Genomic DNA, 215,830 nt, shown 5'->3' with positions numbered 1-215,830 from the left:
CACCACACCCCGGCCCCCACCCCCCAACCGGTCCAACCAAAGGTCCAGACAATCCAGCATGTAAGGCCAAACCACCCCCACAATCACCAACAGGTCACACCCGGCGGCCATCCGCCGGGCAGAGCTTGGCATGCAGCACGCCCGCGCTTCGGAATGAGGGAGCACATTCGTGCACGGGGATCTGGAGACCGCCTGCACACCGAGGGCCTGGCCGAGTTCGTGACCCTGCCGCAGGCTGGCCGGGCAAAGGCCTGGCACCTCACCGCCCAGGGCGCGGCGGTGGCAGCGACCTTCCCCGAGGCCCGCCGTCGGGCCGCCGTGCCGGAGACCGAACAGCTCACCGTCCGGCACGGGCGCGAGCACCTGCTCGACGTCGGCCGGATCCACACCGCCTTCGCCACCGACGCCCGCACCCGCGGCGAGGCCTGCGGCCCGCTCGACCTCCTCCCCACCCCGGAGCTGCCGGTCGAGGGCAGCAGTGTGTACCGGCCCGCCGCAGAGCTCGCGTGATGGTCTGCATGTAGCTGACCTGGGAATTCGTCACACCTGCCGCCCCCGGCTTGCGGCAGGTGTCAGTAGTTGTGAGCACCCAGAGCTTTACTGCAGATCTCGCTCGCCTCAGTCAGGAAGTCGTTCATGAGGTCCCAGTGCTCCTCCTTGCGGGTGGGGCCGACAGCGCTGCGAGCGAGAAACTCTCTCGTGAGCAGCCCGTTCAGGGCCTGGAGCGCACCGAGCGCTTCCCGCAGGATGGCCATGCGCTCCACTGCGGCAGTCTCCGAGACGCCCTGCGACCGGTCCGCCGCGACCTGGCGCAGTGCCTCGAAGTCGGGCAGGCGGATCAGGTGGTGCAGCCCGTGGGTCCAATCTCCGTTGCGTGCCGGGCCCTGACGGGTCGTCTGGTCGGCAGCCACCGTGAGCGCCACGGGGGCTCCTTGATCACCCGCGCCCCGTACCGCCAGTGCCGTCTCCGCCTCCATACACCCCTGCTGCGTCAGCTCGCACAGCACCCGCGCCGGACGGCCCGGGTGCGAGCCCTGCTCCTGGCGCAGCACGACCCACTGCCGCTCGCTGAGTCTGGTCAGGATCTGTGAGACCGTGCTCTTGCCCAAGGCCGCCCGCTCGCTGATCCTCGCCGCCCACAACGGCTCGTGCGCCGAGGCCGCCAACAGCAGGCGCAAAACCTCCACCGTCGGGCGGGTCATCCGAACAGGTCCTGTCATACGGCCAACACCACCACTTCCCTGACCATAGGTCAAGAATGAACCATGGCCCTCATTAGCCAGAATCCGGTGACAGCGAGATGGTCAACAATCGCTGACACTCCCAGACAGACGATCAGTGGTGGCTGAGTGGCTGTTGTCTTTCCGGGCTTGAGGGCTGCGTTTCCGCTGGTCGGGCATAGGGTCGGTGGTCTCGGGGAGTGGTGACGTGTCGTGTCGTCGCCCTGGTGGAGGTCGGGATGCCGTCGGTCGTTGGGCTGCTGGAACAGCGCGAGCTCTCCGCTCGCCGTCGTATGGACGATCTGCGGGAGGAGGCCGACCGTATCCAGGCCGAGCTGGTCGTGGCCGAGCGGGAGTGGAACGAGTGGGTCATCGCCCGCTCACGCGTCGGCGAGGTGCTGTCCCCGGGCGACGCCGTCGGCCCGGATGTCGCAGGGAATCCGTCGGATCACGGTGAACAGCCGGCGCTGCCTGCGTCTTCGGAGGCGGTGAAGCGGAAGTCGGTGGTGCCGATGTGGCGCGCGGGTCTGGCCTGGTCGGCGTTGTCGGCGGACTACCAGCGCATCCTGCAGATCCTCGCGGACCGGAGCCGTCTGGGCCAAGGCCCGCTGACGTGCCAGGAGATGGCCGGCTGCTTCGGCCTGGACCCGGTGCCCGCGAAGATCGAGGCGTTGCGGTCGAAGGCGAAGCGGCTGACAGCGCGGGGGTGGCTGGCCGAGCCGGCACCGGGCCGGTTCACGCTCGCGAAGGCCGTGGCCGGGCAAGGCGGCGGGTCATGAGCGTCGTCATCGACCAGTAGACCATCGCCTCCGCGCTGCTGACGGATCGTTCGAAGTCCCGTGTGAGGCGGCGGCTTTGCATCAGGTGGGCGAAGAACCGCTCCACGATCCACCGCTTGGGCAGCACGACGAAGCCGCGCATGTCGTCACTGCGCTTGACGATGGCGAGGACCAGGGCGAGGGCGGCCAGGCAGTACTCGACGAGGCTGCCCGTGTAGCCGCCGTCGGCCCAGACCAGCGCCAGCCGGTGGTGCGCGGCGGCCACCTGGGCGAGCAGAACCCGCGCGGCGGCGCGGTCGCCGACATCTGCGGCGGTGACTGTCACCCCCAGCAGCAGGCCGAGGGTGTCGACCACGGCGTGCCTCTTGCGGCCGTTGATCAGCTTGCCGCCGTCGAAGCCGCGGCTGTCGGCGCCGACGACGGCGTCCGCCTTCACCGACTGGGAGTCGATCACACCGGCGCTCGGCTCCGGCTCCCGCCCGGCCCGCTCGCGGACCTTGCGGCGGAGCCGGTCGTGGAACTCCTTGACCAGACCGTGGTCGCGCCAGCGGCGGAAGAACGCGTAGACCCGGTCCCACGGCGGGAAGTCGGCCGGCATGGCCCGCCACTTCGTTCCGTTGTCGACGAGGTAGCGGACCGCGTCCAACATCGCGCGGTGGCAGTACGCCTCCGGCTGCCCGCCCCGCCCGCGCAGCCAGCCCGGCACCGGCAGCAGCGGCCGCACCACCGCCCACTCCGCATCGGACATGTCCGTCGGGTAGTGGCGCGCACGGACCCCGTGATCGGCGGCGTTCCCGAACCGGTGTGCCAGGCAGTCACACGCGAGAGTGACCGAAGTGGACCCCGCTCCCGCGATGCCGTAGAACTGCGACAACAGGGCCTCCTGGACCGCTCTTTGGCGTAGACACCCTTCGAGCTACCAAGAGGCCCTGCTTTCATGCGCGCCGGCCGCCGCACTCACCCGATCGAGACTCCCGTTCGACCAGCACACCTCAAGATCGGAACGACAACAGCCACTGAGCTTGGCGTTTAACCTCGCTGCGCTTGGTGATCCTTGATCGATTCGGCGCGTTTCACGGTCTTGCCGACGTCGTGGTGCTTGGCGCGGTTCTTGTTCTTCGAGCCTGCGGGCCGTCCCGGCCCTGGCCGGGACGGTTTCGGTGCGGCCGCCGGACGGGCCGGAGGCTGTCGCACGGCTTCCCCCGTCCGCGAGTCAAGAGCGATTCGATGTTCGGTTCAAGTCGTCGTGGGGACGTTGGAGTCTGGATCGGTGGGGCGGAACTTCCTGCTGTGCGACCGCGAACGTGATCTTGAGATGCCGAAGAGTGCCCGGGAGTGGCTGCCGCCAGGGCACTTGTGTTGGAGAGTGCTTGAGGTGGTCGAAGGGCTCGACCTCTCGGCCTTCGAGGGCGGCTATCGTGCCGACGGGCAGGGCGGCGTCGCCTACCCGCCAGCCGCCTTGGTGGCGCTGATCTTCTACTGCTACAGCAAGGGCATACGCTCCTCGCGCGGCATCGAACGGGCCTGCTGGGACGATCTGGGCTGCCGGATCATCACCGCGAACCGCGCCGTGGACCATTCCACCGTCGCACGGTTCGTCCAGCGTCACCGCGACGCGCTGACCCGGCTGTTCGTGCAGGTGCTGGCCCTGTGTGGCAGTCGTGGGCTGGTCGATCTGTCGGCGGTCGCGGTGGATGGCTCGCCGATGGACGCGAACGCGTCCCGTGACTCCAACAAGCAGTTGCCGCGTCTCGAGACCGTCATCGCCCGGTGCGAGGACGAGATCAGCGCGCTCATGGACGACGCGCGCGACCATGCCCGGCGCGTCGAGACCCGCGACGCTACGGACGCCGACGACGAGCCCCAGCGTGACGACTGGCCGAGGATGTCACGCCTGTGTGACCTGCTCGCCAGGGCTCGCACGGCCCGGGACCGGCTCCACCAACGCGCCCTGCCGTCCGCCAACGAGATAAGGATCAAGGTTCAGGCAGCCGAACGCATCGTGGCCCGCGCGGAGGAGCGGTTGACCGCGGAGACTGCGGCCCATCAGGAGAAACTGAGGAAGTACCAAGCACGGACCGAGGCCGACCGGGAGGCAGGGCGCCGGGCCGCCAACGGTCGACCGCCCGTGCCCATGGAGAACAAGACGGTCCTGGTCCGGCAGCGGGCCCGACTGGCGAAGGCCCTCGCTCACCTGGAGCGGGCAAGCAGCCCCGAGCCGATGCCCTCCCCGACCGCCGTCGCCAGCCTGAGCGATCCGGACTCACGGCTACAACTGGGCAAGCACGGCGGCTACCTGCAGGGATACAACCTGCAGATCGTCTGCGCGCGCCGCCAGATCCTGCTGGCCATCGACCTCCACGACAACCCCTCGGACCGCACCGCACTGATCCCGATGGTCAGGAAGACCCAGGAGAACCAGCGCGCGGCAGGTCTGGCGGGCGACATCCTGCTCTGGCTCGCGGACAGCGGATACGCCAGCGCCGCCTCCTTCGAGGAGCTCGCCGACCTGCCGCTGCTGGTCTCGGTCACCAGCGAGGCTGACCAGGCAGGCTTCCCCGCGAAGCGCCAGACCGCCCCCGCCGGCCAACAACCCATGGCCGACCGCCTGGCGACCCCGGCCGGCCGGGCCCGGTACCGCCAGCGCAGCGCTCTCGTCGAGCCTGGCTTCGCCCAGCTCTTCCAGCGGTTCGGCCGACACCTCAACTACCGCGGACGCCGAGCTGTCGACACCGAGATCAAGCTCCTCGGCACCGTCCACAACCTCAGCAAACTCCTTGTCGGCACCACGAAATCGCGCTCTTGACTCGCGGACGGGGGAAGCCGTGCGACAGCCTCGGCGTCTTCGCGCGGATGTTGCGGAACCCGCGTCGGACCCGGGCGGGGGTGAGCCTGCTCGGCGGGGCCGGTTTCTCCCAGGGACGGCGCAGGTCCTCGGCGAGGGGGCGGGCGAGGCGTAGTTGGGTGTGGGCGACGATGACGAGCCAGGTCCACAGGTCGGCGGTGTCCGGGTTGCGGAAGCGCGGGGTGGTCCAACCGAGGGTCTGCTTCATGAGCCGGAAGGTGTGCTCAAGATCGAATCTGCGCAGGAACGTGCGCCAGATCCGGTCCAGGTGCTCGGCGTCGATGCCGGTGGCGGAGGACCACAGCCACAGCGGTTTCGCGTCCCTCTCGCCCGGCAGGTGCTCGACCTTGAGGCGGACCAACGTGCCGTGGATCAAAGGGATTTCACCTTCGTGGTCGAGCCACGGGCCGCGCTTTTGCAGGCGCTGGTGCATCCGGTCCCACGCTCTCGCCTCGGCGTTCCCGTAGCGGGTGGTGGCGGTGGTGGTGGCGGCGTCCGGGGTGTGCCAGCTGTCGGGCTTGGCGAAGGTGAAGACGCCGCCGTGCCGACGCGGGCGTCCGCCCTTCGGGGTGGAGCGGGGCTCGCCCGGGTCACGGAGCATGACCCGGTCCGAGCGTAGTCGGCCGACCAGTTCAACCGGCAGATCGGACAGGACGTAGGCCAGGCGGGTCACGTCGTAGCCGGCGTCCATCACGATGAGGATGTCCGGATCGCCGCGGTGCCAGTGGCATGCCGTGATGATGCGTTCGACGACCTCGCGCAGCCGGGCGGCGGTGACGGCGGTCGCGTCGTCGGCCGGTCCCAGCCGGACCGCGTCCAGCAGTCCGACCCATGACGTGCGCCCGGACTCCAGGGCGGCGACGAAGGAATACGGCCAGCCGGGGACGAACTGGTCGGCGCTTCGACCGCGGCCGTAGACGTGGCAGAACAGGCGCTCGTCGCTGGTCGGGGCGTCGGGCCGGAGCCAGTTGCTCACGTCGACGACCAGCGCGATTCTCCCGTCCGCGAGCCGTGGCAGCGGCAGGCCTGTCAGGGTGCGGCGCAGCCGTGTCGGCTCCAGCCATCCCCGGTCCAGTGCCTGGTACAGGGCGCCGTGCCCGCGCCGGTGCTCGGCCGCGAGCGAGAGTTCCACCAGCGTTTTCACCGGTCCGTCCGTGCACAGCACCGCGTCCGTCAGCTCGAAGAGCGCGTCCGGGCGAGCGTACAGGCAGTCGTAGAACTCAACCCGAAAGCGGGACAAGATGCCCAATGCGTCGCTCGTGGGCGGGTCAAGGGGGAGACTCATATGCAGCGGCCGTTCTCTTGGGCTTCGTGACTCGACATCTCGAAGCGTGGAGAACGGCCGCCTCCGCTGTCCCGGGAAGAACCGCAGATCAGCAGGTCGGGTGACCTGCGAGGTTAAACAAAAAGGTCAGAACCGGTTGCGGCGTTCGACGGGCCGGGTGGGCCTCGTCTGGTCGGCGGCCAGGGCGTGGGCGGTGGCGCGGGTGCGCTCGAGCCAGTCCGCGACCTGCTGGACTGTGGCCGGGCCGAGGTGGCGGGTGAGCTCGCGCACCGCTTGGTGGTCGCCCTCGGTCAGGGTGTGGAGCCCGGCGCGGGCGAGGGCGGTGTACAGCGGGCCGGCAGCCGCTCCGGCGAACTGGCGGTGCGCGGCGTCGGTGCGCTGCCGGGCGTCGTGGGCGGCCTCGGCGGCGCACTGCGCGACGTCCTGGCGGTGGCGGGCCGCGGTCTGGGCCCGTTGCAGGCCGAGGTCCCGGTCAGGGTCGTAGGTCTCGCCTGCGGCGGTGGCGGCCTCGCCACGGATGCGCTGCCACTCCTGGTAGGCGAGCGCGGCGCGGGCGAGGGCGCTCTCGTCACCGGCGTCGGCGTACCGGTCGGCGGTGCGCAGGTCGGTGTGGGCGTCGGCGACGGCCCGGTCGCGCAGTGGCCTGGTCCTGGGCGAAGCACAGCCGCGGCCGGGTGGGCAGGTCGTCCAGGTCGAGGCCGAGCTCCTCGAGGAGCTCGCGGCGCAGCACGGCGTGCGGGTCTTCGCCGGGCTCGACCAGGCCGCCGGGCAGCGAGTGCTGGACGCCGTCGGGCCGGTCGCGCCGGATCAGGGCGAGGCGGTCGTCGTGGAGCAGGGCCGCACACCCTGGTCCGGACCGGGTCGGGGCCTGCACCGTGGTGGTCACCGCCTGGACCAGGCCCGGCAGGCCGGTTCGTGCCAGGTCGTTCGGACAACCAGGCCACCCTGGGCGAGGTGCTCGCTCGACCAGGTCCGACAGCACCCGCCGCTGGCGCTGAGCACGCTGCTGGTGGCGCAGCTCGCGGCCTGCGTCCGCTTGTAGGAACTGCCCGCGCGAGCAGCGCCGGGCGCTCCTGGAATCGGCTCTGGACGACCTTCTTACGGTTCCTGGTCTTCCTGATCGGCACCACGGCCACCGCCATGGGCGCGGTGGTGGTGAACCTACAGCTGGCCGAGGAGCAACCGGCCCTCGCCGAGCTGCTCACCGCCGGCCAGGGCTGCCCGGGTCGAGGACCGGGTCCAGCAACGGCCCCGCCGTACTCGTCTGCGGCGACCGGCGACTGCCGTGCGCCTACAGGGAGCTGGGCGGACATCCTGCTGGCGCGATGTCCAGCTGGGATGCAAGGGTGTGGAGTCCCGACCAACCCGCGCTCCCGGTAGCCGCCCTCAGCACGAGAGTTGACGATCAGTGGCCCAGCACACCGCCTCCACCGAAGCACCATCGGACCCGTTCGACCAATGGCCCGACCTGAAGCCCTGGATCGGCACACGGCCGAGCCATCCGATCCGGGCCGCCTATGACGGCTCTGTCGGTCAACAGCAGGTCCTGCAACAACTCGAAGATCTCATCCGCGGCCTTCAGTCGGCCGGGCATTCCCTCACCTCCAAGCGGAAGGCAATGAATCGCGCCTCCACCTGGCAGGAGTGCATGGACGTACGGACAGAACTTCTCATCGCCGGCAAGCTCCAGGGCCGAGTCCCCTTCCGCTTCCTGCCCGAGGGCAGTACGCCCCAGCCGGACATCGAACTCATCGGAGAGCCCCTGCACATCGAGATCACCAATCGGTGGACCAGCCAGAGCAGGGACCTGCGGGACGCGATCGAGACCGAGCTCGTAGGAACAGGCTTCGCCGTCGAGATCTGCTTCTCCGAGCAGCCGGCCCGCATCAAGGAGACCGAGATCGTCCGGCTCCGCGATCAGGTCGCACAGTCGGTGGCGGTGGGCAAGCCGTTCACCTTGACCGGCAAGGTGGGTCACCCGACGCTGGCGCAGCCCGAGATCGAGGTGGACATCAGCGGTTCGCCCGCGGGCCCCGATCAGAGCGCCGACTCGGTCACCATGACGGTCTCCAGCGCGGAGCTGACTGACCACCTCGCGGACGTCGAGACCTTCATCGCGAACAAGCTCACAGAAGGCGCGAAGAACAACCAGGCGAAGGCCGCGGGCCCCACCCTGCTCATCGTGGAGGCGGCGCGCACCGGCCAGGCATGGATACGCCCGGACCATGTCTGGCAGGCGCGGTTGCAGCAACTGCTCGGCGGCACCACCACAAATTTCGTCGCACTCGCCCTTGCCATCGCAGGCACGACCAGCAACGACTTCCGGCTGATCATCGCGATCAGCCCCACCTGCCCGCCAGCCTCCCGCTCGGCAATCGAGAAGGTCACCGCAGCGCTCACCTGAGCGGTGGCAACCCCTCGCCCACCGACCGGCACACATCGAACGGCAGAAGAGCGACCCAGGGTGGGTCGGACATCAAGGTGTCCGACCCACCCTCACCAATGCTTTGACCTGCGACGTTATCTAGCCGTGACCGGGCCACCAAGGTATCCACTGCATACCTTGGTGGCCCATCAAGGTATGGGCCACCGCCCCGGGAGGACCATCAAGGTGGGCGTCCGAGCCCCAGAGTGACCATCAAGGAATCGCCCCGCCGCCGCGACTCCACTGAAGGCGGGCAGGCAGCGCCCGGCGGCCATCAAGAGTCCCGGAGGCGAGCACCACCCGGGCCGGACGCAGTGGTCGGGTTTGCGGGTGGGATGCCCACGTCGTAGCGGTCGAAGAGGTCCGCGAAGGAGCCCTGCAGGAGCGGGCGGGGCCTTCCTGGTCGGCGGGATGAGGGCGGGGGCGGCTTGGTGGGCCGCCCCCGTGGTGGGCTACCGGTCGGTGACGCAGTGGTGGTCGGCCTCGACGTAGTCGCCGTTGGCGAACTGGGTCTCCAGCGCCCAGCCGCAGGTGCACTCGGCGCGGCCCTCCCAGTCGATCGCGCCGTCGTCGTCCTGGTCGCAGTCGTGGTCGGCGTCCACGCTGGTGCCGTCCTCGAACTGGGCATCGCCCCCGTCTCCGCATGCACGGCACGTCCACTCGGCGGTCCAGGTGACCGTGCGCTCGGCCGGGCCCTGCTCCGGTTGCTCGGCGAGGGCGTCGGGCAGGGCGTCCAGGAGCGCGGTCTGCTGGACCGTCAGCTTCTCCTCGGCGCGGGCCTTGTCCTGCTTGCGCAGCCAGGCGCCGGGCCGGAAGGTCGGGTCGGCTTCGCCGCCGGTGCGGTTCGCCGGGCCGTCGAGGGTGCCGCCGGTGGCGAGGTAGGCGAGCAGACGGCGGTAGGAGCGGGTCCAGTCCGGTTCGATGCGCCACATCGCGTCCAGCGCGGTGAGCTTGGCGTCCTGGACGGCGGTGAGCTTGGTGTTCTTGCGCTGGCGGCCCATCCAGGCGCCGACGGCGTGGCCGTCGAGCTTCTCGGCGGCCGGGATCGCCAGGTGGCTGTGGGTGGCGGCCCAGGCGCGGGCGTGGGCGTAGCCGCGGTCCCAGGAGCGGGCGTGCTTGTCCCAGATCATGCCGAGCTGGTCGAGTTCGTGGATGCGGACCGGGGCGAGCAGGCCGGCGCCGCTCAGGTAGCGCTGGCGGTCGAGCCAGGAGATCAGTGCGCCGTCGCGGGTCTTGTCCGTGGGGTCGAGGTGGTGGTGGCTGGTGTGGAACGCGGCGGCCAGTTGATACATCCGCTGCCACTCGGTGGCGCGCGGGTTGAAGGTGCGCAGCTTCACCGTCTGGAGGATCTGGGCGGCGTGCTTTCGGGCGTTGATCCGCAGCCACTCCACCGGCGACTGCGGGTCCGGCTGCTCGCCGTCGGCGGCCTCGCCCGACTCCTCCCCCGTCTCCGGCTCGGTGACGTCGCCCTTCTCTCCCACTCGCTTGGTGCGCAGTTCGGTGATCCGGCCGACGACCCGGGCGTCGTGGGCGGCCAGCGCCCGCAGGACGCGCCAGATGGTGCGGAACGAGCTGGCCTCGATCTCCTCGTCGGCCTCGGCCTTGACCGCCTCCCCGGCCTCGGTCACCTTGGCCGGGTCGGCGGCCTGGGTGTCGTCGCCGACCAGCGGGGTGGGGAGGTAGACGGGGATGATGACCCAGGAGACCTTGCCCTGCCGGTAGGCCTGGCGCAGGGCCCGGCCGACGGCCTGGACGACGTCGATGACCGAGTTCTTGGGGTCGGCGAAGACGATGGCGTCGACGGCCTCGACGTCGATGCCCTCGTTCAGAAGCCGGCTGTTGCAGATGATGCAGCACTCCTCGCCCTCCTCCCCGGGCCGCTCGCCGGTGGAGGCCGAGAAGGTCGCGAACGCCGCCCGACGGTCCTTGAGCTTGTCGGAGCCGGCCACCGCGAGGGCGGTCACCCGCTCCGGCCGGTCCCGGTCGGGGAGCAGCTCGGCGGTGGCGTTCATGGTCGTGGCGAACTCCCGGGCCGCGGTCACCCGGGAGTGGAAGGTGATGACCCGGCGCAGCTCCAGGTCCGCCACCGCGCGCAGCACGGCGATCTGCAGGGCCAGCCTGAGGAGTTCCTCGTTGGAGCGCTGGGAGCGGAGGTCGGCGACGGCGGGGAGGTTGAGGAGTTCACGCAGGTCCTCGTCGGTGACGACGGGGACCAGGACGCGGTAGTCGGCGAGGTAGCCGTGCTCGATTCCCTGTCCGAGCGTCCAGGTGTAGACGGTCTCGCCGTAGATGCGGGTGTCCGTCATGGAGCAGAGCGCGGGCAGTTGCTCGGCGCCCTGGCCGTCGGCGTCGGTGGTGAGGTCGGCAAGGCCGGCCTTCGCGCGGGTGTCGTCGGCGATCTTCGGGGTGGCAGTGAAGTACAGGCGGCGCAGCGCCGGAACCTTCTCGTCGGAGTGGATCGCCGCCCACGCCTTCCCTTCGGAGCCTGCCGTCCGGTGGGCCTCGTCGATGACCACGACGTCCCAGACCGGGAGACCGAAGTCCTTGTGCGCCTTGACGATCCGCTCCAGGCTCGCGTAGGTCGCGTAGACGGTGACCGGCTCGCCTGCCTTCAGCTTGGTCACCAGGTCGGCGATCCGCGGGGCCTGAGTGGTGACCTGGGCGTGGACTCGGCCGCCGGCCTCCGCGCTCTCCAGCGCCTCCGCCCGCGAACACGCCGCCACCGCAAGTCCCCGGCGGCCGCCCTTCAGCGACCAGGCTTCAGCGGTCTGCTCCAGCAGCTCGATCGTCGGCACCAGCACCAGCACCCGTCCCCTCGCCGCCAGGCGGCGAGCGCAGCCGGCGGCGATGAGCGTCTTGCCGGAGCCGGTGGCGGCGACGATCGTGGCGCGGCCACCGTTCTTGACGGCCTTCACCGCGGCCGCGACGGCATCCTTCTGGAACCAGTGCAGCGGCAACGGGTTCACGGCGGTGGTGCCGGACGGCTGCTGCGCCGGGACGGGAGGTACGGCCTGGGCGCGCAGAGCGGCCGGCACGTCCTGCTCGGCGGTGGCGGTGGTGGTCTGCACGGCGGTGGTTCTCCTTCGTCTGCCGGGTGGTGCGGGGAGGTGGTCGGGTGCCGCCGGTGGTCAGCTGATCAGGACTTCGGAGGTCTGGTGGCCGTCGGGGGTCCAGGTGCGGATCTCCAGGTAGACGATCTCCGCCTCGGGGATGGCGCGGCCCGTCTCGATCAGCCAGGTCTGCACGGCGTGGACGACGTCGCCGTGGGAGTCGGCCACCCGACGGGACCATTCGGTGGCGGGGAATCCGCCGGTGGCGGACGAGCCGTAGGTGCGCTCCTCGGTGCCGTCCGCGCGGGGGACCACACCGCGTCGGATGCCCGGCGAGTCCTGCTTCGACCCGGCCGCCAAGGTGAAGAACGTCCCACGCATGCGCACCGTCAGGGCGACCCGGCCGTCGGCGGCCGCGGCCGCGTGAATGACACCCGCCAGGTGCGCGGCGCCCGACTTGATGGCCTGCTTCCCGGCGCGTCCGGCCATGCTGCCGCCCGGAACACCGATCACGTCCTTGCCCCGCACCCGCGCCTTCTGCCCCGTCTTGGTGCGGCGGCGGGAGGTGTTCGCCTCCGCGATGCCGGCCAGTGCCTCCTCGTCCCGCTCGCCGCCGCGCACGGCCCGCACCATCTGGCGCAGGGCCCCGACGAACGCGGCGCCCTTGCCCTTGGTGAAGAACTGGGAGACGAGGGAGGCGTCGCGGCCGAGCATCTTGGCGACCTGGCGCTTGGTGTAGCCCTGGTCGATCAGCTGCTGGGTCAGCCTCGCGGCTTCGTTCGGGTTCTGCGGGTCGGCGGGGCTCACTGGTCACCTCCGGCGGCGAGTTCGGCGCGGCCCTGGCCGCGCAGCTTGAGGTACTGCTCCTGGCTGGTGGGGTGCGGGATGGGCCCGGTGAGGTGTCCCTTGAGGAGGTAGTCACCGGGCTCGCCCCGGTAGGGCCAGGGCTGGCGTTCGGTCAGGGCGATGCCGTCGGTGCCGAAGTACACGACCGTGCCCGGCCGGGCGTGCAGCGCGCCGGCGACGCCGACGATCTCCTTGCCGTCGCGGTACTTCATGTCCAGCAGCGCGGCCCGGGCCCCTGACCAGACGTAGGCGGCCCACTCGGGGTGCGCGTTGGGGTCGCGGGAGAACCCGGCCTGCCGCTGCCAGGTCACCACCTCGCCGTCCTGGCCGAGGATCTCCACCCCCGCCGGCAGCGCCTCCCCCACCGGGGTGGTGCCGGACACCAGACGCGGACGCTGGGCGAAGCCGCCCAGGCCGAACAGCAGCACGCTGCGCACGGCGCGGGAGGCGAGGTAGGCCGCCTGCCGCTGCCGCTCGTCACCGTGGATGCGGGAGAGGTTGGTCAGGTCCGCCCAGGCGGCCTTCAACTTCTTGCCCCAGTCGTCCAGCGGCTTGCCGTCCTCGAAGACCAGACCGCCGAGGATCTCCACCTTCCACGGCATCAGGTGGTTGGACAGCGCCAGGTGCACCTCCGCGCCGCCCGCCCAGGTGGTGAACGTCGCGCCCGGGTCGGAGGGGTAGACCCAGGCGCGCTCACCGGTCACCGGGGCGGGCAGCAGCCCGACGTGGTTCCACCCGGCCGGGACGGTCACGCGCACCTTCCAGTGCGAGCAGGACATCAGCGCCTTCGCCTGCTCCGCCTCCGTCATCGCCGCGAACGTTCGGGCGGTGATGCGGGCCGGGGTGCCGACCGGGGACTTCCACAGGTGCTTCGCGTAGGCGAACGTGCGGTCGTACTCCACCAGCGCCGGCAACTGCTCCGGCACCCGCGGGGGCAGGATCAGCTCGGTGCGGCCCTGCCCACCAGTGGCGTGCAGCAGAGCGCGCAGCTCCTCCGACAGCACCGGATAGCCGCCCGCCCACTTGCCCTTGGCAGGGATCGTGCGCGACCACAGGTCCCGGCCCGTCTGCGACGGGGAGCCCATCAACACGACGTCGTCCCAGTGCCGGCGCAGTGCCTGCCACAGCAGCGTGAACGCCTGGCGGCACGTCGCGGCGTCGGCGCCGTCCGCATCGAACCACTCGCCGATCGAGCGGATCTCGGTGGTGGCGCTGTCCGGGGCGGTGGCGGGGGCGTAGCGGCCGACGGGCTGGCGCTGGTGCACGAAGTGCCCGGCCAGCTTGTCCCGACCCGCCCCGACAGCGGTCGTCCACCGCTCGGAGGGGGTGTTGAGCCAGGCGGCGACCGCGTCCTTGAGAGTGGAGTACCGCTCGGCGCCGTCGTGCCAGGGGGCGCCGGCGGTGATGTAGATGCGCTCGGTGCCCGGCGCGGTGGCCAGGACGGCGTCCAGGATCTCCCCCGGCGTCTTCGCGCCGAGGGCCAGGCGCACGACCTGGTCGCGGACCGCCAGCTCACCGGTCGCGGCGTCCAGGAACACCGTCGCGCGGGCCTGCTGCACGAAGTTCGGGCGCTTGGACACCAGACCGCTGGTGACGGCCTCGAACCGGGCACCGTCCGGGCCCTCCGGGAGTGTCGGCAGATCACGCGGCCCGGCCTCCACCATCGGCCACTGCGGGACAGCGACCGAAGCGACCGAGATAGCCGACTCGACCGGCGCAGCGACAGCAGGAGCAGCGGCAACGGCGGCGGGGGCGGGCTGCTCGGCGGCGACGGCCTGGTCCTCGACCTCGCGCGGCGCCTCGGGCACCTCGGCCGGCTGCTCGACGACGGGGGCCGGGGCGGGGGCCGGGGCGGGGCGGGTCAGCGCCGGGGCGAGGGCGCCGACCGGCTGCGGCGCGGGCTCGGCCACCGGAACCGGTGCCTGCACGGGCGCGGCGGCCGCAGCCTGGTCCTCGGCCTTGGCCGCGCGGACGGCGGCCGGGGTCGGGTCCAGCAGCGGCGCGATCCGCACGACGTCGCCGACTGACAGCCCGGAGGCCTTCGCGATGGCCGGCGCCTGGGCGCCCTCGTACCCCGCGAGCCCGGCGACCCGGCGCGCACGCTGGGCGGTGAGCTTGTCCAGCTCCTTCTGCGCGGCCGCGACCGTCTTCTCGGCGGCCGTGATCTCGGTGCGCAGCTCGCGCAGACCGGCGAGTTCGGCGGTGTACGTCCTGCGGTCCATCAGCGGGTCACTCCCCCCTCGTCGGCGGTATCGGTGGTCGGGTTGGTGGTGGCGTAGGCGATCGGGCCGCCGGAGACGGACGCCAGGCGGGTGCCGAGCAGCAGGCCCGCCAGACGCGCGTCCTCGGTGTCGGCCGGGTCTGCGGCGTTGGCGGGGGCGGTGAGGTCGGTCAGGTAGCCGGCCAGTCGCGCCTTCGGGAAGCGGTAGCGCCCCGCGGTGCCGACGGTGCCGTCGGCCTCCCACTCGGTGAGGCCAGTCAGCACCGCGACGACGAACCCGGCGACCGTCACCGGCAGCACTCCGCCGGCCGCGACCCGGGCCGGGTCGCACCGCCACCAGCCGGACAGCGCGGCCAGCAGCTGCGCCGCGTCCATGTCGGTGCCGAAGCCGATCCATTCCCGGTCCGGCTCCTCCACCCGCTGCGGGGCGTCCGAGCGCAGCACCGCCACCTCGGCCGTACCGAGCACGGTCAGGTCGGCAGCGGGCCGGGCCTGCAGCTGCTGGAGAGCGGCCAGCGGGAACACCTGCCGGCCCGTCTCGCGGACGCCGGGGACCACGCCGGTGGCCATCAGCTTCTTCACCGTCGGGATCGAGCACCCCAAGGCCGTCCCGGCTTGACCCGTCGTCACGAACACACCCACAACCTTCACGCCTATTCATCTAACTTGAAACGCTAGGGCGACTCTACGCCTCCCCATCGACACCATCCACGTCTTTTTAGTAAGTCATACAAGCATGCCCGGAAGGTGACCCGCCCCGGTCTGTCAGTGCCCGGTGAGACCGTGGTCGGTCACCAACACCGCAGGGAGGTGAAGAAGATGAGTTCTCGACAACAGCAGGCCATGGTGATTTTCGGTGCGGCCCTGGTCGGCGCCTACATGCTCGGCAACGTCGCCAAGAGCCAGGCCCGCGCGCTCGGCCTTGACGCGGTGCAGCTCGCTGTGCTGACCGCGGGCGTCGCGCAGTCCTGCGCAACGCCTGACGCGCACCCGCACGGTCCGGCCCGGTCACCACCAGGTGGCCAGGCCAAGCCTTTTCCCTGGGCCCCACTCGGCGCCCGCTTCCGGATGGAACGCGCACGGGCCGCAGTCGCAGCAGCACCGGGCCACCCGCTGCTCCACCGCCTCGCGGGCGCACTGCTTGCAGATGGCACCGACCCCGTTCGCGACACCTGAGACGACGCGGCCGATGTCGTAGACTGCGCGGCGGGTGGCAGATCTGCGGAGCGGACAGATCGACGACGGCCTAGACGATGAACCGCAGAGCAGATTCGCCAAACCAACGCTCCGGCCTCACCGGCAGCGTCGTCAAATCCGCAGACTGGGTACTCATCCCTTCAGGTGGTCCGGTTCCCTGACGGCAATCGGAAGGGCGTGATCCGCGCGACGATGCCGACATATCCAGTGGCGGTCGGCTGCCGGTGCCGCAGAAAGCAACTCCGCGACCTGGTAACCGTACTGGCACCATCCCACCGGTATCGACTCTGAGGAACAATCACAGTGGCAAAGTCAACGCGCCTCGACTCCGAGCCCCGCGGGGAGCGTGCCTGTACCGACCCGGCCACGGCTTCCGTCACCGGTCCCGCCCCAGAACCCGGGGTCCCCGCAGCCGGTGCGTCCGGACCTGACGACTACCTCTACGACCTGGCGTGCTGCTTGGAGGTCTGCCTGCCACACTCGAATCAACCCGACGAGAGCTGGGGTGCATGGATGCCATACCTGGATGCGGTGCTACCCAGCCGTTACATGCGCCACGGTCCCGTCTGGGAAGTAGAGGTATGGCTGGGCGATCCTGCAGAGCTGGCCAATGATGTGCTGGAGTCCGAGCTCCCGCAGGTGGTCCCGGAGCTTTACCGTACCTGCGTGCTCAGCCGGGGGGCCTTTCGGATCAGGGCCCGGGTGGAGGGCCCGGACGGTGAGGATCTCGCGGTCGTGGAGGCGTCCCCGGAGCGCCTGGCGCCGCTGCTGCTGGACCTGGCGTGCGAATCCCTCGCGACTGTCCGGTGGGCTGCGCGACAACTCGCCGGCGACGTGCAGCGGGCGGGAGGCGAAACTGGACAGATCGTCATGGCGTTGCGGCCCTTTCTCGATGAGTCCCAGGCCGAGGCGCTGTTGTCGGCTCATGCCCGGGCCGACCGGGTCACAGCCGAACTCGCCGGGATCAATCCGGCCTGGGGCGAGATCTCCGTCACGGCGCATGAGGACGGGCTGACCCGTGTCGGTCTCGCCCGCACCTACAGCGAGGCATGCCTTCTGGCTTCAGCGGTGTCCGGCGATCCCGACGAGCGCGAAATCCACGCAGTCGACCACGAGGAGATCCGCCGGTCCGAGCAGGAGAGCACACGCTTGATTCTGGAGCGGCTCAACAAGTCGTACAGCGTTGTCACAGCCGATGGATGCCCGGCCGAGCCAGGCGATCTGATCCTGGACGCTCCCGGCGGTCGGTACAGCATTGTCCACGAGCTCGAATCCGGCGACGGGACCCCTGGTCCTGCTGCGCCTGCAGACGAGGAGGGCTGAAGCACAAGGCCATGTTTCGCCTGCCGGTCACCATCCCTGCGTAGATAGAGCCCCTACTCTCGGTCACTGGCCAGATCGGCCGGCCAGAGAGAAGGACGGCTGTCTGTTTGCCACCCGCAGCGCTGGGCCCCGGGGGAAAGCTCACTCGAGAGCTCGCGGTCGAGCCTGCGCACGGACGTACTCAGATCCACCTAAGTTAACCGGCCTCAGGCGCGCCCCTTACGTGCGGCCATCGGCCTCATAGGCCCGTGAGGCGACGCCATGCCCTGTCGAGCAGGGCGCTGCCGGAGCAGGCGAGCGGGTCGGTCAGTACCGTGTCGATGATGTGCGCGGTGAGCTGGGCGTAGGTGCGGAAGTTCCCTCGAGTTCCCCGGTCGTCGGTTCGCGCGAGCTCGCGCGGCGGTATCCGAGCCCACAGCGGATGGAACGTCGGGAGGACGTCGAGGGCCTGGGTCAGCGTCAACGAGGGGATGCGGCAGCGGGCCAGAACGCGGGAGGCCAGTTCCGGGACGCGCCGTACGGCCTCGGTGCCGACGGTTCCAGCCAGGACCAGGGCCGTTGGGGCATCGGGGTCCTGGACCAGGCGGCACAGGTACTCCAAGCACGGTGCTGACAGGCGCTGCGCATCGTCGAGGACCAGCAGGTGCGGTGTCCGCAGGGCGGCCGTGAGTTTGCGGTCGGTGTCGCTTCGCTGGTTGGCGTAGCGCACGGTGAGGGCGAGCGCGTCGGCGACGGCGTAGCGCAGGTGAGCGACCGTTGCTCCCACGGGTACCGGGATTCGGCGTACCACGGGCCCGGCAGGCAGGCGGGAGAGGGCGTACTGGAGGGCGACAGTCTTGCCCGATCCCGGCTCGCCGTCGAGGCACATCACGCCGCCGGCAGCTGCGACGTGCCGGATGTCCGAGGCAGTGCGGTCAAGTGCCTCGGTCACCACCACGTCCGCTTCGGGTACGAGCAGGTCCACGCCGGTCTCGGCATCGCGGCCGGGGTTTCCTCGTTCGTCGTTGGGGCTGCGGCGGGCCCGGTACAGGGGCGCGTTCAGGTCCGCCGTGGGGCGTGGTCCCCGCTGCCGACGGGTGCGGAGCTCGTACCCTTCCCTGACCAGGGCTTCCATGCGGGCCCAGGCCGGATCGTCCCATGCAGGTGCCTTCAGGAACCACCCCGCGCGAGTGGCGGGCGTCGGGGCGTCTGGGACGTCACGGGCTTGCCACAGCCAGCGCCCCACGGTCTTGTCCGGCACCCGTGCCAGCGCCGCCGCGGTGTTGCGGTGCGGCGGGAACAGGCGCCCGACCTCGTCGATCGCCAGCAGGCGTCGCACCAGCACGGTGTGCGCCAGCATTCCCTCGCGGATGGCCTGCAAGGACTTCCTCCTTCTGGTCTGCGCGCCCGGAACGGCAGGACCAATCCTCGGCCGCGGGCCGGAGGCCGACCTGCGCTGTGCGCCGCTCCGGGGGAATCCCTCCGGTCCTTCCGGTCGGTCCGTATGGGCCGGAACGCGGCGATGCGATCCGCGGCGCAGCCACGACAGAGGATCCAGCAACTCACCTGCAGAACAGTAGAGTTCAACCAATCCACCGACACCGGACCCGCACTGCGGCTACTATCCACTCCGCTGCTCTGGAAGACGCACCACGGTGACATCAACAACGCCGCATCCCCATGACGCCGCCAACTCCCAGCCATAGGTCACGAATCCCCTGCTCGGTCACAGCAAACAGCCGGAAGCCGTGGCACCAAACCACGGATTCACATGGACCGGCGCGATGCCCACTACAGCAATGCCTTCGCTCCTTTCAGGTGCTGGCCCCGCTCCGAGTCGACGTCCAGCGGGATTCGGCGTCGGCGTACGTCCTCCCCTGGGCACCCCCGGTGGGTCAGAAACGGATGCCGATCCCGCACGCGGCGGCCACGGCGCTCGGACGGTCCGCGCGGAGTGTGGTGAACAACCGCGCGTCCGCTGCGGCGCCTTCCAGGCGACGATGTTGCGCCGCGGCGAGCAGATGAGGCCGCAGCCGAGCGGGGACGCGGAAGGCCTCCGTCGTGGCGGAGCGGCCGATGCGTCCCGGGCCGCACGTGACCGTCATCGGCAGGGCCAGTTCGTCTCCGCCGGGGGTGAGGTCCTTCAGTTGCGCGCCGCGCAGACGGTGCGCTGAAGCGCCGGTGATCCAGGCCGCGACCAGTGCCCCGGCCTGGACCGGATGCGCGGCATGGCGGCGGATCCGGTCCAGCACCACTGCCGGAGGCAGCCCGGCGACGGGTACGTCCCTTCCCGGGATCAGGACCCGGTCCTGGGTGCGGGGCGGTAGCGTCTGGCCACCCAACGTGCGGGCGGCGGGTTCGTGGAATGCGTCGCGGGCGGCGTTGAGAGTGTCGACGACGCGGTGGTCGAGGCTGCTCAACAGGCTTTCCAGGCCGCTCCCGAGGGCGGGTGCGTGCCAGACCAGGGTCAGGGCGGCACCGGTGGCGGCGTGCAGGTCCAGGAGGTAGTACAGGTCGATGCGCAGGTGAGAGCGCAGCACGATCACGTGCTGGACAGCCTCCGTCCACATCCACGCCCGTACCGCGTGCTCCGCCTGTGCCTCCTGGGCCAGTCCCTGCGCCCGCAGGCCGACCACCGAGCGGCCAAGAGCGGTGAGGTGGTCGTGGAGAAGGACCGCGGTGCGGGCCGTGCCCACGGTTGGGTGCACGGTGATGCGGCCGGCCCGGGGGCGATGGGCGGCCAGTGCGGCGGCGGTGAACCGGGCGTCGTCACCACGGTCGAGGACCACCGTCACCGGCGGCAGGGCATTCCGCTCCGCTTCCTGCAGAACCGTGGCAGGGTTCAGCAGCAGGTCGACGGCCAGGAAGCGCGCCGTCATGGCGAGGGGTCCGGCAGGCGACTCGGAGCGGGCACAGGCGCCGTCGTCCACGGCCGCGGGCTCTCCCGGGCCGCTGGCACCGGGTGCTGGAGGAGGGTGGTGGTTCACAGCCGGCTGAAGGCCCAGCCGAGGACCTCGCGGTCCACTCGCTCGCGGCCGGTGCGTTCCAGGCCGAGGCGCACGTGGGCGGTCAGCTGGGCCCAGGCGCGGAAGTTGCCGTGGGCGGCGTGCTGGTCGGCGAAGGCGATCTCCTCGGGGTCGGCGTCGGCCCACAGCGGGTGGAACAGCGGGATGACCGCACCGACCTCCTCGGTCGTGAGGCGGGTGAAGTGCTGCCAGATGAAGACGCGCGAGGAGAGCATCGGTTCGCGGCGCAGCACCTGGTGGCAGCCTTCGCCGCCGACGAAGACGATGGCGAGCTGGGTGTAGGGGTCGTCCCAGAGGTAGCGGAAGTACTCGAAGGCCTCACCGCTGAGCCACTGGGCCTCGTCGACGACGAGGGTGCGGGGTTGGAGGGCGAGGGCTTCGCGCAGCAGGGCGTCGAACTCGCTGGGGCCGCGGGGCGGGGTGCCGGGCAGGTCGAGGACGGCGAAGAGCTCGTGGCGCACGGCGCGGGGGGTAGGGCGCACGCGGAAGGTGATGCGGCGGACGTCCTCGGCGGGGTCGAGGTCGCGCAGGCAGGTGTTGACGGCCAGCGTCTTGCCGAAGCCGGCGCCGCCGTGGACGCACATCATCGCGCGGGCGTTGATCGTGTCGGCGAGGTTGTCGCGGGCGGCGAGCAGGGCGCGGGTGGTGACGACCTGGGCGCCGGGCAGGCGCAGGTACTGGTCGCTGTCCTGGGGCGGGAGGAGTCCGGTCACGGGGTCGGCTTTCGGGTCGCTTCGGTGGCGGGGCGGGTGGTGGTGAGCAGGCCGGGCGGGGTGTTCCAGTGCCCGGGCGGGGCGGTGGGCGCGATGAGGTCGGGCCGGGCGAGGGCGGCCAGGTCGGTGTGGGTGGAGGCGGCCAGTTCGCGGCCGGCCTCGGCGGCGGTGAGGGCGCCCAGCGTTCGCGGGGCCTCGGGCCGGGTGGCGGCGGCGTAGCGCTCGTGGCGCTGGGCTTGGGCCTGTTCGAGGTCGCGTCTGAGGCGGCGGGTGCGGGCGGTGCGGGCGCGGCGGACGGCGGCGATCTGCTCGGGGGTGGCTTCGTCGGCGAGGTGGGCGGTGGCCAGGTGGCGGCCTGTGGTGGGGTCGAAGAGTTCGATCTCGTGCAGGTGGTGGGGCATGTGGCGCACCCGCACCCGGGTGCCGGTGCGGCCGGTCATCCACGGGGCGACGTAGTAGCGGTTCTTGAACTTCACGCCGCGGGTGGTCACCGGCCGGGGCTCGGCGCGGTCGTCCTCGAGGGTGAACGTCCACAGGTCCCCGGGCGGGATGTCCCTCACGGGTGCGGGGTCGTCCTGCCACGCCTGGAGCGGAGTCCTGCCCTTGAGCGGGGCCGGGCGGTGTTCGGTGTTCCACCAGACCACCCAGGCGATCAGGCCGGTGGTGAACTCCTCGAAGGACAGCAGGCCGTGGCGGTCCGCGGGGCGGGGGCGGCGGCCCGGGCGGGGCTGGTGCACGTAGCCGGGCAGCGCGGCCAGGTGCATCCGCTCCACGGAGCGGTTCAGTCCCTCCACGGTGCCCTTCAGGTGCGGGGTGTAGGCGGGCAGGTCCTCGACTGTGACCTCCAGCAGCTCGAAGGCGGCGGTGACCGTGCGGGACAGGAAGTCGCGGCCCCGGTCCATGCGGACGGTTGCGGGCAGGCCGCCGACGGGGCCGTAGGGGTCGGTGCGCAGCACGGCTGAGCGCAGCGCGGCCAGGACGGATTCGCGGGAGGGCTGGCCGGGTGTCACGGCGAGGCCGGCAATCGCGTTGGTCGCGCAGTCGACGTACCAGGTGATCCACGGCTGGCGGGCCTGGCCGTCGACGTCCACCAGCACGGGGGCCTGTTTGTGGTCGGTCTCCCACACGGCGTTGCGGTGCCCGCGCGGGCGGGTGAGGAACACGTCGTGCTTGCGGGCGGCCCGCTCCCCCGCCGCCAGTCCCGCCCGCTCCCCCGCGCTCAGGTCCCGCCGGATCGCGCGGTGCAGGGTGGGCAGCGACGGCGGGCGGCCGGGCGGGTCCTGTTGGGTGGCCAGGGCGGCCAGCTCGCGGTGGACCGCGGCGACGTTGCCCTTCCACAGGGCCAGCAGATGGCGGACCTCGGGTGTGACGGTGAAGCGAGCACTGGTCTCGGCGCGGGAACCGGGGTCACGGGCCGCGGCCGGGTCGCGTTCGGCCGCGGCGAGCCAGCGCCACACCGTCCGCTCGGTCACCGCCAGGTGCTGGGCGGTGAGCCGGACCTGTCGGGCCGTCAGAGCGCGCTCCTGCCGCAGGGCCAGCAGGCGGCGCACCGCTGGTCCGCGCAGCGCGGCCAGGGTCGCCGCAGGGAGAACGGCAGCGGCCGCCGCGCCGGTGCCGGCAGCGCCGCCGGCGGCTTCGGAGCCGCTGCGGGCGGCCCCGCCGGATCCGGGCTCGGGACCTGAATGGTCGCTCACGCTCTCCTGCCTTCCTCGAAGCCGGGGTGAGGGGCCGCCCGGCCTTGTCTCATGTGGTGCGGCGGCTGTGCTGCCGGCCTCCCGGGGGTGCGGGTCCGGCGGGGCCGTCACAACGGGCCGGTGAGGCGGGCACTGACCCGCTCCAGCAGGCGGCGGTCGACTACGGGGCGGGCCTGGCCGTAGACCTCCGCCGTCAGATGCGAGGTCACCTTCGCCCAGGTCCGGAAGTTGCCGTGCCCGACGTGCTCCTCCACCCACGCAACGTCTCCGGGAGCCACCTGGCCCCAGAGCGGGTGGAACGCCTCCATCACCGGCGCCACCTCGGCCGGGGACAGGCGCGGTACCAGCTCCCAGGTCAGCACCCTCGACGCCAGCGCGGGCACCCTGCGCAGCGCCCGTTCGGCCCCCGCACCGGCGAAGAGCAGCGCCACGTCCGTGTCCGGGTGGTCCCACAGCTGCCGCAGGAACTCCAGCGCGGCTGCGGGCAGGCGCTGCGCCTCGTCCAGGACCAGGACCCTGGGCCTGCGCAGCGCCTCGAGCAGCGTCAGGTCCGCCGCGCCGGTCGAGTGTGGCAGCCGCTTCAACTCCAGCGCCTCGGCCAGCACCCGGCGCAGCTCCGGCACCGACGGGTTCACCCCGACATGGACCCGCCGTACCCTGACCGGCTCCGGCAGCTGGGACAGCGCGTACTGCAGCGCCACCGTCTTACCGTGACCGGCGTCCCCGTACAGGCACGCCACCGCACCCACCGCAGCGACGTGCGCGACGCGCTGCACCACCGACGCGACCACGGGTGTGACGACGACCTGCGCGCCGGGCACCAGGACCGGCACCGCAGCCAGGCGGGTCTGCTCACGCAGGAACACCTGCCCGCCGAGCCCCGCGCCACTGACCGTCGCCAGGCCCAACTCGGCGAGCGGGTCAGGGCGCAGCGGCTCGGCAAGACCCGGCTCCCGCTCGATGACCAGCACCCGGCCCGCCAGACGGTCACGGCGCACCACCCGGTGCAACGTCCCCAACGGCGGCACACCCTCCTCACCGCAGGCCAGCATCCGGCGGTGCAGCTCAGCGACGTTCCCACCCGCCGCGGCCAGCAGCGCCTACGTCCGGTCCGACATTGTGTAGCCCCGGCGGGTGGGTTTGCCGTCCACCTCGCCGGTCGCGTTCGCCTCCGCCAGCCAACGCCACACCGTCCGCACCGACACACCCACCGTGTCAGCCACCGCCCGCACATGTCGCGATGTCAGCTCACCTGCCGCCTGGCGCTCCACCAGGCGCCGTACCACCAACCCCCGGGGCAACCCCCGCCCCACACCCCCACCAATGTCACCCATGAACCAGATCCAAGCGACACCGCCCCGCAAAGGGCATCAGATCTCTCGAACCCAAGACAGCGACAGCCACCGTGAGATACAACCCCCACGACAGCCAGAGCACCACCCCCGACAACCCACCCGACCAACCCGAACCCGCCCCTCAGACCACCACCACCATCAACCTCTCACCAGTACTGACACCAACCCAAGAAATCGCAGGAGCAAGCTACCTTGCGAGTACGCCCCTGCGGAGTGATCAGATCACGGTGAGTTACGAACAACTTCGGTGATCCGGTACGGCGGACAGAGGGACGGTGCTGTCCTGGGGGCATGGGCGACCCGGTGACGCCGAAGGCGTTGATCCGATCCGATGCGTGCGGCTTGCTGGAGCTGGCCTGCGCGTACGACGACTCGCCGTTCCGGGACCGGCTGCGGCTCGGGGACGGTTGGACGCGGCGGTGGCGCGGGACGTGGCTGGTGGGCGGGGGGAAGGTGGCCTGGCCGGTACGGGACATGGCCGGGGTGCCGGTGCTGTCGTCGCGGCCGGTGCGGGGCTTCACCTGGCGGGCCCGGCAGGGGCACCGTCCGGGGCTGCAGTTCATGGTGTCCACCGGCCGGCACCACGGGTTCGAGTCGTTGGAGGAACAGCGGCTGCTGCTCGTGCTGGACTTCCTGCGGGTGGCCGAGGTGCTGCCGCAGCCCTTCACGTTGGACTTCGAGTACGACGGCGGCCGGGCCCGGCACACACCGGACTTCCTGGCGGTGCTGCCGAGGGGCGATCGGTGGCTGTTCGACGTCCGCCCGCATGGCCTGGTCAAGGACGCGGACGCGGTGAAGTTCGCGGCCGCCCGGGAGGCCGCCGAGGCCTGCGGCTGGGCCTACACGGTGGTGACCGGCTGGCGGCCGCTCGTCTGGAGCGTGCTGGACCACCTGTCCTCGCAGCGCCGCCCGTTGACGGACCGGCTCGGACTCGAGCCGCAGCTGCACGCGGCGGTCCGGGGCGGGCCGCGGCCGTTCGGCGAGGTGGTCGAGTCGACCAGCCTGCCGGTGGTCGCCCGCGCCCACGCCGCCCACCTGCTCTGGCACCGCCGGCTCGGGGTCGATCTGGGCTCGCCGCTGGGCGACGGCTCGCTGCTCTGGCCTGGTGGCGGGCCCGCGGAGGTGCGGTGATGGCGGGCGGGCGAAGCCGCCTGGAGCTGGCTGCCGGCAGCCGGCTCCTGCTCAACGGGGTGCCGTGGACCGTCGAGTCGGCCGAGCCGCAGTTCGGGCGCCTGGTCCTGGTCGACGGCGAAGGACGGGCCGAGCACCGCTCGATCCGCTGGCTGGTCCACCACCCGGACCTGCGGCCGGCCGGGAAGGTGGGTGACGTCAGCGGCCAGGCGCGGTCCGCCCAGCCACTGTCGCTGGCCGACCTGACCGAGGACCAGCTCGCCCAGGCCCGGATCCGGGCCGAGCACGTGCTGGAGGCGGCGACCGGGTTCCGCAACGGCCACCGCGCCCGGGCCCGACCGGGCGAGCCGCGGCCGGCCTACGACCCGGACGCCACCACGCTCACCGAGCGCCGGGCGGCGAAGGTCGCCGAACTGGCGGCACTGTCACCGGACGAGGCCGCGCGGCTGGGGCTGCAGGGCCTGGGCCTGCGCACCCTGCAGGGGCTGACGACGCTGAGGGGCGAGGGGAGTCTGCTGCTGGCCTGCGCGGACGGCCGGTGGACGCGCCGCCAGGGCGGGCACCCGACGGTCACCGAGGAGGTCCGGGAGGCGATCTTCGCGGTGAGGGAGGAGTGCAAGGACCGGGCCCGGATCAGCGTGCGGGCCAAGCACCGGCTGCTGCACCAGTACATGACGGAGAGGTTCGAGGACTTCCCCGCCGAGAAGATCCCGTCCCGCTTCACCCTGGCCCGGGTCTGGGCGGAGTGGTTCGGACCCGGGGGCGGCCGGGCCCGCTACCTGCGCTCGGCCGAGGCCGCGGCCCAGGCCGGCGTCGGCACGCGGGTGGTGGTCCACCGCCCCGGTCAGGTCCTGGCGCTGGACTCCACGCCGCTGCCGGTCATGCTGCGCGAGACGGTCTTCGGGGAGGCCGTGGGGGCGACGCTGACCCTGGGCCTGGACCTGTATTCGCACTCGCTGCCGGCGTTCCGCCTCACCCTGGGGTCGGACACCTCGGTCGACGTCGCGATGCTGCTGCGGGACGTGATGCTGCCCCTGCCGATGCGCGAGGGCTGGGGAGCGGAGATGGAGTGGCCCTACCCCGGCGTCCCGGCCGAGCTGATCGCCGAGTTCGCCGGCCACAAGGTCGCGGCCCTGCCCTTCTTCTCCCCCGAGACCGTGACCACCGATCACGGCAGCCCCTACAAGAACCACGCCCTTGTGGAAGCCGAGCGGGAGCTGGGCTGCACCATCCTGCCCGCCCGCACGCTTCGGGCCAGCGACAAATTCGCCGTCGAGCGCGCCTTCGGCGGCATCAAGACGCTGCTGTTCGAGCACCTACTGGGGTTCACCGGCACCGACGTCGCCGACCGCGGCGCCGACCCGGAGCGCGACGCGGTGCTGACGCTGGCCCAGATGGAGAACCTGATCGCCGGCTGGATCGTGAACCGCTTTACCGACCACGGGAGCTCATGTTCCGGCTCTGACCTGCGGTGATTCATAGACTACATGTCCGCGACGGTCAGGTGAGGCCGTTTCCGTAGCTCATCTGGGTGGTCTCGTGTGTCGGCTGCATGCTCACGGTGTCGCAGGGTTTCCGGTATTCGCGGGGCAGTCGTGCTGGTGGGGCTGGGGTCCTGCGATGTTGAGGACGGGGTCTTCTCCTTCGGGGATTTCGAAGACGAAGACGATGCCGGAGGCCGTGGCCTGGACCGAGCACTGGTTGTCGAAGGTCAGCGGTGTGTAGGGCTGCCAGGCGCAACCGGTGCGGTCGAGAGATTCGATCACGTCGGCGTACTTGATCTTGCCGGGGAATGTCTCTCTGCCGACCAGGCCGATGGGGAGATCGATGACATCACGCCAGGTCTGGAGACAGATCAGGATGATCTTCTGGCAGCGGCAGACACTCAGCTCAAGGTCGCCGTAGGCGAACAGACGCGGCCACGATCGACGCTTCCCGATGACCACTTCAAAGGGCTCACCGAGGGCCGCAGTGACCTCGTCCCAGGCGGCGCCGTTCGAGACCGGACCCAGCCGTCCCGACTGGGCGAGTTCCGTTAGGACGTCGAGTAGCTCCATGGGGCAGGAGCCTGTCATCTGCGGCGATGGGCTGTCCAACGGCTTTGGGCGAGGTGGGGCGAGGAAAGCATGGAGGCGTGTCGTTGATCAGTCGGGCTGAGCCATCCCGCGGTGGCGATGGGCGTTGTCGAACAGAGCCCAGCCGTCGAGTTCGAAGTAGAACTAAATGCCTTCTTCATCCCAGTAACAGCGGAGCCACTTCGTCACCCGGCCACGATAAGTCGCGCCTGCGACAAGGGCTGGCCTGGCTCCGCGCGTGCCAGCTTCCGAGGCTGGTCAAGGGTCTGAGGGCGCGTCGATTGCTCCGGCTGAGCGGAGCGCGCGGCCGAGGTCTCCGACGAGAATCCGCGGGTGGCGGCGCCACCACCACATGTCGTCGGGATCGAAACGGCTGATCCAGTGGAACTGGGACAGTGCCTGGCCGTCGTCGAAGGCGGTCGCGGCCCGGAAGCGGTTGTCGAGTTCCTGGATCCGCTGGTTCCAGGCCACGAGCACGTGCCCGGGCAGGAGAACCCACGCCTCGTGGAGCCAGTTCCGGCTGTAGAGGTTGTTGGTGTACTCGTCGATGAAATCCTCGTAGCCGTTCTCAACGGTCCCGACGAGCGAGGCCCACTGGTCGACCATCTCTGTGACGGTGAACGCCTTGCGCCAGCCGCGCCCGTGCAGCACCTCGCCTGCCGCTGGGTCGTCCTGGGGCTCCATGCTGGGGATGTTCGCATGACCCCGGCTGGTGCGGATACTGGCTTTCCCCGGCTTCGAGACCGAGGGGGCTGTTCATGTATCACGTCCGATTTGACGCGTCCAGACCGGGAACGGCGGCGGCACGGCTTCCGCCCGGTCCTGGCCGTCGGACTCGAATGACGTGAGTTCGGTCCACGGCACCGAGCCGGGGTCACTGTCGTCGAGGAAGCTGGTGATGATCGGTTCGAGCGTCTCGGTCAGCACGTAGTTGCCAGCGAACGGGAGCGATTCCGGGGGTTGGGAGGAAGTCGAACAGCGCAGTTGTCCGGCTTGGTCGTCGTGCCAGACGTAGAAGGTGGCGGACCCGTGCAGACCGAGGGCCCGGATGCGGTCACGCAACGCCCTCGCTGTGCTCTCGAAGGCGGCAGCCACCTCCTCCACGGACAGCGTCGCCCGCTCCTCGGCGTCGGTGCCGAGATGCCAGGTGTTGGCCTGCGACTCGGTCGCCTGGTTGCCCGGGTCCAGGACCAAGGGTTCGTCCGCGACCTCTGCGATGAACGTCAACAGCATCGGCCCAGTCTGCACTACCCGCGGTGGCCGCCCCGCCACGGGCGCGGCGGCCACCGGTCACGTCGGATCAGCCCGCCGGAGCCGCGATCTGGGCTTCAAGGTCGGCGACGCGGCGGTCCTGGAAGCGGAGGTTGCTGCGGGCGGCCTTGAGGCGTTCGTCGAGGGTGCGGTTGTCGGTGGTGAGCTGGCGGACGCGCTGCTTGAGGGTGGTGTTCTCGGTGGTGATCCGCTGGAGGGTCTCTTCCGTCCACTCGGCTTGCAAGTCGCGGACCTGGCCGAGGAGTTCACCGATTCGGGTGCGCTGGGACTGGATCTCGGCGTGGGCGGCCTTGAGGGCCTCCTCGGCGTTCAGCGCGCGTTCACGCCAGGTCGCCTCGCGCTGGTCCTCCTGCTCGGCGAGGCTTCGGTGGCGGTGATCGCCGGCCTCGGCCAGCGCTGCGGCGACAGCGGCTCTGGCCTCGCGGTTGTCGTAGAGGAAGGTGCGGGAGACGTCCGCGCGGCGGGCGACAGCGGCGACGCTGATCTGGGCCTTCTCCCGGCGGAGGCGGGTGATGGCCTCGTGGACGCGTCCGAGCGCGGTCTGTGTCTTGCGGCGCCGGGCGGCGAGAGCCGCGGCGGTGCGGGCCGGAGGGACGGTGTTGGTGTTTATGCGACCTGACCTGCCATGTCGTCCGCGCCCTCCGAGCCGGCGTCGGCGAGGTCGGCCGCGCGGAACGCGGTGGACCAGATCCGCTGGAAGTAGTCCTGGGGTTTGCGCAGGTCCAGGGCGAGGGCGTCGTCGAGGAGGCCTGTCAACGGTCTTGAAGTTCTCCCCGTAGGCGGCCAGGAGTTCTCCCCACTGGTGGCCTGCGGGTTCTCCCCAACGGCGGCCAGATACCTCCCCGCCCTGGGTGGTGTGATGCTCAGCTGAAGGGCTTGACGCCCTGACCGGAGGTGGCCTGGGTGAGGCGGAAGCTGTCACCCTGGGTGACCACGATGTGAGCGTGGTGCATGAGCCGGTCGACGGTGGCCGTGGCCAGGGTCTTCGGCATGATCTCGTCGAATCCCGAGGGGTGCAGGTTGCTGCTGACCGCGAGCGCGCGGCGTTCGTAGGCGGCATCGACCAGCCGGTAGAAGCCCTCGGCCGCGTCGGGGCTGACCGGCAGCAGGCCAATGTCATCGACGATGATCAAGTCGGATCGGATGACCCGGGCCAGGGCTCGGGCGATGGAGTCGTCCGCGCGGTGGCGGCGGACCAGGGCGCCGAGGTCCTCGATGGTGAACCAGGCAACGGTCATTCCGGCCTCGACCGCGGCCTGCCCGAGCGCCTCGGTGAAGTGCGACTTTCCCGTGCCGGACGGTCCGCAGACGCAAAGGCTCTCCCGGCGCCTGACCCATTCCAGGGTCTTGAGGGCGTCCTGGGTGGCGCGGGGTATGGAGGATGCCGTCTCGTCCCAGTCGCCGAACGTCTTCCCGGCGGGGAACCCGGCCCGCTTGCGGCGTGTGTGCAGGTTGGCGCGGTCGCGGCCGGCGGCCTCCTCGGCCAGCAGGACACGCACGACCTCGGCCGGGTCCCAACGCTGGGCCTTCGCGGTGGGGATCAAGTCGCCCAGCGCGCGACGGATGTGAGGCAGCTTCAAGCGCCGGGTCAGCGCGATCGCCTCGTTCAGGGGATCGCCGGCCGAGCCAGGGACGCTGCGGAGCGGGGTCGTCATCGAAAGTCGTCCTGTTCGTCGTCGTCGGTCGCGTCGCTGCTGGTGGTGGTGCCGAAGCGGGCCCAGGCGGAGGTGCCCGGCTGCAGGCTGTGGGCCTCGCTCGCGCGGGTGGGTTCGGGGATGCCGTGTCTGGCCTGGTAGTCGAGGATCGACAGCAGGTCTTTCTCAGCGAAGCGGCCGGTGACCGCGGCGGTGCCCAGGGCCCGGTCGACTTGGGCGGCGGGGAAGAGCTTGGACAGCGAGACGGCTTCGGCCATCTTGGCCTTGACCCTGCGGGTTCCGGCGGTTGCCGCCTCGACCAGCCAGGCGGCGGCTCCTGGTCCGAGCATCAAGAACGCGGCCTCCTCGGCGCTGGTGGCGCGCGGAGTGCGGTCGCCCTCCTTGTTCTCGCGCTCGGGGTAGTGGGCCTCGTCGATGACCGGGCTGCCCGGGGTGCCGCGCTGGTGGCGGGCCACTTCGGACGCGGTTCCGTCGGCCTGGACGGCGGTGACGATGAGCTCGTCGCCGTGGAACCGGGCCCAGACCCGGGTGTCGATCAGCGGGTGCGGGACCGAGTAGCGCACCGCCTCCACCGAGATCGTCGCGTCCCAGTTGACCCGGCGGGTGGTGCCGAACGCGACGGTGAAGGGCTGCTTGGGCAGCGGGTGCAGCCGTTGCTGTTCCTCGGCGAGCATCTCGACCGGGCGGCGGCGGGTCTCTCGGTGGACGCGGTTGTTGACCTCTTCGCAGAAGCTGCGGCAAGCCGCCTCCAACACGGCGAAACTTCGGTATTCCTCAAGGAGGTTGACGTCCTTGGGAACCAGGTCCGCCTTGGCGATCCGCACGGTCGCCTCGCTGCCGCCCTTCGTCTCCGGGTCGGCTGGCAGGCAGGTGCGGATGGTCATGCCGTAGTGCCGGGCGACCTCGACGATCTCCGGGTTGCGGACCGCGATCCCGGCGATGTGGTCGGTACTGACCGTCTTCTCGTTGTCGGTCAGCGCGTAGGCGGGCACTCCGCCGATCCTGCGCAAGGTGGCATCGAGGCAGGCGGTGATCGTGGGCAGGGTCTTGTCCCAGACCGGGATCACGACCCGGAAGCGGGACCAGGCCAGCCACGCGCACCACAGCGAGGTCCGCCGCCCGCCGATGGTCGGACCCTCGCCCCAGTCCCACTGCAGCCAGAGCGCCGGCTCGGTTATCCAGGGTCGGTAGATTCGCCGCTGCCCGGCCCTGAACTGGGCCTTTGCCTCGGCGACGGTGCGGCGGGTGGTACGTTCGCCGCCAGTGAAGCCCATCGCGGAGATCCGCTTGTGGACCACGTCGGCGCGGATCCTGCCGCCGGAGCGGACCACGAGCTCCTCGATCTTGGGCAGGAAGGCGTCGATCGCCCGGTCGCGGTGTCGGCGCTGGTCGGGCTGCAGGCCGGCCGCGCGCATCTTCACATACCGGGCGACCGTGTGGTGGTCGCATCCGGCCAGCTCAGCGGCCGAGCGGTAACTGCCCGTGAGGTCGTAGGCCTCCAGGATTTCCATGATCTCCCCGCTGTTCTTCACCCGGTCGAGCGTCGCCGACCGGGGAGGGGTGGGGCGAGCGGGGAGATATCTGGCCGTCCACGGGGAAACCCCTGGCCATCAGTGGGGCCCTATATGGCCGCCTATGGGGAGCTTGTCACGACCGCTGTCAAGGGAGACAGCGATGAGGAAGCTGGTCTTCCCGGACCCGTTGGAGTCCTCCTTGGGGCCGAGGCCGGAGACCGCGATGAATGTCTCGGGGACGATTGGGACGGGGTGCGAGGTGAGCCTGGCGATGTCGAAGGTCTGCACGGCGACGAGTTGGCGGTCGCCGACGAGGCCCCGTGGCAGGTCCGAGGCGGGCGGGGTGGTCATGGCGTCTCCCGTGTCTCACGGTCGGGGGCGGTAGCTGGCGATGCCGGGCGGGGGGCTCGCCGGCGCCGGATCGACTCGGCGAGGGGGCCGGCGGGGTCGGCCAGCAGGATGAGCTCTTCGAACAGCTCGCTGCCCGCCGGTTTCGTCAGGCGCAGGAACTGGTGGCCCAGGACGTAGCCGGCCTTCGTGTGGCGGACTAGGTCCGCGTCGGCAAGTCGCTGCAGAGCGCTGGTGACGACTCCGTCGGGCACCCGGCTGTCTTTCAGCTCCTGCACGGGCACGGGCGTGCCGCGGGTCCAGGGTTGGTCGGGCAAGGTGGTGCCCGCGGCCTGGGGAATGGCGACGCTGTGGAGCAGGACCAGGGTGAGGACGGCGCGGTCGTCGCGCGGCAGGATGCCGATGCCTTCGTGCACCAGACGCTGCCTGATGTCGTCGTCGTAGCCGGATAGGTAGCCGCCGCCCACGGCGAGCAGGGTACGTCCGGACGCGGCCAGGACCTGTTCCACGACGACCCTCAGCGCAGTCTCCGCGAGGGCGCGGTAGTGGGCGGGGCGCACCGGCAGCCGGGCGGTCTCCACGGCACAGACCGCAGCGCGTACGTCCGCCCGCCGGTTGTGCGGCAGGGCGTCCAGCGACGGTACGTCCACCGGGTCACTCCTTCCCCGGGCCCGGGCCGGGCAGGACGTCGTAGCCGCTGCGGAGTTCGGCGATGTCGCGCTCGGACCACAGCGCGGCCATGGGGCCGAGGCGGATCGTGCCGTCGCCCTCGTCCGGGGCGAGGTAGCCGCAGGCGCGCAGGAAACGTACGGCGGCAAGGAAATGCGAGGCGCGGCCCAGTGCTGCGATGCCTTCCCTGGCGGCGAGGGTATCGTGGAGCGGGACCAGAGTGGTGATGATGTCGTCCTGCCTGGCGGCCTGCCCCGGATACAGGGGCTGACTGCGGTCGGGCCAGCAGTGGCGGATACAGGCAGCGAGAGTGACCAGACGGAAAGCCGATGCAGGACGGCGCACATCGCTGTCGTCCAGGCAGCCGTTGGCCGGTTCGACGTCGGAAGCGAAGGCGAGCATCAGTTCACGGGCTTCGTCTGCGGTGACGACGTCGGCCAGGCGGCGTTCCACATCGTCGACGGCGCAGCGCAGTTGGGCGAGCTCTGCGTGGTCGGCGGGGACCGGGAAAGTACGCAGGGCCCGGGCACGCGCCAACAGGTAGGGGTGGTCATTCATGAGGGATCTGCCGGTGTGCTCTGAGAAGCGATTCCCAAACCGGGGAACCCGGCTGCCGGTCGAGCTTCCGCGCGGATCAGCCTCGTTCAGGTGATCACTCCGCGGCCGGCGCATAGAAGAAGGGCCTCCTGCACAGTTCGGTGATGTCGAGTCAACGAACCAACAGGAGGCCCTGGTGTCCCACTGTGGCGTGCTCGCGCCGTCCGCGTCCAGTTCCGGCATGTCGTGCGATTGCCTCGCACACCGACTCGGGAATGCCGCCGACCAGCCCGGCCGGACCCGCCGCTACGGCTCCGACCTCACCGACGCGGAGTGGGCGATCGTGCGGCCGCTGCTGCCGGTTCCGGCCTGGATGAACGGACGCGGCGGGCGCCCGGAGGGCTTCTGCCACCGGCAGATGATCGACGCGGTGCGCTACCTGGTCGCCGAGGGCGTTCGCTGGGCCGGCCTGCCCGCCGACTTCCCCAAGTGGCGGGCCGTCTACCGGTTCTTTCGCCGCTGGCGCGACAACGACTTCATCAAGGAGCTCTACAGTCGACTGCGCAAGCACCTGCGCGAACTGGCCGGGAAGAAGGAGGAGCCCACGGCCGCGATCATCGACTCACAATCGGTGAAGGCCGACGCCACCGTCGGCGCGGCCACCCGCGGCTACGACGCCGGAAAGAAGATCAACGGCCGCAAACGGCACATCGCCGTGGACACCCTGGGCCTGCTGCTGGTGGTGATGGTCACCGCCGCTTCGGTCAAGGACAACGACGCCGGCCGCGACCTGCTGGAACAACTGCGCGCCGAACACCACCGCATCGCCCTGGTCTGGGCCGACGGCGGCTACACCGGCTGGCTGGTCGCCTTCGCCGCGACCGTCCTGGCCCTCGCGCTGACCGTCGTCAAGCGCAGCGACGACGCCACCGGGTTCGTCGTGCTGCCGCGCCGCTGGGTCGTGGAACGATCTTTCTCCCACCTGATCCGGGCCCGGCGCCTCGCCCGGGACTACGAGACCCGCATCGACAGCGCCGAGGCGATGGCCTGGTGGGCCGCGAGCATCCCGGCCACCCGCCGCCTGGCCCGCTCCGGCCGGCCCGCACCCCGCCGCGTCAAGCGGTCCGCGGCCTGAACAACCCCGGCCGCCCCTCGCTCAACCAGCCCCGCTCCACCAGCCGCTTCGCCCGGAACCGAGCCGCCTGCTCCTTCGCGTCACCCGCGAGCCAGCCCAGATCCTCGCGCATCCGCCGAGCCCGCACCCCCTCCCCACCACTGGCCGCATCGCGCTCGACCAGGGCAACGATCCGCGCGCAGTCCGACGGAAGCACATCAACCCCCAACCCCTCGGACCAGACGGGGACTTCGAGCCGCGGCCCGGCAGCACCCGCAACCGGCTCCACCACCGGACCGCCAGCAGGCGCCCCGGTCACCGCGGCCTCATCGGCCAACTCGGCCAAGGCAGCGACGGTCTCCTCCCGGGCGATGACCGCGCGCCGCGCGGCCTCATCCGCCTCGACCACAGCAGCCTGAAGCCGCTCCAACTCGGCCCGCAACTCCCCCGCACGGGCCAGCGCCACCCGCTCGCGCAGCTCCAGCACCCCCAGCACCGACGGCATCCGCCACCTCCAAGCACGCCCCGCACCGACACAGACGGACCGAGCATGCCTACCGAGCGGCGGCCACATACCTCACCTGGGAAAACGTGACCCTACCTTCGGTTTGGGAATCGCTTCTCACGCCACGCGTTGTGGAAGAACCCCGAGGACCTCACGCCCCGCCAGCAGGTCAAACTCGCCTGGATCGCGACCAACGACCCCCGCTTGCACCGTGCCTATCTGCTGAAGGAGGGCCTGCGCACGATCTACCGGATCGCCGCCGACGAGGGCGTCGAGGCCGCTGTGAAGGCCCTGGACCGATGGCTGTCCTGGGCTGTCCGGTCCCGCCTTCCGGCCTTCACCGACCTCGCCCGCAAGATCAAGCGCCACTACGAGGCCATCCTCCACGCGATCGTCGAGAAGCTGTCCAACGGCCTGATCGAGTCCACCAACACCAAGACCCGCCTGATCATCCGCAGAGGCTTCGGCTTCCGATCCGCCGAGGCCGTCATCGCCCTCGTCATGCTCTGCCTCGGCGGCAACCGCCCCACCCTGCCCCGACGCCAACTCGCATGACCAGACCCACAGGTCCAACACAAGAGCCCGTTTTCACCGGTCCGTCCGTGCACAGCACCGCGTCCGTCAGCTCGAAGAGCGCGTCCGGGCGAGCGTACAGGCAGTCGTAGAACTCAACCCGAAAGCGGGACAAGATGCCCAATGCGTCGCTCGTGGGCGGGTCAAGGGGGAGACTCATATGCAGCGGCCGTTCTCTTGGGCTTCGTGACTCGACATCTCGAAGCGTGGAGAACGGCCGCCTCCGCTGTCCCGGGAAGAACCGCAGATCAGCAGGTCGGGTGACCTGCGAGGTTAAACAAAAAGGTCAGCGTCTGCCCGGTCGACGCCCCTTCGGCCTCGGCAGCGTGCTCCCAGCCCTGCAGCGTTCCTTGATTGGCCCCGATCGCCTTCGCGACCGCCGCGAACGTCTGCCGGCTCTCCGCGGTCCGGCACAGCCCTACGGGGTCAAGACGGGTCTCGTCCGAGTCCTTCGACTGATACCCCGTCCGGACTTCTCTTCCGTGGGTCGACCAGATCCAGGTGTCAAGTGTCCGCGTCGCGGGGCAAGCCTGCTCCAGGTACGATCCCCGCGGGCGCGTGCAGCGGCGACCGCCGCGTCACAGACCCGGGGTCGTCCCTGTGGGTGTTGCCCTGCGCGGTTGGGCCGTCGCCGTTTCGCTGTCCTCTGCTGTGCCGCCGTGCTGTGGGTCGCCTGCCCTCCGAGGTGGCGACCCACAGCCGTGGTCGTCCTGTTACGGGGTGGTGACCCGGTTCCAGGTCGAGGTGGGAGGGCCGGCGGTCTTGGCGCCGTCGGCGGCGAGGTCGATGTCGGCGTAGAAGACACCGAGGGCGTAGCCGTCGCCCTGGGTGTTGACGGTGTAGGTGAGGTCGGTGTCGCCGTTGCGCAGGAAGCGGGAGATGTTCCAGCGGTTGGTGTCGTAGCCGAAGTTGTTAGGGGACGCGGGGTTGCGCGGGAAGGTTCCCGCGGAGCCGGGTGCGCCGACGGTGGAGTTGAAGGCGTCGTCCGCCGGGTGGTCGGTATCGCTGAACCGGGTGAGCGGCCCGTTGGTGGACTTGAGGTCCAGGGTGTCGCCGTTCCACTTGTGGTCGCCGTCGTAGACGACCCAGCCGAGGTGCCCGGTGACCGGGCCGCTGGCGGGCGTGTGGAGGCCTCTCAGGTTGCCGGACAGGGCGGGGCTGTTGGGCAGCTGCGGTTGGAAACCGTCCCAGACGTGGACGTGGCGCAGCGGCGCGCAGGGGTCCTCGTAGGCGATGACGATACTCCAGCCGCCCCAGCTGTGGGGTTTGACGACGGAGTTCATGTTGGCCCCGGTGTAGGTGCCGGTGCCGTGCTGCTTGACGAGGTCGGTGATGTCGGCGGAGGCCTGGTAGCTGCTCTCCTCATCGGTGGTGATGTAGCCGATGGAGGGCTGCTGGTTGGCGATGTTGGTGTAGGTATTGTCGCCGGGGAGCTTGAGGTAGATCTCGTCGATCTCGCTCTCGGGCAGGACGGTGTCGCCGATGCCGCGGGTTCCGCCCCAGTAGAGGCGCGCGTACTTCACGGTCGAGCCTGCCGGTAGCCGCAGGTCGGCGGAGCTGGCGGAATAAATGGCGTCGCCGAGCGGGCCGACGGCGCCGGGGTCGATGTTGACGTACTTCATCTCGTAGTTGTTGTTGATCGGCCGACTCCCGGCGCCGGTGCGGGCCTGCTCGCAAGGGGCCTCGGCGGGGTCGACGGGCGGCTTGGTCTCGTCACAGGTCATCAGGGCGTTGCCGATGTGGGTGACGGATCCGGGGAAGTCGCCCTGGTAGCGGGTGGTGAAGGGCAGGCGGTTCTCGGTGATGGTCGTCGCTTCGCGCTTGCCTTGGGAGGGTTCGGTGCCGCGGGAGTGGGCGGAGGGCGCGGCCAGGACGCAGGTGGCCGAGGCTACGGCGATCGCCACGGCCAGCATGTGACGGGATGGACGGGTGGGGCGGAGCAATTGGGCCTCCAGGGCAGGGTCGTTCGTCGGGATGGGCCTTACGCAACCACTGTCCGGTGCGTTCATCTGCCGATTCGGCTGGATGAGGGCGTGTTCGAAGCACCCTGGCCCGACCGCAGCAGGCGCCTGTACTCCACTTCCAGCTCCAGCCGACGCTTCCGACCTCACAGGCCCATCAACACACCGATCATGATCAAGGAGTGCTGCGAATCGCACTGGTCAGCAACCATTGACGAACGGACAGGCGAGAACCCGAATGCCACAGAAGATGATCACCGAGGGTGAGCTGGCAGGCTCAGGTCGGCTTGGGCAGTGTGCCGGCGCGGTGCAGGGCTGCGATCATGCGGTCGAAGTAGGCGCTGTCCAGCGGGGCTGGTTCGGGCCGGCCGTCGGTGAGTGCTGACCAGGTTGCCTCGGAGCGCATCCATGGCGCCTGGTGCTCGGCATCGTGAGCGATCAGGAATCGTGCGAACTCGCTCATTCGAGCCAGTGGCAGGGGCCGGCCGGTGGAGCTGTGTTCCTGCACCTGGCGCCACCAGATGTCGGGCGGCACGGTGGTGAGGCGGTGTCCTGCCCGGGTCATCGCGTCTACCGCATCGAGTACCCGGACGGGTTCGGGCCGGACGAGATGGAACGTGCGGCCGGGTGCGTCGTTGCGCAGGGACAGGCTCACGATGGAACGTGAGACCACGTCGGCGGCCTCGACGGGTCCGTGGCCCGCCTCAGTGGGACGGGTTCCCAGCACGGCGCATGCCGTCAGCATCGGCAGGAGCATGTCGGACGGGGAGGTATTGCCGGAGCGTGAGTCCGCGAGGACCATTCCCGGGCGGTAGACGGTCAGTTTGATCGTGCCGCGCTCGGCGGCGGCCCGCAGGACTTCTTCGGCAGCGGCTTTGGTCTGCGGATAGCCGATACTGCCTGCCGTCTGTCTGGTGGGGTTCGTGTTTTCGTCCGGTGCGTCGATGCCGGCGGCGCGGGCGTTGATGAACGCGCCGAGGGTCGAGATGTAGTGGAACGGCATCGGGATGCCGGTGAGTGCGTGGCGGCGTTCGGCGAGCGCAATCAGGGCCCGGGTGCCACCGACATTGGCCGCCTGCAGTTCCTCGTACGGTTTGGCGAGGTGGACCTTGGCAGCGCAGTGGAAGATCCCTTCGACGGTCCGAGCGAGTTCGTCCAGCCGGTCGGACGCCAGGCCGAGGCCCGGCTGGAGGATGTCGGCCTGGACGGCGACGAGGCGCTCGTCAGGGACGGGCCTCAGGTCGGGGTGGTCGAGCCGGGCTCTCAGGCGGTCGGCCGCCGTGGTTTCGCCCTTGGCTCTGACCAGGCAATGGATGACGGCGTCGGTCTGGACCGCGAGATCGGCGCAGACCCGGCCTCCAAGTGATCCGGTGGCGCCGGTCAGGAGCACGGCGCGCGGGGAGCTAGCGGTGGTCGTCATGGGAAGTCCTTCCTCGCCGTGCTGAGGTCAGTGCTGGCTGCGCGCGGCGCCCAGGGGCCGAGCCCAGTCCGCTACGTGCTTCGATCTTGCGGGCCGCACGCGAGTCCCGCGAACTCGGAGGTGGCCGGACGGGCTCTCGGGGGTGAGGAGGTGGAGGTCCCGATGTGAGTCAATGCTTGCCCAGTCCACGCCGGCTCGGCTTTGCGGCGTGCGCCCAGTGCCGCAGGGTCTCGTGATTGGCCCCGATCTCCTTCGCGACGGCCGCGAACGTGCGCCGGCCCTCACTCGTCCGAGTGCTTTGACGGACGTCCCATCTGGACGTCCCTTCCTGGATCGACGAGATCCAAGCGTCAGGGTGCCCACGTAAAGGGGTAAATCTCAGTCATCCGTCGGGCCCGGGTTCGATCTCGTCCGGCCCGTGGGCCCGGCAGCGTTTTTGGGCCGCGACCGCGACGACGTACCAGACCGTGGGGGCGGGGTCGCCGGGATCCTGGTGGGCCTCGGCGTGGATCACCGTGCCGTGGTGGAGTTCCCCGAGGATGCGCACCGTGGCGGTGAGCCGGTGCCCGTAGTGCAGGGCCTGCGACCGTAAGGCCTGGGGCAGGGCCGGCTCCTGGCGGAGCCGGTCGGCGTGGTCGGCGGCGTCGTAGCGGTCGGCGCCGCTTCGGCGCAGCTCGACCAGGGCGGCGGCGAGTTGCCGGTAGGCGTTCGGGTGGGGTGCGTTCGGATGTGCCCGCCACTGGCTGTACAGGCACTCACCGAGTTCGTGCGGGCTGAGGCCGCAGAGGTCGGAATCGCTGCGGCCCGAGCCAATATCCGACGGTTCGTCAGGGGCGCAGTTCATAGACGACGGCGCGTGGCGTGTGTGCGGCGCGCCGCCAGCGGATGAAGCCGGCTTCTTCGGCGATCGCGCGCAGAGCGGCTTCGCCGGGGTGGTTCCCGAGTGCCAGGGGACCCTTCTGGGCGACGGCGGCCGGCAGGCAGATGGCGGTGGACAGCGCCATGAAGAGTCGGCCCTCGGGGTGGGTGTTGCGGTTGGGGTCGGCGTCGGCGTTGGGTTCGACCAGCATGACGGTGCCGTCGTCCTTCACCAGCCGTCTGGCGGCTCGCGCGGCGGCGAGAGGATCGCCCATGTCGTGGAGGCAGTTGAAGAATGTCACCAGGTCGTAGGTGTTTTGGTCGGAAGAATCGGCGGGAGCGAGTTCGGCGGCTGCGGCTGCGGTGAACCGCACGTGGTCGTCGAGTTCGCGTTCCTCGGCGATGATGCGTGCGCGGTCGATGGAGGGCTGGTGGCAGTCGAAGCCGCTGAACGCCGAGCGGGGGAAGGCCTGGGCCATCAGCATGGTGGAGTAGCCGACGCCGCAGCCGATGTCAGCGACCCGCCCGCCAGCGCCGAGGCGTTCGACCACGCCGTTCAGGGCGGGCAGCCAGACGGGCACAATGTTGGCCCGGTAGGCGGGGCGGAAGAACCGGGCGACGGCCTTGAACATCTCCGGCGGGTAGTCGCCCCAGTCGATCCCGCTGCCGGTGCGGAAGCAGTCGGCGAGCCGGTCCTCGACCGCGTACAGCGAGCGGAGAGAACCGAAGATGCCCACCCCGGCCGTCGGCGCGTCCGCGTCGGCGAGCACCGCCGCGTGCGGTTCGGGAAGCCGGTAGCCGGCTCCGTCGGCGGCCCCCTCGTCGCGGGTGAGGTAGCCTGCCCCGACCTGAGTGTGCAGCCACTCGCGGAGGTAGACCTCCTGGGTTCCGGTCCGTTCGGCCAGTTCGGCGCAGGTCAGCGGCCCGGCCCCGGCCATCGCCCGGTACAGGCCCAGGCGGTCGCCGATCGACACCGACAGGCCGTTGGCGGCGGTCGCCGCGTCGGCCAGGACCTGGGAGAGGAACGCCCGCTCGTCGGCACCCGGGGCCGGTGCCGCCGTGACCGCCTCGTCCGGCTCTTCTCGGCCCCGCTCGGCCGCCGGGCGGGGCTCGCCCTGCGGCGCCGGTACGGCGTGGACGGTCGGCTCGGCGAGTTCGGCCAGCGCTTGGGTGAAGGCGTCGACCTCCTGCTCGGTGGTGTAGAGGTGGAGGGAGGCCCGGGTGGTGGCGGGCAGTCCGTAGCGCAGACAGGCCGGGCGGGCGCACAGGTGGCCGACCCGGATCGCGATGCCGCGCCGGTCCAGGAACTCCCCGATGTCGTCGGGGAAGTGGCCGCGCAGCGCGAAGGAGATCGCCGGGCCGCGATCGGCGGTGTCGGCGGGACCGACGATCCGGACCCCCTCAATGGCGTTCAGCGCCTCCAGCGCACGCCGGGTGAGCCTGTGCTCGTGCTCGGCGGTCCTCTCCCGGCCCAGGGCCTCGAGATAACCGCAGGCGGCGGCGAGACCCACGGCCTGCGCGATCATCGGAGTGCCGGCCTCGAACCGGGCGGGCGGCTCGGCGAAGGTCGAATAGGCCATGGTGACCTGCTCGTTCATCTCCCCACCGGACTGGAACGGCGGAAGGGCGGCGAGCACGTCCGAGCGGCCCCACAGCACACCGATGCCGGTGGGCCCGCACATCTTGTGCCCGGAGAAGGCCAGGAAGTCGACGCCGAGGGCCGCGACGTCCAGCGGAGCGTGGGCGATCGACTGGCAGGCGTCCAGGAAGGTGAGCGCGCCGACCTCCCGGGCCCGCCGGACCAGCGGCGCGACGGGGTTGACGGTACCGAAGAGGTTCGACTGGTGGGTGAAGGCCAGAACCCGACATCGCTCGTCGACCAGCTCATCGAGGCGCTCGAGGTCCAGGCGCCCGTCGGCAGTGACGTCCAGCCAGCGCAGTTCCGCCCCGGTACGCCGGCACAGGTCCTGCCAGGGCAGCAGGTTCGAGTGGTGCTCCATCTCGGTCACCACGACGCGATCCCCGGGGCCGAGGGCCAGCGACCGGTACTGGCGCTGGCTGCTCCCGGCGTTCGCGAGGGCCCCGGCGACCACGTTGATCGCCTCCGAGGCGTTCTTGGTCAACACCACCTCGTCGGTGTCGGCCCCGATGAAGGCCGCGATCCTGGCCCGGGAGGTGTCGAGCAGCGCGGTCGCCTCGCGGGCCAACTCGTGGTTGCTCCGGTGCACATTGGCGTTGTGCAGCAGGTAGAAGTCGCGCTCGGCATCCAGGACCTGCAGCGGCTTGTGGGCGGTGGCGGCGTTGTCCAGGTAGACCAGCGGGCGACCATGCACCCGGCGGCCGAGGATCGGGAAGTCGCGGCGCACGGCCGCCACGTCGAAGAGACCGCCGTCGGCGGCGGTCAAGGCGGTGGTGAGCGCGCGGTGGGCCGCGCAGGAGCAGTCGGTGGTTTCGGCAGGGGGCGTCACGGGGCACCTCTGGGCGACGGGGTGCGAACTCACGCGCGTTCGCTGCGCACAGAGTTCGCCCGCCGCCCGATGCTGCCAAGGGCGTGCGACCGGGCGTACTGCAGCAGATGACGGCGTGCGACTGAAGCACGTGCGCCCTGGCCGCCTCAGCTTCGTACCCCAGGCTCTTTCGCGTGCGACACTTGGCCGGTACCTCGCACAGTGTGCACCGGCGCACCTGAGCGAATGGTCGGCGGCGTCTCGGCACGGACCGATTCTCCTCGGCCGGCACCGTACGGGGAGCACGGGGAGGGGCCACCCGGGCACTGCGGTGAGCAGAAGGAGGCCCGGCCCGTATGAGGTCCTGGATGGCGTCGAGGACTCGGTAGAAGGTCGGGTCGGCGTCTCGGCCTTTTTTGGGTCGAGGCGCCGGAAGGTGAGGAAGGCGTGGGCGGCGGTGACGAGGGTGACGTGCTGGTGCCAGCCGCGCCGGGTGCGGCCCTCGAAGTGGTCCACGCCCAGTCCGTGCTTCAGCTCGCGGTAGTCGTGCTCGATGCGCCGGCGGACCCTGGCCAGGCGTACGAGGCGGCGGATCGCGGTGCCGAACGGCAGGCTTGTGAGCCAGTACTCGGTGGGCGCGCTCGGGCCCACGGGCCAGTCGACGGTCGAACGGAACATCCCGCGGAAGGCCACGAGGTATTTCGCCTCGGAGACGAACTGGTGATGAGCGGTCCGATTGCGACCACAGGAAGGCTGGGACCGCGAACGTAGACGACGAGGCGTTGTTCGCCGTGATCGTCTTGGCGCCGACGACCAGGTGCGCGGCCTCGATCCGGTATACAGCCCGACAATTCTTAACGCCCTGAGCGTGCAGGGAGTCTGTACCAGCGGACATGGTGCGGTGATGCTGAGAGCACAGGACGCCTGGGCCGCTGCCTTGGTCGTTGCAGTGTCAGAACGCCTGCGGGAACCGGTCCTTTCCCTCGAGGAGAGATGCCCCATGCACCGAGACGTCTCTCGCCGCACCCGTGCGGCCACCCTCTGCACCGCAGTGTTGACCGCTGCTGGCGCGTGGATCGCGGCCTCCCCTCCCGCCGCGGCAACCACCGCCCTCGTGACGTGCCCACTCGGTACGGAGAGCATCACCTACACCCCCGGACTGAAGCTGCCCGCCCTTCCGCCGGCGCCTCCCAACCCCTCCGTTTCCCTGAGCTCCACCGGCACGCTCGCCGCCTGCGTCTCCCTTGACCTGCACCACACCTCCGGAACGATCACCTTCAGCGGAGGCGGGCCGCTCACCTGCTTGGGAGGCAACTCCTCCGGCAGCGGCCGGGTCACGTGGGCCAATCCCGGCACCACACCTTCCGACTTCGCCTTCACCGGCGGCGTGTCGGTACGACCGGACGGGGTGACCGTGCTGGTGCTGACGGGAAGCGTGACCGCCGGGGACTTCACCGGAGCTGCCGTGGTCAACACCATCGTGCTGGCCAGCACCGACCTGACCGCCTGCCTGACTCCCGCCGGCCTCACGACCAGCTCCGGACCCATCACCCTCACCCTCGCTTCCCCCTGATCGCGTCGAGCCCGCCTGCGGGCGCAGGTGCATAGGGGCCCTGGGCCCGCAGGCCGCTTCTGGAGCGAATCAGCCTGGGGAGCGGTAACCCGCACAACTGCCTCGACGGAAGCCATTACGGCACTCATCAGAAGAACGCATCCCGCGGAGGTGGCACATGGCGCTCATGAAGGCGCTTGCGTTCACTGCGACCAACAGGGTCGAGATGATCGAGAAGCCCATCCCGGTACCCGGCCCGAATGACGCGGTGATCCGCACGACGACGTCGAGCATCTGCACTAGTGACGTCCACACCGTCAGCGGCGCACTGCCTGTGCCGACCGGCCGGGTCCTGGGCCACGAGAGTGTCGGGATCGTGCACCGCGTCGGCAGCGAGGTCCGCCGCTTCCGCGAGGGTGAGCGGGTGGCGGTCGGCGCCATCACGCCCTGCGGGCGTTGCAACTACTGCCAGAGCGGACACGCCACACAGTGCGGCGGCATGCTCGGCGGCTACCAGTGGACCCGCGAGCGCGACGGCAACCTCTCCCAGTACTTCGGCGTCCCCGATGCCGACTACAACCTCGCGTACATTCCCCCGGCCCTCTCCGACGAGCAGGCCCTGTACGCCACGGACGTCCTGAGCACCGGCGTCGCCGCAGCCGAACACGCCGCCATCCCCGTCGGCGGAACTGTCGCCGTCTTCTCCCAGGGTCCAGTCGGCCTCTGCGCCACCGTCGGCGCCCGCCTGCTGGGTGCCGGCTTCGTCGTCACCACTGCGACCCGGCCGGAACGGGCGCGCCTGTCAAGCCAGTTCGGAGCGGATGTGGTGATTGACCCGCGCCGCGAGGACGCCATCGAGAGCATCCGCTCACTGGTGGGCGCGGACGGCGTCGACTGCGCCATCGAGGCGCTCGGCACCCACGAGACCTTCGAGCAGTGCGTGCGGATCACCAAGGCCGGCGGGACCGTCGTCAACGTCGGCTATCACGGCTGGCGCAGTCAGGCCCCCCTGCCCGTCCCGGTTGTCTCCTTCGGTCTCGGCATGGGCGACAAGACCATCCGGGGCGTCCTCGCCCCTGGTGGGCGCGAACGGCTCACCCGGTTGTTCCGGCTCATGGAGACCGGCCGCGTCGACCCCACCGCGTTGACCACGCACCGGATCCCGTTCGAGGACGCCGTCCGGGCATTCGAGTTGATGCGTACGAAGGGCGAATCCATCATCAAACCCCTGATCACCTACTGAGATCCGAGGACCCGGTGACCACCAAGGACCTTCGGCCAACGGCCGGCATTCTGGGCTGCGGCCATCAACTCCCGAGCCGTGTAAGACGCAACGACGACCCGGTCTTCGACAACCTCGACCGCTCCCGCAACCCCCAAGGCATATACCAGGCCGACATGTTCCGTGGCCTGGACCGCCGCTACCTCCTCGGTCCCGAGGAGGAGGTCGAGGACCTGATGGCAGCCTCCTGCCGACAGGCCCTCGATACTGCCGGGGTCGAGGCTGCCGGCGTCGACCGCCTCTACGGCTACGCCTCCGTGCCGCGCTTCCAGGCACCCAACACCCTCTACCGCCTGCACCACCGGCTCGGGCTGCGCGAGGACGCCATCGTCGTCCCGGTCAACAGCGAGTTCACCAACTTCATCCTCGGACTGATCCAGGCTGCCGACACGGTCAACGCCGGCCACGCCCGGCACTGCCTGGTCAGCTGCGGCAGCAACTGGACCCGACACATCGACTACACCCGCGGCCACGCCACCGGCATCGGTGACGCCGCTGGCAGTGCCTTGGTCGGCCCCAGCGAGCGCTTCGTCATCCTCGACCACGCCGGGTCCACACTCAGCGGCCTATACCACGCGCTGACCATGGGCTTGAGGACGGTGCAGTTCAACGGACGCATCCACCTCCCGATGCTGGAGGCCACCGGCCTGCCCGCTGCCACCTTGGAGATCAACCAGAGCGGCATCGAAGCCCTGTCCAGCGCCATCAAGGACGGCGTACCAGAACTCGTCAGCACACTCCTCGCCCGCCACGGCATCACCGCCGACCGCATCGCCCTCACCACCCATCAGGGCGTGCGGCTCTTCCTCGACCACTGGGCGGACCGCATCCAGCCCATGGAATACCTCGAAACCCTCGCGGACTTCGGGAACATGATCGCGGCCACCTACCCGGTCAACCTCTCGCACTTCTTCGAGCGCATCACCGCCGAATACCTGGTCATGGTCGGCATCGGCGCCGGCATGCACATCACCGCAGTCCTCCTGCGGGTCTGATCCAAAGGCCATTCCGACGATGACCACAAACTGCCCGCCCGGCCAAGTCGGCAATCCGGCCCGCTACGCCCACCTGCGCGTTGCCACTCTCTGCGCCCTCACCGCCCTGCCCGAACTCCTCGCTCACTACGCCGCCCAGAGCATGCTTCGAATCACCGTTCGGTGCACCTGCCCTTGCGGCCCGAACTGCCCCATGAGCGAGCCGCTTCAGAACGCGGTGCTCCAACTCGTTTACAGCATGCGCTTCGTCGTGTACTGCCGAGCCGACCCGGCGGGCCTTCCCGCACACCTCCTCGCCGTCCTGCGGGACGCGGAACTCGGCACGCGCGACGTGGACGGCCTGACCGTCGAACTCGTCCTCGAGCCGACCGAGCCCGCTCGGTGCCGGCGAAAGCACGCTCACCTGTAACTGATCGTTTCAGAATGATCTTTGGAGTCGGCGGAGGCAGATGATGCTGGCGGCGAGTTCGAGGAGTCCTTGGTGGAGGTCGGCTCGGCGTTCGTAGCGGGTGCGGAGTCGCTTGAACTGGTGGAGCCAGGCGGTTGGGTCGGCCGCGCGGCGAGGTGCCTGCCCGTGACAGGTCCTTTTCCGCGCGGCCTCCCGTCGAACCGGACATGACGTTGGGTAGGCCGCCAGCGAGGTGCCTGTGACCAGGCCCTTTTCCGACGGCCCCCCACCGAACCGGACGTGCGACGTTACTGACCTCGGCTCGTCAGGGTGATGTCGGGATGTCGAGGCTCAGGCCGGTGCCGACTATGAAGCCGTCGAGGGTGTCGGGTCGGTACTGCAGGCGTTTGAGCCGGTTGCGTACGAGGGCTTCGAGTCGGTCGAGGGCCATGACGGCGAGGTTGGCGAGGCTGCGTTTGACGTGTGCCCAGACCCATTCGACGGGGTTGAGGTCGGGTGAGTAGGCGGGGAGGAGGAAGACCGTCAGCCAGGTGCGCTGGGCGATCAACTCGTTCATGGCGCGGGAGACGTGGGTGTTCAGGCGGTCCCAGACCAGCACGATCGGTGCCTTGACCAGCTGGTGGACACCGTCGATCAGGGCGATGAAGTCGCGCTCGCCCATGCTGCGGCGCTGGCCCTTGCCCGCGGGGTGCGTGATCAGGCGGTGGCACAGCCGGGTGCGGGCGCCGGGGCGCACGGCGATCAGCCCGGCCACGGACAGGCGTCCCGATCGGCGGCCGCTGACCGTCACGACCGGGGTGCGGCCTCGCCGGCCCCAGGTGCGTCCTCTGGGCGGACGGCGGGTGAAGCCTGCCTCGTCCTCGAAGCAGATGTAGCCCCCGCAGGCCGCCCGCGCTCTTTTACCTCCGCCCAGGTCGCCTCCTTCCACACGGTGACGGCCTGCTCGTCCCGCTCGGCCACCCGCCGCGCGGGGACCTGCGGGCTGAAGCCGAGCCGACGCATCAGCCTCGTGGCGCCCGAGACGCTGTAGGAGACGTGGAACTTCCGGCCGATCAGCGTGGCCACCCTTGCCGCGGTCCACACCTGGTCCCCCACCCAGCCGTGCACGGCCGGACCCTCCTCCAGATACGCGGCCAGTTTCTCCAGGCAGCGCGGCGACAGACGGCACCGCGACCCGCTCGGGCCACGAGAGGCCAGTGAGGTTCCCCCGACGTGCGGAAGGTTGCCGGAGATGGCCTGATGGGCCATGAGAAGGGAGCCTCTGCCATGGCTGCACCGATGAAGTACCCGCCCGAGTTGCGGCAGCGAGCTGTTGCCGCATACCGCGCCGCCGACCCGAAGCCCGTGATCCGGCAGATGGCTCGCGACCTGGGCGTGCACCACGAGGCCCTGCGCAACTGGATCCGCCAGGACGAGGCGGACCGGGGCGAGCGCGACGACCGGCTGACCACCGTCGAGAAGGAGGAACTGGCCACTCTGCGCAAGGAGAACGCCGAGCTCCGCCGGTCCTGCGAGATCCTCAAGGCCGCCTCGGCTTTTTTCGCCCAGGAGCTCGACCCGACCCGGCGACGGTACTGAAGCTCATCGACGAGCACCAGGACCGCTTCGGGGCCGAGCCCGTCCTCCGGGAACTGCACATCCCCGCCTCCACCTACTACCGCTGGCGCCGCGACGTGGCGGAGCCGTGCGAGCGCAGACGCCACGACGCCGAGCTGACCGATCACATCCGCCGCATCCACGCCGACTCCGACGAGACCTACGGCTCCCCGCGCGTCCACGCCGTCCTGCGGCGCGAGGGCACCCGGGTCGGCCGCAAGCGGGTCGAACGCCTGATGCGCCAGGCCGGCATCCAGGGTGTCAGCCCGCGCCGGCCCCGTTCCTTCACCCGCCGCGACCCGGCCGCCGAGTCCGCCCCGGACCTGGTCCAGCGCGACTTCACCGCCGACGCGCCGAACCGGTTGTGGGTGGCCGACATCTCGCTGATCCCGACCGGTGAGGGACCATGGTGGCTGGCCTCGATCCGCGACGCCTTCTCCCGCCGGATCGTGGGCTGGCACACCTCGGAGCGCGCGGATGCCGACCTGGTCCTCACCGCCCTGGAGTATGCGCTGCACGGCCGGCCCGTCGAGCCCGGGAGGCTGATCCATCACAGCGACCACGGGTGTCAGTACACGTCCATCAAGCTCACAACTCGCCTGCTGAAGGCGGGAATCGAGCCGAGCATGGGAAGCGTGGGCGATTCGTTCGACAACGCCCTCGCGGAGAACTTCTGGAGCGTCCTGAAGACCGAGTGCGTCCGCCGCACGACCTTCGCGACCCGCACCGACGCCGACCTCGCCCTGTTCGCCTACATCGACGGCTGGTACAACACCCGCCGCATCCAGAAGCGCCTGGGCTGGCTCAGCCCGGACGAGTACGAGACGAAGTACTACGCCGACCAGGCGACGGCCGAACCAGTGGCCGTCGAACCACCCACATCCGTCCTGACCAGGTAATCAGCACCTCTCGCGCAACGGGGGAAGCTCACAGTGCTTGGGCCCCGCCCTCCTGCCACAACTGGTGCCACTGGTAGGCCGACTTCGGGCTCACTCGCAGCCGCCGTGCGACCTCCGGCGGCTTGACTCTCCGCTCGAACAGCTCGGCGGCCTGCATCCGCACCGACTCCCGGCGCTCACGCCCTGTGGCGGTCAGCCCGCCCCCATCCGCATATCTCACTTACCACCGGATACAGCCACCACACCGCACCAATCAGGGACTTCGAGAGGGTTCACCCTGACGAGCCGAGGTCAGTGGATCAACGGCCGCAAGCGCCACATCGTGGTGGACACCCTGGGCCTGCTGCTGACGGTGATGGTCACCGCGGCGTCCGTCACCGACCGAGACGCGGGCCGGACGCTGCTGGCACGTCTTCGCGAACGCCACTGGCGCATCACGCTGGTGTGGGCCGACGGCGGCTACACCGGGCGCCTGGTCGACCTCGCCCGCGACATCCTCGCCATCGCACTGGGTGTGGTCAAACGCAGCGACGACACCACGGGCTTCGTCGTGCTGCCGAAAAGGTGGCTGGTGGAGCGCACGTTCGCCTGGCTGATGCGCTCACGCCGCCTCGCCCGCGACTACGAGACCCGCACCGACACCGCGGAGGCGATGATCCGGTGGTCGATGAGCATGGTCATGAGCCGCCGGCTCGCCCGGCGGCCACGCTGAACATGGCCGGCCGTTCCTCGGCCGGCCAGCCCCGCGCGGCCAGCCGCTTCGCCTTCGACCGCACGCCCTCGACCTTCGCCGGGACCGGCTCCAGCCCGACCGCGACCGCGAGCTGCCGGCAGTCCATCGCCTCCCCACCGGGCCCGTTCCCGCAGGCCAGGACGTGCATGATTCGCTGATAGTCCGGCGCCAGCACCGCCGGAGCGAGTCCTTCCCGCCAATGCGGCACCACCGAGCCCGGCGCCGCCGGATCCCGCACCGTCCGCCCGCCAGCCACCACGACCGGCGGGACCTCCTCGCCTCCCCGGGATTCCGCCAGGACCTCGGCCACCGCCTCACGGGCGATCACGAACCGCTCCCACACGGCCTCCGCCTCCCGCAACTCGACCTGAAGGGCCTCCACCCGCTGCCGAGCAGCGCGCTCACGCTCCTCCAGCAACCCCACCACCGACGGCATCCGGGCACCTCCACCGCTGAGACAACACGACACCTCGTCCCTGCCGCCGAAACACCGACACTATGCCTGACCAGCGGAAATATGCCCGCCACCCTCGGAAAGACAACGGCTTCTTAGACCAGGCCCTCCACGCGACGGCTCTCCTCGGATCGGCGGTGCTGCTCACCCGCCTGTGAGAACTCCATCCGCCGACGGGACGGGAAGGAGAGCCCCGCTGCCTATCAGCGGTCAATCACCGCGGTCGCGAGGCCCTGCTGCCGGGTCGCCGTCGACGCGCTCTTCGCGATGGGACCGGGTACGCGCGGCGGCGCCGCCAAGGCCCTGCACCGTCCGACTGCGGCGGCCTTCGCCATCAACACCTGGCCCAGGCCCACCCCGACCAGGTGAGCTGCTGCGGACCTCGGTGAGGCGCCCCTCCAGTTCAGCCGCCACCTCCATCCAGGGTTGCGGGACCAGCAGCGACCTCTCGGCCGATGGATCCGTTGGCGGCTGTCGTACGCCCAGGCTCTCTCCGGAGCGTGGAAGTCGCCGCGCTCGCCGAGCACCTCATTTTGGTAGTCGCTATCGCGCGCCTCTGGACTGCGGCCTTGGCATGCACGTGATTCCATGGAGGTAGTAGAAACTAAGGAGAATCTCATGGTTACGGAGAGTTCCGAAACGCCGGCAGTGGATAGTGAAATTCAGTACCACTACGTTGCATACCGGGGTGCCGATGGTCATCTTTGGGCCATCACCTTCGACTCTAATAGCGAGTGGTCAGATACTCCACAGAAGATGGAAGTGGGGATCACTGGGAGTCCCGCCTTTACGCGCTACAAGGGTGTGAACTACTGCTTTCATCAAGGCTATTCGGACGATGGCAAGCTCTGGTATGGCGCATTTGAATACTCTGAAGGCAAATTCAAATGGCTCTTCGATGCGCCCGTGCCCGAAAAAACTGGATCGAGCGCACAGGTTAAAATGTCCAGAAGTCCGTCCGTTGTCACATGCAACGGCCTGCTCTACTGTCTCTATCAGGGCCCAGACTGTGATGGCACCTTGCGGTACACGCGCACCGATGGTCAACAGTGGTTCAGTTCTAAGGCCAGCCTCGGAGACGGCGCTCCGGTCGCCGAGAGCCCTGCGGCGGCGGTTTACACCGACCGAGGAAGCGACAACATCCTCGTCGCCTACCAGGGTGCAGATAGAAGCAATGGAACGCTACAGCCAGACGGTTCACTGAATTATATGGTAATGACGGCAAAGGATCAGTGGTCCGACTCGGGCCCGGTGCCAAACGTTGGGATATCGGACGGTCCAACCCTGATTCCTTATCCTAGCGGCGGAAAGATCTACTGCCTGCATCAGGGGGAGATGTTCGGCGAAGGGTGGCTCTGGTACGCAGTGTTCGATGGTCAAGTCTGGAGTCCGGACAAGTCGGTAGAGGGTGTCGGATTGTCGAGCCGGCCTGGAGCGGCGGTAATTTTTGAAGCAGGTAGAGAGCTGCTTTGCTGTGTGCATCGGGGGCAGAATTATTCCGATGATCTGTGGTATTCGACATTTGATGGAAGTAAATGGTCTTCTGATATTCAGAAACCCAAACTTGGTGTATCTGAGGGGCCGGCCGTGATGTAATCTTCCAGCACATGAGTAGGCGCCCCATGTGCCTTGCGCGGCAGGCCCGATTTCGAGCTAAGGACTGTCCCGCAATCGATCTTTGACCGGTTCGAGGCGGATCGGTTGACCGGCGGGGGTCGGGCCAGTTACGCGGCCTGGAGGAGGTTCTGCAAGCGTGCGACGCCGAGCATCGTGTGGTGGACGCCGTCGCCCTTGAGGCGGCAGTCGCGCAGGATCTTCCAGGCCTTCATGCGGGCGAAGACGTGCTCGACGCGGGCGCGGACCTGCTTGTGCTGACGGTTGTGCTCGGCCTGCCAGTCGGCGAGCTCGCCTCCGCGTGGCCGACGGTGCGGGATGACCAGTCCGGTGCCCGGGTAGCCGCCGTCGGCGATCGTGGTGGTCTTGCCGACGGCGGCTTTGGCGCCGGACTCGGCCCATGCCTTGCAGTCGTTGCGGTTCCCTGGAAGGGGTCTGCCGACCGCAACGACCAGGCGGGTGTGGGCATCGATCACGACCTGGTGGTTGGTGGAGTACCGGTAGTTCTTCGATTGTTCGGCAATGGTGTGGTCACGGGTGGGGACCAGAGTGCCGTCCACGATCAGTACGGTGTCCTTGCGGAACCGGCGCCGGGGCTTGAGGGCGAGCAGCGGGCCGATGTGGTCGATGATCCGGTCGGCCGCCGACTTGGACACGCCGAACAGGGGCGCGAGCTGCCGCATGGTCAGGTTGGTCCGCCAGTAGGCCGTGACCAGAAGCACCCGGTCCTCCAGAGACAGGCTCCACGGCCGGCCCGGTCGTACCGTGTCAGCGCCCTCGCGGCGCAGGGCCGTCACCAGCTTGCGGAAGTCCTGCGGGCTCAGCCCGGTGAAGGGTGCTATCCAGGACGGGTCCGATGCCGTGATCACAACAGCCATGGCCGTGATCATCCCATCTCGGTGCGGGGCCGACCGCGGGTCCCTTCACCCCCACCAGGGGCATTGCATGGTTGCGGTCTGTCCGGATTGATCACGTGAGGCCGAGGATTCGCAGGGGTCGGGTGTGGTCGCGGCCGGTGTGGCGGAGGGCAGCGGCGATGTTGGTGTGGCCGTTCTGGCGGAAGATGCCGATGGCGAGGTTGCGCAGGCCGGCCATGGTGCGGGGCAGGTGGCCGGTGCGGACTTTGGAGTCGTCCTCGCGGAAGGTCCGGTCTCGGACGTGGTGCAGGAGGTTCTCGATGCCCCAGTGGCCCCTGATCCAGGTGGCGAGCTGGACGGCGGTGGCGTCGTAGGTGTCCAGGCTAGTGATCAGGTAGACCCGTTCGATGGTGAGCTTCCCGGTCGAGCGGTCGCGGCGCCATCGGACGATCTGGATCGCCTGGCGGGCGCCGGGATAGTCGAGGTGGTGGAAGGCGGCGGTCTTGAGTCGGCGGATCTCGTCGCGGTGGTGGGCACGGTCGCGGGTGCGGTGGTCCAGCGGGATGTCCGCCCAGGGCAGCGTTTTGACCTGGGCATACAGCCCGGGGTGGTTCTTTTTCACGATGGCCAGGTAGTGGGCGCCGCGCTCGCGGAGGTACGTGCCGTGGGCGTGCTGGGTGTGCAGGGCATCGCCGGTGATCACGGTGTCGCTCAGGTCGATGCTGTCCAGCAGCGGGGCGAAGGCGGGGATCTCGTTGCTTCTGGAGGCGACCTGCCGCTGGGCCAGGACCACGCCGTGGTGGTCCATTGCGGCCAGCAGCTGGATCGCGGTGCTCGTGACGGTGCGCGAGCCGCGGACCGTCCTGCCGTCGACCGCGATCGCCCGCGGCACCGGCTTCGCCGATCGCTCGGACTCGCTCGGGTGTACTCCTCTGGCCTGTAGGAATGCTCCGATGGCAGCGTCCAGAGCGTCGCCGTCCAGCCGCTGGAGCAGGCGCCGGACGGTCGCCGGGTGAGGGACGGGATGGACACCGGTGAGCGGCTCGGCCGGGAAGTCGAGGACCTCCAGGGCCGACTGCGGGGCGTCCGTTATCCACTCCCCGATCGCGATGAGGGAACGGGCACCGGCCAGCACGGCCGAAGCTGCCGCGCACAACAGGGGGAGCATCGGATACCGCCGCCCCCGCCGACTGCGTGGGTCGGGCACCCAGATCAGGAAGCGCCGCAGGTCAGCGGCATCCTGTCGGGTGACAGCGCGATTCTGGAGGGTCAGGTGTCCCAGCCCGGCGGGCATGGGCGATGATGTTCGGGCAGGCACGGTCTCGCTCGGTTCTCATGGGTCTCGACAACCACATGATCACCGGCACCGTGCCTGCACTGCGTTCCGGGGAACAACCATCCCCAGAACGAGACATGACATCACATCACAAAACCGGCGAACCGGACCGATCTCGAACATGCAATGCCCCTGCATGCCACCGGAGGGCGGCATCATGTGAGCTTGCGGGCTGACGGGCGACGTGTCCGTAGAGGACTGTGCGTACCTCACACGGGTCGACCGGCACCGCCGTCGCCTCGCGCGGCTCCTGGCTCATCGGCTCGTGAGCTGAGGGCCCCGCGATGCTCGGTTGGAGCCGCGCTGTGTGCGAGCAGGTGCTGGTTGCCCCAACCCTGACCCTCGAGGTCGCCCCTGCCTGTCTCCGCTACCTGGACCTGGAAGCCGCCATCGAGGTCCTCCGGGTAGAACGGCCCGGGACGAGCCTCCACGCGACGCTACTTGCGCGGTATTACGCGGCATCAGTTGATGGATCATCAGAATCCGACCGATGGACGGATGCTCACCCCGCCGAAAGGCGAGTAGCTCGCGGGTGGGAGCGAGTGCGCGATGCTGGTGCGGGGTGGGTCTGTCCAGCCTTTGCGGGTAGACGGCGGGCCTGGCCGTCGGGTCAGGGCATGGGTGTCGGATCGCTGCCGGGGTGGAGGTCGTTGAGGAGTTCGGCGCGGTCGGTCAGCAGGCTGCTGAGGATGGAGCGGGCGACCTTGAGCAGGTCGGCGACCTCGGGGCTGGTCAGACGGTAGACGACGTTGGCACCGTCGCGGCGGGAGGCGACGACTCCGGCGCGGCGCAGGATGGCGAGCTGCTGGGAGAGATGGGCGGCCTCGATGCCGACTTCGGGGAGCATGTCGGCGACGGCGCGTTCGCGTTCGCTCAGCAGTTCCAGGACGCGGATGCGCACGGGGTGGCCGAGGGTTTTGAAGAACTCGGCCTTGTGCTGGTAGAGCGGCACCGTGACGACGGAGGGCTGTCGCGGGGTGTCGGCGTTCAGGGAGATCACCGTCCCCTTATCTGGCGCTGGCTGGGTTGGACTTCATCGGCAGTGACTCTAGCAATGGGGCGAAAGGGGCTGCTCAGGGCGTGGTGGGCGCGGTGCGGGCCGTGGCGCTGTCGGGGTGGATCCCAGGGCGTGGGCGGTGGCGATCAGGGGCGCCACGCGGTCTCCGAGGCCGCACACTGCCGGCGGGCCGTGGTGTGCGCCGAGGCGGGCGGCGGCGTCGACGATCGCCGCCTCGCCCTCGGTGTTCCAGCCTCGCAGGGCGGACAGGTCGAGGATGACCGGCCCGGTGCGGTGGGCCCGGGTCCAGTCCACGGCTCCGGTGAAGCGGTGCAGCGCGTCCTGGCCCAGGCAGCCGGACAGTCGCAGCAGGTCGGCTCCGTGGTCGAGGTCCCATTGAATGCTCACCGCTGCCTCCTGGTCGCACGCCAGGGGCGGCGGTGAGCGTTCACGAGGTCCCGACGACCCATCGGGTGCGGGGGATGTGTCCGCGGTGCGGGCTCCGTCCGCCTGCGGCCGGGCGCCACAAGTCGCACGCGACCACGAATGCGGCGAGCGGCGCCCGGGCGCAGCGGTGCGGTGGGATATGCATCCCAGTCCCCTCTCCTCGTGATTGCCAATATTAGCAACTGCTAAGGTCTGCAATGTGGCGGGCTGCCGGAAGCGTCCGTCACGGGGTGGGTCGCCCGGGAACCGACGCCTGGGCGGCTCACCCTTGAGGGAGGGGCGCATCGCGGGGTGGCTGTCGGCGCCGGGGGTGGTCCGGGGCGCGGTTGCGCCGCCTGCGCCTGGTCGTGGGCGGGCCGGGTGTTCTTGTTCGGGGGGCGGGTGACTCGACCGCTCGCACATAGTTGCCAATGTTCGCAACTGCTAAAGTCTTTGGCTGGTGGCCCTCGGTGCCGCTGTCGGAGGCCGGCCCCGTGCCTGCGGTGCCGGGGTGGGTCTCCGGCCGGGTCTGCCCGTCGGCTCCGTGGCGGTGCGGGCCCGCCGGACCGTTGTTCCCGAGGTGGCCGATGGACGACCAGTCAGTGCCTTCCCTGCTGGAGCTTCCCCATGGCCAGGCCCTCGTACTGCTGGCGGGCCTTGGCGCGGGCCGGCTCGTCGCGGACCGGGCCGCGCCGGCCCCGGCCGGCCTGGTGGTGGTAAACCATCTGGTGGAGGGCGAGCACGTGTACCTGCGTGTGCACCTGCCGCCTGGCGGGGCCGGCCACCCGCAGCGTCTGACCTACCAGGCGCAGCGGATCGACCCGGAGGAGCACACGGGCTGGCTGGTGCGGGTGACGGGGGCGGTGCGCCGGGTCGTGGAGCCGGGCGAGCTCGCCCGCTACCGGGTCCCGATGCGGGCGTGGCCGGACGAGGGCAACGAGCACCTGCTGCACTTGCGCCCCGAGCGGCTGACCGCTTACCACCTCACCCGCGGCCGGTGGTGAGAGCGAGGTGTCCCGTCGTGGAGGCGTTGTGCCGGGGAAGCCGGGGTCGATGGCGGCGGGCCGCCGGAGCGTTCTGCGGAGCGGCGCGCTGGCCGCCGTGTGCCTGGTGGCGCCCGCGATGGCGCCGCCTGCCGGGGTCGCGGCTCCGCCGGAGGCCGGTACTCCCGAGCTGGCGCTGTCGCGACTGAAGGCGGGCAACGACAGGTGGGTCGCCGACCGGGCTGCCCGCCCCGACGTCGGCGCGGCCAGGCGCGTGCAGGTGGCCGGTGGCCAGGAGCCGTTCGCGGTGGTGTTCTCGTGCATCGACTCGCGGGTGCCGCCGGGGCTGGTCTTCGACCAGGGCTTGGGTGACCTGATGGTGGTGCGCACCGCCGCGCACACCCACGATGCGCTGGTGGCGGGGAGTCTGGAGTACGGTCCGGCCGAGCTCGCCATCCCGCTCGTGGTGGTCCTGGGCCACCAGAGCTGCGGAGCGGTGACGGCTGCCGTGGAGTGCCTGCGGGAGGGCCGCAGGCTTCCCGGCCATCTCGCCGACATCGTGCACGACCTGCGGGATCCCTATGACGAGGCCCGCCGCCAGGGTGTCGCGCCGGGACAGCTGGTGGAGGCGACGGTCCGGGCCCAGACCCGGCAGACGGTCGCCGCGCTGCGCGGCGACCGTCTGCTGTCTCCTCTGGTGGCGGCCGGGCGGCTGCGGGTGGTCGGCGCGTACTACCGCTTGGACACCGGCGTGGTCACCTTCTCCGGCTGACGGGTCCTGGTGGAGAGGCGGTCGCGGGCCGGCTGGTCAGGCTTTCTTGACGACGCTGGACTTGAGCTGCATCGGGCCGAAGCCGTCCACCTTGCAGTCGATGTCGTGGCCGTCCACGCCGTCGACCAGGCGGATGTTGCGGACCTTGGTGCCCGCCTTGATGCCCGAGGGGCTGCCCTTGACCTTGAGCGCCTTGACGACCGTGACGGTGTCGCCGTCGTTCAGCACGTTGCCGACCGCGTCCTTGATCACGCGCTCGCCCGGCGCGCCGGTGTCCTCGGTGCCGTCCTCGGTGAGGGCCCATTCGTGGCCGCACTCCGGGCAGACCATCAGGGCGTCCATCTCGTAGGTGTACTCACCCGAGCACTTCGGGCAAGAGGGGAGGTTCTCACTCATATTGGCAACAGTATCTTTCGTAGTGGGGCGGTTTGTGCGGTGTGCGTGCGGACGTCGCGGGTGCGAGCGGGTCAGGGGATCAGGGCGTCGGGTGCGCGGGGTCGGCGCCCGGCACCGCTGTCCGCGGACGCGCCCTGGGGGCACAGGCCGGGTTCGACCCGGTCTTCGTCCTCGTGCGGTCGGATGCCGAAGGGGCCGGCGCGGCCGGGGCCGGTGACGCCGAGCTGTGGTGCGCTGCCTTTGAGGCGGTGTGGTCCGGGGATCGACGACGTCCTCCGTCGGGTTCGCTGTCAACGGGGTCGGGCCATCGGGCCGGTGTGGGGGTCAGTGGCGGTTGCCGAGGGCGAAGAGCAGGATCACGAAGCCGGCGAACAGGTGGGTGCCGGCGATGTAGAACGACGCGCGCACCAGCATCGCCTTGCGCTTGGCCTTCTCGTCGCTGACGGCATCACTCATGACCGGTGTTCCCCTTTCGGGCGGGGCGGGGCGCCCCTGTGCGGGGGCGGGGTCGGATGTGCAGGCGCTCGCCCGTGGCGGCGGCACGCCTCAGTCGCTCTCGCAGGGTGGTCGCGTCCGCGGTGACGGGTGCCAGCGCGGCGCCGTGGTCGTCGAAGGCGGTGATCTCGAAACGCAACGGGACTCCTTTCGCCGGTGTGCGGTCAGGGCCGGGGGCAGGGGAGCAGGACGCGGACGAATTTGCCGTTGCCGCCCGGGTCGTGACCGGCTGACAGGTGGCCTCCGAAGTCGCCGGCGATCTCGGCGATCACCGCGAGCCCGTACCCGGCGCGCGGGCCCGGCCGTGGCCGTGCCAGCGCGGGCAGGTACGGGTCCTCGTCGTGGACACTGATGTCCAGGTGGTCGTCCGTCATGGCGAAGGTCAGCGCCAGGTGGCTGGAGCGGGCGTGGCGGACGGCATTGACCGTCAGTTCGGTGACGACGAGAACGACGGCGTCCAGTGTGCTGGCGCGCCCCGGCACCCCCCAGCTTGTGAAGACGGTGCGGGCGGTGCGGGCGGACAAGGCGATTGCCGCCGGGGTGTTGGCCAGCGTCACGGTGTGGACCCGTCCCCGCGCCGGCGCGGGGCGCCGCACCAGTGGCACGTTCCGGTGCCGGCGCCCGAACAGCTGCCACCGCCCGCTCACGCTCGGCCTCCCCGGTCGGCGGCCATCAGCGTCCCTTGCCGGTGACGGTCGGCAGCACGCCGCTCAGGTGGTTCCTCGCGTACGCGATGGCCTGCGGGGTCGCCTCGAACACGCGCTGCTCGGCGTGCAGGGCGTCCAGCGCACCGAGGGCGTCGAGTGTCTTGAGGTGCTCCTCGCGCGCGCCGGAGACCAGGACGAGGATGCCGCGGCCCTCCAGCTTCGCGATGGCATCGCCCAGCACCAGGGCGCCGGTGGCGTCGATCGCGCTCACCCGGGACAGGCGCAGGATGACCGCCTTCACGTCACTCGTCTCGGCGAGTTGGAGGAGGAAGCGGTGCGCGCCCGCGAAGAACACGGGGCCGTCGATGCGGTAGGCCACGATGTGATCGGCGAGCAGTGCCTGCTCCTCGGCGTGGTGGTCGGCCGGCGCCAGGCCCTCGTGCAGCGCAACCCTGGTGAGTGCGGCGGAGCGGGCGACCTGGCGCAGCGCGAGTGCTCCGGCGACCAGCAGGCCGACGATGACGGCGGTGACCAGGTCGAACGCCAGTGTCGCGGCGGCGGTCAGGGCCAGGATCGCGGCCTCGCCCCGGCCGCTGCGCGCCAGTGCCCGCAGCGAGGCGACCTCGACCATGCGGACGGCGGTGGCGATCAGGACACCGGCCAGCGCGGCGAGCGGGATGCCCGACACCAGCGGGGCGGCGGCGAAAACCACCACCGCGAGCACGGCGGCGTGCACGAGAGCGGCGAGGCGGGAGGCCGCGCCGGAGCGGACGTTCACGGCGGTGCGGGCGATCGCCCCGGTCGCGGCGACGCCGCCGAACAGCGGGGCGACCAGGTTCGCCACACCCTGGCCGAAGAGTTCGCGGTCGCTGTCGTGGCGTTCGCTGACGCTCATCGCGTCCGCCGCCGTCGCGGACATCAGCGACTCCAGCGCCGCGAGCGCGGCGACCGCCAACGCGGCCGTGGCCAGGTGCGGTACGTCGCCGAGATGGAGGAAGCCGAACGAGGGGGCGGGCAGCCCGGCGGGCAGGTGCCCGATCGTGGCCACCTCCAGGTCGGTCAGGTCCGTGACCAGGGTGGCCGCGACCACCGCGAGCAGGGAGAACGGGATGCCCGGGCGCAGCCTGGCGCCGACCAGCATGGCCAGTGCCACGCCGCCCGCGAGTGCGAGCGAGGCCAGGTGCGGGGTACTGGCGAAGTCGGCAACCGCGTCCCAGGCGGTGACCACGACGTTCTGCGCGCCCGACGCCTTCACCCCGAGCGCGGCGGGCACCTGCTGAAGGCCGATCACCCCGGCGATCCCCAGGGTGAAACCCTCCACCACCGGGGCCGGCACGTACGCCATGAACCGGCCGGCGCCACCGAGCGCGGCAGCGACCAGCAGCACTCCGGCCATCAGGCCCACCGTCAGGACGCCTTCGGTGCCGAACCGGTGGACGATCGGGACCAGCACCACCGTCATCGCCCCGGTCGGCCCGCTGACCTGGAGGTTGGAACCGCCGAAGAACGCGGCCAGCGCGCCGGCCACCACCGCGGTCGCCAGCCCCGCCTCGGCCCCCGCACCGGAGGCCACCCCGAAGCCCAGCGCCAGCGGCAGCGCGACGATCGCCACCGTCAGCCCCGCCAGCAGATCCTTGCGCGGCGAGCGGCCCATCGTCGCCAGCGCCGCCCGGTCGGGCAGCACCGCCCGCAGCCGCGCACCCGCCCGCCGGGCGAACACCGCGAACGCGGAAGATCCACTCAGATCTGTGGACGCCCCGCTCATGCCCGGTGCGCCTGCCGTTCGGGCTCGCGCAGTTCGGCGAGCAGCGCCCCCTGGTCGGTGATCATCTCGGTGAGGATGCGACGGGCCGCGCGCAGCAGCTCGGCCACGTCCGGAGTGCTCAGCGCGTACACCACGGTGTTGCCCTCCCGGGTGGCCGTGACCAGCTGGGTACGGCGCAGCACCGCCAGCTGCTGGGAAAGGTTGGAGGGTTCGACCTCGATCGCGGCCAGCAGGTCTCGCACCGGCCGCGGCCCGTCCTGGAGCAGCTCCAGCACACGGATGCGGACCGGGTGGCCGAGGGTACGGAAGAACTCGGCCTTCGCCTGGTACAGCGGCACCGCCATCGCTCAGTCCTCTTCCTCTTCGTCCGCGCCGCTCTCCAGCACGATGCCGTGGTGGGCCGCGATGCGCAGCAGCTGCGTGATCCGCCCTCTGTACGCCTGGGCGCCGTCCTCGTCGCCGCTCTCCCGCGCCCGGGCGCGCATCTGCCGGGCCTCGGCCAGCTGCGCACGCAGCTCCTCGTCGAACACGTCGCTCATCGTCGCCCTCCCATAGCCGGACACCGGGACGTCCGACGGCGCAGAACCTCTCATTACAAGGATGCAGCATCTATGAATGTGAAGAATTCTTCAACTTGCGATCAAGGCAAGTCGCGTCCGGGCGACGGCGCGCCGACCGTGATCGATTGCGGTCACAGCCTCGTGTCACTGCGACGCCATCCGTAGCCTCACGGACACGAGGAGCCCGCACCGCCGTGTCCGGGCCGGCCGACACGGCCAAGAACCGGCATACCCAGAGCAATAGGGAGCGTGGAACGTGAACGGAGTCGACCGGGCACTCAGCGGCGCGATGGACATCGACGGCGCACTCGGCGCGGCCCTCGTCGACTACGACAGCGGCATGGCCCTGGGCACCCGCGTCGCAGCGGTCGCCCGCCTCGACCTGACCCTGGCCGCCGCCGGGTACACCGACATCGTCCGCGCCACCCGCCGCACCCTGGACACACTGAACCTGGGCGCCGAAGAGGTCGAGAACATCCTCGCCGCCCTCACCGGCCAGTACCACCTGATCCGACCCCTCACCCGAACCAACGGCAGCAGCCTCTTCCTGTACCTCGCCCTGGACCGCACCCGAACCAACCTCGCCATGGCCCGCCACCACCTGCGCCGCATCGAGGCCACGCTGGAGCTCTAGCTTGACTCTGTCGGTGATCTTGGGTTGCCGAGGTTAGGTGCCCAGGGTCCGCCAGGACTTTGACCGGGGGATTTCACGTTGGTCGAGGTAGACCTGGAAAGCCGTTGGTCGACGGGGAGGGGGCGCCTCCTCGGTCGGTGGTAGGCCACTGAGGCGTTCGACGTTGACGGCGATGGCGGTCAGGACGTGCTGAACGTGGGTCTTGCGTTCTCCTCGGGCAACGGCGCATTCCGTGTCCGTGGGCGAACTCGTTGACTGTTCCCTCCACGCCGGAGCGGACCGCGTAGCGGGCCTTCCACTCGGCCGTCTGCTGCTCGGCCCGGACGCGGAGCTGCAGGTCGCGGAGTTCTCGCGGAGGAAATCCGACGGTGCGGTGGCCTTCGCGGGCGGTGGTGCACTGCGCTCGGGCCGGGCAGGGGCGGCACTGACGGTTGGCGAACCGGGCCACAATCAGCGGGGCCGCAGTGGGCGAGGAGGTCGGGTAGGGGCCGTGCCAGCCCTGACCGACCTCTCCCTGGGGGCAGGTGACCTGCCGGCGGTCGTAGTCGATGCGGAAGTCGTCGCGGGCGAAGCCCTCGCCCCGGCGATGCTGCCGGGTGGGGTTACCCCGCAGAGGCCCGGAGACGGTGACCCGATGATCGCGTGCGGCTTGTTCCAGGTGAGGCAGGGAGGTGTAGCCGCCGTCGACCAAGTGCTCGGAGGGCAGCAGGCCGCGGCGGTGCAGACGGGTGTGGATGCCGGGCAGGACCTTGCTGTCGTGGGTGGCGGAGGCGGTGGTGGCGACGTCCGTGATCACGTTCGGGCCGTCAGGAGTGCACGTCTCCGTCAGATGGGCGGAGAACTCCTTCCAGCTGATGATGTGTCCGTGGCGGGCGTAGCGGGCGGAGGTGTCGTAGGGCGAGACGATCGCCTGTGACGAGGGCGGCAGGCCGGGCCCGCCTTCGCTCTCGGCGGTTCGCCGGCACAGGCGTCCGGCGGCATCGCGGTGGTAGTTCTGCACCATGATCTGGCGCAGGGCTTGGACACGGGTGCCGAACGCGTGCTCTCCGCCGTGCCGGTGGAGGTGTTCCAGGAGCCGGGCGGCGTCGTTGCCGGTGGTCAGGGTCCTGGTCCCGGGCTTGGTGGGGTTCTTGCCCAGGCGGACCGGACGGCCGTGGTAGCGCCCCCAGTTCTCGTCGGCCAGGTTGTCCAGCAGCTGTGGGGCGATGCCCGCGACTTCTTCCAGCGCGGCGCGGACCGCTTCGGTGACCAGCTCCAGGCGGGTCAGGTCGCGGACCGCGGCCAGGACGTGGGTGGATTCGGTGCGCTGGGTGGTGCGTTCCCGCACCAGGCCGGCCTCCTTCAAGCGGGCCAGCGCGAGTCGAGGAGGCGGTCGGCGTGGTCACCTTCGGTGAGCCGGTCGCGGAAGTCGCTCAGCACACTGTGGTGGAAGCCGGGACCGTCCAGATCCATGGCCGTCGCGTACTTGAAGTCGATGCGGCAGCGGACTGCCTCGGCGGCTTGCCGGTCCGACAGACAGAGCATGAACCGCAGGACACAGACGGTGGCCAGCCGGGCGGGCGAAAGGCCCGGCCGGCCGTCACGCGGATACCAGTCGGTGAAGTCCTCGTCGTGCCACAGCCCGTCCAGACGGTCTCTCACCCACATCGCCGCCGTACCGGTCGGGTTGCTCGCTCGCGCGATCTGCGCGGTCAGAGGCGGGACTTGATCACCGGAACGAGGACGGAGCGACAACGGACACCTCGACAGCTACTTCGGCACTCGGAACACCCTGAGCCTGCCCACTGAACACCTCGACGCACTGGGCAACTCCAAGATCACCGACAGAGTCAAGTTAGTGGGAGAACGACATGCACGACTCGTTGTCACGAAAGAGACGGAGAGATCCGAAACCATCGGTGCGCCACCGACGCGCCCGCCTCCGGACGACATCAGGAAGGACGGCGACGGCAGTGTGGGACGAATCGCGGGCAAAGGCGGCAACGGCGACGACGCCGGATCCGGCCTGGCGGGTAAGCCGGGCAACGCCGATGGCACCGGGTCCGCGGGCGGCGGGGGCACCGACGGGCGCCGCCCCCACTGGGACATGGCATGGTCACGGATCTCCGTGCCGGTCGGCCCGGACCCGGCACGACCCACAGCATCCCTCGCGGGTGCCGCGATCCGCCGACCGTCATCGACGGCCGCCCTCACCACGACGTTCCGGGCCCGGGCCGCCCCGGCTCCGTGACAGCATCTCGCCCCGCCGAGCTTGTGCTCGACGGGGCGAGGCCGGCCCGGGAATCCCGACAGCGCCGAGATCCGGACTTGCTGCAGCGCTGTCAGACCTCCGCCCCCTTCCGGATGCTGTCCAGGTCGGTGCGGAAGCGGTGCGCGGCGGTGAGGTGCTCCTGGTGGTTGCGGTCGACCTTGCTGTCCACCGCGGCGAGCGTCACTTCGAGGCACCGCACGCGGGCCTCCAGTGCGTCCAGCCGAGCCAGGGCCACGGTGCGCAGGTCCTCGGGCAACACTTCGGGGTCAACCCGAGATCTGCACGATGTCGGTGCCGGCGCTGGAGGTCACGCTGCCGCCCGAGAAGCAGGCGGTGAGCTGGGCGGCGAGGCGGATCTTCAGCAGATCGATCTGCTTGCCCGCGTAGTGCGCGGACCCGGTGTCGACCGTGCCGGAGTAGTGGGCGACCGAGTGACCGGAGACGGTCTCGCGGGTGAAGCTGCTGATCGTGTAGGTGGACGTGCTCAGGTCCGACCAGGTGAGGGTGCCGGTCAGCGAGATGCTGCTGGTGGCACCGGCGCACGAGGTGGTGAAGGAACCCGACATGGAGTCGGTGAGCAGCGACAGCAGCGCGTTGTCGGCGCACACGGCGCCGACGAAGGCGGCGGTGACGCCGACGGTCTGGCTGGAGGCGGTGGAGGTGATGCCCGGGGAGTAGGTGGAGGTGGCGGCACCAGTGGCGGCGAGGCGCAGGGACATGGTTTCTCCTGTGAAGTCAGGCGGATGGGCCGTAAGGACCGTCCCAGCTCACATGTGATCTGCGCCACACCTACTACCAGGTAGTGCACAATCGTTACTAAAAGTAGTTGAATAATCACTTTGAGCATTCTCGGGTCGGTGGTGCCTCGCCGCGCAGAGCCGGGGCGCCATCGTCTCGAGAGCCGTCCGGCGAACGGCCGGACCGTTTCGGGGATCCTGTTCGCCGCAGCCTCGGTCGAGGCGCACTGGGAGGACGGCCGTGCGACGGGCCCGAGGTGGTTCGGAGAGGCGGTCGCTCGTCGGGGGACGCGGGCTTCCGGCGGGACCCGGGCGGTCTCGTCGATCGTTGTCAGCGGGAGGGGCACGGCTCGTCCGGGAGCCCTGCCGAACGCCAAGCCCTCGACCCCGTCGCGCCGTGCAGCGCGATCCGCACCTCGCCCCCACCATTGCCTGGGCAGACCAGCACGGCATGCGGATCCCGGCCTCGCCCGTGCCCTACGCACTGGACGACCTGGACAGCGCCAGCATCACGCTGCAGGCCGTGCTCGGCACCACCGGGTGCCCCTGGCCGGCTACGCCCAGTATTACCTACAGGCGTACCGTGCCAACCGGGATCGACCTGGGATCCGGCTACGTGGCGTCCTGCTCCTCCGGACCGGGCCTCTTTTCGGCCGACGCCTCCCCCGTACAGCGCCTGCCGTCCGGCGGGTCCGGGCATCGAGCGACGCGGCCACCGCGAAACGCGTCCGCAGCAACCCGGCGGGTCGTCCGCCCCGTACGCGCCCGGCCCGCGCGGTGCGCCACCGAAGTGCCGCGCGCGCCCTTCTCGCGCGCCGTTACCGACCGGCTCCCGAACGTTCACGATGACGGGTGAACGTGCACGAGTCGGCCCGCAGCCGAGGGCCGTAGCCCCAGACCGAAACCCTTTCGCCGAAAGCGGGAAAGTCATGCGCAAGTCGATCCTCACCGCCGCGTCCGCCACAGCCCTGCTACTGCCAACGGTCGCGGCCGTCCCGGCCTCGGCCACCCCGGCCCGCACCACCACCCTCGTCGCGGTGGTGTGCGTGGGCAGCGACACCACCAACTACGACCCGGGCCTGCGCGACTTCTCCCAGACCGTCGACACCTACGGCACCGACGAGGGCCACAGCTGTACCGGACTCGGCAAGATCAGCGGCCTGAACTCCTTCACCGCCTCGTTCACCGGCCACTACACCGCCTCCTGCATCTCCCCGATCCAGTCGGGCAGCGGCACCGAAGTCCTCACCTGGAACGACAGCACCACCTCCACCTGGTCGTGGTCCTCCACCGTCGCCACCAACTCCGCCGGCCAGCTCGTCGGCACCTACGACGGCCTCATCACCGCCGGCCGCTACGCCGGCGCCAACCTGAACAACACCGACATCGAGCCCAACACCAACGTCACCGCCTGCTTCTCCTCCCCCGGCCTCACCCAGACCACCGGCACCGCCACCTGGACCTTCACCGACATCTAGGACCCCCAGGCCGCCCGCGCCAACGACGGCCGCAGCACAGCGGCAGTTGACGGGCACTTGGCACCGCCGGTGCCAGATCGCTCGAACATCTGCAGTCGGTTACCGTTGCGACGAAGCCGCCCCAGCGGCTCGGCCGAAGTCTTCCGGTGCGCAGCAGGAGCGCGTGGCAGGTCGGCCGGCCCACACCTCACCCCGGCGGCGAAACGCCGACCGGAGGAGTTGGCGGGGCCGGCCGACGTCGACGGCACACAGCCGGGACCGTTCCCCTCGAAGGTCGCTACGGCTGGTACCTGGGGCCCGTCGGGCGGACGCACGGCACGAATCGTCCGGTACCGGGGCGGCCGGACCAGGGAACGGCTTCCCGGCCGCACCCGGCACCCGCCCGCCCCGAGCAGTCGTCGAGCCTCGCTCGGCCCGCCGACGTCCTTGTAGCGCAGTTCCTGCCCTGCCTCGGGGCGGGCGCCGGAAGCCGTCGGGCGGCCACCGGCCCGTTGGTGCGGGGAAGACGGTGGGGATGTCGAAGGCGGCGCCCGAGCCTGTGATCTGCGGGAGGTCGCGAACGCGATCTTCTACCAGAACCGGACCGGCTGTCAGTGGCGCTACCTGCCCGTGACCTACCGACCTGGTCGGCGGTGATCTACTACTTCACGCTGTGGCCCAAGGACGGCCTCGACCAGCGGATCCAGGAGCTTCTGCGCTACCAGGTGCGGGAGAAGGACCGCCGATTAGAGGACCCGTCCCTCGTGGTCATCGACACCCGGTCCGTGCGCGCGGCCGCGGGTGTCCCGAAGACCACGACGGGACTGGACGCGAACAAGAGGACGCCGGGCCGCAAGCGCGAGCTGGCCGCGTCGGCACACGACAACGCCGCCAGCACGGCCCTGCTCGACCAGGCGGCCGAGCGGTCCGGGAACCGCCTGGAGAAGGCCCTGGTGGACCAGGGCTTCAAGAATCCATGGCGCGCTGCTGGACGTCACCGTCGAGGTCGTCCGCCGCAACCTGGCCGACCAGGGCAGCGGCTTCGTCCGGCAGACCGGGCGGTGGGTCGTCGAGCAGGTCAACGGCATGTTGCCGCTGCACCGGCGTCTGGCACGCGAGTACGGCCACCGGCCCGGCAACTCCGCCTCCCGCGTCTACTGAGCGGCCACCGCGAACATGACCCGCCGCCTCACCACACCCACCCCGGCCTGGCGCGACCCCCGCCAGGCGGCCGAATGAACGTCACCGAACGCCTGGCGGATCTCCGGGCCCGGCATGACGAGGCCACCGCCCGCGCCGACGAACTACGCGGCCAGATCGAGCGCCTCGCCACCGTCCTCGCCGAGCCCACAGACCCTTCTTCTCCGCCACCCCGGAGTGCTGGGGCAGTGTCGTCTCACCCAATCGACCGCCGCCCTCAACCGTGGGCGACCAGCCAGTTCGGATCCCGCCCTGCGAGCGCGGCAAGGCGTGTCAACGCGTCGGCCTGCGGATCGACGGGCGATGGGGCCGCGAACCGGCCGCTCTCGGGAAGATGGCGGTAGGAGCGGAACTCGTCCATCGCGAGTGCGACAGTCGTTGCCGACGGCGAGTCCCACGCGCCTCCCAGCGCCCTTGCGAGGTCCCAGGTATGGACGGTGAGTTCCGCGGTGAGCTCGCGGCAGTAGCCGAGGGCGTCGCGGGTGCCGTAGGTGAGGTGCACAAGCCGGTCCAGCGCCCCAGCTCGGGAGAAGGCAGGCACCGCTGTGTCGGCGGCTAGATACCACATGCCGACCGGGTTGCGGCCGAGAACGTCGCCGTCGAAGCGACGCCCTACGGAGGCCGGCGTCCCTCCTAGCATGAGCGGTGCCACCCAGAGGAGTTCGGCTGTCACATGGTTCACCAGGTGGCGAACGTTCCATTCGGAGCAGGGCGTCGGCCGGGTCCAGCCGGCCGGACCAACCGCCCTCACCAGCTGCCCGAGGACGGACGTGATGTCCGTGTGGGCGGCCAGAACATGCGCGTGTTCGCCGCCTCCGTGATGGCAAGCCATCAGAGCGCCGCCCCACGTGTCACCGGAGCAGCCCCGGGGGCGCGGGAACTCCTCGTGCGTTCGCCCGTCGAAGGGAACGGCGTGGGGGCGCTACCGGAAGGACGTCGCCGCACGCGGATGACCCGTTCTCTCACCTTCGCGCCGACAAGCGGCAACGGGGAAGGGACGAGGTCTTTCAGATGGATTGACGGCATGGCAGCTGTGCTCCGCTCAACGTTCTGTCTGTGCACCGCCATCCTGCCCGGGGAATGAACCCGCCATCCAGGATTGCCGCCTGCCCTTCCGTCCAGATTCCGGCCCGCGTTAAGCAGTGCTCGTTCCACTGCGGAGGAGGAGTCGCCGGCTGCTCGGGCTGGCAGTCCGCACACCTCCTCGGCCGGCTTGGCGTCGGCATCGGGTCTGTTGCTGGCGGAACTGACCCAGCCGGAGTGATAGTGGTGCGCCGACGAGGGCGGGGGCGCCGGCGGCGTGGCCGAGTATCCCGACCCTGGTGGGGGCCACGATGATCCGGGTGCCCAGGCTCGTGCAGCGTGCGGCGTTGGCCTGGGTGTCCGACGCGGTGACGTTGATCGTCCAGGAGGGTGCGCCGGGGGCCTCGGACGGAGCGTTCGTCGGGCCCCTCAGTTCGAGTCCACGAGAGGTGACACTTCGAATCCGGTGCAGTGGACCACCACTGTCAGCAGCACGCGGCCGGCGGTCGACGGGGTGCGAAAGGCGACGACTGTGTCAGCGGCCGGTACCAGGAGTGGCGGGTCCGGGCTCACGGCGTCTCGGTACAGCCGGATCCGGTAGAGCGTGCCCGGGTGAAGGTCGGGCACGCGATGCGACGTCCCGGGGCGAACCGAGATGACGTGGCGCGGGCGCCAGTTCGGGTCCTGCTTCTCCTCCAGGAGCACGTGCCGCACGGGTGGGTCGTCGAGGTAGGGAACCTCGATTCTCAGTTCCAGGCCGATGGTCTCCCTCCGCAGGCCGGTCATGAGGCGACCTCGGCGGTGCGGGCGGGGTTCCGACGTGCGTGGTCCGCCCGGAGCCGGTGCAGAACCTCCGGCAGCAGGGGGACGCGGTCCACGAAGATGCCGTCGGCGTCCTCGATGGCGGAGGCGAGGACGGCGGAGACCGGGATGACCCCGCCCTCTCCGACTCCTTTGGTCCCGAGGGGGTTGAGGGGCGTTGGATGGCTCATGTGCTCGATCTGTATGTCGGGGAGATCGGCGGCTCCCGGGGTGAGGAGTTCGGCGTAGGTAGTAGTCAAGGGCTGCCCATCGGGGGTGTAGAGGATTCGTTCGAGCAGTGCGCCGGCAATGCCCTGGGCGACCCCTCCGCGGATCTGCCCTTCGACCAGCATGGGGTTAATGAGTGTTCCGCAGTCGTGGACCACGATGTAGCGCAGGATGCGGACCTGGGCCGTTTCGGGGTCGGTCTCGACGACGGCCGCGTGCACTCCGTAGGAGCAGGTGGCGCCACTCGGTGCGAAGTAGGCCGTCGCGTCCAGTCCGGGCTTGGTGCCCGGGGCGAGGGCGGGACCGGGGCGGGGACGTGCGAACTGGGTGGCGGCGTGCGAGGCAGCGTCGAAGGCGTACCGCAGTGGGTTGGCAAGAACCGCCAGTTGGGCCAGGGTCAGGGCGGCTCCGGACGCTTCGTCCCGTATGCGGGCGGTGCCGTCGGCGAGGTCGACGCGTTCGGATGGCACACCGAGGTGGTCGGCTGCGGTGGCGAGGGCCTGGTGGCGTACCTGCTGTGCCGCGGCGGCAGCGGCTGAGGCGGTCACGACGGCGGTGCGTGAGGCGTACGTGCCGGCACCGTAGGGGACAAGGTCGGTGCGGCCGGTGGTGACGTCGATGGAGTTGAGGCCGCAGCCCAGGTGGTGCGCGACGACCTGGGCGAGCACGGTTTCGTGTCCTTGTCCCTGGCAGCTGGCCGCGGTCGCGACCCGGACCCGGCCGTTGGGTGCGACGCTTACGCGTGCTCCCTCGTAAGGGCCGAGTCCTGTTCCCTCGACGTAGCAGGCGAGTCCGATTCCGAGCCGTCTGCCGCCTCGCGCGGCTCGGGTGCGTAGTGCGGGGAAGCGGTCCCAGCCGATGAGCGTCCTGGCCCGGCGCAGGGCGGCGGGGTAGTCGCCGGTGTCCTGCACGAGTGGTGCCCCGTCCTGGAAGACGAGGCCCCGGTCCAGTGGCAGGCTTTCGGGTGGCACGAGGTTCGCGGCCCGGACGTCGGCCCGGTCGAGGTGAAGGTGGCGGGCGACGGAGTCGATGGTGCGCTCCATGACGAAGCATCCCTGGGGTCGGCCCGCTCCGCGGTAGGGCGTGACGATGACAGCGTTGGTGTAGAGGCTACGGAACTCGATCCGGTAGGCGGGCACGCGGTAGGGGCCGAGGATCTGCGTCGCGGTCACGTGCGGGACGATGATGCCGTAGGGCGTGTAGGCACCGGTGTCGTGGAGGAACCGCACATCGAGGGCGAGGATCCTTCCGGCTGCGTCGAAGCCGACCGCAATCCGGTGGAGCTGCCCGCGCTCATGGCAGGAAGCGACGAGGTTCTCGCGGCGGTCCTCCGTCCAGGCCACCGGGTGGCCCAGATGCCGCGCGGCCCAGGCCGTCAGTACGTCCTCCGGCCAGGGGTGGACCAGTTTGCCGCCGAAGGCGCCGCCGATGTCCGGGGTGGTGCAGGTGACCGATTCGCCGGGCAGGTCAAGGAAGGCGGCGACGGCGGCGGCGACGCCGTGCGGTGCCTGGCAGTTGCTGACGAGGTTCAACCGTTGCCGAACGTCGTCCCAGCTGGCCAGCGTTGCGCGGGGCTCCAGTGGCGCCGCGGTGCTGCGTTCGACTGCGAGGTCCAGCTGCAGCCGGTACGGTGCGCGGTCGAGGGCGGCGGCGATGTCGCCGGTCTGCTGGATGTGGTGGGCCGCGGTGTTGCCGGGGATGTCGGGATGGACCAGGTTGTGGGCGCGGTCGGCTTCCTCCAGGCCGGTCACGGCCGGGCGGGACGTGTAGGCGACCTGGACAAGGTCGCAGGCGTCCTGGGCGACGTAGCGGTCGCGGGCGACGATCAGCGCGACCGGCTCTCCCACGTAGCAGACCCTCTCGTTCGCGAGGACGTACCCGGTGCGGGGGCGGGTCAGGTCCTGGTGCGGAATGAGCAGGGGAAGCCGCCGCCGGAGCGAGGTGGGCAGGTCGGTGAAGGACACTGCTGTGACCACTCCTGGCAGGGCCCGGGCGGCCGTGGTGTCCACGGACAGTACCAGGGCCGCGGCGTGCGGGCTGCGGACGATGGCGCCGAAGTACGCACCGGACCCCAGGCCGTCGGCGAAGCGGCCGCGGCCTGTCAGGAAGCGGCCGTCCTCAAGACGCGGAGTCGGCTGACCGATCATCGTTGGCGCTCCCTCCGTACGGGTCGTGCAGGTCGTCCGGTTCCTGGGCCGCACGCAGGGCGGCCTCGACGATGGGCTGGTAGCCGGTGCACCGGCACAGGTGACCGGTGAGTGCCCGGCGCACCTGAGCGCGCTCGGGCTTCGGGCATCGGTTCAGCAGGTCGGTCAGGGTGATCAGCATGCCTGGGGTGCAGAAGCCGCACTGGAGTGCGTACTCGGTGCGAAAAGCCTCCTGAAGGCGGGTCGGTTGGCCCTGCGGTTGGGCGAGCCCTTCGACGGTGATGACGCGGTGACCGTCGGTGGCTACTGCCAAGACCAGGCAGGAACGCACGGGCGATCCGTCGAGGAGCACCGTGCAGGCACCGCACTGGCCCAGCTCGCAGCCAACGTGGGTACCGGTGAGGCCGAGACGGTGTCGGAGCAGGTCGCAGAGCAGGAGCCGGTCCGGCACTCTGACCGAGACCGGCCCGCCGTTGACGGTCAGCCGGATGTCGTGGTGCGGCTCGCTCACCCGGTCCCCCCACCGATACGGGCGGGGCTGGCCCGCCGGGCGGCAGTTGCGAGGGCGCGGCGTGCGGTGACCTTGGCGAGATGACGGAGGTAGTCCGCGCCGGCATGGGGCATCGCGGGCGGGTCCAGGGTGGCCAGGACCGGGGCGAGCGCCTCGGCCCAGTCCGCCTTCCTTGGGGAGCGCCCTCGAAGAGGGCCGGTCAGATCGGCGAGCCGGGGCACGGGTGTGGTGCCCCACAGGCACAGCCGCACCTGGGCCAGGGTGCCGTCAGCCGAGATCTGCACAAAGGCCGCGGTGCCGGCGAGAGCGCGGTCGCCGTGCCGGGGCGAGACCTCCGTGACTGCGGTCCCCGCGTGATCCGGCGGGAGCCGGAAGTCCACCCTCGTGATCAGCTCGTCAGGGGCACGCCGGTCGGCCGGCGCAGCTTCGAGGTAGCGGCGCGCCGCGAGGCTCCGGTACCCGCGTGGGGATACCAGGTGCACGCGCCCGCCCAGGAGCAGCAGCACAGCCGGGATCTCGGCCGCCGGGTCAGCGAAGGCGATGCTGCCCACCGATGTGCCGAGCGAGCGTACGGCCGCCGATCCCACCAGGCGTGCAGCTGCCGCCAGGACAGCCGGGACGGGAGTCCCGGCCGCCTCGCACAGCGCGCTGTGCCGCACCGCCGCTCCGAGGGACAGGTGCCCGTCGGCGAGCAGGTGAATCTGGTCAAGCCCGCGGATGTGGGTGATGTCCAGATCTGATTTCAGGTCAATAACATGTTAGTGCACTATCGTTGACCGACAACGAGTCGGTCCGCGATGGCATCGTTTCGGGTCGGTACGACAACGAAGGGAGAGTCCGGTGAGCAGTCTCAACAAGGGTCTGGAACGGATCGAGGTAGACCTGTCGTGGGATCCGAGTCCCGCAGGCTCGGCGGGTCACGATCTGGATCTCGTCGCCGCGACGTACGCCACGGACGCCCCGTCCGGCACCCCGGCCTACCTGGTCCACTTCGACAGCCGCGCTCCCGACGGCACGATCACACTCACCAGGGACAGCCGCGACGGCAAGGGCCTCGGCGTCGACGAGCGCGTGGTCCTGGAACTCGACCGCCTGGCGCACCGCTACCCCCGGGTGGTCGTGGGCGTCGCCATCCAGCAGAACGCCGGCCGGCTGACGTTCGGGGACATAGCGAACCCCGTGGCCAGGATCCGGAACGGGCGCGACGAGTTGGCGGCAGTGGACTTCGCCGGCGTCGACGGGGCAACGGCCGCGAGGGTCGCGGAGTTCGTCCGGAACAGTGCGGGGGTCTGGGCGTTTCGGCCCGGCGCCCACGGTTTCGACGCCGATCCGGCGACTTTCGCAAGGATCATGGGGACCTGACAGGGCTTCACCAGGTGGCCCGACTCCGAACGACGGCCGGGGTACCCGTGACACCCCTGGCTCCGCCCCCGGCACGAGACCACGGGTGACCGGGCCGGCCGGTCAGGCGCTCACGCCTCCCCCGCGCCGTGCCTTCCGGCGTTCCGGCAACCCCTCCAGTTCCGTGATCACGAAATCGAAGAACCCGGTGCGCCGGCGATTCGCCCACCGACACACTCTCCGACTCGAGGGCGGCCTCGCCCTCCTTGAGCACCCGGACCGGCGCACCGGGACCTCGTCCCGCCCGGGTCCGGGACTCGAACCGGACGTCGTCGAGAACCCGGAGGCGGTCGCGACGGGAACCGGGCTCGCGGTCGTCGCGCCCGAGCACCACACCGTCGGCACCAAGAGCTTCGGCATCGGGATCGGCGTCACCGCTTACACCCTCGGCATGCGGCACGCCTTCGACGCGGACCACATCGCCGCGATCGACAACACCGCCCGCAAGCTCATGGAGCAGAGCAAGCGGCCCTTGTCGGTGGGTTTCTGGTTCTCCCTCGGGCACTCGTCCGTCGTGTTCGCCCTGGCCGTCCTGCTGTCCTTCGGTGTGAAGGCCCTGGCCGGGCCGCTCCAGGACGACGGCTCCCGGCTCCACCAGGTGACGGGCCTGATCGGCACCGCCGTCTCGGGCTCGTTCCTGTACCTGATCGCGATTGTCAACCTCGTCATCCTTGTGGGCATCTGGAAGGTATTCCGGCCGATGCGCTCCGGCCACCTCGACGAGGCCGCGCCGGAGGAGCAGCTGGACAAGCGGGGCCTGATGAACCGGCTGCTGGGCCGGGTGACACGGTCGGTGAGTAAACCGCGGCAGATGTACCCGCCGGGCCTGCTCTTCGGACTGGGGCTCGACACCGCCACCGAGATCGCCCTGCTGGTGCTCGCCGGCTCCGGCGCCGCGTCCGGGCTGCCGTGGTACGCGATCCTGTGCCTGCCAGTGCTGTTCGCCGCCGGGATGTGCCTGCTGGACACCATCGACGGGTCGTTCATGAACTTCGCCTACGGCTGGGCGTTCTCCCAGCCGGTCCGCAAGATCTACTACAACCTGACCATCACCGGCCTGTCGGTCGCCGTCGCCCTCATCATTGGCAGCGTCGAACTGCTCGGCCTGCTCGCCGACAAGCTCGCCCTGCACGGTGCCTTCTGGGACTGGATCTCCGGCCTGGAGCTCAACATGGTTGGCTTCGTCATCGTCGGCCTCTTCTTCGCCACCTGGGTCGTCGCGCTCGCGGTGTGGAAGTTCGCCCGCATCGAGCAGAAATGGAGCCCACCAATCCCGGCCACGACGCCACTGGTCGCCACGAACGAGGGCTGACAGCTCGGCGGGCGACCGCCGGAGACGGATGAGGGGTGATGTGCGCCCGGGCGGGTGATATCGCCGGTCCACGGGAGTGAGGCGACCGGACTGGCCCGCCTCGCTCGCGAAGTCGTGACGGGATGCGGTTCACAGTGCCGAATGCGGCTGCCCAGCCGGATTCACGGCACCGATCGCGCCCTGGTACTTGCCCCGCTCGCGCAGCGGGATGACGTCGGCGATCAGCGCCATGGCCGTCACCATCAGGCCGCCCGCGCGGTTCCCCTGGAGCGCGCGCCAGGCGATCAGCAGGGTCATGTTCGTCGCCAGGCCGCAGAGGAACGAGCCGGTGATGAACACGGTCGCGGAGATCTGGAACAGCACCTTGCGCCCGTAGAGGTCGCCGAACCATCCAGCACCGGCGGGGCGGACGGCGGGTTCTCGGTGTCGACGGTCATGCCGACAGCCTCGCCGCAAGGCCGCGGCCCCCGCGATCGAACTCCGCCGTCCGGGTGAACGGAGCGGCCCTGCGGGGCCGGCCGACTGGACCGGTGGGGCACTGGACCCGTTCGGCGATGCCGCCGACGAGGGCGCGGCCGAGGCAGGAGGCGTTGGAGGCCCGCCGGGTCGACGCCCACCACGTACATGCCGCGGTTGATCACCCAGCGGCGATCCGGTCCTTCGGCGAGGGCCTCAAACCGCCGCCCGAACTGCTGGTCGGCCTCCGTTCAACGAATGATTCGCAGGAGAACAGTCCAGGATTCAGGGCCCCGTACCTCGCCACCCACGAGCCGTCGCGCCAACCGATCCCGATCGGTCCGGCCCCGGCCGCTGGGCCCCCGGACCAGGACGGCACCTGCCCTCCCCTGCGGGGTGTCCGGGAACGAGAGCACGGCCCTGACGCAGATCAACCTCACCAGCTACGCCGCGCAGGGCCGGCAGTGGACCCTTCCCGGGTGAGCCGGTTCTCCTTGGAGACGTGCCCGCACCCGGGGCACCTCCGCGAGGACTTGCGGGGGCCATGGAGATCACTTCCCGACCGGCGCTCTCGGCCTCGCCGATGAGGATCGTGAAGAACACCCTCCAACAGGCATCGGTGATCGTGTTAGGCCGGTGGGATGGGCAGTACCCGTCGGGCGCTGATCCGTAAAGAGTGTCATGTGATGGAACGTCATTTCTGTCATATGAAGGGAACATCCGTTCCGTTGGCCACCTGGGAGAGTCATGCAGGTCCGCACTACCGGCAAGCCGCTCCACTGCCTGAGAACCCTCGCCGTCAGACGCACCGTCGTGGGAACCGTCGCTGTGCTCGCCCTGCTGGGGGCGGCCCCGAGCGCCTCGGCGGCGCAGGAGCAGCCGACCGCCCTGAACGGGACGATGGCCCAGCCGCAGGCCCCGAAGAACGACCTCGCCGGTGGCACCGCGCCGGCCTTCTGGGAGGGCCGCGGCGACCTGTACTCCAGCGGCCTGGCCGAACACCCGTCCTACTACCAGGCGTTCGACCTCAACGACGGATCCACCGGGTACCTCACGCAGACGCTGCAGAACATCAGGAGCGGTGCCGTCGTCACCGTACGGTGGGACGACTCGCCGAACCGGTACGGCAACGACACCGCCCAGCGGCGCTACGAGGTGAGCGCCACCGGCGGCGCCGCCGCGGAGTTCACCACGCTCTCCGGGACCACGGTCGGCACGCCCTGGCGCAACACCAACACCTACCGGTTCACCGCGAGCGGCGACAACCCGATCCTGCGGTTCACCTCGCTGGAGACCGGCGTGCTCGGCGCGCTGGTGTCCAACGTCCGGATCGACCAGGACACCGGGACGACGGGCACCCCAGCACCGGCCGTCCCGACAGCGGGCACCCCCGCACCGGAGCGGCCCGCGATCCCCTCCGGGGACAAGCCGCCGGTCGCCGACTCCGACGCCTGCGTGCCCTTCGCGGACGGCTCGCTGCCGGACGGCTGCACCGCGCAGAGCGCCAACCAGCAGGCCATCGACGCCTGCCCGCCCGGCAGCGCCCCGTGTGTGGCGCAGTACGCCACCGACGGTGCGGCCACCAAGCAGGACACGGCGTCCACGTCGGCCCTGGTGAACGCCATCGTCAACAAGGACCGGTACTCCGACCCGAAGACCGCGGCCGCCCAGATGTGCGCGATCTCCGCCCAGCACACCGGCGCCTACCGGCCCGACCAGTACGAGTACGACCCGAGGACCTGGAACTGCCGCCCCGGCCTGTCCGACCAGGACGGCGAGCAGACCCGCCCCACCCCGGGCGGAACACTCACCCCGCTCCCCACCCCGTGACCCGCCGCCCCCACCCGGCCCGCCGCGCCCGTGCGCCTCGGCCCACCGGGGCACGCAGCGTGGACGCACCGAGCCCCCACCAGGAGGAACTTGTGCCGACCGGACCGATCAGAACCCCCGCCTCGTACGTACTCGGCGGAGCCGTCGCCGTCTCCCTGGTGTTCGCCGCGACACCCGCCACCGCGGAGGACCTCTGGACGCCCGTCGCCGTCGAGAACTCCGACTTCGCCTCCCCCCTGGTCGCGTCCGCCACCAGCCCGACCGCAACGGCGCCGACCGGCTGGTACGGGGCGAACCCGACCCGGCTCCAGGTGTTCTCGGCAGCCCTGGCCAACCATCCCCGGCGGCTCCAGGCGGTGTCGCTGAACTCGGGCGGCCCTGGAAAGCTGCGGCAGCGCCTGTGGAACGTGAACGCGGGTGCCCAGGTCCGGGTCCGGTTCTCCGATTCCGCCTCCACCCTCGGCTCGTGCAGCCCGGCGGAGGTGGCGGGCGGTCAGAAGTACCGGGTCAGCGCGTACCGCGAGACGGCGTACGACGCCGCGGGTGAGCCGGTCAGGGCGGCCGGCGAGATCGTCCGCACCGTGCAGTACACCCAGGACTACACCACCCTCGGCTACACCAAGGCGGCCGACACCGTCGGCTCCGGGGCCTGGTCGCCGGCCCCCAAGGTGTTCGAGTTCACCGCGGCCGAGGACAACCCGCTCGTCGTCTTCGAGTCGCTGGAGGACAACCCTCCACCGGACGCCAACTGCGGGCCGCTGCTGACCGCCGTCTCCGCGGAGGAGCAGGCCGCCTTCGTCGACCACCGGATCGAGCAGAACAAGCTGCCGTGGAGCGCCTACAACGGCATCGACGAGATCTCCCTGGCCTCCGCCGCCCAGAACTGCCGGGCGGCGGCCAACGCCTGCCGCTTCACCGCCGACCCCCGGTACAGCTACCAGTTCTACGGGAGCAACCGGATCCTGGACTACGCCTACCTCAACTGCACCCGCAACCAAGTGGTGGACCGACGCACCGTCACCTGGGCCGAGGAGGGCTTCGACAGCATCAGCCAGGAGGCCGGCCGGATCAGGAACGCCAACTCCACCGACCAGAACCCGGCCAACACCGGCGAGGACGACGCCGGTATGCCGTCGGCGAACCCGAACATGTTCAAGCAGGTCGCCGCCGGGTTCCAGCGCAACGAGGGCAACCCCAACCTCGCCAACACCACCAACCCGCTGATCGCCTCCCGTTCCACCAGCAAGCAGGTGGAGCAGGACGTCCAACCCGGGGAAGCCAGCTGGATCGAGGTGCAGCCGGCCCGCGAGCGCATCGAGGGGCTCTTCCGCAGCACCAACGGCATCACCATCGACGCGATGTTCGACTTCCCGTCCGGCAAGGTGCCCGATCGCCTCTACGAGCGCACCGGCCCGCTCACCCAGGACGAGAAGAAGCACTGCCTGACCGAGCGCCCGCTCAAGGTCACCCCCGACAACGGCGGCACCCGCTCACTCTCCTCCGCCGGGCCGCTCCGCGAGGCTTCGCTCGGCGACGGTCCGCTCGGCGGAGGTCCGCCCCCGGCCGACCTGCTGCGTGCCCCGGTCTCAGCGCAGAACCGGGACACCCGGCTCACCGAGCTGCCCTCCACCCGGCCGTGAACCCCGGCACCCGCCCTTCCGCCCACGACCCGACCGTCCGAGCCGCGCCCCACAGGAGAGACCCAGTGCACCACCCGAGGAACACCCCCCACCCCACCGGCCCCCGCGCACGCCGGCCCATGGCCGCCCGCGCGGGTGCTCTCACCCTGGCGCTGACGGTCACCACCGCACTGCCCGCCTTCGCCGCACCGGCCGGCGGCGGGCCGAGCGGAGGGCAGGGCGGGGCCACCGCCGCCAAGGCGTTCCGCAACGGCCGGAGCATCCCCGTGAAGGACGCGCTGCGGGCCTGCCGCCGCAGCAACTGCAACTTCCGCGTCACCGCCGGCCCGACGGAGTACGTCACCGCCGTCACCAACGTCGGCAGCGCGGTCGTCAACTGCACCAACGCGGACATGGCCGTCGAGCGGGAGGTCACCCTCACCTCCGGCATCACCGACAACATCGAGGGCGAGATCTCGGGAAAGGCCACCATCGAGGGGACCGTCGACAACACCACCGAGGTCACCACCACGGCCGAGAAGCAGGAGTCCGTCACCCAGCAGACCACCGAGACCACCACCAACACCTCCACCGCCACCACCGAGGTCGCCGCGAAAGTGACCGGCACACAGACCAACAGCAGCGGCAACACCTTCCACACCGCGCCCAAGGACACCGGCCCCAACAGCGAGTTCACCAGCTCCGCCCAGTCCCAGACCCAGGCCGAGACCGCGGTGACCAACACCGCCCAGAACCAGGTCGCCAAGGAAGCCCAGAACCAGCTGTCGACCACCACCCAGGCCACCGGCACCGTCTCGGCCAGGGACGAACTGCACGTCGGCGTCAAGGGAGCGTTCGAGGCCGCCTTCCGGCTCACCGCCGGAACCGAACTCGCCGAGACCTCCTCCGAGAAGATGACCTACAAGATCACCCTCAAACCGAAGGACATCCTGGTCCTCTCCGCGCAGAACGCCATGGTGCGCACCAACGGGGTCCTGCACGTCGACGACGACGCCGGAGCCAGCACCGTGGAGAACATCACCGTCGACAGCCCCTCCACCGTCAACGCCAGCTCCCTGCTCGCCCAGACCTTCACCGGCGCCGAACAGTGCGAGACACCGCGACCCACCCAGGACGCGAAGGACCCCCAACCGACCCAGCCCAACCGCAGGACCAGCACACCGGGACTGTACGACACCCCACCCCCGCCTCCCGGGAGGACGCCCACCTCGAGCGTGGTCCTGCTGTCCGACGCCCGGACCCCGAGAAAGTAGCGACCACTGCTCGGGGTGAGCGGAGCGGACGCCGACGCCCCCGCTCGTCCGGCCGTACGCCGGGTCACCCGACGACGGCGGGGGCAAGCGCGGCGGCGGCGAGCAGGGCCGGGCTGCCGGTTCCGTCGGCGAGGACGGTCCACAGGTCGGTGCCGCCGTCGCCCGGGCCGACCGCCCACGTGCAGGCATCGCCACCGTTCCAACCCGGCACCTCGAGCCAGCAGGATCCTCAACTCCCGGAAGCGGAGAGTCACATGCCCAGCTGGACCAACAGCGGGGACGTGTCTGAAAGATCGTGTAAGTCCGTGATGTGACAGTCTGGCCGGGGGCTCGGCCTCGGGCCTCTGGCCAGGCGGAACGGACGAGTCATGACGGAGAAGACGGTGCTGGCCGCCGCTGCGGCGGCTGGGGAAGCGTTGGTCGGCGAGGTCGTCGAGCAGTTGATGGACAGTACGGACGCCTCCGGGGCGGCCCTGCTGGGCGAGGGCGGGCTTCTGACGGAGATCACCCGGGCCGTGCTGGAGCGGGCCCTGGAAGCCGAGATGGCCGAGCATCTCGGCTACGAGAAACACGACCCGGCAGGTCGCGGCTCGGGCAATTCCCGCAACGGGACCTCGCCCAAGACCGTGCTCACCGACGTCGGCGCGGTCACCGTGGCGGTGCCCCGGGACCGCAACGGCGACTTCGAACCGCAGCTGGTGCCGAAGAACGCGCGCAGGCTGGCCGGGTTCAACGACCGGATCCTGTCGTTGTATGCGCGCGGCATGAGTGTGCGGGACATCCGCTCGCACCTCGCCCGGATCTACGGGGTCGAGGTCGGCGCGGACCTGATCAGCAAGGTCACCGACGCGGTCGTGGACGAGCTCGTGAGCTGGCAGAACCGCCCGCTGGACGCAGTCTGGCCGATCATCTGCATCGACGCACTGTGGGTGAAGATCCGCTCCGGCCCGGTGGTCTCCAAGCCCGTCTACCTGGCCGTCGGCGTGGACATGGACGGGCGCAAGGACGTGCTCGGGCTGTGGGTCGGCGACGGCGGCGAGGGCGCCGCCGCGTGGATGGCCGTGCTGACCGAACTGCGCAACCGCGGCATCGAGGACGTGTGCATCGTCTGCTGCTACGGGTTGAAGGGTCTGCCCGACGCGGTGACTGCGACCTGGCCCCGTGCGACGGTCCAGACCTGCGTGATCCACCTGATCCGCGCGTCTTTGCGGCTCTCCTCCAGCAAGGACCACCCCCAGCTGGTGCCGGCCCTGCGGGCGACCTACACCGCGCCGACCGAGCAGGCCGCCGAGCAGGCCCTCGACCAGTTCACCGCCTCCGAGCCGGGCGAACGCTACCCGGCCGTGGTTCGCACCTGGCAGGCGGCCTGGAGCGAGTTCACGCCCTACCTCGCGTTCCCGCCGGCGATAAGGACCGTCGTCTACTAGACGAACATGGTCGAGTCGATCAACTCCCGGCAGCGGAAGGCGACCCGCAACCGGGGCCACTTCCCCTCCGAGCAGGCGGCGCTGAAGGTGCTCTACCTCGCGGTCCGAGAACAGATCAACCCGAAAGCACGCGACGTCAACCACGTCGCCGCACACTGGAAGGAGGCACTGAACCAGTTCTCACTGTTCTTCGGGGACCGGCTCAGCATTCGATAGCCCCTACGGCTTACACGAAGTCACTGACACGCCCTCACTGACTTCACCGGAAGGGCTCACTCGGGGCCATCTGGGACTTGTGCTGCTCGGAGGCGGCTGGCGACGTAGCTGGCGCGGTCGCCTCCGTTCCATTGGTGCCAGTGGTGGGCGGTGCCGTCTGCGGCGCCGAGGAGGTCGGCGAGCATCTTCCAGTGGACCGCGCCGACGAGTGCCAACCAGGCGCCGTTGCGTGCCTTGCTGGCGCTGGGGAGACCGAGGGGTTGGAGGCGTCGTTGCACCGTGTTCGAGCCGAGCGGACGGGAGGGGCGAAGGCCGGGGAAGAGATAGGGGGTCTCCTGGTCTTTGAGGGGCGCGGACAGAGGGCGGCGTTCGTGGACGAGTCGTTGGAGGAGGGCTGACAGGCGCGGGCGGAGCCAGAGTGTTTCGCGGCCGAGCCGGAGGCCCAGGGCCCCGGGTTCGTCGGGGTGGATGTGGACCTGTGTGAGGGTGAGGCGGACGATGCGGTCGGTGCTCTGGCCGTACTGCAGGACGAGGCAGCCGGCGACGCGGTCCGCGAGCGGCAGGCTCTCGTCGGTTTCCAGCCTGAGCGCGGTGAGCACGCGGTCGGTGTCGTTCATGATGGCGCGTTCGCCATGCCTGCTGGAGGTGGCGATGGCGACGTCGGCGGGTGCGAGGCCGCAGGTCGCGGCCCAGAGGAGGAACGGCCGGGCGTAGTGCTGGAGAGTCGGGTGCGGGCGGGCTCGGTACACGCTGGTCGGGACGGGGAACGGCGGTGTCTGGGGTGCCTGTGCCGAGGTGGAGGGGTTGTTCGGGGATCCCCGGCGCGGGACCTACGAGCTGTTCGTCCGGCAGGTGGCGGTCGAGGAAGGCGCGCCAGCCGCAGTTGCAGGCGGCGCGCAGGGCGAGGCCGTTCTCGGCGGGAGTGCCGTCGTGGAGAACCGCTTCGACTCCATCGGGCAGGACCGCAACCGCAGTGCCGATGTGTTCTGCCAGCCCCGCGGGGGCGTCTCTCACGGTCCACATGCTGTTGGCTCCACCTCGCGCGATCCGTCCGCCGTACCCCAAGGATCCGCCCCGGCGGTCGCGGGTGCCGCATCTCGGCGGCCGTAGGGAGGATCCGCACCGTCCCGGCACCGGCGACGACGAACGCGACCACGTGGCACCGCTCGCCCCTCCTGGTCGAGGATCCCGGCGAGCGGCCGTGGTGATCACCGACGTCCGCGCCCGGGCCGCCCCCGGCGAGCGCGCCGCCGTCGAGGATGCCACGCCGGGCCGTCGGCCCGGCGCAGCGCGTTCTGCGGGCGCGGGATGCTGAACGGAAAATCGAACCTCAGCCGGGCAGGCGGCAGCGTCCGTTGCGCGGAGCGGAACGGACATCGGGAGGGTCGGATGGGTCAGGCTGCTGGTGCGAGGGTGACCTGGTGGCCGAGGGCTTGGAGCTGGCGGACGAGGTCACGGGTCTTGCGGGTGCTGTTCAGGTGGCGTTGGTGCCAGTCGGCGCCGAGATCCTGGTAACGGGCGTCGGGGTCGTTGATCAGGTGCCAGGCTATGACGAGGATCGTGCGTGCGACGGCGACAAGAGCCTTGGCGTGGCCTCGGCGTTTGACGATGCGCCGGTAGCGGGCACCGAGGAAGGTGTCCGTGCGGGCGGCCGCGTTGGCTGCCTCGCCCAGGGCGCCCTTTAGCCAGGGGTTGCCCCGACCGGCTGGGCCTGCGGTGTTCTTCGTCCCGGACTGGATGGTCCGGGGGCAGAGCTTCGCCCACGAGACCAGGTGCTCCGGGCTGGGGAAGCGGCTCATGTCCAGGCCGATCTCGGCGAGGATGATCTGTGCGGTGGCCGGTCCGACACCGGGGATGGCGTCCAGGCACTTGATCAGCTCACGGCCCGCTCGTCCGACTGCGGCAGGCGTCCTGCCGTCGCCCTCGTCCCCACCGGGCGGGCCGGTCATCTCATCGACGAGCGCGGTGATGCGCCGGTCGAGTTCGGTGATCTGCTCGGTGAAGTGGTCGACCGTGTTCAGCAGGATCCGCAGCAGGTGGCCATGGTGCTCCTCGAACTGGCCGGTCAGCGCCTCGATGAGGGCCTCGCGTTTCTTGACCAGGCTGCCTCTGGCCAGGTCCGCCAGTGCCCGAGGACGACGCTCGCCCGCGACCAGGGCATCCAGCATCGCCCGTCCGGAGACTCCGAAGAGGTCGGAGACCACGGTGGAGAGCTTGATCTGGGCGTCTTCGAGGAGCTTCTCGACGCGGTGCTTGTGCCGGGTGCGGTCCTGGGTGAACGCCGTTCGGGTGCGGGTGAGGTCCCGCAGTTGCCGCACCGGTTTCGGCGGCACGAACGAGGCGCGGACCATGCCGCGCTCGGCGAGCTTGGCCAGCCACACCGAGTCCAGTCTGTCGGTCTTCGGGCGGCCCGGAACGTTCTTCACCTCGCGGGCATTGACCAGCCAGCACTCCAGGCCCCGCGCCTCCAACAGGTAGAAGAACGGCTTCCAGTAGCTGCCGGTCGCCTCCATCACCACCCTCTGCACACCCTGGCAGAGCAGTCGGTCGCCCAGCTCCAGCACGGCGTTGGTGGTGGAGGCCACCGTCCAGACCTGCTGCACCCGCCGGCCCTCGCGCTCCTCGTGCGGCAGTCGCATGCACACCACCCCGGAAGCTTTCGCGATGTCGATCGCCGCAACGCGGGCCACCGCCCCGTCGGCCTGGTCTTCCCTCGTTTCCTCCACAGTCGTCCTCCCTCGTACGCAATTGGGACAGGGGCCGTCCGGGGAGCCAGAGGGAGGCGGAGAAGCTGAACGGCGTGCTCAAGGCGACAGTGCGTGGTCCCTCGGTCGGCTCCCTCACCAGACTCCTATGCGGGCTCGAAGCCCAAACATCATGCGGCGTCAGCGGACAGCCCCCGCACCGATTTTCACGCCCGCGAGGCGCCACCCGCAGGTGAACGGCTGACTCCTATAGACGTCAAGCCGCAGGAGCGAGGTCGGTTTGAGCGATTTGTTCGGCTGGTGCGGCAGTCAGCGCGCGGTAGATCTCGCGGGCGACGAAGCGCTTGAGGCAGCGGGTGATGTCCTTCTTTGACAGTCCCTCCTTTGTGCGCCGGGCGACGTAGGCCCGGGTGCGCTCGTCGTAGCGAATCCGGACCAGCACGATGGTGTGCAGGGCGTTGTTCGCGGCCCGGTCACCACCTCGGTCGAGGCGGTGACGACGGGTGCGGCCGGAGGACGCGGGGATCGGCGCGACTGCGGCAAGGTGCGCGAACGCGCTCTCGGAGCGCATTCGTTCGGGGTTGTCCCCGGCCGATGCGAGGAGCCGGCCGGCTGTCTCGGGGCCGACGCCGAAGAGCGCGAGCAACTCCGGCGCGGCCTGGCGGACCAGTGGTCCGATCTGGGTGTCGAGCTCGGTGGTCTCGTCGTCGAGCGCTTGGTGGCGGCGGGCCGGGCGCCGCAGGGCCGCTTTGGTCGCGGCCAGTGGCGTCGACAGGTCCGCACCGGGCCGCAGCCTGGCGAGTGTGCGTATCGGGGCGGCCCGTTCCAGCCCCGCAAGCTGCTCGCGCAGGACCGCGGGAGCGGACACGAGCATGCTGCGGATCCGGTTCATCGCCTGGGTGCGGGCCTTGACCGCACTGCGGCGGGTGACCCGCAGCACCCGCACGGCCTCGACCGTGCCGTCGCGGCTCTTCGGGACGCCGGTGGCCCGTCCGGAGGCCACCGCCGTTACGGCGGCGTAGGCGTCGATCGGGTCGGACTTGCCCCTCGTCCGCCGGGTCCTGCGGTCAGGCCGGTCCACATCGACGACGGTGACCCCGGCGGCGGTCAGTACCCGGGCGAGTTCGGCGCCGTAGGCACCGGTGCCCTCCACACCGACCGCTGCCGGTTCACCGTGCGAACGCATCCAGTCCAGCAGGTCCCGATAGCCCTGGACGGTGGCCGGGAACTCGCGATCGGCGAGGTGCCGGCCCGGCCGGCCGATCACCGCCGCATGATGGGTCGATCCGTGGGTGTCGACTCCACCGGTGATCTCCGGGCCGTCGTGCGTCATGCTGGTCATGTCCGTCCTTGCCGCCTGTCCGAGCCGAGGGCGGCACGCGCCGGTCGGGCGGGTGGACAAGACAGTGACGGGGCCTCTGGCCAGGCTCCTGTGAAGTCACAAGCGCCCGTCCGGCCGCGTGCGTGGTGACGCCGCCGACGGGCCGACAAATCCCCAACAGGACAGTCGAAACGTCAGTCAGTGATCGGGTCGGACCCGCCAGCAGCGTCACCACGTACATCATCACTGTCAGTGCTGGACCTGCAGCAGTTGTTGCCCGGTCCACCCTTCTCCGGTCGGGGTGAGTGCGGTGATCCGGTCGTCGGCACCGACCGGCTCGCGGCGACGAGGGCGTCGTTCCCCGGCTTCTTGTCAGATTTCTGACGCACCGTCAGTATGGATGGATGGAAGCCGAGCCGGTCCCTGCCGTTCGCCGCGTGCCGGTGCGGCGTGCGGTGGGTGCCGTCCTCCCGTTCGTGCTGACCGCCGCGCTGACAGGGGCGGTGAAGGGGATCACCCTGCTGTACGAGCACAGCGCTGTGGGGCTGGCCAACGTGGCGGGGCTGGCCGCAGGCGTCCTCCTGCTGATCGTGCTGCTGATCCTGTCCGCGGCCTGCGGAGCCGGCCGGGTGGGCGGAGCCGTGCTCGTCGTGGCCACGCTGCTGGTGCTGGCGGGTGCGGCCGCGGGGCTGATCGCCGGTGTGAGCGAGGTGGACCGGCGGGTCCTGCACGAGCGCGGTGTCGTGGCCACCGGTGTCGTCTACGCCCACCGTCAGTTCGGGGGCGGTGGTGGCACGGTGGACGTGCCGCCTGCCCGCCTCAGTGACGTTCGGCTGGCCGACGGGTCGACGCTGTCCGTCGACGACACCGACTCCGGCTCCGATCGTCCTGCCGTGAACAGCGGGGTCACCGTCACCTACGACCCGAAGGGCCAGGTCCCGGCGCGGTTCGGACCCCGGCCGGACCTGCCCGGCACCGGGCCCGCCGCCGTCGGCGAGGCCATGGTGGTGGCCGGGTCCCTCTGCCTGTCCGCAGTCGTGCTGTCCCGCCGCAGCTTCGACCTGTGAGCCGACCCGCTGCCGTGCCGGTCCTGCTCATCGGCGATCCGACGCGTCGGATCGCCGACGCCTTCGGTGAGGTGGAGGACCGCCTCCTGGTCCGCTCTTCCTCAGCACCGGACTGCCGTCCGGCCCTGCCGGTGGAACGCGATGATCAATAGGCTCTCGCGCATGAAGCAACCCTCGGAGATGAGCGAGCGCGAGTACTTCACCTTCATCGGCCGGCGTTCGGGCATGTTCGTCGGCAGGACCTCGTTCCACATGGCGACCGCCTTCCTCGCCGGCTACGAAGCGCACGCCGACCGCCATGGCGGCCCGAGCCTGCTCACCGGCCTTCACGAGTGGCCGGTCACCCGCCGAGGCCGAGACTGCAACCACGGCTGGCCGGGTCAGGTCCTGCACATCGCTCTGCCCCATGGCTGGGAGAACATCTGGGACCTGCCGCCCGAGGACGAGCAGCGGGCGATCAAGGTCCTGTTCGAGCTTCTCGACGCCTTCCTCGCCGAACGCGAGACGACCGTGAGGATCCAGGCATCGGAGTGACCGGAACGACCACGTCTTCCGGTCCGTGCCTGTCCCACCCGGTCCCAGGTGCGCTCACGGGTCCGGGAGCAGACCCAGGGGTCAGCCCGGTGCCCACGTGACCGCCGCGAAGCCCGTCGCAACAACCGTCCGGGCAGGCTCTGCCGAGGCCAACCGGAACCACTTGCTCAAGGATTGGGTCTACCGCTACCTGACCAGCGCCTTCGGCGACGCGACCGGGCCCTCTCATGCAGCTTGACGATCTGCAGAGGCTTCGGAGTCAAGCCGAGGCCGTCAGTCCTGCCGCCGGTTCCGGTACTCGTGCGGGGGAAGGTTCCAGGAGTCGTCGCTGAAGGGATTGGGCAGCGCCCCGTCCAGAGCACCGGCGAGAAACTCGCCGAAACCCATCCCGTACCGGCGCCACGGGGCGGTTCCGTACGGCACCTGGCGCCTGAAGACGACGACGTCCCAGCTCTCGGGATCGAGCGAGTCGCAGATCCAGAACGCCACGTCACCGTTGATGGTCGTCGCGAAGGGAAGAAGCCTGCCCTCCTCGGACAGCTCCACGGCGCCGGCTCCGCCGTCCGGCTGCGGTTCCTCCCGCGGATCGAACCCGAGTCCGTCCAGCAGTCCGCTCTCGGGGCGGCCTTCCGTCGGCGGGATGCGGACCGCGAGGTACTCGTTCAGCTCGCCGCCGCCGAACACCGCGACGAAGTCCCGATAGTCCGCCGGAACCCGCAGGCCCGTGCTCCGAGCAAGTTCCTCCCAGTCGACGACATCACCTTGAGCCTCCGAAACCCCGAGGATGCCGCACAAGCGACCGATCATCCGGTGCATGAATCCTCGCCTTCCCTCGTCACCCGTCGCCGAACAACCCGGCGCCCTCGCCCGATCGACCGTCTGCCGACAGGCCGAGATTCTTCCAGCCGCTTCCATTCGAAACAATGTCCGAACCGGCGCGACCGGAAACAGCGGCCGCCCGGGGGTTCGGAGGCGGGCCGTGCGGGCCGGCTTGCGGCTGCCGGTCGGTTCGCCGGCGGATTTCGCCTCCGCCGGCCCGGGTCGTGGCCGATGATGGGGCCTGCCGGGTCCGTGGAGGCAGCCCGGGGCCGGGGGAAGGGGTCGTGCGTGGAGTTGACCGGTACGGGTCTGTGCGGCTCGCCGTGGCCGGAGCTGCTGCCCGACCGGCGCCCCGTCCTGGTCGTGCCCGCCATGGCCGGGCCTGCGGTTCCGGCCGGGGAGGGCTGGACGGCGCACCCGCCCGGGTACGACCCCACGCCCGGATGGACGGCCGTCCTCGACGGGCAGCACCTGACCGTGCGCCGGCCCGGCGGGCAGCCCTGGTACAAGGGTCCCGTCGCCGCCGGCCGCCAGTGGCAACGCGCGATCCGTACGCACCGCACCCTGCTCCTGGTCACCGGACCGTTCACCGGCGTCCTCGACTTCAGGGCCGCCGCCGCAACCGGCGAGCTGCTCCTCCTCACCGTTGCCGCCCGCCTCACCGAGACGCCCTGACACACCGTCCACCCCGAGCAGGGTACGCCGACCGGTCGGCACGGCGCAGCGGTCGCGGCCGGGACGAAGCGGCGCGGCGGGCTGCCCGGGCGCGCGGCCGGATCCGTCGTTCCCAGGGTCGGCGGCGTACGGCCGCGCCTCTTCGCCGTCCGGGCGCGGCGGGTGGAGCCAGCGGGCGCGGCCGAAGGTCGGTGAGCAGTGGCCCGGCAAGTTATGTCTGGCGATAACTTCTGTGGGCTTCCGACCCGCACTTCGCGGTCAGCGGATGCCAAGCGTTCAGCCGGTGGCGGCCAGGCTCCCCCGTCCGCCGCGCGGTGGGCGACGGTGGTAGGCCGGGAGGATCACCTCGGACCCCTCGGCCGGCCCCTGATCGACCGGGCGCTCTACCTGCCGAAGTCCTGGACGGACGACCGCGAGCGCTGCCGGGCCGCAGGGATCGGGGACGAGGTCGAGTTCGCGGCTGCCGCCGCCGGGCTCGCTCCGCGCCGGTTCACGGCGATCTGGTCCGCCGCCCTTTCCCCGCCCGACGGCGAGGGCCCGGTGGAGACCGCCGAGGAGTCGCCCGGGAGGTATTCCGTACGCTTGGGTGATGGCGCCCGGAACCACACTCGTCCACTCTCCGATTGCTTTCGGTTCGATTTCGAGTCAACCGGCCCGACCAACCGGAAACGGCCCGCCGGCTCGGCCGGCGGGCCGTTTCCGGTTGGTCGGGCCTATGCGGGAGCAAGCTTGATCAACTTCGCCTCGACGACCCCGTCCGCCCGGGCGAGGATCGAGTACCTCTCCTGCCCGTTGAGCTTTTCCCGGAGCGTCTCGTTCTTCGATCCGGCCTCCCATCGGCCCAGTAGACGGTAATCCGCATCGTCCCAGATGCGGTAGGTTCCCTTGCTCGTCAGCAGGCTCAACCACTCCGAGCCGGTCTTGCTGATGGGGACCACCATCTTCGTTGTTCCGACCTCATCGGGCTTCGCGAGAACACAAGTCCCGCCATTGCGATCGACAAGCACCACGTTGCGCTGAGTGTCGTTGTCGATCTCCGTGATATAGACAGTCATGACCTCTCCATCGGGTGTTCTGAACGACCCTCCCCAACCATATTGCTTCGCATACGGAGCGCATGTCTGACTGCTCCATCCGAACAGCGGGGCCGAAGACCGGGTCCCGCCCGCTCCACCACCGGCCGGCCCTCCTGGGCCGACATGGTCGCTAACGACGGCCCCTACGACGCCAGCGGCGGAGACGGCTACCTGCCCGCGACAAAGCAGGGGCGCGACCTGCAGAGCGCCCGCCTGCGTCAGCTCCAGGGCGCCCTTCGGACCCTGGAGGACCTCGGCGCGCAGCAATCCCTTGTCACCGTGCCCCGGTCGGCAAACGGCGGCCGGCGCACGCCGACTTCGTCCTCATGAGCGAGGAAGGCCGCGGGGATCTGCAGCCCCCCCGTTACCTTCTTCAGGGCTCCGCAATGGGGCTACCGGCCTTCGGGTCCGGCATGACTTCCCCCCTTGTTGTTCATGATCCGGGGGGGTGGTGTCACCGGGCCCGGAGGCATCGACGGACCGCTGATGAGGGGCTTGAGCACCGGCTTCACCCAAGGCCGGAAGAGCTCTCCGTAACGTGGTTGTGGCAGCTCGGTGCCCAGGCAAGGCCGGACGAAAGTGTGTTGAAGGGGCCTGCACGTGATCGACACCGGCGACATCGACGTCTTCCTCGGCCTGGACGTCGGCAAGGGCGAACACCACGCCACCGCTGTCGCCCCGGCCGGGAAGAAGGCGTTCGACAAGCGCCTGCCCAACACCGAACCCAAGCTCCGCGAGCTGTTCGCCAAGCTGCAGGCCAAGCACGGGACGGTGCTGGTCGTGGTCGACCAGCCGGCCTCGATCGGGGCCCTGCCGCTCGCGGTCGCGCGGGCCATGGGCTGCCCGGTCGCCTATCTGCCGGGGCTGACGATGCGACGGATCGCCGACCTCTACCCCGGTGAGGCGAAGACGGACGCGAAGGACGCGTTCATCATCGCGGACGCGGCCCGGGCGATGCCGCACACGCTGCGGGCCATCGACGGCGAGGACGAGACGATCGCCGAGCCGGAGATGATCGTCGGCTTCGACGACGACCTGGCCGGCGAGGCGACCAGGGTCGCGAACCGGCTCCACGGCCTGCTGACCCAGATCCACCCGTCCCTGGAACGGGTCCTGGGGCCCCGGTTGCAGCACCCATCCGTCCTGACCCTGCTGGAGCGGTTCGGCTCCCCGGCCCAGATACGCAAGGCGGGCAGGCGGCGCCTGGTCACACTGCTGCGGCCGAAGGCGCCGAGGATGGCCGAGCGGCTGGTCCAGGAGATCCCCGCCGCGCTGGACGAGCAAACCGTTGTCGTTCCGGGAACCGAGGCGGCCGCGCTGATCGTCCCGAGCCTGGCCGGATCGCCGGCCGCCGTCCTCGACCAGCGCAAGCTGCCGGCCGGGCGGATCGAGGAACTCCTGGAGGCCCACCCTCTTTCGAAAGTCCTGACCTCGATGCCGGGAGTCGGCGTCAGGACCGGAGCCCGCATCCTGATCGAGGTCGGCGACGGCAGCACCTTCCCGACCGCCGGCCACCTCGCCGCCTACGCCGGCCTCGCCCCGGCAACCCGGAGCTCGGGCTCCTCGATCCGCGGCGAACAGCCCTCCAGGAGAGGAAACAAGCAGCTCAAACGGGCCTTCTTCCTCTCCGCGTTCGCCGCACTCGGCGACCCGCCATCGCGGGCCTACTACAACAAGAAGATCTCCCAAGGGAAGCACCACACCCAGGCCCTGCTCTGCCTCGCCAGACGCCGGGCCGACGTCCTGTTCGCGATGCTCCGCGACGGAACCTTCTACGAGCCCAAACCGGCTGCGGCCAGGTGAGGAGTCCAGACCGCTCGATCAATCCTCCGGCCGAAGCCGCTGACGAGCCGCCTCAAGCCGCTCGTCATAGTCAGGCGCGAACAGCTCAGGAAGTGACTTGTCGAGCGTTCCGGCGATCCGATGGATCGGAGCCCAGACCGCCGGATCGTCGACAACCCGGCTGAGGTCCGTCATCTTGAGCTTCCCCCGTTGCGCGAGAGGTGCTGATTACCTGGTCAGGACGGATGTGGGTGGTTCGACGGCCACTGGTTCGGCCGTCGCCTGGTCGGCGTAGTACTTCGTCTCGTACTCGTCCGGGCTGAGCCAGCCCAGGCGCTTCTGGATGCGGCGGGTGTTGTACCAGCCGTCGATGTAGGCGAACAGGGCGAGGTCGGCGTCGGTGCGGGTCGCGAAGGTCGTGCGGCGGACGCACTCGGTCTTCAGGACGCTCCAGAAGTTCTCCGCGAGGGCGTTGTCGAACGAATCGCCCACGCTTCCCATGCTCGGCTCGATTCCCGCCTTCAGCAGGCGAGTTGTGAGCTTGATGGACGTGTACTGACACCCGTGGTCGCTGTGATGGATCAGCCTCCCGGGCTCGACGGGCCGGCCGTGCAGCGCATACTCCAGGGCGGTGAGGACCAGGTCGGCATCCGCGCGCTCCGAGGTGTGCCAGCCCACGATCCGGCGGGAGAAGGCGTCGCGGATCGAGGCCAGCCACCATGGTCCCTCACCGGTCGGGATCAGCGAGATGTCGGCCACCCACAACCGGTTCGGCGCGTCGGCGGTGAAGTCGCGCTGGACCAGGTCCGGGGCGGACTCGGCGGCCGGGTCGCGGCGGGTGAAGGAACGGGGCCGGCGCGGGCTGACACCCTGGATGCCGGCCTGGCGCATCAGGCGTTCGACCCGCTTGCGGCCGACCCGGGTGCCCTCGCGCCGCAGGACGGCGTGGACGCGCGGGGAGCCGTAGGTCTCGTCGGAGTCGGCGTGGATGCGGCGGATGTGATCGGTCAGCTCGGCGTCGTGGCGTCTGCGCTCGCACGGCTCCGCCACGTCGCGGCGCCAGCGGTAGTAGGTGGAGGCGGGGATGTGCAGTTCCCGGAGGACGGGCTCGGCCCCGAAGCGGTCCTGGTGCTCGTCGATGAGCTTCAGTACCGTCGCCGGGTCGGGTCGAGCTCCTGGGCGAAAAAAGCCGAGGCGGCCTTGAGGATCTCGCAGGACCGGCGGAGCTCGGCGTTCTCCTTGCGCAGAGTGGCCAGTTCCTCCTTCTCGACGGTGGTCAGCCGGTCGTCGCGCTCGCCCCGGTCCGCCTCGTCCTGGCGGATCCAGTTGCGCAGGGCCTCGTGGTGCACGCCCAGGTCGCGAGCCATCTGCCGGATCACGGGCTTCGGGTCGGCGGCGCGGTATGCGGCAACAGCTCGCTGCCGCAACTCGGGCGGGTACTTCATCGGTGCAGCCATGGCAGAGGCTCCCTTCTCATGGCCCATCAGGCCATCTCCGGCAACCTTCCGCACGTCGGGGGAACCTCATCTGGAGCTTCTCCAGCCAGTGCGACAGCACCAGTGCCTCGTCACTCGTGAGCTGGATCATGACCTGGCTATCACTCATGCACACCCCTACGGCTCGGCCCGCCCTTGCCCGCACGAACCTACTGGCCTCGGACCTTGACCAAACACATAGGGGCACCCCCCGGAATCCGTGCGTGGCGGGGCCTGGCCACCTGCTACGACGAAAGGCCCGGCACGGACAGGGCGGGGCTCCGACCACGCGGATCGCGCGGGTCAGGCACCCGGAGCGGCGTCGGACTGCTCGCGTGGGCCACCGAGCACCACTTCTGGCCGCTGCACACCGACGACTGTCACATGGATGCCCTGCTCGAATAGGCGGCCTGCCACCTGCGAGATTCCCCGTCACCTTGGACCTGCCACTGGGCGAGCAGGAGAAGGTCACCGACGACCTGATCGACAACCTCCTGAGGGACGGCGCGCCAGTACGGCTCGTCAAGGCCAAGCCCCGCATCTAATGGGGTCTGTTGCTCCCCCCGCCCAGTTGCAACCCCAGGGCGTGATCTGCCGAAGAACCCGCCAAGACGCGTTGGGCGATCTGGATACGGCGAGATGGTCTGCGAGAAGGCATCCCCGAACTGGTAGCCCGGTCAGTGTCGGCGGCGGTCCGTACCTTTACGGCATGAGTTTCACGGGATTCTGGGTCGTGATGCCGGTACCCGCGAGCGTGGTCGAGGAGGTGGCCCCCGTGCTCGCCCCGCCGATCGAGCACCGGCGCACCTCGGGTCCCGCACGCCGGGCGATGGAGCGCTGGGCGGGCGGGGGCCCGGACGGCCTCGACATGCCGCTGTTGCACGACCTGGCCTCCCCCGACCTGCTGGACGATCACCTCGACCTGCTCTTCGACGTCTGGGAAGCCCACGCGAACGCGGGACCGTTCCTGAAGTCCGCGTGCCGCAAGGGCTACCCCGCCGTCGGACTCGCCCACGCGCTCGGCCCCGACCGCTTCCGCGCCCTGCCCGGCTGGTTCGGCAACTTCGTCCTCACCCGCGACCAGGTGCGCACGACGCTGCCCGCCGTCGAGGCCGCGCTCACGCTCCTCCCGTCGGAACGGCGGAGCGCCGAAGTCCGGCTGCGCGAGGTTCTGGAGGAGGTCTCCGCCGAGGACGCCGACACGCTCCTCGACTCCCCACTGCCCACCTGGCGGCGGGCTGCCGCTGCGGGCCAGGGGCTCACCGGCGCCCAGGTCACCCCCTGACTGACGCCCTACCCCGAACCCTCCATCAGCAGCGCTCGCGCCGCCCCTCCCCCGGCGGCTGTCCTCCCCGCCCCCGTCCGAACCGCCGGCCGGGGCGGCCGGACCGCTCGGGGGTTCGGCCGGCCGCCCCTCCACGGTGCCGCCCGCAGCGCCCGGATGCAGCCCGGACTACGCCAAGCCGGTGCCGCAAGGAAGGGGCGGGCCGGTACACGGATGGCGGCCACGTGGGGCGGACCGGGCTCAGTGATCGCGCCGGCGGCGGTTGCCCCGCCGCCGCGCCGCACCGCCTCCGCCGTCGTCCGGTGGGCCGATTCGGCCTCGGCCGCGCTCCGCGCCGGCAGCGGGGCCCCCTCGACGGTGTACCACTCGTCGGCGCCGTCGTACTGGACGCCGAGCAGTGCCCGGCGGCCGTCCCAGACCGTGCGCAGCGTCAGGTCGCCGGTGATGACGCCGACCTCGACGGTCATGACGCCGCCGGGGCCTGTGGTGATGCCGGTGGTGACGATGGGTGCGGGCCCGGCGGGGGGGTTCCGGGGCGGTCACGATCCCGCCGGGCAGGTGTCGAGCATCTCGCCGAGCGCTGCCTTCTCCGGTTGGGTGACGGTGAGCTTGTAGAAGGACTTCACGTCCGTCAAGGCCTTGGCGTAGTTGCACCAGGCCGACCGGGACGGCGGCCGCCACTGGTCCGGGGTCTGGTCGCCCTTGCTGCGGTTGGAGGCGGCGGAGCCCGGGCCGGGTGGGTTGTGGGCTCGACATCGAGCCGTCGCCGGCCCTTGTACCCGGCGGCCCCGTCGTCGCGCGGCGGTGGACCTGCCACACTGGCGATCATGACTTCCTCCGACAGGCGCCCGCTGTGGCAGCCCTTCTCCGAGCCGGCCACCGACGCCGCCCGCACGCCGTCCGGGGGCGCCCGCCTCCTCGCGGTCGAGCGCGCGCCCTTCCTGGAGCCCGCCGATGCAGCCAACGTGCCCGAGGTACCGTCCTCCCGCCGTCCGCTGGGCCGCGGCGGGCCAGCGGCGGCGGTCGTGCTGGACGACCAGCACTGACCCCGCCGGTTCCGGGCCGGATCCGCACGCGATGGGGTCTGTGCGCGGCCCCGATGGCGAATCACCGGAGCGTGCCCTGGTGGGCTTCGGCAGGCACCGTCGCCCGGGGTGCCGGAGGTACGGCAAGCTCCGGGCGCGGCCCGGCCTGCCGGTCGGCCGACCCGATGGCACTTCTGCCGTGGCCGGAGGAGAGCAGGAGCCGTGGTGAACGGATCGGCCGGCAGGGGCACGGACGTCGCCGGCGCGGGTGAGCCGCAGTGGGTCCTCACGGACCCGCACCACCGGCCGGCCGGGTCGGAGCTGCTCGATCTCCAGGGCCTTGCGCGGATCCCGCTCGGAGGAGTTCCGGTGCCAGTGGGATCCGTCGAACTCCACGACCACCCCACCGTCCCCCACGGTGGGGAACACCATGTCCGTCCTGCGGCGCGGCGGCGCCGTCCCGGCACTTGGCAGGCTCCCGCATTTCCTTTATCGTCACCCTGACGTTAATCAAGGAGGGGCGGCATGTCGCTCGACTGGACCGAACTGCTGGGCTTCGCCACCGGCGCGGCGTGCGTCGCCCTGACCGTCCGGGCCAGTGTCTGGAACTTCCCGGTGGGCATCGCCAACAACGTGTTCTTCCTGGTGCTCTTCGCCGGCGCCCGGCTGTACGCCGACGCCGCGCTGCAGATCGTCTTCCTGGCGCTCGGCGCACACGGCTGGTGGCAGTGGCTGCACGGCGGCGAGCGCCGCGGCCGGCGGGAGATCCGCTCCGCCGGGCCGCGCGCCGTCGCGCTGACGGCGGCTCTGCTGGTCCCGGTGACCGCGGCTCTGACCCTGGTCCTGGCCCGCGCCGGTGACAGCGCGCCGTTCTGGGACGCGCTCACCACCGCGCTCTCGCTGGCCGCGCAGTGGCTGCTGAACACCAAGCGGATCGAGACCTGGTGGTTCTGGATCGCCGCCGACCTGGTCTACGTCCCGCTGTACCTCGCCAAGGACCTGTACCTGACCGGCGCGGTGTACGTGCTGTTCCTCGTGATGTGCCTGGCCGGCCTGCGGGCCTGGCGGCGGGAGCGGACCGACCTCGGCCGAGCGGCGGTGGCGGTGTGACCGGCTTCCGGCACGGTCTGGTGATCGGCAAGTTCTACCCGCCGCACGCCGGCCACCACTTCCTGATCCGCAGCGCCGCGGACGCCTGCGAGCGGGTCACCGTGGTGGTGATGGCCGCCGACGTGGAGTCGATACCGCTGGCCGCGCGGGTGGCGTGGATCCGCGAGGCGTGGGCCGCCGAGCCGCGGGTGCGGGTGGTCGGCACGGTGGACAACCTGGAAGTCGACTACAACAGCGAGGAGATCTGGGCCGGACACGTCGCCCTGATGCGGGACGCGGTCGGCGAGCGACCGGTGGACGCGGTGTTCAGCTCCGAGCCGTACGGGGTCGAACTGGCCCGCCGGTTCGACGCGGCGCCGGTGGTGCTCGACCGGGCCCGGGACACCTTCCCGGTGTCCGGGACGAAGGTGCGGGCCGACCCGGTCGCGCACTGGGCCGACCTGGAACCGCCGGTCCGGGCCTGGCTCACCCGCCGGGTCGTGGTGCTGGGCGCCGAGTCCACCGGAACGACCACGCTCTCCCGCGACCTCGCCGAGGCGCTGCGGGCCCGTGGCGGGCCGCACGGCCGGACCGGCTGGGTGCCCGAGTACGGGCGGGAACTGACGGTGGCCAAGCTCGCCGTGGCCCGCGCGCTCGCCCCGGCCGGCGGACCCGGGCCGACCGTCTTCGACCTGGAGTGGGGAGACCCGGACTTCGCCCTGGTGGCCCGGCGGCAGACCGAGGCGGAGGACCGGGCGGCCCGCTCCGGCGGGCCGGTGCTGGTCTGCGACACCGACGCGCTCGCCACCACCGTCTGGCAGGAGCGGTACGTCGGCGCGGTCACCCCCGAGGTGCGGGAGCTGGCCGCGGCGATGCCCGCGCGGGCCCTGTACCTGCTCACCTCGGAGATCGGGGTGGCGTTCGAGGACGACGGCCTGCGCGACGGCGAGCACCTGCGGGCCTGGATGAACGGGCGCTTCCGCGAGGTGCTGGCCGCCCAGCCGGTGCCCTGGATCGAGCTGACCGGCAGCCGGGAGCAGCGCCTCGACACCGCCCTGACCGCGGTCGACGCCCTGCTTGCCGAGGGCCGGGGCCTCGCGGATCCCCTCGGCTGAGAGGCGCGCCCCTGGTGTGGCTTGCCTCTGCTGCACGAGACTGTCGCGCCAGGTCCGGCGGAGGGCGGCGAAGCGGCCCTCCACCGGCGGGGAGGTCGGCGGGGGTGCGTCCTCGACCACCCGGCCCTGGTCCATCACCGGGACCCGGCCGGCGATCTCCACGGTGGAGAGCCGGCGGGCGACGATCCCGCTGCTGCCCGGAGGCGTTGAGGTCGGTGCGGCGGCAGAAGAACGCCCCAATGTAGTGTTTCCTCCCCAGCGACTCTCCCGCGCCTCGCCCTGCGGCGCGGGGGTGGAAAGAGACACGATCGCCGATGGGGTGTGGGCCGATGCACTCGATCACCGACTGGCTGCGCGGCTTGTCCGGTCCTGTCGTGTACGCGATCGTCGGTGGCATGGTCCTCGCCGAGGACGCCTTGTTCTTCAGTTTCTTCATCCCCGGCGAGACCGCCGCGGTACTCGGTGGCTTCCTCGCCCACCAGGGCAGGGTCTCCCTCGGCTGGATGGTCGTGGTCGTGGTCTGCGCGGCGGTCCTCGGCGACTCCGCCGGTTACGAGATCGGCCGCCACCTCGGTCCGGCGATCCTGCGCAGCCGCCCGTTGCGGCGCCACGCCGAGCGGGTCGGCACGGCTCAGGACCTGGTCCGCCGGCGGGGGCCGGCCGCCGTCCTCGTCGGACGGTTCATCGCCTTCTTCCGCCCGCTGGTGCCTTCGCTGGCCGGGATGTCGCGGATGCCGTACCGCCGGTTCCTGCTCTACAACGCCCTCGGCGGGGTCGCCTGGGGCGTCGGCTTCACCCTGCTCGGCTACTTCGCCGGAGCCGCCTACAGCAGGGTGGAGGGCACGGTCGGCCGGTTCACCGCGATCGCGATCGGCGCGGTCGTCGCCCTCGCCGTGCTGGTCCGGTACCTGCGGCGGCACCGCTCGCACAGCCGGGACCGGTCGGACCGCGGAAGCGGCCGGGAGCCCTGAACCGACCCGGCGGCGGTCCGCCGGCGATGCCGAGAACGCGTTGCCCGCAGGGCGGTGGTGCACCGCACCGGGGCCGCCGCGCCGCACGGCCCGGGAGGGAGCGCGACGGTGAACCGCACCCCGCTGACGCCCCGACACCCTCCGGCCGCCGCCCGTAGGCCCCGGTGTCGGACCCGCTGCCTAGGCTGGGGGCAGCCGATGACCAAGGGAGCAGGACTGTGCGGATCGAACGTCACCAGGTGGACGGGGCGCGGGTGGCGAAGGCCCGCGAGGACTTCGTGAACCGGATCGGGAGGCAGGTCCACTCCTACTCCCGTGCCGGTCTGATGACCACCACCGAGTGGCAGCTGATCTCCGACTCCTTGCTCGACTACCTCGGCGCCCTCTCCACCACCCGGCCCGACCTGCACTCCGCCGAGGCCAGGGCGGTCCTCAAGGACGCCGCCGCGGCGGCCGCCGGCGCCGTCTCCTTCGCCGCCTACTACCCGGTCGACAGCTTCCACGTCTTCCTCGACTACCCGAACTTCGGTATGAGCTACGACCGCGAGCACGGGCAGGAGCGCGACCCCCGGCACCGGGTCACCGCCCGGGACTGGCTCGACGCCTTCTGCCTCGCCATCGTCGCCGACCAGGTCTCCGTCCACGGCGAGGCCTTCGGCTGGGCCCGGCAGCTGATGCCCGACGGGCCGGCCACGCCGACCCTCGAACTCGTCGACGGCCTCCTGGCCCACGTCTTCGAGGCCGACGGCGTCCCGGCCGACGTCGACCCGGCCGACGGCACCGGCCCCGTCGCCGAACCGCAGCCCGGCCTGCGCGCCCTTCGCGCCCTCGGCGCAGGGGACCGCGAGGCCTTCGACGCCGCCCTGCTCGCCCTGCTCCAGGACGGGCCGCACGGCACCGGCCCGGCGAGCCTCCTGCCGCTGGTCCCGATAGCCCTCGCCGCCCTCGCGTACCGCACCCACGGCTGGGCTCCGGCGGTCGACACCGACTACCTCCCGCACGCCCTGGTCACCGGTTTCGAGACCGCCGGCCCGCGCGTCCACGCCTTCGGCCGCGAACCCCGCCCCGACGCCGTGGCCGCGCTCGCCGCCGGGCCCGTCCACGTCGAGCGGCCCGGTCCGGCCCTCCCGTACAGCCCGGAGAGCGAGGCGCGGTTCGAGCGGCGCACCCAGGAGGCCGTCACGCCCGGGGAAGGCGAAGCGCTGGACGCACGGGAGCTCACGGGCGCCCTGCGCTACCAGACCTACCTCCTCGCGGCGCGCGCCTCGCAGTGCGACGACGCCACCGACGCCGTGATCGCCACCCTGCGGCGCGGATCCCAGCTGGGGGCCGCCGTGTTCCGGACCGCCCTCGCCGAGCCGGGCACCGAGGCCGAGGCGACGATCGACGGCCGGGCCCTGCGCTTCCCCGCCCGCCGGGACCGGGACTTCGGCCCGGCCTTCTGGCAGACCGCCCTCTCCTACGCCCTGATCGCCGGCTCCCCCGAGGACCTCGAACCGCTGGTCCTGGCCGGCCCCACGATCGCCGCCGAGGACCGCTCCCCGTCCGCCTCCTACCGCGCCGCCCTGCACGACCACCTCCGCGGCGCCGACCCGCTCCCGGCCGCCGAACGGGCGCTGAAGGAGGCGGAGCGCATCCGGGAGGGCTGGCTCCCGGCCCCGGCCGTCCTCCTCTCGCAGCTGCTCGGGGGCGACGCGACCGGCTTCGACCTCGCCCTCCTCGACGCCCTGGAAGCCCACCGCGACCACCACAGCGTCGCCGACCGCGGCACCGACCCGGGCGCACCGCTCAGCCTCGACGTCCTCGCGCTCGCCTGCCACGCCCGCCGTACCCGCGGCTGGGTCACCCGCGTCCGCTCGCCCTACCTCCCGCCCCGCCTCCTCGAAGCCGCCGGCCGGCCCTGAACCCGCCCGACCCGGTCCGCCGCAGCCACCCGCGCCCGACACCTACGACGCGACACGGCCGGCAGACCTCGCACCGTGCCTGCGCGCCGTCTTGGACCACCTCGCGGCTGGCGCCCACCGCGCCCGCACCCGCGGGCCCGGCCCTCGCACCGTCGCTCGCGCCGACCGCCGCCCCGGGTGCGGAACCGGCGGGGCCCGGCGGATCAACCCGGTTGCAGGGCCCGCGCCAGGTCCTCGGCCTCGCGCAGCTGCTCGACGCCCAGCCGGCGAAGGCCGCGCAGCAGCAGGGCGGCGTCCGTCACGGACGCGTCCGGCCGGGGTGCGTCCGGCGGCAGCGGCACGCCGAGGAGCACCGCCGGCACGGACGCGGGCAGGCCGAGCACGGTGGCGAAGTCGACGAGCAGATCCGGGGTCGGCCGGTCCTCCCCGGAGGCGATCCGCCCGTAGGCGGTGGACATCCAGTAGCGGCCGGTGAGCAGGTGGAACACCTTCGCCGTCCCGGTCCAGCCGAGGTTGCGGGTGGCGACCATCCGCACCAGCAGGTTCCCGACGGACCGCGGGTCGGGGGCTGGGGCCGAGGCGGGCAGGCCCTCGATCCGCCCGGTCGCCCGGGCGGGCGGCAGACCTGCGACGAACGTGCGGAGTTCGGCCCGCCGATCGGCCGGCAGCGCCTTGCCGAACCGCACCACGCTGACGATGGAGGTGGTGGCCATCCCGCCGGCCGGCGCGAGGTCCTCCGGCAGCGGGACGGCCGCGATCTCGAACAGGTCGGCGGTGTCCAGGTCGAGCGCGGGGGCGAGGCGGCGCAGCAGCGCCTGGTCCGGCGCGGCACCGTCCAGCAGCGCGACCACCTCGGCCTCGGCGGCCCCCGCCCGGTGGGCGAACTCGGCGGGCTCCTGACCCTGGTGGTGCAGCAGGCGGGCCAGCAGGACGGCGAAGCCGGGAAGCTCTGTCATGGCGCCAGCATAGGGCGAGCCGGCCGGTCGGCCGCACCGCCGCCCACCTGGGCGAATGCCTCGGCGCCACAGCCATGGCGGCCGCGCCGGGGGTACGGCGCAACGGGCAGGTGCAACCACGGGCGTCCGCCTGCTGCGGACCGGCCTTACCTGGACCGTCGTGGCGGGCGGTGGCGTCCGGGCGGTGGCCGATGGCGTCGAACGGGTGGGGCCGGCCGGGAGCACCGGCGGGCCGGCCGACGGCTCAGAAGGCGGAGTTGGCGGTCCAGTGCGCGAGCAGCTCGTCGTCCCCCCGCACCTCGAACCGGTCGGCGGACCGGTCCAGTCGGCCGTAGAGGAGGAGCAGCAGGTCCGCGGCGGTGCCCCGGACCGACGCGTCGGCGCCCGCTGCGGCCTGCCGGTCGAGCCCGAAGCCGTCGAGCCCGAAACCGTCTGGACGCAGCCGGACCAGCCAGTCCCCGTCGCCGTCGGTGCGGGTGAACCGGATGGTCCGGTCCGCGCCCCGGAGGGCGGCCGTTGCGGGGGCGAACCCGGCGGCGAAAGGCAGGTTGGTCAGGAACTCCGAGACGCCGTCGGCGGCCAGCACCGGGTCGATGTCGGGGTCCAGGCCCAGGGCGAGCTCGGCGTCGACGCGGTGCACCAAGGTCTCGAACAGCATCCGGCGCACCCAGAAGCGGGCGTGCTGATCGGCGCCCCAGGCCCACATCGGCGCGTCGGGATCGACCGAGGCGAATTCCGCTCCGGCCCGCGCCGCGGCCTCGGCCAGCCAGGCGGGGTAGCCGTCCGACGTCGGCGGCAGGTGCAGCTCGACGTCCCTGCTGCGCGGCGGCTCCTGGAGTCTCTGCCGCAGCAGGACAGTGAACCAGCGCTGCACGCTGCCGGTGTGGCGCACCAGGTCGGACAGCGTCCAACCGGGGCAGGTGGGCACCGGGGCGGCCGGGTCGGCGGCGCGGACGGTGGCGACGAAGCGCGCGGTCTCGGCGGCGACCGCGGCGGCGTGGTCGATGGGGGTGGCACGGTCGATGGGGGTGGTCACGGGTTCGTTCTCCGGGGTGTCGGTCGGCTCGGACGGCGGCGCCGCTCGGCTCAGGTGAGTGGCTTGTCGACGACGGCCTTGGCGTGGCTGAACGTGTCGATGGAGTACTCGCCGTGGTAGCGGCCCATGCCGCTCTCCCCCACGCCGCCGAAGGGCAGGTCGGGCATGGCGAGGTGGGAGACCGGCAGGCCGAAGGAGAGCGCGCCGGAGGAGGTCTCCTCGGTGAGCCGGCGCTTGGTCCGCTCGGACTCGGTGAAGGCGTAGAGGGCGAGCGGCTTGTCACGCTCGTTGATGAAGGCGATCGCCGCGTCGAGGTCGGGCACGGCGACGATCGGCAGGATCGGTCCGAAGATCTCAGCGCGCATCACCGGCGCGTCCGGGGAGACGTCCGCGAGGACGGTCGGGGCGAGGTAGCGCTCACCGCGGTCGTGACCGCCGCCGGTGACGACCCTCCCGTCGTCCAGCAGCGCGGTCAGCCGGTCGAAGTGGCGGTCGTTGACGATCCGCCCGTACTCGGGCGCGGCGGCCGGGTCGTCGCCGAGCAGCTCGCGCACGGCGTCGGCGAGGTGCCGCTCCAGTGCGGTGGCGCTCTCGCCGATGGCGAGGACGTAGTCGGGGGCCACACAGGTCTGGCCGGCGTTGAGGAACTTGCCCTGGGCGATCCGGTTCGCCGTGACCGCCAGGTCGGCGCCGGGCTCGACCACGACCGGGCTCTTGCCGCCGAGTTCCAGGGTGACCGGGGTAAGGTGGCGGGCGGCCGCGGCCATCACGATCCGGCCGACCGCGCCGTTGCCGGTGTAGAAGATGTGGTCGAACCGCTGCTCCAGCAGGGCGGTGGTCTCGGGGACGGCGCCCTCGACCACGGCCACCGTGTCCGGGCCGAGGTAGCGCGGCAGCAACCGGGCCATCGCGGCGGACGTGGCGGGGGCGAGCTCGCTGGGCTTGACGACCACCGTGTTGCCGGCCGCCAGGGCTCCCAGCAGCGGGACCAGCGCGAGCTGCAGCGGGTAGTTCCAGGGTGCGACGACCAGGACCACGCCGAGCGGATCGCGGACCACGCGGGCCGAGGCGGGCCGGAAGAACCCGGGGACCTCGGCGGGCTTCGGCCGGAGCCACTCCTCCAGGTGCGCGACGGTGTGGTCGAGCTCGTTCAGCGTGAACCCGATCTCCGTGCGGTACGCCTGTGCCGCGCTCTTGCCGAGGTCGGCGGCCAGCGCCCGCTGGAACACCTCGGCCTGCTCGGTGAGCATCGAACGCAGGGCGGCGAGCCGGTCCAGGCGCCGGGCGAGGGGCTTGGTGCGGCCACTGTCGAAGGTGGCGCGCAGGTGGGCGACCAGGGCGGGAACGTCTGCCGCAGCGGGGGGCGGGGTGTGCGTCATGAGGGTCACGCGGTCCTTCCAGGGGCTTGAAGACCTGGATGGTTGATGTCTTCAAGCAATTTTGACGGTAGACCTCAATGGTTGAGGATGTCAACCGATCTCCCTATGCTGAACCCATGCCCCAGACGCCCCGGCCCGCACCAGCGCCCTCCCCCGAAGAGCTGATGGACCGGCTCGCGCGGGTGGCAGCGTCCTACTACCGGCACTTCGCGGCGGTGGCCGCCGAGCACGGGCTCACCCTGATGCAGGGCAAGACGCTCAGCCTGCTGGTCCGCCCCCGGCCCATGCGCGCCCTCGCCGACCTGCTGGCCTGCGACGCCTCCAACGTCACCGGCATCGTCGACCGGCTCGCGGCCCAACACCTCGTCCGCCGGGAGACCGACCCGGCCGACCGCCGGATCAAGAACATCGTGCTGACCGAACAGGGCGAGCGCACCGTCCTCGGCATCCGGGCCGAGCTGATGTCCGGCCTCACCGCGCTCGAACACCTCGCACCCGACGAGCGCGACACCCTGCACACCCTGCTGGGCCGCGCCTTCCCCGAGACCGCCGCCCCTCAGGACCGGGCCCCGCTTTCCCCTTGACCCGCGCGCGCCTCGATCTCCTCCGCAAGCGGATACTTCTCATGACCCGACCACCCCGACGTTCAGTGGCGTCAGTTCGGCACCTGGCCCACCGTCAGGCCCTTGCCGTCCTGGAACTCGACCAGCAGCTTGCTGTCGGTGAGATAGATCCAGCACTCGGGCGAGACCTCCAACACCTCGTCCGCATGCTCCGCCACCAGCGCGGCCTCCATTGCGACCGCTGGCACCGCCAGATTGGACCAGAACACCACCGCGAGTTCGCCGGCCCCGGCGTACGCACGCACCATCCTGTTCAGCTGCCCGCTGTCGAATGCCTCGCACCGCTCGATCACCTCCGCCCCGTCCCAGTCCAGCCGACTCGACCCCACGGACGGGAAGCGGCCCAAGCTCAGCGCAGCGAACGCCCTGTCCTCCTCGTACGAGAGCAACATCGCCGAGTCGCCAACCGCCTCCAATACTCTCGCGAGAGGTTCTGCGTGTGTTCCGTACATCTCGCCTGCACCCACGATGCCCCCGACCGCCTCCAATGACGGTCCACGCTAGCTGATCAGCCAACGAGGCCTCGCCCACGCCTACCGGGCAAATCAGGCCCCTGATCGCACTGATTGCGACAGACCCTCCGAACGTGCCGTACTCCTCCGCCGAAGCCCCGGCGGAACCGTGCATCGGATAGGCTCCCCGTCGCCGGCCAATGGGTCGGCCACGGGGACGGGGAGGACGACGTGACCTCGGAGCGGGACGATCAGGCCGACAAGGGCGCGTCCGGCGTCGCGCAGACCTTCGCGGCGCTGCCGGAGCGGTTCGGCGACGACACCTCGACGTTCCACCGGTGCCTGGCCGAGGTGTCCCGGATCCCCGGGCTGGAGCCGGTGCCCGAGCCGGCCGACGGCGACACCCGGAGCTGGGTCCACGCCGTCCGACGGGCACTGCGCACGGCCGAGGAGCGTGGGCTGGTGCTCTCCGAGGCGTCCTTCGAGGTCCTGCTGGAGGCTGCCGTGCAGGACCCGAACCCGAGCTTCAACCGGTGGTTCGTCGAGCCCGCCCTGAACGCCTACGGCTACCGGCGGGTGCGCGCCGGCCTGCTCGAGCGCCTGGTCGGCGGGACCGACGCCCAGCGCGCCGGGGCAGCCCGGGCCTGGTACTGGACCGCGTTCCACCTCGAACCCGACGGGGCCTCGGCGGAGCACCCCGGCGCCCTGGAACTGGACGGGGCCACCGACCGCACCGTCCTGGTACGCGAATGGAACCAGGCCGCCCTGCGGGAGTTCGTCACCAACGAGGACCTCGACGTACGACGCTGCATCCTCCCCGGCCTCCCGCTGCGCACATCGGCCTACCCACCGGAGCTGCACCACCTGGTGGAGACCGCGACGGCCCTCGCCCGGGCGCACCCGGACAACTACATCAGGCACCGGGTGGAGATCCAGGTCAGCACCTGACAGCCGGCCAGAAGGACGGGTGCTCCGCCCGTGAGGCCGTCGACCCACGCACGGACCGGACCGACCTGGCGGGCGTACTACCCGGTCCCGGAACAGCCGGAGCCGGCCGGTCGCGGCACCGGGTTGCGGCACTAACCTGTGGTGGTGACCGGAACCGAGCTGGATGAGCTGATCGTCGCTGACGGCGCGGCGCTGCGCGCGTGGCTGCTGGAGAACCACACCGCCTCCCCCGGCGTGTGGCTCGCCCTGACCAGGAAGGGCGGCTCCGTCACCACGCTGACCTGGCAGCAGGCGGTCGACGAGGCGCTGTGCTTCGGCTGGATCGACGGCCAGGCCCGCAAGCGCGACGAGGAGACTTCCTGGAGGCGGCTCACCCCGCGCCGGCCCCGCAGCGTCTGGTCCCGGCGCAACGTCGACAACGTGGCCCGGTTGGAGGCGGCCGGCCTGATGCTGCCCGCCGGCCGTGCCGCGGTGGACGCCGCGAAGGCCGACGGGCGGTGGACGGCGGCCTACGCGCCGTCGTCGGAAGCGGAGGTGCCGGCCGACCTGCGCGCCGCGATCGACGCGGTCCCGGCCGCGCAGGCGATGTTCGAGGTGCTCACCAGGACCAACCGCTTCGCCCTCATCAACCGGGTCAACGCCGTCAAGCGGGCCGAGACGCGCACCCGGAAGATCGCCGAGTTCGTGGCGATGCTGGCCCGGCACGAGACGCTCCACCCGCAGCGCGCCAAGCCGGCGGGCCCGCCGACGCCGTGACCGCCCGACCCACCGCGCCGTGCACCGGAGCCGAGGCCGGAGTGTTCGGCGCCCGGTGCTGATGCCCCGGCGCCCGGGCCCGTGCGGGGCCAGGAGGGGCCAGGAGGGGTCCCCCGGGCGCGACCCTGGATGCGGAGGCCGGTGCCGTCGGACCTCTTGCACGTGGGGAATCAGTGAGGGAATCATGACAGCTTCCACACACCAAGGGAGTTGAGCCCATGAGCGCCGTGGTCGCCGGCACCGGAACGGCTGGGCGGGCGGCCTCGGCGAGTCGCCGTCAGCTGGCCGTCCTGCTGACCGCCAAGACGGTCTCGGACGTCGGCTACGCCCTCGACTTCATCTGCCTGTCCGTCTTCGTCTGGGAACACAGCCGCTCGACCCTGCACACGGGCCTGGTCAGCGTGGCGCTGTACGCCGGCGCGATCGCGGGCGGGCGGCTGGGCCACCGCTACGGGGACCGCTGGGACCGCCGCTGGATGATGATCGGCGCCGACCTCGCCCGGGCGCTCACCCTGGCGCTGCTGGCAGCCCTGCCCACGGGCGCGCAGACCTGGTGGCTGTACCCGGCGGTGATGGTGATCGGCACCGGGCGGTCGGTCTTCGAGGCGACGCTGTCCGCCGCCACGCCGGTCATGGCCGGACCGCGCACCCCGTCGGTGAACAGCGCGCTGGCCGGGCTCAGGGGCGTGGCCTTCATGGTGGGCATGGGCCTCGCCACGGTCCTGGTCCCCCTGGCCGGGTACCGCTGGGTGTTCGCCCTGGACGCGGCCAGCTACGCGCTCTCGGCGACGGTCCTGCTCGCCCTGCGCCTGCGGATGCGCGAGCCGGGCGACCGGGCCGCCCGGGCCCGGGACCGCACCGGCGCCTGGACCCTACTGGTCACCTCCGGCCTGGCCGGACTGGTCGTCCTGCGCGGGCTGGACGCCTTCGGCAGTTCCTCCCAGCACGTCGGACTGCCGCTGCTCGGCACCGAGCTGCACCCGAGCCAGCCCGCCGTGGTCTCCGGCGCGGTGTGGGGCAGTTGGGCGGCCGGGCTGCTGGTGACCGGCTTCGTGCTGCGGCCGCTGGCCGCGCGCGTCGTCGAGCGCGCACCGGGCCCGGTGTTCTGCCTGGCCACGATCGTGATGTCGCTGGGCTTCATCGGTGTCTTCTGGCTCGACGGCTGGTGGCCCCGGCTGCTGGCGGCGGCGACGGCCGGTGTGGGCGACGCGCTGAGCGAGATCACCTACAAGCAGTCCCTCCAGCGACTGCCCGACGCACGCAGGGGCGGGGCGTTCGGGCTGTCCCAGATCACCGTCAACGCGGGCTTCATGTCCGGACTGCTCGTCACCAGCCTGGTGCTGCGGCCGGCCTGGGTGGCGCCGTGGGTCCTGCTGCTGCACGGCGTGCCGCTGCTGGTGGCCGGGTGGGCGGCGGTCACGTCGGCCCGGGCCCTGCGCTCCGCCGGGGCGCTCTCGTGAGCGGGCGCCTCCGAGCGGACGGCGCCACCACCGGTGGGGCCTACCTCGACTACGCCGGGCTCGGCCGGCTCCGGCCCCCGGCCGTCACGGCGATGCGCACCGCCGTCGAGGAGGTCCTCCCGTACGGCAGCGCCGGCGTCGGCCGGCTCTTCGGCGACCGCGCGGCCGCCCGACGCTCCGTCGCCCGGCTGCTCGGCTGCACGCCCGAGGAGGTCGCCCTCGTCCCCAACACCTCGACCGGCATCCACCTGGTGGCCGACGGACTCGACTGGCGCCCGGGCGACCAGGTGGTGCTGTTCGAGCGGGACTTCCCGGCCAACGTCCGGCCGTGGCTGCGCCTGCGCCGCCACGGCGTCGAGCCGGTCTGGGTACCGATGCGGGACGGCGGCCACCGGATCGAGGACGTGGCGGCCGCCCTCGGCCCGGCCACCCGTCTGGTGGCGGTGAGCCACGTCAACTTCGCCACCGGCTTCCGCTGCGACCTCGACCGGATCTGTGCCCTGGCCGCCGAGGTCGGCGCGCTGGTGTGCGTGGACGCCGTGCAGAGCCTCGGCGCGCTGCCCCTGTCGGTGGCCGACACCCCGGTGGACTTCCTGGCCGCGGGCGCGCACAAGTGGCTGTGCGGCCCGCCGGGCACAGGGACGTTCTACTGCCGCGCCGACCGGCTGGAGCTGCTGCGCACCACGCCCACCGGCTGGTTCGGCCACGAGGGCGCCGCGGAGGTGACCAAGGGACCGGGGCACCTGCGCTACGACCTGCCCGAACGCGCCGGGGCCGCCCGGGTCGAGGGCGGCATGTACGACCTGGTCGGCATGGCGGGGCTCGCCGCCGCGCTGGCCGAGCTGGAGGAGACCGGCATCGCCGCGGTCGCCGCGCGGGTGCGTGCCCTGGCCGACCGGCTGCGCACCGGCATCACGGAACTCGGCTACGACCTGGCGCTCCCCCCGGACGGCGCCGGGCACTCGGGCCTGGTGTGCTTCACCGGCCGCCGGACGGAAGGGGCGGAACTCGTCCGCAGGCTGGCGTCGGCCGGAATACACGTTTCCGTTCCGGACGGCCTGGTCCGGGTTTCCCCGCATTTCTGGACCACCGACGAAGAAGTGGCGGAGATCCTTGGGGAGCTTGCCCTGCACAAGTCTTGACGGTGCTGTTCCGGTTCCCGAAGAATATCGATCGCCCGCTTCGCCGGACCGGATATCCGGACCGGCCCGTGAAAAGAGAGGGGTTGTGGAATGACGTACGAGACCTGGGAGTCCCTGGAGGACGAGGTCGAGATCAGCACTGGTGCGGCCGACTGCTGGACCTGCCTGATCGACGACGGCGGCGTCTGATCCCCGGTGATCCACACATGCCCCGCGATGCCAATTCCGGCACACCGGATTGCATCGCGGGGCATGTTGCCGATCGCCCGGAACCCCCGCCCGAGGAGCAGAGGAATTTACCGCGTGAACCGTTGGGAATTCAGTCACGGAATCGTCGGGGTCAACGCGCCGAGTTGGCTCACTTTCGAGGTGCACCGCCCGTACTTCGACGGCGCGGAGTCGCCGGCCACCGCCGTCCAGGCACGGTCCGCGATCCTGGCCGCCCGGCGTTTCGAGAACCCCTCCCCGGGCGCTCTGCGGTTCGGCATGACGATGCCCGCGAGCTACCGCCGGCTGCTGGTGCAGGAGTCCCGGCTGAACGCCTACCGGGCGGAGCTGCCGACGGACCTGCCCGACGAGCTGGCCTCGCCCGCCTGGCGGCGGATGGCTGCGGCCTACCGGCGGCACGCGGAGCTGGACCGGGTGGACCGGGCCGGGCTCGCGCACTGGCTGGTCGCGGTCTGCCTCCCCGCCGCGGTGCTGCGGGTCGTCCCGGAGGACCTCGACCCGGAAGCCTGCCGGGACCAGGTGACGGCCGGTCTCCAGGCCGCCCGCGCGGCCACCCTGTTCGGCTCCGAGGGCCTCTCCGAGCGTGCCACCGCGGCCTACCGGGTACTGACCGAGCACCCCGCACCCACCGTCGCCCACGTCCAGGCGGTGGCCGCCTGGGGCTACCTGCTCGCCCGACACGCCGGCGACGACTCCGCCGCGCCGTTCTTCCTCGGCCGCGCCCGGGAGCTGCTCAAGGAGATCGCGGGCGAGCTCACCCCCTTCACCCACACCGTCCTGACCGCCCGGCTGGCGCTGCGCGAGGTGATGTACGCCGAGCGGCAGCGGGACTTCGGCGGTGCCCGGGCGCTGCTGGCCGACGTCCGGGCGGGCGTCGCCGAGCTGGCCGCACCCGACCGGGACGACGAACTGGTCCTGCTGGAGACCCGTCGACGGCTGCTCGACCGGCACCTGGAGATCGTGGTGCGGGCCGGCGACGCCGAGGCCGAACGCGCCGCCGTCGAGGAGGGCCTGGCCCTCGATCCGTGGGACGTGAAGATCCGGATGCAGGCGGCGCAGGCCCACGAGCGCGCCGGCGAGCACGAGCAGGCCCTGGCCGGCTACCTCCACGCCGCACGGCTCGGCCCGTTCGGCACCGCCTTCGCCCTGCTGCGGGCCGCCGAGCGCGCCCGCGCCCTCGGACACGGCGAGTTCGCCCGGGTGCTGAACGAACGGGCCTTCCGGGCCGCCCCGCGCGCCGCCTCCACCCGGGACGCGCTGCTGGCCGCCTGCCGCGACGACGGCGACCTGCCCCTGGCCGCGCTGACCGAGCGGGCCGCCTCCCGGGACCGGGAGCGCCCCTACGCCAACACCTGGCACTACCGGATGTACGCCGCGTACTTCAACCTGGGCGAGTCCGAGTCTCCCGGCCTCTACGCCCGGCTTCCCAGCCTGGCCTACGAGTTCGCCGAACGCGGGACCGAAGGCGAGAGCGAACACGGGACCGGTCACGAGGCCGAGCAGGGGACCGGGAACGGGACCGGGCCCGGTGCCGCGCGGGACGACGTCAACTGGCAGCGCCTGATGCCGCCGGCGTTCCGGCGCAACCTGATCCGCGAATCCGGGCTGACCGAGTTCGCGGTCGACCACCCCGCCGATCTGCCCGAGCACCTGCGCACACCCCGCTGGAACCGACTGTGCGCGTGGCTCGACGACTTCGACAACTGTGACGCCGAACGCCAGCAGCAGATCGCCATGGTGCTGTACCGGCTCGGTTTCATCGAACAGGTCCTGCGACTGGTCCCGGCCGTCCCGGCGGACCGGCTCCGGACCCCCGCCGAACTGCGGCTGCACCACTGGCGCGACCTGGTGCGTTACGTGTCCTCGGTCGGCGGTGCGGTGGCCGCGCCGGAGACCTCCTTCGCCATCGCGGAACACCCCGCCTGCCCGACGCACCTGCGCTTCGTCATCGCCGTGGTGGCGGTGGTGTTCCACGCCCGCGAGACGCGCTCCCTGGAGGAGGCGACGCGCTGGCGCGAGACCGGCGCCCGGGCGCTGGAGGAGCTGCTGGCGGACCCGGACCGCACCGCGTTCGAGAAGGCCATGCTGGAGAGCCGGTTCTACCGCAGCGTCAGCTTCGTCCCGTTCATGGCCGGGGACCGGGAGCGGCTGGCACGCGACATGGACCGCGCCGAGGAGCTGGCCCGGGCGCTGCCCGCCGAGGGGGCGTACCAGGAGTTCCTCAAGCGGGAGAACCTGCGGGCCTGCGTGGAGAGCCGCTCCAAGGAGTGCTACGCGTTCGGCGAGGACGAACGCGGCGACCTCCTGGTCGCGGAGGCGCTCGCGCTGGACCCGTACGAGCCCAAGACGCACATCGAGGTGGCGGAGGGCCTGCTGCGGCGCGAGCGCCCCCGGGAGGCGGCCGACAGCTTCCTGCGGACCGCCCGGCTCGGCCCGGTCTCCACCGCGTTCGGGTACGCGTCCGCGGCCGAGTGCTTCCGGCGGGCCGGCCTGCCGGTCCTGGCCGAGGACTGCTACCTCCAGGCGCTCAGGCTGGACCCGTACGCGATCTCCGCGGCGCGCGGCTGGGCGGCCGTCGCCGCGGGCGGCGGAGAGTCCGGTGACGCGGGCGTCAGCACGTCCGGTGGCGAGGGCGGTGAGCTCGGTGGCGTGGCCGATCCCGCAGGCGACGGCATGGGCACGCTGGCCCGCGAGTACCTCGCCGACCTGGAGTCCTGGGGAGCGGCCCGGCGCGCCGCCCGGCAGGCGCGCGGGTGAACGGGTGAGCGTCACGTGGTCGCTGCGTCCCGGCCCCGGTAGCGACCCCGGTCCCGGTCCCGGTACCGAGGCCGTCGTGCGGCCGGTCTGGGCCGGCGAGCCGCCCCCCGGCCTGTCCCCCGCGTTCCTCGCCGGGACCGGATTCGGCGGCGGGGTGGGCGAGGTGCTGCAGCTGCCCGGCACTCCCGTGACCGTGCTGCTCGGCGTCGGGCCGCGGGCCCGGACGGACCGGGACGCGATCCGGGCCGCCGCGGCCGGACTGGCCCGCGCCGTCCGCTCCTACCGGCGGCTGGCCGTCCACCCACCGGGTCCGGACCTGCGCGCACTGGTCGAGGGCTACCTGCTCGGCGGGTACCGGTTCACCCGCTACCGCAGCGACGCGGACGCACCGCCCGACCAACTCGTCGAGCTCCTCACCGCCGAGACACCGGACACCGCCCGCGCCCTGTTCGAGGGCCGCCGGCTGGCAGAGGCCGTCCTCCTGGCACGGGACCTGGTCAACGAACCGGGCGAGGCTCTCACCCCGCCGGCGTTCGCCGACCACGCGGCAGCGGTCGCCGCGGCGACCGGGCTCGAGTGCGAGGTCTGGGACGGCCGTCGGATCGCCGACGAGCGGCTCGGCGGACTGCTCGGGGTCAGCCGCGGCTCCCTGGTACCACCGCGCCTGGTCAAACTTTCCTACCACCCGCAGAACCGCACCGCAGGGACCGAACGCACCGAACGCACCGAACGCACCGAACGGACAGGGCGGATCGCGCTGGTCGGCAAGGGCGTCACCTTCGACGCCGGCGGTCTGTCCCTGAAGCCCAACGCCCACCTGGCCGGGATGAAGGCCGACATGGCAGGGGCTGCCGCCGTCCTCGGCGCGATGTCCGTCCTGGGCGCACTGGACTGCCGCGTCGCGGTGGACGCCTGGCTGCCGCTGACCGAGAACATGCCCAACGCCGACCCGATCCGCGTCGGCGACGTACTGGTGATGCGCAACGGCACCACCGTCGAGATCTGCCACGCGGACGCCGAGGGACGGCTGATCATGGCCGACGCCCTGGTCCTCGCCGGCGAGACGGGACCGCGGGCGATCATCGACATCGCCACCCTCACCGACGCCGCCGCCGTCGCGCTGGGCCGCAGGGTCGCCGCGCTGATGGGCACCGACGACGCCCTGGTGAACCGCCTGCGCGCCGCCGGCGCCCGGGCCGGTGAGCCGCTCTGGCCGCTGCCGCTCCCCGACGTGTACCGGCCCCAGCTCCGTTCCCGGATCGCGGACCTGGTCAACTACACCCTCGGCACCCGCCACGGCACCGCCCTGCTCGCCGGACACTTCCTCCGCGAGTTCGTCCCGCCCGGCATCCCCTGGGCCCACCTCGACATCCAGGGCACCGCTCTCTCCGAGGGGACGGACGGCGAATGGGTCCCCGGCGCCACCGGCTTCGGCGTCCGCACACTGGCCGAGTTCCTCACCGGCCTGCCCCACCCGCCCTCCTGAGCCGTTCCCCGGGGTCACGCGTCCAATCCGCAGGACGCGCTCGGTGAACTGCCGGAGCTCCGGCGACGGCGCGGCGGCGGACCCGGCGGACCCGGCGGCGGTCAACGGGCCGCGCGGGAGGAGGAGGCAGTCGGAGGACGGCGGCGCGCGGCCCGTACGCCGGATCAGGCCAGGCGGTCCGGAATCGGGGCGAGCGCGTAGTTCTCCCAGACGAACGCGTCCATCTGGTGCTGGTCACCGGAGAGGTTCACCACCCGGTCGACCTTGCCCGCCGCGTCGAAGTGCCAGACCAGCGCCCAGGTGGTGTCGACCTTCCCGGTCCCCTCGGTGGTCCAGCCCCGGTGAATGTCCACCACGTACTCGTCGTTGACGCCGAAGAAGATCGGCTCCGCCTTGAAGCCGGACTTGCCCAGCTGGTCGAAGAAGGCCCGCACCTCGGCCACCCCGCGCTTGGTACCGGAGAGCGGATGGCGCCCCGGGACGGTCCACTCGATCCCCTCGGCCAGCAGTACTGACCGACTGTCACACATCGGAGTCCTTCGGCAGTACCAGGGTTGGCGGGTTCTCATCAAGGTGGTGTCCGGGGCATTGACCCGGGCCCCGCCCGGCGGTTGGCTCGTACTCGGCCGACCGCCGAGGGGGGCGACACCAACCACGCCACCGACGTGTTCCGGCACGACCTGTGGACAGGCCGCACCGAGCGGGTCAGCGTGGCCGCCGACGGCTCCCAGTCCACCGGCGGCTCCTACGACCCGGTCGTCGGCGGCCTGGGCACCTCCGTCCTGTTCACCGCCGACGACGGCACCCTGGTCGACGGTGACGGCAACTTCTGGAACGACGCCTTCCTCCGCCGCGTCCTGCCCTTCTGACGCCCCGACCGCCTCCCCGACGAGTACGTCCCCGACGGCTCACGGCACCGCCGTCCCGATCCGCAGCCGCGCCACGCCCGCAGCCGGGCGTGGCGCGGCTGCGGATCGGGAGCGGCTGTGGATCGTGGAGCGGCGCGGTCCTGGGCCGCGTCCTCGGGAGCGGGAGGTCCGCGAGCGTCACCGCGTTCAGCCCAGCCCGGACCTCGTGCGGCGATGGACGGTGTTCAGCGCCAGTGGCTCGGGCAGTTCCCGGTGGACTGCCGCGGCAGAGGGACAGGCGGCCGAGCTCCTGTCCCGGCTGGCCGGACAGGACCTATCGGACCGCGTCCGTCAGCCACTGGAGGGGGGTGCGGGGGGGCAGGCCGAGCACCGTCCGGGCGGAGCGGTCGGGGGCGATCGCACTGTCCGGGAGGGTGCCGAGGAAGTCGTAGAGTCCCGCCACGCCGCCGGCGGCGTCGGCGCCGAGGAGAGGGGCGAGCAGGTCACCGAACGCCGCCGGGGTGAGCGGTTCGTAGGTGACGGCGTGGCCCAGGCGGGCGGCGAACGCCTCGGCGAGTTCGGGGCCGGTGACCGCGGGGTGCAGGCCGACCTCGACCAGGCCGGTGACGTCCGGTCGGCCGAACAGTGCGACCGCGGCGTCGGCGACGTCCAGGTGCGAGGCCCACGACACCGGGTGGCCGGCGGGCAGCGGGTAGCGCAACAGGCCCTGTTCGCGGGCCCCGGTGACGACGGGCGGCAGGAGGAGGTTCTCCAGGAACAGGCGCGGTGCGATCACCGCGTGGGAGAGGCCGCTCTGCTCCAGCCCGTCGACGACGGCCGCGACCGCCCGGTCGGCGGACTCCACGGGCACGCCGCCGCTCGTGGAGAACACCACCCGGCCCGGGCGGGCTGCGTTCAGGGCGGCAACGATGCTGTGGGCGTGGCGCAGCCGGTCCTCCGGCCCGCCGATGGGGAGGTGGACGAAGACGCCGTCCGCACCGCGGTAGGCGTCGGCGAGTGCGTCGGTGGCGCCGAGGTCGACCGCCCGCACCCGAGCGCCCGCGACGACCGCGTCGGCGTTGCGGGTCAGGGCGGTGACGGAGGCGCCGACGGCGGCGAGGGCGGCTGCGACGGGGGTGCCTTGGGCGCCGGTGGCGCCGTGGATCACATAGGTCATGAATCCATTAGTGCATACAGTGCACCAGTTACTTCAACTGCACTATTGGCCTACAGTGAAGACTGTGTCGACGAATCCTCTTCCCGAATGCGGCGTAGCCCGGTTCCTCACCCTGCTCGAAGGGCCCTGGGCCACGCTCATCGTGCGCGAGCTGCTGCACGGCCCGCACCGCTTCACCGAGCTGCGCGCGGCGCTCCCCCGGATCAGCCCGCACACCCTCACCAGCCGTCTGCGCCAGTTCGAGACCTACGGCCTCGTCACCCGGACCGCCTACGCCGAGATCCCTCCACGCGTGGAGTACCGCCTCACGCCGCTGGGCGAGAGCCTGGGTCCCGTGCTCGAGAGCATGGCCGAGTGGGCCGCGTCGGTTCCCGACCCCGCCGACCCGCCGCCGACCCGGCGGACAGGTCTCACCGAAACACCCGTCGCATCCCGTCGGATCCGGTAGACATGCCCTGTCCGAGGCGATCAAGTCGGCGTGCCGACACGTCCGACCGCCTTCCCGCGACCGAGGGAGAACCCGTGGCCGACACCAGTACCCCGCCCACCGAGCCGCTGCACTACGCGGTGGACCTCACCCCGGCCGATGTCCGGGCCATCCACGCCTTCCTCCGCGAGCAGATCCGCCCCATGGAGGGGGACAGCGCGTTCGGCAGCGCGGAACAGCGCGCCGCGCGGGCGCTGTCCAGTCTGGTGCGCACCGCGACCGCCCGCGCCGAGGTGATGCTCGGGCGTCTGATCGAGACCCCCGACGACCGGCACCGCACGGACCACCTGAACAGCCTCCGCCAGAGCTGGCAGTCCCTGGTGGAAGCCGCCGAGGAGTGGGCCGACACGCCGGGCTTCGACCGCCGCCGCTGGCGCGAGGTCGACGCCGACCCCGCCGCCGCGGCTCTGCGCCACCGGCTGGTCGCCAAGCAGCGGGCCGAATCCTCCGCCGACGCCAAGGCCTGACCGCCCCCATCGCGCCGCCCTGCCCCCCCGGGGGGCCGGCAGGTCAGATGACGGCGTCCGACCCCTCGTACGGGCCGCCGCCGCTGCGGGCGACGGTCTCCCGGGCCGCACGGCCGCCGAGCAGCCCGGCCGCTGCCGCGAAGTCCGGCAGCAGACGGCGCAGGGCCCGGCGGCCGTACAGCGCGGCCAGCAGACCGGCCTCCTCGGGTCCCGGGCGGGTACTGTCCGCCCCCGGCACGGGGTGGCCGCGGCGCAGCTCCCGCAGCAGGCGCCGCCCGGCGAGGGTGCGCACCGGTGCGAACAGCACGCCCAGCGCGAGCACGGCCACCGGCACCCCTGCCGACGCGGCCCCCTGCGCGGCGGCGACCTGGGCCACGACTGCGGCGGCGAGCGCCGTGAGACCCGCCGCCGCCAGCCGCACCCGGCCGCACCGCAGACCCCGTGCCACCAGGTCGACACGGACCTCCTCGCACGCGCGCCGCACCGCCGGGGCCACCACCGCGTCGCTGCGGGACAGGGCCCGGCCGAAGACCGACCGCGCGGCCCGGTGCAGCGGCGTCCCGTCCGTCCCCGGGCTCCCGTGCACCACCCGCTTCAGCCGCCCGAAGCGGTCGACGTCCAGCACCCCCGCGAGGTGCAGTTCGACGACGACCACCGCCAGCGCCGCCTTCGGCCCGCCGCGCACCGCGGCCACACCCGCCGCCGGCAGACCCTCCGCCCGGCCCCGGAGCGGCAGCCACCGCAGCAGCCCCGCGCAGAACAGCCCCACCACCGCACACACCGCACCGATCGTTCCCACCACGCCCCCCGTCGGCAGAGATCCGGCGGCGTCCGCGGCCGCCCGTCACCACAGGACCAGACGACGGCCCGCGCCCCGCGGTTGCCGGTGGACGGCGGCCGGTGGACGGCGGCCGGTGGACGGCGGCCGGTCGGCGCGGGGCAGCCGCAGGAGCACCGAGGGCCAGGAACTATCGTGGGCGGACTCGAACAAGGAGCCGCACCATGGCCACCGCCCGCCCCCGCATCCTCTTCGTCTCCGACCTCGCCTACCCCGCCCGCGGACGGCGGTACTGCGACGAGGACATCCTGCTGACCTCGAAGCTGCGGGCGGACTTCGACCTCGCGGTGTGCCACCCCCTGGACGCGGCCGCCCTGATGGACGGCTTCGACGCCGTCGTGGTGCGCAACAGCGGCCCCGTCCTGCACTACCAGCAGGCGTACGACGCGTTCCGGGCCCGGGCCCTCGCCCGCGGCACCCGGGTCTACAACCCACTCACCGGGCGTGGCGACATGGCCGGCAAGCAGTACCTGACCGAGCTGACCTCCGCCGGGTACCCGGTGATCCCGACCGTCGACCGCGCCGAGGACCTGGAGCGGCTTCCCGACACCGCGCAGTACGCGGTGAAGCCGAAAGCGGGCGCGGACTCCATCGGCCTGACCTTCCTGGACCGGGCCGGGCTCGACGGCGTCGACCTCGGCGGGATGCTGGTCCAGCCCCGGATCGACTTCCTCCACGAGGTGTCGTTCTACTACGTGGACGACGCCTTCCAGTACGCCCTGTACGCGCCGGACCCCGAGCGCCGCTGGGAGCTGGAACCGTACCGAGCGAACGCCGACGACCTCGCGTTCGCGGACCGGTTCGTGCGGTGGAACACCCTGGAGCACGGCATCCAGCGCGTCGACGCCTGCCGCACCCGCGCGGGCGAGCTGCTGCTCGTCGAGCTGGAGGACCTCAACCCGTACCTCTCCCTGGAACTGCTGGACGAGGCGGCCCAGGACGCCTTCGTGCGCGCGATGGCCGACTCGCTGCACCGCTACCTGGCCACCGGCTCCGTCTGACACCTCGCCCGGCACTCTGCCCGCACCTCACGGAACCGATCACTGCCCGGGGCGGTCCTGGTCGGGAAACCCGGGATTCGGGTTTCCCGACCAGGGCCGCCCCGGTGGAGGTCGGCCGGCCTCGTGCTCGGCCCGCTCGACGCCGGTCCCGCGCCCCGGTACGGGGGCCCGCGTCGAGCGGTGAGGTGGTTGTTCCAGTGGCTCGGCGGGGCGCGACGGCGATCCCCGTCGGACCCGCGGGTCAGGACAGGTAGTCCTCCAGGCCGCCGTCGCGCCGGATGTCCAGGGTGACGCAGTGGAAGCCCCCGCCGAGCGTCCGGGAGTGCCGCAACCGGTGCGGCAGAACCGTGATGCCGGCATGCTCCAACTGCTTGATCAGGGCGTCCTGGCCGGACTCGACGATCGCCGTGTCCGGGGCGACCATCAGCAGGTTCATGCTGATCCAGCTCTCGCTCAACGCGTTGTCGACCGCCCCGGTGGGCTCGGCCGGCGGGCACCACAGGATGTCCCAGCCTCGCAGCGGCTCCGGCACGGTGCCCGGGCCGACCCGCTCCGGGTTGAGCAGCACCAGCCCCGGCCGCAGCAGCGCGATGGTGCTGTCGATGTGGGTGTAGCCGTAGATGTCGCGCAGCGGGTGCAGTCTCAGCCCGCCGTCGCCGAGCAGGCCGAGCGTGGACTCCAGCCACCGCAGGCCGAGTTCATTGCCGCTGCGGGACACCTGGTAGAACACGTCCCGGCCGAGCCGCAGAACGTTGGCGGCATCGAAGACCGGCTCGCTCTCGCCGAGCAGCGGGAGCCCGTCGGCGTCGAACTCGAAGAGTTCGTCCCTCAGTTGGGGCCGGGGGGCGGAGATCCAGCGGGCACCGCCGCGCAGGTAGTCGTGGAAGAGTCCGCGCAGCCCGAAGACCTCGAAGTAGCGTTGGCGCATCGGGCTGGCGACCTCGATGACCGTCTCGCCGACGATCAGGGTGAGGTCACGCGGGCAGTACGAGTGGAACCCGCCGTCGGCCTTCCACAGCGGGGAGGAGAACTCCGCGGCGTGGTCGATCACTTCGGGCTGGTGAACGGTGACACCGAGGCCGCGCAAGGTGGCCACCAGCGCGTCCAGGTCCTCCTCCGTCTCCTCCACCACCTGCGGCGAGTAGGGGCCGACCGGGATCGAGGCAAGGTCGGCGGCGCTGGTCTTCGGGAAGCAGGAGAGCCAGGACGACGGCTCGTTCTGCTCGGGCAGCCGGGCACCGACGGCCCTGCCGACCACGACCTCCCGCAGTGTGCTGAACTCGTCCCAACTGTGCACCGGACGGGCCGGACTGGACATGACTCCCCCTTGACGCGGGTTCGGGAAAACGAGGACGCGACGGCGAGAACGACGGCTTCCGGCGGTGTGGCGACGGCCCCGGGAGGTGCCCCGGGACCCCGGTCGGGCGGGGCCCCGGGCCTGCGGACGCCGGCCACGGGGAACAGCGGTGCGGGTTCGTCGCCGGACCCTCCCCGGCCGATCAGGGGCGACAGGGGTGACAGGGGCGACAGAGGCGACCAGGGCTGACTGAACTCGCCGGCCGGGTGGCCGAGTTCGCTCGTCGACGGGCCGTGATCGCTCGTAAGCTACCCGGCCGGTCGACGACGGCGCAAGGACCGTGATCGGCACCGCGGGCGCCGCCGGCCCGGACTCCGGTCGATCGGCGCATTGTTCGACTCCGCGGCGCCGACGCCGATCAATCCCCCCGCCCGCCGTACGGACTGCCGCCGCCGCTCCCCGCCGGCGGCCCGGGGGTCACCAGCGCCAGGCGCGCCGGATCCGGCTCCCTCCGGCCAGTGCCAGCAGCGCTCCGCTCGCCGCGGCGACCCCGGCCACCGTCAACTGCTGGCGCTGCGAGCGGCGGCGGTCGGCGGTGGCGGCCCGGGCCGAGGCCGCCAGGAAGGCCCGTTCGATCCCGGTGGCCGCCAGCTCCCCGTCCGCCACCCGCCGCATCAGCTGCTCCAACCGCGCTCCCCGGTAGAGCAGTTCAGGATCCCGGTCGGCTCCCGCCCACCCCCGGGCCGCCGCGGTCAGCCCCCGCAGCTCGCCCGACGCCCCGCGCCCCTCGACCAGCCACCCGCGCAGCCTCGGCCAGGCCTGCGGGAGGGCGTAGTGGGAGAGTTCGACGGTGTCCCGGTCCACCACCACCAACCGCGCGCGGACGAGCCGCTCCAGGACCTCCGGGACCCCGGGACCGTCGAACTCCGCCCGCCACAACGGAGTTCGCGCCCCCTCGTCGCCGCCCGCCACCTCACCGGCCGTCCCGTCACCGCCCGCCGTCGGCCCACCGCCCAGGGCGATCGCCGCGGCGGTGCCCCCGCCGGCCCCGGGCGGACCACCGTCGATCAACTCCGCGCCGAGCCGCAGGAAGACGGTCCGCACCAGCATCCGGTCCGCGATCTCCAGCCCGTCGTACAGCGTCTCCGCCGCGCGGGCCAACGCGCCCTCGAACCCACCCGTCGCCTGGAACCCCGCCAGGGTCAGCGCGTTCCCGCTGCGCCGCCGCCACGTCGCCGCCAACGCCGCGGACACCAGCGACAGCCCGCCGGGCTGGTACGCGGCGGTCGAGATGAGGACGGCCAGCAGGGCTCCCTCGACGGTGCAGCCCGCCCGTAACGCCGGTTCGGTGATCGCCCGCCGCAGTTCGACCGGCGCCGGACGCCCCACCGGGACCACCGCGTGCCGGGCGGCCTCGGCCAGCCCCGGGTGCTCGGCGAACAGCGGCCCGCTCTGGTCGGAGCGGATCACCAGCACGACCCGGCACCCGGCCTGCGCCGCCCCCGCCGGCCCGGCCGGGGGCCGTTCGGGAGCGCGCGCGGCCAGCGCCACCAGCGCGTCCAGGAAGCGCACCCGCTCGGCGGCGTCCCGGCACCGGGTCAGCAACTGCTCGCCCTGGTCCACCACCAGGACCGGATCCCCGGTCGTCGGCCCGGACGGGTCCCGCGTCGCCCTCGCGGCCGACTGCCCCAGCCGCGCGAGCGCGAGCGCGTACGCCTCCATCGGTCGTTCGCCGGGCGTCAGCAGCGCCACCGGCACCCCGTCACCGGTCCGGGGCCGCTCCGCCCCGTCGCCCGGGCCGTCCCCGTCCCCGGCCCCGTCCCCGTCCCCGGCCGCCGCGACCGCCGGGGACCAACCGAGCCTGGTCAGCAGACCGGCCCTGACCAGGGACGACTTGCCGGCCCCGGACGGCCCGGTGACGATCACCAGCCGCCGCTCGGCCAGCACCGCGACCAGCCGGTCCAGCAGCGCCTCCCGGCCGAAGAACCGATCGGCGTCGACAGCCTCGAAAGCCGCCGCGCCGGGGTACGGGGCCCGCCCCACGTCCAGGGCGCGCCGCCGCGCCGCGGCCTCTGCTGCCAGCTCGGCGGCAAGCAACTGCCAACGGTGCCGCCACTCCCGCACGTCCCCGCCGCAGGCCTGCACGTAGGCGAGGGTGACCGCGAGGCTCGGCAGCCGCCGCCCGCCCGCGGCCACCGACAGACTGGCCGCCGAACAGTGTGCCCGCAGCGCGAGTTGGCGGTACGGCGGACTTCCGGCGCGCTCCCTCAGCGCCCTCAGGTCGCCCGCGAAGCGCAGCAGCGACCCGTCCCCAGGATCCAGTGGACTTTCCCGACGCGGCACTTACGGCCCCCTTCGTCGTTGAAGCGGTGTCCTGACGCCCTTGCGCGTCCACGCGCCGACGCCCGCCGTGTGTGCCGTGGTGTCGTGCGTGCCGCGCGCGTCCCCTGTCCGTCCCCCGGTGATTCATCATGCACAGGGCCGTTGGCGTCGAACAATGGTGCGTGCGGGTCGGTTGTTCCGAATTGATGTTCAATGTCCAGCCGTACGGCGCCGAACAAGCCCGGTGGGATAGAACCGGGACCCGCAGCCCTCGCTGACTTCGGAGACTTCCATGAAGTTCACGCGGTACTGCCGTTCCCTGCTGTCCACACCCGCGACGGCGGTGGAGCGGTACACCAAGAGCCACCGGTCCGGGGCCGACATCGCCATGGTCGATCTGGAGGACTCGGTCCCGCCCGCCCGGAAGGAGGAGGCCCGCCGTCTCGCCGAGGAGTTCTTCGCCCTCCCGTCCACCAAGCTGGCGCGCAGCGCGGTGCGCATCAACGCCCTGTCCGGGCCGGAGGGCCTGCGCGACCTGGTCGCGATCACCCGCTACCGCGTCAAGCCGGACCTCGTGCTGATCCCGATGGCGGAGTCCCCCCGGGACGTCGCGATCGCCGCCGGCGCACTCGGCCCGGACTGCCCGGAGACCGAGTTCCTGGCCGTCGTGGAGACCCCGCTGGGCATCGAGCACGCGCCCGCCATCGCGGCCGCCGGCCACCGGCTGCGCGGGCTGGTCTTCGGTTCGGCCGACTACGCCTTCGCGGTCGGCGCCCGGCTCTGCTGGGAGGCTCTGGCCCACGCCCGCGGCCGGGTGGTCAACAGCGCCCGCGCGGCCGGGGTCGAGGCGATGGACGCGCCGTTCTTCGAGGTCGACGACCTGGCCGGGCTGCGCCGGGAGGCCGGCCTCGCCCGGGATTTCGGCTTCAGCGGCAAGATCGCCGTCCATCCGCGCCAACTGGCCCTGATCAACGAGACGTTCAGCCCGGGCGAGGAGCTGCTCGCGCGCGCCCGCCGGGTCGTCGCGGCGGGTCTGGAGAACGGCCGCTCGGTCACCGTGGTGGACGGGGTGATGGTCGGCATGCCGTTCTTCGAGGCGTCACAGCGACTGATCGAGCAGTTCGACCCGCCGCCGCACCCGGCCCCGGACCGGTCCGACACCCGAACCGGAACCCGGACCGACACCGGAAGCCAAACCCGAACCGACAACCTCGACCACACGACGGAGGAGTGACGTTGACCGAGGAATCGATCCTGGGCCCGCGCCGGTACCGCAACGCCGAGGCCATGCTGGCCGGCGCCGATCCGGTCTGGCAGGCCGCCGCCGCCAACGGCCTGATCGGCATCACGGTGGACTCGGAGTCCAACAACCGGCTGATCGTCCGCGAGAGCGGCCACGAGTTCGCGAACATGGTCTCCTGTGCGTACTTGGGCCTGAACAATCACCCCGCGGTCGCGGCCGGCGCCGTGGAGGCGCTGACCGAGTCCCGGAGCACCTGGCTGGTCACCTCCACCACCCGGATCCGGCACAACCTGCTGGTGCGGCTGGAGGAGGAGCTGGGAGAACTGTTCGGCGCGCACATCCTGCCGGGCGCCTCCTGCACCTCGCTCACCGCCGGCATCCTGCCGCTGATCGCCTCCGGCCACCTGGACGGCACCTGCCGGAGCGGCGGCGGCCCCCGAGTGATGGTCTTCGACCGCTTCTGCCACTTCTGCATGGCGTACGTGAAGCCGATCTGCGCCGACGAGTCGCTGGTACTGACCTGTCCGCACAACGACCTCGACTACCTGGAGGACATCTGCCGCAAGTACCCGCGGGTCGCCTACGTGGCGGACGGCGCGTACTCGATGGGCGGTGCGGCGGCCCTCGACGGTCTGCTCGAACTCCAGGACCGCTACGGGCTGTTCCTCTACATCGACGACTCGCACTCGCTGTCCATCATGGGCGAACGCGGCGAGGGCTTCGTCCGCTCCCGCCTGGAGATGAACCCGCTCACGGTCATCGTCGCCAGCCTCGGCAAGGGCTTCGGCGTCGGCGGCGGCATCGCGATGCTCGGCAACCGCGAGCAGTTCGAGTTCCTGCACCGGCACGCCGGCCCGGTCGGCTGGTCGCAGAACGTCGCACTGCCTCTCGTCGGCGCCTCGCTGGGCAGCGCCGCGATCCATCGCTCCCCCGAACTCGCCTCACTGCAGGACCGGTTGAACCGGAACATCGACCTCTTCGACGAACTGCTGCCGACCACCTTCGCGGGCAACGGCCTGCCGGTGCGCCGGATCGACGTCGGGGACGCCGAGCAGGCGGTCAAGTTGTCCGCCCAGCTCTTCGAACGGGGCTTCTACAGCTCGGCGGTGTTCTTCCCGATCGTGCCCAGGGGCGAAGCCGGGCTCCGGCTGATGATGCGTGCCGACATGGACGAGCCATTGATCCGCGAGTTCGCCGGTCACGTCAAGGAACTCACCGCCGGTCTCCAGGAATCGAGGGAAGCCTGATGGGCGACGGAGCCGTTCCCGCCGGCTACCGCCGGATCGACGAGCGCCGCTACCGCGAGGTGGTCGGGCGCCACTACGAGGAGTTCGAGGTCGGCGAGGTGGTGGAGCACCGCCCCGGACGGACCGTGACCGAGCTCGACAACGTGCTGATGAGCATGCTGAGCATGAACGACGCCCCGCTGCACATCGACGCCGCCTACAGCGCGCACACCCCGTGGGGGCGGCCGATCGTCTCCAGCCTGGTCACCCTCAGCATCGTCGGCGGGATGACCGCCCGATCCACCAGCGGGCGTACCATCGCCAACCTGGGCTGGGAGAACATCCGGATGACCCACCCGGTGTTCACCGGTGACACCCTCTACGCGCAGACCGAGACGCTCGCCAAGCGGCTCTCCAGGAGCCGGGAGGGGCAGGGCATCGTGAGCTGCCGCACCACAGGCACCAAGTCGACCGGCGAGACCGTGGTGGTGTTCGAACGCAGCTTCCTCGTCCCGCTGCTCGGCCACGGGCTGGACGAGGTCGCGGGGTACTGAAGGCCCGCGCGCGCCGGACCCGGTACGGAGAGCCCGCCGGCCGGGCCCGGCGCGCGCGGCACAGCTCGCGGTCGGAACGACGCGCCCGGCGCGGCTCGCGGTCGGTCGTTCGGTCGGGAGGTTCAGTCCTCCCGGTGGACGTCCACCAGCACCTTGCCCATGGTCTCCCTGCGGGCCAGCGCCCGGTGCGCCCCGGCCACCCCGGACAGCGGCACGGTCCGGTCGATCCGTGCCACCAATCGCCCGTCGGCGGCGAGCCGGAACAGCCGCTCGGCGATCCCCGCGAACAGCACCCGGTCCGCCAGCACGTGCTGGAGCCAGAAGCCCACCAACCCCGCCGAGCGGTCGGCCAGTTCGTCCACGGAGAAGGTCTCCTCCACCCCACCGCGGGAACCGATAGAGAGCAACCGGCCGAACGGCGCCAGCGTGTCCAGCCCGACGCGCAGCACCCGGCCACCGACCGAGTCGACGAACAGGTCCACCCCGCCCGGCGCCGACCCCGCGGCCAACCGATCGGCCAGCTCGGGGTCCCCCGGGTCCAGCGTCCGGTCGGCCCCGAGAGCGCGGACGAACTCCCGCTTCGCCGGGGTGGAGGCCAGCGCGAGCACCCGGCCCGCACCCAACTCCCGCGCCAGCTGCACCGCCAGGTGCCCGACCCCGCCGGCGGCGGCGGTCACCGCGACGGTCTCGCCCGGCCGCAGCCGCCCCGCGAGGGTCAGCGCGGCGTAGGCCGTCGCACCCTGCTCCAGCAGTGCGAGCGCCTGCTCGTCGTCCACTCCGTCCGGCAACTCCACCGTGTGGGCCGCCTCGGCGCGGGCCACCTGGGCATAGCCTCCGCCGGAGCGCAGCAGCGCGGCCACCCTCCGGCCGTCCCCGCGCCGGCGGCCGACCACGTCGGCGCCGAGCACGGCGGGCAGCGGGTACCGCGCGTACTCGCCGGTGCGGCAGTGCAGGTCCGCGTAGTTGAGCCCGGCCAGGGTGACGTCGATCAGCACCTGCCCCGGACCGGCGACCGGCTCCGGCACCGTCTCGGCGCGGAACTCCTCCGGCCCGCCGTAGCGGTGGATCACCGCCGCCCTCATCCCCGCCGCCGCCCTCGTCCCGCCGCCGGCCGCGCCCGGACTCATCCGGCGAAGAGCGCGAGCAGCTCGGCCTCCAGGGCGCGGGCCGCCTCGGGGCTCTCGGCCACCACGCAGTACATCACCGAGCCGTCGGCGGGCGTGAAGTCGCAGCTGTAGAGCACGCCGGTGCCGGTCTCCGGGCTGAAGGCCAGCCCGGCCGCGGCGATCCCCGCCACCGCCTCGGCGAAGGAGGGCACCTTGAGACCGGCCAGCTCCAGGATGCAGCGCGAGCCGCGGTGCTCCTCGCGCAGCAGGCGGCCGAAGAACGCGTCGTGCAGGTGACTGGAGCCGGTCAGCCGGCCGTTCGTCTCGTGGAAGCGGATCTCGCCCTTGGGCGTCAGCACGGCGTCCGCGCTGACTCTGCCGCGGTAGCCGATCGCGCGCAGCCCCTCGCACAACCGGGCGCCCTGGGCGACGAGTTCGGCCCGGACCTCGGCGTCCGGAGTGACCGGCGGGGTGATCTCCCCGACCACCATCGGCCGCATCACCATCTCGCCGCAGCCGACCAGCACCACGCCCGCGTCGTCGATGGCGAACTCCGCGTACAGCGGCGCGGAGTCGGCGAAGTACTGTTCCACCACGACCCGTTGGCCACGGCCGGCGGTCAGCCAGGTCCACCGCTCGGCGACGTAGACCGCCACCGCGGCCCGGCCCGCCAGCACCACCACCCGTTCGGCACCGGCCGGGTCCACCCGCTCGTCCCGGGCGAGGATCTCGTTGCCGAAGCCGCCCGCCTGGAACTCGACCTTCACGATGACGCTGTGGCCCTGCCCCAGCAGTTGCTCGACCGCGTCCTCGGCCTCGGCGGGCGAGGCGACCACGCGCCCGGGCGGGATCGGCACCCCGACGCCGGCGGCCACCGCCCGGAACCCGGCCTTGCTGTTCACCAGGGCGTTGCCGCCCTGGGCGGCGAAGGCCTGACCGGGCATGGCGTGCGCCAGACCGAGCGCGGCCGCCAGCCCGGCCACGGCGCCGTTCGGTGTGATCGGCAGCACCTCCGTGACCGTCCGGCCCGCCAGGACCCGGCCGAGCTCGGCTCTGAAGGCCGGATCCGCCAGCCGGTCTCCGGTGATCATCCGGCCGCCCTGGGCGCCGGGCGGCGGCACCACGAAGGTCAGGCTCGCGGCCCGCACCCCGGTCAGCCCGGTGACGTACGCGAGGTACTCCGGGTCGGGGACCCAGGGCACCACCAGGACGTCCCCGTCCTTCGCCCACCAGAGGATCCGCTGAGCCCCGTACCCGGAGGCCAGCTGCTCCGGCGGTGACATCGCGGCGAGGTCCCCGACGATCTCCTCGGTGCGGTTGTTCGCGATGCAGAGCGTCGTCATATGGTGAACCCTCCCGGGGTGACCGGTGCTGGAGCGGCCCTGGTCCCACGCACGGCACGGGTGTGGCGTGCGCTACCGGTCTAGCGCACCGGGATTGTTCCGGCTCGGTCCTCGGTCATTGAACAAAACGCCGAACAATCCGGTCCTCGCCGAGCCGGCCGCCCCGGGGTCTGCCCGTGCCTTCGGGAATCACCCGAACGACGCAGCCGCTCTCCTCGCGCGGCTGGTGGTCGCGGTTCTCGGCGCCGCCGGGTCGGGAACCGGTCAGGACGGCTCCCGCACAGCCGCCACCGCTTTCTCCCGGACGTGTGCGGGCAGGCCGTTGGCGAGGTCCTCGACCAGCAGTCGCCAGGCGATCGCCTCGGCCGCCGTCCGCAGCTGCGGGCTGCGGGGCCGCCCGGCGTCGGCCTCCAGGCGGTCGTTGAGCCAGTCGGACCAGGCACGGGCGAGCGCGCGCACCTCGTGCGTACCGGTGGCGGTGAGGGCCAGCCGGTCGCCGTCGCGGGTGAGGTGCCCCTCGCCGGCCATCCGCTCGAACACCGGTTCCAGGACCTCCGGCGGGACGCGCTTGCGGGCGCCGATCAGCGTCAGCGACGCCTGGCCGACCGCCTTGGTGTGGCCGGCGACCTCCATCAGCGCCCAGGCGCCGGCGAGGTCGACACGGGTGTCGGCGCCGCCGACGATCGAGCGGACCGTGTCGAGGTCGGCCCCGCGCACGATCCGGCCGACCGCCGACTCCAGCTGCTGGTCCGAGTCGCCGCTGGTCGGCTGGGCGAAGCCCTCGCCGAGGTCCGTGGAGCCCGCCCGGGCGGTGTCCCGCAGGTGCACCTGCTTGAGGAAGAGCGCGACCACGAAGCCCAGCAGGGCCACCGGCACGGTCCACAGGAACACGGTGTGCAGGGCGTCCGCGTAGCCCTGCACGATCGGCGCCGCCTGGTCGGCGGGCAGGCCGTGCAGGCCCTGCGGGCTCTCGGCCGCCCGGGTGAGCGCCGCGGGGTCGGCGCCGGTCGAACGGGCGGACTCGGCCACTCCCTCGGCCAGCTCGGTCCTGAGGCTGTTGGCGTAGACGGTCCCGAACACGGCGGTGCCGAAGGAGCTGCCGATGGTGCGGAAGAAGGTCACCCCGGAGGTCGCGGTGCCGAGGTCCGCGTAGTCGACGGTGTTCTGCACCGCGATGGTGAGCACCTGCATGCTCAGCCCGATGCCGACGCCGAGGACGAACATGTAGCAGGAGGCGAGCACGGTACCGGTGTCCGGCTCCAGACGGGACAGCAGGTAGAGGCCCAGGGCCATCACCAGGGTCCCGACGATCGGGAAGATCCGGTACTTCCCGGTCTTGCTGACGATGTTGCCGCTGGCGACGGAGGCGAGCAGCAGGCCGATCACCATCGGCAGCATCCGCACGCCGGAGACGGTCGCCGAGTCCCCGTCGACGTACTGCAGGAAGGTCGGCAGGAAGGTCAGCGCGCCGAGCATCGCGAAGCCGACGATGAAGCTGAGGACGGAGCAGACCGCGAACACCGGGGTGCGGAACAGCCGCATCGGCAGCATCGGCTGGACCGCCCGGGTCTCCGCCCAGCAGAACAGGCCGAGGGCCACGGCGCCGCCGACGAACAGGCCGATGATCACCCCGGAGGTCCAGGGGTACTCGTTGCCGCCCCAGCTGGTCGCCAGGATCACCGCGCTCGCGCCGACCGAGACCAGGGCGATGCCCAGGTAGTCGACGACCGGCCGGACGGCCGCCCGCACCGAGGGGATGGTCCGGGCGGCGGCGGCCACCACCACGACGGCGATCGGCACGTTGACGTAGAAGGCCCAGCGCCAGGACAGGTGGTCGGTGAACAGCCCGCCGAGCAGCGGCCCGATCACCGTCGCCACGCCGAACACGGCGCCGATCGCGCCCTGGTACTTGCCCCGCTCGCGCAGCGGGATGACGTCGGCGATCAGCGCCATGGCCGTCACCATCAGCCCGCCCGCGCCGATCCCCTGGAGCGCGCGCCAGGCGATCAGCAGCGTCATGTTCGTCGCCAGGCCGCAGAGGAACGAACCGGTGATGAACACGATCGCGGAGATCTGGAACAGCACCTTGCGCCCGTAGAGGTCGCCGAACTTGCCGGCCAGCACGGTGGCCACCGTCTCGGCGAGCAGGTAGGACGTGACCACCCAGGACATGTGCGCCGCCCCGCCGAGGTCCGCCACGATGGTGGGCAGCGCGGTGCCGACGATGGTCTGGTCCAGGGCCGCCAGCAGCATGCCGAGCACGATGGTGGCGAAGACGACGTTCCGCTGCCGGACATCCAGCACCGGCGGGGCGGACGGCGGGTTCTCGGTGTCGACGGTCATGCCGACAGCCTCGCCGCAAGGCCGCGGGCACCGCGATCGGGCTCCGTCGTCCGGGTGAACGGGGCGGCTCGGCGGGGCCGGCCGCCTGGACCGGTGGGGCACTGTGTCCGTTCGACGATGCCGCTGGCGAGGGCGTGGCCGAGGTCAGGGAATTCCTGCACGATTCCTGTGGTCCTCCGAAGGGAGCCCCGGTGCGGGCAGCGTCCTCGCCGGCCGGAGCACGGACCGGGCCGAGGACGCCAAGGGCCTGCAAGCCGGCGATCAGGGCGGGCACGGAGCCTTCGGCGGGGAGAACAACGGGAGGGCCGGCGCGGGCCAGTTGAACCGGCACGCGGCCGACCGGCGGGTCGGCAGGCCTGAAGGCGGGTCCGGGCCTCGCTGGCGGGATCGGCATGTCACCGGGATGTCCGGCCGGGCCACGGCGCGACAGCGCTCGGCCACAGTGGCGGCCCCGAGCGGTAGGCCGGCAGCGTGGATCCGATATCGGGCAGGGTCCGGCCGTCGAGGCCGGGGCCGTCATCATGAACGGTTTCGGCAAGCCCTTGTTCTTTGGTGCTACTCCGTCCAGGTTTCGTCGTAGGCGAACTCATGACGTTTTGCAATGTTTTGCCTATTTTCGGCTCTACTTATAGAGCATCAGGGGCCGCGGTGGCGTCCCACACAGTGGACGCTGTCACCCGGCGCGACCACTGCTGGGCGCTGTCAGCCGGTTCCCCGGTAACTACATCACCGAAGCCCGAGGCAGGCACTGCCACCGCCTGCGCATCGACCGATCCGGGCTGCCACCGAGCCGCGAGTCGGCGATCCGGTCAGCTTCGTGCCAGCACCAGTAGTACTCGATGGACGCCTCGTTCTTTGCGATCGGCCTCATATCGGACAGGGGTACCGAAAGATGCGCGCTGTTCCCGTTCGTCGCCACATGCCCTGGTTTCGCAATCGGCGGCGGATGAGGCTTGCGGCGCCGCTGATCGTCCTGCTGCTGATCCCGCTGATGTCGGCTGCGCCCGTCCCAGAGCTTCCGTCGGTACCCGGAAGTGACGCGGCGGCGGTGCCGGGGCATCCGGACGTGGCCTCGTTCGACGCGAAGCGGCTGGGCGGCACCGCCCCCGCCGATCCGGGTGCCGGGATCGGTCTCATCGCCCCGCCTCAGGCCGACAACCAGGGAGACAACCGGTTGTCGTACCCGATCCAGGTGCCGCCCGGCCGCCAGGGCATGCAGCCGGATCTCAGCATCACCTACGACTCCGGTGGCGGTGACGGCTGGATGGGCCTGGGCTGGGACCTGGCCGCCCCGGCGATCACCGTGGACACCCGGTGGGGCGTACCACGGTACGACGCGGGCCTGGAGACGGAGACGTACCTGCTCGGCGGCGAGCAGCTGACGCCTCTAGCACATCGTGGCCAGCCGCGTCCGCGCACCGCGGAGAAGGAGTTCCACGCCCGTACCGAGGGGGCCTTCGCCCGGATCGTGCGCCACGGGGACGGTCCCGCGCACTACACGTGGGAGGTGACCGACAAGTCCGGAACGCACTTCTTCTACGGCGCGCCGGTCGGCGGCGCTGGGCCACAGGCCGATGCGACCCTCGCGGACAGGGCCGGCGATGTCTTCGAGTGGGCGCTGAGCGAGGTCCGCGACGCCCACGGCAATGTGATGCGCTACCGGTACGCCCGGGTCGAGGACCCCGGGGTCGAGGGAGGTACTGAGCCGGGCAGCGACCTGTACCTGCGGCAGATCACCTACACCGGCGACGACAGCAGCGACGGCCACTACTCCGTCGTCCTCACTCGGGACCGGGAGCTGGGCGAGCCGTTGCGGGCGGACAAGTCGATCGATGCGCGCGGCGGTTTCAAACGCGTCACCGCCGACCGGCTGCGCCGGGTCGAGGTGCGGCTGGACGGCGAACTGGTGCGCCGTTACGAATTCGCGTACACCACCGGCGCCTTCGGCAAGACACTCCTCTCGTCGGCCGACCAGTACGACGCCGGTGGCGCACTGCTGGGCCGGCACCGTTTCGACTACTTCGACGACATCCGCGACGCACACGGCGGCTACCAGGCGTTCAGAACCGTGCCGTGGACCTCGCCCCCGGACGGCCTGGGCCAGGGCGCGCTCGACCTGTCTGCGGACCATGTCGGGCAGGGCAGCGTCCTGAACACCAGCACCAGTACCGGCGGCGGCGGCCACCTGTATGTCGGCTTCGGCTTCGAGCCGGAGAAAACCGGTTCGACCGGTGCCAAGCTCGGCTTCGGCTACGCCCAGGACAACGGCCTGCTGGCCCTGGTCGACGTCGACGGCGACGGTCTACCGGACAAGGTCTTCCGGGACGGCGACACGGTCAAGTACCGCAAGAACCTCTCCGGCCCGCACGGCCGGCCGGGGTTCTCCGCCGAGGCGAAACCGCTGCCCCTGCCGGGATTGACCCGCGAGCACACCGCGTCCTTCACCGTCGGCGCGGAAGGCTACCCGTCGGTGGCCGCGCAGCTCGACGACGTCAACACCTTCACGGTGACCGACCGGTACTTCGCCGACGTCAACGGTGACGGGATCACCGACCTGGTCGACGGCTCCAGCGTGCTGTTCGGCCGCATCGGCGCGGACGGGACACCGGTCTACGGTCTCAGCAGCCAGGGCACGCCCGTTCCGGTCGGCAGGGGCGGTGTCGACGCGAGCGGATTTCCCGGTTTCGACGAGCAGCGGCAGCGGCTGACTCACTCCAACGCGCTGCTGGACACCGTGCGCCGCTGGGTCGCCCCGTTCTCCGGTACGGTGCGCGTCGAGGGCGCGGTCCGCCTCGCCCCCGGGACCGCCCAGGCCCGCGCCGCCTCGCAGACCGCCGACGGAGTCCGGGTCGCGATCCAGGCCGGCGGCACCGAACTGTGGTCCGACCGCATCGAGGCCAAGGACAACGGCGAGCACGCGCCCACCGGAGTCGACCGGATCTCCGTCACCCGCAATGAGGCCCTTTACTTCCGGGTCCAGTCGGTGTCCGACGGCGAGCTGGACCAGGTCTCGTGGGACCCGGTCATCAGCTACCAGGACGCGCTTGAGGCGAACGACGTCAACGGGCTGCCGATCTACCGGTACCAGGCCTCCCGCGACTTCGTCCTCGGTGGTCGCAGCTCGCAGCTCAAGGCCCCGCTCACCGGCGTGATGCATCTGAGCGGCAACGTCACCAAGAGCGGCGCCACCAGCGACGACATCACGGCGGTGGTCACACGCGACGGGGTCCCGGTGCTGCAGAGCACGCTGACCGGCGCGGCCACCGGGGCGGTGCCCGTCGGCCTCGACATCGACGTCCGCAAGGGGCAGATCCTGAAGTGGCGGATCGCCGCCGACTCCCCTATCGACCTGACACAGGTCTCCTGGCAGCCGCAGGCCGTCTACACCAGCGCCCAGGGCGTCGACCGGGTCACCGACGGCCAGGGCAACCCGCTGATCACCTTCCACCCCCCTTACGACACGGACATGTATCCGCAGGACGGGCTCGGCGCGCCGCAGGGGTTCCATCACGTCGCCGCCGACGGGCCGGTGACCGTGACTCCGCACCTGTCCGTCGGCCCCGGCGCGCCGGACGCGCGGGTGGCGTTCACCGTCAAGCGCCGCGGCGAGCTCCTCGCGAAGCGGTTCTTCACCGTGCACGCCGGGGCGGTCCAGGCACCGGATCCGTTCACCGTGGACGTGCGGGCGGGAGACGACCTCTTCTTCGACCTCAGCACCACGAGCACGCGGCTGCGCGGCACGCCGTCGGTGACGCTGACGACCGGCAGCGGCAAGGACGCCGTCACGGTCCCCGTGATCAGCGCCCTCCACACCTCGATGGACGAAGGCGCGTTCCCGCAGCCGTACCGCGGCTGGGGAGCGATCGGCTACAACGGCAACGAGGGCCGGGCGAACGGGCCCATCGCGGAGGGCGACCTGGTCGTCGACGCCTCCTACCAGAGCCAGCTCCCGCACGATGTCAACCCTCAGAGGGACAAGGACGGCTTCAGCGCGAACCCGAGCATCGATCCGCCGAAGGTCATCCCCTTCGCCGCCGATCCGCAGCACCAGCGGTGGGGCAGCGGCCAGGACGCGTGGGCCGCGCCGGGCACTGCGAGCAGTTCCCGCCTCGGCTCGGGCACGGTCAGCGTTCCCGACCCGCGGCAGTGGGCCGCAGGGAGCGCGGTGCCCCGGCTCGCCTACAGCAACCAGCTCTCCCTGACCGGGTCGGTCGGCTCGGCCGCCTCCCTCGGCGGGAGCGTCTCCACCGGGGCCGGCCTCGGCCTGATCGATTTCCTGGACATGAACGGCGATCAGTTCCCCGACATCGTCTCGCCCGGCGGCATCCAGTTCACCGACCCGACCGGCGGCCTGGGCAGCACACACGGACCCCTGCCCGACGCCGTCGCCCGTACCAACTGGAACGCCACCGCCAACGTGAGTGCGGGTAGCGCCGCACGCACCATCACCACCGGACGCGGCGACGCCGCCCCGACCGGCCGCAGAACCGCCAACACCGCCCGGTCCGGCAACGAACTGCCCCCACTGGGCGTCGGCGGCGACCTGGGCGCCAACACCTCCGACGCCAGGATCGACCTGCTCGACGTCAACGGCGACGGCCTGCCCGACCGCGTCTACGACGACGGAAACGTCGCCCTCAACCTCGGCTACCGCTTCGGCGCCAAGGAACCGTGGCGCAACCCGGCGCCGCTCAACGCCGGCAGAGGCACCGGCCTGGGAGTCAACCTCGGCCTCCAGACGGACTTCTACGGCTTCGCCGGCGGCGCCTCCTACTCCCAGAACACCACCACAGCCACCAGCACCCTCCAGGACGTCACCGGCGACGGCCTACCTGACCGCATCTTCGCCGGCGACGCCGGCGGCCCCCTTCAGGTCGCCGTCAACACCGGCAACGGCTTCGACGCGCCCGTGCCGTTCCACGGCAGCCTGCCCCAGGTCAACAGCGACCAGAACGCCCATTCCGGCGGCGGCGCCTACGCCACCGTCCCCATCTGCTTCCTGAACTTCTGCGTCATCATCAACCCCGGCGCCGACGCCTCCACCGGCATCGGCCGCACCCGGCAGATGCTCGCGGACATCGACGGCGACGGCTACGCCGACCAGCTGGAATCCACTGGCGACGACCAACTCACCGCCCATCTCAACACCACCGGCCGCACCAATCTGCTGCGGACCGTCACCCGGCCCATGGGCGCGCGCATCGACTTCGACTACACCCGCGACGGCAACACCGCCCAGCAGCCGCAGTCCCGCTGGGACCTGTCCCGGGTCGCCGTCGACGACGGCCACCGCAGCGACGGCCAGGACGTCCAGCTCACCACCTACGAATACCACGACGGCGTCTTCGACCGCCTGGAACGCGAATTCGACGGCTACGGGCAGGTCATCGCGCACCAACTCGACCACGGCCACGACGACGCCCTCTACCGCAGCACCATCCACGCCTACCGCACCGACGGCCACTACACCCGGGGCCTGCCCACCAGTGAGCGCACCGTCGACGCCGCCGGACACCTCTACCTGGAAACCGACAACACCTACGCCCTGCGCGACATCGACGCCCCCGGCGCCCCCGCCGACCCCGCCAGCACGACAGCGACGCTCTTCCCCCAGCTGGTACGCACCGACAGCCACTACTTCGAAGGCGCCACGACGCCGGCCAAGTCCACGTACACCACCATGGAGTACGACGAACACGGCAATCCGACCCGCTCGTTCGACGCCGGTGAGACCGGCCCCGGCGACGACGTCGACACCCGCATCCACTACTCGGCCAACGACCCCGCCTGCCGGGCGACGAACATCACCGGCATCCCGACCGCGGTGGACGTCCAGGGCAACGGCGCCCTCATGCGCCACCGCCAGTCCGCCGTGGACTGCGCCCACGGCGACGTCACCCAGGTCCGCGCGGACCTCGCCGACGGGACCGGCGCCGTCACCGACCTCGACCACTTCCCCAACGGCAACCTGCGCACCGTCACCACCCCTCCCAACCACAAGGGCCAGCGCTACCGGCTCGACTACACCTACGACCCGGTCACCGCCACCCACGTCGCCTCCGTCACCGACAGCTTCGGCCTGCGCTCCCAGGCCACCACCAACCTGAGATTCGCCCGACCCGACACCGTCACCGACGCCAACGGCCAGAGCACCCACTACACCTACGACGACGCCGGGCGCCCGACCACCGTCACCGGCCCCTACGAGACCGGAACCGGCCGCACCACTGCCGAATTCACCTACCACCCCGACGCGCCGGTACCCTACGCCGTCACCCGCAACATCGACCGGCAGGCGGACGGCACCGTCCGCGACGACACCCTCGACACCATCACCTTCACCGACGGCCTGGACCGCCCCGTTCAGACCAAGGAGGACGCCGCCCTGCACACCGGGCCGGACACCGCGCCCGCCGACGCGATGACCGTCTCCGGCCACGTCGTCTACGACTTCGCCGGCCGCACCGCCCAGCAGTACCACCCCGTCACCGAACCGAAGTCGGCGGCCAACACCACCTACAACACAGCGGTCGACACCGTCACCCCCACCACGGTCAGCTACGACGTCCTCGACCGCACCACCCGCACCGACCTGCCCGACGCCACCCACACCGAAAGCGCCTACGGCTTCGGCCCCGACCGCGACGGAAGGACGCAGTTCCGGACCACGGACACCGACGCCAACGGCCACCCCACCAGCACCTACCAGGACATCCGCCAGCAGACCACCGCCGTCCAGGACTTCAACCCCACCGGAGGCCACCCGGTCATCTGGACCAGCTACGCCTACGACCCCCTCGGCCAACTCGTCACCGTCACCGACGACCATCACCACACCACCACAGCCGCATACGACAACCTCGGCCGGCGCACCCGCCTGACGAACCCCGACACCGGGCCCACCGAGACCGCCTACGACCTCGCCGGCAACCCGGTACTGACCGTCACCGCGAACCTCGCAACCACCGGTAAGGCAATCGCGTACGACTACGACTACAACCGTCTGACCGACGTCCGCCACCCCGTCTTCCACGCCAACGACGTCCACTACGGATACGGCGCCCCCGGTGCCCCTCACAACGGCGCGGGTCGCGTCACCTCGCAGACCGACGGCGCCGGCGCCCTCACCCGCGCCTACGGACCACTGGGCGAGACCACCGAGGAAACCCGCACCGTCACCACCCAAGGGCACCAGAGCCGCGGCTACACCACCAAGTACCGCTACGACAGCTGGAACCGCCTGCTCGACCTCACCTACCCCGACGGCGAAACCCTCGCCTACCACCACAACAGCGGCGGACAGGTCGACCAGGCCACCGGCACCAAATCAGGCCGCACCTACCGCTACCTGACCCGGCTGGACTACGACAAGTTCGGCCGATCAGTCCTGCTCGACACCGGCAACGGCACCCGCACCACCTACACCCACGACCCGGCCAACCTGCGCCTGACCACCATCAACGCCCGCCTCGCCCAGGGCTACCAGTTCCAAAACCTCACCTACCGCTACGACAACACCGGCAACATCACCGCCGCCCGCAACGACACCACCCCGCCCACCGACCCCACTGCCGGATTCCCCGTCGGCGGACCGACCGACGAAACCTTCCAGTACGACGACCTGGACGAGATCACCCACGCCGAAGGAACCTACCGGTCCCGCACGCAGCCCACCGACACCTACCGACTCGACCTGCGCTACAACTCGACCGGCGACATCACCAGCAAGATGCAGGACCACAGGCTGGTCAGCGGCGGCAACACCATCACCGACAAGAAACTCACCTACACCAACCCCTACACCTACGCCGCCGCCCACCCCCACGCCCCCACCACCATCGGCGACCAGACCCTCACCTACGACGCCGACGGCAACCAGACCAGCCGTGACCAGCTCCCCGGCCTGCGCCGCCAGCTCATCTGGGACGAGAACAACCGCCTCGAATGCACCCACGAGAACGTCCAGAGCCACACCCTGCCGCAGACACCCCAGTCCTGCGGCCACGTCGGCGAAGCCCCCAACGCCGCGCGATACCGCTACGACGACCAGGGCGACCGCGTCGTCAAGGACGCCGCCCAGTTCCACGTCTACCCCAACCAGTACTACGCCACCGACGGCCCCCAGTCCTTCAAGAACATCTACATCGGCGACACCCGGCTCCTCACCAAAACCGTCGAGCCCGCCCCGCTCGCCGAGGACCGCCAGTACTACGCCCACGGCGACCAGCTCGGCTCCGCCAACTTCATCACAGACGCCCGCGGCCGCCTGACCGAACACCTCCAGTACCTCCCCAGTGGCGAAACCTGGATCGAAGAAAACCCCTCCCAGCCCATCCCCTACCAGTACACCGGCAAAGAACTCGACCCCGAAACCGGCCTCTACTACTACGGCGCCCGCTACTACGACCCCAGAAACCAGGTCTGGCAAAACCCCGACCCCGCCCTCACCACCTACCTCGACGGCACCCCCGACGGCGGCGCCTACACCCCCAACAACCTGGCCCTCTACACCTACGCCAACAACAACCCCGTCCTCTTCACCGACCCCAACGGCCTCGGTCGCGACTGGAAGAAGCCGCGGCCCCAAGGGCCGGAGCAGACGGTCGAAGAGCCACTCGCAAACAATCGAAGGGCCACCGCAGCTGCGGCCGAGGGCTTCCTGCCCGAGGCGGAGATTGCTCAGGAGCGAGCTGCCGAGCTGGCACGGCAATGGGGAAAGGGCCACGACTATTCCACCATCGCAGTGATCGGTGTACGCAAGAATGATACCGGTGAGATCACGAGAAAGATCTCACTGGCCGGCGGAAAAGCCATCGGAGAAATCGGCAAGAACGTCCTCAGGGAAGGTGAAAAATTCATTCCTGGAGCCTATGTCCCCGAAAGGGTCACCAAGAGCAGAAAACCAGCGCGCGAGCATGCCGAGGAAGGGCCTTTCAGGTGGGCAGCTGCCCACAATCACCAGGTGATCTACGGCGGGACATCAAGAAACGTTTGCAAGCACGTGTGCAAGCCCATGGTCGAGGGTGCAGGGCTGAAGCTCGGCGGAAAAGTATTTCGTGGAGCCAAGGACAAGACTCCCCATAGGACATTTTATCTCACCAGGCGGTAAGAGCTCATAGCAAGATCCTGCACACGTGGCCTGCTGGTCCGTGGCTGGTGCGGCGATTCGCATGTTGGTGTCGGTGCGAATGCACCGGAGCGGACTTCGGCTCGGGGCACACATGCTGGCGCCGGCAGTGGTGGCGGACGAAAGCAGGAGTGTCCGACCATGTCCAGCGGATACTGCTCGCGAAGCTGAACGCGGCCCGACTGGACGCGTGCCTGCGTGGATGCCTTCCACGTGCGGGCCCAAGGGGAGCGCCGGGGATCATGTCGCCGGTCGGGTCACCGGACGACGGCGGGGGCGAGCGCGGCGGCGGCGAGCAGGGCCGGGCATTCGACATTGCCGTGCACGGTGGTGAGGGTGCGGGCGACGGCGTCGCCGGCGACCAGCCAGGTGTGCCCGCCGGTGGCGAGGGTGGCGTAGAAGTGCTCGTCGTCGGCGAAGGTGACGCCCCAGACGTTGATGTCGGCGGCGCGGTAGGGGTGGCCGTCCAGGGTGACGGCGTAGCTCTCCAGGTCGTCCTGCGGCGTCCAGGTGCGGGTGTCGAGGATCGAGGTGCGGGTGGAGAAGTCGGTGCCGGCGTAGGAGTCACCGCCGACGAAGACCGTCCAGGCGACGAGGTGGCCCGACGGCGACACCCGGGCGCGGGTGGGGATGCCGGCCAGGTCGTAGTGGCGCCGCTCGTTCAGGTCGGCGTCGAGAACGACCGCGCGGTAGGTGTCCTGCAGGACGCCGTGGACGGCCCGCAGGCAGATGCCGGTGCCGGCGGCGGCGTGGAAGCGCAGGCAGGCGGGCACCGCGACCGTCCGGGTCGCGGTGGGGTCGACGAGCGGGACCGCGGCGAGGTGGTCACGCCGGGGGCCCCAGGTCAGGCTGCGGAACACCAGCAACGGCCCGTCGTTGTGCGGCCCGAGGGTGACGGCGCCCGCCCTGGCCGGCGGCCCGTCCCCGGCCCGGTCGCCGCCCCGGGCCGGGTCCCCGGCACGCAGAACGGTCCAGACACCGGCGCCGAGGAGCAGGGAGGCGGCGACCAGCAGGACGAGGAGACGGCGGCCGAAGGTCATGGGGGCCTCTTCCGGTCATCGGGGGACGGGGATCAGTGGGGACGGGGATCAGTGGGGGCGGGGCGGTCGGCGGTCGCCCGCTCCGGGTCGCTGGTGACGCGGCCCAGCAGGCGGACGGCGACGGTGACGGCGACGGTGAGGACGGCGGCCATCACGGCCAGGGCGGTGGTGTCGCCCCACCGGGTCCACAGCGCGCCGACCGCGAGCGAGCAGAGGAACCGCCCGGCGGCCTGGCCGGTGCCGACCAGGGCGAGGCCGGCGCCGCGCCGCTCCTCGGGGACGGCGCCCGCCGCGACGGCGGCCAGGGTGCCGTCGGTGGCGGCGTAGAAGAGTCCGTGCAGGAGCAGGACCGCGGCGGCGAGCGGGAGGCCGCCGCCGGGGCGAGCGAGCAGCAGGCCGTAGCCGGTGAGCAGTGCGGCGTGCCCGAACACGAACGCGCGCCGGCGTCCGATCCGGTCGGCGAGCGCGCCGAGCGGGACGGCGAGCAGCAGGTACACGGTGGCGGTGCCGAGCGGCAGCAGCGGGAACCAGCCCGCGGAGAGGTGGAGGCGGCCTTGACCAGCGCGTCCTGGACCTGGGCGGGGGTGGCCGTGGGGTGGGCCGACAGGTAGAGCGCCGCGGCGCCGGTGACGTGCGGCGCGGCCATCGAGGTGCCGGTCAGGTTGTGGCTGTCGTTGTCCCCGGTGTTCCAGGCCGACGTGATGCCGGTGCCGGGGGCGAACAGGTCGGTGCACGAGCCCCAGTCGGAGTCCGAGCGCCGCTGGTCGTCGGAGGTGGAGTTGTTCACGACGACGGCCTCGGCGATGTCGCCGGGCGAGTTCCTGCACGCGTCGGCGTTGCTGTTGCCGGAGGAGACCACCCAGGTGACGCCGGAGGCGATGGAGTTGCGGATCGCCTTGTCCTCGGTGGAGCTGACGCCGCCGTTGATGCTCATGTTGACCACGGCCGGCTTGACGGCGTGCTTGGTGATCCAGTCGGCGGCGGAGACGATGGAGGAGGTGGGGACGGAGTCGTTGCAGGGGGTGACCCGCACGGAGACCAGTCGCACGCCCTTGGCCACGCCGTAGTCCTTGCCGCCGACCGTGCCCGCGACGTGGGTGCCGTGGCCGAGGCAGTCGGCGCCGTTGCGGCCGTCGCCGACCAGGTCCACCCCGATGGCGGCCCGGCCGCCGAACTGGCTGTGGGTGGTGCGCAGTCCGCTGTCGACCAGGTAGACGGTCACGTTGGAGGCGGTGTTCGGCGCGGTGTAGCCGTTGTCCAGCGGCAGGTTGCGCTGGTCGATCCGGTCCAGACCCCAGCTGGCCACCGACGCCGCCTGCGCGCCTGCCGGCGCGGCATCCAGGTGCTGGGTGCTGTCCTGCTCCACCGAGGCGACCACCCGGTCGGACGCCACCCGGTGCGCCTGGGCCGGGGTCATCTCGGCGGCGTAGCCGTGCAGCGCGGTGTCGAAGACGGTGCGGACGGTGCCGCCGTAGGTGTGCGCCAGCCGGTCGGCGACGGACGCGACGGCGGTGTCCGGGGCCGTCACGCCCGGTGCGGTGTCGTCGTCGAGCACCACCAGGTAGCGGCCGGCTATGGGGCCGCCGGGCGTCCGGGCCTCCTCCGCGGCCCGTTGGGCGGCGCCCGCCGGGTCGACGACCACGGCTGCGGCCGCGGCGGCGACGGTGGCGGCGACGGCCACGGTGATGGGTTTCGTCCTGCGGGTACGGCGGCGTGCGCGGTACAGGGACACGGTGATTCCTCGGGGGGAGTGTGCGGCGGGAGTCCGCCGGCTCGGGGATCGGGAGCGGGGTACCGGCGGCGACTTCCGGGCCGTCGGCCGGGGCTTCGCCGTGGGGGGTGGGCGATCACTCCACTCCGGCGGCGCGCCGGTGAACAGAAGTACCGTCAGGAACACGCCGCCAGAAGCCACTTTTCGCCAGTGGCGCGGTCTGGCCAGGGAGGTCTCGCACGCGGCGGCTCCCGGAGCTCCGGGCCTGCGCAGCACCTCGCTCTCGGCCGCCTCCTCGATGGTCTCGATCCGCTCGATGATCGAGTCCCCGGTGACCACCTCGACCAGATTGTCGGTGGGATGCGGGCTCACCGAACGCCGGTACCCGCGGTAGGCGTTGGCGGCCGCCTGCTGGGCCTCGCGCAGCTCCGCGCCGCGGCTGTGCGTCAGGAACTCCAGCGCGACGGTGGGCTCCACCGGTACGTGCCGGCGGAACCCGCCGACGTCCGAGACGGTGACCAGTCCGATCCGGCGCAGGTGCGCGAGGTGCGCCTCGCTGTCGGGCCCCGGCTCGTCGGGCGGGTGTCCCGGTGGCCACCACCACGGCAGCTCTCCAGGAGTCCCCCTTGATCAGCGTGTTCGACCTGTTCCGCGTCGGCATCGGACCGTCCAGCTCCCACACCGTGGGCCCGATGCGCGCCGCCCGCCGGTTCGTCACCGGACTCAAGGGGGACGGCCTGCTGGCCCGCGTCGCCGCCGTCGAGGTCGAGCTGTTCGGATCGCTGGCCGGCACCACGCTCAGCGCGAGGGCGAGGCTCGCGGCCGCGTACATACGTCTGTTCATCTGCTGTCTCCCGGAGGGTGCGCCGTGCGAAGGGCTGTGCCGGAAGCAGCGTGCACCGCTCCGGGAACGGCCGGGTGAACACGGGTTCAAGGGATCGCCGCGGAATTGACGGCCCGCCGGGACGGCGTCCGGGCGCCGCCGCCGTACAGCGGGGTGGTCGGGCCCCGGAGCGCCGTGCCCACCTCGCCGCCCTGCCGGTTCAGCTCCGGAGGGAGGCGAGCCAGGCGGTCAGCAGGTGGTTGACCTCCTCGGGGCGCTCCTGCTGGATCCAGTGCCCGCAGCCGTCCAGGATGTGGCTGGAGACCAGGCCGGGGAGGGTGGTCGGGTAGGCCTCGATCGCCTCGGCCATCCAGGTGGTGGAAGCGTCCAGGGCGCCGCCGATGAACAGGGACGGCTGCTCGATCGGGGCTCCGCCGTACGGGGCGAGGTCCTCCCAGTCGCGGTCCAGGTTGCGGTAGCGGTTGAGGGCCCCGGTCATACCGGTGCGCTCGAACTCCCCCGCGTACACGTCGAGGTCGTCCTGCGTCAGCCAGGCGGGCAGCCCGCCGCGGGGAAAGCGGTCGCGCAGCCGGCCGCCGGTGCGGGCCACGAAGTGCGGGTCGGGCTCGCCGCGGGCGGGCATGGTGTCGGCGGACATGGCCGCGTAGAAGCCCGCGAGCCACCCTCCGAGGTCGGGCTCCATCTCTGCTTCGGCCCGGCCGGGCTCCTGGAAGTACGAGACGTAGAACTCCTGGTCGCCGCCCGTCCGCGCGAAGACGTCGGTGGGGCGGGGGCCGCCGGGCGGCGCGTAGGGGACGCTCAGCAGTCCGACCGCGCGGAAGACCTCGGGGTGGAGCAGGGCGGAGACCGCCGCGATGCCGGAGCCCCAGTCGTGCCCGACGATCACCGCGCTCTCCTCCCCCAGGGCGCGCACCAGGGCGAGGTTGTCCTCCACCAGGTCGAGCATCCGGTAGGCGTCCGTCGCGGCGGGCTTGGAGGAGCGGCCGTAGCCGCGCACGTCGAACGCCACCGCCCGGTACCCCGCCGCCGCGAGGGCCGGGAGCTGGTGGCGCCAGGAGTACCAGGACTCGGGGAAGCCGTGGACGAGCAGGACCAGCGGTCCGGTGCCCTGCTCGACCAGGTGCAGGCGTCCGGCGGGTGCCTCGATGGTGCGGTGGCACGGGTGGGCGGACGGCATCTCACTGGACGAGCTGGCCGGCACCGCGTCCGCCGCGGCGGACGGACCGCGTTCCCCCGCGCCGCAACGGTCCGACCGGGCCAAGGCGGTGCTGCCGCTGACCCGGTACGTCGGGGGCCTGCACGCCCACAAGCACGTCCTGCCCGCCGTCGACGCGCCGCCGGAGCGGCCGCGGCAGGTCTCCCACGACGGGTACGAATGGCTGTGCGTCCTGTACGGGCGGCTGTGGCTGGCACTCGGCGACCACGACCTCGTGCTGAGCGCCGGGGAGGTGGCCGAGTTCGACACCCGCACCGCCCACGGAGTCGCGAACGCCGGGCCCGGCGGACCGGTCGAGTACCTGATCATGTTCGGGCCGCAGGGGGAACGCCTTCGACCGCGCACTCCGGCCCCCGACCGCCGGAGCCGGTAACCGGTGTGCCCCTGCGGACGGAAGACCGATTCCCCGCCTGACCGATGGTCAGCTCATTACACTTTCGGGATATCACGAGATCCGTAGGCACGGACACAGGAGGACTCATGCGGGCAGCGGAGCGCCGGGGCGGATCGCGCACGGCACCGGGCGTACGGCTCATCGCCCTCGCTCTGGCGGGCGCCGGTCTGGTGGGTGTGACCACCCCGACGGCAAGCGCCCTCGGCGCCGGATCGGCCGGAGCGGCGGCCGCCAGTGAGCAGCAGCCGGGCAACGCTCCGGAGGGGTTCGGCCGCGGCCCGTACCGGGGCGACGTGGATGTCCGGGCGCTGAACGAGGCACTGAAGGGCGTGGTCGAGATCGGCGGGGCGTCCAGCTCTCTCGCCCGGGTGACCGAGTACGGGCGCACGGTGTGGAAGGGTGCCCAGGGAGCGGGCGACTTCTCGACCGGCGCCGAGCCCTCGGCGAACGGCCGGTTCCGGATAGCCAGTGTGACCAAGACCTTCGTGGCGACGGTCGTCCTCCAACTGGTCGGTGAGGGGCGGTTCCGTCTGGACGACAGCGTGGAGAGCCTGCTGCCGGGCGCCGTCCCGGGCGGCGGCTCCATCACCGTGCGTCAGCTGCTCGACCACACCAGCGGGCTGTTCGACTACACAGAGGACCAGGCCATCGGCCTCGACCACGAGGCATGGCTTCGCGAGGGACGCTGGCGGAGCTGGACAGCGCGGCAACTCCTCGCGGTGGCCAACAGCCACCCGCCGTACTCCGCCCCCGGCACCGGCTGGCACTACGCGAACACCAACTACCTGCTGGCCGGAATGATCGTCGACCGGGTCACCGGCCACGACTGGCGCCAGGAGGTGGAACGCCGGGTCATCCGCCCGCTGGGACTGACCGGGACCTCGATGCCGGTCCACGCGACCGGGATCCGGGGCCCTCATGCGCACACCTACCTCGATCTGCCCGGCGGCCCGGTGGACGTCACCGAGATGGAGCCGAGCGAGATGGACGCGGCGGGCGTCGGCATCTCGACCACCGCGGACCTCGCCACCTTCCTCCGGGCCCTGCTCGACGGTCGGCTGCTCTCCGCACCGCTGCTCGCCGAGATGCTGACCGTCGCCCCGGCGAGCGGCGGCGCCCAGTACGGGCTGGGGATCAGTCGGCTGACCACCCCCTGCGGCGAGGTCTGGGGCAACAACGGGAGCACCGGCCGCGGGCACAACAGCGCCCTCTACGGCACCCCGGACGGCCGCCGGCAGGTGGCCGTCTCGACCAACGGCTACCGCAACACCGGCCAGGGCTGGAAGACCTCGCAGAAACTGCTGGCGACCGCCTTCTGCGACGGTCGGCCGGCCACCGCCCCGACCGGGTGACCACCGACCGACACCCGAAGGCCGGGAACGTCACCGGCCCCGGCGCCGCCCCCGCGACGCACCCGACCGGCCGGAGCGGATCACGGGGCGTGCGTGCGGACGGGCAGGCGCTCGACCAAGCCGATCAGGGAGCCACCGAGGAAAGGCAGCGCGGTGGCGGGCTCCGCGAGACGAAGGTGCGGTCCGCGGTCGGCGAGCGCGCCGATCGCGGTCCGTAGTTCCAGCAGTGCCAGGTCCGCGCCGATGCAGCGGTGGGTGCCGTGCCCGAAGGCGAGGTGGGGACCCGGCGGGTCGCGGTCCGCCAGGGTCCACCGGGGCCCGCCGGGGGCGGTGAGCATGGCCCGGCGGCTGAGCCGGCGGTCGGTGAGGACGCGCAGGACGTCGGCGTGGCGGACCGCGAGGTGGGCCGGATCGCCGCTGGGCAGGGTGATGCGGGCCGGGCCCGGCAGGGTCAGCAGCCCGTTGTGGGGCATGGGCGACAGGCAGTGGGCGCGGTCGAAGGGATAGGGCAGCCGGCCGGGGTGCGGAGCGGCTGTCGTCATGACGTCGCCTCCGGATCGTGGGACGCGGGTCGCGGACCGGCGGGCGGCAGACCGCAGGCCGCGCGGGGGTGGACGTGCTCGGGACGCGGGTTGCGCGAGAGGTGGTCGTGCCAGCGCCGGCGCAGGGCGCCGTCGGCGGCCAGCCCCAGCCAGTCCACCACCCGCCGGGCGGTGGTGTCGGGGTCGGCCACCAGGTCGGCGAAGCGGACCGTCAGGCATCGGTCGGCGACCGACGGGTCGGTGGTGAAGGCGTACATCCTCGACAGTCCGGCGTGCGTGGCGGCGGTCATGTCCCGGCCGATCTCCACGGGGTCGACGGCCTCGCTGCGCTTGCGGCGGGCCGCCGACACGAGGCCGCAGACGGAGCCGATCGCCTCTTCGCGGCCGCGTTCGAGGACGACGAACCTCGCGCCGGGGTGGACTCGGTCCAGAGCGGGCAGGTGCCACAGGTGGGAGGGGCTCTTCAGGACGAGCCGGGACCCGGCCGGCGCCGGGCGCCGGGCGAGGATGTGGGCGAGCTGGGCCCGGTGGAGCGTGTAGGCGGCCGTCAGGTCCTGCCCGGCGAGCCAGGACGCGTAGGTGGGCACCCGGTAGCTGAGAAGGCCGAGGACGCTGTTGCGGAAGTCCGTGTTCATCAGGTGTTCGCACTCCTCCGGTTCGTTCGCCCCGGTGGGGTGGACGCGGGCCAGATCGGGTGCGGTCCGGACCAGATCGGCCACGTGCCGCTCGGCGTCCGCGAACAGATCCGCCGCCCGGACCCCCGGCGGGGTGACCGGCGCCAGCAGCTCCCACAGGCGGGGGGCCCGCAGCGCCGGATGGTGGGCGAGCAGCCGGTGCAGCAGGGTGCTGCCGGTCCGCGGCAGGCCGACCAGGACGACGGGAGGCTCCTGCCGCACCGGCGGTTCGGGCAGGGCGTGCAGCCACAGCCGGGTGCACAGCGCGCGGAGCAGGGTGTCCCGCGCCTCGGCCCGGCCGGCCGGGCTGAGCCGTGCCTCGGTCTCCAGGGCCTGGACGAGCAGGTCCAGGGCCGGTCCGTGACCGGGTGCGCCGAAGTCCGCCAGACCGGTGCGGCGTACCGCCTCGGCCCGCAGCGCGGCGGCATCGAGACGCTCGACGGGTGCGCGCCCGCGACCGTGCCCGTCCTCGGAGAGTGCGCGGCCCGGCACCGGCCCCGCGTTCACGGGGCGGCCCCCGGCCGCTCCGGGGGCGCCGTTCGAGCCCTCCACAGCTCGGCGACCCGGTCGACCACGGCGCGGAGCCCGTCGTACCGCGCACGCGGGTTGATCACACAGAGCCGGAAGACCCTGCGGCCGGCCACGGTCACGCCGACCACCATGGCCCGCCCCTCCGACCGCAGGTCGTGGCAGACCTCGTCCACCGTCCGGTCGGTGTCCTCCGGGGACGGGAAGGGCCCGGTGGCGGGCGGCAGCGCGCGGAAGGTGACGACGGCGAGGGAGGGACCGGTCACCACCTCCAGCCCGGGCCGGGAGGCGATGTATGCGGCGATGTCGTCGGCCATCGCCTGGCCCCGGTCCACGGCGGCGCGGAAGGCGTCCGCGCCGAACACCTTCAGCGACAGCCACAGGCGCAGTGCCCGGAACTCCCGCGTCTGCTCGATCCCCCAGTGGAGGTAGTCCACCTCGCCCTCGTCGTGGCCGGTGGTGCCCGCGTCCAGGTACCCGGGGAGCCCGACGCCGAACGCCCGCGTCAGGCAGGTCGGGTCGCGCAGCAGCACGCATCCCGTCCCGGTGGGCTGGAACAGCCATTTGTGCGGATCGACACTCACCGAATCCGCCGCGTCCAGGCCCGCCAGCACGCGGCGTCCGCGCTCGGTCAGTGCCGCGGCGGCACCGAACGCGCCGTCCACGTGCAGCCACAGGCCCTCGTCGCGGCAGAAGGCGGCCAGTTCGGGAAGCGGGTCGACGTCACCGGTGGCCGTGGTGCCCGCGTTGGCCACCACGAGGAAGGGCCGCAGACCGTCGTGGCGGTCCCGGGCCACCTGCCGGGCGAGGCCGCGCAGGGGGATCCGGCGGTGCGCGTCCCCGGGCAGGACCCGGACGCGGTCCTCTCCGATGCCCAGGACGTGCAGGGCGCGGGGGACGGAGAGGTGGGTCTGGTCGGAGAAGTAGGCGGTGGCGCCGCGGGCCTCGGTCCCGACAAGCGCGTCGCGCGCCGCCGTCAGGGCGGTCAGGTTGGCGGCCGAACCGCCCGACACGAACAGACCGGACGTCCCGGGGGCCAGGCCCATCAGCTCGGCCAGCCACCGGACGGTGGCCGACTCGATCGCGCTGGAGACCCTCCCGGTGAAACGCCATCCGGTCGGGACTGCGAACCCGGCGGCCAGCGCCGTTCCCAGCACCCCGGTGACGGTCCCCGGGGAGGGCACGAACGCGAGGAAGTCCGGATGGTCCGGGTGCGCGTTGCCCTCGCGCAGCAGCCGCCCCACCTGGTCCACCAGGGCGATCGGATCGTCCGCGGGGGCGTCGGGCAGGGGCTCGGAGCGCAGCCGCACCGCGTCGGCGGCCGAGCCCGGCGAGGCGTCCGGAAGGCCTCGGTGCCCGGCTCCGAGGTGTCCCGAGAGGATCTCCCACACCCGGTGACCCAGCGCGGTCACCGTCTCCGCCGGCAGGGTCAGGGAGGCGTTCACCGGACTGCCCCCCGCAGGCGGTCCGATCCGCCGCTCGTCCGGCGCTCCGATCCGCCGCTCGTCCGGCGCTCCGATCCGCCGCTCGTCCGGCGCTCCGCCAGCCCCGTTATCACCGCTGGTGTCCATGGAGTCACACTGTGGTACTTCCGGTGGGGGCGTGACAAGTACACCCTTCGGGACCGCCGCCCGGCGCCCGAGCCACGAGCGTGCCTGGCGGCACCGCCGCGCAACGGCCGACGGTCCGCGACTCGACGGCCTGCCGGAGGCGGGCGGGCGAACGACCACGTGGAGGAGACCGTCTTGTTCGACGCGCTGTCCGATGCTCTCGCCGACGAGCAGTTCTACGCGCCGCTGGGCACGATGGCCGACCCCGGACGACGCTTCGCGCCCGCCCGGGTCGCGGCCGGCTGGCGCGGAAGCGAGCAGGGCATCTGGACGGCGTGGAGCGCTCCCGGGGTGCGCCGGGCAGGGCAGGGCTGGAAGATCCACGTATCGGCACGCCCGGAGCGGGCCCAGCACGTCCTCGACGCGGTGGCGGACATCTGCTTCGCCGAGGAGGTGCCGTTCAAGCACGTGTCGGCGCACTTCTTCTTTCTCGCCCTCCACCACAAGCACGGCGTCCGGTCCCAGGCGGGCAAGTTCTGCGCCGTGTACCCGCCGGACACCCCCGTCGCCGCACGGCTGCTGGACCGGCTCGCCGAGGCCCTGCACGGCGAGGAGGGCGCCTACGTCCTCAGTGACCGCCGCTACCGGGACTCCCGCACCGTCCACTACCGCTACGGCGCGTTCGGCCGCCGCGGCCGACTGCTGCCCGACGGCACCGCACAACCGCTGCTGACGGACGGGCACGGGCGCGACGTGCCGGACCGGCGGCTGCCGTACTTCGTCCTGCCCGAGGGCGTCGGCGACCCGTTCGTCGCCCAGGAGCCGACCCCTCACCTCGGCACGATCCGCATCCGCGGCTACGAGATCGTGAAGGTGCTGCAGCCGAGCAACGCCGGTGGCGCCTACCGGGCCCGGGACACCCGCACCGGGCAGCTCGTCCTCGTCAAGGAGGCGCGCCCGCACAACGGTTGCACCTGGGACGGCGTCAGCGCCCAGGAGCGGCTGCGCCGGGAGTTCGACACCCTGACCGCCGTGCACGCGGCGGCGGAGGGTGTGTGCCCCCGACCGCTGGAGCGGTTCACCGAATGGGAGCACGACTTCCTCGTCATGGAGTACGTCGAGGGGCTGCCGCTGGTGACGTGGATCAACCGCTCGTCGCCCGTCCTGCTGGCCGACCGCCCCGCCGCGGACTTCCACCGCTACCACGCCGCCTGCCGGCGCATCCTCGGCTCGCTCGACGACGCCCTGGAGCGACTGCACGCGCTGGGGCTGCGGTTCGGCGACGTCAGCCCCGGGAACGTCATCGTCACCCCCACCGGGGACGCCAGGCTCGTCGACTTCGAGTCCGCGACCGCCCTGGGGGCCCGCCCCGCCCGGATGGGCACTCCGGGCTTCGCGCCGCCCCCGGCGCTGACCGCCGGGCACCGCGCCGACCCGCTCCTCGCCGACCGCTACGGCCTGTCGGCCTCGCGCTCACCCTGCTCGCGCCCTTCCACAACGCCCCGCAGCTGACGGCGGCGAACTTCGCCCTGCTGCGACGCGACCTGGCGGCCGGGACGCCGGTCCCGCACGATCTGTGGAAGCGGGCCACCGCCTTCCGGCGGTCCGGCGACGACCTTGCGTCGACGCTCCCCGACCCCGGACAGGTGGACGCCGACCCGCGGGGCTGCCTGACCCTGCTCGCCGAGCGGACGGCCTCGGGACTGCTCGCCCTGGCCGACACCGACCGGCCCGAATGCCCGGACCCACCCGGACCCTCGGCGGGCGGTTCCCGGACGGCCGGGAGGTCGGCACGGCCCGGTGGGCGCGCCTCGGGCGGTCAGGGCGGGTCCGTGGTGGCGCGGGCGGTTGCGGGCGGGACCGGGCGGTCGTCGAGGAGGGCCCGGCCGAGGGGGGTGAGGGTGTGGCGCACGCCGGGGCCGGTGCGTTCGGTGGTCAGCAGTCCGGCGGAGCGCAGGACGGTGGCGTGGTGGCTCGCGGTGGCCGGCGAGGTGCCGGTGCGGCGGGCGAGTTCGGCGGTGCCCGCCGGGTCCGCCGCCGCGCGCAGGGTACGCGCACGGGTGGTGCCGAGCAGCGCGACGAGCGCGCCGTCCGGCCCGTCCGGGGCGCCCTGGGACCAGATCGCGCGGTAGGTGGCGAGGTCGGGGGCGAGCGGGTAGTGCAGGACGAGCGGGTGGTCGAGCCCGCGGGTGTCGGTGAGGGCGATCGGCCCGGGCCAGAAGAAGGTCGGGACGAGCATCACCCCCGCGCCGCGCAGGCGCAGGTCAGCGTCGACGGGCCAGGGCAGCGTCAGCACCGGTGACCGCCAACGGACAGCGGGACGGAGGCTGTCGAACAGTCCCTCCAGACCGAGCTCCGTGACGAGGGCGGCCCGCCGGGCGCGGTCGGCGTGCGCGACGGCCAGCAACTGCGACCAGTACGGCTCGACGGCGAAGGCGTGGTACTCCCGCAGCCGGCCGTCGACGAGTTCGCGGCACTCGCGTTCGCCCCGGCGCAGTTCGTGGACCCACCGGGGCGCCCGGGGCAGCGTCCCGCTGAGGACGCGCAGGTCGGCGCTCCACCGCCGGCCGGGCAGCGACCAGGTCTGCTCCAGGCTCTCCGCCAGGGTGTGGCTGCCGGCGTGCAGGAACACCTCCGCGGCCTCCGCCGCCCCGGCCGGCGTCGCCAGGTCGAACAGCACCCGCAGTTCGGGGCGGAGGCCCAGGCGGGTACGGCTGCGCCACCCCTCCAACGCCACGCCGCCGACCCCGCGGGCCTGCACCAGCGACAGGCTCAGCATCGACTCGGCGAGCGGATCGGGCGCCCGCGCGAACCGAACCCTGGTCAGGTCCTCCTGGGTGAAGTGGATCCGCAGCAATTCCGCCCCCTCCGTCGAGCACCGGCAGGGGCACCGCAGCGGTCCGGCCCGCCCCCTGCGGCCCTGGGACCACCGTAGACCGACGTGCCGCACACCGTCGGCGCCCGGCGCGCCCGAACGGGTCGTGGCCGCCGGTCGGCGGCCGCGACCCCGCAGTGGTCCGGTCAGAAGCTGACGATCTGCAGGAACGTGCCGGGGTTGTCGTTGTAGTTGGCGCCGGTGACGTAGAAGGTGTGGCCGTCCGGGCCGACGGTGAGGGTCGCGCCGTGTTCGAGGTCGAACTCCACGAAGTCCTCCTTCGGCACGGGCCGGTCGGTGGCCGTGCTGTACGCGGCCACGGTCGGGCTCGGCAGGTTGGTCTGGATCAGGACGTACAGCCGGCTGCCGCGGGGGCTCACCGCGAGGCCGGCGATCTGGCGGAAGCCCGTGTGGAGGTCGATGGTGGTGGCGAGGGTGTCGGTGTTCAGGTCGATCACCTGGATCCGGCCTTCGGGCTTGGTCTGCGCGTACACCGCGGACCCGTTCGGGGCCAGGACCAGGTCGTCGATGAACCCGGGCGAGGTGATGGCGCGGACGACGGCCGGGTGCGCCCCCGCCAGGTCGAGGCGGCCCAACGGGCCACCGGTGGAAGTGAGTTCATGGAACCAGCCTCTCTCCCGTGCCGGATTCGCGGACCCGCCACGAGGCTAAGGCATGAACATGTCATTCCGGTTCGAAGGGCGCTCGCCGGGACCGGGTTCCCCGGACGGCGATTATCGGCCAGGCGTTTCTGATCGTTGTCTGATGACCTGTCATTGACACCTGCTTGACCATCGCTTTAATGTCGCAGTGGCGGCGACGAACGCGCCGCCGGATTACCGTTATATCTCGGAGGTCCGAATGGAACAGCTCATCAAGAAGATGACCCAGGACGACAAGTGGAAGGGCTGGGTCGCCGCCAACTCCGGAGGCACCGCCAAGGACGGCTGCATCAGCGCGGCCCCCAAGTCCGGGTGCATCAGCGTGGCCAAGGCCGGCTGTATCTCCTGACGCACCGACCGGCACCCGTCGGCACAGATCTGCCCTGACCTGTGCCGACGAGGTTCGGGCCGGCCGGAACACCCGGCCGGCCCGGGCCTGCGGCGCGCCCTCGCCGACGCGCACCGCCCGCGTCGCCCGGGCCGGCCTGCCGTCCGATTCCCGCCCCGGGGCCGGAGAACCGGAGCCCCGGACACCGACCGGAGGTGACATTTGAACGGCCAGCCGACCGCCGACGTGGTCGACCGGATCAAGGACATTCCCCTGTACCGCGCCTCGATCGAACGGGGCCATTTCCCCATTCTGGAGAAACCCGAGATCGCCCGCGGATTTCCCGACAACTGGATGACCCCGCACCTGTCGGCCGCCCTCGCGGCCGGTGAGGCGGAGTTCGTGCTCTCCACCGGCACCAACCACGCGCGTATGCAGATCATCCGACCGCCCTACTTCCTGCTGAAGTCCTACTACCGCCTGTGGAGCGAGCACCCCGATCTCGCCGACACCTGGCGGGAGGGCTGCAACCGGGTCTCCCTCACCACCGTCCTTGCCACCGAGCACGTCGCCCGCGTCAACGCCCGCAAACGGGGCGAGGAACCCGCGGCCGAACCGGACCTGCGCGACCGCCGACTGGACGACCGCACCGTCTACCTCAACCTGCGGCTGGACCCGGACCACTGGCAGCGGGCCGACGTCGAGCGCATGCTCGCCGAGATCCGCGACGCCGCCCGCGCGCACCCGCACGGCCGCTACCTCCTGGACTGCTCCTCCTCCCACCTCGCCCACCTGGTGCGCAAGGCCCGCGCCTGGGGCCTGTGGGAGGGGTTCCCGTCGCCGGCGGCCGTCGTCCACGCCTACGAGTACACGCCCGCGAACGTGGCCCGGTACCTGCGCGAGCACTTCGGCTGCCCGATCGTCGACCTGTTCGGCAGCACCGAACTCGGCTACCTCTACTACAGCGACCGCGGCGGCGACTACCGGCCCTACCTGCACGACATGAGCGTCGAACTGCTGCCCGTCGCCCCCGGCAGCACCATCCACAGCCTCATCGTCACCAGCGTGCGCAATCCCTTCATGCCGCTGGTCCGCTACCGCTCGGGCGACTGCGTGCGCACCGCCGACGGCAGCACGGACCCGGAGCGCATCACCCGCTTCTGCGGCCGTGAGAAGGAACTGCTCGCCACCCCGCGCGGCCCCCGCGCCCAGGGCGACCTCGACGAGGCCGTCAGCGCCGTCACCCCGCGGGTCTTCCTCACCCGCCTGCACCTGGAGGAGCCGGACGGGGCCGTCCTGCGCTGCACCACCTTCGACGCCGCCCCGCTCACTCTCGCCGAGAGCGACGCCCTGGCCCACGACGTCGGCGAACTCATCGGCCGGCGCTGCCGCGTGGAGCACCACGACCACCTGCCCGTCGGCGCCTCCGGCAAGTACGCCTGGCTCGCCGCGTCCCCGACCGGCGCCACGAACCCGGCCCCGTCACCGACCTCGACCCCGTCCCCGTCCCCGTCCCCCGGAGGTGCCCGATGACCACCCGGTTCGAAGCCCGGTCCGAGCCGCAGGACCGTGTCACGGTCACGGACCTCGAAGAGCTGCTCGGCGACGACCTCCACGCCGAGGTGGTCGCCTACACCGTCACCCGCACCGGCTGCGCACCCGCCGACGCCGAACGCCAGGTCACCGAGTGCCTGCGCTACCTCTACCTCGTGTCCCGGCACCGGGAGGAGCTCGCCGGCCTCTTCCTTCCCGTCGAGCAGCACATCGACGAGATCTGGCACTACCTCATCCTGCAGACCCGCGAGTACCGTGCGCTGTGCGAGGAGCGACTGCCCGGCCGGTTCTTCGTCCACCACCGCGGCATCCCGTACGAGTCCTACCAGGAGGAGCCCGGCCGCCGGCAGGCCGCCGAGGAGGCGCTGCGCTGGATCCCGCTCTACTGCCGCGCCTTCGGGCCGTTCGACGAGGGTGCGCTCCCCCACTGGACCATCGTCCGCTACCTCCACGAGCAGCTGGACATGTCGCTGGAGGAGATCTCGGCACTGAGCCCCCTGGCGTCCTCGTGAGCGCCACCCCGGCGGGCGGCGTGGCCAGCCGCCCGCCGGGGCGTCCAGGACCGCCGGAAGCAGCGGAAGCGCCCGAGGCCCCCGAACAGCGGCGGATCCTGGCCGTCCTGGTCGCATCGCAACTGGTCAGCGGCGTCGGACTCACCGCCGGTATCGTGGTCGGCGCCCTGCTGGCCGAGCAGATGCTCGGTTCCACCGGCCTCGCCGGCATCCCCACCGCCCTCTTCACCGGCGGATCGATGCTCGGCGCGCTCGTCATCGGCCGAGTGTGCCAGCGGCGCGGACGCCGCCCGGGCCTCGGCGCCGGCTACGCGATCGGCGCCCTGGGCAGTGTCGGTGTGGTCGCCGCCGTGGCCCTGGACCAGGTCGCACTGCTGCTGCCCTCGCTCCTGGTCTACGGCGCCGGCACCGCCACCAACCTCCTCGCCCGCTACGCCGGTGCCGACCTCGCCGCACCCCACCGCCGCGCCCGCGCCCTGGGCCGCGTCCTGCTCGCCTCCACCCTCGGCGCGGTCGCCGGGCCCAACCTCGTCCCGCTCACCGGAGACCTCGCCCGCGCCTGGGGCATCCCCCCGCTGGCCGGACCCTTTCTGCTCGCCGCCCTCGGCTACACGGCGGCGGCCGTCCTCCTCACCGCGCTGCTGCGCCCCGACCCGCTCCACCTGGCCCGGGCCAGGATCCCGGCCGCGGACACCTCGGACACCGTCCGGGGCGCCGCCCCCGGAGGCGCGGCCGACCCGGTGCGGAAGGGCGAGGGCCGGCCACGGGGGCCGGGCGTCTCCACCGGCCTGTGGATCATGCTGCTCGGCCAGCTGCCCAAGGTCGCCCTCATGACGATGACGCCCGTCCACCTGGCCGCCAACGGCCACGGCACCGGCACGATCGGCCTGGTCGTCTCGCTCCACATCGCCGCGATGTTCCTGCCCTCCCCGCTCACCGGCCTCCTGACCGACCGCCTCGGCGCCCTCCCCGTCGCCGCCGCCTCCGGTCTCCTCCTCTGCTTGGCCGCACTCCTGGCCGCCGCCGCGCCGGGCGACTCCGTGCCCCTCCTGGCCGCGGCCCTCACCCTCGCCGGCATCGCCTGGAACCTCGGCCTGGTCAGCGGAACGGCCGTCATCACGGCCGCGCTGCCACCGGGGCACGGCGCGAACACCCAGGGCCTGGCCGACGTCGGCCTCGCCGTCGCGGGCAGCACCGGCGCCCTGCTCTCGGGCCTCGCCGTCACGGCCGGCGGCTACGACGCCCTGGCCCTCGCCTGCGCGCTGACAGCCCTCCTCGTCACACCGCTGGCCCTGCGCGCGGCCCGGGCCGGGGCGTGATCCGAGCGGGAGCGGAAACCGAACCGATGTGAAGGCAGGACCCGGGCCGGGGTCACGGCCCGGGGCCGGGGTGCGGAGCGGACGGCCCCGCCGGGGAGCGGCGGGGCGGAAGGGGAAAGAAGCCGCTGGTGCGGGCGGCGTAGGCGGCCCAGTCGGGTCGTTCGGGGGCGAGGTGGCGTTCGAGCATCGGTTTGCCGCTGCCGAAGGCGAGCAGGTAGGTCATCAGGATCGGGCTGAGGACGAAAGCCCAGCCGACGGGGCTGTCCGCTGCGAGCAGGAACAGGCCCCACCAGACGCAGGCGTCGCCGAAGTAGTTGGGGTGGCGGGTCCAGCGCCACAGGCCCCGGTCCATGATCCGGCCGCGGTTGGCGGGGTCGGCCTTGAAGCGGGCGAGCTGTCGGTCCCCCACCGCTTCGAAGAACAGGCCGACCGTCCACAGCGCGGTGCCCGCCCAGGCGAGTGCGCCGGGCGGGTGGGGAAGGTACTGGGCGGCCTGGACGGGCAGGGAGACGAACCAGACGATGGCGGCCTGGAGCAGGTAGACGATCCGCAGGGCGTACCGGGTGCGGGCCGGGCCCTCGGGGGCGCGGGCGAGCATCCGGGCGTAGCGCGGGTCCTCGGGCGCGCCGCGCGAGCGCCACCACAGGTGGGCGGACAGCCGCAGGCCCCAGACGGTGACGAGCAGGGTCGCCAGCAGGCGGCGCCCCGGGTCCCCGTGGTGGTCCGAGAGCGCGAAGCCGGTCAGGGCCACGGCGGTGAACGCGAGCCCCCAGGCCGTGTCGACGCCCCGGTGGCGGCCGGAGCGCACTCCTGCGGCGAAGGCGGCGAGGAGGACGGCCAGGGCGACCGCGGCGGTGACGGCGAGGTTGAGTGCGAAGGCGGCGGCGTTCACGGCCGGTCCTCGTCGCGGGTGAGGAGGAGTTGGTGGAGGTCGAGGTAGCCGGTGCGGAAACCGGCTTCGGAGTGGGCGAGGTAGAGCTCCCACATGCGCCGGAAGACTTCGTCGAAGCCGAGGGCCGCGACCTGGGGCGAGCGTTCGGTGAAGCGTTCGCGCCACAGGCGCAGGGTCTCGGCGTAGTGCGGTCCGTAGGTGTCGGCGCGGGTGAGGCGCAGCCGGGTGTGGCGGGCCGCGGTCTCCTCGATCGCCCGCACGGACGGGACGAGGCCGCCGGGGAAGATGTACTTCAGGATCCAGGTGTAGGTGCGGCTGCTGGCGAGCATCCGGTCGTGGGGCATGGTGATCGCCTGGAGGGCGACCCGTCCGCCGGGGGCCAGGACCCGGTCCAGGGTGGCGAAGTAGTCCGGCCAGAAGGGCCGCCCGACGGCTTCGATCATCTCGACGCTGACGACGGCGTCGTACCGGCCTTCGGCGGCGCGGTAGTCGCACAGCCGGACCTCCGCGCGGTCCGTCTGCCCGGCGGCGGCGATCCGGTGCCGGGCGAGGGCGAGTTGCTGCTCGGAGAGGGTCAGGGTGACGACGTGGGCGCCGCGGGCGGCGGCGCGCAGGGCCAGTTCGCCCCAGCCGGTGCCGATCTCCAGCAGCCGGGTACCGGGGCCGACGCGGGCCAGGTCGAGCAGCCGGTCGATCTTGCGGTGCTGGGCGGCGGGCAGGCCGTCGTGGGTGGCGAGCGGCGTACGGCCGGGGAGCGGGGCAGGGCCCGGGTGCGGCGCACTGCCCGGGAGCGAGGCGTCGGCGGGGCCGGTCGGGAAGAGGGCCGAGGAGTAGCTCATCGTCGGGTCGAGGAACAGCGCGAACAGCTCGTTCGACAGGTCGTAGTGCCGGCCGACGTTGCGCCGCGCGTTCGCCGCGGTGGACAGTTCCTCGTCCGGCGGCCGTTGGACGTAGAACCGGCGCAGCCACCGCGCGCCGCCGGGCACGAGGGTCTCGGGGGCGGTGGCGAGCGCGGTGAGCAGCGCGACCAGGTCGGGACTGTCCCAGTCGCCGGCCTGGTAGGACTCCCCGAAGCCGATCAGGCCGCTCTCGCCGACCCGGTGCAGGAAGTCCCGGGGGTGGTGCAGCCGCAGGACCGGCGCCCCGGGCGGGGCCGGCCGCAGGAGGCGGCCGCCGGGCAGTTCGACGCGCAGGCCGCGCCGCGAGGCCGCCCGGCGCAGCAGGCGCGCGGCGGCGGCCGCGCGCAGTGGCACGTCCGGCACCCGGGCGACGTCCGGCCAGCGCGCGGGGTCGACGAAGGGTGTCGGCGTCGCGGTCGGGGAGGCCGTGGTCGTCATGGGGCGGGCACCTCTTCCGTGGGAACGGGCCGGTCGTCGGACCGGGACGGGTCGGCTGCGGGACAGGAACCGGGGCAGGAAGCGGGGGCGGCCGGGCGGGGGTGGACCGGCAGACCGCTGAGCCACAGGCGGATGCCCCGGTAACGGATGTGCAGGCTGACGGCCCAGGTGGCGAACGGGTGGGTCAGGGCGACGCGCAGGAGGGCGACCGGACCGGCCGGGCGGGCGGCGCCGCGGACGGTGGCGGTGAAGGCGGGCTCGCCCCGGCGTTCCAGGTGGACCGTCAGCCGCAGCCGCTCCCCCGGTTCCGGCAGCACCATGCGGTAGCGTCCGTCGACGGGGAAGAACGGCGAGACGTAGAAGTCCTTGACAGTCTCGCCGCGGCCCTCGGGATCGGGTGGGAGCAGGTAGCGGTGCCGCCCACCGTAGGTGTTGTGGACCTCGGCGACCGTGCACAGCGGGCGGCCCTCCCCGTCCCGGCACCAGTACACGGTCAGCGGGTTGAACACGTGGCCGAGCGAGCGGGCCTGGGTCAGCATCAGGACCCTTCCCCGGCCGAGCCGAAGGCCGTGGCCGAGGAGGTAGCGCTCCAGGTCGTGCCGGATCGTGGGCGGGTCGTCGCCGGCGGCGAGGGCGTGGTCGCGCGGCAGGAACCGGGCCAGTGGCCGCAGCGGCCGCGCGGGCTCCGGCAGGTCGTCGAGGTCCACCAGCCACAGGTAGCCGCGGTGGCGGAACGGCCGTCGCCGGGGCGCGGTGCGCACGTGGGTGGTGACGGTGTCGTAGAGGACCGCGCCCCACGGTCCGGGCAGCGCGGTCACGGCACGCTCACCCCCAGCAGAGCGTGCGCGGCCTCGATGCCGGAACGGCAGCCGTCCTCGTGGAAGCCCCAGCCGTGGTAGGCGCCCGCGAACACGGTTCGGGCGGTGGCGAGTTGCGGCAGCCGGCGCTGGGCCGCGACCGTGCGCGCGGTGTACACCGGGTGTTCGTAGACGGTGCGGGAGAGCACCAGGTGCTCGGGGATCGGCCGCTGCCGGTCCTCGTTGAGGGTGACCAGGTAGTCGGCCTCGGTGTCCAGGCGCAGCAGCCGGTTGAGGTGGTAGCTGACCCGCACCCGGTCGGAGGGCGCGGTGCAGCTGGGCATCCGGTAGTTCCACGATCCGCGGGCCGACCGGGCGCCGGGAAGGACCCCCGGGTCGCGGTGCAGGACCGTCGGGTTGCGGGAGTAGGAGAAGGCGCCGAGGACCTCGCGCTCGTCGTCGCTCGGGTCGGCGAGCAGCCGCAGCGCCTGGTCGGCGTGGGTGGCGACCACCACGGCGTCGGTCTCGGTGCCGCGCCCGTCCGCGCAGACCACGGTGACGCCGTCCGAGTGCCGGCGCACCGCGCGCACGGGCGCCGATCTGTGCACGGTGGCGATCCGCTCCGCGATCCGGTCGACGTAGGTGCGGGAGCCGCCGACGACGGTGCGCCAGGTCGGCGAGCCGCCCACGCCGAGCAGGCCGTGGTTGCGCAGGAAGGCGAACAGGTAGCGGGCCGGGTAGTCGCCCGCCAGGTCGGGGGCGCAGGACCACACCGAGGAGACCAGCGGGGTCATGAAGTGGCTCACGAAGTACGGCCCGAACCGCCCTGCGGCGAGGAACTCCCGCAGGCTCGGCTCCCCGGCCGCCGGGTCGGCCAGCAGCCGGCGGGCGAGCCGGTGGAACCGGGGCACCTCGGCGAGCAGGCGCAGGTACCGGCCGCGGACCAGGACGTCGGGGCGGGCGAACAGCCCCGCCGGCCCCCGCGCGCCCGCGTACTCCAGGCCGCAGCCGTCGCAGCGTACGGACATGCTCATCTCGCTGTCCCGGGTGCGGACGCCGAGTTCCGCGAACAGGCTCACCAGGTGGGGGTAGGTGCGCTCGTTGTGCACCAGGAACCCGGTGTCCAGCGGCACCGCCCGCCCGTCCCGGTCGAGGGCCTCCTGGGTATGGGCGTGGCCGCCGAGACGGTCGTCGGCCTCGAACAGCTCGACCTCCACCCCGGCCCGGGAGAGCCGGTACGCCGCGGTGAGCCCGGCGACGCCGGATCCCACCACCGCCACCGTGCGCGGACGCGCGCCGGGGCGTGGGGCCGTGGTGGCCGTGCCGGGGCGCGGAACGGCGGGGGCCGTGCCGGCCCCTGGGGCCCGCGCGGCGGAGACGGTGTCGAACATGGTCACGGGTTCCCCTCCCGACCGGGCCGCGGCGCGGCCCGCGATGTCGTCGCACCGGTTCTTCGGAACCGCGCCCGAACCGGATTGGCCCCGACCCGGCCCGCCGCGGCGGGCCGGAACGAACGCAGCGGTGCCGCATCGTTTGTGCGTCGGCCGGGACGTCGGGTCAGCGGCCGGCGCCGTGCTCGGCGAGGAAGGCCAGGACCTTGCGCCAGGAGTCGGCGCACGCCTCGGCGGTGTCCGCCGAGCCCTGCTCGAAGAAGCCGTGCGGAGCCCCGGGGTAGACCACCGACCGGTACTGGCACCCGGCCGCGTCGAGCGCCTGCTCGAACCCCGCCACCGCGGTCGGCGGGACGGCCTCGTCGGCGCCGCCCCACAGGGCCAGCAGCGGAGCCGTGAAGTCGCCGGCGAGCTGGGTCGGGCCGGGCGAGCCGTTGATCGCGTCCGGGTACCCGTAGAAGCCGATCACTCCGGCGAGTGCGAACCGCTCGGCAGCGGCCCGAAAGGCCTGGCGGCCGCCGAAGCAGAAGCCGAGGGCGATCACCGGTCGGCCGCCCGCCCCGCCGTCGTCGCGCAGTGCCGCGGCCGCCGCGGTGATGTCGGCGTCCAGGCCGGCCGGGGTGAGCCTCATCAGGTGGGTCAGCAGGTTGCCGGGCTCGGTGAACTCCGCTCCCCGGTCACGGAGGTCGGGCCCGGCGGTGCGGCCGAACCAGTCCAGGGCGAGCGCGGGATGGCCCTGCTCCGCCAGCCGTACGGTGAGTGCCTCGTAGAACGGGGACAGGCCGTTGTTGTCGGGCAGGACCACGACGGCGGCGCCGGACGGGCGCTCGGGCCGCGCCAGGAAGGCGGCGAACCGGGTCCCGTCAGCTGCCGTCAGGACGAGCGGACCCGCCTCCCGGACGGGGGTGACGGCGGCGCCGTGGACGGGCGGAACAGCGTCGGATTCGTAGCACACAGGGCATTCCTCGTCAGTGTTTCCACGGGGTGACGCCGGACGATCGGCGTCGGCGGACGCGGGAACACTATGCGAGAACTCTCAATGTGGCGGGGCATCATATCATGAATATCAATTTTCCGCAAGATGCCTCTCGTCGGACTACAGGCTGACGAACGGGGCGGCCAGCGCGACCCCGATCAGGCCGAGCCCGGCCGCTGCGGCCGGCAGCCCGAGCAGCAGCACCGCCAGCACCGCTCCGACGGTCGTCCAGGCCGTCGGGGCCCCCTGCACCACCAGCCGCGGATCGGCCTGGTCGTAGCCGAGCTCCACCTCGGGCCGCACTGCGTTACTCGGCGATCGCTCGGCTCCCCACCCGATCGAGCGGCGAACGACGAGGTCGGGCCGCATCCGGTCGACGACGCCGGCGGTCCGGGCAGTGTCGGTCCCGGCCGGGCCCTCGCGGGGGCCACGACCGTGTCGGCGGTCGACCCGAACCCGACGGGACATCTGACGAGGCGGCAACTTCCGCTGCTCGCAGCAGATCCGGGCCGCAGTCGGGCGCCGTGGGCGTCGGTTCGTCAATGCGCCGTTGTGCCAGAAGGCGCGTGCGAAGTGCGCCGGTTCGGCGGGGGCGGGGGCGTGGTTGATCTGTTGACTGTCTCCACGCCGCGAGTTGCACACGGACGATCGCGGCCTGGAAACCGTTATTTCCAGGGGGAATCCGCAGGTATGTGCACGATCGCGAAACGGCCGCGAGGGTAGCCGCTGTCATGACCGGAACAATGAACGACGGCCGCGCGACCGGGCCCGACCTCGTCGGCATCGGCATCGAGCCCGCCAATCTCGGACTGTCCGCCCTCATCGATCCCCAACCCGCCCTCACCGCACGGTTCTTCGAACGCAGGAGCCGGTTCGCCTGGCACGACGGGGCGATGCTCCCGGCAGCCGCCCTCCAGGTGCCACCGCTCAAGGACCTGGTCACCCCCGTCGACCCGACGTCCCGCTTCTCCTTCCTCAACTTCCTCGCCGAACAGGGCCGTCTCTACCGGCACTTGATCGCTGCGCGCAGCGGGACCCCGCGTGAGGAGTTCGAGCAGTACTACCGCTGGGCCGCCGACCTGACGCCCCAGCTGACCTTCGGTACCGAGATCACCGAAGTCCGCATCGATGGCGAGGAGTTGACCGTCCACGACGCCACCGGCGGCGTCACCGGGACCCGCAACCTCGTGCTCGGCAGCGGCCGCCGGCCGCACGTCCCGAGCTGTGTCACCGGTACGTAAGGCACTTCACGCGGCTGTCCGCCAAGCGGCGCGCCGCCCTGCTGCGCACGCAGCGCATGACGAGCGACGGCGTGTCGGCGGACCTCCTCGACGCGATCCACGCGCAGCTCTACCGCCTCGACGCCCTGCGGACCGGACGCTGCGCCTACCGCCTGAGCCCGGGCCAGGAGTTGCTCGCCGTCGACGGCGGGGCCGGCGACGCACCGATCGACGTCGTCACCCGGGACATCGACACCGACAGCGTGCACCGCGAGCTCGTCGACGTCGTCATCCTGGCAACCGGTTACCGCAACCGCACCCCCGCCTACCTGGAGCCGCTGCGCGAGCTGATCCCGGTCGACGAGGACGGCGCCTTCCGCGTCCGGGAGGACTACTCGATCGAGTCCGACGGCCCACCCGGCTGCCGGATCTTCGTCCAGAGCGCCGCCGGCCACACCCACGGCGTGGCCGACGCCAACCTCAGCGTGATGGCCTGGCGCAACGCCGTGATCGCGAACGCCGTCGCCGGCCGCGCCGTCTACAACACGGACCGGGACAGCAGCACCGTCACCTGGTCCCAGGCAGCGGCCCCGCACGCCACCGCCCCGCACACCGTCACCCCGCACGCCACCACCCCGCACACCAGCGGCACCACAGCGCCGGCACGGTGGCGGCCCTGGTCACGGAGGCGGTCGTCGGCCTGCGCCTGATGCGGATCGTGGCGGGGCCCGCCCTGAGCAGACTCCGCCCGCGCACCGCGATCTCCGCCGCGCTGGTCCTCGGCATCCTCGGGTTCGGCGCGCTCGCCGCGACCGACGGCCGTGCCGTCGTCCTGGCGGCCGTCCTCCCGGTGCTCGGGCTGGGGTTCGGCATGAACGCCATGGCGCTGAAGCTCCTCGCCGCCGCCGCGCCGGAGCGGCGCCGGGCGAGGGGCTTCGCCTCCCAGGCCGTGGCCGTCAACCTCGGCATGGCGCTGGGCCCACTGGGCGGCGTCGCCCTCCAACAGCGTTGCGGCACAGCCGTCTTCTGCACCGCCGCGGCCTGCGTCCACGCGGTGGCGCTCGGCCTCGTCCTCCTGGCACGGCCGGCCGGGGAGGCCGCAGGGGCAGCCGTCGACGCACCGCGGGCGCCGTGGAAAGCCCTCCTGCGAGAGCCGGGGCTGCGGATCCCGCTCGCCCTCACCGCCCTCGGTTTCGTCCTGTACACCCAGCTCTTCGCCACACTCCCGCTGTACGCGCAGGAGGTACTCGGCGCGGGGGGCTCCCTGGGGACCGTGTTCCTCGTCAACGGCGTCCTGATCATCGCCCTGCAACTGCCGTTGACCCTGCTCGCCGGCCGTCTGGGGGTGGGGCCGACGGGCCTGTGCGCCCTCGGTTTCGGATGCTTCGCCGCAGCCTTCGCCTGCCTCGGCACGGGACGGACGTTCGGATGGCTGTTCGCCGGGGTCGTCCTGGTCACCTTCGCCGAGATGCTGCTGATGCCCGCCCTCGACGTACTCGTCGGCTCGGCCGGCCCCGCACAGCACCATGCCGCGTACTTCTCCCTCGCGGCCCTGGCGACCGGGCTCGGCGAGGCGATCGGCAGCTTCAGCGGCGTGCGGGTGGCCACCGCGGAGGGACTCGGCGCCGCGCGGCTGTACACCGTCCTCGCCGTGGTCACCGCGGCCCTGCTCGTGGTGACCACCGCCGTCCGGCTGCTGCGGAGGGCCCGAAGCTGAGGCGGGACGCCGCCCGGCGCCTCGCCCCGGGGCGTCGCACGGGGGCCATCGCCGGGGGTTCCCGACGACAGGTGGTCAGAGGTCTGAACCATTCGTTGACGCCCACCCAAGAAAGCGCTTACCGTCACAGCGTCCGGCGCGGTGCGGCGCCGCCCGGGTGCTGCCGCGCCGACCCCCCACGGCGCTCCGGCAGCCGTGCGCCGCAGGTCGCACCCGGCAAGGAGCCCCCTTGATCCCCGAGCCGCACTCCCCCACCAGCCTCCCGCTCTCCCGTCGCCGACTGCTCCAGGCCTCCGCCGTCGGCCTGGCCGCCGCGGGCACCTGGTCCGCCCTCGGTGTGCAGTCGGCCCACGCCGCCGACGCGTACGACACGCTGCGCCTGCGCTGGCAGGCGATGCTGACCGGCACCGGCTTCGATCCGGCCGCCCAGCCGTTCGCCACCGCGCTCGCCGCCCTCGGCGAGCGCGCCCGCGCCCAGCAGGCGGCGATGGCACCGACCGCCGGCTCCCTCTGGCCGGACCTGCCGCTCGGCACGGTCTCCGCCAACATCACCTCCAGCTACCTGCGGCTGCGCACCATGGCGCTGGCCTGGGCCCGGCCCGGCACCGGTTCGACCTCGGACGCGGCGCTGGCCACCGCCGTCACCACCGGCCTCGACCACCTGCACGCGATCGCCTACACCCCCACCGCGAGCAACTACAACAACTGGTGGGACTGGCAGATCGGCGCCCCGCAGGCGCTGCTCGACATCTGCGTGCTGGTCCAGCCGCTGCTCGGCGCCACCCGGATCGCCAACTACTGCGCGGCCGTGGACCGCTCGGTCCCCGACTCGAAGGTCGCCGCCTACACCGGCACCTCCACCGGCGCGAACCGGGTCGACCTCTGCCGCGTCCTGGCGCTGCGCGGGGTGGTCGGCAGGAGCTCCGCCAAGCTGGCCCTGGCCTCCTCCGCACTCTCCCCCGTGTTCCCGTACGTGCTGACCGGCGACGGCCTCCACCCGGACGGCTCGTTCGTGCAGCACACCTGGGTGCCGTACACCGGCTCCTACGGCGAGGTCCTGCTCGGCGGGCTGAGCAAGCTGTTCGGGCTGCTCGCGGGCTCGGCCTGGGCGGTGACCGACCCGCAGCGGCAGACCGTGTTCGACGCGGTGGACTCCGCGTTCGCCCCGTTCCTCTACAACGGCCTGGTGATGGACTCGGTGAGCGGCCGGGCGCAGAGCCGGGGCCTGCAGAGCGGCGACGCGCTGCAGCTGCAGCAGGACGACCACGGTCGCGGGCACACGATCATCGGGCACATCCTGCGGCTCGCCGAATCGGGCGCGGCGCCGGCCGCGCAGTCGGCGGCCTGGCGGGCGTCGGTCAAGGGCTGGATCGCCCGCGATCTCTACCGCCCGTACCTCACCGACGCCGCCGTCGACATCCCCGAACTCGCCCGCGCCCAGGCGCTGATGAACGACTCCGCCGCCGGCCCGGCCGCCGAGCCGGCCGGTGCCCGGGTCTTCGCGATGGACCGGGCGGTCGTCCGCCGCGCCGGCTGGGCGGCCTCGCTGTCCATGTGCTCGGCCCGCACCACCTTCTACGAGACCGGCAACGGCGAGAACCTGCGCGGCTGGCACACCAACAACGGCCTGCTCGCGTGGTGGGGTTCGACGTTCGGCAACGGCCAGTACTCGGACGCCTTCTGGCCGACCGTGAACCCGTACCGGCTGCCGGGAACCACCGTCTCCACCAAGCCGCTGGCGGACGCGGCGGGCGGCGCCTGGGGCGCGGCCCGCCCGGACAACACCTGGGCGGGCGGTGCCTGCGACGGCACGTACGCCGCCGCCGGGCAGGCCGTACGCGGTCTCTCCTCGACCCTGAGCGGCGTCAAGTCCTGCTTCCTGCTGGACGATTCGGTCGTCTGCCTGGGTGCGGGGATCGCCTGCGCGGACGGTGTGCCGGTGGAGACCGTGGTCGACAACCGCAACCTCGGCGCGACCGGCCAGCACACCCTCACCGTGGACGGCACGGCCCAGCCGACCACCCTCGGCTGGTCGCAGCGCTTCACCGGGGCCCGCTGGGCGGCGGTCGCCGGATTCGGCGCGTACCTCTTCCCCGGCGGCGCGACGGTCGACGCGCTGCGCGAGGCCCGCACCGGCAGCTGGCACGACATCAACGGCGGCGGCACCACCGAGGCGCTGACCCGCCGCTACCTGACGCTCTGGTTCGACCACGGCACCGATCCGTCCGCCGCCGACTACTCCTACCTGCTGATGCCGGGCGCGGACGCCGCGGCGGCCCAGGCCCGCTCGGCCGCGCCGACCGTCACCGTGCTGGCCAACTCCGCCACCGTGCAGGCGGTCTCCGACAGTGCCTCGGGCGTCACCGCCGCCAACTTCTTCGCCGCCGGCACCGCCGGTCCGATCACCGTGTCCGCACCGGCCTCCGTACTGGTCCGCGAGTCGGGCGGCACCATGACCGTCACGGTGGCGGACCCGGGGCGGACCGCTTCCACCGTCCAGGTCACCGTCGCCCGGCCGGGCTACCGGACGGCCGATCCGGCCCCGGGCGTCACCGTCCTGGCCACCGGCGGCTCGGTGACCCTTCTGGTCGAGCTGGGCGGCACCCGCGGTGCCAGCCGTACCGTGACCCTGCGCGCCACCGGCACCGCGCCCGCGCCGGCCACCGCGACCCGGCTGGAGCCCACCCAGGACGCCTACGTCCGGGACGGCTCGTACGGCGACACCAACTACGGGACGGCGACCACGCTGACCGTGAAGAACACCGACTCGACCGGCAGCGGATTCGGCCGGCGGGCGCTGCTGGCCTTCGACACCTCGGGGGTGATCGGGACGGTCCGCCGGGCGGTGCTCTGGGTGCGCGGGGCGGTGGCCGACTCCGGCGGCACCCAGACCTCGCTCCAGGCCTTCGCCACCACCCCGGACAACTGGACGGAGACCGCGGTGACCTGGAACCGCTCCCCCGCACCGACCACCGCGCTCGGCACCGGCCCGGTCTCCACCGCCGCCGACTGGGTCGGCCTGGACGTCACCGCCGCCGTCGCCACCGGCGGCCCGGTCACCCTCGCGGTCTGGCAGCCGCTCGGCGCGGTGGGGCTCGCGGTCAACCTGAACAGCCGGGAGAACTCCGCCTTCCGGCCCCACCTGGAGCTGATCACCTCCTGAGGACGCGGAGGGTCCGCGGCCGCGTCGGCAGCGCGCGTCGAAGACCCGTCCGGGCGGGGAACGCCGTTTCGCGCGCTCGGCCGGGTCTTCGACGCCGTCCGCCCATCCGTCCGTCCGATGGCCTGTCGATGAACAACTCCCGCCCCTACACTGCGAATCCGACCGGTCACCGACGCTGACGGCGGTCCGGTGAAAACGATCGAGGGGCGGGCCGGATGAGCGACGGGCAACTGAGAATTCCGCACGAGTACCGGGTGGCGACGAACCGGGTCGGGGGACTCGCGTTCACCATCCTGCTGCTGTCCTTCGGGGCGATGCTGCCGATCTGGAAGGACGAGGAGTTCGCGCCGTCCACCAAGGCGATCGGCTCGCTGCTGGTGATCGGCTTCTGCCTGCTGGTGGTCGTCGGCGTCTTCCGGGCCGGCACGCTGGTCACCGCCGAGGGGATCACCGTCCGCGGGATCGTACGCCGCCGCCGGCTGCGCTGGGCCGAGATCGCCCGGTTCGGGAAGGCACCCAACCCGAACGCGCACGCCAAGGGCGCACCGGCGTTCCTCACCTACGCGTTCCGTGCCGACGGCCGCAAGGTCCACCTTCCCTACGTCGACGACAAGCACGTCCTGCTGGACCGTGAGGTGGAACGGCTGAACGCGCTGCTGGCCGAGCGCCGCGGCAACGCCGACTGAACGGGGGCCGCCCCCGGGGCGTGGTCGGATCAGGCCGGGTGACAGGCGGGGCATGTCGTTCTCCGGGGCGTTCTCCGAGGCGAGGGCCGCGGCCCGGAGGCGGACGCCGGCCCGGGGCGCCGCCGGCCCCGGGCGCCTGCCTGTCACAAACCCGTCGGCTGCGGGCTCATCGCACGCTCGTACAGCTTCTCCCGCGCCCGCTTGAGCAGTTCGGCGGCCTTCTTCCGCGACACCTCCTCCGCCTTGTCGAGCGCGCCCGGGTAGTCGGCGGACATCCCCGAGCGCGCGCCGTAGTCGATCTCGACCGTCAGACGCACATTCCCGTCGCAGAAGGCCGACGTGAAGCTCAGTTGGTCGACCGGCCCGGGGATGGTGTCGGTGAGCGGGTGCCGGACCGACACCTGGTAGCCCTCCTGGCCGAGCCCACCGCCGTCGGTCCTCTCGAACTTCCGGCTCTCGGTCGGCTTGGGCCCGCCGAGCGGCGACCTGGCGCTCTCCGCCGAGACCTCCAGCCAGTGGCAGCCGCGGGCTGCCTCGAAGACCGTCGCATCGATGCTCACCCGCCAGTCCTCCGTCGCCGGACCGGCGGTGTAGCTGCAACTGATCGTCTTGGACGGGTCGCTCGCGATCCCCGCGCTCGTCACCGGTATGGAACTCCTCAACTCCCCCGGCAGGCCGGGATCCCCCACCTCCGTGCAGAGGTCAGGGACCGTGCGGTACCGGCCGACCTGCTTCACCTTGCTGTCACCGCTGCTGTCACTGCTGCTGTCACCGCCGCCGCAGGCGGTGAGGAGAACGAGGCCGGCGACCGCGAGGGCAGCAGTGCCGGTACAGGAGGTTCGCTTTCGACTTGTCACAGCGTCAGGCTAGAGCCCGTGCGCCCCCGGCGTCGCGGATCGGGGAACGCCGGTGGCACCGTCATCGGGACCCGCGCCGACTCGGCAACACCTTCGTCCGGGCCGAACCCCGCCGTCACGACCAGGTGATTGTTGACCCAGACCCGCTCACCCTCCCAACCACGGAAGTCGCGCGCGAGGCCGTCGAAGAACCCGCCCATGTCGTCCCAGACGGTAACCGTCACGTCCTCGAGCCGTGCCCGCACACCGTCGTCAACGGCCTCCACACCGAAGGCGACCTCGTACTCCGCCCAGGGCCGGTCGAACAACCGGACCAAGGCCGCCGAGGCCCCCGCCCCCGCCCCCCGAACAACGAGCTCGACCTGCCCCGGAACCATCTCGATCAGACTCACGCGGCGAAGGATGCGGGCACTCAGCCTCGGCCTCACCACCATTCCCGGGCACCACAGCCGTTCCTGCGAACGCGCCCCGTTCTCACCTACGCAGCCGCAAGGGCCGGGTGGTGAAGCCCGCTGCGATGGCTGCCTCCGCACTGCCCCGAGGCGGTGACGGTCGGTGTCATCGTCCGCCGACGACCGAGCGGACCTCCTCCAGCAGGCTCGGGTGGTCCTCCCCGTACGTGGCCACCGCTGCGAAGACGGCGTCCAGGGCCGCCCGGAGCGGATCCTTCCCGGCGGCGGCGAGCAGTGCGGGCAGGGCCATGTGCGACTGCGACACCCGCCGGGGCGGTTCGGGCACCGGGACGGTGCCCACCGTGGAACGGATCACGGACCCGGTGGACCGGGTGCTCCCGGCCGCCGGCACCGCCGGGCCGACCGTGCGGCAGGGAGCGCGCGGATCGGACTCCAGCGCCTCCCACATGCGCGCACGATCGTCGAACGGCGGCGGCAACGGGCCGCCGTCGGCGACGGCGGTGAGCGCGGCGTCGACCCAGTCGAGGTCCGTGAGGCCGGCCGCCGTGCACGCGCGCCGAGCGGCGAGCAGTGCCACCTGCCGCTGGACCTGCGGACCGGCGGCGTCCAGAGCGTGGACCAGGGACGCGTCGAAGTCCAGCAGGCCGCGGACGTTGCCGCCGACACCGCGCAGGGCATCACTCGGAAGCGTCCCGCCCCACTCCCACCGTTCGAGGGTCTCCTGCCGGTGCCGGGCGGCCTCGTCCTCCACGCGCCGTGCCCGCGCGCGTTCCTCGGGGGTGGGCGGGGGCTGCAGCTCGCGCGCGTAACCGTGCCAGTGGGCCGCAGCCCGGGAGGTCTGCCGAAGGACACGGTCCGGCCCCGGCGGGGCGGGCCAGAACTGCAGGAGGTACCGGTCCAACTGCGGCTCGGCGGACAGTCTGGTGTCCCGTCGTCGGCCCTCGTCCATGCCGTGCGCGCAGTACCGCACCCGGTGGTCGCGCTCCTCCAGGTCCAGGTCCCAGGCGGCCTCGCCCGCCCACTGGACCAGTGTGCTGCGGTGCGAGGCCGGGCGGAAGGAGACCTCGACGACGTCCTCCCACGCCGGATCCAGCGGCGGCGCCTGGTCGTGCACCTCGACGGTGAACCCGACACTGCCGGTGTGCAGCCCGGTCGTCAGCCACAGCGCACCGGGGACCGCCGCGCCGCACAACCCCGAGTCCTGCCCCGCGAACGCCTCCGCGAGGCCCGGACCGAACCCGTCCGGATCACTCTCGACATAGATCTGCCCGTAGTGAACATGAACCTCGCCCTCGACCGGTCTGCGCACCGCCATCGCCCGCCCCTCCCTCGCCGACGGCCCGCTCCCGACGGGCCCGTACGGGAAGCGTACGGAGCACCACTGACAAAGGCGGCTGTGAACAGCCTTCGCCGGCTGGATCGTTGCACGCAGGAGAGGTGCCCCCTCCCGGCGATGCCACTCCCCCGCGGCTACGGACACCGTCGGCCCACCGACATGCCTGAGGCTTCTGTCCCTCGTTCCCCGTCGCCGGTGGTACGTGGTTGATACACGATCGCGTGCTTGCGGAAGTCGGGTGACGACCGGCTCGAAGCAGGCGTCCCGGAGGCTGTGGACACACCCCGGGTCGCGGTCCGTGCACCGGGGCTTCTTGTTCCTCTGCTTCGGGAGGCAGTTGCCGTGTCCGCCGTGACGAACTACGAGAACGACGATCCCCGCACCGTGCCGGGCCGGCGCCCGGTCCCGCGCCGCAGGGTGCTGTGGCTGCTGGCCGCGGTGCTGGTCGCGGGCGCCGGCGGTGGGGTGGCGGCGAACCTGCCCGAGGGGGCCGCGGTCGGCGGCGCCGGGAAAGGAGGCGTCCGGGTCGAGGGAGCGCCGACTCTGCCGGCTCCTGCGCCCGTCGTCGATCTCGCTCTGCCGTGGCCGGAGGAGGGGCAGTCGGCCGTCGCCGTGACGAAGGTCGGCGTCCTGGGGGTGAACGGGCCACAGCAGCCGGTGCCGATCGCGAGCGTCACCAAGGTGATGACGGCGTACGTCGTTCTGCGGGACCACCCGCTCCGGGACGGCGAGGAAGGCCCGACGATCACGGTGGACGCGCAGGCGGCGGCCGAGGCGGCGTCGACGAGCGAGTCGACGGCTCCCGTGGTCGCGGGCCAGCGGCTGACCCAGCGCAAGCTGCTGGAGGTGATGCTGCTCCCGTCCGCGAACAACGTGGCCCGGTTGCTGGCCCGTTGGGACGCGGGGAGCGAGGAGGCGTTCGTGAAGCGGATGAACACGGAGGCGGCCCGGCTGGGGATGCTCGCGACGACCTACACCGGGGCCAGCGGGATCGAACCCACGACCGTCTCCACGGCCGCCGACCAGCTGGTGCTGGCCCGCGAGGCGATGAAGGACCCGGCGCTGCGTGCCACCGTGGCATTGCGCAGCACCACCCTGCCGGGCCGCGAGGCGCCGTTGCGCAACACCAACACGCTGCTCGACCGTCCCGGGGTGGTGGGGCTGAAGACCGGTTCGAGCACACCGGCGGGCGGCAACCTGATGTGGGCCCTGGAGGTTCCGGAGGACGGGCCCGGGACGGGACAGCGGCTCGTGCTCGGCGTGGTGCTGGGCCAGCGCGCCGGTACGACGCCCACCGAGGGAATGCGGGCGGCGTTGGAGAACAGCGGGCGGCTCGTCGACGCGTTGCGGAACAGGCTGCCGCAGGTCCTGACGACCCTCGACGTCGGTCGCCGGGAGTGGGCGTGAACGCGGCCCAGGGCACGGTGCCGCCGGCCCCCGTCCAGCCCGCTGTCCAGCCGCCTGTGCCGGCCCCTGTCCCGCACCGTCCGGCCCGCCGCGGCACGGGGCGGCGAGGGACAGCAGGGCGGGGCACAGGAGGGCTGGGCGCAGGAGGGCGGGGCGCAGGACGGCGAGGGCGGTACGGGCCCCGCGGTTGGCCGGTCGCCGTGGCCGCGCTGCTCTGTACCGCTCCGATGATCCTGAGCTCCTACCTGCCGAACGCCGTCGGCAACCTCGGCAGCCTCTGCCAGACGGTACTGCCGTGGTCGGGGCTGGGTGTCCTCCTGCTGCTGTGCTGCGCGGCGGTGCGCCGGTCGGTCCTGGCGACTGTCGCCGTGCTGGTCCCCGTCCTGGTGTGGACCGTCCTGTTCGGGCCCGCTCTCGTCGACAAGAGGTCCGGCGGCGGGGACTTCACGGTGGTGAGCCACAACGTGAACGAGCAGAACGCCGATCCGGGCCGCACGGCCCGCGCGCTGGCGGCCTCGGGCGCCGACGTCCTGGCGGTGGAGGAGCTGGCGAGCCGGGCGCAGGAGCCCTTCCGCCGCGAACTGGCGGCCGCCTACCCCTACTCCCAGGTGCTGGGAGGCGTCGGGGTGTGGAGCAAATACCCCCTGGAGGAGGTGGAGCCGGTGGAGATCATGCCCTGGACCAGGGCGCTGCGCGCCACGGTCCGGACGCCGAAGGGGCCGGTGGCGCTCTACGCGGCGCACCTCGCCTCCGTCCGGGTGCACCCCGCCACCGGCTTCGCCACGGCCCGCCGCAACGAGGCGGCGGCCCGGCTGGCCGAGGCCGTCCGGGCGGAGCGGCTCGCACGGGTCGTGGTCCTGGGGGACTTCAACGGTTCGGTCGACGACTCCGCGCTGCGCGGGCTGACGGGGTCGCTGCGGTCGGCGCAGCGGGAGGCCGGCGACGGCTTCGGCTTCACCTGGCCCGCCGCGTTCCCGATGGTCCGGATCGACCAGATCCTGGTGTCCGGCGTCACGCCGCGTGCGGCGTGGACGCTGCCCGCCACCGGCAGCGACCACCTGCCGGTCGCGGCGTCCCTGCGGCTCTGACCGCTCCGCGCGGCCCTCCGGGAGCCCGTACCGGCCCGGACCTCGACCGCCCGCCCTCCGGCCCCGCCCCCGGCCGGCCGCGGCCCCGCCGCCCGTACGGTTACGATCGATCACCCGCGAGCCCGGCGGCTCTCCGGGCGAACACCTCGCGAACGCATCGGAGAACTCTTGTCCGCCACTCGTGTGCCCGACCCGGTCGCCGTGCTGCTCGTCGAGGACGACGCGGTCATCCGCCGCTCGGTGCAGCTGGCCCTGGAACGCTACGGCTACGAGGTCGACGTCACCGGGGACGGGCTCGACGGCCTGGAGGCGTTCCGGGCCGGGGCGCACGACGTGCTGATCCTGGACGTGATGCTCCCGGGCCTCGACGGCATCAGCCTGTGCCGACGGATCCGCGAGGAGAGCCTGACCCCCGTCCTGATGATGTCCGCCCGGGGTGACGCCCTCGACGTCGTGGCCGGGCTGGAGGCCGGCGCCGACGACTACGTGGTCAAACCGGTGGACATCCCCGTCCTCGTCGCCCGCATCCGCTCCCTGCTGCGCCGCGCCACCTTCCACCGGGATCCCGCCCCGGAACCCGCGCAGGGCGAACGGGACACGGACGTGTCGTCCGCCGTGTCGACCGCCCCCGCCGCACTCGTGCCGCCCCTGGAGGCCCCGACGGCCCCCGCCCCTCCCGACCTCCTCGTCTTCGGCGGCCTGACCGTCGACCTGCGCGGCCTGGAGGTGCACCTGGACGGGCGGCCGGTCCCGCTGACGCCCACCGAGCTGCGCCTGCTGCTGGCGTTCGCCGAGAACCCCGGTGCGGTCCTGGACCGCCGCCGGCTGCTGCGCGACGTCTGGGACTACGGCTGGGAGGGCGACACCCGGGTCGTCGACCTGTGCGTGGTGCGGCTGCGCAAGAAGATCGGGGCGGGCCGGATCGAGACCGTCCGGGGCTTCGGCTACAAACTCGTGCGGGGCTGAGCGGATGGCCACGCGACTGTTCGACCCGCGTTCCCTGCGCTGGAAGGTCGCGGCCCTGGTCGCACTGGCCTGCTGCGCCGTCGCCGCCGTGATCGGGGTGCTCGTCCACCGCGCGGCGGACCGGAGCAATGAGCGGGCCGGGCGCGAACTGGCGGCCTCGCAGCTGGCCGCGGCGGAGAAGGAGTACTCGCTCACGGGCAACCGCCCGGACTTCGCGGACCTGCGGACCGCGGCCGATCTGCCGGCACCGCTGGCACAGGCCGTCGCCGACCTGCGGACGCCCGAGGCGTACGCGCTCTGGTACGACGTCAAGGCGCCCAACTGGTACTGGCTCTGGGCGGCGGCCCCGGTCGGCGACGACAAGGTGATCGTCGTACGGACCGACATGCGCGCGCAGGTGCGCAGTCTCCAACTGCTGGACCGCAGCATGGTCCAGGCGGCACTCGCCGCGCTCCTGGTCGTCGTGCCGGTGGCCGCTCTCGTGGCGGAGCGGACGAACCGGCGGCTGCGCCACGGCTCCCGTACCGCCCGGCGGATCGCGGGCGGGGACCTCGACGCCCGGATCGGCAGGCAGGGCCGGGCCCGCGACGAGATCACCGAGATCTCGGTGGCGGTGGACGCGATGGCGGGCGCGCTGCAGGCGCGGCTGGCCACGGAGAAACGCTTCACCGCCGACGTCGCCCACGAGCTGCGCACTCCCCTGATGGGCCTGGTCACGGCGGCGAGCCTGCTCCCGGAGGGCGACGAGGCGGCGGACCTGGTCCGCACGCAGGTGCTCACGCTGCGGGTCCTGGTCGAGGACCTGCTGGAGGTCTCGCGCCTGGACGCCGGTGCCGAGCGGGCCCGGGTCGACGAGGTTCCGCTCGGCGAACTCGTCGCCCACGCTGCCGGGCAGGCCGGGCAGAGCGGGCAGGGCGGCGGCGACATCCGGTTGCGGCTGGAGGCTCCTGCCGTCGTCCCGACCGACCCGCGCCGGGTGGAGCGCATCGTCACCAACCTTGTGGCCAACGCCCACCGGCACGGCGCGCCGCCCGTCGAGGTCACCGTCACCGGCACCCGGATCACGGTGCGCGACCACGGCCCCGGCTTCCCGGCCGACCTCCTCGCCGACGGGCCGCAGCGCTTCCGCACCGGGGCCGCCGAACGCGGCCGGGGCCACGGGCTGGGCCTCACCATCGCCATCGGCCACGCCGCGGTGCTCGGCGCCGCCCTGACCTTCACGAACGCCCCGGACGGCGGCGCCCTCGCCACCCTCGACCTCCCCCGTCCACCAGACCCGACCGACCCCCGGGACACCTGAACCCGAGAAGCGGCAAAGTGGCCGCTGATGAAATCGCATGGATCAACCGAAAGAATATAAATGAAGCTCTTCATTCGGGCTGTCATCATCGGCGAGATCGATGAGGAACAGGTGCCTCAGATCACTGCTGATGCTCTGGACACCTTCAACCACAACCCGTTCATTGTCTTTGCCGATGGCTGGGAGATCGAGATCGGCACGACGTCCGACCTCAAGGGTGATGCGTCCTGCCAGCCGGGCATCAAGCGTTCGACGTACTACCTGGACTGTTCCCCCGTAGGTGATCAGCCGTGGCAGGAAATCCACTCCGCGCTGGAAAAACTCCGCCAGGCCTTCGAAGCGGCCGGTACCCGGCTCGCCTGGCAACTCGTTGACAACCTCGCCGAGTAACAGCAGGTGAACAGCAAGAGGTGGTACCACCGGCCGGTGGTACCACCTCTTCTGTTTCTCCGGGCGAGGCTGCTGAACTGCCGACGGTCTGGTAATTGCTCCGGGGGCCGATGATGCTGCCCGGAGCGTCCCGGGACGTCAACGTCCGACGCCCGAGCCGCAGCGCGCCCCGTGGCGTTGAACGGTCGCGAATGCCCGGTCGCGATGCCCGGTCGCTACGGCAGCGCGGGCCGGCAGCAGGTGCCGGCGCGGTGCCGGCGGAGCGCTGCGGCGAGCGGGTCGGGGTCGATCGCCGGTGTGCGTCCGAAGTCGGGGTCGCGGCTGGTGGGCAGCGCCGCCAGGGCCGAGCGGACGCCGGCGCACAGGCCGTGGGTGGGCCGGAACCCCTCGAAGGCGGACAGCACCGCCGAGCGGGCGTCCCGGTGCCCGGCCAGTCGGCGGGCCTGGTCGCGCCAGTGTCCGGCCTCCTCCTGGTCGCCGCGGCCGGCGGCGAGGCAGGCGAGGGCGTGCGCGGCCTGGAGGCAGTCGGCTCCGGCAGCGAGTTGCCACCACATCCGCGGCCCGTCCGCCAGTGCCCGGCGCAGGCTCGCGCCGTCCTCGTCGTCGCCTTCGTGGACGGCCAGGTGGCACAGGGCGCCGAGGACGAGCGCCCCGTGCGGATCGATCGCCGGTGTGTCCGCGAGCGCCGCGATCCACTCCGGCGCCCGGGTGTCCTCCACCACGAGGTGGCACAGGGCCAGCAGCTCGAACCGGCCCCGGTCCAGGCGGACCGCCACCGAGGGCGCCGGGCGCTCCGCGGTGCGGGCCGCGAGGCGCGCGGCGATCCTGGCCGGCGCCCGGTCGAGCCAGTCGGAGCCCCGGCCCCTGGTCACGGGCTCCGGCAAGCGCACGTCGGCGAGCGGCAGCCAGGCCGGACCGCCGGGGTCCGCGGCCTCGCGGGCCGCGTCGGACTGCGCCCCGGTGGCGTTCCGGATGTCGATCATTGCTCCTCCGCCTGCTCGGCGCTCTGTTCGTCCAGACCCAGGGCCGAGGCGAGCCGGCGGCGGGCGTCGCGGCGCAGGCTGTACACCCTGCTCCTGGTGATCCCCATGACCCGTGCGGCGGTCACGACCGGGTAGCCGAGCACATAGGTCAGCACGACCACGTCGTGCTGGCGCTCCTGCAGTTCGCCGATGGCCGCGAACAGGCCGATCCCGCTCTCCAGTGCCCGGAACGCCTCCCGGGCGTCGGCCATCGCGAAGGCGAACGCGGCGCAGGTGAAGGCGGAGGGCCGGGCGAGGAGCCGCAGCGTGTCGTCGATCGTCGCCCGCAGCACGCCCCAGCAGAACTCGTCCACGTTCTCCTGCCGCAGGACCGTGTTCCAGTGGGCGGCGAGGTCCGCGAACACGTCGTCGACCAGGGAGTCGGCGGCGTCGGCGTCGCCGAGGTGCAGGCGCGCGTACTCCCAGTACGCCTCGCCGTGCATCACCAGCAGGGCGACCAGGTCGTTCGGCAGGGAGGTGTCCGCCGCGAGGCTGCGGACCTCGGCCTCGCGGGCCTGCTCAGGAGGGTCCTGGTGGACCTGGGGACTCGGGGCGTCGTCGTGCGCGTCCGCGCGGCCACCGCCGTCGATGCCGACCATGTGGCTTCCGTCCTCCCGCCTCCGGGCGCGCACCGACCGTCGGTCCGAACCGCGAGGCCTGCTCGGGACCAGACAATCGACCGGGCACCCCGAATCTCCGGGCCGGGCCGAGTCTGAACGGACTTGTCCGAAGAACACGCTTCCTGACCCTTCCGATCCGCATCCGCCCCGATCGTTCGATCACCGCGCGGTCGAGCCCGGTCACACCCGGGCCGCGGCGGGCACAGCGGGGTTCGGCCGACATCGCCCCCGGCCCGGTGCCGCACGGCTGCGGGGCGGCAGCCGTCACCCTCACCCGGTTGGCCGCCCGCGGGTCGGTACTGTGGCCGGACAACCCGTTGAGAGGCTCCCTCCCCCATGGCCAAGAACGCCGCCGAACCACGTCCCGCAGCCCGCAGGCCCCTGCTGCAGCTGACCGGCGTCAGCCGCTCGTACGGCGAGCGGGAGGTGCTGCACCCCGTGAGCCTGTCGCTGGCCGCCGGAGAGTGCGTGGCGCTGCTCGGACACAACGGGTCGGGCAAATCGACCCTGCTCAGGGTCGCGGCCGGACGCGACGCCCCCAGCAAGGGCACCGTGGTCTTCGACGGCATCCCGATGGACGAGAACGACCCCCGGGTCCGGTCCCGGGTCGCGGTCGTCGGCGACACCGTCGCCTGCTACCCCGACCTCACCGTCCGCGAGCACCTGCTGCTGGTCGCGGTCGCCCACGGGGTCGCCGACGCGCCCGACTGGGTCGCCCAGGTGCTGGAGGGCCGGATGCTCACGGAGAGGGCCGACGCGCTGCCCTCGGCCCTCTCCTCCGGGCAGATGCAGGCGCTGCTGCTGGCGTGCGCTCTGGTGCGCCCGCGCGACCTGCTGCTGCTGGACGAACCCGAGCAGCGGCTCGACCCGGACGCCCGCCGGCACCTCGCCGACCTGCTGAAGGCCGAGCTGGCCGACGGCGTCGCGGTGCTGCTGGTCACCCACCACACCGATCTGGCCATGGACGTGGCCGACCGGGTGGTGGTGCTGGAGGACGGCAAGATCCTCAAGCAGGGCGCCACCCGCAAGGTACTGGCGGCGGACTTCGCGGCCCGGACCGCCGCGGGCTCGGCGGGTGCCCGGTGACCGCCGCTCCTCCCCCGAAGACCGGTCCCGCCGCCGAAGCCCGGGCGGACGACGAACGGGTGGACGACGACCCGACGGGCGGCGGCCCGACCGGCAACGGCCCGAACGACGACCGGGCGGACGACGACGGCCCGACGGGGGACGGCCCGACCGGCGACGACCGGACCGGCGGGAGCGACGACTGGACGGAGGACGACGACTGGACCGACGAGACCCTCGCCCTGCTCCGCACCCTGCGCGCCCCCCACCGGCGCAACCGCGCCAAGTCGGTCGGCTTCGCCGTCTACTGCGTGATTCTCATCCTGATCATCTGGGGCGGCGTCCCCAGCCTCGGCCTGTTCCTGCAGGCGTCCATGGGCGCCGACTACACCGGCCACGGCGGCGACCTGCTCGCCGCGATGCCCGCCGGTATCACCGCGATCGGGCTGGTCACCTTCCTCCTGCTGGTCCGGGACGGCCTGTGGCGCGGCCCGGTGGTGCCGCCCCGGGCGGCGACCGACTGGCTGCTGATCCATCCCGTCCGGCCCCGCCCGGTGCTCCGGCCGTGGTTCTGGCTGTCCTGCGCCGTGGCCGCGTTCCCCGGCCTGGTCGCGGCGGTCGGCGGCATGGTGGCGCTCGGGCTCACCGTCCGGGCCGGTCTGCCGGCCGCGCTCGGCTGGTGCCTGCTCGGGGGCCTGTGCGTACCGCTCCTCGCCACCTGCGCCGCGCTGGTGGTGGAGCGCAGCGACCGCGCCGCCCGCTGGGTGCGCCGGCTCACTCCGTACCTGACACTGCTGATCATCGCACTGGCGGCGCAGAGCGCGCTGGCCGTCGCCGGTCACCCGGTGCGCTGGCTGGAGCTGGTCGAGATGTGGTCGGGGCCGTGGGGCTGGGCCGCGATCGCCGCACTGGCGCCGACCTCGGCCGCCGTGACGGGCGGCTGGGTGGCCGCCGCACTGCTGCTGGTGTCGACCGGTGCCGCCCTGGTGCTCGCCGACCGGGCCGCCTCGACGGTCCCGCTGGCCCGGCTTCGGGAGCGGGCCAGGACCGCCGCCGGGGTGCTGGCCGCTCTCCGGACGGTCGAGCTGCGCAGCGCGCGGCTCGCGGTGAACAGCGCCAACGGCAGCGCCCGGCAGCGCCGGCTCCGGCTGCCCGCGCCCCGGCGGACCTGGCTGGTGGTGCCGTGGCGGGACACCCTCGCCCTGCTCCGCTCCCCCGCCCGGCTGGGCCGGGCGACGGTGCTGTCGGTGCCCGCGCTGCTCTGCGCCGTCCTCGCGCACGGCGCCACGGGCGGACTGTCCTGGCTGGCCACCGCCGTCGCGCTGACCTTCGGCTACCTGGCCGTCGCACAGCTGCTGGAGCCGGCCCGGATCGAGACGGACGATGTCCGGCGGGCCTCCTGGTCGCCGTATCCGTTCGCCGCCCTGATGCTGCGCCATGCCATCGTTCCGACGGTGGCCGGGGTCCTGCTGGGGCTGGCCTGTACCGGGGCGCTGCTGGCAGCGGGCACGGGCCCGGCGGCCTGGCTGGCACCGGCCGCCGCACCGGCGCTGGTCGCGGCGGGGCTGGTGAACGCGTGCCGCGGGGTGCTGCGCAAGGACCTGATGTTCTCCCCGTCCCAGGGCGCCGGCGGCGGGACGGGCCCGCTGCTGTTCGCCGTCTGGTACGCGGCCGGGCCCGCCGTGGGCGTGGCGGCGCTGACGCCGATGTTCTCCTCGGCGCTGCGCGGCGGGACGGCCGTGGCGATCGGCGAGGCCGCGCTGATGGCGGCGATGGTCGCGGTGCTGCTGCTGCTCTGGGCGCAGGCCAGGGCGGCGAAGATGAGCAGGGCCCGCCCCGGGGAGAGCACTCCCTAGCCTGTCCGCGCTGCGCGGCTCGTCGATCCGGACGCCCCGGCGCACCGCCGCCCGGGGCCGGAGCCTGCCGGCGGCGCCGGACCTGTCGGCCCTGGCCGACGGGGTCGCGATGCCGGGGCGTACGCTGATAGTCGGGTCCCCCACGTCGACGAGCGTGGGGGACCCGGCCGTCTCCGGGGCGGCGCCGCCTCGGATCGGGGCACGGCGACGAGCCGGGCGAGGAACGTCGTGGACCTCCTGATCGCCGAGAACTTCATCGGCCGCCGACCCGTCCCCACGGCCGGGCGGCGAAAAGGTTGGTATGCGGGGCCGGTGGAACCGGGTAACGTTCTTGTCGTGTTCTTCCAGACGCCGATCTACGAGTGAGAGCGTGACGGGCCCCTGCTGACATCCTCCGATGTCGCCGCCCGCCCCCACCGATGAATCCGTAGATCGCTTCACATTATTGACCGGAGACCCGTGACCGTGAGCAAGAACATCAACAACCCCGTGGGCATGGGCGGCGGCCAGCGCAAGCGACAGTCCCGCGCCGAGCGGCAGAACAACGGTCCGCACCGCAACCTCGACCGCCAGAGTGCCGCCGACCAGAAGGCGGAGCTGGTGCGCAAGATGCGCGAGAAGGCGGGCGTGGTCGAAGCCCCCGAGCAGGCGGACGACGACACCGCACAGAGCTGACACACCGCCTCCCCGCAGGGAGGCACTGAGCAGGGCCCGGACCGCACGTCACGGTCCGGGCCCTGCTGCCGTACCGGACTCGGCGGCGCTGCTCCGGTCAGGCGTCGAGTGCCTGGCCCTCCCGCCGGACGACCGGCGGTTCCACCGACCACGGGAAGTTGATCCAGTCGTCCGTGCGCTTCCACACGTACTCGCACTTCACGAGGGAGTGCGACTTCTCGTAGATGACGGCGGACCGCACCTCGGCGACGTGGTCGAGGCAGAAGTCGTGCACCAGCTTCAGGGTCTTGCCGGTGTCGGCGACATCGTCGGCGATCAGGACCTTCTTGTCGGTGAAGTCGATCGCCGCGGGCACGGGCGCCAGCATGACGGGCATGTCCAGGGTGGTGCCCACGCCCGTGTAGAACTCCACGTTCACCAGGTGGATGTTCTTGCAGTCCAGCGCGTACGCCAGACCACCCGCCACGAACACACCGCCGCGCGCGATGCTCAGGATGAGGTCGGGCTCGTACCCGTCGTCGGCGATCGTCCGGGCAAGTTCACGCACCGCCAGGCCGAACTTCTGATAGGTCAGGTTCTCTCGCACATCAGTCACAGCGCCCAGTCTCCTCGGCAGCAGGCCCGGCGACGAACACCGGCACGCCGGGCAGGGCGACGGAAGCGAGGCTTGAGCGGGCATCGTGCGTCACCCCCTGTCAGGCCCCCGTGAGAGCATCGGCGGTCGGCGGTTGTGGGTGGTTCACCGGAGTCTGCGGAGGGTGGTGGTTCCTGATGGGCGGGGCGGATACGGCGGAGGCCCGGATCGAGGGCGCGGGATGTGTCCTGGTCGCGCCTTCGGTGGTGCACGGCCAGGACGTGGTGGCGCGGTTCCTCGGGTCGGTCGTCACGCCGGAGGAGCTGGCCTCAGGTGCGGTCGACCTCGCGCGGAGGACCGTCTACCTGTGCGGCGACATCGGCGCGATCGGTCGCAGCTGGCTGCGGGCGGCCGCGCGGGTGTTCGTGGTCCGGGAGCTGTCGCACGGATACGGCGAGGGCGAGGGCGGGGACGGCGACGCGCCGTGGAGTGTCGTCGGGCTGGGCCGGGTTCCCGTCCGGGTGCACGGTGTCGGCGTGTACTACCCGCGGTTCTTCGGGCCGGAGGCCGACCACTTCGGGCGGATCCGCGCGGAGCACGCGTTCCAGTCGCTGACCGAGTCCACCAAGCCCGGGACGGCCCACCGCAGCGGGATCTATCTGACGCCGGTCACGCGGGACGGTGACGAGCTGCACTTCCGGCTGCTGCGGTGCTCCACGAACCTCTCGGGGCCGACCGAGGGCTTCGGCCCGACCGACACGGGTGTCGTCGAGGAGCTGAACCGCGAGGCCGCCGCCGTGTTCCGCGGCCAGGCGCCGCTGAACCACGTCCTCGCCCAGATCTACCACAACACCCGTGCCACGGAAGGGCGCAAGCAGTCCAAGGCGCGGATCTCGGCCCATGCCGACAAGACCAAGGACATGCCCGCCAACGGCATCATGGCCTTCTGCACCTTCTACGACCGGCTCGACGGTCTCGACGGGCCGCAGCCCCTGGCCCAGGACCCCTTCGACCTCGGGGTGAAGGGAGTCAGCGGGCTGACCGGGCTCCGCTTCCATCTCAAGGACCCGGCGGCCGTACTCGACGGCACAGCACTGCCGCCGCAGTTCACGCTGACCCTCCACCCCGGCTCCGTGTTCCTCGTGCCGCTGTCCACCAACCGCCTCTACACCCACGAGATCCGGCCCTCGTCGTTGGACGCCGGACTGCTCCCGACCCGCCTCGGGTACGTGGTGCGCTGTTCGAGTGCCGAAGCCGTGCACCGGGACGGCCGCACGTTCCTCAAGACCGCCGCCGGGGACCCGGTGGAGCTGGAGCCGCCCACGGAGGCCGGCATGGACGAGCTGCGCCGGCTGTACGCCGAGGAGAACAGGACCTCGTCCTTCATCGACTACGGCGACGGATTCCGCTTCAGCATGAACACGGGAGACTACCTTGCCCCCCACGCCTAGCATCCCGGACCAGGTCCGTTCGTACGACCTGCCGACCGACGGGAACCTCTTCGCGGAACTCTCCGCGTCGGCCCGGCTGGAGGACACGGGCAAGGGCCGGCAGGGCGCCACGATCACCCTGGTCGACGGGACGGGCGGCGTGCCACTCGTCCGCACCACCACCCGCTGCAGCGGCCCGGCGCAGCGCTTCCGGGCGGTGCACGAGCGGCTGGCACGGCGGATCCAGGAGCGTGCAGGGCTCGCGGTCGGCTTCAACAACGCGCTCGTCGAGCGCTACACCAACGCCTGCACCACCATGGGCAGCCATTCCGACCAGGCCCTCGACCTGGCCGAGGGGACGTTCATCGCCGTCTTCTCCTGCTACCGGCACCCCGACGCGGACCCGCCGAGGAAGCTGATCGTCGAATCGAAGGAGCCCGGTGACGGGACGTTCGAGGTCCCGCTGCTCCACCACGGCGCGGTCGTGTTCTCCGTCGAGTCCAACCGGCGGCTCAGGCACCGGATCGTTCTGGACGCACCGGGCCGGACGGCGGACAACGAGTGGCTCGGCGTGACCTTCCGGACGTCGAAGACCCTGCTCCGGTTCCGTGACGGGCGTCCGTACCTGCCGCAGGGCGGGCCCCTGGTGCCGGCCGACGAGGAACAGCAGCAGGAGTTCTTCCGGCTGCGGCGCCGTGAGAACCGCGAGACGGACTTCGTCCAGCCCCTGCTGACGTACACGATCAGCAAGGGCGATCTGCTGCCGCCCGTCTGACGTCGCGGGGCCGTCCGCCCCCGGCGGTCTTCGGGGGCGGATGAGCCATCGGCGCGGTCGCGGCGTCAGGGCTGGGCGGTGTGCCAGGCGGTGATGAAGAGGGCGGGGAGGGGATGGGTGGGGACGAGGACGGTGTGGGCGGTGCTCGCGCGTTCGGGGGTGAGGGTGAGGGAGGCGAGTCCGGCGGCCTCGACGGGGAGTCGGGGGGCTTTCAGGTCCAGCCAGGGGCCGGGGAGGAAGAGGGTCCGACCGGCGCGGGGGCGGCGGGCGGTGACCACCCGGCCGGTGGCGCACAGCCGCTGCTGCGCGGCCTTCAGCGTGGCCGCGCTCCAGCCCGTCCACTGGCGGACGTGACGGTCGGTGGGGTCGGGCAGGGCGAGCAGCATCAGATACAGCGCGGCGGCGTCCGTCGGCAGATCGAGGGCGCCCGCGCAGGCGGCGACGACGTCCGGGACGCTGCGGCGCGGGTCCTGCTCCCAGCCGGGGAGGCGCTCGGCGTCGGCGGCGAGGTGGTGGCCGAGCGCCTCCAGGCCGCCGGACAGCAGGATGCGCAGGTCCGCGAGGGCGGGCAGGCCGGAGCCGGACGGACGGGCCTGCGAGGGCTTCAGCCGGTCGTAGTAGTCGTCGAGCGCGTCCAGGGCCGGGTCGTCGGCACCGGTGAACAGGCCGGGGCGCACCAGGACGTGCCACTGGTCCGTGGCCGGTTCGTCCACCACCTCCACGCCGGGCAGGTCGGCCGGTGGGGTCGGCGGTCTGCCGGTGGCGGTCCGGCGGTCGACGGAGAAGAGCCGCCACACTGTTCGGGCGTCCTCCGACTCGGAGGTGACGCGCAGTGCGGCCGCGGCGAGTGCGGGGCGCAGCGGGTGGCCGGCGGGCGTTCGGTAGGCGAGCCAGGCCATCGCGTACGGCGAGGCGTACGGCGCGGGCGCGCGGTCGGGGTCGCCGTCCGTGGCGAGAGCGGCGGCGAGCAGGGCCTCCGGGCGGCGGCAGCGCCTGCGTCGGCCCGGCGGGACCGGGTCGGCGGCCGGTCCGGGGCCGGTCGGTGCCCATTCGCCGGTGGGGAAGCGGATCTCGCGCCGGGCCAGGGCGAGAAGGGCCGCGTCGACCGGCGGCGCGCCGTACCGCTCGTGCCACCAGGCCACCGCGCGGTCCACGTCCGGCCCGTGCGTCCACAGCCGCTCCGGCTCGGCGGGCACCAGCCGGTTGCGGAACTCCCGGACGGCGTCGGCCCCGATCCGTCGGACGATCTCCTTCTCGGCGGCGCTCTCGTAGTCCCGGTGGTGGGTGCGGACGGCGAGCAGGGCGCCCGCCTCGGCCGGCGTCAGGGCCAGCCGTTCGGCCAGCTGCTCGACCGTGCCGGGGTGGGCGGGCAGCGGGCCGCGCTCGGCGAACAGCTCCAGGTAGGCGTGCAGCAGGTCGGGGTCGATCTGCGCGGTGAGCTCGGCACCGGCACGGACCTCGCAGCCGGGGACGGCCAGTGGGCCGCCCTCGGGGAAGGTGCCGTCGGGGGCGTACTCCAGCAGCACCGCGCGGTTGAAGCTGCTGTGGAGGACGAGCGCGGTCGACAGCGCCGTCCGGAACAGGTGGCCCGCCGGCGGGGTGGGCCGGTGGTCCGGGCGTGAGACGGTGACGGTGCGCCAGCGGCCCGCCCCGCGCTCCGCCACGAACGGCAGGTCGGCGTACTCGCGCAGCCTCCCGGGACTCGTGGCGTCACCGCGGAGCAGTTCGGTCCGCCAGTCGACGACCAGGTAGGGGAAGGCGGCGGACGCGCCGGGGACGATCGTGCTGGGACGGTCGAGGTCACCGTCCCAGAGAGGGCTGCGGGTGGCCGCCTCGTGCAGCAGGCGGCCGACGCGCACGCGCGCCGGGACGACGGGGGCGAACGCCGGATCGGCGGGCGCGGGAGGGGTGGGAGTCGCCGGTGGGACGGGAGTCGCGGGGGTCGCGGGAGTCACGGCTTCGGGGGTCAGCAGCGGTACCAGGTGGGCCAGTCCGTCCCGGCAGTTCGCAGCGACCTGCACCAGGCGGGTGAACTCACGGCCGGCCCGCTCCTCCTCGATCTCCAGGAGCCGCGCGATCCGTTGGCGCACCGGGCCGGCGGCGGCGTCGCGGAACACGGAACACGCCTCGACCGCCCCGAGCAGCAGTTCGGCGCCCGCCCGGTCCAGCGCGGGTTCCGGGGCCTCCGCCCGCACCGCGTCGAGCAGCAGCGCGGGGACGTCGACGGCGGCCAGCCGCCGGGCCCGCGCCGGGTCGGCGAGCAGAACGGCGGCGGCGCCGATGTGCTGGAAGCGGGCGAGCATCAGCGCCAGCGCGTCCAGGTCGAGCACGGGCAGCTCGGCGAGTTCCTCGTCGCACCACCGCGCCAGCACAACGCGCCCCGGTTCGGTGTCCACCAGGGTGGGGACCTTCGCCCACCCCTTCGGGTCGTGCGGCTGGTACCAGAGGTTGTCCGCGTCACCGCCGTTGGTCAGCTCGAACTCGGCCCGCAGCAGGGCCGTCAGCTCGCGGGCGAACCTCGGATCGGCGCTCAGCGAGGACAACGCGGGGCGCGGCGCGGTGTCGATGCGGTGCAGGTACGGGTCGGCGAGTCGCGGCGGCGGGTCGGCCACCGGCGCGCCCTCGGCCAGCAGCACGTCCAGGACACCGAGTCGCAGGACCCGGCTCCCCTCCGCCCGCCGGTCCCAGCGGCTCGGGTACGGCAGGTCGACGGGCACTCCGTCGGCCGCGATCCGCGGCGCCAGCAGTGCGGCGATCCGGTGCACGACCGGCCTCGCCCCCGGGCGGAACGCGCGGTCGGCCAGCACGACCAGGGCGCGCAGCCAGTCGGCGGCGGTGCCGGGTGCGGCGCCGCCCGCGTCGGCGGCGGTGGTGAGGTGCGCCAGCGCACCGGTCCGCTCCAGGTAGTCGAGGGTCAGGTCCTCCTCCGGCATCCCGGGCTGCGGCCCCGCCGCGACCACCTCACGGCCGAGGTGCGGGCGTTCGGCCAGGAGCAGCTCCCAGGCGGGGTCGGCGAGCAGCGCGGCCCAGAACTCGCGGGCCGCCGGGTGCCCCAGGTGGCGGGCCGGCAAGAGCCGGCCGGCCAGTCGGGCGAGCTCGCTGGCCGGGTCGAGGCCGGCGGCGCGGGCGGCGCGGACGAGGTCGGTGGCGAGTCCGGGGCGCGGGCCCTCTCGGAGCGTGCGGTCGCCGAGCAGCGTCAACGTGCGGCGCGCCGCGTCACGGTCGGCGCCGTGCGCGGTGACCTGCCGCAGGCGTTCGCGCAGCGCGGTGTCGGTGAGCGCGCCGGCCGCGTCCACGGCGGCGTAGCGGGCGTCCAGCCACTCCTGGTCGACGTGCTCGCCGGCGGTGCGTTCCGCCGTCCTGGCGCGGGCGAACCAGGCCGCCGCGTCGGCCCGCTCCCCGCCGTGGCGCAGGCACAGGTCCGCAACGCCGTCCAGGAAGCTGCGCGAGAGCGTCGGCTCGGCGGTGGCGATCGCCTTCAGCACGGCGTCGACGTCGCGCTTCACCCACACCCGCCAGGCCGAGGTGGCCTCCTCCAGGCGTTCGACGTACCGCAGCACCTCCTGCTCCCGGGCGGGATGCCCGGCGAGCGCGGACTCGGGGAACGGCATCGCTCCGTCGGCCGGCAGCCCGGTCGCCGCCGGGGAGGCGACCGGTTCCCAGCCCTGGTGGGCCATCAGCCGGTCGCGGTGGCGCGCCGCGTCGGGGGTGGTGAGCAGCACGCGCTCCGCGTCGGGCAGGGCGGGGTGCCGGTAGCGGCGGGCGAGCAGACCGTCTTCGCCGTCCGGCTCCCCGGCGGAGGCGACGAGGGCGGCCTGTGCCAGTGCCTCCGCCCAGGCGGCGTCCACCGAGAGCAGCCGCACCACCCGGACCGGCACCGCGGCACCCTCGCGCACCAGCCGTTCGGCCTCCTGCCCGCACACCCGGCGGTGTGCCTCGGCACCGGCCGCGAGCGCGAACAGCCGCGCCAGACCGGGATGCCCCTCCAGCGGCGGCGGCACCTTCTTCAGGACCCGCCCGCGCTCGTTACGGAAGACGACCTTCGTGTCCTCCAGCCGCGCGACGTAGCCCTGCGCACCGATCTCCCCGACCATGACCCGTCACTCCCCCGTGCTGTTCAGCGGCCGGGCAATGATCACCCGGCGCTCCCGCAGCCTAGCGACGACCTCTGACAGGGGCCGCCGGGGAGCTCGCTTCCCTGGTCACGGGGGCGTCCGGTGGCGGGTGAGGTGCGGCGGGGGGCGGACCGGCGGGGACACCCCCGGGTGTCGAAGGGCACCGCGCCGAAGCGCCGAGGGCCCCCGGACTTCGTGCTCCGGGGACCCTCGGCGCGTGCGGGGAGCCGTCGTCAGTCCTTGGCGGCCGGCTGTCGACGGCTGCGGCGCATGCGGCCGAGGCGCCGCAGACCCGGCACGCCGACGGAGAGGAGCCAAACGGTGATGGTCAGGGCCTTCTCGACGTTCGGCGAGTCGGACCCCAGCCTGACCACCGTGAAGGCCAGCGTGGCCACGCTGCTCATCGACAGTCCGGCGGACCGCAGGTCCGCACGGAGAACGCGGATCACGCGGTGGACGCGGGCCGAAGGGGCGCGCCGGGCCGGGCCCGGCAGTTGGCGGGCTGCCCGGACGGCTCCGCCGAGCAGGAGCGAGAGCGAGAACCGCATGGCCGCGAGGTAGCGGCCGGCCGCGGTGCCCTCGTCCGTGTCGAGGATGTCGTGCAGGTCCGGGGCCCAGATCTCGTGGAACAGGACCCTCCAGGCGTCCCGCCGGAGCATGAGCCGGGTCAGGCGCAGCAGGACGAAGGGCAGGCTGGCGGTGATCCTGCGGACGACGACCTTGACGACGAGTTCGTACGCCACGGCGGCGACCGTCGCGGCGATCAGCGCGACGATCCATTCGGCTCGCGGTACGGCGGCCAGCTCGCGGAGGAGGCTGCCGGCGGTCCCCGTGGCGAGGGTGTTCACGCGGCACCGCCCTGGGGAGTGAGCCCCGGCAGCAGTCCGGGGCCGGGGGCGCGGGTCAGTTCGTGGACCTCGGCCAGGGCCTGGCGTGCGGCGACCACTCCGTCGCCGGTCATCCGGTAGTAGCGGCGGGCGGGGCGGCCGGCCGCCCTGGTGTCGATCTCCTCCTGCTCACTGGTGATCACCCCTTCCTTCTCCAGTCGCAGCAGGATCGGGTAGAGGCTGCCGCTCTGCAGCCCGGTGGTCTTCATCAGTTCCCTCCCGTAGAACTCGGCGCCGATGTCCGCCAGGAGGGCCTGGAGGACTCGGGCCGTAGCAGTGGTGATCCTGATCGGCATACCCGTCCCCCTTGTTCCGTCCGCCCCGGGCGCGCAGGTCCCAGGACCTCGCACTCGGGTAGGTGCTCTACCTAGGGTAGCAGCGACCGCTCCGGAGCGGAGCGTGATTCACTGTCAAATACCGTAGGAGTACGTACAGTTCTGAAGCGTAGGCGGAAGACGGCGACGACCGGGCGAACGGATCCCTCGACGAGGTGCGGGCGTCCGGCGAAGCGGTCGGCACGGCGGGCCGCGTGTCGCGCGGCGGATCATCCGGGGAGCGTCCGCCGGCGGGGTCAGAATGAGGCATGCGAGCAAGCCCCGGTCCGGCCGGTCCGTCGTCGGTGGCGCCCGATGGGGGTGCCGTGCGCGGGGAGCACTGGTGGCCGGTCGCGGTGTCGGTGGTGAGTGCCGCACTGCTGCACGTGGCGCTGCCCGCGTCGTACCGGGTGGACCCGGTGTGGGTGGTGCCGGTGGTCCTGTTCACGCTGCTGGTGGTGCTGGTCGTGGGTGATCCGGGGCGGATCGACCGCGAGAAGACCTGGTTGCGGGTGGTCACCGAGGGCGTCATCGCGTTCATCACCGCCTCGAACCTGTACGCCGGGATCCACCTGGTGTCGGACATCCTGACCGACAACAAGCTGTTCGCGAACAACGCCACCGGCCTGCTGGCGACCGGTGGTGTGACCTGGGTGACGAACGTGATCGCCTTCGCGCTCTGGTACTGGGACCTGGACCGGGGCGGCGCCGCGGCCCGGGCCCACCGGCCGGCCGCTGAGCCGGCGTTCGTCTTCCCCGAGATGCAGCACACGGCGTACGCACCGGCCGGCTGGGTGCCTCGGTTCGCCGACTACCTGTCGCTGTCGTTCTGGACCGCGACGGCGTTCAGCCCCACCGATGTCTCCGCGGTCAAGCGGTGGGCCAAGCTGCTGATGATGGTCGAGGCCGCGACCTCCCTGATCGTGGCGACGCTGGTGATCGCCCGCGCGATCAACATCCTGCAGTGAGGCGGCGCCCGCGCGGCCGGCCCCGCCCCGGGTGGGGCGGGGCCGGACAGCAGGGCCGGCGGCGTCGGCAGGATCAGCAGCAGCCGGCCGGCGGGCAGGCGGGGGCGGCCTTGACGCAGACGGTGACGGAGTCGGTGTTGTCGGCACGGTGGAAGTCGGTCTCGGTGGCGTGCGCCGTCGCGGTGTTGGTGACGGTGCCCGGAGCGGTGGCCTTGGCCCGGAGGGTGAGGGTGGCGGAGGCGCCGGCGGCCAGCGTCCCGACGCTCCACGCGCCGGTTCCGGGGTCGTAGGTGCCGACTCCCTCCTCGGCGGAGAGGAACGCCAGGCCCGCCGGGAGGGGATCGGCGACGGTGACGCCGGTGGCCGTGTTGGGTCCGGCGTTGCGGACGGTGACCCGGTAGGTGACGGTCTGGCCGACGGTGACGGTGGTCTCGTCGGCGGACTTGGTGACGCCCAGGTCGGCCGCCGGGAGGACCTCGGTGTCGGCCGGGCCGGAGGTGGCGGTGAGGGGTTCGGGGGTGGCGCCGAGCCGGTTCTCGTAGCTGGCGGTGGCGGTGTTGGTGACGTGTCCGCCGGCGCTGCCCTCGTCGATGGTGACCCGGTACTCGACGGTGGTGCCGTTCGGCAGGGTGTCGGTGTTGGGCAGGCTGCCGCCGTGGCCTGCGGTGGCGCCGTTGCCGAGGTTGAAGGTCACCCGGTTGCCCACCGGGTCGTAGGAGGCCTGGTCGTCGCCCGGCCGGTCGGTCTTCGCCCCGGCGTTGGGACCCTCGACGATGCGCAGGCTCCCGGGCAGGTAGCTGGTGCCGTCGGGGACGGTGTCGGTCAGCACGAGGGTCTCGGCGTTGCCGCCGCCCTCGTTCCTGGCGACGATCCGGTAGGTGATGGTGTCGCCCACCTGGAGCGGCCCGTCGGGGATCGCGGACTTGGTGAGGGTGACGGCGGGGGCGGTGCCGAAGAAGATGCCGTCGAGGAAGTTCCCGACCGACTGGTTGCCGCCGGCGGAGGCGACCGAGCGGAAGGCGAAGCGGGTGACGGTCTGCCCGGCCGGGACGGTGTAGGTGCCGGAGTAGAAGCCCCAGGCGGTGGTGCCGTCCGTGAACTGGCGCTGCTGGACGACCGCGCCGGGGCGGCCGATGTCCAGGGCCATGGTGTCTTGGCCGAGCCGCCCGCGGTGGTAGAGCCGCCAGTACAGCGTGGCGCCGGGGGTGGTGGGCAGGTCCTGGTAGAGGGTGGAGACCTGGTTGGCGTTGAGCTCGGCGAACTGCGCGCCGTCGGCGGAGGGGACGCCGTTGAAGCCGTCGTGCCAGATCTCGATGAGGTGGTCGGTGGCGGTGGTCAGCCAGCCCGGGACGCGGTTCGGGCTCTGGGTCTGGGAGGCGTCGGGCAGCAGGGCGTTGCTGCCGGCGGGGACGACGGGCTGCTCGAAGCTGCCGTTCACGAGAGTGATGCGGGACGGGGCGGGAGTGGTCACGGTCTTCCCCTTCGTTCCGGTGCCGGGATCCGGTGGCATCCGTCTTCAGGGTGCAGCAATGGTTCTTGTACGGACGAGAGCGCGGGGCGCGGCTCCCGGAGCACGCGTCGGCGCGAACCGCCCCGGAGCGCGCCCCGCCCCGCCGCGACCGCCGGGCGGTTCACCGTTCCGGTGTTTCGTGCCCACAGAGGCACCGACGACCTGCGCCGCGGGCACCGGCCCCGGAATTCGTTGACGCTCCGTCAAGGACTGGCCGAGGCTGGCCGCGGGCCGGACCGGCCCGCACCTCCCGTGCAGCACCAGCACTCCCCAGGAGCAGTGATGAACAGGATCAGGACCGCCGTCGTGGCCCTCGCCGCCGTGGCCACCCTCGGACTGGCCTCGTCCCCGGCCCTCGCCCAGAGCCAGGGCGACGACCGGGGCCAGGCCCAGCCGGCGCCCCGGCCCAAGACCTGCAGCGCGAGCGGTGGCACCTTCTTCTGCGGCGGCGACTACGGCGACGGCAAGACCTACGTCACCCTCTCCGACGGCACCAAGCAACTGTTCGTGATCGGCACCGACTTCAACGTGTGGACCACCTGGTTCCCGCCGAAGGGCGCGCAGGCCGCGTGGATGTCCCTGGGCGGCGACCACGACTTCGCCAACAAGGTCAAGATCGTGAACAAGAAGGGCAACGCCTTCAGCATCGGCTCGCGCTCCTTCACCATCGGCGCGGACCTGTTCCGCGACCGGGACGCCGGCGGCAACTGGGGCGGCTGGTGGACCAAGGCCGTCCCCCGCGGCTGACCGCAGGTTCCGGCCCCGGTCCGGCCCGGACCGGCCGACTCAGTTCGGCCCAGATCGGATCGGATCGGCCCGGATCGGCCCGGATCGGCCCGGCACACCAGGTGCCGGGCCGATCCGGCGGTGGGCGAGGACGCCTGCCGCGCAGGACACCGTCGCGGCACCCTGACGTTCCGTCGGAGCGCTGCCCAGGCACACGGTCGGTGACCGCCGGGCGCCCGGCGGCGCGGAATTCGTAGGATGGGGGCGAAGCTCCTGGGGAAGCGTCTCTGCCAGGGGAAACCCGGCGGAGGATGCGTGATGGAACAGGACGCGGCGCGCCGGTTGCTCGGGCGGCAGCGGGAGTCGGAGACGCTGGAGCGGCTGCTGCGCGAGGTGCGCGACGGGCGGAGCCGGGTGGTGGTGCTGCGCGGTGGGGCGGGGATCGGCAAGTCCGCGCTGCTCGACCACGTGGCCGCCCGGGCGGCGGGGTTGCGGGTGGTCCGCACCGAGGGTGTCGAGGCCGAGTCGGAGTTCGCGTACTCGGGCCTGCAGCGGCTCTGCGCCCCGCTGCTGACGCACCTGGACGTACTGCCACCGGTCCAGCAGGACGCGCTGCGGGTGGCGTTCGGCCTGAGCGGCGGGCCCGTGCCCGAACTGCTGCTGGTCGGGATGGCGGTGCTGGGACTGTTCGCCGAGGCGGCGGCCGGGAGCCCGCTGGTGTGCCTGGTCGACGACGCGCAGTGGCTGGACCTGATGTCGCTGCGGATCCTGGGGTTCGTCGGCCGGCGGCTGGACGCCGAATCGGTGGCGCTGGTCTTCGCCGAACGGCTCGCCGACGGGGAGGGCGATCTCGCCGATCTGCCGGGCCTGCCTCTGCGGGGGCTGGCCGACGCGGACGCCCGGACCCTGCTCGGCTCGGTGCTGCCCGGTCCGGTCGACCCCCGGGTGCGGGACCGGATCGTCGCCGAGACCGGCGGGAACCCGCTCGCGCTGCTCGAACTGCCGCAGGGGCTGTCGGCGGCGGAACTGGCCTTCGGCTTCGGCGGACACGGCGTCACTCCCGTGGCGACCCGGGTCGAGGAGGGGTTCCGTCGGCGTGTCGACGCGCTGCCCGCCGACACCCGTGCCCTGCTGCTGCTCGCGGCGGTCGAGCCGGTCGGCGACGAGCTGTTGCTGTGGCGCGCCCTCGGCCCGCTGGGCATCGGACCCGAGGCGGCGGCGCCCGCCGTGGCCGCCGGGCTGCTCAAGCTGGGCGCCCCGGTGCGGTTCCGGCACCCGCTGGTGCGCTCGGCGGTCTGGCGCCGCGCCGAGGCCTCGGACCTGCGGGCGGTGCACGGCGCCCTCGCCGACGCCACCGACACCGAGCGCGACCCCGACCGGCGCGCCTGGCACCTCGCCCACGCGGCGGTCGGTCCGAACGAACCGGTCGCCGCCGCGTTGGAACGGTCGGCGGACCGGGCCCTGGCGCGCGGCGGCCGGGCCGCCGCGGCCTCGTTCCTGGAACGCGCCGCCGCACTCAGCCCCGACCCGGCGCAGCGGGCCCGGCGGGCGCTGGCCTCGGCCTCGGCACATCTCGCGGCGGGCGCGGCGGACCGGGTCCCCGACCTGCTCGCCGCCGCCGAACTCGGGCCGCTGGACCGGTTGCAGCAGGCCGCGTCCGACCGGCTCCGGGCGGGGGCGGCCGCCCTGACCGACCCCGGACCGGGCGCGATCCGGCCGCTGCTCGCGGCGGCGGTGACGCTCGGGGAGCTCGACCCGGCCGCCGCGCGCGAGACCTGCCTCGCGGCGTTCGGCGCGGCCGTCCGGGCCGGACGGCTCGACGAGGACGGGCTGCGGCGGGTGGCGGAGGCCGCCTGCGGCCTGCTGCCCGCCGGCGAGACGGCCGGGGACGGACCTGCGGGCGGCGAGGCGGCCGGAGCGTTCCTGCACGCCCTGGCCGTCTGGACCGAGGACGGACCGGTCAAGGCCTTCCCCCTGCTGGCGCGGGCGCTGCGCGCGGTCGCCGACGGGGAGGACCCGGCGGTCCCGGCGGTCCTGGGGCCGGCCGTGGACACGGCCGGGGAGCTCGGCGATCTGGCGGCATGGCTGGACGTCACGGACCGGGCGGTCCGGTTCGCCCGGACCACGGGCGCCCTGTCGGTCCTCTCCACGGCACTCCCCCACCGGGCGACCGCGCTGGGCCTGGCGGGTCGTTCCGCCGAAGCCTGGGACCTACTGGCCGAGGGGGCGAACACCGAGGAGCCCGCGGGGGCGGCGACCCGCCTGGCCACCACGGGGCTGCTGAGCGCCTACCGGGGGCGGGAGCGACCGGCCCTGGAGGTCCTGGAGACGCTGGAGCGGGAGGGCGAGCGGCGCGGTCTGGGCCGGTCGGTCGCCGTGGCCGCGTACGCGCGGGCCGTGCTCCACAACGGCCTGGGCAACTACCCGCTCGCGCTGGAGGCCGCGCAACGGGGCCTGGAGTACCAGGACCTCGCCGTGCACCACTGGACCTGCCTGGAACTGATCGAGGCGGCGACCCGCGTCGGCGACCCCGACGCACTCGCACAGGCGCGCGAGGCGCGGGAGCGGCTGGCCGACCGGAGCCTGGCCGGCACCCCGTGGGCGCGCGGCGCGGCGGCCGTGGCCGACGCCCTGACCGGGCCCGAGGAGCACGCCGAGGACCGCTACCGGGACGCGGTCGAGCACTACGACCGGGGCGGGCTCCGGGTGTTCGAGGCGCGGACCCGGCTCCTGTACGGCGAGTGGCTGCGCCGCCGCAACCGGCGGGCCGAGGCTCGCGCCGAGCTGCGGACGGCGCACGGGGCCACCGTGGCGATGGGCATGGAGGCGTTCGCGGAGCGGGCCCGGCGGGAACTGCTCGCCACCGGCGAGACCGTCCGCCGCCGGGCCGTCGACGCACCGGCCCTGACCCCGCAGGAGACCCAGATCGCCCGCCTCGTGGTCGCCGGGCACTCGAACGCGGAGATCGGGGCCCAGTTGTTCATCAGCCCCCGGACGGTCGAGTGGCACCTGCGCAAGGTCTTCGTCAGGTTGGGGATCGCCTCCCGCCGCGAGCTCGACGGGGCGCTGTCGGGCGTCCGGTGACGACGCGCCGGCTGTGACCGCGCCGTCCGGGTCACGGCCGGCCGGACCGGGGCGGCGTGCTCACAGCCGGTCGGCGTCCAGCACGGCCCTGGCGAACGCCGCCGGGGCCTCCTGGGGCGCGTTGTGCCCGACGCCGTCGAGCACCCGGTGCTCGTACGCGCCGGTGAACAACTTCCGGTACCCGAGGCCGTCGGTGGAGGCCAGGAAGGGATCGAGCCCGGGGTCCAGGGTGATGGTCGGGACACCGATCGTGGGCCGGTCCGCGAGTCGTTGCTCGTAGCGGTCGTAGCGGGCTTCGCCGGCGGCCAGCCCCAACCGCCAGCGGTAGTTGTGGGTGACGATCGCGGCGTAGTCGGGGTTGTCGAAGGCTGCGGCGGTACGTTCGAAGGTCGCGTCGTCGAACGCCCAGGTCGGCGAAGCCTCCGCCCAGACCGCCCGGCAGAGCTCGCGGCGGTACTGCGGGTTCTCCAGGGCCCGGCGGCCGCGCTCGGTGGCGAAGTAGTACTGGTACCACCAGGTGTGCTCGGCCTTCGGCGGCAGGGGGTTCTGCTGCGCCCGGACGTCGGTGACGAGGTACCCGCCCACCGACACCAGGGCCCTGACCCGCTCCGGCCACAGCGCCGCGACGATGTCGGCCGTCCGCGAGCCCCAGTCGAACCCGGCCAGGACCGCCCTGCGGATCCCCAACGCGTCGAGGAGGGCGACGATGTCGAGCGCGACGGCGGACTGCTGCGCGTTGCGGACCTCGGTGGGCGAGCGGAAGGTGGTGGTGCCGTGGCCGCGCAGGTACGGCACGATCACCCGGTACCCGGCCTCGGCCAGCAGCGGGGCCACGTCGACGTAGCTGTGGATGTCGTACGGCCAGCCGTGCAGGCAGACGGCCGCGGGGCCGTGCGCCGGTCCCGCCTCGGCGTAGCCGATGTCGAGCACACCGGCGCGGACCTGCTTCAGCCTGCCGAACGCTCGTGCCTGGGCCGGCGCTTCGGCCGGGTCGACCGCGGCCGGGCGTCCGGAGCCATCGGCGGCGACGGCGACGGTGGGCACGGCTGCGGCGCTCATGCCGAGACCGACCGCCTTGGAGAACGTACGCCTGTTGATCATGTTCGATCCTTCCTCGGATGTGGAACCTGCTGACGTGCCCCGACGGTCGTGGTCCGGTTCAGGGCATCGCGCAGCGCCGCCCGGCTGGTGATGCCCAGCTTCGGGAAGACGCGGTAGAGGTGCGAGCCGACGGTGCGCGGCGACAGGTGCATGCGTCGGCCGATCTCCTTGTTGGTCAGTCCACCGGCCGCCAGGTCCGCGACCCGGTGCTCCTGTTGGGTCAGCGGGGTGGTGACCGGCGCCACGTCGGCGAGGACGGCTCCCCGGCCCCCGTACTCGTTCTCGTTCTCGTTCTCCGTCTCCTTCGGCATCGGCCTCCTCCGTCGTCCTCCGTTGTCCGCCGTCGACCGGATCCCGCGCGCCCGGCCCGGTGGCCGGGCTCCGCCACCGGGTGTCAGCCGCCCAGACCGGCGGCGCGGGCCATGTACGCGGCATACCAGGACGGCCAGTCCGGATCGTGGTGGCCGAGCCGCGCCTCGTACTCGCCGTGGGCGAGCGCCGCGTCGCGCAGCGCCTGCTCGACCTCAGCCACCGAGCGGTACGCCACCTGGCTGATCCGGCCGGGACGTCGCGTCGTCACCTCCTGCAGGACGAAGGTGTTGCCGTCCGGGTCGGCGAAGGTCGCGAACGAGCCGTAGGACTGGCGGGTCGGATGCGGCCCCGGCACCCGTCCGGCGGTGCCGGCGTGGTGGAAGACACCGCCCGCGTCGTGGAACACCTCCCCGACGTCGACGCCGCGGGCCACGAGCTCGGCGCGGGCCGCCACGACGTCGTCCACGACCAGGTGCACGCCCCGCTCCGACCCCGGCTCCGCGTCGGTCACACCGTTGCCGACGACGATCGACGCGGCCGAGCCGGGCGGCGTCAGGTGGACGACCCGGAAGCCCCCGGGGCCGGAGAAGTCGACGTCCTCGCGGAAACCGATCCGCGTCCAGAACTCCTTGGCCCGGTCCACGTCCGAGACCGGCACGACCACGACCTCGATCTTCAGATCCACCGTCATCTGCTGCTCCTTCACATCGGCGGGTGCCGCCCGGCACCCGCCGACAACGATCCCGGGAGCACCGGCCCGTCGCCCCAGGGGCTGACCCTGGTGGAGACCCTGGCCCGTGTCCCCCGGGTCCCCGGCCAGGGCCCCGGGGCAGGTGGACCAGGGTTCGACACGGGCTCGACGGGAGGGCACCGACCGGCAATCTGGGTCCAGCGATCACCGGACCGACCCGGACCGGACCGACCCGAGGAGCACGAGAACACACCATGGCCACCATCCACTTCACCGAGCGGACGCACGCGACACCGGAGCAGTTCGTGGCCTGCCTCACCGACTTCGGCCCGGGCCGCCGCGAACTGTTCGGCAACAGCTCGGACGAGTACCTGAAGGTCCACACCATCGGCACCGACCGCGCCGACGTCACCGAGGGCTCGGGCGGCATCTGGGAGCGGCTGCACCACGACTGGTCCGACCCGCACCGGGTGGTGATGACCACCGTCGACTCCAATATCTGGGGCGGCGCCTCCGGACACACGTACACCTTCACACCACTGCCGGACGGCACGACGCGGCTGGACGCGGTGGTGGTCCGCGAGGGCAAGAACCTGCGGGGACGCCTCACCGGCCTGCTCCTGGGCAGCGTGGGCAAGGGCGTGCTGGCGAAGGCGCTGAAGAACACCGTCAAGGCCGTCGAGGCCAGCCCGCTCCCGCCCCACGACCGGCCCGACCCCACCACCCGGCACACCCGCTGACCGAAACGCGGACCGGAGAGCGCGACCGGGGAACGCCCCGGCACCCGGCCGGAGAACCGGCCGGGCAGGGCTCGCCGCAGCGGGAGACCCACCGTTCGGGCTGCCCAGGGGTCCTGCACTTCTACCAGGCGTTCCAGAGCGCACCATGACGGTGGCGGACCGGCGGCATGTCTTCGCCCTCGACTTCATGGCCGGCGCGGTGGAGTCCGCGGATCCGCTGGGCGGCGACTCGGCCCCGGAGGCGGGCGCGGCCCTCGGCCGTGGCGGTCAGGACGGAAAGCGAGTCGTCCCTGCAGTGGAGGACCATCCACTGCCAGGAGGTGATCCGGCGCAGCGTCCTCGCCGGGGCCGGGCGACGGCCCTGACGGGCGGCTCGGGCCAGTTCCGCGTGCGAATAACGCAGGTCGTAGAGGGACATGGACTCCCGTGCACCCTTTCGGACGCGGAGCCGGTTGGGAGTCGTGCGGACAGTTCGGGACATCGAAAGCCCTCCGTGGGGCCCTCCGGGCTCTCCGGAGGCACCTACGGCGGGTGTGTGGTGGTCAGCACGCTTCAGCCCCTTCGTGACTTCCCGGTCGGGACGACCCGGAAGCAGCACAGTAGCCGCCCGGACCAGCGGAGGCCGACAAGTTCTGCTCGCCTCCGCCGCCGGGCAGAAGCATTCCGGGATGCTTCACGGACCACGGTGTGCCCCGGAAAGCGCCGGGTGCGGACACGGCGCGGACTGCCCCCGAGCCGGAGCCCGAGCAGCAGAACGTCCATCGGTCGCAAGGGCATCGGGTGGATTCAGAACCCACGGGAACGAGGCATGTACTACTCTGGGTTACCGTTTAACAACTCACAGCCATCATTGCCGACGAGGCTCCCGCTGCCGGTGTCAGGCCGTGGTCCTGGCCGGTGGGGCCGGGAGTCGGCTGCGGCCGCTGACGCTGAGCCTTCCGAAGCCCATGGCCGAGGTGCGCGGCACGCCGATCCTGCGCCATCAGCTCGACTGGCTCGCCGAATCGGGAGTGGAGCAGGTCGTCGTCTCCGGCGGGCACCTGGCGCAGGTGATCGGCGACTACCTCACCTCCCAGAGGTTGCCGCTGCGCGCGGACCTGGTGGTCGAGGAACGGCCGCTGGGTCGGGGCGGGGGGCTCAAGTTGGCCGCCGCCGCGCTGGGACGGCCCGGTGAACCGTGGCTGGCGCTCTACGGCGACATCTGGACCCGGTTCCCGCTCGGCGCGATGTTCGCCCACCACCGGCGGCACGGCACGGCGGCCACGCTCGCCCTCGCCCGGCCCTGGTTGCCCAGGGGCAGCGTCGACTGCGACGAGCGGGGGCGGGTGACCGCGCTCGTCTCGCCGGCGGCGCCGCCCCTGCGGGTGAACGTCGGCGTCTTCGTCTTCGAACCGCAGGTCGTGGACATGCTGCCCGACGGGGGCGACCACGAGCAGAGCACCCTGCCCCGACTGGTCCGCGCACGCCAGTTGATGGGATATCCGGTGGACAGCCCCTGGCGGGCCATCAACACGCCGCACGACCTGGCCGAGGTCGAAGGCGAACTCGCCGCCCCCGGCCGACCCGGCTGACCCGGGGAGGCCGCCCGGCAGCGGTCACGCCGTCGCGTGCGGCGCCACCGCCGGTTCGAGCAGCGACAACGTCCGCTCCCGCGCGTCGAGGGCTACGCGGATGCCGAGCGGCAGCGGCAGGTTCGGGCCGGCATGCCCGAACTCGACGTTGCCCAGGACGGGGATGTCACGGTCGCCGAGGACGTCGAGCACGATCTCGGGCAGGGTGGGGGACGCGCCGGCTTCGAGGCCGCCGATCTCGCGCGGCACGCCCACGACCATGCCGGAGATCCGGTCGAGGATGCCGGAGTGCCGCATCACCTGGAGGTAACTCCACACGTACGACGCCAGGCCGCCCATCTCCTCCCAGAACAGCACGGCGCCGTCGAACCGTTCGAGCGGCAGCGCGAAGGGCGTCGCCTGCGCCAGCACGATGCGATTGATCACCCCGCCGATCAGCGGGCCTTCGACCCGGCCGGGGCGCCAGCACTCCCAGGACGGGCTCGCCGGCAGCGCACCGATCGCCTCGGTGCCGGTCAGCAACTCGAAGTAGACCCTTTCGAGTTCGGCCCGACGCGCCGCCGGTGCGGACTGCCAGTGCCCGCCGAAGCCGGGGACGGCCATGTCGGCGTGGAACCCGACCAGGCCCGTGCGCGCGTGGAGCGCCAGGTGCAGCAGCGAGATATCGCTGCAGCCGAGGATCGGCTTGGGATCGGCCCTGACCGCCCCGACGTCGATCAGGTCGAGGTAGCCGAACACCGTCTGGCCGCCGTCGCTCGCGACGATCGCGCGCACCTCGGGATCGCGCAGCAGACCGTTGAGCTCCCCCGCGATCTCCGCCGGCGTGGCCGCGCTCCACCAGTGGCGACGCCCCGCTTCCAGCAGCGGAGCCCGGCGCACCCGGAACCCCATCCGCTCGAACACGGCCGCCGTCCGCTCGACGTTGGGTTCGCAGGCGGCCGGCAGCAGTCCGGACAGCGAGGCGACGACCACGAGGTCTCCGCGCTTCAGCGCACGCGGTCGGAGCAGTTGCGACGGTGCGGAGGGAGTCATGGCGCCAGTGTCGCCCGGGGCACGGGTGGAGTCACCCGGGTTTCGCCGGTCGCCGACCCGGCTCCGACTCTCGATCAAGGCGAATGGCGTTCTCGGAGAATCGAATTGACCGACTGTCATGTTCTCCGGTCGTTCGCCTCCCCCGTACAGTGCGGTCGGGAGAGTCGAGGCCGTTCGGCATCGAGCGGTCACCGGGACGGCGGCGTTCCGGAGCGGCGTGAAGGAGGAGGCGACGTGGGGGAACTGACCGGCAGGACGGCGCTGGTGACGGGCGGCTCAAGGGGAATCGGGCGTGCGGTCGTCCTGCGGCTGGCCGCCGAGGGAGCGTTGGTCGCGGTCCACCACGGCGGCAACGAGGCCGCCGCGGCCGAGACCGTGGCACTCGTCGGCAAGGCCGGCGGGCGGGCGTTCGCCGTGCAGGCCGCGTTCGGCGAGAGCGGTGCGGTGGACCGGCTGTTCGAGGGGCTCACAGCCGGACTGGCGGACCGCGGCGCGGTCGGTCTGGACGTTCTCGTCAACAACGCGGGCATCCACACGGCCGCTTCGATCGGGCAGCTCACCGAGGAGGAGTTCGCGCGGCTGCTGGCGGTCAATGTGAGCGCTCCTGTCTTCGTGGTCCAGCGGGCGCTGCCCTTGCTGCGCGAGGGCGGACGGATCATCAACATCGGCTCTGCCGCCACCCGGATCGCGAACCCGCTCCAGATCGGCTACACCGTCACCAAGGCAGCGCTGGCCGCCCTCGCTCCCTCGCTGGCCAACGAGTTGGGCCGGCGCGGGATCACGGTGAACACGGTCGAACCCGGAGTGGTACTGACCGACATGACCGCCGCGTGGACCGGGTTCCCCGAGGCGGTGGCCGGACTGGAGGCGGTCACGGCGCTCGGACGGATCGGCGAACCCGAGGACATCGCCGACGTGGTGGGCTTCCTGGCCGGTCCGCGGGGCCGCTGGGTCACCGGCCAGACCGTCGACGCCTCCGGCGGTACGTACCTCGGCCCGATCACGGGCAGCTGAGCCACCGGCGGGGGCTTTTCGGACCGGCGCGCGGGCGGAGGTGCTCTGCGTTCAGGCCTGGTGGGACGGGGAGTTGGTGACCACCTGGCGCAGCAGGTCGGCGTTGCCGCGGGTGCGCTTCACGCGGTCCAGGAGGAGTTCGGTGGCCTGCTGGGTGTCGAGGCCGCCCAGGGCCCGGCGCAGCGCCCAGGTCGCGGGGGTGCGGACGGGGCCGAGGAGGAGTTCCTCGCGGCGGGTGCCGGAGGCCTTGACGTCGACGGCCGGGAAGACGCGCCGGTCGGCGAGGCGGCGGTCGAGGCGGAGCTCCATGTTGCCGGTGCTCTTGAACTCCTCGAAGATCAGGTCGTCCATCCGGGAGCCGGTGTCGACGAGGGCGGTGGCCAGGATGGTCAGCGAACCGCCGTTCTCGATGCTGCGCGCCGCGCCGAAGAGCCGCTTCGGGTACTGGAGGACGCTCGCGTCGAGGCCGCCGCTGAGGGTCCGCCCGTTCGCGGGGGCGTTGGCGTTGTGGGCGCGGGCGAGGCGGGTGAGGGAGTCGAGCAAGACGACCACGTCGTGGCCGAGTTCGACGAGGCGCTTGGCGCGCTCGATGGCGAGTTCGGCCAGCGCGATGTGCTCGCGGGCGGGCCGGTCGAAGGTGGAGGCGATGACCTCGCCCTTGACCGAGCGGCGCATGTCGGTGACCTCCTCCGGGCGTTCGTCGACCAGGACGACCATCAGGTGCGCCTCGGGGTGGTTGCGGGCGATCGACTCCGCGATCGACTGCAGGACGAGGGTCTTTCCCGCCTTCGGCGGTGCCACGATCAGGCCGCGCTGGCCCTTTCCGATCGGCGCCACCAGGTCGATGACACGGCCCGTCAGCTGCCGCGGGTCGCTCTCGGTCTCCAGGCGCAGCTGGCAGTGCGGGTACAGCGGCGTCAGTTCGTGGAACGCCGGGCGGGGCCGGGACGCCTCGGCGGGGTCGCCGTTGACCGTGTCGACCCGGGCCAGCTGCGGGCGGGCTCCGTTCGCACGGGCACCGTTGGCACTGGCACCGTTCGCACGGGAGCGGGCCGAGCCGGGGCGGGCCGTGCCCGAGTGGATCGCGCCGGTCAGGACGTCGCCGGTGCGCAGGCCGAGCGCGCGCACCTGGCCGGCGGGCAGGTGCACGTCGGTGGGCCCGGGGAGGTAGCCGGAGGTGCGCAGCACGGCGTGGCCCTCGCGGATGTCCAGCACTCCGGCGACGGGGAGGAGGTCGCTCGCGGCGGCGGTGTCCGGCTGCGCCGGTCCGTCGGAGCGGGCGCGGGCCCGCTGTGCGGGCCGGGGCACTTCGGTCGGCGCCGACGGGCGGACGGCGGAGCGCGTAGGGGTGGAGTGCGTGGAGGTGGAGCGCGTGGAGGTGATCGCCTCGACGAGTTCGCCCTTGCGCAGTCGGGCGGCACCCTGGATGCCCAGGGCGGAGGCGAGTTGGTGCAGGTCGGCCTTCAGCAGACCGTCCAGCGACGTCGTGGTCGCGGTGGTGGTGATCGGTTCGGTGGTGGTGGTCACGAGCAGGTACTCCTGTGGTGTGAAGGGTGTGGTGGCGCGGCGGCCGTTGCGAGTGGCCGGGCAGATGCGCGGGACGGCGGGCGGAGCGGCCCTGGCACGGCCATGAAGAGGTCCGTACGGGTGGCGTCGGCTGTCGCATTGACGCGGGTTCGCCCGAAGGATGCCCGGGGCGAGCGCACTCGACTGCTGCGGATGTGCCGGGAACGGAACGTTGGAAGTGCTTCGGTCCGCCGGTGTCCGGGCCGGCCATCAATGGGGGCCCGATTGTGGAACAGCGCCTGGTTCCCGCACCCCGAGAGGTGGGCTTCCAGCATCGCCTGTATGCAGGGTAGCACCACGGGCGGCTGCGGCGCCCCGGAATACCGATGTCTCCGTCCCGACCCGTCGCGGGCGGGGGCTCACAGGACGGGCACGTACACTTGCCCCTCGTGGTGGACACCCAGTACGAAGACCTGTTGAAGCACACGCTCACCGCCGGGACGGCCAAGGCCGACCGGACGGGCACCGGTACCCGGAGCGTGTTCGGGCACCAGTTGCGCTACGACCTCTCGCAGGGGTTTCCGCTGGTCACCACCAAGAAGGTGCACCTGAAGTCCGTGGTGTACGAGCTGCTGTGGTTCCTGCGCGGCGAGTCCAACGTGAAGTGGCTGCGTGAGCACGGGGTCACCATCTGGGACGAGTGGGCCGACCGCGAGGGCGACCTCGGCCCCGTCTACGGCGTCCAGTGGCGCAGCTGGCCCACACCCGACGGCCGGCACGTCGACCAGATCAGTCAGGTCCTCGACACGCTGCGCAACGACCCGGACTCGCGCCGGATGCTCGTCTCGGCCTGGAACGTCGGCGAGCTGGACGCCATGGCACTCGCCCCGTGCCACGCCCTGTTCCAGTTCTACGTGGCCGACGGCCGGCTCTCCTGCCAGCTCTACCAGCGCAGCGCCGACCTGTTCCTCGGGGTCCCGTTCAACATCGCCAGTTACGCGCTGCTCACCCACATGGTCGCGCAGCAGGTGGGCCTGGAGCCGGGGGACTTCATCTGGACCGGCGGTGACTGCCACATCTACGACAACCACCTGGAGCAGGTGACGGAGCAGCTATCGCGGACGCCGTTCGACTTCCCCGAGCTGCGGCTGCGGCAGGCCGATTCGCTCTTCGACTACGCGTTCGGCGACGTGGAGATGGTCGACTACCGGCACCACCCGGCGATCAAGGCACCGGTCGCGGTATGAGGATCGGACTGATCTGGGCCCAGACGCCGGACGGTGTGATCGGCGCGGACAACGCGATGCCGTGGCACCTGCCCGAGGATCTCGCGCACTTCAAGGCGACCACCCTGGGGCGCCCCGTGGTGATGGGCCGCCGCACCTGGGAGTCGCTCCCACCGCGGTTCCGCCCGCTGCCCGGGCGTCGCAACATCGTGGTGACCCGCAACCCGGAGTGGTCCGCGGCCGGCGCGGAGCGCGCCGGGTCCCTCGACGAGGCGCTGGACCTCGCGGCCTCGGAACCAGGGCTGGGCACGGGTGCCGAGACCTGGGTGATCGGCGGCGGGCAGCTCTACCGCCAGGTCGTCGACCGGGCCGCGACCCTGTCGGTCACCGAGGTCGACCTGTCGGTTCCGGGTGACACCTACGCCCCCGCCGTCGGCCCCGCCTGGACCGTCACCGAGGACGGCGGACCGCAGACCTCGGTGACCGGTGTGCGCTACCGGATCCGCACGTACGCGCGAAGCGGCGACTCGGACTGACCTCTCGGGCCCACCCTCGCGGTCACGCGGGTGGGGCAGGGCGCAGGTAGACCTCGTCGGTGTAGCACCAGGCCCAGTCCTCGCCGGGCCGGAGCGAGCGGGCGAGGTGGTGGGCGCGGTGGGCCTGGGCGTGCCGGTAGGCGTGCTGCCCCGGGGAGCTGTCGCAGCAGCCGATGTGCCCGCAGCTCAGGCAGGCCAGCAGGTTCACCCAGGTGCCGCCGTCCCGCAGGCAGTCCTCGCAGCCGGGGGCCGCGTTCGCGGGCACCTCGCGCAGCCCGTCGAGGTGGTCGCAGGTCGGTTGGACGGCCCGGCCGGGATCGGGCGCGACCCGCCATTGGTGCCGATCGTTCACAAGGCACACCCTACGAGGCCGACCGCGGCGGCGCAGAGCGGGCCGTCCGGAGGCCGGGGCGGCGGGGTTTTCGGCTTGCCGGGCAGGGAACAACGTGTCGGGACTCCCGCTCGTTCGGCCGGAAGGGGACCACAGATGACGGGACGTGCCGAGGGGCCGGGGCCCCGGGCCTGGACGCCGGACACCTTGGACGAGCAGGACTGGCTCGTTCCGTGGTCGCGAAGCTCTCCCGGCGGACCGCACGCCGCGGACGACGTCGTGGCCCGCGTCGCCCACGGCCTGCGCCACGGGCCGGGGCTGGCCCTGGTGCGCGGCCTGGAGCTGGACGGCCTCGGTGATCCGGAGTGCGCCGAGCTGTGCCGACGCTTCGCCGCGCGGCTGGGCACGGTGCTGCCGCTGCCGGCGGGCCCGTCGGCGGACGACCTGCTGACCGCCGAGAGCGCGCCGGCCATCGAGCTCTCGGCCGCCGACCTCGCCAGGCAGCGGGAGGGGGACGCCAGGACGCTCGACCCGCACACCGACCGGTCGCACGGCCCCGAGTCGCCGTGGCTGCTGGGTCTGCTGTGCATCCGCCCCGCCCGGGCCGGTGGCGAGTCGCTGCTCGTCAGCGCCCGCGCCGTCCACGACCGCCTCGCGGAGCAGGACCCGTCCGCGCTGCACCACCTCTACCAGGACTTCCACTTCGGGCGCGGACCGGACTTCGACCGCGTCTCCCCCGTCTTCCAGCAGCGCCGCCACGGCCTGCACGTCCAGTACAACCGCTACTGGATCGAGCGCGGCCAGCGCGAGGCCGGCCTGCCGTTCCCGCCGGGTCGGCAGGCGGCGCTGGACACCCTCCACGGGGTGCTCACCGACCCGGGGACGGTCCTGCGGGTCCCGTTGCGCCGGGGTGATCTCCTGCTCCTGGACAACACGGCCGTCCTGCACGGGCGGACCGGGTTCAGGGATCCCGCCGGTCCGGGCGAGCGGCGCTGTCTGGCCCGGGTCTGGGCGGACCGGCCCGCCGCCCGGTGAGAAATCGCCGGCGAGGTCAGTCGCCGAGGGCGTAGAGGCCGGGGAGGTTGACCACGATGGCTTCCTGGGTGCTGCGGGCGATGACGACGACCGCCTCCTCGTCCGGGTCCGGGTTCTCCTCGCGGTGCGGGACGAAGGGCGGGACGAAGATGTAGTCGCCCGGGCCCGTGCGCAGGCGGATCTCCTCGGGCGTGCCGGACGAGTCGTCGACGAAGACGAACTCGGGGTGCCCGCTGACCACGTGGATGGCGGTCTCGGACTCGCCGTGGTGGTGGTCGGAGGAGGCGGTCGAGGGGGCGACGTGGGTCTGTCCCATCCAGAGCTTCTCCGAGCCGACCGTCCGTCCGCTGATCGCGGCGAAGCGCCGCATCCCGCCGGTCTGGGCGGTGCCGTCGTCGAGTTCGCCGGCGCGGATGTGGTGCAGCCGGGCCCTCAGGGCGGTGCCGGCGGGAGCGTCCGCGCCGTGCAGGTGCGGGTGGAAGCCGGTGCCGGGCTCCGTGACGACGGCCGCCCCCTCGGCGGCGTTCGCGGGGGTGTGCGGGTGGGGTTCGGCGGACATGGTGCTCCTAGGTCGCGGCAGGAAGTGGGGCAGGGGCGGCGTCTCCCGGTACCTCCCCCGGCCGCGCCCGACGCCCCGGGATGTCACCGGACGCTAGGCCCGGCGGCAAAAGGATGTCAAGAGGTGTCTTTTCCCGCCGACCGGGCCCGCCCTTGGCGGACAAGGGACTTGAGCACCGCTCCGCCCGGGGGATACTCGGGTGCATGCACATATCCGCCAAGGCCGACTACGCCGCCCGGGCTCTGGTCGAGCTCGCCTGCGACACGTCGCGCCCACTCACCTGCGAGGCCATCGCCGCCTCCCAGGGCATCCCGTTCCGGTTCCTCAAGTCCGTGGTGGGCGAACTGCGGCGGGCCGGGCTGGTCCGCAGCCAGCGCGGCTGCGAGGGCGGCTACTGGCTCGGTCGGACGGCCGAGGAGATCACCCTGCTGGACGTGGTGCGCGCGGTGGACGGCGAGGTGATCACCCTGCGCGGCGAGCCGCTGGCCGGACTCGACTACCCGGGCCCCGCGCACGCACTGCCGTCGGTCTGGCGCAGCGTCGAGGAGCGTGCCGTGGAGATCCTCTCGGGCACGACGGTGGCCCAACTGGTGCGCTCCGCCGACCGGGTGGCGACCGCGTGAGTGGGGACCGGGTCGGGGACGAGGCCGGGGACGAGGCCGGGGACGAGGCCGGGGCCGGGGCCGGGGCCGGGGCCGGAGACCAGGTCGAGGTCGTGGAGTACACCGACCCGATGTGCCCGTGGTCCTGGGCGGCCGAGCCGAGGCTGCGGGCGCTGCTGCGCGAGGCGGAGGGCCGCTGCCGGCACCGGCGGGTCTTCGGGGTGCTGTTCGACGAGGACGAGGAGCCCGCGCCGGCCCCGGCCGCCGAGACGGCCTGGTACGCCGGGTACGTCGAGCGGATCACCGACCACGCGGGCGCGCCGAGAGCAGCCCGGCTGGGCTGGGTGGCGGCGAGCAGCTGGCCGTCCTCGCTGGCGGCGGCCGCCGCCGAGGCGCAGGGCCCGCTGGTCGCCGACCGGGTGCTGCGCCGGCTGCGGGAGAGCGTGTTCGTGCTGGGCGAGCCCGCCGACACGCCCCGGCGCGTGCTCGCGGCGGTGGCGGGGGTGCCCGGCCTCGACGAGCCGCGACTGCGGGCCGATCTGGCCTCCGCGGCCGTCCGCGAGCGGGTGTGCCGCGACCGCGCCGAGGCCCGCCGGCCGCTGCCGGAGGTGATCGGCCTGCGCGGGGACGGACCGCACCCGGGGGCGGCGAAGGAGACCGAGGACGGCGGCCACCGGTACGCGCTGCCGACCGTGGTGTTCACCGGGCCGGGCGGGCGCCGGGTGGTGCCGGGGTGGCGGAGCGTGGACGAGTACCGGACCGCGCTGGCCTCGGTCTCCCGCGCGCCGCTGCCGCCGACGGACGGCGCTCCCACCGCCGCGGACCTGTTGGAGCGCTACCGGAGCCTGACCGGACCCGAGCTGGCCGGAGCGACCGGAAGCCTTCCGCCCGGCGCCCGGCGCGTACGGACCGCGAACGGGGACGTCGTCCTCCACCCGCAGGAGCGCTCCGGCCCGGCCGTCGTGGCGGCCCACCGCTCCCCCGCCGGAGACTGACGGACCTCCCCTCCGAACGGGACCAAGACGTCACACGGCGCCGCCCCGCACGCGGCGCACCGGCCGGATCCCGCCGCCGCAACGACGCTCCGTGGACGTCGCAAACGTGCCGCGTGAACGGCACATTGAGGGCGTGTTGCGGCATCCGTCGAAGCAAAGGGACACCTTTTGGTGTCCATTGACAGCAGGCCGCTGACCTGGCCAGGATGAGTCCATGACCTCCACGCACCCCCTCCTGGTGCGCCGCTGGACGAGTCACCGACGCACCAGCAGCACCCACTGTTGTTGACCGCGTCCGGACCTGGCGGCCACGACTCCGCCGATGCCCGGCCCGCCCGGGCGAACCGCTCGTAGGCACCCTGCCCCCCGGCGCTCCGGGCCCTGGACCCGGCGCCGCCCGGGCCCCGGGTTCCCGGCGGACCGGCCCTCTCCCCCGGCCGAACGCCACCCCCCGCGCCTCCCACGCGTCTCCCGGTCCTCGGCACCGCCCGTCGGCCCCGACCGCGCCGCCCGTCCGCGCACTCCCGCCCGCGCACTCCCGGCCAGCCTCGCCGCGCCGTTGCTCCGCCCACCGCCCTGCCCCCATCCCGCGCTCCGGCCCGCGACCGTACCCGTGCCCGCACCCGCACCCGCAGCCGCACCCGCACCCGCACCCGCAGCCGGAACTGCCGCGCACCTTCCGAAAGGTGACCGACCGTCATGACCAGCTCCTCCAACGACCGCCCGCTGCTCGGCAGACGTTCCCTGCTCGGCCTCGGCCTGGGCCTCGGCGCCTCGCTCGCCCTCGCCGCGTGCGGCGACCCCGGGCAGGCCGGGACGGGCGGTTCCGCCACCGGCGGCACCCTCAAGTGGGGCTGGGCGCTGCCGACTTCGTGGGATCCGGTGTTCTCCTCGGCGGGCTGGGACGTCCACTCCCTGTCGCTGGTCTACGCGGGCCTCACCAAGCTCGACGAACAGGGCACCGCCGTACCGGCGCTGGCCTCGGCGTGGAAGTTCAGCGCCGACGGCACCTCCGTCACCTTCACCCTGCGCCCCGGGCTGACCTTCTCCGACGGCACCCCGCTGGACGCCGCGGCCGTCAAGAAGAGCCTGGACCGGGGGCGCACCGAGGCCAAGTCCCTGGTCGCCCCGCAGCTCACCAGTGTCCGCGAGGTGTCCGCGCCCGACCCGCAGACCGTACTGATCGAACTCTCCCGGCCCGACTACCAGATACCCAACCTGCTGGCCGGCAAGACCGGCATGGTCGTCAACCCGAAGGCCTTCGAGTCGGACGCCGCCGGGCTGGCCACCCGACCGGCGGGCGCCGGGCCGTTCACCCTCACCTCCTACACCCAGAACGCCAAGGCCGTGCTGCGGCGCAACCCCGCCTACTGGGACGCGACCGCGATCAAGCTGGAGAACTTCGAGGTCCACCCGCTGCCGGACGCCGCCACCGTGGTCGCCGGGCTCCAGTCCGGACAGTTCGACGTGGCCCAGATCCCGGGCAGCCAGGTGGCCGCGGCCAAGGCGGCGGGCCTGGAGGTCCAGGTGATCCCGTCCCTGGTGGTGGCGGTACTGGACGTCAACGTCGAGAAGGCGCCGTTCGACAACCCCAAGGTGGTCGAGGCGCTCAAGTTCGCGATCGACCGGGAGGCCCTGCTCAAGACCCAGCTGTTCGGCTACGGCGAGGTCAACCACCAGCCGTTCCCGAAGGGTTACGTCGGTTACGACCCCGCCTCGGCCGACCTCTACCGGTACGACCCGGCGAAGGCGCGCGCGCTGCTCACCGAGGCCGGCCACCCCGACGGCGTCGACCTCACCCTGACCACCACGGCCGCGCAGGGACTGCCCGAGCAGCTCCAGGCGCAGCTGAAGGAGGTCGGCATCCGGGCCACCATCGACGTCGTCCCGGCGGCGCAGGCCACCCAGATCGTCTACATCCAGCACGGAAAGGCCCTGTTCACCGACCAGTTCGCGGGCCGCGACTCCGCCGCGCAGGCCTTCCAGGTGCTGTTCGGCGAGCAGGGCCTGATGAACCCGGGCCGCCGTACGCCGCCGGAGCTGGCCGCCGCCGTCGAGCAGGTCTCGCGCACCCCGCTGGACTCGCCGGAGTACCCGAAGGTGCTGCGGGCGGCGACCGCGCTCGCGGTGCGCACGATGCCCAACACCTTCCTGTACAGCGTCCCCCGGCTGCTGGCCCGGCGGAAGTCCGTCTCGCCGATCCCGGCCTTCACGGCGGTGCAGCGGTTCGAGGGGGTGACCGCTTCGTGAGCGCCGTCCTGCCCCGCGCGGGCGCCCGGCTGGCGGGGCCCCTCGCCCGCCGGGCGGGGCGCGCCCCGCGCCCGCTGGGGCGGGTGCTCGCGAGCACGGTCACCGTCTTCCTGCTCTCCTCGCTGCTCACCTTCGGCCTCGGCGCCGTCTCGGACGCCAATCCGGCGGCCGCCGTCCTCGGCGAGACCGCCACCGCGGCCGACATCGCCCGGCTGGACCACGAGTTCGGCCTGGACCGGCCGCTGCCCGCGCAGTACGGCGACTGGTTGCTCGCCGCGGTCGGCGGCGACCTCGGGACCTCCTGGTTCACCACCGTGCCGGTCGCCGACTCGATCGCCACCGCGCTCCCGGTCGACCTCTCCATCGCCGGTCTCGCCCTGCTGCTGGCCGTCCTGCTGGGTGGTGCGGCCGGTGTCGCGGCGGCGCTCAGCAACGGCGGCCGGTTGGACCGCGCGGTCACCGCCGGCTGCACCCTCCTCGGCACCCTGCCCGCCTTCGTGATCGCGATCGGACTGATCACCCTGGTCGCCGTCCAGCTGCGGCTGCTGCCCTCCGGCGGATACGTGCCGTTCTCCCGACAGCCGGGCGAGTGGCTGCGGTTCGCGCTGCTGCCGGCGCTGGCCCTCAGCCTGGACGCCGCCGCCGGCATCGCCCGCCAGCTGCGGACCTCACTGGTCGCGGAGCTGCGCCGGAACTACGCGACCGGCGCCCTGATGCGCGGACTCTCCCGGCGCCGGGTGCTGTTCGGCCACGCGCTGCGGAACGCCGCCGGTCCGGCCTTCACCGTGCTCGGCATGAGCGTGCCGGTCCTCATCGGCGGCGCCGTGGTCACCGAGCGGATCTTCAACCTGCCGGGGATCGCCCAACTCTCCCTCCGGGCGGCCGAGCAGCACGACGTGCCGGTGATCCAGGGCACCCTGCTGGTCACCGTCGCGGTGGTGCTCGTGGCGAACCTGGCCGTCGACGCCGTGCTCTTCGCCCTCAACCCGGTGGCCCGGCGCGGGCCCCGGCCGGAGGGACGCGCGGTGAAGGCGACCGGGACGGCGCCGGCCGTGGGAGGGACCCGGTGAACGCGCTGCGCGCCTCGCTGCGGGTGCCCGTCGCCCGCGCCGCGCTGGCCGTCCTGGCCCTCGTCCTGCTGCTGGCCCTGTTCGGCGGACGGATCGCCCCGGCGGACCCGCTCGCCCAGGACACCGCCCACCTCCTGGGCGGCCCCTCGGCGGACCACCTGCTGGGTACCGACTACCTGGGCCGCGACGTGCTGAGCCGGTTGCTGGCCGGCACCGGGCTCTCCGTGCTCGCCGCCGTCGAGGCGGTGGCCGTCGCCGCCCTGCTCGGGGTCGTCCCGGGGCTGCTGTCGGTGCGGTTCGGCGCGGCCGGGTCCTGGCTGGTCCTGCGCGCCGTGGACTCCCTGATGACGCTGCCGTTCACGCTCTTCGCGATCGCCGCCGTCGGCCTGCTCGGCAACGGGCTGCACCAGGCGATGCTGGCGCTCGGCGTCCTGCTCGCGCCGCTGTTCTTCCGCGTCAGCCGGGCCGCCGCGCTCGGGCTGGACCGGGCCCAGTACGTCGAGGCCGCCGAGCTGATGGGTGCCTCCCGGTCCTGGATCCTGCGGGTGCACATCTGGCGGAAGGTGCTGCCGACCGTCGCCGTCACCTCCGCGCACGCGCTGGCCACCGGCCTGCTGACGGTCTCCTCCCTCACCTTCCTCGGGATCGGTGTGCAACCGCCGGCCCCGACCTGGGGCGGCATGCTCGCCAGCGACCTCGGCTTCCTGGCCCAGCAGCCGTGGGCACCGGTCCCGCCCGCCGTGCTGATCATGCTCACCGTCGGGGCGCTGAACCTGCTGGCCGACGTCCTCGCGGACACCGACCGGACCGGCGCCGCTCCGGCCACCGCCCGCACGCGCCGGGTTGCCGGGAGGCGTGCCGCGTCGGACGTGCCGTCCGTACCGGACCGGAAGGAGCACGACCATGTCCCCCACCCCGCCTGAGCCCGACCGTCCCGCTTCTGCCGATCGCACCGCCGCGCTGCGGGTCGAGGGGCTGCACGTGACCGTCGGCCACGGCCGCACCGAGGCCGTCCGCGACGTCTCGTTCGACATCCTCCCCGGCGAGGCCGTCGGGCTGGTCGGCGAGTCCGGCAGCGGCAAGACGCTCACCTGCCGCTCGGTGCTCGGCCTGCCGTCGCCCGGCGTCGCCGTGTCCGCCGGACGGATCGTCCTCGGCGGCACGGCGGACGACGGCGACGGCAACGGCAACGACGCGGATCTCGTCGCCCTGACCGACCGCCAGTGGCAACAGGTGCGCGGCACCCGGATCGGCGCCGTCTTCCAGGACCCGGGCTCGTACCTCAACCCCACCCTCACCGTCGGGCGCCAGCTCGGCGAGCCGCTGCGCCGACGCGGGCTCACCCGGGCCGAGGCCCGCCGACGGGCGGTGGAACTCTTCGAGGCCGTCGGACTGCACGACCCGGAGCGGGTCCACGACAGCTACCCGCACGAACTCTCCGGCGGCATGCTCCAGCGGGTCCTGATCGCGGTCGCGATCTCCGGCGAACCGCAGCTGCTGGTCGCCGACGAGGCCACCACCGCGCTGGACACCGTCGTCCAGGCCGAGGTGCTGGACCTGCTGGACGTGCTGCGCGACCGGCACGGGCTGGCCCTGCTGCTGGTCAGCCACGACCTGGCGGTGGTCGCCGAGGTGTGCGACCGGGTCCTCGTGCTCTACGCGGGCGAGGTCGTCGAGGAGGGCCCCACCGCCGAGGTGGTCGCCGCCCCGGCCCACCCGTACACCGAGGCGCTGCTGCGGGTCGCCGCCCTGGGCCGCCGCGACCGCCGGGAGCTCGCCGTCATCCCCGGCCGGCCGCCCGAGCCCGGCGCCACCGGGGCAGGCTGCCGCTTCGCCCCCCGATGCGAGTACGCCACCCCCGTCTGCACCGAGCAGGCCGTCCCGCTCACGCCCGTCCCCGCCCCGGGGACCGGCCCTCGAAGCGGCACCGGAAGCGACACCGGCGCCGCCGGCCGGGCGGCGCGCTGCCTGCGCAGCGCGGAACTGCTCCTCACCGGCGTCCGCGATCGGGCGGACGCCACGCAACGAACGGAGGTCCCGATGTGAGCATCACCACCATCGCCCCGTCGATCACGGACGGGCCGACGCCCGCCACCGGATCCCCCACCCTGCGGATCGAGCGGTTGGAGGTCCGCTACGGCCGCACCCCCGTGCTCGGCGGGGTCGACCTGGAGGCACGCTCCGGCGAGATCCTGGGCCTCATCGGGGAGACCGGCTCCGGGAAGACCACCCTCGCCCGGGCCGTGGCCGGGCTCGCCCCCGTCACCGCCGGCCGGATCACCGTGGACGGCACCGACCGCACCGCCCTGCACGGCCGGTCCCTGCGGACGGCGCGGCGTACCGGCACCGTCCAGTACATGTTCCAGGACCCGCTGCGTTCCCTCGACCCCGATCTGACGGTGGCCCGCCTCGTCGGCGAACCGCTCGCCGTGGCCGGCGTCCCCCGTTCCGAGCACGGGCCGAGGGTGCGGGAGGCGCTCGACCAGGTCGGCCTGGACACCGCGCTCGCCTCCCGCACCCCCGGCGCGCTGTCGGGCGGCCAGCGCCAGCGGGTCGCCCTGGCCCGGGCCATCGTCGGACGGCCCCGGCTGCTGCTGGCCGACGAACCGGCCAGCGCCCTGGACGCCTCCAACCGCAACCACGTGCTGCGCCTGCTGGACCGGCTCCGCCATGAACTGGGACTGGCCGTCGTGGTGATCTCGCACGACCTCGACTCGCTGGCCGGGATCGCCGACCGGATCGCCGTGCTCTACCGGGGCCGGATCGTCGAGCAGGGCCCGGCGGAGGCGGTACTGGACCGGCCGCTGCACCCGTACAGCGCGCTGCTGGCCGCCTCGGCGCCGGGCCCGGATCCCGCCCGGCGGACCGTGCTGCGGCTGCTGCGGGCGCCGGCCGGGGCCGCCGTCCCCGCCGGGGGCTGCGGGTTCGCGCACCGGTGCCCGGTCGCGGACACGGCCTGCGCGGCGGTGCCGGAACTCGGCCCGGCCCCCGCGGTCTCCACCACGGGTCCGGAGGCGCACGCCGTCGCCTGCCACCACACCCCGGACTGGCGGGCCCGGCTCCACCCGGACGACACCGTTCGCACCCCCGACGCCACCACCACCTAGGAGCAGCCCCGATGCCCCCGGCCGCCGCACCACCCGCACCCGCCGCACCCGCCCGACCGGCACCCCCGCTTCGTGCCCTCGACGAACCGCCCGACCTCGACGGGCTGCCCGCCCTGACCGCCGCCCTCGCCGAGCGGGCCGCCGAGCACGACCGGGACGCCACCCTCCCCGCCGAGGGCATCGCGCTCGTCCACCGGGCCGGTCTGCTCACCGCGACCGTCGCCGAACGGCACGGCGGCCCCGGCCGCGGGCTCGCCGACACCGTCCGGATCCTGCGCGCGCTCGGCGCGGGCGACCCGGCGGTCGCCCTGGTCACCGCGATGACGCTGTTCGTCCACGCCGCCGAGGCGCGCGAGGCCCACTGGCCGGCCGGTCCGCTGGCGCACCTGCTCGCCGAGTCGGCCGAGCGTCCCACCCTGGTCAACCACGTCCGGGTGGAGCCGGAGCTCGGCACCCCCGTGCGCGGCGGGCTGCCGGCGACGGTGGCCGAACGGCGCGGCGACGGGTGGGAGCTGACCGGACGCAAGATCTTCTCCACCGGCGCGCCCGCGCTGCGCTGGCTGCTGGTGTGGGCCCGCACCGACGAACCCGAGCCCCGGGTCGGCTCGTTCCTGGTCCGCGGCGACCTGCCCGGCATCACCGTCGAGCCGACCTGGGACCACCTCGGCCTGCGGGCCAGCCGCAGCGACGATGTGCTGCTGGACGCCGTACGAGTCCCGC

Annotated in this window: 194 protein-coding genes and 15 pseudogenes (1 of these 209 cut by a window edge); 95 read left to right on the top strand and 114 right to left on the bottom strand. The window is 72.3% G+C overall.

What is annotated here, in order from left to right; translation table 11 throughout:
- Positions 1–153: 153 nt before the first annotated feature.
- Positions 154–510 carry a hypothetical protein gene (locus tag OG715_RS42305; RefSeq protein WP_327063441.1) on the top strand — a complete coding sequence of 119 codons (357 nt, stop codon included), beginning with the start codon at positions 154–156 and terminating at the stop codon, positions 508–510.
- A 62-nt stretch (positions 511–572) separates the two neighbouring features.
- Here OG715_RS42305 and OG715_RS42300 read toward each other — a convergent pair whose 3' ends face one another.
- Complete coding sequence (locus tag OG715_RS42300; protein ID WP_327063442.1) at positions 573–1,202, bottom strand: hypothetical protein; 630 nt, start codon at positions 1,200–1,202, stop codon at positions 573–575.
- Between the two features lie 257 nt (positions 1,203–1,459).
- Here OG715_RS42300 and OG715_RS42295 point away from each other — a divergent pair, with 257 nt between their 5' ends.
- Entirely contained in the window at positions 1,460–1,999 is a 540-nt protein-coding gene (locus OG715_RS42295; RefSeq protein ID WP_266274513.1) for a hypothetical protein, read from the top strand.
- On the opposite strand, the gene OG715_RS42290 is transcribed toward OG715_RS42295, so the two are convergent.
- Positions 1,956–2,747, bottom strand: a complete 792-nt coding sequence (locus tag OG715_RS42290; RefSeq protein WP_266274514.1) for an IS5 family transposase — start codon at positions 2,745–2,747, stop codon at positions 1,956–1,958. The genes OG715_RS42295 and OG715_RS42290 overlap by 44 nt on opposite strands.
- Before the next feature lie 627 nt (positions 2,748–3,374).
- On the opposite strand from OG715_RS42290, the gene OG715_RS42285 reads away from it, so the two are divergent.
- Positions 3,375–4,805: a transposase gene (locus OG715_RS42285; RefSeq protein ID WP_327063443.1), complete on the top strand. Its 1,431-nt coding sequence runs from the start codon at positions 3,375–3,377 to the stop codon at positions 4,803–4,805.
- Between the two features lie 40 nt (positions 4,806–4,845).
- Here the strand turns inward: OG715_RS42285 and OG715_RS42280 are convergent.
- The 3 genes and pseudogenes from OG715_RS42280 to OG715_RS42270 form a co-directional block, all read right to left on the bottom strand.
- Positions 4,846–6,129 (bottom strand): annotated as a pseudogene (locus OG715_RS42280) (NF041680 family putative transposase); the annotation flags it as partial.
- 126 nt (positions 6,130–6,255) lie between these two features.
- Entirely contained in the window at positions 6,256–6,399 is a 144-nt protein-coding gene (locus tag OG715_RS42275; RefSeq protein WP_266271871.1) for a hypothetical protein, read from the bottom strand.
- Positions 6,400–6,697: 298 nt separating this feature from the next.
- Positions 6,698–7,003, bottom strand: a complete 306-nt coding sequence (locus OG715_RS42270) for an NUDIX hydrolase (RefSeq protein ID WP_266274515.1) — start codon at positions 7,001–7,003, stop codon at positions 6,698–6,700.
- A 534-nt stretch (positions 7,004–7,537) separates the two neighbouring features.
- Here OG715_RS42270 and OG715_RS42265 point away from each other — a divergent pair.
- Entirely contained in the window at positions 7,538–8,533 is a 996-nt protein-coding gene (locus OG715_RS42265; protein WP_266271873.1) for a hypothetical protein, read from the top strand.
- 473 nt (positions 8,534–9,006) lie between these two features.
- On the opposite strand, the gene OG715_RS42260 is transcribed toward OG715_RS42265, so the two are convergent.
- From OG715_RS42260 to OG715_RS42245, 4 genes are read right to left on the bottom strand one after another with little or no spacing between them, the layout of a single operon-like run.
- Positions 9,007–11,622 carry a DEAD/DEAH box helicase gene (locus tag OG715_RS42260; RefSeq protein WP_266271874.1) on the bottom strand — a complete coding sequence of 872 codons (2,616 nt, stop codon included), beginning with the start codon at positions 11,620–11,622 and terminating at the stop codon, positions 9,007–9,009.
- Between the two features lie 60 nt (positions 11,623–11,682).
- A complete protein-coding gene (locus OG715_RS42255; protein WP_266271875.1) occupies positions 11,683–12,411 on the bottom strand; it encodes a helix-turn-helix domain containing protein in 729 nt (242 codons plus the stop codon).
- Positions 12,408–14,672 (bottom strand): hypothetical protein, encoded by a 2,265-nt coding sequence (locus OG715_RS42250; protein WP_266271876.1) that lies wholly within the window; start codon positions 14,670–14,672, stop codon positions 12,408–12,410. The genes OG715_RS42255 and OG715_RS42250 overlap by 4 nt, the downstream gene beginning before the upstream one ends.
- Entirely contained in the window at positions 14,672–15,253 is a 582-nt protein-coding gene (locus OG715_RS42245; protein ID WP_266271877.1) for a DNA-binding protein, read from the bottom strand. The genes OG715_RS42250 and OG715_RS42245 overlap by 1 nt, the downstream gene beginning before the upstream one ends.
- Before the next feature lie 237 nt (positions 15,254–15,490).
- Between OG715_RS42245 and OG715_RS42240 the strand changes: the two genes are divergently transcribed.
- Together OG715_RS42240 and OG715_RS42235 are read left to right on the top strand one after the other, a co-directional pair.
- On the top strand, positions 15,491–15,847 hold the full coding sequence (locus OG715_RS42240; protein ID WP_266271878.1) for a hypothetical protein: 357 nt from the start codon (positions 15,491–15,493) through the stop codon (positions 15,845–15,847).
- A 534-nt stretch (positions 15,848–16,381) separates the two neighbouring features.
- Positions 16,382–17,191, top strand: coding sequence for a hypothetical protein (locus tag OG715_RS42235; protein WP_266271879.1), 810 nt, complete (start codon positions 16,382–16,384; stop codon positions 17,189–17,191).
- Between the two features lie 238 nt (positions 17,192–17,429).
- Here OG715_RS42235 and OG715_RS42230 read toward each other — a convergent pair whose 3' ends face one another.
- From OG715_RS42230 to OG715_RS42595, 6 genes are all read right to left on the bottom strand, one after another.
- Complete coding sequence (locus OG715_RS42230; protein ID WP_266271880.1) at positions 17,430–18,551, bottom strand: ATP-binding protein; 1,122 nt, start codon at positions 18,549–18,551, stop codon at positions 17,430–17,432.
- A gap of 514 nt (positions 18,552–19,065) precedes the next feature.
- Entirely contained in the window at positions 19,066–20,100 is a 1,035-nt protein-coding gene (locus tag OG715_RS42225) for a hypothetical protein (RefSeq protein WP_266271881.1), read from the bottom strand.
- A gap of 53 nt (positions 20,101–20,153) precedes the next feature.
- On the bottom strand, positions 20,154–20,909 hold the full coding sequence (locus OG715_RS42220) for an ATP-binding protein (protein WP_266271882.1): 756 nt from the start codon (positions 20,907–20,909) through the stop codon (positions 20,154–20,156).
- A complete protein-coding gene (locus tag OG715_RS42215; protein WP_266274516.1) occupies positions 20,906–22,459 on the bottom strand; it encodes a transposase family protein in 1,554 nt (517 codons plus the stop codon). Before OG715_RS42215 ends, OG715_RS42220 begins: the two co-directional genes overlap by 4 nt.
- A gap of 251 nt (positions 22,460–22,710) precedes the next feature.
- Positions 22,711–23,622: an ATP-binding protein gene (locus OG715_RS42210; protein ID WP_266271884.1), complete on the bottom strand. Its 912-nt coding sequence runs from the start codon at positions 23,620–23,622 to the stop codon at positions 22,711–22,713.
- 81 nt (positions 23,623–23,703) lie between these two features.
- The gene (locus tag OG715_RS42595; RefSeq protein ID WP_353962752.1) at positions 23,704–23,937 is read right to left on the bottom strand and encodes a helix-turn-helix domain-containing protein; all 234 of its coding nucleotides are present in this window, start codon (positions 23,935–23,937) and stop codon (positions 23,704–23,706) included.
- Positions 23,938–24,249: 312 nt separating this feature from the next.
- On the opposite strand from OG715_RS42595, the gene OG715_RS42205 reads away from it, so the two are divergent.
- Both OG715_RS42205 and OG715_RS42200 read left to right on the top strand, forming a co-directional pair.
- A complete protein-coding gene (locus tag OG715_RS42205; RefSeq protein WP_266271885.1) occupies positions 24,250–25,089 on the top strand; it encodes a TnsA-like heteromeric transposase endonuclease subunit in 840 nt (279 codons plus the stop codon).
- Entirely contained in the window at positions 25,089–26,564 is a 1,476-nt protein-coding gene (locus OG715_RS42200) for a hypothetical protein (RefSeq protein WP_266271888.1), read from the top strand. The genes OG715_RS42205 and OG715_RS42200 overlap by 1 nt, the downstream gene beginning before the upstream one ends.
- Before the next feature lie 81 nt (positions 26,565–26,645).
- Here the strand turns inward: OG715_RS42200 and OG715_RS42195 are convergent, their stop codons facing one another.
- The 11 genes and pseudogenes from OG715_RS42195 to OG715_RS42145 form a co-directional block, all read right to left on the bottom strand.
- The gene (locus tag OG715_RS42195) at positions 26,646–27,146 is read right to left on the bottom strand and encodes a hypothetical protein (protein ID WP_266271889.1); all 501 of its coding nucleotides are present in this window, start codon (positions 27,144–27,146) and stop codon (positions 26,646–26,648) included.
- Positions 27,147–27,422: 276 nt separating this feature from the next.
- Positions 27,423–27,848, bottom strand: coding sequence for a hypothetical protein (locus OG715_RS42190; protein ID WP_266271890.1), 426 nt, complete (start codon positions 27,846–27,848; stop codon positions 27,423–27,425).
- 72 nt (positions 27,849–27,920) lie between these two features.
- Positions 27,921–28,397, bottom strand: a complete 477-nt coding sequence (locus OG715_RS42185; RefSeq protein WP_266271891.1) for a hypothetical protein — start codon at positions 28,395–28,397, stop codon at positions 27,921–27,923.
- A 67-nt stretch (positions 28,398–28,464) separates the two neighbouring features.
- The gene (locus tag OG715_RS42180; protein ID WP_266274746.1) at positions 28,465–28,659 is read right to left on the bottom strand and encodes a hypothetical protein; all 195 of its coding nucleotides are present in this window, start codon (positions 28,657–28,659) and stop codon (positions 28,465–28,467) included.
- Between the two features lie 102 nt (positions 28,660–28,761).
- Positions 28,762–28,950: pseudogene (locus tag OG715_RS42175) on the bottom strand (DUF6262 family protein); the annotation flags it as partial.
- A gap of 92 nt (positions 28,951–29,042) precedes the next feature.
- On the bottom strand, positions 29,043–29,192 hold the full coding sequence (locus OG715_RS42170; RefSeq protein WP_266274748.1) for a hypothetical protein: 150 nt from the start codon (positions 29,190–29,192) through the stop codon (positions 29,043–29,045).
- Between the two features lie 107 nt (positions 29,193–29,299).
- Positions 29,300–30,091: an IS21-like element helper ATPase IstB gene (istB, locus tag OG715_RS42165; RefSeq protein WP_033817948.1), complete on the bottom strand. Its 792-nt coding sequence runs from the start codon at positions 30,089–30,091 to the stop codon at positions 29,300–29,302.
- A complete protein-coding gene (gene istA, locus OG715_RS42160; RefSeq protein ID WP_266271892.1) occupies positions 30,088–31,623 on the bottom strand; it encodes an IS21 family transposase in 1,536 nt (511 codons plus the stop codon). Before istA ends, istB begins: the two co-directional genes overlap by 4 nt.
- 78 nt (positions 31,624–31,701) lie before the next feature.
- Entirely contained in the window at positions 31,702–31,956 is a 255-nt protein-coding gene (locus OG715_RS42155) for a hypothetical protein (protein WP_266271894.1), read from the bottom strand.
- Entirely contained in the window at positions 31,953–32,603 is a 651-nt protein-coding gene (locus tag OG715_RS42150; protein ID WP_266271895.1) for a hypothetical protein, read from the bottom strand. The genes OG715_RS42155 and OG715_RS42150 overlap by 4 nt, the downstream gene beginning before the upstream one ends.
- Positions 32,604–32,607: 4 nt before the next feature.
- A complete protein-coding gene (locus OG715_RS42145) occupies positions 32,608–33,180 on the bottom strand; it encodes a hypothetical protein (protein WP_266271896.1) in 573 nt (190 codons plus the stop codon).
- A 220-nt stretch (positions 33,181–33,400) separates the two neighbouring features.
- Between OG715_RS42145 and OG715_RS42140 the strand changes: the two genes are divergently transcribed.
- On the top strand, positions 33,401–34,294 hold the full coding sequence (locus tag OG715_RS42140; RefSeq protein ID WP_266271897.1) for an IS5 family transposase: 894 nt from the start codon (positions 33,401–33,403) through the stop codon (positions 34,292–34,294).
- Here the strand turns inward: OG715_RS42140 and OG715_RS42135 are convergent.
- The gene (locus OG715_RS42135; RefSeq protein ID WP_266271898.1) at positions 34,275–34,778 is read right to left on the bottom strand and encodes a hypothetical protein; all 504 of its coding nucleotides are present in this window, start codon (positions 34,776–34,778) and stop codon (positions 34,275–34,277) included. The two genes, OG715_RS42140 and OG715_RS42135, sit on opposite strands and share 20 nt — an antisense overlap.
- 117 nt (positions 34,779–34,895) lie before the next feature.
- On the opposite strand from OG715_RS42135, the pseudogene OG715_RS42130 reads away from it, so the two are divergent.
- Positions 34,896–35,333: pseudogene (locus OG715_RS42130) on the top strand (ISL3 family transposase); the annotation flags it as partial.
- Between the two features lie 731 nt (positions 35,334–36,064).
- Here OG715_RS42130 and OG715_RS42120 read toward each other — a convergent pair.
- From OG715_RS42120 to OG715_RS42095, 6 genes and pseudogenes are all read right to left on the bottom strand, one after another.
- Complete coding sequence (locus tag OG715_RS42120) at positions 36,065–37,264, bottom strand: hypothetical protein (protein ID WP_407661079.1); 1,200 nt, start codon at positions 37,262–37,264, stop codon at positions 36,065–36,067.
- A 325-nt stretch (positions 37,265–37,589) separates the two neighbouring features.
- Positions 37,590–38,732 carry a thioester reductase domain-containing protein gene (locus OG715_RS42115; RefSeq protein WP_266271900.1) on the bottom strand — a complete coding sequence of 381 codons (1,143 nt, stop codon included), beginning with the start codon at positions 38,730–38,732 and terminating at the stop codon, positions 37,590–37,592.
- 382 nt (positions 38,733–39,114) lie between these two features.
- Positions 39,115–39,576 (bottom strand): hypothetical protein, encoded by a 462-nt coding sequence (locus OG715_RS42110; protein ID WP_266271901.1) that lies wholly within the window; start codon positions 39,574–39,576, stop codon positions 39,115–39,117.
- Positions 39,560–40,570, bottom strand: coding sequence for a class I SAM-dependent methyltransferase (locus tag OG715_RS42105; RefSeq protein WP_327064243.1), 1,011 nt, complete (start codon positions 40,568–40,570; stop codon positions 39,560–39,562). Before OG715_RS42105 ends, OG715_RS42110 begins: the two co-directional genes overlap by 17 nt.
- A 180-nt stretch (positions 40,571–40,750) precedes the next feature.
- Positions 40,751–41,995: pseudogene (locus tag OG715_RS42100) on the bottom strand (aminotransferase class V-fold PLP-dependent enzyme); the annotation flags it as partial.
- Between the two features lie 402 nt (positions 41,996–42,397).
- Positions 42,398–42,700 (bottom strand): annotated as a pseudogene (locus OG715_RS42095) (IS701 family transposase); the annotation flags it as partial.
- A 451-nt stretch (positions 42,701–43,151) separates the two neighbouring features.
- Between OG715_RS42095 and OG715_RS42090 the strand changes: the two are divergent.
- From OG715_RS42090 to OG715_RS42075, 4 genes are all read left to right on the top strand, one after another.
- Positions 43,152–43,610 (top strand): hypothetical protein, encoded by a 459-nt coding sequence (locus tag OG715_RS42090; protein ID WP_266271902.1) that lies wholly within the window; start codon positions 43,152–43,154, stop codon positions 43,608–43,610.
- 157 nt (positions 43,611–43,767) lie between these two features.
- On the top strand, positions 43,768–44,832 hold the full coding sequence (locus OG715_RS42085; protein ID WP_266271903.1) for a zinc-binding dehydrogenase: 1,065 nt from the start codon (positions 43,768–43,770) through the stop codon (positions 44,830–44,832).
- Between the two features lie 14 nt (positions 44,833–44,846).
- Complete coding sequence (locus OG715_RS42080) at positions 44,847–45,866, top strand: 3-oxoacyl-[acyl-carrier-protein] synthase III C-terminal domain-containing protein (RefSeq protein ID WP_266271904.1); 1,020 nt, start codon at positions 44,847–44,849, stop codon at positions 45,864–45,866.
- Between the two features lie 193 nt (positions 45,867–46,059).
- Positions 46,060–46,275 carry a hypothetical protein gene (locus OG715_RS42075; RefSeq protein WP_266271905.1) on the top strand — a complete coding sequence of 72 codons (216 nt, stop codon included), beginning with the start codon at positions 46,060–46,062 and terminating at the stop codon, positions 46,273–46,275.
- 9 nt (positions 46,276–46,284) lie between these two features.
- On the opposite strand, the pseudogene OG715_RS42070 reads toward OG715_RS42075, so the two are convergent.
- Positions 46,285–46,407: pseudogene (locus OG715_RS42070) on the bottom strand (IS5/IS1182 family transposase); the annotation flags it as partial.
- A gap of 172 nt (positions 46,408–46,579) precedes the next feature.
- Positions 46,580–47,466 (bottom strand): annotated as a pseudogene (locus OG715_RS42625) (IS630 family transposase); the annotation flags it as partial.
- Between the two features lie 75 nt (positions 47,467–47,541).
- Here OG715_RS42625 and OG715_RS42055 point away from each other — a divergent pair.
- Positions 47,542–47,853: a transposase gene (locus tag OG715_RS42055; protein WP_266271908.1), complete on the top strand. Its 312-nt coding sequence runs from the start codon at positions 47,542–47,544 to the stop codon at positions 47,851–47,853.
- On the top strand, positions 47,784–48,770 hold the full coding sequence (locus tag OG715_RS42050; RefSeq protein ID WP_323182250.1) for an IS3 family transposase: 987 nt from the start codon (positions 47,784–47,786) through the stop codon (positions 48,768–48,770). Before OG715_RS42055 ends, OG715_RS42050 begins: the two co-directional genes overlap by 70 nt.
- A 31-nt stretch (positions 48,771–48,801) precedes the next feature.
- Here OG715_RS42050 and OG715_RS42045 read toward each other — a convergent pair.
- Positions 48,802–48,990 (bottom strand): annotated as a pseudogene (locus tag OG715_RS42045) (helix-turn-helix domain-containing protein); the annotation flags it as partial.
- On the opposite strand from OG715_RS42045, the gene OG715_RS42040 reads away from it, so the two are divergent.
- Positions 48,922–49,482, top strand: coding sequence for a transposase (locus tag OG715_RS42040; RefSeq protein WP_327064242.1), 561 nt, complete (start codon positions 48,922–48,924; stop codon positions 49,480–49,482). The pseudogene OG715_RS42045 and the gene OG715_RS42040 sit on opposite strands and share 69 nt — an antisense overlap.
- On the opposite strand, the gene OG715_RS42035 is transcribed toward OG715_RS42040, so the two are convergent.
- Positions 49,448–49,939, bottom strand: coding sequence for a hypothetical protein (locus OG715_RS42035; protein WP_266271910.1), 492 nt, complete (start codon positions 49,937–49,939; stop codon positions 49,448–49,450). The genes OG715_RS42040 and OG715_RS42035 overlap by 35 nt on opposite strands.
- A gap of 636 nt (positions 49,940–50,575) precedes the next feature.
- Here OG715_RS42035 and OG715_RS42030 point away from each other — a divergent pair.
- A complete protein-coding gene (locus OG715_RS42030) occupies positions 50,576–51,553 on the top strand; it encodes a hypothetical protein (RefSeq protein WP_266271912.1) in 978 nt (325 codons plus the stop codon).
- A gap of 128 nt (positions 51,554–51,681) precedes the next feature.
- Here the strand turns inward: OG715_RS42030 and OG715_RS42025 are convergent, their stop codons facing one another.
- The 4 genes from OG715_RS42025 to OG715_RS42010 form a co-directional block, all read right to left on the bottom strand.
- Entirely contained in the window at positions 51,682–52,449 is a 768-nt protein-coding gene (locus OG715_RS42025; protein WP_266271913.1) for a transposase, read from the bottom strand.
- Positions 52,450–52,540: 91 nt separating this feature from the next.
- Positions 52,541–53,722 (bottom strand): ISAs1 family transposase, encoded by a 1,182-nt coding sequence (locus OG715_RS42020; protein ID WP_438268125.1) that lies wholly within the window; start codon positions 53,720–53,722, stop codon positions 52,541–52,543.
- A 652-nt stretch (positions 53,723–54,374) separates the two neighbouring features.
- Positions 54,375–54,764: an ArsR/SmtB family transcription factor gene (locus tag OG715_RS42015; RefSeq protein WP_323182182.1), complete on the bottom strand. Its 390-nt coding sequence runs from the start codon at positions 54,762–54,764 to the stop codon at positions 54,375–54,377.
- 48 nt (positions 54,765–54,812) lie between these two features.
- Positions 54,813–55,169, bottom strand: a complete 357-nt coding sequence (locus OG715_RS42010; RefSeq protein ID WP_266271915.1) for an STAS domain-containing protein — start codon at positions 55,167–55,169, stop codon at positions 54,813–54,815.
- A 605-nt stretch (positions 55,170–55,774) separates the two neighbouring features.
- Between OG715_RS42010 and OG715_RS42005 the strand changes: the two genes are divergently transcribed.
- On the top strand, positions 55,775–56,191 hold the full coding sequence (locus tag OG715_RS42005) for a hypothetical protein (RefSeq protein ID WP_266271916.1): 417 nt from the start codon (positions 55,775–55,777) through the stop codon (positions 56,189–56,191).
- A 28-nt stretch (positions 56,192–56,219) separates the two neighbouring features.
- On the top strand, positions 56,220–56,942 hold the full coding sequence (locus tag OG715_RS42000) for a carbonic anhydrase (protein ID WP_266271917.1): 723 nt from the start codon (positions 56,220–56,222) through the stop codon (positions 56,940–56,942).
- Between the two features lie 36 nt (positions 56,943–56,978).
- On the opposite strand, the gene OG715_RS41995 is transcribed toward OG715_RS42000, so the two are convergent.
- From OG715_RS41995 to OG715_RS41965, 7 genes are all read right to left on the bottom strand, one after another.
- Positions 56,979–57,338, bottom strand: a complete 360-nt coding sequence (locus tag OG715_RS41995; RefSeq protein WP_266271918.1) for a zinc ribbon domain-containing protein YjdM — start codon at positions 57,336–57,338, stop codon at positions 56,979–56,981.
- A 324-nt stretch (positions 57,339–57,662) separates the two neighbouring features.
- Entirely contained in the window at positions 57,663–57,794 is a 132-nt protein-coding gene (locus OG715_RS41990) for a DUF6126 family protein (RefSeq protein WP_266271919.1), read from the bottom strand.
- On the bottom strand, positions 57,787–57,972 hold the full coding sequence (locus OG715_RS41985; protein WP_266276196.1) for a hypothetical protein: 186 nt from the start codon (positions 57,970–57,972) through the stop codon (positions 57,787–57,789). Before OG715_RS41985 ends, OG715_RS41990 begins: the two co-directional genes overlap by 8 nt.
- 25 nt (positions 57,973–57,997) lie before the next feature.
- Positions 57,998–58,480, bottom strand: coding sequence for an ATP-binding protein (locus OG715_RS41980; protein WP_266271920.1), 483 nt, complete (start codon positions 58,478–58,480; stop codon positions 57,998–58,000).
- Positions 58,481–58,505: 25 nt separating this feature from the next.
- Positions 58,506–60,245, bottom strand: a complete 1,740-nt coding sequence (locus OG715_RS41975; RefSeq protein WP_266271921.1) for a SulP family inorganic anion transporter — start codon at positions 60,243–60,245, stop codon at positions 58,506–58,508.
- Positions 60,242–60,589, bottom strand: a complete 348-nt coding sequence (locus OG715_RS41970; RefSeq protein ID WP_266271922.1) for an ArsR/SmtB family transcription factor — start codon at positions 60,587–60,589, stop codon at positions 60,242–60,244. Before OG715_RS41970 ends, OG715_RS41975 begins: the two co-directional genes overlap by 4 nt.
- Positions 60,590–60,592: 3 nt before the next feature.
- The gene (locus OG715_RS41965) at positions 60,593–60,784 is read right to left on the bottom strand and encodes a hypothetical protein (RefSeq protein ID WP_266271923.1); all 192 of its coding nucleotides are present in this window, start codon (positions 60,782–60,784) and stop codon (positions 60,593–60,595) included.
- A 277-nt stretch (positions 60,785–61,061) separates the two neighbouring features.
- On the opposite strand from OG715_RS41965, the gene OG715_RS41960 reads away from it, so the two are divergent.
- Positions 61,062–61,439, top strand: coding sequence for a hypothetical protein (locus OG715_RS41960; RefSeq protein ID WP_407661078.1), 378 nt, complete (start codon positions 61,062–61,064; stop codon positions 61,437–61,439).
- 73 nt (positions 61,440–61,512) lie between these two features.
- Here OG715_RS41960 and OG715_RS41955 read toward each other — a convergent pair whose 3' ends face one another.
- From OG715_RS41955 to OG715_RS41940, 4 genes are all read right to left on the bottom strand, one after another.
- On the bottom strand, positions 61,513–62,766 hold the full coding sequence (locus tag OG715_RS41955; RefSeq protein ID WP_266271924.1) for a transposase: 1,254 nt from the start codon (positions 62,764–62,766) through the stop codon (positions 61,513–61,515).
- 14 nt (positions 62,767–62,780) lie between these two features.
- Positions 62,781–63,080 carry a transposase gene (locus OG715_RS41950; protein ID WP_266271925.1) on the bottom strand — a complete coding sequence of 100 codons (300 nt, stop codon included), beginning with the start codon at positions 63,078–63,080 and terminating at the stop codon, positions 62,781–62,783.
- A gap of 680 nt (positions 63,081–63,760) precedes the next feature.
- On the bottom strand, positions 63,761–63,925 hold the full coding sequence (locus OG715_RS41945) for a hypothetical protein (RefSeq protein WP_266271926.1): 165 nt from the start codon (positions 63,923–63,925) through the stop codon (positions 63,761–63,763).
- 31 nt (positions 63,926–63,956) lie between these two features.
- The gene (locus tag OG715_RS41940) at positions 63,957–64,409 is read right to left on the bottom strand and encodes a hypothetical protein (protein ID WP_266271927.1); all 453 of its coding nucleotides are present in this window, start codon (positions 64,407–64,409) and stop codon (positions 63,957–63,959) included.
- A gap of 947 nt (positions 64,410–65,356) precedes the next feature.
- Here OG715_RS41940 and OG715_RS41935 point away from each other — a divergent pair.
- Together OG715_RS41935 and OG715_RS42590 are read left to right on the top strand one after the other, a co-directional pair.
- The gene (locus tag OG715_RS41935) at positions 65,357–65,905 is read left to right on the top strand and encodes a hypothetical protein (RefSeq protein ID WP_266271928.1); all 549 of its coding nucleotides are present in this window, start codon (positions 65,357–65,359) and stop codon (positions 65,903–65,905) included.
- A gap of 525 nt (positions 65,906–66,430) precedes the next feature.
- Positions 66,431–66,541, top strand: a pseudogene (locus tag OG715_RS42590) (transposase); the annotation flags it as partial.
- 309 nt (positions 66,542–66,850) lie between these two features.
- Here the strand turns inward: OG715_RS42590 and OG715_RS42585 are convergent.
- The 6 genes from OG715_RS42585 to OG715_RS41905 form a co-directional block, all read right to left on the bottom strand.
- On the bottom strand, positions 66,851–67,012 hold the full coding sequence (locus OG715_RS42585) for a hypothetical protein (RefSeq protein WP_353962753.1): 162 nt from the start codon (positions 67,010–67,012) through the stop codon (positions 66,851–66,853).
- A gap of 289 nt (positions 67,013–67,301) precedes the next feature.
- On the bottom strand, positions 67,302–67,916 hold the full coding sequence (locus tag OG715_RS41925; RefSeq protein ID WP_266271929.1) for a TIGR03086 family metal-binding protein: 615 nt from the start codon (positions 67,914–67,916) through the stop codon (positions 67,302–67,304).
- A 620-nt stretch (positions 67,917–68,536) separates the two neighbouring features.
- Positions 68,537–68,893, bottom strand: coding sequence for a hypothetical protein (locus tag OG715_RS41920; protein WP_266271930.1), 357 nt, complete (start codon positions 68,891–68,893; stop codon positions 68,537–68,539).
- Complete coding sequence (gene cutA, locus OG715_RS41915; RefSeq protein WP_266271931.1) at positions 68,890–71,283, bottom strand: aerobic carbon-monoxide dehydrogenase large subunit; 2,394 nt, start codon at positions 71,281–71,283, stop codon at positions 68,890–68,892. Before cutA ends, OG715_RS41920 begins: the two co-directional genes overlap by 4 nt.
- On the bottom strand, positions 71,255–71,794 hold the full coding sequence (locus OG715_RS41910; protein ID WP_266271932.1) for a (2Fe-2S)-binding protein: 540 nt from the start codon (positions 71,792–71,794) through the stop codon (positions 71,255–71,257). Before OG715_RS41910 ends, cutA begins: the two co-directional genes overlap by 29 nt.
- On the bottom strand, positions 71,791–72,522 hold the full coding sequence (locus OG715_RS41905; RefSeq protein WP_266274523.1) for an FAD binding domain-containing protein: 732 nt from the start codon (positions 72,520–72,522) through the stop codon (positions 71,791–71,793). The genes OG715_RS41910 and OG715_RS41905 overlap by 4 nt, the downstream gene beginning before the upstream one ends.
- A gap of 112 nt (positions 72,523–72,634) precedes the next feature.
- Here OG715_RS41905 and OG715_RS41900 point away from each other — a divergent pair, with 112 nt between their 5' ends.
- Together OG715_RS41900 and nicT are read left to right on the top strand one after the other, a co-directional pair.
- A complete protein-coding gene (locus OG715_RS41900) occupies positions 72,635–73,156 on the top strand; it encodes a TerD family protein (RefSeq protein ID WP_266271933.1) in 522 nt (173 codons plus the stop codon).
- Positions 73,157–73,319: 163 nt separating this feature from the next.
- The gene (gene nicT / locus OG715_RS41895) at positions 73,320–74,507 is read left to right on the top strand and encodes a Nickel transporter NicT (protein WP_266271934.1); all 1,188 of its coding nucleotides are present in this window, start codon (positions 73,320–73,322) and stop codon (positions 74,505–74,507) included.
- Between the two features lie 129 nt (positions 74,508–74,636).
- Here the strand turns inward: nicT and OG715_RS41890 are convergent.
- Positions 74,637–74,900 (bottom strand): annotated as a pseudogene (locus OG715_RS41890) (MFS transporter); the annotation flags it as partial.
- A gap of 876 nt (positions 74,901–75,776) precedes the next feature.
- On the opposite strand from OG715_RS41890, the gene OG715_RS41885 reads away from it, so the two are divergent.
- The 3 genes from OG715_RS41885 to OG715_RS41875 all read left to right on the top strand — a co-directional run bounded on the left by OG715_RS41885 (position 75,777) and on the right by OG715_RS41875 (position 79,686).
- The gene (locus OG715_RS41885; RefSeq protein ID WP_266271935.1) at positions 75,777–76,793 is read left to right on the top strand and encodes a hypothetical protein; all 1,017 of its coding nucleotides are present in this window, start codon (positions 75,777–75,779) and stop codon (positions 76,791–76,793) included.
- 92 nt (positions 76,794–76,885) lie between these two features.
- A complete protein-coding gene (locus tag OG715_RS41880) occupies positions 76,886–78,433 on the top strand; it encodes a hypothetical protein (RefSeq protein WP_266271936.1) in 1,548 nt (515 codons plus the stop codon).
- 119 nt (positions 78,434–78,552) lie between these two features.
- Positions 78,553–79,686 (top strand): hypothetical protein, encoded by a 1,134-nt coding sequence (locus OG715_RS41875; RefSeq protein WP_266271937.1) that lies wholly within the window; start codon positions 78,553–78,555, stop codon positions 79,684–79,686.
- Positions 79,687–79,750: 64 nt separating this feature from the next.
- Here the strand turns inward: OG715_RS41875 and OG715_RS41870 are convergent, their stop codons facing one another.
- Complete coding sequence (locus OG715_RS41870; protein ID WP_266271939.1) at positions 79,751–79,897, bottom strand: hypothetical protein; 147 nt, start codon at positions 79,895–79,897, stop codon at positions 79,751–79,753.
- Between the two features lie 157 nt (positions 79,898–80,054).
- Here OG715_RS41870 and OG715_RS41865 point away from each other — a divergent pair.
- Positions 80,055–81,329: pseudogene (locus OG715_RS41865) on the top strand (IS256 family transposase).
- A 56-nt stretch (positions 81,330–81,385) separates the two neighbouring features.
- Here the strand turns inward: OG715_RS41865 and OG715_RS41860 are convergent.
- From OG715_RS41860 to OG715_RS41850, 3 genes are all read right to left on the bottom strand, one after another.
- The gene (locus OG715_RS41860; protein WP_266271940.1) at positions 81,386–82,078 is read right to left on the bottom strand and encodes a hypothetical protein; all 693 of its coding nucleotides are present in this window, start codon (positions 82,076–82,078) and stop codon (positions 81,386–81,388) included.
- A gap of 645 nt (positions 82,079–82,723) precedes the next feature.
- Entirely contained in the window at positions 82,724–84,055 is a 1,332-nt protein-coding gene (locus OG715_RS41855) for an IS110 family RNA-guided transposase (protein WP_323182183.1), read from the bottom strand.
- Between the two features lie 235 nt (positions 84,056–84,290).
- Positions 84,291–85,376, bottom strand: coding sequence for an IS110 family RNA-guided transposase (locus OG715_RS41850; protein ID WP_266271941.1), 1,086 nt, complete (start codon positions 85,374–85,376; stop codon positions 84,291–84,293).
- 383 nt (positions 85,377–85,759) lie between these two features.
- Between OG715_RS41850 and OG715_RS41845 the strand changes: the two genes are divergently transcribed.
- A complete protein-coding gene (locus OG715_RS41845) occupies positions 85,760–86,422 on the top strand; it encodes a hypothetical protein (protein ID WP_266271942.1) in 663 nt (220 codons plus the stop codon).
- A gap of 162 nt (positions 86,423–86,584) precedes the next feature.
- The gene (locus OG715_RS41840) at positions 86,585–86,956 is read left to right on the top strand and encodes a hypothetical protein (RefSeq protein ID WP_266271943.1); all 372 of its coding nucleotides are present in this window, start codon (positions 86,585–86,587) and stop codon (positions 86,954–86,956) included.
- A gap of 273 nt (positions 86,957–87,229) precedes the next feature.
- Here the strand turns inward: OG715_RS41840 and OG715_RS41835 are convergent, their stop codons facing one another.
- Positions 87,230–87,772: an SMI1/KNR4 family protein gene (locus tag OG715_RS41835; RefSeq protein WP_266271945.1), complete on the bottom strand. Its 543-nt coding sequence runs from the start codon at positions 87,770–87,772 to the stop codon at positions 87,230–87,232.
- Between the two features lie 291 nt (positions 87,773–88,063).
- Here OG715_RS41835 and OG715_RS41830 point away from each other — a divergent pair, with 291 nt between their 5' ends.
- The gene (locus OG715_RS41830; protein ID WP_266271946.1) at positions 88,064–88,450 is read left to right on the top strand and encodes a hypothetical protein; all 387 of its coding nucleotides are present in this window, start codon (positions 88,064–88,066) and stop codon (positions 88,448–88,450) included.
- A 713-nt stretch (positions 88,451–89,163) separates the two neighbouring features.
- Here OG715_RS41830 and OG715_RS41825 read toward each other — a convergent pair.
- Positions 89,164–89,505, bottom strand: a complete 342-nt coding sequence (locus OG715_RS41825; protein ID WP_266274750.1) for a hypothetical protein — start codon at positions 89,503–89,505, stop codon at positions 89,164–89,166.
- Positions 89,506–90,126: 621 nt separating this feature from the next.
- Here OG715_RS41825 and OG715_RS41820 point away from each other — a divergent pair.
- Positions 90,127–91,329, top strand: a complete 1,203-nt coding sequence (locus OG715_RS41820) for an IS110 family RNA-guided transposase (protein ID WP_407661077.1) — start codon at positions 90,127–90,129, stop codon at positions 91,327–91,329.
- Positions 91,330–91,347: 18 nt separating this feature from the next.
- Here OG715_RS41820 and OG715_RS41815 read toward each other — a convergent pair whose 3' ends face one another.
- From OG715_RS41815 to OG715_RS41805, 3 genes are read right to left on the bottom strand one after another with little or no spacing between them, the layout of a single operon-like run.
- Positions 91,348–91,503, bottom strand: coding sequence for a hypothetical protein (locus OG715_RS41815; protein WP_266271947.1), 156 nt, complete (start codon positions 91,501–91,503; stop codon positions 91,348–91,350).
- 33 nt (positions 91,504–91,536) lie between these two features.
- Positions 91,537–92,448, bottom strand: coding sequence for an IS3 family transposase (locus OG715_RS41810; protein WP_266274519.1), 912 nt, complete (start codon positions 92,446–92,448; stop codon positions 91,537–91,539).
- A 5-nt stretch (positions 92,449–92,453) separates the two neighbouring features.
- Positions 92,454–92,765, bottom strand: coding sequence for a transposase (locus OG715_RS41805; protein ID WP_266271908.1), 312 nt, complete (start codon positions 92,763–92,765; stop codon positions 92,454–92,456).
- Between the two features lie 727 nt (positions 92,766–93,492).
- Between OG715_RS41805 and OG715_RS41800 the strand changes: the two genes are divergently transcribed.
- Complete coding sequence (locus OG715_RS41800; protein ID WP_266271948.1) at positions 93,493–94,068, top strand: hypothetical protein; 576 nt, start codon at positions 93,493–93,495, stop codon at positions 94,066–94,068.
- A gap of 8 nt (positions 94,069–94,076) precedes the next feature.
- On the opposite strand, the gene OG715_RS41795 is transcribed toward OG715_RS41800, so the two are convergent.
- Positions 94,077–94,535 carry a hypothetical protein gene (locus OG715_RS41795; protein WP_266271949.1) on the bottom strand — a complete coding sequence of 153 codons (459 nt, stop codon included), beginning with the start codon at positions 94,533–94,535 and terminating at the stop codon, positions 94,077–94,079.
- A gap of 360 nt (positions 94,536–94,895) precedes the next feature.
- Here OG715_RS41795 and OG715_RS41790 point away from each other — a divergent pair, with 360 nt between their 5' ends.
- From OG715_RS41790 to OG715_RS41770, 5 genes are all read left to right on the top strand, one after another.
- Entirely contained in the window at positions 94,896–95,114 is a 219-nt protein-coding gene (locus OG715_RS41790) for a hypothetical protein (protein ID WP_266274752.1), read from the top strand.
- A gap of 504 nt (positions 95,115–95,618) precedes the next feature.
- Positions 95,619–96,203 (top strand): nicotinamide riboside transporter PnuC, encoded by a 585-nt coding sequence (pnuC, locus tag OG715_RS41785; protein ID WP_266271950.1) that lies wholly within the window; start codon positions 95,619–95,621, stop codon positions 96,201–96,203.
- Positions 96,200–97,297 (top strand): AAA family ATPase, encoded by a 1,098-nt coding sequence (locus OG715_RS41780; protein WP_266271951.1) that lies wholly within the window; start codon positions 96,200–96,202, stop codon positions 97,295–97,297. Before pnuC ends, OG715_RS41780 begins: the two co-directional genes overlap by 4 nt.
- A 329-nt stretch (positions 97,298–97,626) precedes the next feature.
- Positions 97,627–98,268: a DedA family protein gene (locus tag OG715_RS41775; RefSeq protein ID WP_266271952.1), complete on the top strand. Its 642-nt coding sequence runs from the start codon at positions 97,627–97,629 to the stop codon at positions 98,266–98,268.
- Between the two features lie 218 nt (positions 98,269–98,486).
- Entirely contained in the window at positions 98,487–100,172 is a 1,686-nt protein-coding gene (locus tag OG715_RS41770; protein ID WP_266271953.1) for an immunity 49 family protein, read from the top strand.
- A gap of 203 nt (positions 100,173–100,375) precedes the next feature.
- Here the strand turns inward: OG715_RS41770 and OG715_RS41765 are convergent, their stop codons facing one another.
- The 3 genes from OG715_RS41765 to OG715_RS41755 all read right to left on the bottom strand — a co-directional run bounded on the left by OG715_RS41765 (position 100,376) and on the right by OG715_RS41755 (position 103,543).
- Positions 100,376–101,128 carry a hypothetical protein gene (locus OG715_RS41765; protein ID WP_266271954.1) on the bottom strand — a complete coding sequence of 251 codons (753 nt, stop codon included), beginning with the start codon at positions 101,126–101,128 and terminating at the stop codon, positions 100,376–100,378.
- A 244-nt stretch (positions 101,129–101,372) separates the two neighbouring features.
- Positions 101,373–102,164 (bottom strand): maleylpyruvate isomerase family mycothiol-dependent enzyme, encoded by a 792-nt coding sequence (locus tag OG715_RS41760; RefSeq protein WP_266271955.1) that lies wholly within the window; start codon positions 102,162–102,164, stop codon positions 101,373–101,375.
- A 50-nt stretch (positions 102,165–102,214) separates the two neighbouring features.
- Entirely contained in the window at positions 102,215–103,543 is a 1,329-nt protein-coding gene (locus OG715_RS41755; protein ID WP_266274526.1) for an aldehyde dehydrogenase family protein, read from the bottom strand.
- Positions 103,544–103,659: 116 nt separating this feature from the next.
- On the opposite strand from OG715_RS41755, the gene OG715_RS41750 reads away from it, so the two are divergent.
- Positions 103,660–104,127, top strand: a complete 468-nt coding sequence (locus OG715_RS41750; RefSeq protein WP_266271956.1) for a MarR family winged helix-turn-helix transcriptional regulator — start codon at positions 103,660–103,662, stop codon at positions 104,125–104,127.
- A gap of 71 nt (positions 104,128–104,198) precedes the next feature.
- On the opposite strand, the gene OG715_RS41745 is transcribed toward OG715_RS41750, so the two are convergent.
- A complete protein-coding gene (locus tag OG715_RS41745; RefSeq protein ID WP_438268140.1) occupies positions 104,199–104,618 on the bottom strand; it encodes a CDI toxin immunity protein in 420 nt (139 codons plus the stop codon).
- Between the two features lie 231 nt (positions 104,619–104,849).
- On the opposite strand from OG715_RS41745, the gene OG715_RS41740 reads away from it, so the two are divergent.
- The 6 genes from OG715_RS41740 to OG715_RS41715 all read left to right on the top strand — a co-directional run bounded on the left by OG715_RS41740 (position 104,850) and on the right by OG715_RS41715 (position 113,395).
- The gene (locus OG715_RS41740; protein WP_266271958.1) at positions 104,850–105,566 is read left to right on the top strand and encodes a hypothetical protein; all 717 of its coding nucleotides are present in this window, start codon (positions 104,850–104,852) and stop codon (positions 105,564–105,566) included.
- 141 nt (positions 105,567–105,707) lie between these two features.
- Complete coding sequence (locus OG715_RS41735; protein ID WP_266271959.1) at positions 105,708–106,322, top strand: YdeI/OmpD-associated family protein; 615 nt, start codon at positions 105,708–105,710, stop codon at positions 106,320–106,322.
- Between the two features lie 218 nt (positions 106,323–106,540).
- A complete protein-coding gene (locus OG715_RS41730) occupies positions 106,541–107,782 on the top strand; it encodes an MFS transporter (RefSeq protein ID WP_266271960.1) in 1,242 nt (413 codons plus the stop codon).
- Positions 107,779–108,924 carry an aminotransferase class V-fold PLP-dependent enzyme gene (locus OG715_RS41725; RefSeq protein WP_266271961.1) on the top strand — a complete coding sequence of 382 codons (1,146 nt, stop codon included), beginning with the start codon at positions 107,779–107,781 and terminating at the stop codon, positions 108,922–108,924. The genes OG715_RS41730 and OG715_RS41725 overlap by 4 nt, the downstream gene beginning before the upstream one ends.
- A 303-nt stretch (positions 108,925–109,227) precedes the next feature.
- Positions 109,228–111,909: a hypothetical protein gene (locus OG715_RS41720; protein WP_266271962.1), complete on the top strand. Its 2,682-nt coding sequence runs from the start codon at positions 109,228–109,230 to the stop codon at positions 111,907–111,909.
- A 4-nt stretch (positions 111,910–111,913) separates the two neighbouring features.
- Positions 111,914–113,395, top strand: a complete 1,482-nt coding sequence (locus tag OG715_RS41715) for a leucyl aminopeptidase (RefSeq protein ID WP_266271963.1) — start codon at positions 111,914–111,916, stop codon at positions 113,393–113,395.
- Positions 113,396–113,559: 164 nt separating this feature from the next.
- On the opposite strand, the gene OG715_RS41710 is transcribed toward OG715_RS41715, so the two are convergent.
- Complete coding sequence (locus OG715_RS41710; protein WP_266271964.1) at positions 113,560–113,925, bottom strand: nuclear transport factor 2 family protein; 366 nt, start codon at positions 113,923–113,925, stop codon at positions 113,560–113,562.
- A gap of 81 nt (positions 113,926–114,006) precedes the next feature.
- On the opposite strand from OG715_RS41710, the gene OG715_RS41705 reads away from it, so the two are divergent.
- Positions 114,007–114,264 carry a hypothetical protein gene (locus OG715_RS41705; protein ID WP_266271965.1) on the top strand — a complete coding sequence of 86 codons (258 nt, stop codon included), beginning with the start codon at positions 114,007–114,009 and terminating at the stop codon, positions 114,262–114,264.
- Between the two features lie 313 nt (positions 114,265–114,577).
- Here the strand turns inward: OG715_RS41705 and OG715_RS41700 are convergent, their stop codons facing one another.
- The gene (locus tag OG715_RS41700) at positions 114,578–115,420 is read right to left on the bottom strand and encodes an SDR family oxidoreductase (RefSeq protein WP_266271966.1); all 843 of its coding nucleotides are present in this window, start codon (positions 115,418–115,420) and stop codon (positions 114,578–114,580) included.
- 64 nt (positions 115,421–115,484) lie between these two features.
- On the opposite strand from OG715_RS41700, the gene OG715_RS41695 reads away from it, so the two are divergent.
- Together OG715_RS41695 and OG715_RS41690 are read left to right on the top strand one after the other, a co-directional pair.
- Entirely contained in the window at positions 115,485–115,868 is a 384-nt protein-coding gene (locus OG715_RS41695; RefSeq protein WP_266271967.1) for a winged helix-turn-helix transcriptional regulator, read from the top strand.
- A gap of 74 nt (positions 115,869–115,942) precedes the next feature.
- Positions 115,943–116,374, top strand: coding sequence for a hypothetical protein (locus OG715_RS41690; RefSeq protein ID WP_266271968.1), 432 nt, complete (start codon positions 115,943–115,945; stop codon positions 116,372–116,374).
- Between the two features lie 43 nt (positions 116,375–116,417).
- Here the strand turns inward: OG715_RS41690 and OG715_RS41685 are convergent, their stop codons facing one another.
- Positions 116,418–117,173 (bottom strand): TIGR04222 domain-containing membrane protein, encoded by a 756-nt coding sequence (locus OG715_RS41685; RefSeq protein WP_266271969.1) that lies wholly within the window; start codon positions 117,171–117,173, stop codon positions 116,418–116,420.
- Positions 117,174–117,376: 203 nt separating this feature from the next.
- Between OG715_RS41685 and OG715_RS41680 the strand changes: the two genes are divergently transcribed.
- Positions 117,377–118,213 carry an ATP-grasp domain-containing protein gene (locus OG715_RS41680; RefSeq protein WP_266271970.1) on the top strand — a complete coding sequence of 279 codons (837 nt, stop codon included), beginning with the start codon at positions 117,377–117,379 and terminating at the stop codon, positions 118,211–118,213.
- A gap of 241 nt (positions 118,214–118,454) precedes the next feature.
- Here the strand turns inward: OG715_RS41680 and OG715_RS41675 are convergent, their stop codons facing one another.
- Both OG715_RS41675 and OG715_RS41670 read right to left on the bottom strand, forming a co-directional pair.
- Positions 118,455–119,531 carry an inosamine-phosphate amidinotransferase 1 gene (locus OG715_RS41675; RefSeq protein ID WP_266271971.1) on the bottom strand — a complete coding sequence of 359 codons (1,077 nt, stop codon included), beginning with the start codon at positions 119,529–119,531 and terminating at the stop codon, positions 118,455–118,457.
- Between the two features lie 456 nt (positions 119,532–119,987).
- Positions 119,988–121,853, bottom strand: a complete 1,866-nt coding sequence (locus OG715_RS41670) for an ATP-binding cassette domain-containing protein (protein ID WP_266271972.1) — start codon at positions 121,851–121,853, stop codon at positions 119,988–119,990.
- A gap of 271 nt (positions 121,854–122,124) precedes the next feature.
- Between OG715_RS41670 and OG715_RS41665 the strand changes: the two genes are divergently transcribed.
- From OG715_RS41665 to OG715_RS41655, 3 genes are read left to right on the top strand one after another with little or no spacing between them, the layout of a single operon-like run.
- Positions 122,125–123,066, top strand: a complete 942-nt coding sequence (locus tag OG715_RS41665; RefSeq protein ID WP_266271973.1) for an HpcH/HpaI aldolase/citrate lyase family protein — start codon at positions 122,125–122,127, stop codon at positions 123,064–123,066.
- A 2-nt stretch (positions 123,067–123,068) separates the two neighbouring features.
- Positions 123,069–124,322, top strand: a complete 1,254-nt coding sequence (locus OG715_RS41660) for an aminotransferase class I/II-fold pyridoxal phosphate-dependent enzyme (RefSeq protein WP_266271974.1) — start codon at positions 123,069–123,071, stop codon at positions 124,320–124,322.
- On the top strand, positions 124,322–124,855 hold the full coding sequence (locus tag OG715_RS41655; protein WP_266271975.1) for a MaoC family dehydratase: 534 nt from the start codon (positions 124,322–124,324) through the stop codon (positions 124,853–124,855). The genes OG715_RS41660 and OG715_RS41655 overlap by 1 nt, the downstream gene beginning before the upstream one ends.
- 122 nt (positions 124,856–124,977) lie before the next feature.
- Here OG715_RS41655 and OG715_RS41650 read toward each other — a convergent pair whose 3' ends face one another.
- The 3 genes from OG715_RS41650 to OG715_RS41640 all read right to left on the bottom strand — a co-directional run bounded on the left by OG715_RS41650 (position 124,978) and on the right by OG715_RS41640 (position 129,647).
- The gene (locus OG715_RS41650) at positions 124,978–125,982 is read right to left on the bottom strand and encodes a quinone oxidoreductase family protein (RefSeq protein ID WP_266271976.1); all 1,005 of its coding nucleotides are present in this window, start codon (positions 125,980–125,982) and stop codon (positions 124,978–124,980) included.
- Positions 125,979–127,304 carry a preATP grasp domain-containing protein gene (locus tag OG715_RS41645; RefSeq protein ID WP_266271977.1) on the bottom strand — a complete coding sequence of 442 codons (1,326 nt, stop codon included), beginning with the start codon at positions 127,302–127,304 and terminating at the stop codon, positions 125,979–125,981. The genes OG715_RS41650 and OG715_RS41645 overlap by 4 nt, the downstream gene beginning before the upstream one ends.
- 264 nt (positions 127,305–127,568) lie before the next feature.
- The gene (locus tag OG715_RS41640) at positions 127,569–129,647 is read right to left on the bottom strand and encodes an MDR family MFS transporter (RefSeq protein ID WP_266271978.1); all 2,079 of its coding nucleotides are present in this window, start codon (positions 129,645–129,647) and stop codon (positions 127,569–127,571) included.
- Positions 129,648–130,593: 946 nt separating this feature from the next.
- Here OG715_RS41640 and OG715_RS41635 point away from each other — a divergent pair.
- Positions 130,594–138,756, top strand: coding sequence for a SpvB/TcaC N-terminal domain-containing protein (locus OG715_RS41635; protein WP_266271979.1), 8,163 nt, complete (start codon positions 130,594–130,596; stop codon positions 138,754–138,756).
- Between the two features lie 275 nt (positions 138,757–139,031).
- On the opposite strand, the gene OG715_RS41630 is transcribed toward OG715_RS41635, so the two are convergent.
- The 3 genes and pseudogenes from OG715_RS41630 to OG715_RS41620 form a co-directional block, all read right to left on the bottom strand.
- Complete coding sequence (locus OG715_RS41630) at positions 139,032–139,814, bottom strand: TolB-like translocation protein (RefSeq protein WP_266271980.1); 783 nt, start codon at positions 139,812–139,814, stop codon at positions 139,032–139,034.
- Positions 139,815–139,846: 32 nt separating this feature from the next.
- Entirely contained in the window at positions 139,847–140,311 is a 465-nt protein-coding gene (locus OG715_RS41625; RefSeq protein ID WP_407661076.1) for an MFS transporter, read from the bottom strand.
- 101 nt (positions 140,312–140,412) lie between these two features.
- Positions 140,413–141,369, bottom strand: a pseudogene (locus tag OG715_RS41620) (S8 family peptidase); the annotation flags it as partial.
- Positions 141,370–142,151: 782 nt separating this feature from the next.
- On the opposite strand from OG715_RS41620, the pseudogene OG715_RS41615 reads away from it, so the two are divergent.
- A pseudogene (locus OG715_RS41615) lies at positions 142,152–142,319 on the top strand (serine dehydratase beta chain); the annotation flags it as partial.
- A 249-nt stretch (positions 142,320–142,568) separates the two neighbouring features.
- Here the strand turns inward: OG715_RS41615 and OG715_RS41610 are convergent.
- The gene (locus tag OG715_RS41610) at positions 142,569–143,546 is read right to left on the bottom strand and encodes an alpha/beta fold hydrolase (RefSeq protein WP_266271981.1); all 978 of its coding nucleotides are present in this window, start codon (positions 143,544–143,546) and stop codon (positions 142,569–142,571) included.
- Here OG715_RS41610 and OG715_RS41605 point away from each other — a divergent pair.
- Together OG715_RS41605 and OG715_RS41600 are read left to right on the top strand one after the other, a co-directional pair.
- Positions 143,542–143,958 (top strand): annotated as a pseudogene (locus OG715_RS41605) (cupin domain-containing protein); the annotation flags it as partial. The gene OG715_RS41610 and the pseudogene OG715_RS41605 overlap by 5 nt on opposite strands.
- Before the next feature lie 107 nt (positions 143,959–144,065).
- On the top strand, positions 144,066–145,331 hold the full coding sequence (locus OG715_RS41600; protein WP_266271982.1) for a serine hydrolase domain-containing protein: 1,266 nt from the start codon (positions 144,066–144,068) through the stop codon (positions 145,329–145,331).
- 80 nt (positions 145,332–145,411) lie between these two features.
- On the opposite strand, the gene OG715_RS41595 is transcribed toward OG715_RS41600, so the two are convergent.
- From OG715_RS41595 to OG715_RS41585, 3 genes are read right to left on the bottom strand one after another with little or no spacing between them, the layout of a single operon-like run.
- Positions 145,412–145,873, bottom strand: coding sequence for a hypothetical protein (locus OG715_RS41595; protein WP_266271983.1), 462 nt, complete (start codon positions 145,871–145,873; stop codon positions 145,412–145,414).
- Complete coding sequence (locus OG715_RS41590) at positions 145,870–147,054, bottom strand: sulfotransferase family protein (protein WP_266271984.1); 1,185 nt, start codon at positions 147,052–147,054, stop codon at positions 145,870–145,872. The genes OG715_RS41595 and OG715_RS41590 overlap by 4 nt, the downstream gene beginning before the upstream one ends.
- Positions 147,051–148,520 (bottom strand): pyridoxal phosphate-dependent decarboxylase family protein, encoded by a 1,470-nt coding sequence (locus OG715_RS41585; protein ID WP_266271985.1) that lies wholly within the window; start codon positions 148,518–148,520, stop codon positions 147,051–147,053. Before OG715_RS41585 ends, OG715_RS41590 begins: the two co-directional genes overlap by 4 nt.
- 300 nt (positions 148,521–148,820) lie before the next feature.
- Here OG715_RS41585 and OG715_RS41580 point away from each other — a divergent pair, with 300 nt between their 5' ends.
- The gene (locus tag OG715_RS41580; protein ID WP_266271986.1) at positions 148,821–150,137 is read left to right on the top strand and encodes a class III lanthionine synthetase LanKC N-terminal domain-containing protein; all 1,317 of its coding nucleotides are present in this window, start codon (positions 148,821–148,823) and stop codon (positions 150,135–150,137) included.
- A 307-nt stretch (positions 150,138–150,444) separates the two neighbouring features.
- Here OG715_RS41580 and OG715_RS41575 read toward each other — a convergent pair whose 3' ends face one another.
- Together OG715_RS41575 and OG715_RS41570 are read right to left on the bottom strand one after the other, a co-directional pair.
- Positions 150,445–151,482 carry an ArsR/SmtB family transcription factor gene (locus tag OG715_RS41575; RefSeq protein WP_266271987.1) on the bottom strand — a complete coding sequence of 346 codons (1,038 nt, stop codon included), beginning with the start codon at positions 151,480–151,482 and terminating at the stop codon, positions 150,445–150,447.
- A 164-nt stretch (positions 151,483–151,646) separates the two neighbouring features.
- Positions 151,647–152,096 (bottom strand): YncE family protein, encoded by a 450-nt coding sequence (locus tag OG715_RS41570; protein ID WP_266271988.1) that lies wholly within the window; start codon positions 152,094–152,096, stop codon positions 151,647–151,649.
- Between the two features lie 265 nt (positions 152,097–152,361).
- Between OG715_RS41570 and OG715_RS41565 the strand changes: the two genes are divergently transcribed.
- The 4 genes from OG715_RS41565 (at position 152,362) to OG715_RS41550 (ending at position 155,875) form a co-directional block, all read left to right on the top strand.
- Entirely contained in the window at positions 152,362–152,511 is a 150-nt protein-coding gene (locus OG715_RS41565) for a hypothetical protein (RefSeq protein WP_266271989.1), read from the top strand.
- Between the two features lie 201 nt (positions 152,512–152,712).
- Entirely contained in the window at positions 152,713–154,023 is a 1,311-nt protein-coding gene (locus OG715_RS41560; RefSeq protein WP_266271990.1) for a phenylacetate--CoA ligase family protein, read from the top strand.
- Positions 154,020–154,556 carry a glycine-rich domain-containing protein gene (locus OG715_RS41555; RefSeq protein WP_266271991.1) on the top strand — a complete coding sequence of 179 codons (537 nt, stop codon included), beginning with the start codon at positions 154,020–154,022 and terminating at the stop codon, positions 154,554–154,556. The genes OG715_RS41560 and OG715_RS41555 overlap by 4 nt, the downstream gene beginning before the upstream one ends.
- Complete coding sequence (locus OG715_RS41550) at positions 154,553–155,875, top strand: MFS transporter (RefSeq protein ID WP_407661075.1); 1,323 nt, start codon at positions 154,553–154,555, stop codon at positions 155,873–155,875. The genes OG715_RS41555 and OG715_RS41550 overlap by 4 nt, the downstream gene beginning before the upstream one ends.
- A 52-nt stretch (positions 155,876–155,927) precedes the next feature.
- On the opposite strand, the gene OG715_RS41545 is transcribed toward OG715_RS41550, so the two are convergent.
- The 6 genes from OG715_RS41545 to OG715_RS41520 form a co-directional block, all read right to left on the bottom strand.
- Complete coding sequence (locus OG715_RS41545) at positions 155,928–156,767, bottom strand: DUF1295 domain-containing protein (RefSeq protein WP_266271992.1); 840 nt, start codon at positions 156,765–156,767, stop codon at positions 155,928–155,930.
- Complete coding sequence (locus OG715_RS41540) at positions 156,764–158,104, bottom strand: class I SAM-dependent methyltransferase (protein ID WP_266271993.1); 1,341 nt, start codon at positions 158,102–158,104, stop codon at positions 156,764–156,766. The genes OG715_RS41545 and OG715_RS41540 overlap by 4 nt, the downstream gene beginning before the upstream one ends.
- Positions 158,101–158,913 carry a DUF1365 domain-containing protein gene (locus tag OG715_RS41535; RefSeq protein ID WP_266274528.1) on the bottom strand — a complete coding sequence of 271 codons (813 nt, stop codon included), beginning with the start codon at positions 158,911–158,913 and terminating at the stop codon, positions 158,101–158,103. Before OG715_RS41535 ends, OG715_RS41540 begins: the two co-directional genes overlap by 4 nt.
- Before the next feature lie 5 nt (positions 158,914–158,918).
- Positions 158,919–160,298: an NAD(P)/FAD-dependent oxidoreductase gene (locus OG715_RS41530; RefSeq protein ID WP_266271994.1), complete on the bottom strand. Its 1,380-nt coding sequence runs from the start codon at positions 160,296–160,298 to the stop codon at positions 158,919–158,921.
- Between the two features lie 160 nt (positions 160,299–160,458).
- Positions 160,459–161,247 (bottom strand): dienelactone hydrolase family protein, encoded by a 789-nt coding sequence (locus tag OG715_RS41525; protein ID WP_266271995.1) that lies wholly within the window; start codon positions 161,245–161,247, stop codon positions 160,459–160,461.
- Between the two features lie 141 nt (positions 161,248–161,388).
- Positions 161,389–161,571: a hypothetical protein gene (locus tag OG715_RS41520; RefSeq protein WP_266271996.1), complete on the bottom strand. Its 183-nt coding sequence runs from the start codon at positions 161,569–161,571 to the stop codon at positions 161,389–161,391.
- Between the two features lie 428 nt (positions 161,572–161,999).
- Here OG715_RS41520 and OG715_RS41515 point away from each other — a divergent pair, with 428 nt between their 5' ends.
- The 5 genes from OG715_RS41515 to OG715_RS41495 all read left to right on the top strand — a co-directional run bounded on the left by OG715_RS41515 (position 162,000) and on the right by OG715_RS41495 (position 168,054).
- A complete protein-coding gene (locus tag OG715_RS41515; RefSeq protein WP_266271997.1) occupies positions 162,000–162,509 on the top strand; it encodes a SidA/IucD/PvdA family monooxygenase in 510 nt (169 codons plus the stop codon).
- The gene (locus OG715_RS41510) at positions 162,491–163,198 is read left to right on the top strand and encodes a SidA/IucD/PvdA family monooxygenase (RefSeq protein WP_327064241.1); all 708 of its coding nucleotides are present in this window, start codon (positions 162,491–162,493) and stop codon (positions 163,196–163,198) included. Before OG715_RS41515 ends, OG715_RS41510 begins: the two co-directional genes overlap by 19 nt.
- On the top strand, positions 163,156–164,205 hold the full coding sequence (locus tag OG715_RS41505) for an MFS transporter (protein ID WP_266271998.1): 1,050 nt from the start codon (positions 163,156–163,158) through the stop codon (positions 164,203–164,205). The genes OG715_RS41510 and OG715_RS41505 overlap by 43 nt, the downstream gene beginning before the upstream one ends.
- 229 nt (positions 164,206–164,434) lie before the next feature.
- Entirely contained in the window at positions 164,435–167,368 is a 2,934-nt protein-coding gene (locus OG715_RS41500; protein ID WP_266271999.1) for a polysaccharide lyase family 8 super-sandwich domain-containing protein, read from the top strand.
- 215 nt (positions 167,369–167,583) lie between these two features.
- Entirely contained in the window at positions 167,584–168,054 is a 471-nt protein-coding gene (locus OG715_RS41495; protein WP_266272000.1) for a PH domain-containing protein, read from the top strand.
- Positions 168,055–168,197: 143 nt separating this feature from the next.
- Here the strand turns inward: OG715_RS41495 and OG715_RS41490 are convergent, their stop codons facing one another.
- The 3 genes from OG715_RS41490 to OG715_RS41480 form a co-directional block, all read right to left on the bottom strand.
- The gene (locus tag OG715_RS41490; protein WP_266272001.1) at positions 168,198–168,911 is read right to left on the bottom strand and encodes a hypothetical protein; all 714 of its coding nucleotides are present in this window, start codon (positions 168,909–168,911) and stop codon (positions 168,198–168,200) included.
- Positions 168,908–169,303 (bottom strand): DUF6228 family protein, encoded by a 396-nt coding sequence (locus tag OG715_RS41485; RefSeq protein ID WP_266272002.1) that lies wholly within the window; start codon positions 169,301–169,303, stop codon positions 168,908–168,910. Before OG715_RS41485 ends, OG715_RS41490 begins: the two co-directional genes overlap by 4 nt.
- A gap of 166 nt (positions 169,304–169,469) precedes the next feature.
- A complete protein-coding gene (locus OG715_RS41480) occupies positions 169,470–170,639 on the bottom strand; it encodes a hypothetical protein (protein ID WP_266272003.1) in 1,170 nt (389 codons plus the stop codon).
- A 372-nt stretch (positions 170,640–171,011) separates the two neighbouring features.
- Between OG715_RS41480 and OG715_RS41475 the strand changes: the two genes are divergently transcribed.
- From OG715_RS41475 to OG715_RS41455, 5 genes are all read left to right on the top strand, one after another.
- Positions 171,012–172,067 carry a D-alanyl-D-alanine carboxypeptidase family protein gene (locus OG715_RS41475; RefSeq protein WP_266274530.1) on the top strand — a complete coding sequence of 352 codons (1,056 nt, stop codon included), beginning with the start codon at positions 171,012–171,014 and terminating at the stop codon, positions 172,065–172,067.
- A gap of 134 nt (positions 172,068–172,201) precedes the next feature.
- Positions 172,202–173,155 carry an endonuclease/exonuclease/phosphatase family protein gene (locus tag OG715_RS41470; RefSeq protein ID WP_266274531.1) on the top strand — a complete coding sequence of 318 codons (954 nt, stop codon included), beginning with the start codon at positions 172,202–172,204 and terminating at the stop codon, positions 173,153–173,155.
- A 168-nt stretch (positions 173,156–173,323) separates the two neighbouring features.
- Complete coding sequence (locus OG715_RS41465) at positions 173,324–174,121, top strand: response regulator transcription factor (RefSeq protein WP_266272004.1); 798 nt, start codon at positions 173,324–173,326, stop codon at positions 174,119–174,121.
- Between the two features lie 4 nt (positions 174,122–174,125).
- Positions 174,126–175,421 (top strand): sensor histidine kinase, encoded by a 1,296-nt coding sequence (locus tag OG715_RS41460; protein WP_266272005.1) that lies wholly within the window; start codon positions 174,126–174,128, stop codon positions 175,419–175,421.
- 60 nt (positions 175,422–175,481) lie between these two features.
- A complete protein-coding gene (locus tag OG715_RS41455) occupies positions 175,482–175,811 on the top strand; it encodes a hypothetical protein (RefSeq protein ID WP_266272006.1) in 330 nt (109 codons plus the stop codon).
- 215 nt (positions 175,812–176,026) lie between these two features.
- On the opposite strand, the gene OG715_RS41450 is transcribed toward OG715_RS41455, so the two are convergent.
- Complete coding sequence (locus OG715_RS41450; protein ID WP_266272007.1) at positions 176,027–176,794, bottom strand: hypothetical protein; 768 nt, start codon at positions 176,792–176,794, stop codon at positions 176,027–176,029.
- Positions 176,791–177,432, bottom strand: a complete 642-nt coding sequence (locus tag OG715_RS41445; protein WP_266272008.1) for a sigma-70 family RNA polymerase sigma factor — start codon at positions 177,430–177,432, stop codon at positions 176,791–176,793. The genes OG715_RS41450 and OG715_RS41445 overlap by 4 nt, the downstream gene beginning before the upstream one ends.
- 357 nt (positions 177,433–177,789) lie before the next feature.
- On the opposite strand from OG715_RS41445, the gene OG715_RS41440 reads away from it, so the two are divergent.
- From OG715_RS41440 to OG715_RS41425, 4 genes are all read left to right on the top strand, one after another.
- Positions 177,790–178,539, top strand: a complete 750-nt coding sequence (locus OG715_RS41440; RefSeq protein WP_266272009.1) for an ABC transporter ATP-binding protein — start codon at positions 177,790–177,792, stop codon at positions 178,537–178,539.
- A complete protein-coding gene (locus tag OG715_RS41435; RefSeq protein ID WP_266272010.1) occupies positions 178,536–180,374 on the top strand; it encodes a DUF6297 family protein in 1,839 nt (612 codons plus the stop codon). The genes OG715_RS41440 and OG715_RS41435 overlap by 4 nt, the downstream gene beginning before the upstream one ends.
- A 228-nt stretch (positions 180,375–180,602) precedes the next feature.
- Positions 180,603–180,740, top strand: coding sequence for a hypothetical protein (locus OG715_RS41430; RefSeq protein WP_266272011.1), 138 nt, complete (start codon positions 180,603–180,605; stop codon positions 180,738–180,740).
- A gap of 93 nt (positions 180,741–180,833) precedes the next feature.
- Positions 180,834–181,049 carry a DUF6243 family protein gene (locus OG715_RS41425; RefSeq protein ID WP_266272012.1) on the top strand — a complete coding sequence of 72 codons (216 nt, stop codon included), beginning with the start codon at positions 180,834–180,836 and terminating at the stop codon, positions 181,047–181,049.
- A 97-nt stretch (positions 181,050–181,146) separates the two neighbouring features.
- Here the strand turns inward: OG715_RS41425 and OG715_RS41420 are convergent, their stop codons facing one another.
- Complete coding sequence (locus OG715_RS41420; protein WP_093858332.1) at positions 181,147–181,644, bottom strand: phosphoribosyltransferase; 498 nt, start codon at positions 181,642–181,644, stop codon at positions 181,147–181,149.
- A gap of 176 nt (positions 181,645–181,820) precedes the next feature.
- Between OG715_RS41420 and OG715_RS41415 the strand changes: the two genes are divergently transcribed.
- Together OG715_RS41415 and OG715_RS41410 are read left to right on the top strand one after the other, a co-directional pair.
- Positions 181,821–183,074 carry a hypothetical protein gene (locus tag OG715_RS41415; protein WP_266272013.1) on the top strand — a complete coding sequence of 418 codons (1,254 nt, stop codon included), beginning with the start codon at positions 181,821–181,823 and terminating at the stop codon, positions 183,072–183,074.
- Entirely contained in the window at positions 183,058–183,828 is a 771-nt protein-coding gene (locus OG715_RS41410; RefSeq protein ID WP_266272014.1) for a 2OG-Fe(II) oxygenase family protein, read from the top strand. The genes OG715_RS41415 and OG715_RS41410 overlap by 17 nt, the downstream gene beginning before the upstream one ends.
- Before the next feature lie 65 nt (positions 183,829–183,893).
- On the opposite strand, the gene OG715_RS41405 is transcribed toward OG715_RS41410, so the two are convergent.
- The 3 genes from OG715_RS41405 to OG715_RS41395 all read right to left on the bottom strand — a co-directional run bounded on the left by OG715_RS41405 (position 183,894) and on the right by OG715_RS41395 (position 189,126).
- A complete protein-coding gene (locus OG715_RS41405) occupies positions 183,894–187,922 on the bottom strand; it encodes a hypothetical protein (protein ID WP_266272015.1) in 4,029 nt (1,342 codons plus the stop codon).
- A 254-nt stretch (positions 187,923–188,176) separates the two neighbouring features.
- Positions 188,177–188,791, bottom strand: a complete 615-nt coding sequence (locus tag OG715_RS41400; RefSeq protein WP_266272016.1) for a hypothetical protein — start codon at positions 188,789–188,791, stop codon at positions 188,177–188,179.
- On the bottom strand, positions 188,788–189,126 hold the full coding sequence (locus OG715_RS41395; protein ID WP_266272017.1) for a PadR family transcriptional regulator: 339 nt from the start codon (positions 189,124–189,126) through the stop codon (positions 188,788–188,790). The genes OG715_RS41400 and OG715_RS41395 overlap by 4 nt, the downstream gene beginning before the upstream one ends.
- Before the next feature lie 344 nt (positions 189,127–189,470).
- On the opposite strand from OG715_RS41395, the gene OG715_RS41390 reads away from it, so the two are divergent.
- Positions 189,471–190,112, top strand: coding sequence for a hypothetical protein (locus OG715_RS41390; protein WP_266272018.1), 642 nt, complete (start codon positions 189,471–189,473; stop codon positions 190,110–190,112).
- A gap of 73 nt (positions 190,113–190,185) precedes the next feature.
- Here the strand turns inward: OG715_RS41390 and OG715_RS41385 are convergent, their stop codons facing one another.
- Positions 190,186–191,583 (bottom strand): DUF7507 domain-containing protein, encoded by a 1,398-nt coding sequence (locus OG715_RS41385; RefSeq protein ID WP_266272020.1) that lies wholly within the window; start codon positions 191,581–191,583, stop codon positions 190,186–190,188.
- 321 nt (positions 191,584–191,904) lie between these two features.
- On the opposite strand from OG715_RS41385, the gene OG715_RS41380 reads away from it, so the two are divergent.
- Entirely contained in the window at positions 191,905–192,369 is a 465-nt protein-coding gene (locus OG715_RS41380) for a hypothetical protein (protein ID WP_266272021.1), read from the top strand.
- 297 nt (positions 192,370–192,666) lie between these two features.
- The gene (locus OG715_RS41375; protein WP_266272022.1) at positions 192,667–195,432 is read left to right on the top strand and encodes an ATP-binding protein; all 2,766 of its coding nucleotides are present in this window, start codon (positions 192,667–192,669) and stop codon (positions 195,430–195,432) included.
- A gap of 60 nt (positions 195,433–195,492) precedes the next feature.
- Here OG715_RS41375 and OG715_RS41370 read toward each other — a convergent pair whose 3' ends face one another.
- From OG715_RS41370 to OG715_RS41360, 3 genes and pseudogenes are all read right to left on the bottom strand, one after another.
- On the bottom strand, positions 195,493–196,533 hold the full coding sequence (locus OG715_RS41370) for an alpha/beta fold hydrolase (protein WP_266272023.1): 1,041 nt from the start codon (positions 196,531–196,533) through the stop codon (positions 195,493–195,495).
- Positions 196,530–196,757: pseudogene (locus OG715_RS41365) on the bottom strand (response regulator transcription factor); the annotation flags it as partial. The gene OG715_RS41370 and the pseudogene OG715_RS41365, both read right to left, overlap by 4 nt.
- A 170-nt stretch (positions 196,758–196,927) precedes the next feature.
- Complete coding sequence (locus tag OG715_RS41360) at positions 196,928–197,536, bottom strand: VOC family protein (RefSeq protein WP_323182184.1); 609 nt, start codon at positions 197,534–197,536, stop codon at positions 196,928–196,930.
- A gap of 254 nt (positions 197,537–197,790) precedes the next feature.
- On the opposite strand from OG715_RS41360, the gene OG715_RS41355 reads away from it, so the two are divergent.
- Positions 197,791–198,276: a hypothetical protein gene (locus OG715_RS41355; RefSeq protein WP_266272024.1), complete on the top strand. Its 486-nt coding sequence runs from the start codon at positions 197,791–197,793 to the stop codon at positions 198,274–198,276.
- 121 nt (positions 198,277–198,397) lie between these two features.
- Here the strand turns inward: OG715_RS41355 and OG715_RS41350 are convergent, their stop codons facing one another.
- A complete protein-coding gene (locus tag OG715_RS41350; protein WP_266272025.1) occupies positions 198,398–198,694 on the bottom strand; it encodes a hypothetical protein in 297 nt (98 codons plus the stop codon).
- Between the two features lie 466 nt (positions 198,695–199,160).
- Between OG715_RS41350 and OG715_RS41345 the strand changes: the two genes are divergently transcribed.
- On the top strand, positions 199,161–199,847 hold the full coding sequence (locus tag OG715_RS41345) for a nucleotidyltransferase family protein (protein ID WP_266272026.1): 687 nt from the start codon (positions 199,161–199,163) through the stop codon (positions 199,845–199,847).
- Between the two features lie 24 nt (positions 199,848–199,871).
- On the opposite strand, the gene OG715_RS41340 is transcribed toward OG715_RS41345, so the two are convergent.
- Positions 199,872–200,879 (bottom strand): S66 peptidase family protein, encoded by a 1,008-nt coding sequence (locus OG715_RS41340; protein ID WP_266272028.1) that lies wholly within the window; start codon positions 200,877–200,879, stop codon positions 199,872–199,874.
- A 234-nt stretch (positions 200,880–201,113) separates the two neighbouring features.
- Here OG715_RS41340 and OG715_RS41335 point away from each other — a divergent pair, with 234 nt between their 5' ends.
- Complete coding sequence (locus OG715_RS41335; RefSeq protein WP_266272029.1) at positions 201,114–201,893, top strand: SDR family oxidoreductase; 780 nt, start codon at positions 201,114–201,116, stop codon at positions 201,891–201,893.
- A gap of 51 nt (positions 201,894–201,944) precedes the next feature.
- Here the strand turns inward: OG715_RS41335 and rho are convergent, their stop codons facing one another.
- Complete coding sequence (gene rho / locus OG715_RS41330) at positions 201,945–203,420, bottom strand: transcription termination factor Rho (protein ID WP_266272030.1); 1,476 nt, start codon at positions 203,418–203,420, stop codon at positions 201,945–201,947.
- 428 nt (positions 203,421–203,848) lie between these two features.
- Between rho and OG715_RS41325 the strand changes: the two genes are divergently transcribed.
- Positions 203,849–204,646 (top strand): thymidylate synthase, encoded by a 798-nt coding sequence (locus tag OG715_RS41325; protein ID WP_266272031.1) that lies wholly within the window; start codon positions 203,849–203,851, stop codon positions 204,644–204,646.
- Positions 204,643–205,161, top strand: a complete 519-nt coding sequence (locus OG715_RS41320; protein ID WP_266272032.1) for a dihydrofolate reductase — start codon at positions 204,643–204,645, stop codon at positions 205,159–205,161. Before OG715_RS41325 ends, OG715_RS41320 begins: the two co-directional genes overlap by 4 nt.
- Before the next feature lie 22 nt (positions 205,162–205,183).
- Here OG715_RS41320 and OG715_RS41315 read toward each other — a convergent pair whose 3' ends face one another.
- Positions 205,184–205,513 carry a UBP-type zinc finger domain-containing protein gene (locus OG715_RS41315; protein WP_266272033.1) on the bottom strand — a complete coding sequence of 110 codons (330 nt, stop codon included), beginning with the start codon at positions 205,511–205,513 and terminating at the stop codon, positions 205,184–205,186.
- Positions 205,514–205,648: 135 nt separating this feature from the next.
- Between OG715_RS41315 and OG715_RS41310 the strand changes: the two genes are divergently transcribed.
- The gene (locus OG715_RS41310; RefSeq protein ID WP_266272034.1) at positions 205,649–206,527 is read left to right on the top strand and encodes a TauD/TfdA family dioxygenase; all 879 of its coding nucleotides are present in this window, start codon (positions 205,649–205,651) and stop codon (positions 206,525–206,527) included.
- 16 nt (positions 206,528–206,543) lie between these two features.
- Here OG715_RS41310 and OG715_RS41305 read toward each other — a convergent pair whose 3' ends face one another.
- On the bottom strand, positions 206,544–207,086 hold the full coding sequence (locus OG715_RS41305; RefSeq protein ID WP_266272036.1) for a cupin domain-containing protein: 543 nt from the start codon (positions 207,084–207,086) through the stop codon (positions 206,544–206,546).
- Between the two features lie 203 nt (positions 207,087–207,289).
- Here OG715_RS41305 and OG715_RS41300 point away from each other — a divergent pair, with 203 nt between their 5' ends.
- The 8 genes from OG715_RS41300 to OG715_RS41265 form a co-directional block, all read left to right on the top strand.
- Complete coding sequence (locus tag OG715_RS41300) at positions 207,290–207,709, top strand: RrF2 family transcriptional regulator (protein WP_266272037.1); 420 nt, start codon at positions 207,290–207,292, stop codon at positions 207,707–207,709.
- A gap of 110 nt (positions 207,710–207,819) precedes the next feature.
- Complete coding sequence (locus tag OG715_RS41295; RefSeq protein ID WP_266274532.1) at positions 207,820–208,683, top strand: DsbA family oxidoreductase; 864 nt, start codon at positions 207,820–207,822, stop codon at positions 208,681–208,683.
- A 699-nt stretch (positions 208,684–209,382) separates the two neighbouring features.
- A complete protein-coding gene (locus OG715_RS41290; RefSeq protein WP_266272038.1) occupies positions 209,383–210,933 on the top strand; it encodes an ABC transporter substrate-binding protein in 1,551 nt (516 codons plus the stop codon).
- Complete coding sequence (locus OG715_RS41285) at positions 210,930–212,003, top strand: ABC transporter permease (RefSeq protein WP_266272039.1); 1,074 nt, start codon at positions 210,930–210,932, stop codon at positions 212,001–212,003. Before OG715_RS41290 ends, OG715_RS41285 begins: the two co-directional genes overlap by 4 nt.
- Complete coding sequence (locus OG715_RS41280) at positions 212,000–212,926, top strand: ABC transporter permease (RefSeq protein ID WP_266272040.1); 927 nt, start codon at positions 212,000–212,002, stop codon at positions 212,924–212,926. Before OG715_RS41285 ends, OG715_RS41280 begins: the two co-directional genes overlap by 4 nt.
- Positions 212,907–214,049, top strand: coding sequence for an ABC transporter ATP-binding protein (locus tag OG715_RS41275; protein WP_266272041.1), 1,143 nt, complete (start codon positions 212,907–212,909; stop codon positions 214,047–214,049). Before OG715_RS41280 ends, OG715_RS41275 begins: the two co-directional genes overlap by 20 nt.
- 2 nt (positions 214,050–214,051) lie before the next feature.
- Positions 214,052–215,110 carry an ABC transporter ATP-binding protein gene (locus OG715_RS41270; RefSeq protein WP_407661158.1) on the top strand — a complete coding sequence of 353 codons (1,059 nt, stop codon included), beginning with the start codon at positions 214,052–214,054 and terminating at the stop codon, positions 215,108–215,110.
- Between the two features lie 11 nt (positions 215,111–215,121).
- Positions 215,122–215,830: the 5' portion of an acyl-CoA dehydrogenase family protein gene (locus OG715_RS41265; protein WP_266272044.1), read on the top strand. 509 nt of this gene lie beyond the right edge of the window; the window shows 709 of its 1,218 coding nt (coding positions 1–709); it begins with the start codon at positions 215,122–215,124; the stop codon falls past the right edge of the window.

Origin of the sequence: Kitasatospora purpeofusca (genome assembly GCF_036010405.1) — a bacterium.
Classification (GTDB): Bacteria; Actinomycetota; Actinomycetes; order Streptomycetales; family Streptomycetaceae; genus Kitasatospora; species Kitasatospora purpeofusca.
This window is presented reverse-complemented; position numbering and strand designations above follow the sequence as displayed.

Coding starts and splice junctions, on each gene's coding strand:
- OG715_RS42030 (WP_266271912.1), top strand. CDS start 50,576: ATGGTTACGGAGAGTTCCGAAACGCCGGCAGTGGATAGTGAAATTCAG.
- OG715_RS41630 (WP_266271980.1), bottom strand. CDS start 139,814: ATGACCTTCGGCCGCCGTCTCCTCGTCCTGCTGGTCGCCGCCTCCCTG.
- OG715_RS41375 (WP_266272022.1), top strand. CDS start 192,667: ATGGAACAGGACGCGGCGCGCCGGTTGCTCGGGCGGCAGCGGGAGTCG.
- OG715_RS42120 (WP_407661079.1), bottom strand. CDS start 37,264: ATGCTGGCCGTGGCGATCGCCGTAGCCTCGGCCACCTGCGTCCTGGCC.
- OG715_RS41555 (WP_266271991.1), top strand. CDS start 154,020: ATGACCACCCGGTTCGAAGCCCGGTCCGAGCCGCAGGACCGTGTCACG.
- OG715_RS42035 (WP_266271910.1), bottom strand. CDS start 49,939: ATGCCGTCGGTGGTGGGGTTGCTGGAGGAGCGTGAGCGCGCTGCTCGG.
- OG715_RS41755 (WP_266274526.1), bottom strand. CDS start 103,543: ATGACGCACACCCCGCCCCCCGCTGCGGCAGACGTTCCCGCCCTGGTC.
- OG715_RS41635 (WP_266271979.1), top strand. CDS start 130,594: ATGAGGCTTGCGGCGCCGCTGATCGTCCTGCTGCTGATCCCGCTGATG.
- OG715_RS41480 (WP_266272003.1), bottom strand. CDS start 170,639: ATGGCGGTGCGCAGACCGGTCGAGGGCGAGGTTCATGTTCACTACGGG.
- OG715_RS42145 (WP_266271896.1), bottom strand. CDS start 33,180: ATGAATGACCACCCCTACCTGTTGGCGCGTGCCCGGGCCCTGCGTACT.
- OG715_RS41655 (WP_266271975.1), top strand. CDS start 124,322: ATGGGCGACGGAGCCGTTCCCGCCGGCTACCGCCGGATCGACGAGCGC.
- OG715_RS41875 (WP_266271937.1), top strand. CDS start 78,553: ATGGCCGCCCGCGCGGGTGCTCTCACCCTGGCGCTGACGGTCACCACC.
- OG715_RS41825 (WP_266274750.1), bottom strand. CDS start 89,505: ATGACTGTCTATATCACGGAGATCGACAACGACACTCAGCGCAACGTG.
- OG715_RS41790 (WP_266274752.1), top strand. CDS start 94,896: ATGACTTCCTCCGACAGGCGCCCGCTGTGGCAGCCCTTCTCCGAGCCG.
- OG715_RS41405 (WP_266272015.1), bottom strand. CDS start 187,922: ATGGTCGGGGAGATCGGTGCGCAGGGCTACGTCGCGCGGCTGGAGGAC.
- pnuC (WP_266271950.1), top strand. CDS start 95,619: ATGTCGCTCGACTGGACCGAACTGCTGGGCTTCGCCACCGGCGCGGCG.
- OG715_RS41495 (WP_266272000.1), top strand. CDS start 167,584: ATGAGCGACGGGCAACTGAGAATTCCGCACGAGTACCGGGTGGCGACG.
- OG715_RS41460 (WP_266272005.1), top strand. CDS start 174,126: ATGGCCACGCGACTGTTCGACCCGCGTTCCCTGCGCTGGAAGGTCGCG.
- OG715_RS41455 (WP_266272006.1), top strand. CDS start 175,482: ATGAAGCTCTTCATTCGGGCTGTCATCATCGGCGAGATCGATGAGGAA.
- OG715_RS42240 (WP_266271878.1), top strand. CDS start 15,491: ATGAGTTCTCGACAACAGCAGGCCATGGTGATTTTCGGTGCGGCCCTG.
- OG715_RS41610 (WP_266271981.1), bottom strand. CDS start 143,546: ATGCCGTCCGCCCACCCGTGCCACCGCACCATCGAGGCACCCGCCGGA.
- OG715_RS41640 (WP_266271978.1), bottom strand. CDS start 129,647: ATGACCGTCGACACCGAGAACCCGCCGTCCGCCCCGCCGGTGCTGGAT.
- OG715_RS41595 (WP_266271983.1), bottom strand. CDS start 145,873: ATGACGACAGCCGCTCCGCACCCCGGCCGGCTGCCCTATCCCTTCGAC.
- OG715_RS41815 (WP_266271947.1), bottom strand. CDS start 91,503: ATGACGGACCTCAGCCGGGTTGTCGACGATCCGGCGGTCTGGGCTCCG.
- OG715_RS41965 (WP_266271923.1), bottom strand. CDS start 60,784: ATGAGCGACGTGTTCGACGAGGAGCTGCGTGCGCAGCTGGCCGAGGCC.
- OG715_RS42250 (WP_266271876.1), bottom strand. CDS start 14,672: ATGGACCGCAGGACGTACACCGCCGAACTCGCCGGTCTGCGCGAGCTG.
- OG715_RS41710 (WP_266271964.1), bottom strand. CDS start 113,925: ATGTGTGACAGTCGGTCAGTACTGCTGGCCGAGGGGATCGAGTGGACC.
- OG715_RS41540 (WP_266271993.1), bottom strand. CDS start 158,104: ATGACGACCACGGCCTCCCCGACCGCGACGCCGACACCCTTCGTCGAC.
- OG715_RS41665 (WP_266271973.1), top strand. CDS start 122,125: ATGAAGTTCACGCGGTACTGCCGTTCCCTGCTGTCCACACCCGCGACG.
- OG715_RS42005 (WP_266271916.1), top strand. CDS start 55,775: ATGGACGACCAGTCAGTGCCTTCCCTGCTGGAGCTTCCCCATGGCCAG.
- OG715_RS41565 (WP_266271989.1), top strand. CDS start 152,362: ATGGAACAGCTCATCAAGAAGATGACCCAGGACGACAAGTGGAAGGGC.
- OG715_RS41835 (WP_266271945.1), bottom strand. CDS start 87,772: ATGCACCGGATGATCGGTCGCTTGTGCGGCATCCTCGGGGTTTCGGAG.
- OG715_RS41350 (WP_266272025.1), bottom strand. CDS start 198,694: ATGTCCCTCTACGACCTGCGTTATTCGCACGCGGAACTGGCCCGAGCC.
- OG715_RS42155 (WP_266271894.1), bottom strand. CDS start 31,956: ATGACCACCCCGCCCGCCTCGGACCTGCCACGGGGCCTCGTCGGCGAC.
- OG715_RS41600 (WP_266271982.1), top strand. CDS start 144,066: ATGCGGGCAGCGGAGCGCCGGGGCGGATCGCGCACGGCACCGGGCGTA.
- OG715_RS41845 (WP_266271942.1), top strand. CDS start 85,760: ATGGAAGCCGAGCCGGTCCCTGCCGTTCGCCGCGTGCCGGTGCGGCGT.
- OG715_RS42135 (WP_266271898.1), bottom strand. CDS start 34,778: ATGCCGTCGGTGCTGGGGGTGCTGGAGCTGCGCGAGCGGGTGGCGCTG.
- istB (WP_033817948.1), bottom strand. CDS start 30,091: ATGACGACCCCGCTCCGCAGCGTCCCTGGCTCGGCCGGCGATCCCCTG.
- OG715_RS41320 (WP_266272032.1), top strand. CDS start 204,643: ATGAGGATCGGACTGATCTGGGCCCAGACGCCGGACGGTGTGATCGGC.
- OG715_RS41370 (WP_266272023.1), bottom strand. CDS start 196,533: ATGATCAACAGGCGTACGTTCTCCAAGGCGGTCGGTCTCGGCATGAGC.
- OG715_RS42185 (WP_266271891.1), bottom strand. CDS start 28,397: ATGCTGTTGACGTTCATCGCAGAGGTCGCGGACGAACCCTTGGTCCTG.
- OG715_RS41775 (WP_266271952.1), top strand. CDS start 97,627: ATGCACTCGATCACCGACTGGCTGCGCGGCTTGTCCGGTCCTGTCGTG.
- OG715_RS41445 (WP_266272008.1), bottom strand. CDS start 177,432: ATGGTCGGCATCGACGGCGGTGGCCGCGCGGACGCGCACGACGACGCC.
- OG715_RS41305 (WP_266272036.1), bottom strand. CDS start 207,086: ATGTCCGCCGAACCCCACCCGCACACCCCCGCGAACGCCGCCGAGGGG.
- OG715_RS42110 (WP_266271901.1), bottom strand. CDS start 39,576: ATGAACTGCGCCCCTGACGAACCGTCGGATATTGGCTCGGGCCGCAGC.
- OG715_RS41700 (WP_266271966.1), bottom strand. CDS start 115,420: ATGACCTATGTGATCCACGGCGCCACCGGCGCCCAAGGCACCCCCGTC.
- OG715_RS42305 (WP_327063441.1), top strand. CDS start 154: ATGAGGGAGCACATTCGTGCACGGGGATCTGGAGACCGCCTGCACACC.
- OG715_RS41645 (WP_266271977.1), bottom strand. CDS start 127,304: ATGACGACGCTCTGCATCGCGAACAACCGCACCGAGGAGATCGTCGGG.
- OG715_RS41380 (WP_266272021.1), top strand. CDS start 191,905: ATGAACAGGATCAGGACCGCCGTCGTGGCCCTCGCCGCCGTGGCCACC.
- OG715_RS41800 (WP_266271948.1), top strand. CDS start 93,493: ATGAGTTTCACGGGATTCTGGGTCGTGATGCCGGTACCCGCGAGCGTG.
- OG715_RS42200 (WP_266271888.1), top strand. CDS start 25,089: ATGGCGGGCGGGCGAAGCCGCCTGGAGCTGGCTGCCGGCAGCCGGCTC.
- OG715_RS42195 (WP_266271889.1), bottom strand. CDS start 27,146: ATGGAGCTACTCGACGTCCTAACGGAACTCGCCCAGTCGGGACGGCTG.
- OG715_RS42020 (WP_438268125.1), bottom strand. CDS start 53,722: ATGCCCGCCGGGCTGGGACACCTGACCCTCCAGAATCGCGCTGTCACC.
- OG715_RS41680 (WP_266271970.1), top strand. CDS start 117,377: ATGGCCACCGCCCGCCCCCGCATCCTCTTCGTCTCCGACCTCGCCTAC.
- OG715_RS42115 (WP_266271900.1), bottom strand. CDS start 38,732: ATGACGACCACCGCTAGCTCCCCGCGCGCCGTGCTCCTGACCGGCGCC.
- OG715_RS42190 (WP_266271890.1), bottom strand. CDS start 27,848: ATGGAGCCCCAGGACGACCCAGCGGCAGGCGAGGTGCTGCACGGGCGC.
- OG715_RS41515 (WP_266271997.1), top strand. CDS start 162,000: ATGACCGGAACAATGAACGACGGCCGCGCGACCGGGCCCGACCTCGTC.
- OG715_RS41975 (WP_266271921.1), bottom strand. CDS start 60,245: ATGAGCGGGGCGTCCACAGATCTGAGTGGATCTTCCGCGTTCGCGGTG.
- OG715_RS41650 (WP_266271976.1), bottom strand. CDS start 125,982: ATGAGTCCGGGCGCGGCCGGCGGCGGGACGAGGGCGGCGGCGGGGATG.
- OG715_RS41935 (WP_266271928.1), top strand. CDS start 65,357: ATGCGCAAGTCGATCCTCACCGCCGCGTCCGCCACAGCCCTGCTACTG.
- OG715_RS41300 (WP_266272037.1), top strand. CDS start 207,290: ATGCACATATCCGCCAAGGCCGACTACGCCGCCCGGGCTCTGGTCGAG.
- OG715_RS41340 (WP_266272028.1), bottom strand. CDS start 200,879: ATGACTCCCTCCGCACCGTCGCAACTGCTCCGACCGCGTGCGCTGAAG.
- OG715_RS41925 (WP_266271929.1), bottom strand. CDS start 67,916: ATGGCTTGCCATCACGGAGGCGGCGAACACGCGCATGTTCTGGCCGCC.
- OG715_RS41795 (WP_266271949.1), bottom strand. CDS start 94,535: ATGACCGTCGAGGTCGGCGTCATCACCGGCGACCTGACGCTGCGCACG.
- OG715_RS42205 (WP_266271885.1), top strand. CDS start 24,250: ATGGGCGACCCGGTGACGCCGAAGGCGTTGATCCGATCCGATGCGTGC.
- OG715_RS41275 (WP_266272041.1), top strand. CDS start 212,907: ATGTCCCCCACCCCGCCTGAGCCCGACCGTCCCGCTTCTGCCGATCGC.
- OG715_RS42300 (WP_327063442.1), bottom strand. CDS start 1,202: ATGACCCGCCCGACGGTGGAGGTTTTGCGCCTGCTGTTGGCGGCCTCG.
- OG715_RS41970 (WP_266271922.1), bottom strand. CDS start 60,589: ATGGCGGTGCCGCTGTACCAGGCGAAGGCCGAGTTCTTCCGTACCCTC.
- OG715_RS41440 (WP_266272009.1), top strand. CDS start 177,790: ATGGCCAAGAACGCCGCCGAACCACGTCCCGCAGCCCGCAGGCCCCTG.
- OG715_RS42595 (WP_353962752.1), bottom strand. CDS start 23,937: ATGGGTGACATTGGTGGGGGTGTGGGGCGGGGGTTGCCCCGGGGGTTG.
- OG715_RS41840 (WP_266271943.1), top strand. CDS start 86,585: ATGAAGCAACCCTCGGAGATGAGCGAGCGCGAGTACTTCACCTTCATC.
- OG715_RS41730 (WP_266271960.1), top strand. CDS start 106,541: ATGAGCGCCGTGGTCGCCGGCACCGGAACGGCTGGGCGGGCGGCCTCG.
- OG715_RS42235 (WP_266271879.1), top strand. CDS start 16,382: ATGCCATACCTGGATGCGGTGCTACCCAGCCGTTACATGCGCCACGGT.
- OG715_RS42085 (WP_266271903.1), top strand. CDS start 43,768: ATGGCGCTCATGAAGGCGCTTGCGTTCACTGCGACCAACAGGGTCGAG.
- OG715_RS42290 (WP_266274514.1), bottom strand. CDS start 2,747: ATGTCCGATGCGGAGTGGGCGGTGGTGCGGCCGCTGCTGCCGGTGCCG.
- OG715_RS42075 (WP_266271905.1), top strand. CDS start 46,060: ATGAGCGAGCCGCTTCAGAACGCGGTGCTCCAACTCGTTTACAGCATG.
- OG715_RS42295 (WP_266274513.1), top strand. CDS start 1,460: ATGCCGTCGGTCGTTGGGCTGCTGGAACAGCGCGAGCTCTCCGCTCGC.
- OG715_RS41675 (WP_266271971.1), bottom strand. CDS start 119,531: ATGTCCAGTCCGGCCCGTCCGGTGCACAGTTGGGACGAGTTCAGCACA.
- OG715_RS41920 (WP_266271930.1), bottom strand. CDS start 68,893: ATGACCGGCCTGCGGAGGGAGACCATCGGCCTGGAACTGAGAATCGAG.
- OG715_RS41310 (WP_266272034.1), top strand. CDS start 205,649: ATGACGGGACGTGCCGAGGGGCCGGGGCCCCGGGCCTGGACGCCGGAC.
- OG715_RS41745 (WP_438268140.1), bottom strand. CDS start 104,618: ATGTACGGAACACACGCAGAACCTCTCGCGAGAGTATTGGAGGCGGTT.
- OG715_RS41940 (WP_266271927.1), bottom strand. CDS start 64,409: ATGTCCCTGCGCCTCGCCGCCACTGGTGCCGCCACCTCCACCTACTCC.
- cutA (WP_266271931.1), bottom strand. CDS start 71,283: ATGATCGGTCAGCCGACTCCGCGTCTTGAGGACGGCCGCTTCCTGACA.
- OG715_RS41355 (WP_266272024.1), top strand. CDS start 197,791: ATGGCCACCATCCACTTCACCGAGCGGACGCACGCGACACCGGAGCAG.
- OG715_RS41750 (WP_266271956.1), top strand. CDS start 103,660: ATGCCCCAGACGCCCCGGCCCGCACCAGCGCCCTCCCCCGAAGAGCTG.
- OG715_RS42055 (WP_266271908.1), top strand. CDS start 47,542: ATGGCTGCACCGATGAAGTACCCGCCCGAGTTGCGGCAGCGAGCTGTT.
- OG715_RS42025 (WP_266271913.1), bottom strand. CDS start 52,449: ATGGCTGTTGTGATCACGGCATCGGACCCGTCCTGGATAGCACCCTTC.
- OG715_RS41805 (WP_266271908.1), bottom strand. CDS start 92,765: ATGGCTGCACCGATGAAGTACCCGCCCGAGTTGCGGCAGCGAGCTGTT.
- OG715_RS41990 (WP_266271919.1), bottom strand. CDS start 57,794: ATGAGTGATGCCGTCAGCGACGAGAAGGCCAAGCGCAAGGCGATGCTG.
- OG715_RS41850 (WP_266271941.1), bottom strand. CDS start 85,376: ATGACCAGCATGACGCACGACGGCCCGGAGATCACCGGTGGAGTCGAC.
- OG715_RS41395 (WP_266272017.1), bottom strand. CDS start 189,126: ATGCCGATCAGGATCACCACTGCTACGGCCCGAGTCCTCCAGGCCCTC.
- OG715_RS41765 (WP_266271954.1), bottom strand. CDS start 101,128: ATGACAGAGCTTCCCGGCTTCGCCGTCCTGCTGGCCCGCCTGCTGCAC.
- OG715_RS41995 (WP_266271918.1), bottom strand. CDS start 57,338: ATGAGTGAGAACCTCCCCTCTTGCCCGAAGTGCTCGGGTGAGTACACC.
- OG715_RS41415 (WP_266272013.1), top strand. CDS start 181,821: ATGGGCGGGGCGGATACGGCGGAGGCCCGGATCGAGGGCGCGGGATGT.
- OG715_RS41360 (WP_323182184.1), bottom strand. CDS start 197,536: ATGACGGTGGATCTGAAGATCGAGGTCGTGGTCGTGCCGGTCTCGGAC.
- OG715_RS42140 (WP_266271897.1), top strand. CDS start 33,401: ATGTCGTGCGATTGCCTCGCACACCGACTCGGGAATGCCGCCGACCAG.
- OG715_RS41290 (WP_266272038.1), top strand. CDS start 209,383: ATGACCAGCTCCTCCAACGACCGCCCGCTGCTCGGCAGACGTTCCCTG.
- OG715_RS41295 (WP_266274532.1), top strand. CDS start 207,820: ATGTGCCCGTGGTCCTGGGCGGCCGAGCCGAGGCTGCGGGCGCTGCTG.
- OG715_RS41450 (WP_266272007.1), bottom strand. CDS start 176,794: ATGATCGACATCCGGAACGCCACCGGGGCGCAGTCCGACGCGGCCCGC.